The 230,686-nt window shown below is 58.9% G+C and carries 201 protein-coding genes, 1 tRNA gene and 14 pseudogenes (2 of these 216 running past the window's edge); 109 read left to right on the forward strand and 107 right to left on the reverse strand.

Annotated elements, in window-relative coordinates:
- The 3 genes from M1D68_RS14070 to M1D68_RS14080 form a co-directional block, all read left to right on the forward strand.
- Nucleotides 1–702, forward strand: partial view of an NmrA/HSCARG family protein gene (locus tag M1D68_RS14070; RefSeq protein WP_457967202.1) — the 3' portion only. 168 nt of this gene lie to the left of the window's left edge; the window shows 702 of its 870 coding nt (coding positions 169–870); its start codon lies beyond the left edge, outside the window; its stop codon occupies nt 700–702.
- A gap of 113 nt (nt 703–815) precedes the next feature.
- Entirely contained in the window at nt 816–2,177 is a 1,362-nt protein-coding gene (gene chrA, locus M1D68_RS14075) for a chromate efflux transporter (RefSeq protein WP_434559241.1), read from the forward strand.
- A 271-nt stretch (nt 2,178–2,448) separates the two neighbouring features.
- Nucleotides 2,449–4,005 (forward strand): TerC family protein, encoded by a 1,557-nt coding sequence (locus M1D68_RS14080; protein ID WP_434559243.1) that lies wholly within the window; start codon nt 2,449–2,451, stop codon nt 4,003–4,005.
- A gap of 80 nt (nt 4,006–4,085) precedes the next feature.
- Here M1D68_RS14080 and M1D68_RS14085 read toward each other — a convergent pair whose 3' ends face one another.
- The gene (locus M1D68_RS14085; protein WP_434702033.1) at nt 4,086–4,988 is read right to left on the reverse strand and encodes a LysR family transcriptional regulator; all 903 of its coding nucleotides are present in this window, start codon (nt 4,986–4,988) and stop codon (nt 4,086–4,088) included.
- 27 nt (nt 4,989–5,015) lie between these two features.
- Nucleotides 5,016–5,588: a TetR/AcrR family transcriptional regulator gene (locus tag M1D68_RS14090; protein ID WP_434559245.1), complete on the reverse strand. Its 573-nt coding sequence runs from the start codon at nt 5,586–5,588 to the stop codon at nt 5,016–5,018.
- A 116-nt stretch (nt 5,589–5,704) separates the two neighbouring features.
- Here M1D68_RS14090 and M1D68_RS14095 point away from each other — a divergent pair, with 116 nt between their 5' ends.
- Nucleotides 5,705–7,141 carry an amidase gene (locus tag M1D68_RS14095; protein ID WP_457967205.1) on the forward strand — a complete coding sequence of 479 codons (1,437 nt, stop codon included), beginning with the start codon at nt 5,705–5,707 and terminating at the stop codon, nt 7,139–7,141.
- Between the two features lie 102 nt (nt 7,142–7,243).
- Here M1D68_RS14095 and M1D68_RS14100 read toward each other — a convergent pair whose 3' ends face one another.
- The 3 genes from M1D68_RS14100 to M1D68_RS14110 all read right to left on the reverse strand — a co-directional run bounded on the left by M1D68_RS14100 (nt 7,244) and on the right by M1D68_RS14110 (nt 9,207).
- Nucleotides 7,244–7,651, reverse strand: coding sequence for a VOC family protein (locus M1D68_RS14100; RefSeq protein ID WP_420763671.1), 408 nt, complete (start codon nt 7,649–7,651; stop codon nt 7,244–7,246).
- A 23-nt stretch (nt 7,652–7,674) separates the two neighbouring features.
- Complete coding sequence (locus M1D68_RS14105) at nt 7,675–8,100, reverse strand: YciI family protein (protein WP_457967207.1); 426 nt, start codon at nt 8,098–8,100, stop codon at nt 7,675–7,677.
- Between the two features lie 219 nt (nt 8,101–8,319).
- Nucleotides 8,320–9,207 (reverse strand): LysR family transcriptional regulator, encoded by an 888-nt coding sequence (locus M1D68_RS14110; RefSeq protein ID WP_457967209.1) that lies wholly within the window; start codon nt 9,205–9,207, stop codon nt 8,320–8,322.
- A gap of 95 nt (nt 9,208–9,302) precedes the next feature.
- Here M1D68_RS14110 and M1D68_RS14115 point away from each other — a divergent pair, with 95 nt between their 5' ends.
- From M1D68_RS14115 to M1D68_RS14135, 5 genes are all read left to right on the forward strand, one after another.
- On the forward strand, nt 9,303–10,346 hold the full coding sequence (locus M1D68_RS14115) for an Ldh family oxidoreductase (RefSeq protein WP_457967211.1): 1,044 nt from the start codon (nt 9,303–9,305) through the stop codon (nt 10,344–10,346).
- Between the two features lies 1 nt (nt 10,347).
- Nucleotides 10,348–11,076: an ABC transporter substrate-binding protein gene (locus M1D68_RS14120; RefSeq protein ID WP_457967213.1), complete on the forward strand. Its 729-nt coding sequence runs from the start codon at nt 10,348–10,350 to the stop codon at nt 11,074–11,076.
- Between the two features lie 51 nt (nt 11,077–11,127).
- A complete protein-coding gene (locus M1D68_RS14125) occupies nt 11,128–12,432 on the forward strand; it encodes a CitMHS family transporter (protein ID WP_457967215.1) in 1,305 nt (434 codons plus the stop codon).
- 101 nt (nt 12,433–12,533) lie between these two features.
- Nucleotides 12,534–13,481 carry a glycosyltransferase family 2 protein gene (locus M1D68_RS14130; RefSeq protein WP_457967217.1) on the forward strand — a complete coding sequence of 316 codons (948 nt, stop codon included), beginning with the start codon at nt 12,534–12,536 and terminating at the stop codon, nt 13,479–13,481.
- 64 nt (nt 13,482–13,545) lie between these two features.
- A complete protein-coding gene (locus M1D68_RS14135) occupies nt 13,546–14,343 on the forward strand; it encodes an NAD-dependent epimerase/dehydratase family protein (protein WP_457967219.1) in 798 nt (265 codons plus the stop codon).
- Here the strand turns inward: M1D68_RS14135 and M1D68_RS14140 are convergent.
- The 4 genes and pseudogenes from M1D68_RS14140 to M1D68_RS14155 form a co-directional block, all read right to left on the reverse strand.
- Entirely contained in the window at nt 14,310–16,469 is a 2,160-nt protein-coding gene (locus tag M1D68_RS14140; RefSeq protein ID WP_457967221.1) for a glycosyltransferase, read from the reverse strand. The genes M1D68_RS14135 and M1D68_RS14140 overlap by 34 nt on opposite strands.
- On the reverse strand, nt 16,462–17,148 hold the full coding sequence (locus tag M1D68_RS14145) for a 2OG-Fe(II) oxygenase (protein WP_434647836.1): 687 nt from the start codon (nt 17,146–17,148) through the stop codon (nt 16,462–16,464). The genes M1D68_RS14140 and M1D68_RS14145 overlap by 8 nt, the downstream gene beginning before the upstream one ends.
- On the reverse strand, nt 17,142–18,578 hold the full coding sequence (locus M1D68_RS14150; RefSeq protein WP_457970723.1) for a polysaccharide pyruvyl transferase family protein: 1,437 nt from the start codon (nt 18,576–18,578) through the stop codon (nt 17,142–17,144). Before M1D68_RS14150 ends, M1D68_RS14145 begins: the two co-directional genes overlap by 7 nt.
- A 30-nt stretch (nt 18,579–18,608) precedes the next feature.
- A pseudogene (locus M1D68_RS14155) lies at nt 18,609–19,865 on the reverse strand (ABC transporter ATP-binding protein); the annotation flags it as partial.
- A gap of 181 nt (nt 19,866–20,046) precedes the next feature.
- Between M1D68_RS14155 and M1D68_RS14160 the strand changes: the two are divergent.
- The 10 genes from M1D68_RS14160 (at nt 20,047) to M1D68_RS14205 (ending at nt 33,349) form a co-directional block, all read left to right on the forward strand.
- Nucleotides 20,047–20,865, forward strand: coding sequence for an ABC transporter permease (locus tag M1D68_RS14160; protein WP_457967223.1), 819 nt, complete (start codon nt 20,047–20,049; stop codon nt 20,863–20,865).
- 122 nt (nt 20,866–20,987) lie between these two features.
- Nucleotides 20,988–23,462 (forward strand): glycosyltransferase, encoded by a 2,475-nt coding sequence (locus M1D68_RS14165; RefSeq protein ID WP_457967225.1) that lies wholly within the window; start codon nt 20,988–20,990, stop codon nt 23,460–23,462.
- Nucleotides 23,463–23,749: 287 nt separating this feature from the next.
- Nucleotides 23,750–26,059, forward strand: coding sequence for a phospholipid carrier-dependent glycosyltransferase (locus tag M1D68_RS14170; protein WP_457967227.1), 2,310 nt, complete (start codon nt 23,750–23,752; stop codon nt 26,057–26,059).
- A 12-nt stretch (nt 26,060–26,071) separates the two neighbouring features.
- A complete protein-coding gene (locus M1D68_RS14175) occupies nt 26,072–27,094 on the forward strand; it encodes a glycosyltransferase family 2 protein (RefSeq protein WP_457967229.1) in 1,023 nt (340 codons plus the stop codon).
- A gap of 92 nt (nt 27,095–27,186) precedes the next feature.
- Entirely contained in the window at nt 27,187–27,873 is a 687-nt protein-coding gene (locus tag M1D68_RS14180; protein ID WP_457967231.1) for a class I SAM-dependent methyltransferase, read from the forward strand.
- A complete protein-coding gene (locus M1D68_RS14185; protein WP_420763660.1) occupies nt 27,870–28,271 on the forward strand; it encodes a GtrA family protein in 402 nt (133 codons plus the stop codon). Before M1D68_RS14180 ends, M1D68_RS14185 begins: the two co-directional genes overlap by 4 nt.
- A 3-nt stretch (nt 28,272–28,274) precedes the next feature.
- The gene (locus tag M1D68_RS14190) at nt 28,275–29,549 is read left to right on the forward strand and encodes an SDR family oxidoreductase (protein ID WP_457967234.1); all 1,275 of its coding nucleotides are present in this window, start codon (nt 28,275–28,277) and stop codon (nt 29,547–29,549) included.
- Nucleotides 29,539–31,125, forward strand: a complete 1,587-nt coding sequence (locus M1D68_RS14195) for an FAD-dependent oxidoreductase (protein ID WP_457967236.1) — start codon at nt 29,539–29,541, stop codon at nt 31,123–31,125. Before M1D68_RS14190 ends, M1D68_RS14195 begins: the two co-directional genes overlap by 11 nt.
- Nucleotides 31,122–32,231 carry a non-hydrolyzing UDP-N-acetylglucosamine 2-epimerase gene (gene wecB / locus M1D68_RS14200; RefSeq protein ID WP_434647854.1) on the forward strand — a complete coding sequence of 370 codons (1,110 nt, stop codon included), beginning with the start codon at nt 31,122–31,124 and terminating at the stop codon, nt 32,229–32,231. The genes M1D68_RS14195 and wecB overlap by 4 nt, the downstream gene beginning before the upstream one ends.
- A complete protein-coding gene (locus M1D68_RS14205; RefSeq protein WP_457967238.1) occupies nt 32,222–33,349 on the forward strand; it encodes a glycosyl transferase in 1,128 nt (375 codons plus the stop codon). Before wecB ends, M1D68_RS14205 begins: the two co-directional genes overlap by 10 nt.
- 66 nt (nt 33,350–33,415) lie before the next feature.
- Here the strand turns inward: M1D68_RS14205 and M1D68_RS14210 are convergent, their stop codons facing one another.
- Nucleotides 33,416–34,333, reverse strand: a complete 918-nt coding sequence (locus tag M1D68_RS14210; RefSeq protein WP_457967240.1) for a LysR substrate-binding domain-containing protein — start codon at nt 34,331–34,333, stop codon at nt 33,416–33,418.
- Between the two features lie 196 nt (nt 34,334–34,529).
- Here M1D68_RS14210 and M1D68_RS14215 point away from each other — a divergent pair, with 196 nt between their 5' ends.
- From M1D68_RS14215 to M1D68_RS14240, 6 genes are all read left to right on the forward strand, one after another.
- Complete coding sequence (locus M1D68_RS14215; protein WP_420763654.1) at nt 34,530–35,279, forward strand: SDR family NAD(P)-dependent oxidoreductase; 750 nt, start codon at nt 34,530–34,532, stop codon at nt 35,277–35,279.
- A gap of 99 nt (nt 35,280–35,378) precedes the next feature.
- The gene (locus tag M1D68_RS14220) at nt 35,379–36,677 is read left to right on the forward strand and encodes an MFS transporter (RefSeq protein ID WP_420763653.1); all 1,299 of its coding nucleotides are present in this window, start codon (nt 35,379–35,381) and stop codon (nt 36,675–36,677) included.
- Nucleotides 36,678–36,694: 17 nt separating this feature from the next.
- Nucleotides 36,695–37,543: a transketolase gene (locus M1D68_RS14225; protein ID WP_457967243.1), complete on the forward strand. Its 849-nt coding sequence runs from the start codon at nt 36,695–36,697 to the stop codon at nt 37,541–37,543.
- Complete coding sequence (locus tag M1D68_RS14230; protein WP_434647864.1) at nt 37,540–38,562, forward strand: transketolase family protein; 1,023 nt, start codon at nt 37,540–37,542, stop codon at nt 38,560–38,562. Before M1D68_RS14225 ends, M1D68_RS14230 begins: the two co-directional genes overlap by 4 nt.
- Nucleotides 38,563–38,626: 64 nt before the next feature.
- Nucleotides 38,627–39,568 carry an alpha/beta hydrolase gene (locus M1D68_RS14235; RefSeq protein ID WP_457967245.1) on the forward strand — a complete coding sequence of 314 codons (942 nt, stop codon included), beginning with the start codon at nt 38,627–38,629 and terminating at the stop codon, nt 39,566–39,568.
- A 138-nt stretch (nt 39,569–39,706) separates the two neighbouring features.
- Nucleotides 39,707–41,650: a sigma-54-dependent Fis family transcriptional regulator gene (locus M1D68_RS14240; protein WP_457967247.1), complete on the forward strand. Its 1,944-nt coding sequence runs from the start codon at nt 39,707–39,709 to the stop codon at nt 41,648–41,650.
- A 55-nt stretch (nt 41,651–41,705) separates the two neighbouring features.
- Here M1D68_RS14240 and aldA read toward each other — a convergent pair whose 3' ends face one another.
- Together aldA and M1D68_RS14250 are read right to left on the reverse strand one after the other, a co-directional pair.
- Complete coding sequence (gene aldA / locus M1D68_RS14245) at nt 41,706–43,142, reverse strand: aldehyde dehydrogenase (RefSeq protein WP_457967249.1); 1,437 nt, start codon at nt 43,140–43,142, stop codon at nt 41,706–41,708.
- 41 nt (nt 43,143–43,183) lie between these two features.
- Nucleotides 43,184–45,361: a PQQ-dependent dehydrogenase, methanol/ethanol family gene (locus M1D68_RS14250; protein ID WP_457967251.1), complete on the reverse strand. Its 2,178-nt coding sequence runs from the start codon at nt 45,359–45,361 to the stop codon at nt 43,184–43,186.
- A gap of 290 nt (nt 45,362–45,651) precedes the next feature.
- Between M1D68_RS14250 and M1D68_RS14255 the strand changes: the two genes are divergently transcribed.
- Nucleotides 45,652–46,548: an alpha/beta fold hydrolase gene (locus M1D68_RS14255; protein WP_434606133.1), complete on the forward strand. Its 897-nt coding sequence runs from the start codon at nt 45,652–45,654 to the stop codon at nt 46,546–46,548.
- Between the two features lie 67 nt (nt 46,549–46,615).
- Nucleotides 46,616–46,750: pseudogene (locus M1D68_RS14260) on the forward strand (ACT domain-containing protein); the annotation flags it as partial.
- Nucleotides 46,751–46,788: 38 nt separating this feature from the next.
- On the opposite strand, the gene glcC reads toward M1D68_RS14260, so the two are convergent.
- Nucleotides 46,789–47,556 carry a transcriptional regulator GlcC gene (gene glcC / locus M1D68_RS14265; RefSeq protein WP_434606135.1) on the reverse strand — a complete coding sequence of 256 codons (768 nt, stop codon included), beginning with the start codon at nt 47,554–47,556 and terminating at the stop codon, nt 46,789–46,791.
- A gap of 232 nt (nt 47,557–47,788) precedes the next feature.
- Here glcC and glcD point away from each other — a divergent pair, with 232 nt between their 5' ends.
- The 3 genes from glcD to glcF are packed head-to-tail and all read left to right on the forward strand — an operon-like array spanning nt 47,789 to nt 51,573.
- Complete coding sequence (gene glcD, locus M1D68_RS14270; protein ID WP_457967253.1) at nt 47,789–49,288, forward strand: glycolate oxidase subunit GlcD; 1,500 nt, start codon at nt 47,789–47,791, stop codon at nt 49,286–49,288.
- Complete coding sequence (glcE, locus tag M1D68_RS14275) at nt 49,288–50,352, forward strand: glycolate oxidase subunit GlcE (RefSeq protein WP_434559271.1); 1,065 nt, start codon at nt 49,288–49,290, stop codon at nt 50,350–50,352. The genes glcD and glcE overlap by 1 nt, the downstream gene beginning before the upstream one ends.
- A 3-nt stretch (nt 50,353–50,355) precedes the next feature.
- Nucleotides 50,356–51,573, forward strand: a complete 1,218-nt coding sequence (gene glcF / locus M1D68_RS14280) for a glycolate oxidase subunit GlcF (protein ID WP_420763642.1) — start codon at nt 50,356–50,358, stop codon at nt 51,571–51,573.
- Between the two features lie 52 nt (nt 51,574–51,625).
- On the opposite strand, the gene M1D68_RS14285 is transcribed toward glcF, so the two are convergent.
- Nucleotides 51,626–52,792 carry an MFS transporter gene (locus tag M1D68_RS14285; RefSeq protein WP_457967256.1) on the reverse strand — a complete coding sequence of 389 codons (1,167 nt, stop codon included), beginning with the start codon at nt 52,790–52,792 and terminating at the stop codon, nt 51,626–51,628.
- Nucleotides 52,793–52,886: 94 nt separating this feature from the next.
- Here M1D68_RS14285 and M1D68_RS14290 point away from each other — a divergent pair, with 94 nt between their 5' ends.
- Entirely contained in the window at nt 52,887–53,780 is an 894-nt protein-coding gene (locus tag M1D68_RS14290) for a LysR family transcriptional regulator (protein WP_420763640.1), read from the forward strand.
- A 24-nt stretch (nt 53,781–53,804) separates the two neighbouring features.
- Here the strand turns inward: M1D68_RS14290 and M1D68_RS14295 are convergent, their stop codons facing one another.
- The 3 genes from M1D68_RS14295 to M1D68_RS14305 all read right to left on the reverse strand — a co-directional run bounded on the left by M1D68_RS14295 (nt 53,805) and on the right by M1D68_RS14305 (nt 56,775).
- Nucleotides 53,805–54,350, reverse strand: coding sequence for a cytochrome b (locus M1D68_RS14295; protein WP_420763639.1), 546 nt, complete (start codon nt 54,348–54,350; stop codon nt 53,805–53,807).
- A 130-nt stretch (nt 54,351–54,480) separates the two neighbouring features.
- The gene (locus M1D68_RS14300; protein ID WP_434559279.1) at nt 54,481–55,803 is read right to left on the reverse strand and encodes an APC family permease; all 1,323 of its coding nucleotides are present in this window, start codon (nt 55,801–55,803) and stop codon (nt 54,481–54,483) included.
- A gap of 153 nt (nt 55,804–55,956) precedes the next feature.
- Nucleotides 55,957–56,775 (reverse strand): DMT family transporter, encoded by an 819-nt coding sequence (locus tag M1D68_RS14305; protein WP_457967259.1) that lies wholly within the window; start codon nt 56,773–56,775, stop codon nt 55,957–55,959.
- A gap of 198 nt (nt 56,776–56,973) precedes the next feature.
- Here M1D68_RS14305 and M1D68_RS14310 point away from each other — a divergent pair, with 198 nt between their 5' ends.
- Nucleotides 56,974–57,669, forward strand: a complete 696-nt coding sequence (locus tag M1D68_RS14310) for a TetR/AcrR family transcriptional regulator (protein ID WP_457967261.1) — start codon at nt 56,974–56,976, stop codon at nt 57,667–57,669.
- A 169-nt stretch (nt 57,670–57,838) separates the two neighbouring features.
- Here M1D68_RS14310 and M1D68_RS14315 read toward each other — a convergent pair whose 3' ends face one another.
- The 9 genes from M1D68_RS14315 to peaA form a co-directional block, all read right to left on the reverse strand.
- A complete protein-coding gene (locus tag M1D68_RS14315; RefSeq protein ID WP_434611594.1) occupies nt 57,839–58,765 on the reverse strand; it encodes an AEC family transporter in 927 nt (308 codons plus the stop codon).
- Nucleotides 58,766–58,952: 187 nt separating this feature from the next.
- A complete protein-coding gene (locus M1D68_RS14320; RefSeq protein WP_457967263.1) occupies nt 58,953–59,831 on the reverse strand; it encodes a LysR substrate-binding domain-containing protein in 879 nt (292 codons plus the stop codon).
- A 45-nt stretch (nt 59,832–59,876) separates the two neighbouring features.
- Complete coding sequence (locus tag M1D68_RS14325; RefSeq protein WP_434559289.1) at nt 59,877–60,245, reverse strand: RidA family protein; 369 nt, start codon at nt 60,243–60,245, stop codon at nt 59,877–59,879.
- A 166-nt stretch (nt 60,246–60,411) separates the two neighbouring features.
- Complete coding sequence (locus tag M1D68_RS14330) at nt 60,412–62,397, reverse strand: M10 family metallopeptidase C-terminal domain-containing protein (RefSeq protein ID WP_457967265.1); 1,986 nt, start codon at nt 62,395–62,397, stop codon at nt 60,412–60,414.
- Between the two features lie 73 nt (nt 62,398–62,470).
- On the reverse strand, nt 62,471–64,171 hold the full coding sequence (locus tag M1D68_RS14335) for an AMP-binding protein (protein WP_457967267.1): 1,701 nt from the start codon (nt 64,169–64,171) through the stop codon (nt 62,471–62,473).
- 80 nt (nt 64,172–64,251) lie between these two features.
- On the reverse strand, nt 64,252–65,370 hold the full coding sequence (gene peaD / locus M1D68_RS14340; protein WP_457967269.1) for a quinohemoprotein amine dehydrogenase subunit beta: 1,119 nt from the start codon (nt 65,368–65,370) through the stop codon (nt 64,252–64,254).
- Nucleotides 65,371–65,394: 24 nt separating this feature from the next.
- Entirely contained in the window at nt 65,395–65,718 is a 324-nt protein-coding gene (gene qhpC / locus M1D68_RS14345) for a quinohemoprotein amine dehydrogenase subunit gamma (RefSeq protein ID WP_007933151.1), read from the reverse strand.
- 1 nt (nt 65,719) lies between these two features.
- A complete protein-coding gene (gene peaB, locus M1D68_RS14350; protein ID WP_457967272.1) occupies nt 65,720–67,150 on the reverse strand; it encodes a quinohemoprotein amine dehydrogenase maturation protein in 1,431 nt (476 codons plus the stop codon).
- Nucleotides 67,151–67,231: 81 nt separating this feature from the next.
- On the reverse strand, nt 67,232–68,812 hold the full coding sequence (peaA, locus tag M1D68_RS14355; protein WP_457967274.1) for a quinohemoprotein amine dehydrogenase subunit alpha: 1,581 nt from the start codon (nt 68,810–68,812) through the stop codon (nt 67,232–67,234).
- Between the two features lie 476 nt (nt 68,813–69,288).
- Between peaA and M1D68_RS14360 the strand changes: the two genes are divergently transcribed.
- Nucleotides 69,289–70,779, forward strand: a complete 1,491-nt coding sequence (locus tag M1D68_RS14360) for an aldehyde dehydrogenase family protein (RefSeq protein WP_420763626.1) — start codon at nt 69,289–69,291, stop codon at nt 70,777–70,779.
- A gap of 121 nt (nt 70,780–70,900) precedes the next feature.
- On the opposite strand, the gene qhpG is transcribed toward M1D68_RS14360, so the two are convergent.
- Genes qhpG through M1D68_RS14380 form a run of 4 tightly spaced genes read right to left on the reverse strand, consistent with a single transcriptional unit; the run spans nt 70,901 to nt 76,482 of the window.
- Nucleotides 70,901–72,196 carry a flavin-dependent monooxygenase QhpG gene (gene qhpG / locus M1D68_RS14365; protein ID WP_457967276.1) on the reverse strand — a complete coding sequence of 432 codons (1,296 nt, stop codon included), beginning with the start codon at nt 72,194–72,196 and terminating at the stop codon, nt 70,901–70,903.
- On the reverse strand, nt 72,193–72,870 hold the full coding sequence (gene qhpE, locus M1D68_RS14370) for a subtilisin-like serine protease QhpE (protein WP_420763624.1): 678 nt from the start codon (nt 72,868–72,870) through the stop codon (nt 72,193–72,195). Before qhpE ends, qhpG begins: the two co-directional genes overlap by 4 nt.
- Nucleotides 72,860–74,578 carry an ABC transporter ATP-binding protein gene (locus M1D68_RS14375; protein WP_457967279.1) on the reverse strand — a complete coding sequence of 573 codons (1,719 nt, stop codon included), beginning with the start codon at nt 74,576–74,578 and terminating at the stop codon, nt 72,860–72,862. The genes qhpE and M1D68_RS14375 overlap by 11 nt, the downstream gene beginning before the upstream one ends.
- On the reverse strand, nt 74,578–76,482 hold the full coding sequence (locus M1D68_RS14380; protein ID WP_457970725.1) for a sigma-54-dependent Fis family transcriptional regulator: 1,905 nt from the start codon (nt 76,480–76,482) through the stop codon (nt 74,578–74,580). The genes M1D68_RS14375 and M1D68_RS14380 overlap by 1 nt, the downstream gene beginning before the upstream one ends.
- Nucleotides 76,483–76,849: 367 nt before the next feature.
- Here M1D68_RS14380 and M1D68_RS14385 point away from each other — a divergent pair, with 367 nt between their 5' ends.
- Nucleotides 76,850–77,845, forward strand: coding sequence for a lipase family protein (locus tag M1D68_RS14385; protein WP_434647926.1), 996 nt, complete (start codon nt 76,850–76,852; stop codon nt 77,843–77,845).
- 144 nt (nt 77,846–77,989) lie between these two features.
- Here M1D68_RS14385 and M1D68_RS14390 read toward each other — a convergent pair whose 3' ends face one another.
- The 3 genes from M1D68_RS14390 to M1D68_RS14400 all read right to left on the reverse strand — a co-directional run bounded on the left by M1D68_RS14390 (nt 77,990) and on the right by M1D68_RS14400 (nt 81,609).
- Nucleotides 77,990–79,234 carry a cation:proton antiporter gene (locus M1D68_RS14390; protein ID WP_420764026.1) on the reverse strand — a complete coding sequence of 415 codons (1,245 nt, stop codon included), beginning with the start codon at nt 79,232–79,234 and terminating at the stop codon, nt 77,990–77,992.
- Nucleotides 79,235–79,263: 29 nt separating this feature from the next.
- Nucleotides 79,264–80,076, reverse strand: coding sequence for a DUF1206 domain-containing protein (locus tag M1D68_RS14395; protein WP_457967281.1), 813 nt, complete (start codon nt 80,074–80,076; stop codon nt 79,264–79,266).
- Nucleotides 80,077–80,358: 282 nt separating this feature from the next.
- Nucleotides 80,359–81,609 (reverse strand): serine hydrolase domain-containing protein, encoded by a 1,251-nt coding sequence (locus M1D68_RS14400; protein WP_445571852.1) that lies wholly within the window; start codon nt 81,607–81,609, stop codon nt 80,359–80,361.
- Nucleotides 81,610–81,889: 280 nt separating this feature from the next.
- Between M1D68_RS14400 and M1D68_RS14405 the strand changes: the two genes are divergently transcribed.
- Nucleotides 81,890–82,423 (forward strand): sterol desaturase family protein, encoded by a 534-nt coding sequence (locus M1D68_RS14405; protein ID WP_457967284.1) that lies wholly within the window; start codon nt 81,890–81,892, stop codon nt 82,421–82,423.
- On the opposite strand, the gene M1D68_RS14410 is transcribed toward M1D68_RS14405, so the two are convergent.
- From M1D68_RS14410 to fni, 5 genes are read right to left on the reverse strand one after another with little or no spacing between them, the layout of a single operon-like run.
- Complete coding sequence (locus tag M1D68_RS14410; RefSeq protein ID WP_434559319.1) at nt 82,305–83,306, reverse strand: phytoene/squalene synthase family protein; 1,002 nt, start codon at nt 83,304–83,306, stop codon at nt 82,305–82,307. The genes M1D68_RS14405 and M1D68_RS14410 overlap by 119 nt on opposite strands.
- Nucleotides 83,303–84,793, reverse strand: a complete 1,491-nt coding sequence (locus tag M1D68_RS14415; RefSeq protein ID WP_457967286.1) for a phytoene desaturase — start codon at nt 84,791–84,793, stop codon at nt 83,303–83,305. The genes M1D68_RS14410 and M1D68_RS14415 overlap by 4 nt, the downstream gene beginning before the upstream one ends.
- Nucleotides 84,790–85,968, reverse strand: coding sequence for a lycopene beta-cyclase CrtY (gene crtY / locus M1D68_RS14420; protein ID WP_434647941.1), 1,179 nt, complete (start codon nt 85,966–85,968; stop codon nt 84,790–84,792). The genes M1D68_RS14415 and crtY overlap by 4 nt, the downstream gene beginning before the upstream one ends.
- Nucleotides 85,965–87,263: a glycosyltransferase gene (locus M1D68_RS14425; protein ID WP_457967288.1), complete on the reverse strand. Its 1,299-nt coding sequence runs from the start codon at nt 87,261–87,263 to the stop codon at nt 85,965–85,967. The genes crtY and M1D68_RS14425 overlap by 4 nt, the downstream gene beginning before the upstream one ends.
- Nucleotides 87,260–88,315, reverse strand: a complete 1,056-nt coding sequence (gene fni, locus M1D68_RS14430) for a type 2 isopentenyl-diphosphate Delta-isomerase (protein ID WP_457967290.1) — start codon at nt 88,313–88,315, stop codon at nt 87,260–87,262. Before fni ends, M1D68_RS14425 begins: the two co-directional genes overlap by 4 nt.
- 157 nt (nt 88,316–88,472) lie before the next feature.
- Between fni and M1D68_RS14435 the strand changes: the two genes are divergently transcribed.
- Complete coding sequence (locus tag M1D68_RS14435; protein WP_457967292.1) at nt 88,473–89,450, forward strand: polyprenyl synthetase family protein; 978 nt, start codon at nt 88,473–88,475, stop codon at nt 89,448–89,450.
- A 3-nt stretch (nt 89,451–89,453) separates the two neighbouring features.
- On the opposite strand, the gene M1D68_RS14440 is transcribed toward M1D68_RS14435, so the two are convergent.
- The 6 genes and pseudogenes from M1D68_RS14440 to M1D68_RS14465 form a co-directional block, all read right to left on the reverse strand.
- Entirely contained in the window at nt 89,454–89,954 is a 501-nt protein-coding gene (locus tag M1D68_RS14440) for a hypothetical protein (RefSeq protein WP_457967294.1), read from the reverse strand.
- A gap of 161 nt (nt 89,955–90,115) precedes the next feature.
- A complete protein-coding gene (locus M1D68_RS14445; RefSeq protein WP_457967296.1) occupies nt 90,116–91,423 on the reverse strand; it encodes an OprD family porin in 1,308 nt (435 codons plus the stop codon).
- A 50-nt stretch (nt 91,424–91,473) separates the two neighbouring features.
- A complete protein-coding gene (locus tag M1D68_RS14450) occupies nt 91,474–93,126 on the reverse strand; it encodes an AMP-binding protein (protein ID WP_457967298.1) in 1,653 nt (550 codons plus the stop codon).
- Entirely contained in the window at nt 93,123–93,869 is a 747-nt protein-coding gene (locus tag M1D68_RS14455; protein ID WP_457967300.1) for a nitroreductase, read from the reverse strand. Before M1D68_RS14455 ends, M1D68_RS14450 begins: the two co-directional genes overlap by 4 nt.
- 41 nt (nt 93,870–93,910) lie before the next feature.
- Nucleotides 93,911–95,253 (reverse strand): annotated as a pseudogene (locus M1D68_RS14460) (MFS transporter).
- Between the two features lie 284 nt (nt 95,254–95,537).
- Nucleotides 95,538–96,563, reverse strand: a complete 1,026-nt coding sequence (locus M1D68_RS14465; protein WP_457967302.1) for an AraC family transcriptional regulator — start codon at nt 96,561–96,563, stop codon at nt 95,538–95,540.
- 321 nt (nt 96,564–96,884) lie between these two features.
- On the opposite strand from M1D68_RS14465, the gene M1D68_RS14470 reads away from it, so the two are divergent.
- Both M1D68_RS14470 and M1D68_RS14475 read left to right on the forward strand, forming a co-directional pair.
- Nucleotides 96,885–97,385, forward strand: coding sequence for a MaoC/PaaZ C-terminal domain-containing protein (locus M1D68_RS14470; RefSeq protein ID WP_434559341.1), 501 nt, complete (start codon nt 96,885–96,887; stop codon nt 97,383–97,385).
- Complete coding sequence (locus M1D68_RS14475; RefSeq protein WP_434701909.1) at nt 97,372–97,845, forward strand: LysR substrate-binding domain-containing protein; 474 nt, start codon at nt 97,372–97,374, stop codon at nt 97,843–97,845. The genes M1D68_RS14470 and M1D68_RS14475 overlap by 14 nt, the downstream gene beginning before the upstream one ends.
- Nucleotides 97,846–98,132: 287 nt before the next feature.
- Here M1D68_RS14475 and M1D68_RS14480 read toward each other — a convergent pair whose 3' ends face one another.
- The 3 genes from M1D68_RS14480 to M1D68_RS14490 form a co-directional block, all read right to left on the reverse strand.
- Nucleotides 98,133–100,523, reverse strand: coding sequence for a TonB-dependent siderophore receptor (locus M1D68_RS14480; protein WP_457967304.1), 2,391 nt, complete (start codon nt 100,521–100,523; stop codon nt 98,133–98,135).
- Nucleotides 100,524–100,643: 120 nt separating this feature from the next.
- Nucleotides 100,644–101,624 (reverse strand): FecR domain-containing protein, encoded by a 981-nt coding sequence (locus M1D68_RS14485; RefSeq protein WP_434606218.1) that lies wholly within the window; start codon nt 101,622–101,624, stop codon nt 100,644–100,646.
- Nucleotides 101,611–102,126 carry a sigma-70 family RNA polymerase sigma factor gene (locus tag M1D68_RS14490; protein ID WP_434564115.1) on the reverse strand — a complete coding sequence of 172 codons (516 nt, stop codon included), beginning with the start codon at nt 102,124–102,126 and terminating at the stop codon, nt 101,611–101,613. The genes M1D68_RS14485 and M1D68_RS14490 overlap by 14 nt, the downstream gene beginning before the upstream one ends.
- A 235-nt stretch (nt 102,127–102,361) precedes the next feature.
- Between M1D68_RS14490 and M1D68_RS14495 the strand changes: the two genes are divergently transcribed.
- Nucleotides 102,362–104,467: a TonB-dependent siderophore receptor gene (locus tag M1D68_RS14495; protein WP_457967306.1), complete on the forward strand. Its 2,106-nt coding sequence runs from the start codon at nt 102,362–102,364 to the stop codon at nt 104,465–104,467.
- On the opposite strand, the gene M1D68_RS14500 is transcribed toward M1D68_RS14495, so the two are convergent.
- Nucleotides 104,439–104,693 carry an EAL domain-containing protein gene (locus tag M1D68_RS14500; protein ID WP_457967308.1) on the reverse strand — a complete coding sequence of 85 codons (255 nt, stop codon included), beginning with the start codon at nt 104,691–104,693 and terminating at the stop codon, nt 104,439–104,441. The two genes, M1D68_RS14495 and M1D68_RS14500, sit on opposite strands and share 29 nt — an antisense overlap.
- A 511-nt stretch (nt 104,694–105,204) precedes the next feature.
- Here M1D68_RS14500 and M1D68_RS14505 point away from each other — a divergent pair.
- The 12 genes and pseudogenes from M1D68_RS14505 (at nt 105,205) to M1D68_RS14560 (ending at nt 116,374) form a co-directional block, all read left to right on the forward strand.
- Nucleotides 105,205–105,636, forward strand: coding sequence for a LexA family protein (locus tag M1D68_RS14505; protein ID WP_420763597.1), 432 nt, complete (start codon nt 105,205–105,207; stop codon nt 105,634–105,636).
- The gene (gene umuC / locus M1D68_RS14510; protein ID WP_457967310.1) at nt 105,623–106,903 is read left to right on the forward strand and encodes a translesion error-prone DNA polymerase V subunit UmuC; all 1,281 of its coding nucleotides are present in this window, start codon (nt 105,623–105,625) and stop codon (nt 106,901–106,903) included. Before M1D68_RS14505 ends, umuC (M1D68_RS14510) begins: the two co-directional genes overlap by 14 nt.
- A gap of 191 nt (nt 106,904–107,094) precedes the next feature.
- Nucleotides 107,095–107,338 (forward strand): annotated as a pseudogene (locus M1D68_RS14515) (LysE family translocator); the annotation flags it as partial.
- A gap of 474 nt (nt 107,339–107,812) precedes the next feature.
- A complete protein-coding gene (locus M1D68_RS14520; RefSeq protein ID WP_434559357.1) occupies nt 107,813–108,802 on the forward strand; it encodes an aldo/keto reductase in 990 nt (329 codons plus the stop codon).
- Nucleotides 108,799–109,389 carry a flavodoxin gene (locus tag M1D68_RS14525; RefSeq protein ID WP_434559359.1) on the forward strand — a complete coding sequence of 197 codons (591 nt, stop codon included), beginning with the start codon at nt 108,799–108,801 and terminating at the stop codon, nt 109,387–109,389. Before M1D68_RS14520 ends, M1D68_RS14525 begins: the two co-directional genes overlap by 4 nt.
- A 25-nt stretch (nt 109,390–109,414) precedes the next feature.
- Nucleotides 109,415–110,407 carry an aldo/keto reductase gene (locus tag M1D68_RS14530; RefSeq protein ID WP_457967313.1) on the forward strand — a complete coding sequence of 331 codons (993 nt, stop codon included), beginning with the start codon at nt 109,415–109,417 and terminating at the stop codon, nt 110,405–110,407.
- Between the two features lie 59 nt (nt 110,408–110,466).
- Nucleotides 110,467–110,961 (forward strand): (R)-mandelonitrile lyase, encoded by a 495-nt coding sequence (locus M1D68_RS14535; RefSeq protein ID WP_434559363.1) that lies wholly within the window; start codon nt 110,467–110,469, stop codon nt 110,959–110,961.
- Between the two features lie 201 nt (nt 110,962–111,162).
- Entirely contained in the window at nt 111,163–111,936 is a 774-nt protein-coding gene (locus tag M1D68_RS14540) for a carboxymuconolactone decarboxylase family protein (RefSeq protein ID WP_457967315.1), read from the forward strand.
- 127 nt (nt 111,937–112,063) lie between these two features.
- Nucleotides 112,064–113,008, forward strand: coding sequence for an alpha/beta hydrolase (locus M1D68_RS14545; protein ID WP_457970727.1), 945 nt, complete (start codon nt 112,064–112,066; stop codon nt 113,006–113,008).
- Between the two features lie 73 nt (nt 113,009–113,081).
- Nucleotides 113,082–114,122: an alpha/beta hydrolase gene (locus tag M1D68_RS14550; protein ID WP_434564117.1), complete on the forward strand. Its 1,041-nt coding sequence runs from the start codon at nt 113,082–113,084 to the stop codon at nt 114,120–114,122.
- A gap of 81 nt (nt 114,123–114,203) precedes the next feature.
- Nucleotides 114,204–115,097 carry a LysR family transcriptional regulator gene (locus tag M1D68_RS14555; protein ID WP_339555750.1) on the forward strand — a complete coding sequence of 298 codons (894 nt, stop codon included), beginning with the start codon at nt 114,204–114,206 and terminating at the stop codon, nt 115,095–115,097.
- 281 nt (nt 115,098–115,378) lie between these two features.
- Complete coding sequence (locus tag M1D68_RS14560; protein WP_457967318.1) at nt 115,379–116,374, forward strand: hypothetical protein; 996 nt, start codon at nt 115,379–115,381, stop codon at nt 116,372–116,374.
- Nucleotides 116,375–116,482: 108 nt separating this feature from the next.
- On the opposite strand, the gene pdxR is transcribed toward M1D68_RS14560, so the two are convergent.
- Nucleotides 116,483–117,964 carry a MocR-like pyridoxine biosynthesis transcription factor PdxR gene (gene pdxR, locus M1D68_RS14565; RefSeq protein ID WP_457967320.1) on the reverse strand — a complete coding sequence of 494 codons (1,482 nt, stop codon included), beginning with the start codon at nt 117,962–117,964 and terminating at the stop codon, nt 116,483–116,485.
- Nucleotides 117,965–118,083: 119 nt separating this feature from the next.
- Here pdxR and M1D68_RS14570 point away from each other — a divergent pair, with 119 nt between their 5' ends.
- The 12 genes from M1D68_RS14570 to M1D68_RS14625 all read left to right on the forward strand — a co-directional run bounded on the left by M1D68_RS14570 (nt 118,084) and on the right by M1D68_RS14625 (nt 132,219).
- A complete protein-coding gene (locus M1D68_RS14570; RefSeq protein ID WP_457967322.1) occupies nt 118,084–118,692 on the forward strand; it encodes a LysE family translocator in 609 nt (202 codons plus the stop codon).
- A 437-nt stretch (nt 118,693–119,129) separates the two neighbouring features.
- Nucleotides 119,130–119,780: a hydrolase gene (locus M1D68_RS14575; protein WP_305496960.1), complete on the forward strand. Its 651-nt coding sequence runs from the start codon at nt 119,130–119,132 to the stop codon at nt 119,778–119,780.
- A 362-nt stretch (nt 119,781–120,142) separates the two neighbouring features.
- Nucleotides 120,143–121,078, forward strand: coding sequence for a pirin family protein (locus tag M1D68_RS14580; RefSeq protein ID WP_457967324.1), 936 nt, complete (start codon nt 120,143–120,145; stop codon nt 121,076–121,078).
- A 444-nt stretch (nt 121,079–121,522) separates the two neighbouring features.
- On the forward strand, nt 121,523–122,215 hold the full coding sequence (locus M1D68_RS14585) for a hydrolase (RefSeq protein WP_305496956.1): 693 nt from the start codon (nt 121,523–121,525) through the stop codon (nt 122,213–122,215).
- An 89-nt stretch (nt 122,216–122,304) separates the two neighbouring features.
- Nucleotides 122,305–122,580 (forward strand): XapX domain-containing protein, encoded by a 276-nt coding sequence (locus M1D68_RS14590; protein ID WP_457970729.1) that lies wholly within the window; start codon nt 122,305–122,307, stop codon nt 122,578–122,580.
- A gap of 74 nt (nt 122,581–122,654) precedes the next feature.
- Complete coding sequence (locus M1D68_RS14595) at nt 122,655–124,655, forward strand: amidohydrolase (RefSeq protein ID WP_457967326.1); 2,001 nt, start codon at nt 122,655–122,657, stop codon at nt 124,653–124,655.
- Nucleotides 124,656–124,861: 206 nt separating this feature from the next.
- The gene (locus M1D68_RS14600) at nt 124,862–125,602 is read left to right on the forward strand and encodes an SDR family NAD(P)-dependent oxidoreductase (RefSeq protein ID WP_305496951.1); all 741 of its coding nucleotides are present in this window, start codon (nt 124,862–124,864) and stop codon (nt 125,600–125,602) included.
- A 99-nt stretch (nt 125,603–125,701) separates the two neighbouring features.
- Nucleotides 125,702–126,574, forward strand: a complete 873-nt coding sequence (locus tag M1D68_RS14605) for a LysR family transcriptional regulator (RefSeq protein ID WP_457967328.1) — start codon at nt 125,702–125,704, stop codon at nt 126,572–126,574.
- 127 nt (nt 126,575–126,701) lie between these two features.
- Entirely contained in the window at nt 126,702–127,631 is a 930-nt protein-coding gene (locus tag M1D68_RS14610; protein WP_457967330.1) for a LysR substrate-binding domain-containing protein, read from the forward strand.
- Nucleotides 127,632–127,966: 335 nt separating this feature from the next.
- Nucleotides 127,967–129,679 carry a sigma 54-interacting transcriptional regulator gene (locus M1D68_RS14615; protein WP_457967332.1) on the forward strand — a complete coding sequence of 571 codons (1,713 nt, stop codon included), beginning with the start codon at nt 127,967–127,969 and terminating at the stop codon, nt 129,677–129,679.
- Between the two features lie 291 nt (nt 129,680–129,970).
- Entirely contained in the window at nt 129,971–130,549 is a 579-nt protein-coding gene (locus M1D68_RS14620) for a nuclear transport factor 2 family protein (protein ID WP_457967334.1), read from the forward strand.
- 194 nt (nt 130,550–130,743) lie between these two features.
- Nucleotides 130,744–132,219, forward strand: coding sequence for an aldehyde dehydrogenase family protein (locus tag M1D68_RS14625; RefSeq protein WP_457967336.1), 1,476 nt, complete (start codon nt 130,744–130,746; stop codon nt 132,217–132,219).
- Nucleotides 132,220–132,738: 519 nt separating this feature from the next.
- On the opposite strand, the gene M1D68_RS14630 is transcribed toward M1D68_RS14625, so the two are convergent.
- From M1D68_RS14630 to M1D68_RS14645, 4 genes and pseudogenes are all read right to left on the reverse strand, one after another.
- Nucleotides 132,739–132,987, reverse strand: a complete 249-nt coding sequence (locus M1D68_RS14630; RefSeq protein ID WP_431480683.1) for a hypothetical protein — start codon at nt 132,985–132,987, stop codon at nt 132,739–132,741.
- A 249-nt stretch (nt 132,988–133,236) separates the two neighbouring features.
- A complete protein-coding gene (locus M1D68_RS14635; RefSeq protein WP_457967339.1) occupies nt 133,237–133,944 on the reverse strand; it encodes an RES family NAD+ phosphorylase in 708 nt (235 codons plus the stop codon).
- The gene (locus tag M1D68_RS14640) at nt 133,937–134,608 is read right to left on the reverse strand and encodes a hypothetical protein (protein ID WP_457967341.1); all 672 of its coding nucleotides are present in this window, start codon (nt 134,606–134,608) and stop codon (nt 133,937–133,939) included. Before M1D68_RS14640 ends, M1D68_RS14635 begins: the two co-directional genes overlap by 8 nt.
- Nucleotides 134,609–134,952: 344 nt before the next feature.
- Nucleotides 134,953–135,242, reverse strand: a pseudogene (locus M1D68_RS14645) (Arm DNA-binding domain-containing protein); the annotation flags it as partial.
- A gap of 120 nt (nt 135,243–135,362) precedes the next feature.
- Between M1D68_RS14645 and M1D68_RS14650 the strand changes: the two are divergent.
- Nucleotides 135,363–135,629: a hypothetical protein gene (locus M1D68_RS14650; protein ID WP_457967343.1), complete on the forward strand. Its 267-nt coding sequence runs from the start codon at nt 135,363–135,365 to the stop codon at nt 135,627–135,629.
- A gap of 163 nt (nt 135,630–135,792) precedes the next feature.
- On the opposite strand, the gene M1D68_RS14655 is transcribed toward M1D68_RS14650, so the two are convergent.
- Nucleotides 135,793–136,578 carry an alpha/beta fold hydrolase gene (locus M1D68_RS14655; RefSeq protein ID WP_457967345.1) on the reverse strand — a complete coding sequence of 262 codons (786 nt, stop codon included), beginning with the start codon at nt 136,576–136,578 and terminating at the stop codon, nt 135,793–135,795.
- A gap of 491 nt (nt 136,579–137,069) precedes the next feature.
- Here M1D68_RS14655 and M1D68_RS14660 point away from each other — a divergent pair, with 491 nt between their 5' ends.
- Entirely contained in the window at nt 137,070–138,182 is a 1,113-nt protein-coding gene (locus tag M1D68_RS14660) for an endonuclease/exonuclease/phosphatase family protein (RefSeq protein WP_457967347.1), read from the forward strand.
- A gap of 234 nt (nt 138,183–138,416) precedes the next feature.
- On the opposite strand, the gene M1D68_RS14665 is transcribed toward M1D68_RS14660, so the two are convergent.
- Nucleotides 138,417–139,043, reverse strand: coding sequence for a hydrolase (locus M1D68_RS14665; RefSeq protein ID WP_457967349.1), 627 nt, complete (start codon nt 139,041–139,043; stop codon nt 138,417–138,419).
- A gap of 230 nt (nt 139,044–139,273) precedes the next feature.
- On the opposite strand from M1D68_RS14665, the gene M1D68_RS14670 reads away from it, so the two are divergent.
- Complete coding sequence (locus M1D68_RS14670) at nt 139,274–140,170, forward strand: LysR family transcriptional regulator (protein ID WP_457967351.1); 897 nt, start codon at nt 139,274–139,276, stop codon at nt 140,168–140,170.
- 468 nt (nt 140,171–140,638) lie between these two features.
- Here M1D68_RS14670 and M1D68_RS14675 read toward each other — a convergent pair.
- Nucleotides 140,639–141,318 (reverse strand): annotated as a pseudogene (locus M1D68_RS14675) (ParA family protein); the annotation flags it as partial.
- Between M1D68_RS14675 and M1D68_RS14680 the strand changes: the two are divergent.
- The 4 genes and pseudogenes from M1D68_RS14680 to M1D68_RS14695 form a co-directional block, all read left to right on the forward strand.
- Nucleotides 141,313–141,423: pseudogene (locus M1D68_RS14680) on the forward strand (glutamine amidotransferase-related protein); the annotation flags it as partial. The pseudogenes M1D68_RS14675 and M1D68_RS14680 overlap by 6 nt on opposite strands.
- A 78-nt stretch (nt 141,424–141,501) precedes the next feature.
- On the forward strand, nt 141,502–141,753 hold the full coding sequence (locus tag M1D68_RS14685; protein WP_457967353.1) for a hypothetical protein: 252 nt from the start codon (nt 141,502–141,504) through the stop codon (nt 141,751–141,753).
- Nucleotides 141,754–141,757: 4 nt separating this feature from the next.
- Nucleotides 141,758–142,054 (forward strand): autoinducer binding domain-containing protein, encoded by a 297-nt coding sequence (locus M1D68_RS14690; RefSeq protein ID WP_457967355.1) that lies wholly within the window; start codon nt 141,758–141,760, stop codon nt 142,052–142,054.
- 39 nt (nt 142,055–142,093) lie between these two features.
- The gene (locus M1D68_RS14695) at nt 142,094–142,303 is read left to right on the forward strand and encodes a helix-turn-helix domain-containing protein (protein ID WP_457967357.1); all 210 of its coding nucleotides are present in this window, start codon (nt 142,094–142,096) and stop codon (nt 142,301–142,303) included.
- 111 nt (nt 142,304–142,414) lie between these two features.
- Here M1D68_RS14695 and M1D68_RS14700 read toward each other — a convergent pair whose 3' ends face one another.
- Complete coding sequence (locus M1D68_RS14700) at nt 142,415–142,705, reverse strand: UDP binding domain-containing protein (protein ID WP_457967359.1); 291 nt, start codon at nt 142,703–142,705, stop codon at nt 142,415–142,417.
- 239 nt (nt 142,706–142,944) lie between these two features.
- Between M1D68_RS14700 and M1D68_RS14705 the strand changes: the two genes are divergently transcribed.
- Both M1D68_RS14705 and M1D68_RS14710 read left to right on the forward strand, forming a co-directional pair.
- Complete coding sequence (locus M1D68_RS14705; protein WP_457970731.1) at nt 142,945–143,211, forward strand: DUF2790 domain-containing protein; 267 nt, start codon at nt 142,945–142,947, stop codon at nt 143,209–143,211.
- A 137-nt stretch (nt 143,212–143,348) separates the two neighbouring features.
- On the forward strand, nt 143,349–143,537 hold the full coding sequence (locus tag M1D68_RS14710) for an AbrB/MazE/SpoVT family DNA-binding domain-containing protein (protein WP_434606351.1): 189 nt from the start codon (nt 143,349–143,351) through the stop codon (nt 143,535–143,537).
- Nucleotides 143,538–143,642: 105 nt separating this feature from the next.
- On the opposite strand, the gene M1D68_RS14715 is transcribed toward M1D68_RS14710, so the two are convergent.
- The 6 genes from M1D68_RS14715 to M1D68_RS14740 all read right to left on the reverse strand — a co-directional run bounded on the left by M1D68_RS14715 (nt 143,643) and on the right by M1D68_RS14740 (nt 148,491).
- Complete coding sequence (locus M1D68_RS14715; RefSeq protein WP_457967361.1) at nt 143,643–144,128, reverse strand: DUF411 domain-containing protein; 486 nt, start codon at nt 144,126–144,128, stop codon at nt 143,643–143,645.
- Nucleotides 144,088–144,870 (reverse strand): c-type cytochrome, encoded by a 783-nt coding sequence (locus tag M1D68_RS14720; protein ID WP_457967363.1) that lies wholly within the window; start codon nt 144,868–144,870, stop codon nt 144,088–144,090. Before M1D68_RS14720 ends, M1D68_RS14715 begins: the two co-directional genes overlap by 41 nt.
- 10 nt (nt 144,871–144,880) lie before the next feature.
- Nucleotides 144,881–145,981: a copper resistance protein B gene (locus M1D68_RS14725; RefSeq protein ID WP_434559395.1), complete on the reverse strand. Its 1,101-nt coding sequence runs from the start codon at nt 145,979–145,981 to the stop codon at nt 144,881–144,883.
- On the reverse strand, nt 145,971–146,294 hold the full coding sequence (locus M1D68_RS14730; RefSeq protein WP_434559397.1) for a hypothetical protein: 324 nt from the start codon (nt 146,292–146,294) through the stop codon (nt 145,971–145,973). Before M1D68_RS14730 ends, M1D68_RS14725 begins: the two co-directional genes overlap by 11 nt.
- Nucleotides 146,295–146,308: 14 nt before the next feature.
- Complete coding sequence (locus tag M1D68_RS14735) at nt 146,309–148,102, reverse strand: copper resistance system multicopper oxidase (RefSeq protein WP_434559399.1); 1,794 nt, start codon at nt 148,100–148,102, stop codon at nt 146,309–146,311.
- Nucleotides 148,103–148,284: 182 nt separating this feature from the next.
- Nucleotides 148,285–148,491 carry a co-regulatory protein PtrA N-terminal domain-containing protein gene (locus M1D68_RS14740; protein WP_434559401.1) on the reverse strand — a complete coding sequence of 69 codons (207 nt, stop codon included), beginning with the start codon at nt 148,489–148,491 and terminating at the stop codon, nt 148,285–148,287.
- A gap of 165 nt (nt 148,492–148,656) precedes the next feature.
- Here M1D68_RS14740 and M1D68_RS14745 point away from each other — a divergent pair, with 165 nt between their 5' ends.
- The 3 genes from M1D68_RS14745 to M1D68_RS14755 all read left to right on the forward strand — a co-directional run bounded on the left by M1D68_RS14745 (nt 148,657) and on the right by M1D68_RS14755 (nt 151,062).
- Nucleotides 148,657–149,334, forward strand: coding sequence for a heavy metal response regulator transcription factor (locus M1D68_RS14745; protein ID WP_434676306.1), 678 nt, complete (start codon nt 148,657–148,659; stop codon nt 149,332–149,334).
- Nucleotides 149,334–150,740, forward strand: coding sequence for a heavy metal sensor histidine kinase (locus M1D68_RS14750; RefSeq protein WP_434564119.1), 1,407 nt, complete (start codon nt 149,334–149,336; stop codon nt 150,738–150,740). The genes M1D68_RS14745 and M1D68_RS14750 overlap by 1 nt, the downstream gene beginning before the upstream one ends.
- A gap of 97 nt (nt 150,741–150,837) precedes the next feature.
- Nucleotides 150,838–151,062 carry a ferredoxin gene (locus M1D68_RS14755; RefSeq protein ID WP_457970733.1) on the forward strand — a complete coding sequence of 75 codons (225 nt, stop codon included), beginning with the start codon at nt 150,838–150,840 and terminating at the stop codon, nt 151,060–151,062.
- Nucleotides 151,063–151,413: 351 nt separating this feature from the next.
- Here the strand turns inward: M1D68_RS14755 and M1D68_RS14760 are convergent.
- Nucleotides 151,414–152,113 (reverse strand): annotated as a pseudogene (locus M1D68_RS14760) (hypothetical protein); the annotation flags it as partial.
- Between the two features lie 295 nt (nt 152,114–152,408).
- Between M1D68_RS14760 and M1D68_RS14765 the strand changes: the two are divergent.
- Together M1D68_RS14765 and M1D68_RS14770 are read left to right on the forward strand one after the other, a co-directional pair.
- The gene (locus tag M1D68_RS14765; RefSeq protein ID WP_457967367.1) at nt 152,409–153,092 is read left to right on the forward strand and encodes an SOS response-associated peptidase family protein; all 684 of its coding nucleotides are present in this window, start codon (nt 152,409–152,411) and stop codon (nt 153,090–153,092) included.
- A 383-nt stretch (nt 153,093–153,475) separates the two neighbouring features.
- Nucleotides 153,476–153,745, forward strand: a complete 270-nt coding sequence (locus tag M1D68_RS14770) for a DUF6555 family protein (RefSeq protein ID WP_434559407.1) — start codon at nt 153,476–153,478, stop codon at nt 153,743–153,745.
- A 445-nt stretch (nt 153,746–154,190) separates the two neighbouring features.
- Here M1D68_RS14770 and M1D68_RS14775 read toward each other — a convergent pair.
- From M1D68_RS14775 to M1D68_RS14785, 3 genes and pseudogenes are all read right to left on the reverse strand, one after another.
- Nucleotides 154,191–155,512: pseudogene (locus M1D68_RS14775) on the reverse strand (APC family permease).
- Between the two features lie 914 nt (nt 155,513–156,426).
- The gene (locus M1D68_RS14780; protein WP_457967370.1) at nt 156,427–158,133 is read right to left on the reverse strand and encodes a sensor domain-containing diguanylate cyclase; all 1,707 of its coding nucleotides are present in this window, start codon (nt 158,131–158,133) and stop codon (nt 156,427–156,429) included.
- A 461-nt stretch (nt 158,134–158,594) separates the two neighbouring features.
- Nucleotides 158,595–159,562 (reverse strand): annotated as a pseudogene (locus M1D68_RS14785) (LysR substrate-binding domain-containing protein).
- Between the two features lie 20 nt (nt 159,563–159,582).
- On the opposite strand from M1D68_RS14785, the pseudogene M1D68_RS14790 reads away from it, so the two are divergent.
- A pseudogene (locus M1D68_RS14790) lies at nt 159,583–160,354 on the forward strand (MFS transporter); the annotation flags it as partial.
- Between the two features lie 457 nt (nt 160,355–160,811).
- Here the strand turns inward: M1D68_RS14790 and M1D68_RS14795 are convergent.
- Nucleotides 160,812–161,096 (reverse strand): hypothetical protein, encoded by a 285-nt coding sequence (locus M1D68_RS14795; RefSeq protein ID WP_457967372.1) that lies wholly within the window; start codon nt 161,094–161,096, stop codon nt 160,812–160,814.
- Between the two features lie 110 nt (nt 161,097–161,206).
- Between M1D68_RS14795 and M1D68_RS14800 the strand changes: the two genes are divergently transcribed.
- The 4 genes from M1D68_RS14800 to istB all read left to right on the forward strand — a co-directional run bounded on the left by M1D68_RS14800 (nt 161,207) and on the right by istB (nt 165,120).
- On the forward strand, nt 161,207–161,440 hold the full coding sequence (locus tag M1D68_RS14800; protein ID WP_457967374.1) for a hypothetical protein: 234 nt from the start codon (nt 161,207–161,209) through the stop codon (nt 161,438–161,440).
- 112 nt (nt 161,441–161,552) lie between these two features.
- Complete coding sequence (locus M1D68_RS14805; protein WP_457967376.1) at nt 161,553–162,566, forward strand: chemotaxis protein CheB; 1,014 nt, start codon at nt 161,553–161,555, stop codon at nt 162,564–162,566.
- A 264-nt stretch (nt 162,567–162,830) separates the two neighbouring features.
- Nucleotides 162,831–164,345, forward strand: a complete 1,515-nt coding sequence (gene istA, locus M1D68_RS14810) for an IS21 family transposase (protein ID WP_457967378.1) — start codon at nt 162,831–162,833, stop codon at nt 164,343–164,345.
- Between the two features lie 19 nt (nt 164,346–164,364).
- A complete protein-coding gene (gene istB / locus M1D68_RS14815) occupies nt 164,365–165,120 on the forward strand; it encodes an IS21-like element ISPsy14 family helper ATPase IstB (protein WP_457967380.1) in 756 nt (251 codons plus the stop codon).
- Nucleotides 165,121–165,403: 283 nt separating this feature from the next.
- Here istB and M1D68_RS14820 read toward each other — a convergent pair.
- Nucleotides 165,404–165,526 (reverse strand): annotated as a pseudogene (locus tag M1D68_RS14820) (KUP/HAK/KT family potassium transporter); the annotation flags it as partial.
- A 387-nt stretch (nt 165,527–165,913) separates the two neighbouring features.
- Between M1D68_RS14820 and M1D68_RS14825 the strand changes: the two are divergent.
- Nucleotides 165,914–166,918, forward strand: a complete 1,005-nt coding sequence (locus M1D68_RS14825) for a chemotaxis protein CheB (protein WP_434676320.1) — start codon at nt 165,914–165,916, stop codon at nt 166,916–166,918.
- A gap of 158 nt (nt 166,919–167,076) precedes the next feature.
- Here the strand turns inward: M1D68_RS14825 and M1D68_RS14830 are convergent, their stop codons facing one another.
- Nucleotides 167,077–168,747: a sensor domain-containing diguanylate cyclase gene (locus M1D68_RS14830; RefSeq protein WP_457967382.1), complete on the reverse strand. Its 1,671-nt coding sequence runs from the start codon at nt 168,745–168,747 to the stop codon at nt 167,077–167,079.
- Between the two features lie 387 nt (nt 168,748–169,134).
- Between M1D68_RS14830 and M1D68_RS14835 the strand changes: the two genes are divergently transcribed.
- Both M1D68_RS14835 and tnpB read left to right on the forward strand, forming a co-directional pair.
- A complete protein-coding gene (locus M1D68_RS14835) occupies nt 169,135–169,566 on the forward strand; it encodes a response regulator (protein WP_457967384.1) in 432 nt (143 codons plus the stop codon).
- Nucleotides 169,567–170,301: 735 nt separating this feature from the next.
- Nucleotides 170,302–170,556 (forward strand): IS66 family insertion sequence element accessory protein TnpB, encoded by a 255-nt coding sequence (gene tnpB / locus M1D68_RS14840; protein WP_457967386.1) that lies wholly within the window; start codon nt 170,302–170,304, stop codon nt 170,554–170,556.
- A 168-nt stretch (nt 170,557–170,724) separates the two neighbouring features.
- Here the strand turns inward: tnpB and M1D68_RS14845 are convergent, their stop codons facing one another.
- The 3 genes from M1D68_RS14845 to M1D68_RS14855 all read right to left on the reverse strand — a co-directional run bounded on the left by M1D68_RS14845 (nt 170,725) and on the right by M1D68_RS14855 (nt 173,234).
- On the reverse strand, nt 170,725–171,693 hold the full coding sequence (locus M1D68_RS14845; protein ID WP_457967388.1) for an NAD(P)/FAD-dependent oxidoreductase: 969 nt from the start codon (nt 171,691–171,693) through the stop codon (nt 170,725–170,727).
- 1,014 nt (nt 171,694–172,707) lie between these two features.
- Nucleotides 172,708–172,833: a hypothetical protein gene (locus tag M1D68_RS14850; RefSeq protein ID WP_457967390.1), complete on the reverse strand. Its 126-nt coding sequence runs from the start codon at nt 172,831–172,833 to the stop codon at nt 172,708–172,710.
- Between the two features lie 17 nt (nt 172,834–172,850).
- On the reverse strand, nt 172,851–173,234 hold the full coding sequence (locus M1D68_RS14855; protein ID WP_457970735.1) for a reverse transcriptase domain-containing protein: 384 nt from the start codon (nt 173,232–173,234) through the stop codon (nt 172,851–172,853).
- A gap of 581 nt (nt 173,235–173,815) precedes the next feature.
- On the opposite strand from M1D68_RS14855, the gene M1D68_RS14860 reads away from it, so the two are divergent.
- The 3 genes from M1D68_RS14860 to M1D68_RS14870 all read left to right on the forward strand — a co-directional run bounded on the left by M1D68_RS14860 (nt 173,816) and on the right by M1D68_RS14870 (nt 175,668).
- Entirely contained in the window at nt 173,816–174,454 is a 639-nt protein-coding gene (locus tag M1D68_RS14860) for a chemotaxis protein CheB (protein ID WP_457967392.1), read from the forward strand.
- Nucleotides 174,455–174,522: 68 nt separating this feature from the next.
- Complete coding sequence (locus tag M1D68_RS14865; RefSeq protein WP_457967394.1) at nt 174,523–174,753, forward strand: DUF6555 family protein; 231 nt, start codon at nt 174,523–174,525, stop codon at nt 174,751–174,753.
- Nucleotides 174,754–174,975: 222 nt separating this feature from the next.
- Complete coding sequence (locus M1D68_RS14870) at nt 174,976–175,668, forward strand: DUF421 domain-containing protein (protein ID WP_457970737.1); 693 nt, start codon at nt 174,976–174,978, stop codon at nt 175,666–175,668.
- A gap of 167 nt (nt 175,669–175,835) precedes the next feature.
- Here M1D68_RS14870 and M1D68_RS14875 read toward each other — a convergent pair whose 3' ends face one another.
- Complete coding sequence (locus M1D68_RS14875; RefSeq protein ID WP_457967396.1) at nt 175,836–176,201, reverse strand: histone-like nucleoid-structuring protein, MvaT/MvaU family; 366 nt, start codon at nt 176,199–176,201, stop codon at nt 175,836–175,838.
- 406 nt (nt 176,202–176,607) lie between these two features.
- The gene (locus M1D68_RS14880; protein ID WP_457967398.1) at nt 176,608–176,991 is read right to left on the reverse strand and encodes a hypothetical protein; all 384 of its coding nucleotides are present in this window, start codon (nt 176,989–176,991) and stop codon (nt 176,608–176,610) included.
- 159 nt (nt 176,992–177,150) lie between these two features.
- Between M1D68_RS14880 and M1D68_RS14885 the strand changes: the two genes are divergently transcribed.
- From M1D68_RS14885 to M1D68_RS14895, 3 genes are all read left to right on the forward strand, one after another.
- Nucleotides 177,151–177,393, forward strand: coding sequence for a hypothetical protein (locus tag M1D68_RS14885; RefSeq protein ID WP_434603964.1), 243 nt, complete (start codon nt 177,151–177,153; stop codon nt 177,391–177,393).
- Between the two features lie 178 nt (nt 177,394–177,571).
- Entirely contained in the window at nt 177,572–178,435 is an 864-nt protein-coding gene (locus M1D68_RS14890; RefSeq protein WP_457967400.1) for an alpha/beta fold hydrolase, read from the forward strand.
- 169 nt (nt 178,436–178,604) lie between these two features.
- Nucleotides 178,605–178,817, forward strand: a complete 213-nt coding sequence (locus M1D68_RS14895) for a hypothetical protein (protein ID WP_457970739.1) — start codon at nt 178,605–178,607, stop codon at nt 178,815–178,817.
- A gap of 133 nt (nt 178,818–178,950) precedes the next feature.
- Here M1D68_RS14895 and M1D68_RS14900 read toward each other — a convergent pair whose 3' ends face one another.
- From M1D68_RS14900 to M1D68_RS14920, 5 genes and pseudogenes are all read right to left on the reverse strand, one after another.
- A complete protein-coding gene (locus M1D68_RS14900; RefSeq protein ID WP_457967402.1) occupies nt 178,951–179,199 on the reverse strand; it encodes a hypothetical protein in 249 nt (82 codons plus the stop codon).
- 237 nt (nt 179,200–179,436) lie between these two features.
- On the reverse strand, nt 179,437–180,036 hold the full coding sequence (locus M1D68_RS14905) for an RES family NAD+ phosphorylase (protein WP_457967404.1): 600 nt from the start codon (nt 180,034–180,036) through the stop codon (nt 179,437–179,439).
- Between the two features lie 98 nt (nt 180,037–180,134).
- Nucleotides 180,135–180,740 carry a hypothetical protein gene (locus M1D68_RS14910; protein ID WP_457967406.1) on the reverse strand — a complete coding sequence of 202 codons (606 nt, stop codon included), beginning with the start codon at nt 180,738–180,740 and terminating at the stop codon, nt 180,135–180,137.
- Between the two features lie 157 nt (nt 180,741–180,897).
- Nucleotides 180,898–181,679: pseudogene (locus M1D68_RS14915) on the reverse strand (IS3 family transposase); the annotation flags it as partial.
- A gap of 123 nt (nt 181,680–181,802) precedes the next feature.
- Nucleotides 181,803–182,090 carry a hypothetical protein gene (locus M1D68_RS14920; protein WP_457967408.1) on the reverse strand — a complete coding sequence of 96 codons (288 nt, stop codon included), beginning with the start codon at nt 182,088–182,090 and terminating at the stop codon, nt 181,803–181,805.
- Between the two features lie 306 nt (nt 182,091–182,396).
- Between M1D68_RS14920 and M1D68_RS14925 the strand changes: the two genes are divergently transcribed.
- Nucleotides 182,397–183,266 carry an IclR family transcriptional regulator gene (locus M1D68_RS14925; RefSeq protein ID WP_457970741.1) on the forward strand — a complete coding sequence of 290 codons (870 nt, stop codon included), beginning with the start codon at nt 182,397–182,399 and terminating at the stop codon, nt 183,264–183,266.
- 582 nt (nt 183,267–183,848) lie between these two features.
- On the opposite strand, the gene M1D68_RS14930 is transcribed toward M1D68_RS14925, so the two are convergent.
- The 8 genes from M1D68_RS14930 to M1D68_RS14965 all read right to left on the reverse strand — a co-directional run bounded on the left by M1D68_RS14930 (nt 183,849) and on the right by M1D68_RS14965 (nt 191,668).
- Complete coding sequence (locus tag M1D68_RS14930) at nt 183,849–184,115, reverse strand: hypothetical protein (RefSeq protein ID WP_457967410.1); 267 nt, start codon at nt 184,113–184,115, stop codon at nt 183,849–183,851.
- Nucleotides 184,116–184,152: 37 nt separating this feature from the next.
- The gene (locus tag M1D68_RS14935; RefSeq protein ID WP_457967412.1) at nt 184,153–185,478 is read right to left on the reverse strand and encodes an NAD(P)/FAD-dependent oxidoreductase; all 1,326 of its coding nucleotides are present in this window, start codon (nt 185,476–185,478) and stop codon (nt 184,153–184,155) included.
- 18 nt (nt 185,479–185,496) lie between these two features.
- On the reverse strand, nt 185,497–186,390 hold the full coding sequence (locus tag M1D68_RS14940; RefSeq protein WP_457967414.1) for a dihydrodipicolinate synthase family protein: 894 nt from the start codon (nt 186,388–186,390) through the stop codon (nt 185,497–185,499).
- 4 nt (nt 186,391–186,394) lie between these two features.
- The gene (locus tag M1D68_RS14945) at nt 186,395–187,891 is read right to left on the reverse strand and encodes an aldehyde dehydrogenase (protein WP_457967416.1); all 1,497 of its coding nucleotides are present in this window, start codon (nt 187,889–187,891) and stop codon (nt 186,395–186,397) included.
- Between the two features lie 443 nt (nt 187,892–188,334).
- Nucleotides 188,335–188,859 carry a serine hydrolase domain-containing protein gene (locus M1D68_RS14950; RefSeq protein ID WP_457967418.1) on the reverse strand — a complete coding sequence of 175 codons (525 nt, stop codon included), beginning with the start codon at nt 188,857–188,859 and terminating at the stop codon, nt 188,335–188,337.
- Nucleotides 188,860–189,389: 530 nt separating this feature from the next.
- Nucleotides 189,390–189,770 (reverse strand): response regulator, encoded by a 381-nt coding sequence (locus M1D68_RS14955; protein ID WP_457967420.1) that lies wholly within the window; start codon nt 189,768–189,770, stop codon nt 189,390–189,392.
- Between the two features lie 202 nt (nt 189,771–189,972).
- On the reverse strand, nt 189,973–191,250 hold the full coding sequence (gene umuC, locus M1D68_RS14960) for a translesion error-prone DNA polymerase V subunit UmuC (protein WP_457967422.1): 1,278 nt from the start codon (nt 191,248–191,250) through the stop codon (nt 189,973–189,975).
- Nucleotides 191,243–191,668: a LexA family protein gene (locus M1D68_RS14965; protein WP_457967424.1), complete on the reverse strand. Its 426-nt coding sequence runs from the start codon at nt 191,666–191,668 to the stop codon at nt 191,243–191,245. Before M1D68_RS14965 ends, umuC (M1D68_RS14960) begins: the two co-directional genes overlap by 8 nt.
- 196 nt (nt 191,669–191,864) lie before the next feature.
- Here M1D68_RS14965 and M1D68_RS14970 point away from each other — a divergent pair.
- Nucleotides 191,865–192,492, forward strand: a pseudogene (locus M1D68_RS14970) (SOS response-associated peptidase family protein).
- 927 nt (nt 192,493–193,419) lie between these two features.
- On the opposite strand, the gene M1D68_RS14975 reads toward M1D68_RS14970, so the two are convergent.
- From M1D68_RS14975 to M1D68_RS15005, 7 genes are all read right to left on the reverse strand, one after another.
- Entirely contained in the window at nt 193,420–195,261 is a 1,842-nt protein-coding gene (locus M1D68_RS14975; protein WP_457967426.1) for a tyrosine-type recombinase/integrase, read from the reverse strand.
- 235 nt (nt 195,262–195,496) lie between these two features.
- A tRNA-Gly gene (locus M1D68_RS14980) sits at nt 195,497–195,572 on the reverse strand.
- Between the two features lie 62 nt (nt 195,573–195,634).
- Entirely contained in the window at nt 195,635–196,195 is a 561-nt protein-coding gene (pgsA, locus tag M1D68_RS14985) for a CDP-diacylglycerol--glycerol-3-phosphate 3-phosphatidyltransferase (protein WP_457967428.1), read from the reverse strand.
- Nucleotides 196,196–196,227: 32 nt separating this feature from the next.
- Nucleotides 196,228–198,051, reverse strand: coding sequence for an excinuclease ABC subunit UvrC (gene uvrC, locus M1D68_RS14990; protein ID WP_434648027.1), 1,824 nt, complete (start codon nt 198,049–198,051; stop codon nt 196,228–196,230).
- Between the two features lie 2 nt (nt 198,052–198,053).
- Entirely contained in the window at nt 198,054–198,695 is a 642-nt protein-coding gene (gacA, locus tag M1D68_RS14995) for a response regulator transcription factor GacA (RefSeq protein ID WP_003200277.1), read from the reverse strand.
- A gap of 129 nt (nt 198,696–198,824) precedes the next feature.
- On the reverse strand, nt 198,825–199,253 hold the full coding sequence (locus M1D68_RS15000) for a GNAT family N-acetyltransferase (RefSeq protein ID WP_457967432.1): 429 nt from the start codon (nt 199,251–199,253) through the stop codon (nt 198,825–198,827).
- A 10-nt stretch (nt 199,254–199,263) separates the two neighbouring features.
- A complete protein-coding gene (locus M1D68_RS15005) occupies nt 199,264–199,416 on the reverse strand; it encodes a hypothetical protein (RefSeq protein ID WP_434606423.1) in 153 nt (50 codons plus the stop codon).
- 570 nt (nt 199,417–199,986) lie between these two features.
- On the opposite strand from M1D68_RS15005, the gene M1D68_RS15010 reads away from it, so the two are divergent.
- Nucleotides 199,987–201,057, forward strand: a complete 1,071-nt coding sequence (locus M1D68_RS15010; RefSeq protein ID WP_457967434.1) for a 3-deoxy-7-phosphoheptulonate synthase — start codon at nt 199,987–199,989, stop codon at nt 201,055–201,057.
- A 75-nt stretch (nt 201,058–201,132) separates the two neighbouring features.
- Here the strand turns inward: M1D68_RS15010 and M1D68_RS15015 are convergent, their stop codons facing one another.
- Complete coding sequence (locus tag M1D68_RS15015) at nt 201,133–202,185, reverse strand: hypothetical protein (protein ID WP_457967436.1); 1,053 nt, start codon at nt 202,183–202,185, stop codon at nt 201,133–201,135.
- A 324-nt stretch (nt 202,186–202,509) separates the two neighbouring features.
- On the opposite strand from M1D68_RS15015, the gene M1D68_RS15020 reads away from it, so the two are divergent.
- The 10 genes from M1D68_RS15020 to M1D68_RS15065 all read left to right on the forward strand — a co-directional run bounded on the left by M1D68_RS15020 (nt 202,510) and on the right by M1D68_RS15065 (nt 215,576).
- Nucleotides 202,510–203,394: an esterase/lipase family protein gene (locus M1D68_RS15020; protein ID WP_434559481.1), complete on the forward strand. Its 885-nt coding sequence runs from the start codon at nt 202,510–202,512 to the stop codon at nt 203,392–203,394.
- A 73-nt stretch (nt 203,395–203,467) separates the two neighbouring features.
- Complete coding sequence (locus M1D68_RS15025; RefSeq protein ID WP_042610373.1) at nt 203,468–203,749, forward strand: peptidylprolyl isomerase; 282 nt, start codon at nt 203,468–203,470, stop codon at nt 203,747–203,749.
- A gap of 129 nt (nt 203,750–203,878) precedes the next feature.
- A complete protein-coding gene (locus M1D68_RS15030) occupies nt 203,879–205,747 on the forward strand; it encodes an extracellular solute-binding protein (RefSeq protein ID WP_457967440.1) in 1,869 nt (622 codons plus the stop codon).
- Nucleotides 205,747–206,805: a microcin C ABC transporter permease YejB gene (locus tag M1D68_RS15035; RefSeq protein WP_434559485.1), complete on the forward strand. Its 1,059-nt coding sequence runs from the start codon at nt 205,747–205,749 to the stop codon at nt 206,803–206,805. The genes M1D68_RS15030 and M1D68_RS15035 overlap by 1 nt, the downstream gene beginning before the upstream one ends.
- The gene (locus tag M1D68_RS15040; protein WP_420763555.1) at nt 206,805–207,827 is read left to right on the forward strand and encodes an ABC transporter permease; all 1,023 of its coding nucleotides are present in this window, start codon (nt 206,805–206,807) and stop codon (nt 207,825–207,827) included. Before M1D68_RS15035 ends, M1D68_RS15040 begins: the two co-directional genes overlap by 1 nt.
- 13 nt (nt 207,828–207,840) lie before the next feature.
- Nucleotides 207,841–209,421: an ABC transporter ATP-binding protein gene (locus M1D68_RS15045; protein ID WP_457967443.1), complete on the forward strand. Its 1,581-nt coding sequence runs from the start codon at nt 207,841–207,843 to the stop codon at nt 209,419–209,421.
- A 144-nt stretch (nt 209,422–209,565) separates the two neighbouring features.
- Entirely contained in the window at nt 209,566–210,981 is a 1,416-nt protein-coding gene (locus M1D68_RS15050) for a sigma-54 interaction domain-containing protein (RefSeq protein WP_420763553.1), read from the forward strand.
- Nucleotides 210,982–211,283: 302 nt separating this feature from the next.
- Nucleotides 211,284–212,675, forward strand: a complete 1,392-nt coding sequence (locus tag M1D68_RS15055) for a GntP family permease (RefSeq protein ID WP_420763552.1) — start codon at nt 211,284–211,286, stop codon at nt 212,673–212,675.
- Between the two features lie 7 nt (nt 212,676–212,682).
- Nucleotides 212,683–213,459, forward strand: coding sequence for a 3-hydroxybutyrate dehydrogenase (hbdH, locus tag M1D68_RS15060; RefSeq protein WP_420763551.1), 777 nt, complete (start codon nt 212,683–212,685; stop codon nt 213,457–213,459).
- 161 nt (nt 213,460–213,620) lie between these two features.
- Nucleotides 213,621–215,576 carry an acetoacetate--CoA ligase gene (locus M1D68_RS15065; RefSeq protein ID WP_457967446.1) on the forward strand — a complete coding sequence of 652 codons (1,956 nt, stop codon included), beginning with the start codon at nt 213,621–213,623 and terminating at the stop codon, nt 215,574–215,576.
- A gap of 133 nt (nt 215,577–215,709) precedes the next feature.
- On the opposite strand, the gene M1D68_RS15070 is transcribed toward M1D68_RS15065, so the two are convergent.
- The gene (locus M1D68_RS15070; protein WP_420763549.1) at nt 215,710–216,828 is read right to left on the reverse strand and encodes a PilT/PilU family type 4a pilus ATPase; all 1,119 of its coding nucleotides are present in this window, start codon (nt 216,826–216,828) and stop codon (nt 215,710–215,712) included.
- Between the two features lie 133 nt (nt 216,829–216,961).
- Between M1D68_RS15070 and M1D68_RS15075 the strand changes: the two genes are divergently transcribed.
- Both M1D68_RS15075 and M1D68_RS15080 read left to right on the forward strand, forming a co-directional pair.
- The gene (locus tag M1D68_RS15075; protein ID WP_457967448.1) at nt 216,962–219,499 is read left to right on the forward strand and encodes a PAS domain S-box protein; all 2,538 of its coding nucleotides are present in this window, start codon (nt 216,962–216,964) and stop codon (nt 219,497–219,499) included.
- 48 nt (nt 219,500–219,547) lie between these two features.
- Nucleotides 219,548–219,823, forward strand: a complete 276-nt coding sequence (locus tag M1D68_RS15080) for a peptidylprolyl isomerase (protein WP_019690952.1) — start codon at nt 219,548–219,550, stop codon at nt 219,821–219,823.
- A gap of 123 nt (nt 219,824–219,946) precedes the next feature.
- Here M1D68_RS15080 and M1D68_RS15085 read toward each other — a convergent pair whose 3' ends face one another.
- From M1D68_RS15085 to M1D68_RS15120, 8 genes are all read right to left on the reverse strand, one after another.
- Nucleotides 219,947–220,861, reverse strand: coding sequence for a sugar kinase (locus M1D68_RS15085; RefSeq protein WP_457967451.1), 915 nt, complete (start codon nt 220,859–220,861; stop codon nt 219,947–219,949).
- A 153-nt stretch (nt 220,862–221,014) separates the two neighbouring features.
- Nucleotides 221,015–222,232, reverse strand: coding sequence for an amino acid deaminase (locus M1D68_RS15090; protein WP_457967453.1), 1,218 nt, complete (start codon nt 222,230–222,232; stop codon nt 221,015–221,017).
- 29 nt (nt 222,233–222,261) lie between these two features.
- Nucleotides 222,262–223,026, reverse strand: coding sequence for an IclR family transcriptional regulator (locus tag M1D68_RS15095; protein WP_420763545.1), 765 nt, complete (start codon nt 223,024–223,026; stop codon nt 222,262–222,264).
- A gap of 164 nt (nt 223,027–223,190) precedes the next feature.
- On the reverse strand, nt 223,191–223,580 hold the full coding sequence (locus tag M1D68_RS15100) for a RidA family protein (protein WP_264427496.1): 390 nt from the start codon (nt 223,578–223,580) through the stop codon (nt 223,191–223,193).
- Nucleotides 223,581–223,606: 26 nt separating this feature from the next.
- Complete coding sequence (locus M1D68_RS15105; RefSeq protein ID WP_434559499.1) at nt 223,607–224,395, reverse strand: amino acid ABC transporter ATP-binding protein; 789 nt, start codon at nt 224,393–224,395, stop codon at nt 223,607–223,609.
- Nucleotides 224,392–225,054 carry an amino acid ABC transporter permease gene (locus M1D68_RS15110; RefSeq protein WP_434559501.1) on the reverse strand — a complete coding sequence of 221 codons (663 nt, stop codon included), beginning with the start codon at nt 225,052–225,054 and terminating at the stop codon, nt 224,392–224,394. Before M1D68_RS15110 ends, M1D68_RS15105 begins: the two co-directional genes overlap by 4 nt.
- Nucleotides 225,055–225,063: 9 nt before the next feature.
- A complete protein-coding gene (locus M1D68_RS15115; RefSeq protein ID WP_030141394.1) occupies nt 225,064–225,726 on the reverse strand; it encodes an amino acid ABC transporter permease in 663 nt (220 codons plus the stop codon).
- A 54-nt stretch (nt 225,727–225,780) separates the two neighbouring features.
- Nucleotides 225,781–226,629 carry a transporter substrate-binding domain-containing protein gene (locus M1D68_RS15120; RefSeq protein WP_420763542.1) on the reverse strand — a complete coding sequence of 283 codons (849 nt, stop codon included), beginning with the start codon at nt 226,627–226,629 and terminating at the stop codon, nt 225,781–225,783.
- 350 nt (nt 226,630–226,979) lie between these two features.
- Here M1D68_RS15120 and M1D68_RS15125 point away from each other — a divergent pair, with 350 nt between their 5' ends.
- Nucleotides 226,980–227,426, forward strand: a complete 447-nt coding sequence (locus M1D68_RS15125) for a thioredoxin family protein (protein ID WP_457967457.1) — start codon at nt 226,980–226,982, stop codon at nt 227,424–227,426.
- Between the two features lie 180 nt (nt 227,427–227,606).
- Entirely contained in the window at nt 227,607–229,052 is a 1,446-nt protein-coding gene (locus tag M1D68_RS15130) for an aldehyde dehydrogenase family protein (protein WP_457967459.1), read from the forward strand.
- Nucleotides 229,053–229,056: 4 nt separating this feature from the next.
- Here M1D68_RS15130 and M1D68_RS15135 read toward each other — a convergent pair whose 3' ends face one another.
- Together M1D68_RS15135 and M1D68_RS15140 are read right to left on the reverse strand one after the other, a co-directional pair.
- A complete protein-coding gene (locus M1D68_RS15135; RefSeq protein WP_434559507.1) occupies nt 229,057–229,449 on the reverse strand; it encodes a GFA family protein in 393 nt (130 codons plus the stop codon).
- Nucleotides 229,450–229,479: 30 nt separating this feature from the next.
- Nucleotides 229,480–230,406 (reverse strand): LysR family transcriptional regulator, encoded by a 927-nt coding sequence (locus tag M1D68_RS15140; protein ID WP_434676279.1) that lies wholly within the window; start codon nt 230,404–230,406, stop codon nt 229,480–229,482.
- A 133-nt stretch (nt 230,407–230,539) separates the two neighbouring features.
- On the opposite strand from M1D68_RS15140, the gene M1D68_RS15145 reads away from it, so the two are divergent.
- A protein-coding gene (locus M1D68_RS15145; RefSeq protein WP_420763536.1) for a RidA family protein crosses the window boundary here: on the forward strand, nt 230,540–230,686 show its beginning. It continues 255 nt past the right edge of the window; only the first 147 of its 402 coding nucleotides appear in the window; its start codon is at nt 230,540–230,542; the stop codon falls past the right edge of the window.

The following is a 230,686-nucleotide window of genomic DNA, read 5'->3' on the forward strand; positions in this document are numbered from 1 at the left end:
CGCGCCGCGCTCGCGTCGGTACGCACGTTGTTTCTACTCAACGCCGTCACGCCGGACGAAGTGACACAGGCCTTGATCACACTCAACCTGGCGCGTGAAGCCGGTATCGAGCGCATCGTCTACCTGTCGGTGATACATGCCGACAGGTTCACCAATGTCCCGCATTTCACCGGCAAGCATACGGTGGAGCGCATGCTCGAAAGCCTCGACATGCCGGCGACCATCCTGCGTCCGGCGTATTTCATGCAGAACGAGCTCATGGTCCGGCAGACCATCCAGGACTATGGCGTATACCCGATGCCGATCGGCTCGGCCGGGGTCTCGATGATCGATGCGCGAGACATCGCCGACATCGCCGTCGCCGAATTGCTGCGACGCGACCGGGCACCCGCTGCCCTGGAACGGCTCACGCTGGAACTGGTCGGCCCCCGGGCCCTGACTGGCGCGGCCGTGGCGCAAACCTGGGGTTCGGCGTTGGGCCGGGAGGTGGTTTATGGCGGTGACGACGTGGCCGGCTTCGAAACCCAGATGGCGTCGTTCGGCCCCGCCTGGCTGGCCTACGACATGCGCCTGATGATGGCCGGTATCCAGGCGTTCGGCATGCAAGCCGAGGCAGGAACGGTGGAGCGACTCCAAGCCATTCTGGGCCGTCCGTTGCGCAGCTATGAAGACTTTGTTCGCGAGGCCGTCGGCGGCGCTTGAACGACCGCTGCCGGTGGGAGGCGATGACCTTTCACCGGCCTGCGACAAATAGCTTTCAATTTCATATGCAGCCGATACTGTAGCGGCACCCTCACTTTTCCAAGCTATCGCCCATGAACCCCAAGCTTGCCGAATCTGCCCTTGAACATGATCCTGCGAGACCTGAACCGATCAGCTTGCGCGTCGCCTTCTGGTTCTGGCTGAAGCTGGGCTTCATCAGCTTCGGCGGCCCAGCGGGACAGATTTCGATCATGCATCAGGAGTTGGTCGAGCGACGGCGCTGGATCTCCGAGCGACGCTTTCTTCATGCCCTCAACTATTGCATGTTGCTTCCCGGGCCGGAGGCCCAGCAGTTAGCGACCTATATCGGCTGGCTATTGCATCGGTCCTGGGGCGGCGTGATCGCCGGCGCCCTGTTTGTATTGCCCTCTCTTTTCATCCTGATCGCCTTGTCCTGGGTGTACATCGCCTTTGGTGAAGTTCCGGTAGTGGCCGGCCTGTTCTACGGGATCAAGCCAGCAGTGACCGCGATCGTCGTGCAGGCGGCGCATCGAATCGGCTCCAGGGCGTTGAAGAATAATTGGCTGTGGGCCATCGCCGCCGCCTCGTTCACGGCGATCTTCGCTTTCAATGTTCCGTTCCCGCTGATTGTGCTGGGTGCGGCGCTGATCGGTTACATCGGTGGCCGCCTGGCACCAGGAAAATTCCAGGTTGGTGGGCACAGCGCCGCCAACAAGTCATTCGGCCCGGCCCTGATCGATGACGAGACACCCACGCCAGAGCATGCCCGGTTCAGTTGGCCAAGGCTGGCATTGCTGGGATTGATTGGCGCCGTGCTGTGGGCCTTGCCAATGGCCGCCCTGACCGCGCTGTTTGGTTGGGAAGGCACGCTGACCCAGATGAGTTGGTTCTTTACCAAGGCCGCGCTGCTGACCTTCGGTGGTGCGTATGCGGTGCTTCCCTATGTTTACCAAGGCGCGGTCAGCCATTACGGCTGGTTGACTCCGACCCAAATGATCGACGGCCTTGCGCTCGGCGAAACCACCCCCGGGCCGCTGATCATGGTCGTGGCTTTCGTAGGTTTCATCGGGGCGTATGTCTCGCAAGTGTTTGGCGCCGATCAAGTGTTCCTGGCCGGTGCCGTTGCGGCAGCGTTGGTGACGTGGTTCACCTTCCTGCCCTCCTTCCTGTTCATTCTAGCGGGCGGGCCGTTGGTGGAATCGACTCACAACGCGCTCAAGTTCACCGCGCCGCTGACCGCCATCACCGCGGCGGTGGTCGGGGTCATCCTCAACCTGGCGTGTTTCTTTGGTTACCACGTGCTCTGGCCAACCGGGTTCAGCGGCAGCCTCGACTGGCCTTCGGCGTTGATAGCGATCGGGGCGGCGATTGCGTTGTTTCGCTTCAAGCGTGGCGTGATCCAGGTATTGCTCGGCTGTGGGCTTGTTGGCTTGGCCGTCCACTTATTTCGCTAGATTGATGCTGGCCCGACCCGCCATGAAAATCACACGGTTTGCTGCGCTTCGCCGTTGCTTCGTCAGATTCTGTAATAAATCGTCTCGTGGGAAGCGCTGGAAACCGTTGTAGGATTTCTTCCCCATTTAACCTCAGGTCTGTATGAAAACCCTTCAGGAACCTCCCAGTCGCCGTTCAACGAACAACCGCCTCTCCCCCGTCGCCGCGCCCTGGGCAGGCTCGTCGCAGCCTCTTGCCCTCGCACTGACCGGTCGAGGGAGCAAATAAACCATGGAATGGATCGTTGATCCCACGGCCTGGCTGGGCCTACTGACGTTGATCGTGCTGGAGCTGGTGCTCGGCATCGATAACCTTGTCTTCATTGCCATCCTGGCCGATAAACTTCCCCCCGAACAACGCGACCGTGCCCGTGTCATCGGCTTGTCCCTGGCATTGCTGATGCGCCTGGGCCTGCTGGCGAGCATTTCGTGGATGGTGACCCTGACCAACCCGCTGTTCGAAATCTTCGGCAAGACGTTCTCGGGCCGAGACTTGATCATGCTGTTCGGCGGTGTGTTCCTGTTGTTCAAGGCAACCATGGAACTGCATGAGCGTCTCGAAGGCCACGTGGCGCAACGCTCCGGCAATGCTGCCTATGCGTTGTTCTGGCCCATCGTCGCGCAGATCGTGGTGCTGGACGCGGTTTTTTCCCTGGATGCGGTGATTACCGCCGTGGGCATGGTGGAGCACCTGTCGGTCATGATGATCGCGGTGATTTTCTCCATCGGCTTGATGATGATCGCGAGCAAGCCGCTGACCCACTTCGTCAACAGTCATCCGACCGTCATCATGCTCTGCCTGGGCTTCCTGATGATGATCGGCTTCAGCCTCACCGCCGAAGGATTGGGTTTCCACATTCCGAAGGGCTATCTGTACGCCGCGATTGGCTTCTCGATCCTGATCGAATTGTTCAACCAGTTGGCACGCTCGCGGCGCAAGAAAAGCCTACAGGGTCTGCGGCCGATGCGCGAGCGTACCGCCCACGCGGTGATGCGCTTGCTGGGCGGCCAGAAGCTCGGCCCCGACGAGGTCGGCGAGGAAATAGCCGACATGTTGGCCGGCGAAGAACCCGAACAGGTTTTCCATCGACGGGAACGGGTGATGATCAGTGGCGTGCTGCAATTGGCGGAGCGCCCGATACGCAGCGTGATGACTCATCGCGCGCAGATCGATCACCTTGACCTGGCGAACACTGCGCAAGAAATCCGTACGACACTGATGCATTCGTCGTATTCACGCTTGCCGTTGATCCGCGAAGGTCGCGTGGACGAACCCCTGGGCTTCGTCCACAAGAAAGAGCTGCTTAAGGAAATGCTGGCGGGCAACCCGCCGAATCTGGAAGCCATGGCGCGCAAGGCCATCAACCTGCTGGACAGTTTCACGATCCTCAACGCACTGGAACAAATGCGTAAGGAGTCAACCCACATCGCCTTCGTGGTGAACGAGTTCGGCGATTTCGTCGGCCTGTTGACCATGACTGACATTCTCGAGTCCATCGCCGGGGAACTGCCCGATGCCAGTGAAATCGAGGGTCCGAACATCGTCGCCCAGGAGGGAGGTTTTTTGGTCAGCGGCGCCCTGAATCTCAGCCAGGTCCGCGAACATATCGGCTTCCAGGCGAAAGCGACGGAGGACTACCAAACGCTCGCCGGCTTGGTGATGAGCTTGCTGGACCGTCTGCCCATCATCGGCGATAGCCTGCGTTGGGAGCAATGGAGCATGACGGTCGTCGAGGTGGAAGAGCGGCGGGTGACCCGGGTGTTGTTACGCGTCGAGGACCAGGGCTGACCTGATTGTCCGGGGCCGGCGGCCGCGAAGCGCATACCATGGCCGTTCGGTAGCCAGGGTATGTGCTGCCGCGCTGTCGCTCACCCGCTGATGTAACGCTCGAAACGCGCCACCAGGAACGCCCTCAACACCTGGACCGCCGGCGTCAGCGAGGTCCGGTGGGCGCACACCAGTTGCAGCGGCGCGGGCTGGCCATAGTCCGGCGGGAAGATTTCCACCAGGCGCCCGCTGCGGATATCGTCCATCACATCGAGCTTGGATTTGTAGACGACGCCAAGTCCCGACACCCCCCAACGCCTGACGATGTCAGCGTCATCGCTGATGCGGTTGCCCAGCACCTGGACGGTTTCCACCCCCTGCGGCGTCTGGAAACTCCAGCGTTCGAAGGTCTGCTCGCCCATCACATAACGAAGGCAATTATGCCTGCTCAGCTCGCCGGGCGTTTCTGGGCGGCCATGGCGTGCAATGTAGTCGGGCGAGGCACACACCGTCCGTCTGTTGGACGGCGCGAGCGCCAGGGACACGAGACTTGAATCAGCCAACTGGCCATAACGAATGCTCGCGTCCAGGTGTTCGGTAAACAGATCAGCCACCTGGTCGCTGACGCGCAACTGCAACAGGACCTTGGGATGCAACTGCTGGAACTCATCCAGCCATGGCAGAAGCAGGTTGCGGCCGATGTCCGAGGGCATGGACAAGCGCAGCGTCCCGGAAATTTCATCGCGCCCCTGGGCCAGGGCAAGCTCCCCATTTTCCAAGGCCTCCAGCGCCTGCCGCGCGTGGCTCAGGTACCGCTCGCCGTCATCCGACAAACGCAGCCGCCTGGTGGACCGTACGAACAACCTCACCCCCAGGCTGGCCTCGAGTCGTTGCACCGCGACGCTGGCCAATGCCGGAGAGATGTCCAGCAACCGTGCTGCCGCTGAAAAGCTTCCGGCATCCGTCGTGGTCACGAATACCTGGAGATCATCGACTCGAATGATTCTTTTCACGCTGTCATGTCTCTCGGTTTATCCAGCAATTTTTTTCCGAACCATCGTCATGAGGTTTGCGCCGACGTCCTCGATGCTTTTGTTCTGCGCAACGACCTGGGCCCCTTCCATCAGGTACGTGAGCTCCATTGCCACTTCGTCCGGCTCGGGCAGGCCAGCCTCTTCACAGAGCGCGACCAATCGCAAGAACTGACGCTTTTTATGTTCCTCGATCAGAACGCGGGCGGGATTGGCCGGCTCGGGTATTTCCGCCAGCGAATTGGTGAATGGACAGCCCCTGTATGACGACGCCGAAAGGTCGTGGGCGATGAACTCGGCAAACCCGAGAATCTGCGCCTTGGGATCGTCGATGTGTTGCGCCGACAGCGCCTCGAAGACCTCGGCATATTTCTCGACGAGCAAACGTAGCCATTCAAGCACCAGCGCGTCTTTCGAATCGAAATGCCGGTACACCGTCATCTTGGTCGACTTGGCCTTCGCCGCGATGGCATCCACCGTCACCCGACTGATGCCCTCGCTGAAAAACAGCGCCTCGGCAGCATCGAGAATCCTTTCTTTGGGGGCTAACTGGGGAATACGTTCGGGCCGCATGATGCTCTCCGCTTGACATCGATACTCGACGGTATCTTACTATACCAATCAGTATCACTCGATACCGACGAGTAAATCATAACGCTTTTGCCAGGCAATTGGCTCGGAGAAATGTGATGAAAAGCGCTGAATACGCCGAATACGATGCACTGGGCCTGGCTGAGCTGATCGCCAACGGTCACGTCACCCAGGATGAAGTCCGGGCCGCGGCCTTGTCCGCTATCGAACAGCTCAACCCGAAAATCAATGGGCTGGTAGAGGTTTGGGAAACTGAACCCGAGGCTCCGTCCGGGCCGTTCCAGGGCGTGCCGTTCCTGGTCAAGGACCTCGGGCTGACCGCCAAAGGGCGTCTGAATGAGCTGGGCAGTCGCTTGGCCGCCGGATGCATCGCCGACGAAGACTCCACCCTGATGACGCGCTTGCGCCAAGCGGGACTGGTGACCCTCGGCAGGACCAACACGCCGGAACTGGCGGCCAGCACCACCACCGAAGCCGTATTTTCAGGGCCGACACGCAACCCGTGGGATCTGAGTCGCAGCGCAGGCGGGTCAAGCGGTGGTTCGGCCGCCGCTGTAGCCGCCGGCCTCGTACCGGCGGCGCACGCCACCGATGGCGGCGGCTCTATCCGCGTACCCGCCGCCGCCACCGGACTGTTCGGGCTCAAGCCCAGCCGGGGCAGGATTGCGATGGGCCCGGCGGTGGACGAAGTATGGGCCGGGCTTGCGGTGCACGGTGTCGTCAGTCGAACCGTGCGTGACAGCGCTGCTTTACTGGATGCCATCGAGGGCGCCGCCCTGGGTGATCCCTTTGAGATCCCCAGACCGCAGCAGCCCTATCTATCCGAATTGAATCGCGCCCCCGGGTCACTGCGCATCGGCCTGCTCCCGCATCCGCTGAACGGCACTCGCTGCGCCGAGCCGGTCGCGACAGCCACTCGCCAGGTTGCCGCCCAGCTCGAAGGCCTGGGGCACCGTGTGGAAGAGATCCGCCTGGACATCGGCCTGAGCTGGGACGCCTTCGTTGAAATGAATGCCCGCTTCTGGTCAGCCAACACCGCAGCCTGGATCAATGCCATCGCAGCGGCAACCGGCCGGCCCGTCGATGACAGCACACTGGAGCCCGCCACGCTTTCGCTGCATCGAATGGGCAGTGAACTCACTGCCATCGATCTGCTTGGGGCCATGCATTCAAGGAACCTCGTCACTCGCAGCATGGGCAGCTTTTTCTGCAACTTCGACATCTTGATGAGCCCGACACTGCCAGCGCTGCCTCCTGCCATTGGCCACTATAACGAAGGCCAGGAGTTCCTGGATGGCAGGGGCTGGATGGATCGGGTCTTCAGCCATTCGCCGTTCACCGCATTGGCAAACGTGACGGGGTCCCCTGCCATGTCCATGCCACTGGCGTTCGATCCGCATACCGGCCTGCCAATCGGCATGCAGTTCTCGGCGGGTTTTGGTCGGGAAGACAGGTTGCTGCGTCTGGCGGGACAGCTGGAGGGTGTGTTGCCTTGGGCTGGACGCAAACCCGAGGTTTGGGCTGGGAAGCTTTGACGCGGGGGGCTTACACCGCGACGGCTTCAACTTGAAAACATAAAGTCCACACAGCGAAAACCACTCATTCGAGTGGTTTTTTTTGGCTGCACGCGACCCGGTTTATTTCCGCCCTTCGAAATTGACCATCCAGGCCACTCCGAAACGGTCTTCGAACATCGCAAAACGTTCCGCCCAGAATGTCTGCGCCAATGGCATTTGTACCTGGCCGCCCTCGCTCAAGCCTTTGAAGAGTCGCTCAGCCTCCTGCGCGCTGTCGACGTTGAGGGAAACCGACACGCCCTGCGGCTTGCTGAACGGCTGGCAAGGCGGGCAGTCGGAAGCCATCAGGCTGAAATCGCCGACCGTCAGGCAGGCGTGCATGATCAGGTTTGGGTCCTTGGGCATGCCCACGTCCTCTGGCGCGTCGGCGAAGGACATGGAAAACAGTTCGCCGCCAAGCACCTCCTTGTACAACGCAAAGGCTTCCTTGCAGCGGCCGTCGAAGGTCAGGTACGGAATGATTTTCATGGTGCTTTTCTCCTTTCACCGTTTCATTGTTGACCAGACATCTGAGCCCGCAAGCGATCTTCCTGCTCGCGCAACTCGGGGGTAAAGGACTCGCCAAACTCCTCGGCTTCGAAGATCTGGCGAATCTCGATTTCACTGTCGCTGACCATCGGGTTCGGGCAACGCTTGACCCAGTCGATGGCCTCCTGCAATGAATTGACCTGGAAGATCCAGAAACCGGCGATCAGCTCCCTGGTTTCAGCGAAGGGGCCCTTGACGACGCTCCGGTCCTTACCGGAAAAGCGCACGCGCACGCCCTGGGCACTGGGATGCAGGCCTTCACCGGCGAGCATCACCCCGGCCTTGACCAACTCTTCGTTGTAAGCGCCCATGGCGGCCAGAAGTTGCGCGCTGGGCATTTCCCCGGCTTCCGATTCCGGGCTGGCCTTGACGATAACCATAAATCGCATGCTCGAATCTCCTTAGAGTAGAGGACTGTTGAGCCGTCCGTGAGAGGGCTTCATGACTAATCGAATGGGGGCAGGCGAAATCGACAAGGTTGCTCGATTATTTTTCAGATGGCTTATGCAGACCGCTGGAGCATCTTCGCCAAGCGCGACGCTTGAACCTGGCAAGGCCCCGAGCCTGGGCCCGGAATTGCCATATGTGCGGCGTATCGCAGCAGATCGTTACTTCTTGATCGCTATCAGCAGGTCGAAAAGCAACTGCGCGACGGGCGACAATGTTCGCCCGCGACGTGATATCAGCCCCAAGGTCCGGCTGATCGCCGGATCCATCAGCGGGCGCGTGACCAAGGTCGCATGCCCTTGCGCCGGCATGGCCAGCTTGGGCACCACGCCGACGCCGAGCCCTGCTTCCACCAGGCTGACGAGCGCCGGCACGTGCTTGACTTCACAGAACGACCGGGGCCGGACATCGCGATTGGCCAGGGCCTGGTCGATCAGAAAGCGGTTGCCGCTGCCTTGCGCCAGGCTGATGTAGTCCACCTCGGTCAGGTCGTCCCACGTCAGCGATTCACGTTCGGTCAATGGATGGCCGACTCGTAACGCGACCACGAACGACTCCTCCAGCAGCGGCTGGAACACTACGTCCGAATCTTGGGTGCCTATGTAGGTCAACCCAAAATCCGCCTCTCCCCTGGCCACGACGGTCAGGATCGCAGACGACGACTCATCGATGACCCGCACCCGGATGCCGGGGTATTTGGCGTGGTATTGGCGGATGACGTCCGGCAAAAAATACGCCACCGCAGAGGGTACGCAGGCGATGGTGACCTCTCCGGAAAGCCTGTAGGCCAGGTCATGAAAACCTATCAGGGCATTCTCCAGTTCGTTCAATACGTTGCGCGCTCGTGGCAGGAATCCACGGCCGATTGTGGAGAGCTCCACCCGACGAGTGGTGCGCTCGAACAACTGCACCCCCAACGCCGACTCAAGCTTATCGACGCGGCGCGACAGCGCGGATTGCGACAGGTGCAGCGCTTGCGCAGCTGCGCTGAAACTTCCCAGGTCCGCTACGGCGAGAAAACCGCGCAAATCGGCGAGGTCGAAATTCATGCATTTTCCTCATAGATCAAACTTTTATTTGCATTTCTCTTTTTAATCAGCGCCCTTCAACCTGTCAACTCTGTCGAACCAATAGGGCATTTTCCATGCAACACAAAACCGAACCCACTCTCGCGGTTGAAGATCTACGCCAACTTGGATGCCAGGCATTTCAAGGGTTGGGCCTTACGCAAGAGGCTGCCGAGCACGTTTGCGAGGTGCTGGTGCTGGCCGACTTGTTCGGCTTGACGACCCACGGTCTGAGCCGCGTCGAGTCTTATGGGGAGCGCCTCCAGTCCGGTGGTATCAGCGCCTCAGCCGAGCCAGCCGTGGAAACGCTTGCCCCTGCCATTGCTCGGGTCGAGGGGCACAACGCCGTTGGCCCTCTGGTCGGCATGACGGCGCTCGAAGTCGGAATGAAGATCGCCAGGCAGTTCGGAATAGGTCTGGTCCTCGCCCGAGGCAGCAATCATTTCGGGCCCATCTCGCCTTACTCGTACATCGCCGCCGAGCAGGGTTTCGCCAGCATCATCGGCAGTAACGCGACGACCACCATTGCCCCCTCGGGTGGCAGTGATGCGCGCCTGGGCAATAGCCCTCTGGGCTTCGGCGTACCGAACCCCAATGGCAATCACTTCATGCTGGACATGGCCATGAGCGTGGTGGCGCGCGCCAAGATCCGCAACGCACTCGCGCGCCAGGAGACCATCCCGGATAACTGGGCAACGGATGCCAACGGTAGGCCCACCACCGATCCTCGCGCGGCGTTGGACGGCTTCCTGCTACCCATCGGCGGCCACAAGGGTTATGGGCTCGCGCTGGTGGTCGACCTGCTGGCCGGGTTGCTCTCGAACGCGGCCTACCTGACCCATGTGAAATCCTGGGTCGATGCGCCGGATGAGCCTCAGAACCTCGGGCACTTCTTCATTCTGATCGACACCGCACGCCTTGGCTCCACGGCATGGCTGAAGGAACGGATGATCGATTTTGCCGACATTCTGCACCAAAGCCCGGCGGTCGATCCCGCCTCGCCCGTCATCGTACCGGGGGAGATCGAACTGAAGAAGATGCGGCGCCATTTGCAGGAAGGTGTCCCGGTAGAGGCCACCACCAGACAGCTCCTGGATCAATACGCAAACCGGGTGGCCTGACATGATGTCCTCGAACGAAAACCTTGCCACCCTCTTCAACCCCACCGGCGCGCTGCGCGCTTCGATCAACGTGGGCAATCCCATCCTCGCGCGCCTGGACGAATCCGGTCGCGCGGCCGGAGTATCGGTCGATCTGGCGAATGCCTTTGCGGCCCAGCTCGGGCTGCCACTTGAACTGCGGGTGTTCAACAGCGCCGGCGAGTCCGTGGCGGCGGTTTCAGAAGGCCGCGCCGACTTTGGCTTTTTCGCCATCGACCCGGTTCGGGCCGAACAACTGGCCTTCACCGAACCTTATGTGGTGATCGAGGGCTGTTACCTGGTCAGGGATGACTCGCACTTCAAGGACATCGCTCAGGTGGACCAGCCAGGTATCGAAGTGGTGGTCGGCAAAGGCAGCGCCTATGACCTGTACCTGACGCGCGAACTCAAGCACGCCACGATCACTCGCTCACCGACTTCGCCAACCGTCGTCGATACCTTCCTCGCCGAGGGCGCCGACGTGGCAGCCGGCGTGAAGCAACAGCTGGAGTTCGATACCACTCGCTTCCCCGGCCTGCGCCTGTTGCCGGAGCGTTTCATGGAGATCCGCCAGGCCATGGGCGTTCCCCATGCCTATGGCAAGGAAGCCGCCGAGCGCTTGCGACAATTCGTGGAGCAGGCCAAGGCCAGCGGCTTCGTTGCCGAGGCCATCAAGCGCCACGGCATCGTTGGGGCCACCGTCCCCGGTTGACAATCGCGCACACCACTTTCGCCCTATCCAATAAAAACAAGAGTATCTGACATGTTGGCATTCCTTGGCTTATCAATGGTCGTGGCATTTACCTACCTGATCATGTCGAAACGGCTCTCGCCCATCGTCGCATTGATCGTCGTACCGGTGATCTTTTCGATTATTGCCGGCTTTGCGCTGACGACCGACAAGATGATGCTCGACGGCATCAAGATGGTAGCGCCGTCGGCAGCGTTGTTACTGTTTGCGATTCTGTTCTTCGGTGTGTTGTTCGACGCAGGCCTGTTCGACCCGATGATCAAGACGATCCTGCGGGTGGTGAACGGCAACCCAGTGAAAATCGCCATAGGTACGGCCATTCTCTCGTTGACCACCGCGCTGGATGGCGACGGCACGACCACTTACATGATTACTTGCGCAGCGATGTTGCCGTTGTACAAGCGCATCCAGATGAACCCCATGATCCTGGCCAGCATCTGCGTACTGTCATTGAGCGTAATGGGTGGGATGACGCCTTGGGGCGGACCCGCCACCCGTGTCATCGCGGTGCTCGGACTGGACGCCGCCGAGTTCTTCATTCCATTGCTGCCAACCATGGCGGCCGGCGCAGTGGGCGTGCTTTACGTGGCGTTTGTGCTGGGGCGGCGCGAACTTCGGCGAATCGGTGTAGTGACCCTGTCGAGCGGCGGAGATGACTGCTATATCGATTCCATCCTCGGCCAGGGGGACCACAAGAAACCCAGGATGGTGCTTCCCAACCTGGTGCTCGTATCGATAGTCATGGTCTGCCTCGTCACGGGGCTGCTGAACTCAGTGATCAGTTTCCTGCTGGGGTTCGTGATCGCCCTAATCATGAATTACCCGCATCTGAACCTGCAAAAAGAACGGATGCTCGCTCATGCTGGCAACGCGATGGTTGTTGTGTTGCTCGTGTTCGCAGCGGGGGTATTCGCAGGCATTTTTTCCGGCACGAAAATGGTTGATGCGATAGCGCAGCTGTTGGTAGACACCATTCCTCCTTCCTGGGGCCATCTGTTTCCGCTGGTGGTTGCGATCACTAGCATGCCGCTGACGTTTCTGCTGTCCAACGATGCCTATTACTTTGGTGTCGTCCCCATCCTCGCCAATGCCGCGGCGGCCTACGGTATCAGCCCCATTGAAATTGCCCGGGCATCGGTGCTCGGCCAGCCGGTGCATCAGATCAGTCCCCTGGTGGCATCGACGTTGTTGCTGGTCGGCATGATCGATCGAGACCTCGGCGACTTCCAGAAAAGCACGATCAAGTGGGCGGTGCTGCTTTCGCTTCTGATGACGGGCTTGTCGTTGCTTACCGGGGCCATAAGCCTGTTTACCTGACGGCCCAAGACGAAACTGGTCGAAGTTAATGGAACTGCTATCGTCAATAAAGACCTGAGTAGTTGCGATCTATTTCGTATCCAGGTCTTCATGGAGTGATGATGTCAGAAGCAGTGGAACTGCTCGCTATAGATGAATGGGCCAAGCCATCGCCACACAGCGAGTGTGACGTGATTATCGTCAACTACAATGCCGGCGACCTTTTGCGGGCGAGTGTCAGGTCGGCGTTTGCGGCCGGTGCCTCCAAGGTGATCGTGGTGGACAACGACTCCCGCGATGACAGCTTGATGCTGCTTGCGCGAATCGACGCTGCGACCGGCTCGCTTCAGATTGTCCGTAATGCCACCAACCTCGGCTTCGCTGCGGCGTGCAACCAAGGTGCCCGCCTGTCGGAGGCGTCCAATCTGCTTTTCCTGAACCCGGACACCGAGCTCGCCGCCGATGCCATAGACCGCATGCTGCAGGCACTGCGCAGCTCACCGGGGATCGGCATGGTCGGCGGCTTCCTGTGCAATCCGGACGGCAGCGAGCAAGCGGGTGGGCGCAGGGTGTTTCCAACGCCCAGGCGAGCTTTCATGCGGGCCTTCGGCCTTTCGCGGCTCTCGGCCCTTTTCCCATCGGTGCTGTCCGATTTTTTACTGCACAAGGAGCCGCTGCCCCGCGTTCCGGTTGCCGTCGAGGCCATTTCCGGGGCTTGCATGCTGGTCAAGCGCGAAGCGATCGAAAGCGTCGGGCTTTGGGATGAGGATTATTTTCTTCATTGCGAGGACTTGGATTGGTGCATGCGGTTCCATCAGGCCGGCTGGCGCGTTCTGTTCGTGCCGGATGCTCGGGTAATGCACGTCTTCGGCGGCTGCAGCCGTCACCGTCCCTATTTCGTCGAGTGGCACAAACACCTGGGGTTCCTGCGTTTCTATCGCAAGTTTTTCCGTCGCAAGTACCCAACCGTCCTATGGGTCAGCGTGATCATCGGGGTCTGGCTTCGATTCGGCCTGGTGGTGCTTCGCCACGCGACTAACCGGCTTGGACAAACCTGGAATCCACGGTAAGAGAGCTCAAGTGCGGATAGGACTATTGGGCGGCTCCAGCTTCCTGGGCGAGCGCGCATTGCCATTGCTGACACAGGCCGGCCACTCGACGACATCATTCACCCGAAGCCCGCCAAAGCCGCCCTGCCCCGGTGTGACGTGGCGAAAAACCGGCGACTGGCACGGACTGACGCTGGACACTTTCCTATCCTTTGCTCCTCTTTGGGTGTTGCCCGATTATCTAGAGCGTCTTGCCAGCACCGACGTCAAACGTGTTGTCGCCCTGTCCTCCACGAGCCGCTTTGCCAAGCAAGCATCGCCTGACGTTCGGGAGAAGGACGTCGCGCAACGCTTGATAAACGCAGAAGAACAGTTGGAACAGTGGGCGACCGAACGGCGGATCGAATGGGTGGTCCTGCGACCGACCCTGATCTATGGCTTTGGCGCCGACAAGAATATTTCAGAGATAGCGCGCTTCATCCAACGCTTTGGATTTTTCCCGCTCATTGGCGGCGCGACTGGGTTGCGCCAACCGGTGCATGGTGCGGACGTAATCCAGGCGTGCCTGGGCGCCTTGAGCGTGCCGGGGCTGCCCAGTGGCGCCTACAACCTATCGGGAGGAGAAACGCTGCCGTACCACACGATGGTGGGCCGGATATTCCAGGCCATGGGACGCCCGGCGCGAACATTGCCTCTTCCCGCCGGAGCAGTGAGCCTGGGCGTTTCGATCCTGCGCTGCCTGCCCCGCTACCGACACCTTTCAAGCGCATTGGTGGCGCGGATGAATCAGGACCTGGTGTTTGACCACTCGAATGCCCGTGATCGGCTTGGCTTTGCTCCCAGGGCATTTCATTTGATGGATGAGGACTTGCCTGGGCGATGAACATGGGCCTGCCAAGCGCCCCACTTGCTTTCGTAGTACGCCTGGTTCTTATCCCAAAGGGCTTGGTACTCACCACTGGCGATCAGCTTCCTGAAGGACGCCTGCCCGTAGTGATGAACGAACGCATCTTCGGCACAGACGGTGCGATAGCCCGCCGCCTGCACGCGACGGCTGTAGTCGTCGTCTTCGAACATTCCGATACCGAATGCTTCATCCAGATACCCCACCTCGTCGAGGATGCCTCGGCGAAATGCCACACAAAACATTGCGAGCATCGGGATATCGAACGACTGTCCGGTGTGAGCTTGGGTGTGACGGTCTGCAAACGCCTGCATGTGTTGAATATCGCTGTAGGAAATTTCAATTTTCGCTTCGTTTCCGACCGTGTTCGTGACCGGCCCGACCAAGCCGATGCTCGAATCCCTCAAATGCATGACCAACGGATCCAGCCAGCCGTCAGGCACTACCGTGTCGTTATTGAGCAGCAGCAACACGTCACCATCGGCTTCGCGCAAGCCCTGATTGTTGGCCGCGGCAAAGCCCCGATTGTCAGGATTGAGGATAACTTTTGTCGTCGGCACCTCTCGACTCAGGCGCTCCAGATACTCCCTCGTGCCGTCCTCCGAGCCGTTGTCGACGACGATGAGCTGGTAGTTGGGCCAGGCGGTATTGCGCAAAATACTGTTTACGCATTGAACCGTCAGGTTGAGGTTGTTGTACGTCACCACGACGATGGAGACTTTTTCGTACAGCCCGACAATAGCCTGTTGCATGCTGTTGTAGCGGTCCTTCCAATCGTTGGCCCGGGCGAGTTCCACACGTCGCTTGAACAGGGCCAGGTCGCGCTCGGCCAAGGCCCGTTCGATCTGCTCGATGAACTCATCGACACCGGTTGCGAAGTACAGCAGGTCTTCATAAAGGCTCATCTCCGCCAGTGGCGTGGAGATCACCGGTTTGCCTGCGCTGATGTACTCATAGAATTTCACCGGATCAACCGCATGCGTCACGTTATAGAGCCTGAAGGGAATCAGGCAGGCATCGAAATGATCCAGGTAAAGCGGCATTTGCGAGTAAGGCTTGCGGCCCAGCAATTGCACATTGGGCTTGTGCTCCAGGCCCGCCATGTCCTCGACGAAAACGTCTCCCACCAGAATGAAATTCCACCCTGGGCGCCTGTCCGCCAACGCCGCCAGCAATGGGTAATCGAGCCATTGCGCCAGGGCGCCGTAGTACCCGATCACCGGGCCGCAGAGCCCGCTCAGCACATCGTTGCTAAAACAGTGCTGGCGAAAAAAAGCGAAATCCACGGCATTTCGCACCAGCACGCAACGAGGGTTATGGGCGGACCATTTCTGGTGTAGCAGCGCGGCGGAAACAGTGACGACGTCCGCCTGGGCGATCAAGGTCTTTTCCTCGTCCAGCAGCTGTTCGCCGATGTTCGGGAAACCATCCCAGTCATCCATGCAATCGTAGAGGACGCGCCAGCCACGTTCGGCACGCAGGCTGAGCACCACGGGACTCCAATAGGCTATATGCACCACTGTGAGCGCGGTCCTGATGCGCATATCGGCAATCAGCGCAGCCAAGGCACCTGATAACGCCTGATGATTTTCAGGTGTCACTGTTTTTTCGTAATACGCCTCCTGCGCCCCTCGCTGCAGTGCGACTTCAAAGACATTGGGCGCCACTGACGTCAACCGATAGGGCTTTCCCTGCTCCGGCACACTGGAGGGGACGATGTAGAAAACCCGATGACCATGGTTCGCAAACTGACTCATCAACTGCTGGGGTCGCTGGAAGCGTGCGGCCCAATCGATGTTGGCGAAGCAGAGAATATCCAGGCACCCTTGAGTGGCGAAATCCGGTTGCGCCTCAACGTTCGGCAACGGCTCCGGTGCCGCCGGGTAGACGAGTGCGGCGGCGGGTTCGGGAAGTTCCTGCGTTGCTGCGCCAAAACCATAACGCATCACACGGAAAAGCGAGCGCAGTGGCCGGGTGAAACGCCACGAACGGGTGTTTTGCAGGAACTCGACTTTTGCCAAGGCAGTGTCGCGCTCATCGATGGCCGCGTCTCTTTGGGCCAACGCGGCGTCGCGGTCGATCAAGGTTCGGTCGAGCTCAAGCACGTGGGTACCCATGCAGCGGTGTGTTGTCGCCGGGCGGCCACATGGAACTGACTGACCCTGGTCGATAGAACGTAGCCGTCAGGCTACGGCGGGAAGCATGGCAACCGCTCACCACGGGAGTGACCGCATGCCAGGAATTATCCGAGCGCACCAGAACCGCCGAATTGCCCACCAGCGGTTCAATCTCGGCCGCCACGGCGGTGGGATCGTTGCGATGCAGGATGTTCAGGCAACCGCCGTCGTTGCGGTCCCAGGACTCGTTGAAATACAGGATATGGGTGACCAGTTTATCCGGCAGGTCCGGATGGGCCCCGAGGCTCGCACCGGGACCGTAATGAAAAACGTTGACCTCCATGGGCACGGTACGCAGATCGATCCCGGTCATTTCCGACATGGCTTCTCGATAGCCGGCCGAGCCAAGATCCCGCGCCAGCCGCAACCACGCTTCGCTCAGCTCCTGCGGGAAGGCAATCGCGTTGGTGCCCATGCCCACCAGGGCGCGGGCCTCGTAGTCATAGTTTTTTTCGCCACCATATCCGCTCACGGTCTTGAAATGATCGTGGGGAAAGGATGCCGCCAACGCCGTTGCATCCTCGGCCGAATACAGGCCGTCAATTTGCGCCCATGAGTACGGGTGAGCTTTGAGCGCCGCACGCGTGAGACGAGAGATATCTAGCATTGTCTGTTCCTGTTCGCTGTCAGGTTTCTGATACCACGGGCGATGGAACGCAGTGGCGCGGTCATTCGGAACGAATTGGAATTCTGCAGCTCAAGCATCCTGGCGTCACTGAGGGCCAACTGCTGGCTGAGCTGGACTATCCGATGTTGCTGGGCCAGGTCCTGCGCAGCGAGGTCTGGCGCCGGCTCGATGATGCCCGGCTCCGGTACGATGTGGCTTGCCGTCGACTGAACCGCCAACGGTTCATGTCCCTGGACGGCGGCTTCGAGCAGATTGGGCAGGTGCTGCATAAACGCGCCCAATGCAGGTTGGGATGAGGTTTTACCCTGGCGAATGATCGTCGCGACCCGATCCCAGTGCTCGACCAACCGATCCGCCGCCTCGAGCGCCGCCGGCGATGGACGGGTCTTGCCGACGCGCGAAACGAACCATTGCGGGTCGATCGTCCCAGCCTCCGGCAAGGCATGAAGCGAGTCGAACCCCGCCAGTGCCGTGTACTTGCCCGTGGTCAGGTCCGCCGAGCAAAACACCGGGACGCCAAACGCCAGGGCGGTGATCGCCAAGTGGTAGCTATGGCCGATCACCGCTTGCGCCTGGCTGATAATCTCTGCCATCAGCAACGGTTCTGGCCAGACCGCCAAGGTAATGGCCCCGGGCAGGCGCGCGGCAATGACGGACGGATCGTCACCCAACACCGGACCTATCGGCACCACCAGGAACTGATAATCCTGGAACGCCTCGGGGTGGTCTTCGAACAGTTTTACGAAGGACTCCACCACGTGGATGGCGTGGATCACGATATAGGGCCCCGTCAGCCCAGCGCTCTCGCGCAGGCGAATGAATTCAGCGCAGGGCTGCTGCTCGTCGATCAAGCGGGGCAAGCCGAACGCGGTATCGGGCAGCACCTCGATCTCGGCGCGCTGGGTGAGCGCGCCAAGGGTGTCGCGCGTCAGTGCATCACGAACCCTCACGTACTGGCTTTGCTCCAGGGCCATCGTCAACAATGGCCTGGCCCAATCGGGGACACCGTTGCAGTGCATCCCGGGGGCGTTCCAGATCACCGGAATCGCGTGCTGCAGCGCGATCAGCGCAGGCGTCAGCCAATAGCCGGTCGGGTGATGAATATCGGGCGTTGTCGGACCATAGCCGTGGGCAACGACTTTATCGAATCGAATCAGGAAACCGCCGCCGATCAAGACGCCATCCAGGCGGGCCGCGACATGGGGAAGCTCCGTCAGCGACGATACCGCGTAGGGCCACTCAGGTGGTTTTTTTTCATGGTAGGAAAACCGATGCAGCTCGACTCGACCCAAGCGCCGGGCCAACTCCGCCTCGGCAATGATCGGAAACAGCAGGTCGCCGTAATTCTCGACATCAAAAGTGCCACATATAGCAACCTGCCATGTGTGCTCGTCCGGGTGTTCCGTCATCGTTTCCTCTCCTTGAGTCCGACAAGCCTCGGCAAGCGTCTCAACCGCTCGCGAGCCGACCCGCTGCAATCCCAGGTCGACCATGCCCAGAAAATTCCTGTGGTTTGGCAACATATCGAACGCTAATGGCGCGACCTGTTTCTCGATCAACTGCGAGGTCTCTTCCGTGGCGCCGTGCAACAGCTTGAGGGTGACATGATAGCGTCCCTCGGCGAGGTTGGCCGGGAAGCGCACCGTGATCGCCGACCGCCGCCAGCCGTTTTCGGCCGGGCCCGGTGACAGCGCGAAGTTGCCGCCGCCAATCACCAGCAGCCTTGCCTCCTGGACAGTGAAACTGATGTTGGGTTGCGTGATCGATTCATGCAGCACCACCTCGACGCGAATCTCGATGTCATCGCCATACAGGTAACTGGAGCAAGGCTGTTGGGTATTGGTGAAGCAGGCAGCGCTGATGTGCCCCTCTTCGGTCCCGAAGGCGATCCCCTCCTGGCCACCCATGAACGGCTTGCGCGTCACCTGTGTGGCACCGCCACTGGCCCAGCGCCGTTGCTCATCACGCATGTCGAGCAAGTGCAACTCGGCCATTTCATCGGGCGATCCGCTGGCGACGACCCGCCCGCCGCGCAGATAGATCACCCGGTGGCAGAAGCGCTTGACCATGCTCATGTCATGGGAGACGAACAGCAGCGTCGTGCCTTTGGCCGCCAGCTCTTCGAGCCGATTCAGGCATTTGAATTGAAAGGATGCATCGCCGACGGAAAGAGCCTCATCGACGATCAGGATCTCCGGCTCCACACAAACCGAAACGGCGAAAGCGAGCCTCACCAGCATCCCGCTGGAGTAGATCTTGGTGGGCTGGTCGATAAAGTCGCCGATGTTGGCGAAGGCGATGATGTCTTCGAACCGAGCGTCGATCTCCGCGCGACTCAAGCCCAGCACCGCCGCATTCACATAGACGTTTTCGCGGCCGGTGAACTCCGGGTTGAAACCGGACCCCAGCTCAAGCAACGCCGCAATCCGGCCATGCCCGCGGACGCTTCCCCGGGTCGGCGTCAACGTTCCGCAGATCAGTTGCAACAGGGTGGATTTGCCACTGCCGTTACGGCCGATGATGCCGACGGTCTCCCCCTTGGCGATGGTCAGGGAAACATCGTCCAGGGCCCAGAACTCGCGGTAGAAACGCTTCCTGCCGCGCACCAGCATCTGCAACAGACGGTCCTTGGGCGCCTCGTAAATCTGATAACACTTGCTCAGGTTCTCGGCACTGATGGCCACTTCAAACGACATCGGCAAAACCCTTCCATGAATCACGACCCTATTGCGGCGCTACTGAATCCGTCCTTCGCTGGGTGCTACGAATGAGTTAAGCACAGATGGAATAAAAAACTTTGAATGAAGCCGATTTGGTCTAACCTTCATGAGACCCAACCCAAGGAGCAATTGATATTGTCTTGAGGACCAAGCACCCATGCAGTCGTTCAGTATTTCTCCTGCCGCCATGATCAAGAGCGTCTTGATCAATCGGATCCTGATCTACGTGTTGATCCGCCGGGAAGTGACCGGTCGTTACAAAGGTTCGATGCTCGGTATCCTTTGGTCGTTCTTCACGCCGGTTTTCATGCTCGTGGTCTATACCTTCGTGTTCAGTGTCGTCTTCAAGGCTCGGTGGTCCGGCGGCGGCGAATCCAAAAGTGAATTTGCCCTGGTGCTGTTCGCCGGCCTGCTGGTTTTCAACCTGTTCTCCGAATGCCTGACCCGCGCGCCGGGCCTGGTGCTGGCCAATACCAATTACGTCAAGAAGATCGTGTTCCCATTGGAAACCCTGCCCCTCGTATCGCTCGGCGCAGCGCTGTTCCACATGGCTATCAGCGTGCTGGCATGGCTGCTTTTTTATGTGCTTCTGTTCGGCCTTCCCCCGATAACCGCGCTGCTGCTGCCACTGGTGCTGTTGCCGCTGATATTGCTGACGCTGGGTATCTCCTGGTTTCTCGCCTCGATAAGCGTTTACCTGCGCGATATCGGCCAGTTCATCGGCATCGTCGTCACCGCGATGCTGTTCCTGTCGCCGATCTTCTACCCTCGCTCGACGCTTCCGCAAAACTACCAGGTCGCCTTGCAGGCAAACCCGCTGACGCTGCCGGTGGAGATGGTTCGCGACGTGTTGTTCTGGGGCAGGCCGCCGCAATGGGAACAATGGGCCACTTACTCGGTAGTCGCCGTGCTGATTGCCTGCGTCGGGTTTGCGTGGTTCCAGAGGACACGCAAAGGCTTCGCCGATGTCATTTGAGCGGGTTGGCGTGGCGCGCTGCCCAGCAACCGCTATGATGATTCGTGGCGCGACTGGAGACTGGGCGCGGCTGGTAATTGAAGTCGACGACGATCCTGAAACACTTGGGGTGCGTTGCCGTAATGACCAAAGGACTCGAAAAACGCATGGACCAGATCAACCGTCTTGTTGATTGCATTGACCAACTGTCTCGCTCAACACAATCCAGATCCATTGAAGCCCAGCAGTTGGTCAAGGAAATCGAGAACCGAGATCGGCTTATCAGACAACTGCGTCTTGGTTCACAAGCGCTTCGCACACGCCTGGCGCTTCAGGAAGGCAAGACCGGGCGCTTGCGTGAGCAACTGCGAGTGGCCGAGCAGCGCCTCAAAGAAACCGAGGCACTGCTGCGGACAAAACACAGCGAGGCGGTCGCGCTTTCCGATTGGGCGGTGGACCTGCGCGCCCAGTTGGCGGCGAAACAGGCTGAGCTGTTCAAGCTTTCGGACTGGGGCAACGCCATCGAACGCGCCCCCCTGCGTTATTCCATACGCAAGCAGCTTTATCGGATATCGCGCCGGGTCTATGCCTGGTTGCCCCTCACCGCGCACCAGAAAAGCAAGCTGGCGCATCGGCTTCGAAGCTGGTTGAAACGCCCCAAGGCGACGCCGGGCGAGCCCGCGACAGCCACCAGCCTGATCCCGCTGCAATCGCTGCCACCGCCCGTAGACCTAGCCGTACCGTCGAGCCACGGCCAGCCCACGATTTTGATGTTCGGGGTGATCGACTGGCACTTTCGCATCCAGCGTCCGCAAAACCTGGCCAAGGAGCTGGCCAGGGCCGGACAGACCACTTTTTATATTTCCAACAACTTCATCGACGATGATGCCCCGGGCTTCGAAGCAGAACCCTTGGCAGGCTCCGACCGGCTGTTCCAGATCCGTTTCAAGGTGCGCGGCGCGCCGCCCATCTATCACGCCCCACCGTCCGCCGCCGCGATCCATCAGTTGTGCCAAGGCCTGGCGATGCTGCTGGAATCGGCGAATGTCGGCGCCGTGGATTGCATCGTCCAGCACGCCTACTGGTTCCCCATGGCGAGGCGTGTCCCCAACGCCACGCTGGTCTATGACTGCATGGACCACCACGAAGGCTTCGGCAATGTCGCCCAGGAATTGCTCGACCTTGAGATCGCCTTGATGCGCAGGGCGGACCTGTTGGTGGCGACCTCCGACTGGATCGAACAACACGGCAAACGGGAAAACCGCAACGTCAAGGTGATCCGCAACGCCTGCGAGTTCAGCTTCTTCAGGCAGCGTCCCGACAAGGTCTATGAGGACACCGCGAACAGGAAGATCATCGGCTATTACGGCGTCATTGCCGAATGGTTCGATCTGGACCTGGTCAAGCAAGTCGCCCGGACGTTTGCGCAACACTTGATCCTGTTGATCGGCAGCGACACCGTCCAGGCAAGGAAATACTTCAAATCCTGCCCGAACGTGGTCTTTGAAGGCGAAGTCCCCTATGCCTCCCTGCCCTACTACCTGCACGCCATGGACGTGTGCCTGCTTCCGTTCAAGGTCATGCCGCTGACCCTCGCCACCAACCCGGTCAAGGTCTATGAGTACCTGAGTGCGGGCAAACCGGTGGTGTCGGTAAAACTCCCGGAGTTGAGCCAGTTCGGCGAACTGGTCTGGACGGTTGAACAGCCAACGCAGTTCATCTCGGCCGTCCGCAACGTCCTGGATGCGCTGCCAGAGGCCGGCGCCACGCGACAGGCGCGCCAATCCTTTGCCCAGGGCCAGACTTGGCAGCATCGAGCCGCCAGCCTGCGCCAGGCCATCGCGACGTTGCCATTGCCCAAGGTCAGCGTCGTGGTGTTGACCTACAACAACCTCGAACTGACCAAGGCCTGCCTCGACAGCCTGCTGACCCAAAGCCAATACCCGAACCTTGAGATCATCGTCGTCGACAATCACTCCAGCGACGAGACCCCGAGCTACCTCACGGCCTGGGCCGACGGCCATCCTGACCGGATCGTCATCCTGAACTCCGAGAACAAGGGGTTCGCCGCCGGCAACAACCTGGGCCTCGCGGCGGCCACTGGCGATTATCTGGCCATCCTGAACAACGACACAGTCGTCACCGCCGGCTGGGTCAGGGGCTTGATCCGCCATCTGCGCGACAACAAGGAAATCGGCATCATCGGCCCGATCACCAACAACATCGGCAATGAAGCCAAGGTCGGCACCCACTATGAACGAATAGAGGACATGCCCGCCGAAGCCGCGCGACTGACCCGCGCCCGCATGGGCGAGTGGTTCGAAATCAACACTCTGGCGTTTTTCTGCGTGATGCTTCCACGCTCGACCTACGAGCAGATAGGCGGTCTCTGCGAAGAATATGGCCTGGGGTTCTTCGAGGATGACGATTACTGCCGCCGCGTGCAGCGCCGTGGCATGCGTGCGGCCTGTGCCGAAGACGTCTTTGTCCACCATCACCTGTCCGCCTCGTTCAACGCCTTGGGTGCCAGTAAAAAACAGGCACTTTTCGAGAAGAACCGGGCGATCTACGAGAGCAAGTGGGGCACCTGGGTCCCCCACAGGTACCGAGATGCATAGCAGACGTTGGCTCGTAATTGCTTACTCAAGAAGTCAGAGGAATCTATGGCGAGGGAGCTTGCTCCCGCTGGGCTGTGCGGCAGTCCCTTTTCATGAGTGCTTCGCACTCAAGCGAGAGCAAGCTCCCTCGCCACGGATTTTGGGCAGCCCTGAATGAGTAACGTTGTCCCTTCAGCCGAGACGATATTTTGCCGAGATACAGCCTGAAATACGCAATGGTGTTGGTGGTTCTGTTGGCCAGTGCGGCGGTAGGCGCGTACGGTTTTTCGACGCTTGAGCTGGCGCCCATGAACAGCGCCACCCGGACGATATTGCTGTCGGTGGCAAGCCTGGCCGCCCTCACCGTCTTCACTCGCAAGTCACCGTTTATCCTCTGCCTGGGTTTGCTGGGGTGCTTGTCCGTCATTTGTGGGCAGGCAGGGCCGGTGATCGTCGTCGCGGTCTTCGGTTTGTCCGCTGCTGTGCTCGGCAGGTGGATGCTCAGCCGGCACCTTGCGACCGATTGGAGCGTCCACCTGCTGGTGGGAGCGGGTACGCTCGGGACGCTCACGGGCTTGGCGGCCTATTGGCCGATCAATTACCCCGGACTGTATGGCGCGCTGCTGTCATTGCCGCTTTTACTGGGGCACAAACATGCCATGTCGATAGGTCGCGAACTGCTGGGGCACATCCAGGCCTTCCGCACGGCACAAACCTCTATCCAAACGGCGCTCGACGTACTGATCTGCGGCTTCGCCTGCCTCTACGTCTTGGTGGCCTTCATGCCGGAGGTCGGTCACGACGCATTGGCCATGCACCTCTTCGTTCCATCACAACTGGCGCAGCGGCATCAATGGTCGTTCGACGCGAGCACCTATGTCTGGGCGGTCATGCCGATGCTGGCTGACTGGATCTACAGCATTGTCTATCTGCTCGCCGGCGAAACGGCGTCACGCTTGAGCAACAGTGCATTCACGTTGTTGGTGGCCTGGCAGATCCACAACATGACGCTCTGGGCCGGAGGCTCTGCCTCCAGTGCCCGCTGGGCAAGCCTGATTTTTCTCTCGACGCCTCTCGCCTTTGCCGAGAGCAGCAGCCTGCACATCGAGTCGGCATGGACCGCCTTCCTGCTGGCCGGGACCCTGGCGATCCTGAAGGTCTCAAGCTTCACACCCAAGCCTGGGGATCGCTTGTCGCAATTGCTCCTGGCCGGCCTCCTGCTTGGCTTCGCCATGGCGGCCAAGGCCGTGACCCTGAGCGTCCTGCCGGTCCTGCTGGTGGTTCTCTTGTGGCAGTACAAGGCCTGGGCCATCCAAGGCATCGTCAAAACGCTGCTGCTGGGCAGCGCCGGCCTGATACTGGCCGGTGCGACCCCTTACGTCTCGGCCGGGTATTTGACTGGCAATCCGGTGTTTCCGTTTTTCAATGCCATTTTCCATTCGCCGCTCTGGCCGAACATCAACTTCGAGCCGCCAGCCACTTTCGGCACTGGGATGACCTGGGACACCCTCTATCGAATGGTCTTCGACTCGCCCGAGTTCATTGAGGGGCGAGTCGGAGCGGCAGGCTTCCAGTGGCTGTTGCTGCCCACGGCCGCCCTCGCCGTGCTGTTGAGCGGCAGCCGCCAAGCCCTGTGCATTCTCCTGGTGGGTGCTGGCGCGATGTTCATGACGTTTCAATCGACGGCTTATCTGCGTTACGTGTTCCCCTCTTTCGCGCTGTTCTCGGTGATCCTCGCGCTGCCGTTTTCCCACGACAAGACCTTCCCACGCAGCCTCGCCATCGGGGCCGGTGTCTTGTTGATCCTGACCAATACCCGTTTCATCCAGGCCGCGACTTACTACGGCGAAATCAAACCCTCTGCATTGTTGAGCCAGGCAGGTCGAGAGAGGTATCTGCAGGAACGCTTGCCCATCCGGAAAATGGTCGACACCGTCAACGCCTTGAACACCAGCTATCAGCCCGTGGCGGTCTTTGCGGCTCCGTTGATGGCGGGCCTGCGCAGCGATGCCCTTTACGCGTCTTGGTACAACCTGAAATGGAAAGGTGAGTTCGAGACAGCGACGTCTCCATCGGAAGTTGCACGGCGCTTGCGCCAGCGCCAGGTCAACTGGTTGATCATCGACCTCAAGTCAGTTCCCCAGGCGCGACTCGATCTTCTGCGCAATGTGTCCACGTCATACGCCCGACTGGGTGACCTGGACCTGCGCAAACTCAACGTTTCGCACGTCGAGCACCTGCTCAACCCGGCGCTGTCCAGCCTCGAGGGATGGAACCTGACATCGCCTTCGAGCTATGACCCGTCGCGCAAGATCCTCACGGTAGACGTGAAGACGCCGGCAACACAGCGGGTCGAAGTGACACCAGGGCTGACGTACATCAACGGCGTGTCTGCGCGCTGCGCAACGACAGCCACCACGGGAAGAATCCAGGCCAATTGGATGGATGCCAAAGGTGACTTCATTGCCGCCAGCATCGAGACGTTTGAATGCACCGAGCAATGGGAGACCCATGAGATGAATGTCGTTGCCCCCGCGAATGCCACGTCCGTGATCATTTATGCGTCCGGCCATACCGACACTCCCCTGGAGTTCAAGTCACTCTCATTCAGGCAATAACGGGCGATATCGATGAATTCAAAAACAGCGCTTTTCACGGACGAACAACGCGTCGCCGTCGTCATCCCCAGCTATCGGGTCACCGCGCACATCCTCGGCGTCATAGACGCCATAGGGCCGGAGGTGTGGCGCATCTATGTCATCGACGATGCCTGCCCGGACGATTCAGGCGCGCACGTACTGGCGTCCTGTAACGACCCTCGGGTCAAGGTGCTGCCCCACCAGGTCAACAAAGGCGTGGGTGGCGCGGTCATGACCGGCTACCGGGCCGCCCTCGCCGACGGTGCGAGCATCATCGTCAAAGTCGACGGCGACGGCCAGATGGACCCGGCCCTGATACCGCTGTTCATCGAGCCGATCCTCGCCGGTGAAGCCGACTACACCAAGGGCAACCGGTTTTTCAATCTGGAGGAAGTCCAGTCGATGCCGCGGCTTCGCCTGTTTGGCAACGCCATATTGTCGCTGATGGCCAAACTGTCGACGGGTTACTGGGACCTGTTCGACCCCACCAACGGCTACACGGCGATTCACCGCGACGTCGCCAGGCTGTTGCCCCTGGACAAGGTCAGCGAGCGCTATTTCTTCGAGACGGACATCCTGTTCCGCCTGAACACCGTGCGCGCCGTGGTGGTGGATATTCCAATGGAGGCCCGATACGGCGACGAAGTCAGCCACCTCAAGATCTCGAAAATCATTGGCGAGTTCCTGTTCAAACATCTGCGCAACTTCACCAAGCGCGTGCTCTATAACTACTACTTGCGCGACATGTCCCTGGCTTCGATCGAGTTGCCGATCGGGATCCTGATGTTCTTGTTCGGCATCCTCTTCGGCGGTTACCACTGGTTCGATTCGGCGCAGAACGGCGTTGCGACACCCGCCGGAACCGTGATGCTCAGCGCATTGCCCATGCTCATGGGGTTGCAATTGATCATGGCGTTCCTCGGTTACGACATCGCCTCGGTGCCTAGCAGGCCACGACATTCCAGGCGTAGTAAAGCCACATCACTGCGGGAAGAAAACTCATTAAAGCGCTAAGGGATTTTTTATCGGACCCGTCGCTCAAGGCACTGGATGTCGATGGCATCGAGCGCCTTGATCTTCACGGCAAAGTACTGGCGCGCAAGCGGATGCTGCGCGAAGTGTTCGTGGAGTTCCACCACACGTTTCATCGCCTGGCAGCGCGCTACTTCAGAGTCGAGGGCCTTGAAGTGGAATTGGGCGCCGGCATCGCGCCCATGCGCGACTCATACCCCGAGGTACTGGCCACCGACGTTGTCTGCACCGAACAACTGGACATGGCACTGAATGCCGAGGCCATGAGCCTGGACGATCAATCGGTCAGAGCCTTTTACGGCCAAAACTGTTTTCACCATTTTCCTCATCCCGATCGGTTTTTCACCGAGTTGCAAAGGACCCTCAAGATTGGCGGCGGCGTCATTTTGATCGAGCCCTTCCACGGTCCCTTTGCCGCGTTTCTCTACAAGCGCCTGTTCAAGTCGGAAGGGTTCGACCGGCACTTCCCGTCCTGGGAAACGCCGTCGACCGGCCCCATGAACGGCGCCAACCAGGCCCTGAGCTACATCATCTTCGTACGCGACAGGCAAGCATTCGAACGCAAGTACCCTGGCCTGGAAATCGTCCATCAGGAGATATGCGGCAATTACCTGCGCTATTTGATTTCCGGCGGCCTGAACTTCCGCCAGTTATTGCCTGACGCACTGATCCCCGCGCTCAAAGTCATGGAGAAACTACTGCATCCGTTGCGACGGCTACTGGCGCTGCATCACATTGTGGTGCTCAGGAGATCGTCTTGACCTTTATCAAGTACGGCGCCATCCAACTCATCGCCTATGCCTTGGACATGGGCGCTTTCGTGCTGTTGGTCGCGCTATTCGAAGATCACCCCATCCTGGCCAACATCGCTGGCAAAGGCATCGCCGGCGTGTTCGCGTTTTTCTTGCATCGGCACTTCACGTTCCAGTCGTCCCATGGCAGCGCCAAGGCCCAAGCGGTGCGTTATTTCTCTTTGCTGGCGATCAATATCCCGGTCGCTTCGGCGCTGTTCAGCGTGGGGCTGTATTTCGTCGACAGCCCTGCCCCGGTGAAATTTGTCTGCGACGTGGTCTGCGTGGCCTTGACCTATTGGATCAGCAAACTGTTCGTTTTTCATTCCAATACGCGCACGCCCGCTGACCGAGCCGAGGGCATTTGAGGCATGAAACTGGTGATCACCGGCGCGACTGGCTACATCGGACAACGTTTGTCAGCCCTTGCGGCGGCAAGCGGGCACGAGGTCATTTGCGCCACCCGCCGGCCGTGCGCCGCCGCTCATGCCTGGCTTCCCTATGACCTGCGGGGCCCGGCCCCCGAATGCCCCGCCGGTACCCAGGCGCTGATCCACCTGGCTACCGACACTGCCCACACCGACCCGGACGAAGAACTCAGAGCGGCCCAGGCGCTGATTCGTTGTGCCCGACAAGGCTCGGCCAAGTTTGTTTTCATTTCCAGTCAAACCGCCGAGGCCGCGGCTCCCAGCGTTTATGGCCGGACGAAATGGCGCATTGAACAAGACGTGCTCGCCGCCGGCGGCACCGTGGTCCGCCCCGGCCAAGTCTATGGCGGGCCCGAACGTGGGCTCTTCGGCCTGTTGTGCGGGCTGGTTCGCCGAAGCCCGTTCATACCGGTCCTCCTGCCGGCGCCTCGGGTGCAACCCATTCATGTCGACGACCTCGCGGCCTCCATTCTGGCCGTTGTCGAGCGGGACGACATTCGTGCCGAAATCCTTAACCTGGGCGCCGCGCGACCGATTACCTTTGGCCACTTCCTGATGTCGATCGCGACGCACCGGGTCCGTGCCACGCGCCTGCCCATCCCCGTACCGGTGGCATTGCTCAGGCTGTTGCGCCGGTCACTGGGACAATCCTTGAGTATGAAACTGGGCCTGACGCGAATTTTCTCCCTGGTCCAGCTGCCACCCATGGACAGCGAGCACTCCCTGCAAGAAATAGGCATCCGGTTGCGTCCCCTTGCCCATGGCATGCACCGCTCCGGCCATGGACAACGTCGGGGCCTTCTCCGGGAAGCCGGGGTGCTCTTGAGTTATCTGCTCAAACGGCCCCCGCCAACAAGCTTGGTCATTCGCTACGCCAGGGCACTGGAGCACGCTGGCAAAACCCGACCTGCCGTCCACTCCCGCTTGTTGATGCGCTGGCCTATTCTACTGGCCCTGCTGGACGACCCTGGCCCCCAGCAGTCATCCGATGGCCAGGAGCTGGCCTGGCGCCTGCAGGTGGCACTGGGTATCGCCGAAGCCAGCCCCCGGGGCGCGCAGGTGTTTCTCGGCGCCCAGCCACCGGGCCGACTGGTCGGGACGCTGGTTGCGCTGGGCGTGGCCGTGCTCAAGGCCCTGGCGTGGAAACTGGCGGCGCTGGCGTGCCGTCCCCTTGCCCGCCAACTGCTGCGTGAAAGTGAAGCCCACCGTGACGCCTGAATTCGATGTGATCATCGTCGGCAGTGGCCCGGCCGGGACTTCGGCTGCCTACCCGTTGGTCAAGGCGGGCCTGAAGGTCCTCATGGTCGATGCCCAGGCCGACATCGGCTCACCGGTACTACCGAGTCGCCCATTCCTCGACGCACGGGCAAACGACGAGCATCAATGGAAATGGATGATCGGCGAAAACTTCCACGCCCTGAACCAACAGGAGGCTGTGTCGCCCAAGCTGAAGACACCGACCCACGCCCATGTCTTCGATGGATTCAGCGCCGGCAACCGCATCGAGACCGACCACTTCATCGGCGTCGGCTCACTGGCAACGGGTGGCCTGTCCAATGCCTGGGGCTGCGGCGTGGCGACGCTTGGCGCCAGCGACTTTGCCGGGCTGCCCATCGATTATTCCGAGATGCAGGCGTCCTACGAAACGGTCGCGCGCCGGATCGGTATCAGTGGCCGAATCGACGATGACCTGTCGAGCTACTTCGGCCTCGATGAGTGGTCGCAACCGCCCCTGCCGCTGGACGCTTTGCACCAACGCTTGCTCGATCGATACGCGCGGCGCCGACCGGCGTTTCCTGAACTGGGGTTTCGCCTCGGCCGCTCCAGGGTTGCCGTGCTGAGCCAGCCCCTGGACGAGCGCAGGGCTTGCGACTTGTCTGGAAACTGTTTGTGGGGCTGTCACAACCAGGCCCTGTACAGCGCCTCGCAAGAGTTGGGAAAGCTCAAGCAGTACCCCGGCTTCCAGCATATCCAGGGCTTTCTGGTGGACGACCTGCTGAGGCAGGACGGTTCATGGGTGATCAGTGATCGTCGTTCCGCCCGGCGTTTCTGCGCAACACGCCTGCTGCTGGCGGCGGGCACCCTGGCCTCGACCCGGCTCGCCCTCAAGCGCCTGAACCATTTGGCCCCGATACCATTGCTCTCATCGCCAACGGCGGCCTTTGTGCTATGGCTGCCCAGAATGCTCGGCACTCCAAGGGGGCCGACCTTTGGCCTGGGGCAGCTTTCGTTCGCCCTTGAGCTTTCGGCCAATGCCACGGCCTTTGGCTCGACGTTCAGCACCACAGGCTTGCCGATGAGCGAGTTCGTCAGCCGGATACCCCTGGACAAACGCCACAGCATCGAACTGCTGAAGAACCTGCTCAGCGCCTGCCTGGTGGGGAACCTTTTCCTGCCGGGGCACTTGTCCCACAACACAGCGCGCTTGCGCCCCGATGGTTCGTTGAGCGTCACCGGCCAAATCCACCCCGAGCTGCCCCGGCTCATGAAGGCTGCCGAAGCAAAGCTGCGGCGGATCTACTGGAAAATGGGCGCGCTGTTGATGCCCATGAGCTTCACCCCCGGCGGGCCCGGGGCCGATATTCATTACGCGGGAACCCTGCCCATGCACTCGGTGCCCAAGATCGGACAGACCGATAACCTGGGCGAAGTCGCGGGCCTTGGCGGCGTGCATATTGTCGACGGGGCCTGCCTGCCCAGCCTGACGGAAAAATCCCACACGCTGACGCTCATGGCCAACGCGGACCGGATAGCCCGCTCACTTGCCACAACGATAGGAAATCAGAAGGCATGACTCGTAAGGTACTTTGCATCGTCGGTACGCGCCCGGAAGCGATCAAGATGGCTCCCGTGATCAAGGCGCTGCAAGCCGAAAGGAATATCGTTTGCCGGGTGCTAGCCACCGCCCAGCACCGAGCCCTGTTGGACCAGGTACTGGAGGGCTTCGCAATCACAGCCGACCTGGACCTGGACATCATGCGGCCCGATCAGTCATTGGCAACATTGACCTCACGCTTGCTGCTTGAACTCGACGGCGTGCTGCAGTCGGAAAAGCCGGATGTCGTGCTGGCGCAAGGCGACACGACCACGGTCATGTCCGCCGCACTGGCGTGTTTCTACTTGCGCATTCCCTTTGGCCATGTCGAAGCGGGCCTGCGGACCGGGGACATCTTCAATCCGTTCCCCGAAGAAGCCAACCGGGTGATCGCCGGCAAACTGACCCGCTGGCATTTCGCGCCAACCCAGCGCGCCGTCGACAACCTGCTATGCGAAGGCGTCGACGCCAGCGCCGTCACCCTGACGGGCAACACCGTGATCGATGCCTTGCTGATGACCGCGGCACAGGACTGCGACTTGGACGTCCCAGTGGACCCCGGCAAACGCCTGGTACTGGTCACCTCCCATCGCCGGGAGAACTTCGGCGAGCCGTTCCAGGATATCTGCCAGGCCCTCAAGCGCCTGGCCGAACGCAATCCAGGCATTCAAATACTCTATCCCGTCCACCCCAATCCAAACGTCAAGGATGTCGCGCACCGCCTGCTCGGCCAGACCCCGAACATCCTCCTCTGCGCACCTTTGGACTACGCGCCGTTCATCGCGGCCATGAAGCGCTCGTACTTGATCATCAGTGATTCGGGGGGCGTGCAGGAAGAAGCCCCGGCCCTGGGCAAACCGGTGCTGGTGCTGCGAGAGGAAACCGAGCGCCCGGAGGCGGTCGACCTCGGCGTGGTCAAGCTGGTGGGCGCCAACCGGACCACCATCGTCGAACAGGCACAGCGCCTGCTCGATGATCCCCAGGCCTATCAGAGCATGGCACGCGGGGTTTCTCCCTATGGCGACGGCAAGGCCGCAGCCCGCATCGTCGAAGTCTTGAGGCAGCACTTGCAGTCATGCGGATGATCTACCTGTCGCCGGTGCCATGGGCCAGCTTCAGCCAGCGCCCCCATCACTTCGTCGACTGGTATCACCACCGGACCGGGGCAACGGTGCTTTGGATCGATCCGTATCCGACGCGCTTGCCAACACTCGATGATTTCAGGCGCAAGCCACCTGTTGCCAACCCGCAAAACACCAACGCCCCTGCCTGGTTGCGGGTCTGCAAACCCCACAGTCTTCCCATCGAACCCCTTCCCGGCTCGGCGCTGGTGCTCAAGCGGCTGTGGCGCAACCTGTTCAGGGAGGTCATGGCATTTTCCGCAGAAAAGCCTTGCATGATGTGTATTGCAAAGCCTTCGGAACTGGCCTTGCAACTGTTGGCGCGCATACCCGCAAGCCGTGCCGTCTACGATGCCATGGACGATTTTCCGGCCTTCTACCAGGGCCTGTCACGCAGGTCGATGGCACGTCGCCAGACGCAGCTCATCCAACGGGTGGATAAAGTGCTGGCATCGTCCAGCCCCCTTCGCGACAAGCTCCTGGGCATGACCGACCAGATAGAACTGGCCCTCAACGCCTGCGACATGCAGCGACTGGCACCGGTCGAAAGCCTCGACCTGGGCCCCAAACAACAAGTGATCGGCTACGTCGGCACGCTGGGTCGTTGGTTCGATTGGGATCTGGTGATCGCGCTCGCCCAGGCCAATCCTGGAAACCGGATCAAACTGATCGGCCCTCTGTTCACTCCACCGCGTCGCGTCTTGCCCGCCAACATCGAACTATTCCCCGAGTGTTCCCATGCCGGTGCGATCGCCGCCATGGCCACGTTTTCGGTGGGTTTGATCCCGTTCAAGCTCAACCGCCTGACCGCTTCGGTCGACCCGATCAAATACTACGAGTACCGCGCCCTCGGCCTGCCCGTCCTCACAACCCGCTTCGGTGAAATGGCCTTGCGAGACAAGGAACCGGGGGTCTGGATCTTGGATGAAGACACGGACCTGCGAAAAGCCGCCACTGAAGCGCTTGCCAGTCGAAGCGACCGATCAGCCATTCAACAGTTTCGTGAGGCGCATCGTTGGGCGGGCCGTTTTTCTTCGATAAACCTCACCGGTTGCGCATTGGAAACGCCGCAAGCACCCTAAATGATCCGACTGTTACTGCCCTAAAGCCGTCGACCGCCACCGCCCAGGGGCAGTCTCCCTGACCCGTCAATACGCGAAGCCCTGCCCCAGCTCACTTTCCATCCACTCCAGGAAACGCCGGACGCGGGGGAAGCTCGACTGGGCTTTCGGGAATACCAGGTGGTGGGCAGCCACAGGCGCGCTGAGCGCCTCGGGCGCCACCTCGACCAGGCTGCCGCTCGCCAGATATTTTTGCGCCAGCAATGTGCTTTCCAAGGCGAAGCCCAATCCATGACTGGCGGCCTCCAGCGACATGTACGACCGATCGAAACTCAAGGCGTAAGGCTTCTCCGGGCGCGCCAGGCCATGTTGCGCAAACCATTGCGGCCATTTGAGCAAAGTGGCTTCGGACAGCACCAGGTCGCAATTCAATAAATCGGACGCGCTGCGGATCGGACATTGTGCGAGCAGTTTCGGCGAAGCCAATACCGCGAAGGTTTCGTTCTGGACGGTGCGCACTTCATAACTGGGCCAGTTTGCAGTGCCGTGGCGGATGTCCACGTCAATCTTGTCCCGACTGAAATGCAGCGATTCGTAGGAGCACGAAAGGTTGATTTGGATGTCAGGGTTGCAGGCGCGGAACGCTTCCAGCCTCGGCATCAACCACAACAACCCGAAGCTGGGCGCCGAGTGCAGACGCAAACAGTCCAGGCTCACGTCGCTGGCCGCGCGCTCGGTGGCGACGGCCAGGCTATGGAGGATCCCTGAAACCTCCTTCAGGTATTGCTCTCCCACGGGCGTGAGCGTTACGCCTCGCGCGGCACGCACAAACAACTGCCGGCCAATCATCGCTTCAAGTTTCGCCAATTGATGGCTGACCGCGGAGGGCGTCAGGTCCAGCACTTCCGCTGCCCTGGCGACGTTGCTGAACCGGGCCGCCTGCTCAAAAGCCTGAATGGCTTTCAGCGGTGGGAGAATCAAGGGTGCATCGGCGTCGGTACGCATGGCAGATCACTCGACAATAGCTCTAATGATTGTTGAGCTTCGCCGTGAAACCTTCCAACCGCAAGCAAACGAGCGCTGAATTTTTTTCAGCACTGAATGACTTTTAGGCCATTGCTCAGCCAGGGGACCAAGACGAAGCTAAGTCATCGGTTTTTTCCGAATCGACCCAATAAAAACAAATACGAGGTATCTCCCCATGCTTCTCCAAGGCAAAGTCGCGATCATTACTGGCGCCGCATCCGCCCGTGGCATTGGCCGCGCCACCGCTACGACGTTCGCGCAGCACGGCGCCCGCGTCGTGATTCTGGACCTGGACGAATCCGCCGCACGCGATGCCGCCAACGCTCTGGGCGAAGGCCATCTCGGCCTTGCGGCCAATGTCGCCGATGAAGCGCAGGTCCAACGGGCCGTCTCACGGGCCATCGAACATTTCGGCCGCATCGACATTCTCGTCAACAACGCTGGCATCACCCAACCCCTCAAAACCCTCGACATTCGCGGGTCGGACTACGACAAGGTATTGGACGTCAGCCTGCGCGGCACCTTGCTCATGTCGCAGGCGGTGATCCCGCTGATGCGCGAGCAGCAAGGCGGCAGCATCGTCTGCATGTCTTCGGTGTCTGCCCAACGTGGTGGCGGCATCTTTGGTGGGCCGCACTACAGCGCCGCAAAGGCCGGTGTGCTGGGCCTGGCCAAGGCAATGGCCCGCGAATTGGGTCCGGACAAGGTGCGGGTCAATTCCATCGCCCCGGGCCTGATCCACACCGACATCACCGGCGGCCTCATGCAGGATGAGCGTCGCCACGCCATCATCGACGGCATTCCGTTAGGTCGCCTAGGCGAGGCCCAGGACGTCGCGAACGCGGCCCTGTTCCTGGCCAGCGATTTATCCTCGTACCTGACTGGCATCACCTTGGATGTGAACGGCGGAATGCTGATTCACTGATGTATCTGGGCGGGCCAGTGCGGCCCGTGCGGTTCTGGATCGAAGACCCCTGCCGGGCTGTTTGCCTGGCGGTCAATAAAAACAAGAGATCAGGCCATCATGACTACTTTGTCGCTCGAAGCGGTTTCGACCGTGCGCTCCAATGCCTACCGGAAAACGGCCTGGCGGCTGATGCCCTTCCTGATGCTGTGCTATTTGTGCGCCTATCTGGATCGGGTCAACGTCGGCTTTGCCAAGCTGCAGATGATGAACGACCTGGCGCTCAGCGAAACCGTCTACGGACTGGGCGCGGGGATGTTTTTCATCGGCTACTTCCTCTGCGAAGTACCCAGCAACGTCATCCTGCACAAGGTCGGCGCTCGCGTCTGGATCGCGCGAATCATGATCACCTGGGGCATCATTTCCGCGCTGTTCGCCTTCGTTGAGACCGCTTGGCAGTTCTATGCCTTGCGCTTTCTGCTCGGGGTCGCCGAAGCAGGGCTGGCACCGGGTTTGCTGCTGTACCTCACCTACTGGTTCCCGTCCTACCGGCGTGCGCGCATGACCGTGCTCTGGTTTATCGCCATCCCGTTGTCGGGCATGGTGGGCGGCCCGCTGTCGGGCTGGATCATGAACCATTTCGCCGGCGTGCACGGCTGGGCCGGTTGGCAGTGGATGTTCGTGCTCGAGGCCATTCCCACCGTCGTTGTCGGGTTGCTGGTGCTGAGTTACCTCAAGGATGGCGTGCATCAGGCCCATTGGCTGGACGACGAAGAGAAAGCGCTGGTCAGCCGTGAGCTGGCCGAGGACAACCAGCAGAAGGTCACCCATGCCTCGGTGGGCGAGTTCGTCCGGGACCGCCGCCTGTGGCTGTTGGCCGGTATTTACTTCTGCGTGGTCATGGGCCAATACGCCATTACTTTCTGGCTGCCGACGCTGGTGCGCAACGCCGGGGTTTCCAATCCGCTGCACATTGGTTTCCTGACCAGCCTGCCCTACCTTTGCGCGATTGCGGCCATGTTGTTGATCGGCCGCAGCGGCGACAAACACCGCGAGCGACGCTGGCACCTGATTGCACCAATGATTGCCGGTGCCATCGGCCTGACGCTCGCCGCGCTGCTGGGAGGCAACATCTTATTGTCCATCCTGAGCCTGTGCCTGGCGGCGTCCGGCATCCTGTCCGCCTCCTCGATGTTCTGGATGCTGCCCACGACCCTGCTCGGCGGGGTGTCCGCCGCCGCAGGCATCGCGGCGGTCAACAGCTTCGCCAACCTCGCCGGCTTCTGCTCGCCCTACCTGATTGGTTGGATCACCACGCAAACCGGCTCCAGCGCCATCGGCATGTACCTGATCACCGGCGTACTGCTGGGCGGCGCCTCGTTGGTGCTGCGCATTCCTGCCGCCCTGGTCAATCGTTAAGTCACCGGAGTTCCACCATGACTCGCTCGCTTTCACCTGCTTCAACCCTGTCCCTGGCCGACCGCGCCCACAACATTCGTCATCACGCGCTGCGCATGGGGCAGGTGCAAGGCCAAGGCTATGTCGGCCAGGCCCTGGGCGCCGCCGACCTGCTGGCGGTCGCGTACTTCCACGCCATGAGCTTTCGACCCCATGACCCTGAGTGGGAGCAACGTGACCGCTTCTATCTCTCCATCGGCCACTACGCGATTGCGTTGTACGCGGCATTGATCGAGGCCCAGATCGTTCCGCTCGATGAGTTGGAAACCTACGGCGCGGACGACAGCCGGCTGCCCATGTCGGGCATGGCGGCGTACACGCCGGGCATGGAAATAACCGGAGGCTCCCTCGGCCAAGGGCTGGGCATCGCGGTAGGCGCCTGCCTGGGCCTCAAGCGCAAAGGCTCGTCGGCTTTCGTCTACAACCTGCTATCGGACGGCGAATTGAACGAAGGCTCGACCTGGGAAGCGGTGATGTCCGCTTCGCACTGGAAGCTCGACAACCTGATCGCAATCGTCGACGTCAACAACCAGCAGGCCGATGGATACTCCAGCGAGATCCTCTCGTTCGAGCCGATCGTTGACCGCTGGCAAGCGTTTGGCTGGTTCACCCAGCGCGTCGACGGCAACGACCTGGACGCCTTGGTGACGGCCTTCGATGCCGCGCGCAACCACTCCTCCAGCGTGCCTCGGGTGATCATTTGCGATACACGCATGGGCAAGGGTGTGCCGTTCCTGGAGAACCGCGAAAAGACCCATTTCATCCGCGTCGAAGAACACGAGTGGGACCTGGCGCTGAACAACCTCGAAGAAGGAAGACACTCATGAGCAACGCCGCCAATACATCGAACGCGAAAATCGAGCCGGGCAAAAAACGCCTGACCACTTCGGCGATGATTGCCTCGATCGCGGCCGAGGGCCAAGCGACGAAACCTGCGCCATTCGGCCATGCACTGGCCGCATTGGCGGACCAGCGCCAGGACATCGTCGGGCTGTCCGCCGACCTGTCCAAATACACCGACCTGCACATCTTCGCCAAGGCCCATCCGGACCGTTTCTACCAGATGGGCATGGCTGAGCAATTGCTGATGAGCGCTGCGGCGGGCATGGCCCGGGAAGGTTTCGTGCCGTTTGCCACGACCTATGCGGTGTTCGCTTCCCGTCGGGCCTACGATTTCATCTGCATGGCAATTGCCGAGGAAAACCTCAACGTCAAGATCGTCTGTGGCTTGCCGGGTCTCACCACCGGTTATGGTCCGAGCCACCAGGCCACCGACGACCTGGCGATATTTCGCGCCATGCCCAACCTGATGATTGTCGATCCCTGTGACGCGCTGGAAATCGAACAGGCCGTGCCCGCCATCGCCGCCCACCAAGGCCCGGTCTACATGCGTTTGTTGCGCGGTAACGTACCCTTGGTGCTGGACGAATACGGCTACACGTTCGAGATCGGCAAGGCCAAGACCCTGCGCACCGGCAACGACGTGCTGATCATTTCCACTGGGCTGATGACGATGCGTGCCTTGGAAGCCGCCAAGCAACTGCAGGCAGACGGCGTCGATGTCGCGGTATTGCACATGCCGACCATCAAGCCGCTGGATGAACATACCCTGCTTGCCGAGGCCAGAAAGCCGGGACGATTGGTGGTGACCGCAGAAAACAGCTCCATCATCGGCGGGCTGGGCGAAGCGGTTGCCGGGGTCCTGCTGCGCAACGGGGTGACGCCGACGTTCAGACAAATTGCATTGCCAGACGCCTTCCTCGACGCAGGCGCGCTGCCGACACTGCATGATCGCTACGGCATTTCCACCCAGGCCGTTTGCGCGCAAATCAAAGCCTGGCTTTAACAGCAAACCGCCGGGTATCGGCGACGGGTACCCGGCGGCTCCAAGCAAAGGGGAGCGAAACCTGATGTCTGATGAATGGCTCGATCCCATATTCCGCGGTCTTGTGGCCTCGGGTGCGGAACAATGGTCGGTGGGCACGCTACCGGCCATCCGCGCCCGAGTACATTCGACCTTCAAACCCGAGCACCGCGCGCGATGCGAAGTGCGGTGGATTCCAGGCACCGATGACGAACGCCTGCGCCTGTGCGTCTACCGGCCGGAAGGCCTCGAGCCTGATGCGAACCTGCCGGCGATCCTGTCTATCCATGGCGGTGGCTTCGTACTCGGAAGCCCCGAAATGGCCGATGACTTTCTGGCCGACCTGGCCGACGAGTCAGGTGCGTACATCGTTGCAGTGGATTATCGACTGGCGCCCCAATATCCCTTTCCAGCGCCCCTCGACGACTGTTACAGCGCCCTCGCCTGGCTGTTCGAAAACAGCCAGGACCTGGGCCTGGATCCCCGACGCATTGCGGTCATGGGTCATAGCGCCGGTGGCGGGCTGGCCGCCGCATTGGCCATCATGGCTCGCGACAAAGCGCGGTATCCGATCGTCGGCCAGGTGCTCGTCTATCCCATGCTCGATCACCGCACAGGCTCGACGCAATCACCCTACCCGAGCCGCGACACAGACACATTCAGTTGGCTGCCGGAGCCCAATCAGTTCTGCTGGCAGTGCCTTCGCGGGGGCGCCCCCCTGGACGACGATCGTGTGGGTCTGTTCTCACCGGCGCTGCAACCAGACCTGCGTAACCTGCCACCGACGTTCATTTCGGTCGGTTCTCAAGATTTGTTCCTCGAGGAGGACGTCGATTTTGCAATGAGGCTGATTCGCGCAGGCGTTGCCACCGAACTTCATGTCTATCCCGGCGCGCCCCATATGTTCGACCAGGTGCCAGGGCGCATTGCGGATCAAGCGTCCCGCGACATCGTCCGGGCGCTGAGCGTTTTTCTGAGGATGAGGTGAATCGGATCCGGACCTTCAACCCAACGATGAAAACTTACGCGCCAGCGTCTATGGTAGATACTTGCAACGGCGGCCATCGTCCAATAACAAGATCGCCGTGAAGCCCCTTCGCGGGATTCACGCCTGATGGAGCATTTCATGACCCTGCATAGCGCGCAGCCTATCCCGAGCGAACTGGCAGCCTTCGTCAACGATCATTTTTCCGGACGCGGCCTGAAGCCCGATGGCGTCATCGCCCAGTCCTGGTACCGCAGCGTCGTGGAGCACCGGCTCGACCCTGGCGCGGCGAGCCGCAAGAACATCCTCAGCGCCGAGGACATCCGGCGTCATCAGGAACAGCACCAGCAATATCTTTCCATCGCCAGCCAAGGCGTCAGCGGTCTGGCCCGGCGCGTGGTGCCCGCCGGTTTTGCCGTGCTGCTGAGCGACGAGCGCGGCATTACCCTGGATTCCCGACTGCCCGACCAGCACGACATCTATACGCAGTCCGGGCTGGTGGTGGGTGCGCAGTGGGAGGAATCGGTGGTGGGGACCAATGGCATCGGCACCACGCTGGCAGCCGCGCAGCCGTTGATCATTCATCGGGAGGAGCATTTCCTGGCGTCCAATTTCAGCCTGAGCTGTTCGGTGGCGCCCATTTTCGATGCCCAAGGCCTGTTGCGCGGTTGCCTCAATGCGACCTGCATGAACAGCGCAGGCCCCCGGGAAAGCCAATACCTGACGCTGCAACTGGTGATCATGTATGCGCGTCTGATCGAGAACGCACATTTTCGCCAGAGCTACCGCGACCGCTTGACCTTGTCCCTCAAGCCCCTGGATGAAATCGCCGACCTGGCCAACGAGCAATTGCTGGCGCTCGATGAAAACGGCCGCGTCATCGGGGCCAACCGTGCGGCATTTGTCGCCCTGGAGCTGGCTCAGGGGCCGCGGTTGCTGGGCACGCCCATCGATCGCCTGCTTCCCACCACAATGGACGAATTGCTGAAACTCACCAATGGCGGCGCCCAGGGCGTGCGTTTGCGTGGCCTTCGCGATGAAGCGCTGCTGGAGGTCGGCCTGCGGATTCCATCCCAACAGCACCGCCCGCGCCCCATCGCCCGCCCTGCCCTTGACGCTCACCCGGAGCTGCAACAACTTGCCGGCCTCGACCCTCAACTGCAACAGAGCGTGCGGCGGGTGCGCAAGGTGATCGACAAAGGCATCCCTATTTTGATTACCGGCGAAACCGGCACCGGCAAGGAAGCTTTCGCCCGAGCCATCCACCAGGCCAGCCATCGTCGCGCAGGACCTTTCGTTGCGCTCAATTGCGCGGCGATCCCGGAGACGCTGATCGAAAGCGAACTGTTCGGCTATCGCGCCGGCAGTTTTACCGGCGCCAACCGAAAAGGCATGAAGGGCAAGTTGGAGCTGGCGAACGGCGGCACGCTGTTTCTCGATGAGATTGGCGACATGCCCGCCCATTTGCAAACCCGCTTGCTGAGGGTACTGGCGGAGCGGGAAATCGCGCCGCTGGGGGCTGAAGTGCCGGTGACGCTGGACGTCCAGGTCATCTCGGCGACTCACCAGGACCTGCCCACGATGATCGGCGAGAAGCGCTTTCGCGAAGATTTGTTCTATCGCCTCGCCGGCATGAACCTGGCGCTGCCCGCCTTGCGCGAACGCAGTGATCGCGCCGCGCTGATCGATCAATTACTCGCGACTCAGGACGAAACTCGCGAGCTACGGCTGAACGCGGACGCCCGCCAATGCCTGCTCGACTATCAGTGGCCTGGCAATATCCGCCAATTACTCAACGCCCTGCGTTACGCGGTAGCCCTGGCCGAAGACGGGGTCATCGACTTGGACTGCTTGCCCAGCGAAGTGCTGGCGCCACGGCGGCTGTCATTGCCCAACAACACCACACCGTTGTCCGGCAAGCTGGGCGAACAGTTGGGCGACGAAGAGGCCCGCCGCTTGCTGGCGACCTTGCGTCAGCATCGTTGGAACATCAGCGCCGCCGCTACCGAACTGGGCATCTCTCGCTCCACGCTGTACCGCAAGATGAAAAAGCACGGCGTCGTCGCGCCCAACGACCAGTTCTGATATGCCCATGAAAATGCCGGCGCCCTTGCGGGTGCCGGCATTTTTTGCCGTCCGATCAGACCTGGATGTAAACCACATGGGTATGGGTGTATTCATACAAGCCGTGCTTGCCGTCCGCGCCGCCAATACCAGACTTGCGCGCCCCCGCATGGAAGCCCTGCATCGCTTCGAAGTTTTCTCGATTGATGTAGGTCTCACCGAAATCGAGCTCATGGCTGGCGCGCATGGCCGCGCTCAGGCTGCGGGTGTAGATCGATGAAGTCAGGCCGTATTCGCTGTCATTGGCCAGGGCAATGGCTTCGTCCAGGTCGTCGACAATCTGGATCGGCAGTACCGGGCCGAAGATCTCCTGGCGCATGATCGCCATCTCGCCGCCGCACCCGGCCAGCACCGTCGGCTGATAGTGAAAACCCTGGCCCTTGTCGGCCACCGCGCCGCCCGTGACCACTTCGGCCCCCTCTCCCTTCGCGACCGTGACCATTCGCGCAACCTTGTCCAGGGCCGCCTGGTTGATCAGCGGCCCCATGTCCAGATTGTCCTCGGCCAGCGGGTCGCCGTAGCGGGTCGCGGCCATCGAGGCAGCAATCTGCTCGATGAACCGATCGGCGACCTTGCGCTCGACGTACACCCGTTCGGCGCAATTGCAGACTTGCCCTGTGTTGATCACCCGCGAAGCCGTGATGGCCTTGACCGCGAGGTCCAGGTCGGCGTCCGCCAGCACGATAGCCGGCGCCTTGCCACCGAGCTCCAGGTTGAGTTTGGTGATGTTTGGCGCTGCCGCCGCCATGATTCGCGAGCCGGTGCCGACGCTGCCGGTGAAGCTGATCAAGTCGATGCCGGCATGACGGGTCAAGTCATGCCCCACGGTCGCCCCCGTGCCGCTGACAACGTTGAACACACCGGCCGGCAGGTCGGTCTCAGCCACCAGGCGAGCAAACTCGAAGCAATTGATGGGGGTTTCTTCGCTGGGCTTGATCACGATGGTATTGCCGGTCACCAGCGCCGGGGCCATTTTGCGAGCAATCAGGAAGAACGGGAAATTCCACGGCAGAATCCCGGCCACTACGCCCAGGGGCTTGCGCAGCAGGAAGATGCTTTCGCCGGCACGGTCGCTGGTCAGCACCTCTCCCTCAAGGCGCCGCGCCCACTCGGCCATGTAGTCCAGGTAATCGGCGGTGAAGTTGACTTCCACCCGCGCCAATCCCAGCACTTTGCCCTGCTCGGCGGTGATGATATGGGCGAGGCGTTCGGCGTTGTCGCGCACTTTCGTGGCGATTTTTCGCAAGTAACCGGCGCGCTCGATGGCCGGACGAGCTGCCCAGCTTTTTTGCGCCTTGCGCGCTGCGGCAATGGCCGCTTCGACTTGCTCGCCACTGGCTTCGGGGACCCGTGCGAGCAAACGGCCGTTGGCCGGGTTGCGCACTTCGATGCTTGGGTCGCTGGGAACAAAAGCGTTGGCGATGAAGTTCTGGTAATCGGTGATCTCGGTCATGTGCTTGCTCTCGCGTCAGGGTCGAAACAATGCGGGGGCGCTCATTTGGCGGTGAAGGTCTTCCAGACCCCGCCTTCTTGCTGCAGGTCGTGGGCGCGCTTGATCAGGTATTGGTGGATCTGCTCCACCTGTTCCGGCGTGAAGGCGTCGGCAAAGGACGGCATGCCGTCCGGCACTCGGCCGCCGTAGAGAATGCCGAGGAACATCTGGTGCTTTTCCGCCGTCAGCTTGCGCAGGTCCGGCAGCACACCGCCGCTGACCGCGTGGATGCCGTGGCACTGAGAACAGTAGCCGTCGTACAGCTTGCCGCCGGCCTCCACTGCCGCCAGGTCGCCGGTCAGGGGTGGCGGTTTCGGGGCGTCGGCGAGCGGCGCCGGCTCGTTGAGTTTCGCGGTGCCGCCCAATTTATAGGTCAACACCTGGGAGAACGGCCGAACCCCGGCGCGTAGGGACAAGGCTCCGGCGAATGTCGAGAAGGCACCGCCCCAACCGGCCATGAACGTCACGTACTGTTCACCGTCCACGCTGTAGGTAATCGGCGCCGCCATCACACCGCTGGCCGCCGGCTGCTCCCAGAGTTTCTTGCCGCTGTCGGCAGCGTAGGCGATCACACGGCCGTCGGCGCTGCCCTCGAACACCAGGTTGCCGGCGGTACTCAAAGTGCCGCCGTTGAAGATCGTCACATAGGGCACTTCCCAGGCCGGTTGCTGCTTGACCGGGTCCCAGGCAATCAGTTTGCCTGACCAGCCCTTGGCCATTTCCAACAGCCCATCGGCGTCCTCCGGCATCATCCCGGTACGCAGGCCCAGTTGATACATACTCTTGAACGGGTTGCGCTTCGGCGCCTCGGGGATGTGCTCGTAATAGGCGGACATGATGTGCGCGGGGATATACACAAGCCCGGTGTTCGGGTTGTAGGACATCGGCTGCCAGTCATGGGCGCCCCAGAACGCCGGCGTGACCAGTTTACGTTTGCCGTCCTTCCAGTACGCGGCATTCTCGTCATCGACGATGGGCCGGCCCGTCTTCATGTCCATGCCCTTGGTCCAGCTCTGGGGCACGATGCCCTTGGCGGACAGCAGCTCACCCGTGGCGCGGTCGATCACGTAGAAAAAACCGTTCTTCGGCGCTTGCATCAGCACCTTGCGCGGCTTTCCGTCGATCGGCAGCTCCGCAAGGATCATGTGCTGGGTAGCGGTGTAGTCCCAGGCGTCACCCGGCGTGGTCTGGTAGTGCCAGGCGTATTCCCCCGTATCGGCATTGACCGCGACGATGGACGACAGGAACAGATTGTCGCCCTTGGCCTGGCTCCGCCATTTCGGGTCCCACAACGAACCATTGCCCACGCCGATGTACAGCAGGTTCAGATCCGGGTCGAACGCAAACGAGTCCCAGGCCGTGCCGCCACCGCCTTGGGCCACATAGGCGTCGCCGTGCCAGGTCTTGGCGGCGATTTCCATGGCCTTGTCTTCGGGCGGCAGCTTGGGGTCACCCGGCACCGTGAAGAAGCGCCAGGCCTGCTTGCCGGTCTCGGCGTCATAGGCGGTGACATAACCGCGTACGCCGAACTCGGCGCCGCCATTGCCGATCACCACTTTGCCGTTGACCACGCGCGGCGCACCGGTGATGGTGTAGCTGCGCGAGTGATCGGCACGGGTGTCCACCGACCACGCCCGCTGGCCGGTCTTGGCGTCGATGGCCTCCAGGCGACCATCGAGCACGCCCACGTAAACCTTGCCCTTCCACACCGCGACGCCCCGGTTGACCGCATCGCAACAGGCCTCGCCGGCGCGGTTGCGGTCGGACTTGGGGTCGTACTTCCAGATCAAACTGCCGTCGCGGGCGTCCAGGGCGTAGACCACCGAGAACGGGCCGGTGGTGTACATCACGCCGTCGACCACGATAGGCGTGGCCTCGACACCGCGATCCAGGTCCAGCTTGTAGCTCCAGGCGAGCCCCAACTGGTCGACGTTCTGGTCGCTGATCTTGTTCAACGGGCTGTAGCGTTGTTCGTCGTAGGTGCGACCGGTGCTCATCCAGTTACCGGGCTCCTGGTCGGCGGCAATGATGCGCTTGCCGTCGACATTCGCCGGCATGTCCTGGGCCCAGCTCGGAGCAGTATTGAGGGTAAGCGCCAGCACGACATATAGCGCCTTGAGGGGAGCGCGAAGGGGCGCGTTCCGAGAAGCAGTAGGCACGGCGAGGCCAATCTGTGTCATGGGAGGACTCCTGATTCTTATTAGTAGCGAAGCCATTGCGCTGCGCACTCAGGCAGGAGCAACCCCCATGCCACCGTCGGGAAATGCTCTGCAAGCCCCGTTCTACGGGGGCTGCGCTTGGTGTGGCGGGTTGCGAAGACGTGCGACAGTTGTCGCATTCACCGTGACAGCTGTGCCAGACGTGCGCCAGGTTGCACACGATTCGTGAAGAAAGCGGTCACACGCTGTGCCTTAGCACCTTGGCGCGAGGGGCCTAGAATAAAAGCCACCATCAGCAGGAGAGCCAAGCGATGTTCGCCTCATTTGAATCGGGCCGATGCCAAGTCAACGGCATTACCGTCAACTACCGCAAAGGTGGGAGCGGCCAAGGTCTGCTCTTGCTCCACGGGCATCCCCAGACCCACGTCATGTGGCACAAAGTCGCCGAACCCCTGGCGGAGCATTTCACCGTGATCGCGGCGGATCTTCGCGGCTACGGTGACAGCGACAAACCGGCAGGCGACGCAGAACACGTCGCCTACTCCAAGCGGCAAATGGCCCTGGACGGGCTCGAGCTCATGCGCGCGCTGGGGTTCGTTAAGTTTGACGTATTGGCGCATGACCGAGGCGCACGCGTGGCCCATCGCATGGCGATGGATCACCCGGATGCAGTGAAGCGCTTGATCACGCTGGACATCGCTCCGACATTGGCGATGTACGAGCAAACCAACGAAGCGTTTGCCCGCGCCTATTGGCACTGGTTTTTCCTGATTCGCCCGGCCCCGTTTCCCGAAACGCTCATCGAGGCCGATCCGGAGCTCTATCTGCGCAGCGTCATGGGCACTCGCAGCGCTGGCATGGCGCCTTTCACTGATTCAGCATTGGCCGAATACCTGCGCTGCCTGTCACTCCCTGGCGCAGCTCATGGTGTTTGTGAAGACTACCGGGCAAGCGCCAGCATCGATCTGGAGCACGACAAGAGCGACCGACAAGCCGGCCGAAAACTCTCAGTGCCATTGTTGGCCCTGTGGGGAGCGGACGGCGTCGTGGGCCGTTGCTTCGATCCGCTGGGGGAATGGCAAAAAGTCGCGACCGATGTGCGAGGGAAAGCGCTACCGTCGGGGCATTACATAGCGGAAGAAGCGCCGAAGCTTTTGCTGGACGAGGTGCTTGGATTTTTGCTCCCTTCGATCCCCCGAGGCCGGTAATTTACAGGCGGCAACCGTTCCTACAACGCCTGCCGGCAAATTCCTGGACACTGGGGCCCAATCCATCATCACCTTGCCTGTGCATTCCGCCCTGGACGCCGTCGGCTTGACCGCAGCCTTCGCAACGGCGTTGGGAAATGCGGGCATCAGTTGCAACGTCATCGCGGCTTACTACCACGACCACTTCGTGGGGCGGGAAGATGAAAAGCCATCCATTAGCGCTCCCGCCAGCCACTGCCTCTACACCCACCCCTCAAGCCGCAACGTGGCGCGCACCAGGCGTTGTTCTTCGTTTTCGATTTCCTTGAGGTTTTCGCAAATGCTCTGGATGTGGGCGATGGCCGCCTTGCGTGCCTGCTCCGGCAGGCGTCCGGTCACGGCGTTGTAGAGCCGGGCGTGTTGGCGGTCGATCTGGCGCTTCTGCGGTTCGCGGTGGTAGAGGTTGTTGACCGAGGCAAACACTGAGCTGAGCAGCAAGTCCGTCAGCGAACGCAAGGTCTGCACCAGCACCGGGTTATGTGAGGCCTCGCAGATCGCCAAGTGAAACGCATGGTCGAGCCGGGCGTGGACGCTGGCTTCCAGGGGGCGGCTATGGGCGTCGAGCATGGCCTCGTAGCTGCGGGTAATCAGTACGAAGTCAGCCTCGGTCCCGCGCAGGGCCGCCAAGCGCGCCGATTCGCCCTCAAGCAGGCTGCGCACTTCAAACAAGTCGTAGAGTGTGCGTGGCTGCGAGCTGAACAGGTGCATCAGCGGCGACGCCAAGCCATGCCCAGCCAGGTCGGCCACGAAGGACCCCTTGCCCTGCTCGGTCTTGATGATTCCGCGGGCGCGCAACAGCTTCAAGCCCTCGCGAAGCGCAGTCCGGGAGACGCCGAGTTTTTCTGTCAACCGGCGCTCCGAAGGCAACAATTGCCCGGTCTTGAGTACGCCATCGACAATCAGGCGTTCGATGCGCTCACAGACGACGTCGGCGACCTGCGGGTTGCGGCTCGTTTCCACGCTTTCCATCGAATCTCCCACTGGTATGACCAGATTCAGACCAATGTAATCGTCCGTTCGGACATGCTGATAAGCCATTGCCCTATAAGGCTTTTACCCTATAGCCCATGAGAACCCGCCCAAAGAACTGGTTCGACCAGCTGAACACCCCATAGACAGTAGAACGCGTCGGCCTAATGATGCAAGTCAGCCGTATCGGAACAGACCTCTAATAAAAACAACCGAGTGTCGCCTACGAACGATGAATATTCTCTACGACGAACGCGTCGACGGCGCCCTGCCTGACGTCGACAAAAACGCGCTGCTGCAGGCCTTGCAAACCCAGTTGCCCGACCTGGAAATCCTGCATCAGCGCGAGGAGCTCAAGCCGTACGAATGCGACGGACTCTCCGCTTACCGCACCACGCCCATGCTGGTGGTGCTGCCGCGCCACATCGAAGAGGTCCAGGGCGTGCTGCGGCTCTGTCATGAGCGCAAGGTCCCCGTCGTTGCCCGTGGCGCCGGCACTGGTTTGTCCGGCGGTGCGCTGCCGCTGGAAAAAGGCGTTTTGCTGATAATGGCGCGCTTCAACAACATCCTGCACATCGACCCTGCCGCCCGCACCGCACGGGTCCAGCCGGGGGTGCGTAATCTGGCGATTTCCCAGGCGGCCGCGCCGTTCGGCTTGTACTACGCGCCGGACCCCTCCTCCCAGATCGCCTGCTCGATCGGTGGCAATGTCGCGGAGAACGCCGGTGGCGTGCATTGCCTCAAGTACGGGCTGACCGTCCACAACCTGTTGAAGGTGGACATTCTCACCGTCGACGGCGAACACCTGACGTTAGGGTCGCAAACCCTCGACTCACCCGGGTTCGATCTGCTGGCGTTGTTCACCGGTTCCGAAGGCATGCTCGGGGTGATCACCGAGGTCACAGTCAAACTGCTGCCCAAACCGCAAACGGCCAAAGTCCTGCTGGCGGCCTTCGACTCGGTTGAAAAGGCCGGCCGCGCCGTGGGCGACATCATTGCCGCCGGCATCATCCCGGGCGGCCTGGAAATGATGGACAACCTGGCCATCCGCGCCGCCGAGGACTTCATTCACGCCGGCTATCCGGTAGACGCCCAAGCCATCCTGTTGTGTGAGCTCGACGGCGTGGAGGCCGACGTCCACGACGACTGCGATCGCGTGCGCCAGGTATTGCAGCAGGCCGGCGCCACCGAAGTGCGCCAGGCTCGCGACGAGGCCGAGCGCGTGCGTTTCTGGGCTGGACGCAAGAATGCGTTTCCTGCGGTGGGACGCCTCTCGCCGGATTACTACTGCATGGACGGGACCATACCGCGCCGGGAACTGCCCGGAGTGCTTCGCGCCATCGCGGCGTTATCGGCCGAACATGGCCTGCGGGTGGCCAACGTTTTTCACGCGGGCGACGGCAACATGCATCCGCTGATCCTCTTCGATGCCAATCAACCGGGTGAGCTCGATCGCGCCGAAGCCCTGGGCGGCAAGATCCTCGAACTGTGCGTAAAAGTCGGTGGCAGCATCACCGGGGAACACGGCGTGGGCCGGGAAAAGATCAACCAGATGTGCGCGCAGTTCAACAGCGACGAATTGACCGTGTTCCACGCCGTCAAAGCCGCATTCGATCCGAGCGGCCTGCTCAACCCTGGCAAGAACATTCCAACGCTGCATCGCTGCGCCGAGTTTGGCGCCATGCACGTCCACATGGGTCAGGTGCCCTTCCCTGAACTGGAGCGTTTCTGATGGGCAGCGAACATGATTTCGACGACAGCGCAGCGCTGCTGCAGCAGGTCAACCAGGCGCTGGAAAGCGCCACCGCGCTGCGCATCCAAGGCTCCAACAGCAAAGCGTCACTTGGACGCAGCGTCGCCGGTGAGGTCCTCGACACGCGCTCGCACCGAGGCATCGTCAGCTACGATCCGACGGAACTGGTGATCACCGTTCGCTGCGGTACGCCACTGGCTCATCTTTGCGAGGTGCTGGACGCGGCGCAGCAAATGCTGCCTTGCGAACCGCCCTCCTTCGGCGAGAACGCCACCGTGGGCGGCATGATTGCCTGCGGGCTCTCAGGGCCCCGGCGCCCCTGGTCTGGGTCGGTGCGCGACTTCATTCTCGGCACACGGGTCATCACCGGTCACGGTAAACACCTGCGCTTCGGTGGCGAAGTCATGAAAAACGTCGCCGGCTACGATCTGTCGCGCTTGATGGCCGGCAGCTACGGCGCGCTGGGCGTGGTGACCGAAGTGTCCCTCAAGGTCCTGCCAAAACCGCGGCAAACGTTGAGCATCAGCCTGGAAATGGACGCCGCCCGGGCTTTGTTGCGCCTCGCGGAATGGGGCCAGCAACCACTGCCCATCAGCGCGGCGTGCCACGATGGCGAGCGCCTGCACCTGCGGCTCGAAGGTGGCGAAGGCTCGGTCGCCGCGGCCCGCGACCGTCTGGGCGGCGAGTGGCTGGACTCTTCGTACTGGCAGGATCTGAATGAACACCGGTTGAGCTTCTTCGATGAGGACCGCCCCCTTTGGCGCCTCGCCGTGCCCAATGGCACGCCTCGACTGCCCTTGCCGGGCGTTCAGTTGATCGATTGGGGCGGCGCCCAGCGCTGGCTCAAATCCGCTGCCGAAGCGCCCTTTATCCGCTCGCTCGTCGAACAAGCCGGAGGGCATGCCACCTGCTACACGCCTGGCGTGACCGACACCCCCTTCCAGCCGCTGCCCGACGCGCTGATGCGCTACCACCGGAACTTGAAGCAACAACTCGACCCGCGTGGCATCTTCAACCCCGGTCGCCTGTACGCGGAGCTCTGAACCATGCAGACCAACTTGAGCGACAACGCCCGCCAACTGCCTCGCGCCGAAGAAGCCGAACGGATTCTGCGAAGTTGCGTGCACTGCGGCTTTTGCAATGCCACCTGCCCGACCTACCAATTGCTGGGCGATGAACTGGACGGCCCGAGGGGGCGCATCTACCTGATCAAGCAGGTGCTCGAAGGCAACGAAGTGACCCGCAAGACCCAGGAACACCTTGACCGTTGCCTGTCATGCCGCAACTGCGAAACCACCTGCCCCTCTGGCGTCGATTATCACAATTTGCTGGACATCGGTCGGGCGGTGGTGGATGCGGCAGTCCCGCGCTCACCCGGCCAACGGCTGTTGCGCGAGGGATTGCGCGGCGTGCTGCCCAATCCAGGATTGTTCAAAGGGCTGGTGAGCAGTGGCCAGGTTTTCCGTGCCGTGCTGCCCAATGCACTGCAAGCCAAACTGCCTCGCAACACTCATCGGGCAAAGCCACGACCGACCCTGCGCCATGATCGGCAAGTGCTCATGCTCGAAGGCTGCGTGCAACCGAGCCTGTCGCCCAATACCAATGCCGCCGCCGCCCGGGTACTGGACCGGCTGGGAATCAGTGTCACCCCGATTCGCGAGGCCGGCTGCTGCGGTGCGCTGGATTACCACCTGGATGCCCAGGCCGCCGGCCTCGATCGAGCCCGACGTAACATCGACGCGTGGTGGCCGGCCGTCGAAAGCGGTGCCGAGGCCATTGTGCAAACCGCCAGCGGCTGCGGCGCCTTCGTCAAGGATTACGGGCATCTGCTCAGCACCGACCCAGCGTATGCCGACAAGGCCGCAAGGGTCAGTGCGTTGTCCAAGGACCTGGTCGAAGTACTGCGTGACGAGCCACTGGACAAGCTCGGCGTACACAGCGATCAGCGCCTGGCCTTCCACTGCCCCTGCACCTTGCAGCACGCGCAAAGGCTTGGGGGAGCGGTTGAAGCCATCCTCGAGAAGCTCGGATTCAACCTCACGCCGGTGCCCGACAGTCACTTGTGCTGCGGCTCGGCGGGCACCTATTCGCTGACCCAACCTGCACTGTCCCGGCAACTGCGGGACAACAAGCTCAATGCGCTGGAAAGCGGACACCCCGAGATCATCGCCACCGCCAATATCGGCTGCCAGTCCCACCTCGACGGTGCTGGCCGAACCTCGGTCCGGCACTGGATAGAATTGGTCGAAGCCGCGATGCCTTGACCGAGCACTGGGATTCAACAGGCGTCGCGGCCCGCTTGTATTCAACCCCCGGTCACACTGCAGCAGCCGCAACCACCCTGGAACGCCAGGCAAAAGCCAGCACCATCAGCAACCCCAGGGCCGCCATCGCTGCTCCGGCCAGGGAGATCGCCGGATAACCCAACCCCGCGTTGATCACCGCGCCTCCCAGCGCCGCGCCAATCGCGTTGCCCAGGTTGAAGGCACCGATGTTTACCGCAGACGCCAGGTTAGGCGCGTCCTTGGCGGCTTCCATCACGCGCATCTGCAAAGGCGGCACCAAGGCAAAGCTGGCGATACCCCAGATCAGGATGGCTACCGCGGCCGGCAGCGGCCAGCGCATCAGCACGGTAAACGCCAGCAGGACAACAATCAGTATGCTCAGCGATACGATCAGCGTGCGGTCTATCGAGCGATCGGCGGCCTTGCCGCCCCACATATTGCCCAACGTCAGCCCGACACCGAACAACACCAACATCGCGGTGATGAAAGAGGTGCGAGCATGGGTCTCGCTGCTCAGGATCGGGGCGATATAGGTGAAGACGGTGAACATCGCACCTGAACCGACAACGGTCAGGGCCAATGCCCCCAACACCGGGCCACGGCCCAGCACCCGGATTTCCGCCAACACACCGATGCTTTGCGGCGTCGGCACGTTGGGCAGGGCGAACCACAGCGCGGCCATCGCCGCCATGCCCAGGCCAGTAATGCCCCAGAATGCCGTGCGCCAGCCGAACAGTTCGCCAAACCAGGCGGCCAGCGGCACACCGCCGATGGTTGCCAGGGTCAGGCCCATGAACATGGCCGCGACCGCTCCGGCACGTTTCTGCGGCGCGACCACGCTGGCAGCGACAATAGAGCCAACGCCAAAGAACGCTCCGTGATTCAGTGAGGTGACCACCCGGGCGATCATGAGGCTGTAGTAGTCGGTCGCCAGCGCTGACATCAGGTTTCCGAGGGTGAAAATCGCCATGAGCCCGATCAGCAGATAACGTCGGGGAATCCTGCCGGTGGTCAGGGTCATCAACGGCGCGCCGAGCAGTACGCCGAGGGCGTAAGCACTGACCAGCAGGCCGGCGGAGGGAATGGAAACGCCAAGATCCGCAGCGATGCCCGGCAACATGCCCATCGGCGCGAACTCGGTAACGCCGATGCCAAAGGCACCAATGGCGAGTGCAACAAGCGGTGGATTGATACGCATGGAAGTCTCCTCATCTATGTCGCAAATGCTACGATGCGGACTTTCAAGGCGGTAGATAGCCTTTCTGGCATACACCTTTGCGTGCGGAGCACAAATGGACTTCAACGGCAGATCAGGGGAAATGGCTGTGTTCGCCACGGTGGCGCAGGAAGGCAGCCTGTCGGCCGCCGCGCGCGTATTGGGGCTGACGCCCTCGGCGGTCAGCCGGACCATCGCGCGGACCGAACAGCGTCTGGGCACCCGCCTGCTGTTGCGCACCACGCGGGCGATCACCTTCACGGCCGAAGGCGAGGCTTACCTGCGCGGCGCTCGGCGGATCCTGGCCGACATGGCCGAGGTCGAAGAAGCCGTCGCCGACCAGGGCGTGCCCCGGGGCCGCTTGCGCGTCAGTGCCGCCCTCGGCCATGGGCGGCAAGCCATCGTTCCCTTGGTGGCGGCCTTCAGCGCCCGCTACCCGAACATCGTCGTCGACCTCACCCTCGGCGACGAAGTGGTCGACATCCTCGGCGGCCAGGCCGACGTCGCGGTGCGGTTTGGCCACTTGCCCGACAGCCCACTGACCGCGCGCCGGATCGGCGACACCGGCCAGGTGGTGGTGGCTTCGCCCGCCTATCTAGAGCGCCATGGCACACCCCAGGAACCGGAAGACCTGCTGCAACACAACTGCCTGCGCTTCAATTTCCGTCGCGCCGAACCCAACTGGCCGTTCATCCGCGACGGCGAAGAATTTTCCCTGAAAGTCACCGGCAACATCGAATGCAGCAGCGGCGAGGCGCTGGCACAACTCGCGCGTGTGGGCGCCGGCATCGCCCGTATCGGCGAGTTCACCGTGGCCGAAGATTTGCGACGCGGCGATCTGGTACCGCTACTAGGTGCCTGGAACCCCGGGGACCGGGAACCGATCCACGCAGTTTTTGTTGGCGGGACGGCAATGCCAGCGCGGGTGCGGGTATTCGTCGATTTTCTGCTGGAGCATCATCGACTGTGAGCGTAGCCCGGCGGACCAGGCGGCCTAGCGTCCGAACATTCGCACCAGAACGTCGCCTTCCCCGCCACGCCGCCGATGGATCAGCACCATGGCGACGTGGCCGATGATCAGTAGCAGCAGCAACCAACCCAACCAGCTATGCAGGAGGTTCGCGGGCAACATCATCCATTCGACTTTTTCATCGAAACCCGGCATCAACGGAATGCCCAACGGTGAAAAAGCCCGCCCGGAGCCGTATTGCCGGACCAGTGCGATCAGCGGAATGATGATGACCAGGGCATACATCGCCAGGTGTCCCAGTGTCGCTGCGATGCTCAGGGACGCGGGCCTATGGCCGCGATTGTGCAAGGACCAGCACGCCCGCAGTATCACCAGAAGTATCAATACGAACCCGAGTGTCTTGTGGGTGCCCCACAAAAATTTCTCGACGGCCGTGTCCTCCAGTAGAAGATGGGAAAACGCCGTAGCAAATTGCCACGCAAGCAAGGCGGCCATTGACCAGTGCAGGAAACGACTGACTGTTCCGTAGCGAACATGGCTGTCGTGTAGTTGCCAGTTTGATGAAGTCATCGTGCAAGCCCAGTGAGTGATCAGCCCAATGATAGATCATGCTGTCGGGTGACGAGCCGTCCTACGGCCGTACCCTGCCGCAATCAAGCTGCTAGGCTGTAGCCTCGCGTTCCTGCCTGCACTGCCCCGGCTAGTTTGGCTTCGCAACGGTAGGCACGGTCATCCGAGCAAAGACATACAGCAGCATGCCCACCAGGATGAGTGCCCCGCCGCGCAGCCAAGTGCCCATGTCTTGCTGACTCAGCAATACGAGACAAGACAGGATGGCTAGCACGGGTACCCACGTAGGCGTCTGATAATGCTCTTCTGCGACCTTGTCCTTGCGTAACACCAGCACCGCTATGTTGGTGCTGAGGAAAACGAACAGTAAAAGCAGAACCACGGTTTGCGCCAGGGTAGCCAAGGTCCCCGTGAGCGTCAGTGCGATTGCTACGAGGGTCGTTGCGACAATGGCCGCCCACGGCGTGCGCCGGTGGGGCAGTACCTTTTCCAGGAAGTCTGGCAAGAGGCCTAGATTTGCCATCCCATACGTGAGACGACTGGCCATGATCATGGTCAGCAGCGCCCCGTTGGCCACTGCGATGAGCGCGATGAACGCGAACAGGCGAGGCGGAATATCTAGCCCGGACGCACGGACCACCTCAAGTAACGGCGCCGAGGTCGCGAGCAGTTTCTCCGTGGACAGTACTGACGAGGCTGCGACCCCAACGGCCATGTAAACGACGCCCGCGGTTATCAGCGCCGCAAACAAGGCGCGGGGGTATACCTTGCGGACGTCCTTGATCTCTTCCGCGAGGTTGGCGGAAGTCTCAAAACCCACGAACGAATAGAACGCGAGCAACGCAGCGCCCAGGACGGCGAGCATCGGGCTGACTCCAGGCTTGAATTCCAGCGACCTTGCGAGTTGCGCTTCGCCAGAACTGAAGAAACTCCCCGCCGCGACGATGACCAGGATCAGCCCCGACAGCTCGATCACGGTCATCACCATATTCGCCCCCAGGGATTCCTTGATCCCTCTGGCATTCAACAGCGCGATGACCAACAAGAAAATCAGGGCTGCGACGTGGGCGGGTACTTCAATGAACGCTGCAAGGTAGTCCCCCGCGAAAGCCAGCGAGAGACCGGCAGCGCTTGTCACCGCCGCGGCGAGCATGCAAAAACCGACCAGGAACGATATCAACGGTGACTTGAAAGCCTTTTCGGCAAATACCGACGCTGCGCCCGCGTGAGGGTATTTCGAGACCAGTTCGGCATACGAACCCGCCGTCAGCATTGCGAACAATAACGCGATCAACAACGGCACCCAGATCGCGCCGCCGACTTCCCCTGCGATGGTACCCGCCAGCGCATAAACGCCAGCGCCCAGCACATCGCCAAGTATGAACAGAAACAGCATCGGCCCCGTGACAGCGCGACGCAAAGAGGTCTTGGATTGGGACGTGTTTACTTTCATTGAAGGCTCTGTCACAGATGTGAATGCGCGAAAGCGTCATGCCTGCGCACAACGTCTGCACCAGTGGAATGAATTCGTAGGGTAAAAGTTCACTAAATCACCCGTGCCCTACTTAGCCCATAGCCAAACGAACGGTTATCCATCCAATGCCAACTAGCCGTGCCGTTTGCTACCCAGCACCAAAGCAACACCCCCCAGCACGGCGACGGATGCCAACACCATCCTTACGCTCAGGCTTTCACCCAGAAATACGATACCCGCCAGCGAAGCCAGGATGGGCACGCTCAACTGCACGGTCGCGGCTTGAAACGCCGCAAGATGACGCACCGCGACATACCAGACCGCGTAGCCGACGCCTGACGCCAGCGCGCCGGAAAGAACCGCATAAAACACACCCAGCGCATCCCAACGCAGTGTTGAGAGAAACGGCAAGCTTGCCACCAGGACCAGGGGAATCGACCTCAGGAAATTGCCGGTTGTGGTCGCCAGCGGATCGGCGACAGTTTTGCCAAGCAGCGAGTAGATTCCCCATGCCAGCCCCGATAACAGCATCGTAAGCGCGCTAGCGGGGTCGGGAGCGGCTGCGCCTGGCAGCAGCAGACTGACCAGGCCAGCCATCGCCAACAAAAACCCAACGATTGCCCGCGTATGCATCCGTTCGCCTTTGAACAAGCCGAACAGAACCATGCTCAGTTGAACCGCGCCAAACAACAACAGCGCCCCCGTCCCGGTCTCCAAATGACGGTACGCGAAGGAAAAAGCAAAGACGTAAACGAACAAGGCTGCGGCGCCCTTCCAACTGCCTTTGGTTAGGGTTGAGGACCGCCTCATGAGGCACATCAGCCCTAACACCGAGGCCCCGCTGACCAGCCGGACAACGCTGAAGCTCGCGGCATCGATATCAGTATGCTTAAGCGCCAGGCGGCACAGCAATGAGTTAGCGGCGAAGGCGAACAGGGCGAAACAGGTCATCGCTACCAATCTGGCCGATGCTGACGAGTTGGACGCCAGTGTGGGGTGTTTGCTTATTGTCATGGTCGATCCCAATGCCCAGGCAGGCTCTTAGAACGTTCGACGCCACCGCGCCCGTTGAAATAGGTTCAACTACGCTGGGCTTATAAACGTCTCTGTACCGATCGGTCAATACAACTATCTTCCTACGCCCCTCGGATGAGCTTCCCCCGTTTGTATCCTTCAACGCGCACGCATGGGTATGATTGCCGCTCAACCGGTTGGAAATGGCCCATGGGAAAAAAGAACGCCGTCGTCGCTGCCGAACCTGCTGAAACCAGCACCAAGGAGCGGATACTGAAAGTCGCTGCGCAATTGTTTTCGACGCGCGGGTTTCACGCGACCGGCATGGCTGAGTTGGAAAAAGCCACCGGCCTGGCTCGAGGCGCGCTGTATTACCACATCGGCAGCAAGGAAGAGCTCCTGTTCGAGATCACCAGCCGGTACTTGCGGGTGCTCATCGCTGAGGGCACGCCTCTGTGCGAGAGTGACCTGCCCGCGGAGGATAAATTTCGCCAGTTCTCGGCCATTGTGATGCGCACGATCGTCACTCACCTGGCCGAGATGACGGTATGTTTCCGGGAGGTGTATTCCGTCATTGGCGAGCGCCAGACCGAGTTGCTCGACCTGCACCGGCAGTATGAAAAGCTCTGGTCGCAAATCCTCAAGGCCGGCGTGAACGAGGGGACCTTCCGTACAGCTGACGCGTTGGCCGTCAAGGCTATCCTTGGCATACACCATTACAGCTACTTGTGGATCAAGCCCGGCGGCCCGCGCTCGCCGGAATCCATCGCGACGTTTTTCTGCGACACCCTCCTGCCCGGACTGAAGGTTGAGCAAGGCGGTTCCCTGTAGGTCGGACTGTTGAAAAGCCCACTGACGGATCAAAAAATGTAGAATCCGCTCGCCAAAAAACCGTTCCTTCGCATCGTTGCTGTGCGCGATGGGCCACGGGCAAATCGCCGGCTTGCGATTGAACGGTTTGGACGGCGGACTGCTTTGCTCTACAGGCCGCGGTGCATATTCAAATCCACTGGGTCATCACGAGGATGACAGCTGGAAGTGCCAGTCCTGCCAGCATGGTCTGGCAAGCGATGATCCCAGCCATAAGGGGGGCATCCCCTCCTAACTGCCTTGCCATGATGTAGGAGGACGAGGCCGTGGGCAGTGCTTGGAACAGAAGTGCTGCAACCGCGGCCTTTCCTTCAAGTCCGAATAGGTGGCACGCCCAAAGTGTCACCAGCGGCATGATTAAAAACTTGGTCAGCGACGAGTAACCAACCGGACGCCACCATTGCCTGATGCTTGCGAACTCAAGCGCAGCACCCACGCAGAGCAATCCGAGCGGTAGTGACATTTGTCCCAAGGCTTTGAGCATCGGCTCAATGCCCACAGGTAATCCCCAGCCCGAGAATTGGATCAATCCGCCGGCGAAGCACGCAAGTATCAGCGGGTTCAGTGCCAACTGTTTGAGGACTTTGCCCAATGGCATCCTGCCGCCTGAGCCGTACTTTGCGAAGACCAATACACACAAAATGTTCACACTGGGCACGATGGCCGCGTTCGCGACCGCGGCCAGGGCTATACCCTGCACACCGAACAAGCCCGCAGCTGCCGACACACCCACGTAATTATTGAAACGTATCCCCCCCTGAAAAACCGAAGTGAACGCAGCATCGTCCGTGGTGATCAGCGATCTGGCGCTCAACAACATTAGCGATACCACAACAGTCGAGAATACGAGCACCGAAACCATGCTTTGAAACGGCACGCCATCAAGGTTGGCGGTCGCCAGTCCGTGAAAGAAAAGAGAAGGCAACAACACGTAATACGCCAAGCGCTCTGCCTGCGCCCAAAAAGTATCCGCCAAAAACTGACGATGCTTGAGCCACGCGCCCAGCACGATCAAAAGCGCGATCGGCAACAAGGCAGTCAGCAAGGAGAGGGTCATGCGCGCGCCTTGATTTTCTGTGCCAACGGTTCGCATTCCGCAATCCGTCGGCTCATCAGCGGCATGTCTACGGTAGGTCTACTGATCATGGCGCCCCCAAAACTTAATGACTGAGGACCACGATAAGAGGTCGAACTCCAAAATAAAAACGTTTTAAACTTCAGCGATCAACAAGTATTACTCATGGTTAATCGGGCAAGACATGGGCTTTCACCGCGTTCGCCAGCGCTGCCGCCAGTCGCGCAAGCGGACGATCTTCGCGCTCCAGCAATACCACACGCCTGGTTTTTTGAGGGATGCCGAACGGTTGAACGGCCAGTGTTTTCAAGCTTATGACTTGATGCCGGGAGAGCGGAACGATCGATACGCCCAACCCGCTTGAGACCATCTTGATAATCGCATCCTGGCTATCCAGCTCCATGCTGGTCTCCACACGCAGCCGCATAGCGCGAAGCTCTCGCTCAATGGTTCGACCTGCCCAGGCGCGACGATCGAATCGAATGAACGGCTGGCTTTTGAGTAGAAGCTTCAAGTCCTCATGCGCGTGTGATACCGGCGCGATGATCCAGAACCCTTCCTCGTAAAGTACCGTGCTTGCCAGGCCGTAAGGGTGTGGCTTTACCGGTTCGGTGGTGATCGCAACGTCAAGCTCGCCCGCCTCTACGCGCGTGGCCAATTCGGCGGACATTCCCGACGCAACAGTGATGCGCAGGTGAGGATGTTCGGCACGCAATGCCGACAGCGCGAGAGGCAGCACGCTCGCCAGCGCTGTATGAATGGCACCGATTCTAAGCCTGCCGCGCAACTCAGTGTCGCCTCCAATCTCGGACGAGATGCCGTCGTATAAGGCTAGAATTTCTCGCGCGCGCTCAACGGCAATATGCCCAGCATCCGTCAGCACCGGCAACCGCCGTGAGCGATCAAACAGGAGTGTATCGAAATCTTCCTCCAATGACCGGACGTGAAGGCTGATCGCTGACTGGGTCAAATGCACGGCGTCCGCGGCCCTAACAAAAGAACCGTATTGGGCAATGGCAAGCAGCGTTCGAAGTGCGCGTAGAGACATAGCCATTAATCCTGCAGATTGATGGCCGAGCTTGTCATAAAGGGATCAAGCATCAAGGGCAGGTTTCGCTGCTATTACCATGATCTCAACCAGCACCTCGGGTCGCGCCAGACTTGCCTGAACAGTGGCCCGTGCAGGAGCGCAGTCGGTTGGAAGCCAAGCATCCCACACTGAGTTCATCGCCGCGAAATCACGATCAATGTCTTTAAGCCAGATCTGTGCGCTCAAAAGCTGGCCCTTGTCGCTGCCCGCCAACGCCAACAAGGCTTCGATTTTGGCCAGCACCTGCTGCGTCTGCTCTTCGATGCCAGCCTGTAGATCAGTAGGTACCTGGCCGGAGAGGTAAAGCAGATCGCCGTGACTAACCACACCGGACATCCGCGCGTTGCTCTGAAAACGTTCAATCGTTGCCATCGGTTTTAATCCATGAACTGGGAATATTAAAGGTCGGGCCGTCAACCAGCCGAACCATACGCTGGGCACCACCAAATGCCAAGGTTATGCCCAGCGCAGCTGGATTGACATCCAAGCGGGCCTTTCATGCCAACGCCTTAGGCCCGGAACAGCCAGGTTTGCGTTTTCACGCCAGCGAGTCAGCCACTCCGATCAGTTGAAAGACCTCCTCTTGCGGGGGCTCGGCGAAGATGATGTTCAAGTCACGGTAACCGGAGTGATCCCCGACCAGGCTCAACTCGAATCGAGCCCCTGATGCGTCGGCTTCGTAGCTCTTCAAGTAAGTCAGGTTCTTGGCTTGATTGACAACCACATCCAAGGTGCCGTTGTACCCATTGCCGAGTCGGGTAAAGCCCAAGGCGGACACATCGATCGTGTCTTCACCCGTGGTGTAGTCCATCAGGCGGTCAGTGTGGTTTTCGGTGGCGGTACGGTAGCTGTCGCTCAGCAGGTCGAAGCGGAACACGTCGTTGTTGCCGCCACCGACCAATTGGTCCCGGCCTTCTGCGCCAATCAATACGTCATTGCCTAACGCTCCATAGAGGCGATCATCGCCCGCGTGCCCTTCGATGATTTCGCCTCGGGCGTTGCCTTGTAAACGATCGTCCCCTTCGGTGCCCACCAACCTGGCTTGCTGGAACAGGACGTTGGTTTCATCCAGCGTTTGGCCCAGATTACCCTCGAAGACGACTTCGAAGCGTTCCCCATCCGCGTTGGCCTCGAAACTCTTGAGGTAGGTCCGCGTCCCGCTTTCATTGACGCGTATCGCCAGCGTTCCGTCATAGCCATTGCCCAGCCCGAGAAAGCCCAGGGATGAGAGATCGAGGGTATCGGTGCTGGGGTCGAAGTCGGTGATTCGGTCGCTATGGGCGGTGGTTGCGGTTCGGTAACTGTCTGCGATTGACTCGTAACGGAACGTATCGGCACCGGCCCCGCCCGTCAGCAGGTCACGACCTTCCTGGCCATCGAGCAGATCGTTACCGGCTCCGCCAGAGATCGCATCGTCGAATGACGCGGTACCGGGCAAGAAATCATCATCGCGGCCACCGTCGACGTGGTGATAGCCGTCGTCGGGATTGCCAAAGCTGTGGTCCAGGCTACCGTCGGGGTTCAACTGAACCAGGGAGGCCAGGTAGCCGTCCGCGCTTGTACCTTGGCTTGCGCCAATCAATACCTTGCCGTTGGCCAGCACAATCATGTCGGCGATCGCAAAAGGAGCGTTTTGCGAGCCCCAACTCACCTTACCCTGGTCACCGAAGCTGCTGTCGAGCGAGCCGTCGGCGTTGAGTCGGGTGACGGTCGCCACGCCCCCCGAGGCGCCCGCCAGCAGGATTTTGCCGTCATCCTGGATGACGAGGGCATCCGCATGAACATCCAGGGCCAGGCTGCCCCCGTTCGCGAAGCCGCTATCCAGGGTACCGTCCGGGTTGAGGCGGGTCAGGGTATCTTGCCCTGTGACCAATACTTTCCCGTCTTCCTGCAGCGAAACGTCGATCGTGCCGCCGGGGTGAATGCCGACGGACGCTGGCAGGTGCAAGACCCCTGCCTCTGCGAAAGACGGGATCAAGGCCCCCGTCGCGTCGAAGCGGGCGATATAGATCTCCCCGGAGGGATACCCCGCGCTTGCGAAAAAGCTTCCGTCGCGTTGCACGGAGAACGACGCTTGCTGGCCTAAATTGTCATTCCAATAAAAAGGCACGATCGCGGTGCCGCCATTCCCGAAACTCGTATCCAGGCTGCCGTCCGCCAAGGTGCGACTTACCCCCGATACCCAGGCGCCGCCGACTTGCACGTACTGCGCCACCAGGTAACCGCCTCCCGGCTGCACCGCGGCATTACCGCCGTCCTCGATATCGAGCGACACAGGAAGAAGCGATTTACCGTCTCCACTGAAGCTGCGGTCCAGGCTACCGTCGGCATTGAACCGGACCAGGCTACCGGTGAAGCCCGAGTCCTCTTCGCCTCCCAATCCCAGGCGACTATAAGCGCCCAGCCAGATAGCACCGTCCGGATCGACCGTGATACCTGCGACAGTGTCCGAGCCCCATAAGGTGGTGGCAACCATGCCTGTGTTCCGCGCCGCTGCAGCGGCGGGCGAAATGTCCTGACTCATGTCCATGTCTCCTGTAGCTATTAGGCGCCAAAAACTATAGACATGGGTCAGTCAGGTTGCCACTTTTCATCCCTCAACCGCCTATCAAGGGCATCGGCGAACCGGGCGCTCCCAGTTCCTCTACGCTGATTTCACGCATGCGGAACTTCTGCACCTTACCGCTGACGGTCATCGGAAAATTGTCAACGAACTTGAAGTGGCGTGGCGTCTTGAAATGAGCGATCCGGCCCTTGCAGTAATCGCGCAGCTCTTCAGCGCTTGCCTGGTGTCCCTCGTGCAGCCTGATCCAAGCAACGATCTCTTCCCCATAGACTTTGTCCGGAACACCGATGACCTGAACGTCTGCCACCGAAGGATGGCTGAAGAAGAACTCCTCTATTTCGCGCGGGTAGACGTTCTCGCCCCCTCGAATGATCATGTCCTTATTGCGCCCGATGATCTTCAGATAACCCTCGTCGTCCATGATTGCCAGGTCGCCGGTGTGCATCCAGCCCGCATCGTCGATGGCCTGCGCGGTCGCCTGCGGGTTGTTCCAGTAGCCCAGCATCACGCTGTAGCCGCGAGTACACAGTTCGCCAATCTGACCGCGAGGAACGACCCGGTTCTGTTCGTCGATGACCTTGCTTTCCAAGTGCGGCTGGGTGCGGCCGACACGGGTGACTCGGTGTTCGATATCGTCGTCCGGCCCGGTCTGGGTGGAGACCGGGCTGGTTTCGGTCATGCCGTAGGCGATCTGCATCTCCTTGAGGTGCAGGTCTTCGATCACCCGCTTCATGACTTCGATCGGGCAGGTGGAGCCGGCCATGATGCCCGTTTGCAGATGACTCAAATCCAATGACTGGCGCTGCGGGTGGTCGAGCATCGCGATGAACATGGTCGGCACGCCATACACGCCGGTCGCTTTTTCCTGTGCGGCGGCCCGCAAGGTCTCCAGAGGATCGAACGCCGCACTGGGGTAGATCATTGTCGTTCCGTGGGTGACACAACCCAGGTTACCCATGACCATGCCGAAGCAGTGATACAACGGCACCGGTATTACCAGCCGGTCTTGCTCGCTGAGCTTCAGGCTTTCACCGACCATAAAGCCGTTATTCAGGATGTTGTAATGGCTGAGGGTGGCGCCTTTAGGGAATCCGGTGGTCCCCGAGGTGTACTGGATGTTGACCGGATCGTCGAACTGCAATTGTTCGCCGCGTTCGCGCAATTGCTCCGGAGCCACTCGTTCCGTCAGGTCTCGCAACCCCTCCCATGACAACATACCGGCGGCTGGCGCATCGCCAAGGCTGATCACGCCCCGCAACTCAGGCAACCGGCCACTTTGCAGTGCGCCTACGGCGCAGCGTTGGAGTTCGGGCAGCAGCTCATGAAGCATCGCGTGGTAGTTGGAGGTCTTGAACGAATCGGCACAAATCAGCCAGCAGCACCCCGACTGCTTGAGGGTGTATTCAAGCTCGGTCAGGCGGTAGGCCGGATTGATGTTCACCAACACCGCTCCCACCTTGGCGGTTGCGAATTGGGCAATGCACCATTGCGCGCAGTTCGGCGACCAGATGCCGACCCGTTCACCGGCCTTGAGGCCCAGCGCGAGCAATCCTCGTGCGCAACAGTCCACCTCCTCGGCCAACTGTGCCCAGGTGTAGCGCAGCCCTTGATGCCGTACGACCAACGCTTCGCGATCGCAGAATCGTTCCACCGCTCGGTCGAACGCCGCGCCAATGGTCATCGCCAGCAAGGGTGTGGTTTGCGGTCCACGGGTGTAACTGGGGACACTCATATCTGTTCTCTCTGTACGATCCAAATGTGGTCCGGGGTTTCAACCACGGCGCTTTGTTGAATGGCTTGCCCTCTTTGTTTTTAACGCGTGAATATCTGCGCCGTGGTAATCGCCATATCACCGCCGGGCAATTTGATGTTGCCGATCTGCTTCAAACTGTCGGCGTCGAACACCGCTACGTCGTTGAAGGTACCCGCCAGGTAAATCTTGCTGCCGGCCTTGTTGAACGAAATGCAGTAAAAGGAATGGTCCAGCGTGGCGGCCTGAAGCAGTTTTTTCTGCTTGATGTCGTACTTGGCCAGACGGTTGAGTACACCGAACATCAGGTTCGGGTCCTTGGGCGAACGCATGCCACTGAAATAGATCTCCGTCAGAGGGCCGAAGTCGGTGGTTTCGGTCTTGCCGGTTTTCAGGTCGATGCTGAACAACCCATAGAGGTATTCGGCGGTGGCCGGGTCCTGCTGCTTGTCCTTGAATTTCGCGGCGGTATAGAGCAGCGAAAAATCATGGCGGTACGTTTGCTGGTTCCACACATAAAGCACGTCCGGCGCGCTGTAGTTTTCACGCTTCCAATGACGACTGGGGATCAGCACGTCGAATTTGCCGGTGTTCACGTTGACCTTGTAGACATCCGCTCCCGCCACATACAGCGTGCCATCGTCACCGCTTTGCATGATGGTCAGCTGCCGCGGAGCCGGAAAACTGCGAACAGGTTTGGCGTTCATGCCGGCATCGGTGGCGTACACATCGAGCCGGGGTTGCTGTACTTCGTAACGGTCGTTGAGCATCAACGTCGGGTTGGCGATGGCAAAGAGTTCCTTGCCGTCGTGGCTCACAGTAAAAGCGAACATGGATTTCGCTTTCTCCCCCGGTTTCTGGGTGATGCTGGCGTGAAAGACCTGTTTGCAGCTGTCCAGCTCAACACCGTAAATATCCGCGTAATGGTTGTTCAACACGTAGGCGGTCTTGCGATCCGGCGACAGTTGCACGGTGCCGGGACCGAAGGCGTCCGGCATCTTGCAGGTCTTGAACAGGCTGTCGGTGGCCAGGTCGATCACGTGCAGGTTGTTCGGATAATTGGTGGTCACCATGTACTCGTGACCGCTTTGCAGTGCGGTGTTTTCATCGGCCAGGACATCGAATGAGATAACGCCCAGGACACCGAACGCGGCCAAGCCGCAGGCTTTGATGCATTGCATGCTGGAATCCTTCTTCATGACCGATCACTTGTCTTTAGGAAAAACGGTGCCGAGGTTGCGCCAGTTTTCGTTGGACGCCTGGGCATCCTTGTTCCAGTCCGGATAGGTGCTCATCATGTCCGGCACCTGGGCCGGCCACCAGCAGGGGTCGGAGCAACCATACAGGTCGGCTTCCATCGGCTGGCACAGCGACGACACGCCGCCGAACGCGTCGATTTCCCAACCAGGATCGGTGGTCGAGGCGCAGCCGGCGACGGAGCTCATCGCCACCACTTCTTCGATTCGGTTCTCGGCCGCGGCCTGATCGAGTTTCTGGGCTTTGTTGTTGATTGCCTTGAGATGTTTCATATCAGTGAGCCTTGCGCGGAGTGATGTAACTGCTGATGAACGCAGGGTTGTGAGCCATGATCCGGGTGTAGACCTCGATGCCGAAGTCGACCCAGTCACGCATCAGTTCGCAGTAGTGGTAGGTCGGATGAGTCGGGTCGCCGTATCGGGCGTAGCTCTCGTGGTAGCAGCCGCCGGAGCAGAGATTGCGGATCTGGCAGTCTTCACAGCCAGTATTGGTACGGTCGAGCCGCTGGGACAGGAAGTCATTCAACTCGACCTGTTTCACCCCGCTGTGAACGTTGCCGAACGTCGGCAGGCTCGAACCGGTAAAGCGGTGGCACAGGTTCAATTCGCCCTTGTGATCCACCGCCAGCATCTTCAGGCCCGCGCCGCACGGCAGGGCTTTCTTGTGGCCTTCATGGATGTCGGTGATCAACTGGTGCAGGTTGGAGAACCCGATGTTGCGGTGCACCAGTGCCGCTTCCAGGTAACGACGACCGAGCTTTTTCATGTTGGCGAAGACCTCGATCAGTTCGTCGCTGGACAGGTTGAAGCTGCTGATATCACCGGACGTCACCGGAGCAAAACCGACCTCGGCAAATCCCAGTTCGTTGAACAGGTGATCCCAGATGGTCTCTACATCGGTAACGCCAGTGGTCAGGGTCACCCGCGCCCCCACTGGACGGCTGCTGTAACGCGACAACAGCATCTCGGCCTTGCGCCGCACCACGTCATACGTGCCCTGCCCACCCACCGTGATGCGATTGCGATCATGCACGGTCTTCGGCCCGTCGATACTCACCGAGAGCCCGAAGCGGTGGGCGTTGAGATAATCCACGGTGTCTTCGGTGAGCAGCGTGGCGTTGGTGGTCATGACGAACTCGACGAACTTGCCCGCCTCGGCAAACCGCTTTTCACAGTAGTCGACCATATACTCGATCAGCTTGCGGTTGCTCAGCGGCTCTCCCCCGAAGAACACCACAGTGAAACGCTCTTCATCGGGGGATTCGCGCAGCAGCATTTCTACCGAAGCGACCGCCGTTTCGACGTCCATCTTCTTGCCCGCAGAGGGCTTGTCGAGGTCTTCTTTGTAGCAGTAGGTACAGCTCAGATTGCAGCCCGTGTTGACGTTGAGCACCACGGTATTGATTGCGGTGCGCTCCACCCGTTTGGTACCGATGTCCGGCGACAGCGGTGAGCCGTCGCTGACCAGTTCCAGGGAAATCAGCTCACGCAGGGTTTCGGTGATTTCTTCGCCGTTGAAGCGTGCGGCCAAGCGCTGGATCAGGTCGTCCGATGAGCAGCCGGGGCCGCGCAAGGTATCGATGATGGTGCCCGTCAGCTCATCGCTGGCGAACAGCGAGCTGCTGGGAATGTGGAACAGCATGCGGTCGGCGTCGACATGCACTTCGTGCAGATTGCGTTCGACCAGATTCAAAATAGCGCCCATTGCAAACCTCCTGTGCAAGCCCCGATTCACGAGGCCTGCGGTCATTCCGAAAAGTGTCTGGAACCGCTACAAACAGCCAACTTATGGAATGGGTGGATTGTTCCAGCGTTGCACGGTGACGATCATGTGGCCTTCGCCGGTCAGGGATTTCCCTGCGTCGTCGACGGCGGCGATCACCTTGAGATTGCCGGCATTGTTGGTGGACATCTTGCGCTGCGGGTTCGGCCCGGCATCGCCTGGGGTGAACACACCGGTATCGGCCTGCATGGTGCCGGCAAACTTGACGTCTTCATCCTCTTTGGCACGGTCATCGAAAGCCTCGACCTTCCATTGCGCAGGGAATACGCCGATGCGATAGGGCTTGCCGTCAGCGCCCTTGCCCCAGGCTTCGGCATCGAAACGGCCCTGGACTTTTGGCGTCGAACCACCGCCCTCGCCGATCCGCGCCACTGAGAATTCGGGCACGACTTTGACTTCAGCGATCTTGCTATAGACCGACAGTGTCGGGCCTTTCAGCGTGCCGAGCGTGACGTTGCGCAGGCCCGGTTGCGCATTGGCAGCGGCCTTGATCTTGACTCGCAGGCGCTCCGGACTTTGCTCAAGCACCTGAACCACTTCCACGCCTTTGCCAAAATCCGGTTTGCCGGTCAGGCCGCTGCCGATCAGGGTAACTTCGGTTTCGCTGCCCGCCTTCAGATACCCCGGCTGCACGGCCAGCAAATGGTTGGAGCCCTGTTTGGCGGCGACAAAGTCCAGGCCCCGCTCGTCGTGCTCGGCCTCGAACATCCGACCCTGCATGGCGTTGCCCTGGGCGGCGAACACCTGACGCATGACTACGCCATCGATGGTCACGTTGCCGCGCCATTCGTAACCGGTATAGAGAATCGCACTGCCATTGCCGTTGAACGGGCTGCCGTCGGCATACTGACCTTTGACGTTGACCTTGAACGTGTCGCTGCCACCGGCAGTCACGCTCATGACGCCAGCCAGTTCGCCTTTACCCGGCAGGTGCCCGCTGAAGCTCCAGTCGCCGACCAGCGCCTCGGCTTTCGGCGCGCTTTCCACCCATTTCTTCCAGGCCGGGTTGTCCAGCGAATAACGCTTGGCCAGCAGCGGCACCATCTCTTTGCGGGCCAGATCGAACCAATCGCGGTCGCGGGACAGGGCCTGGTATTCGAGGGACGGCCATTGGCCGAGGTGGAAGTTCACCAGGCGCTCCCATTCCTGGGCAGGTCGACGCTGCAGGGCAACCCGCGCACCGGAGTGACAGCGGCCACACATCTGGCTGGTCTGGTCGTCGAACTTCTCGACGGTATTGAGCCGTCGCTCCAAGGCATAACGCACACCATCGGTCTCACTGGGCGCCAGGCCTTGGGTGTCAGCCAGGTATTTGACGAGGGTCCGGCGATCGTCATCGCTGATCTGCACACCATGCATGACCTGCATCCGGGCAATACTCATCAGCCAGCCTTCCGGCGTTTTGCGCTGGTGGCTGATACGGCTCAGGGCGTTATCGGCTTCGGGGATGTGACAGCCCTGACAGGTTTCCCTGAGGATGGTCTGGGCGTCGCGAGCTGCCAGGCTGTAAGGCGAATGCAGCGCTACACAGGCCGCCACGGTCAACAGACTGGCGCTCAGGCCTGATCGGAGTTTTCTCTTCATCAACGTCGAACCTCCCACGGTGCTTTCTTATTTTTGTGGCTTATCGTTTTTATGGTTTCTGCCGTCGGCGACAAGCCGCTGACGGAGGCAAGAGAAACGTCTGCGATGAGCAATACACGGAGCGTGCCAGCTTGACGAACGGCATCTAAATCAATGAGTTATAGGAGTATCTTGGCTTTTCTACGCATCAGAACGAGATGACCTGCGTCTTATATCGCGACAGCCGTTGCAGTCTGAGACAAGCATAGGTGCCCCCGGCTGGAATACTTCATGGCCAGCGGCAATGTTCAAGTACAAACGCAATGGCTCGCCGTCTCACCGATGTCGCGATTTGCGACAAAACCACTGGGTGCCGTTTTCTCCTTTTATCGCTCAACCCCCGCCAACAAAGGGCCTTGGCCCGTTCCCGGTACTTGGCACAGCCATTGCCAACCTTGGAGAGATCCACGTTCTCACGCACAACAAGAGGTCTCATCATGCCCCTGCCTAATCTGCTTCCCGCCACCTCGGCCTTCGTCCAACGCGCCCCACGCATGCTCATCGGCGGCGACTGGGTCGAGGCCGCGGACGGCCAGACCATGCCCCTGCACAACCCGGCCACGGGCGAAGTGTTATGCGTGGTGCCACGGGCCACGCCCGAGGATGTCGACCGTGCAGTGCTCGCCGCCCGTCAGGCGTTCGACGATTCGGCCTGGACCCGCACCCGCCCTCGGGAACGGCAGAACCTGCTGTGGAAACTCGCCGACCTGATGCAGCGCGACGCCGAACTGCTGGCGCAACTCGAATGCCTGAACAACGGTAAGAGCGCGGCGGTGGCGCAAGTGATGGACGTGCAGCTGTCTATCGATTTCCTGCGCTACATGGCCGGTTGGGCCACCAAGATCGAAGGTTCCAGCGTTGACGTGTCGCTGCCGCTGATGCCCAACGATCAATTTCACAGTTTCATTCGTCGCGAAGCGGTGGGCGTGGTCGGGGCCATCGTCGCCTGGAATTTCCCGCTGCTGCTGGCTTGCTGGAAACTCGGTCCGGCCCTGGCCACCGGTTGCACCGTCGTGCTCAAACCTGCCGACGAAACACCGTTGACCGCGCTGAAGCTCGCCGAACTGGTGCTGGAAGCCGGTTACCCCGAAGGCGTGTTCAATGTGGTCACCGGCACCGGTGTCACGGCGGGCTCCGCCCTGACTCATAACCCGTTGGTGGACAAGCTGACGTTCACCGGCTCCACCGCCGTGGGCAAGCAGATCGGCAAGATCGCCATGGAATCCATGACCCGGGTCACCTTGGAGCTGGGCGGCAAATCCCCAACCATTGTGATGGCCGACGCCGACTTGAAGACCGCCGCAGCGGGCGCCGCCAGCGCGATCTTCTTCAACCAGGGCCAGGTCTGCTGCGCCGGGTCCCGGCTGTATGTGCAACGCAAGCATTTCGACAATGTGGTGGCGGACATCGCCGACATCGCCAATGCGATGAAACTGGGCAACGGCCTGGACCCCAGTGTCGCAATGGGCCCGCTCATTTCCGCGCGTCAACAGGAGCGGGTTTATGGTTACATCGAAAAAGGTCGGGAAAGCGGCGCGACCATCGCTTGCGGCGGTGAGCAATTCGGCCCAGGCTTCTTCGTCAAGCCCACGGTGATTGTGGATGTCGATCAGCGGCATTCATTGGTACAAGAGGAAATCTTCGGCCCGGTGCTGGTGGCGATTCCGTTCGATGACGAAGCCGATGCGCTGCGCCTGGCCAATGACAGCCCTTATGGCCTTGGGGCGAGTATCTGGTCGAATGACTTGGCCGCGGTGCACCGGATGATTCCGCGGATCAAGTCGGGCTCGGTGTGGGTCAACTGCCACAGCGCCCTGGACCCGGCATTGCCGTTTGGCGGCTACAAGATGTCGGGGGTCGGGCGTGAAATGGGGTATGCGGCGATCGAGCATTACACCGAGTTGAAGTCGGTGTTGATCAAGTTGTGATTGGCGGCGTTCTTTAAACCGCTATCGCGAGCAGGCTCGCTCCCACAGTGGATATTCGGTCGACGCAAAACCATTGTGGGAGCGAGCTTGCTCGCGATAGGCCAGCCCAGGCAGCCCAATGTCAGGGCTTGAACCCCTGCCCCGACAACCAGCTCCGAACCATCCTCCCCTGCTCCACCGTCAACCCCTCCAACACGCGCTCGGCTGGCTCGCTGCGCAACCGTCGCACCAAGGGTGCCAACTCCACGCCTTGCAGATGCCAGATACCGAGCGGCTGATCCGCCGTGATCACCACCTCGGCCTCCTCCACGAAGCCATCGCGCAATACCGGTGCCCGCTCAACCCTCAACGTGGCGTAATCCACCTCGGCGTGGGCGACTTCAGCATCCGGCCACTGACGCCGCGCCAGCCAGAACGGCTGGTCCGGCCAACGCTGCTCATCGGCATAAAAATCCCGCCCGATGCGCGCGAAACGCAAAAACAGCTGCTCGACCCGCCGCTGATGAAAACGCTGCGCCAGCAACGCCCGCTCAGGTTTGCGCAACAGCGTGTTGACCACCGCAGGCGCCTGCAACGCCGAAGACAACGACTGAAAAATGCCATTACCCGACAGTGGATCGACCGCCATGGCCGCGTCCCCTACCCGAATCCAGTTATCGCCACAGACGTGGGGACACAAAATCGCCGTGCTGCTGCGGGCATGCAAATGCAGTCCGGTTTCCGGTTCACTCCCGAAAAACTCCCGGGCCAATGGCGAATCCTGGCGGCGCTGACGGCAGTGATCGAGCAGCAGCGCCTTACCCGGCAACCCGGCACTGGCCACGTCCACCGTCCATTGCCAGTAACACTGGCCGTCAGCCCGACGCGCCATCCAGGCCCAGCCGTCCCCAAGGCTTTCCACGGCACTGCCGGTGATACCCGACGCGCCTCGCCAGCGATTGAGCAAACTGACGGTCTCCGGCCCCCGCAGGCCTTTGCCAAGGGCCGGTGCCTGACGTCCGCGAGCGTCCACCAGAAAATCCGCGAGCAGCGCTTCGCGCCCTTGCAGTTCGATTCGATGCCCCGAAGCGTGCGACTGCACCGTCAGCACTCGGCCGTCGATCAACTCGACGCCGGCCAGCCGCAAATCCTCGCGCAAGCCTCGATCGAAGCTCGGACGGTCCAGCAAAAACTCAATGTTCTGCGCATGCCGCTGACCGTTCCAGGACACCTGCCGTTGGGAAGGCTGCGCCGCGTCCGTCAACGCCTGATGCAGCCCCGCGCCCCGCAACGCATCCAGCACCCGTGCCGAAACCCCTTCCAGCGCCGCGAAGCGCCGCCACTCGCTGACCAGCGTTACAGGGTAGCCGAGCCGCCGCAGCCCCAGGGCCACCGCAGCCCCCGCAGGCCCCGCGCCGAGAATCACAATCGGCTTCATGGGCCGACGCGCCGTTCAGGGCCGTGATAACAGGCGTTTCTTTGCAGCCATTCGACAATTTGCGCGTTGCTCGCCTCGGGATTTTCAACGAGAAAACTCGCAATGTGTCCGCTCAATGCCGCACAGCCCAGGCTTGCACCCGACTGCCCCGGGTGGGTGCCGTGAACACACGCGGCGAAATCTGCCTGGGCGCTGTCGAGCCACGACCATTGCTGTTCGGTACAACGCGCATCGCCAGTCACCCGTAGCACTTGCGGATAATTCGCTGGGAACACCCCTTCGCCTTGGGCCGGGCTGGACGCACACAGCAAAACACCCCGCGCCACCGCCGCGGCACAGGCCTCACGCAACAGGCTGCGATCCTGCCGAAGACCGAGGCTCAGGTTGATCACCCGCACGTCCTGCGCCACCAGCCAATCGATAGCGGCAGCGATCTGCAAGGCGCTGGTGATGCCTCGCTGGTCGAACACCTGGGCGATGCAAAAAACCGCCGCCGGCGCTCGTCGGCCGATGGCCTCGATTACCGCGCTGCCATGACCCAGCGGATCGTCGCGTAAATCGCTTTCGGCCAGTCCATCCTCCAGCAGCGAGAACCGTCGACCGGCAATCACCCGCACTCGTTGCGCGGCTGAATGACCGCTGTCCACCACCCCAATCCGCAGCTCAGGTTTCATGCTGCACCGATTTTGACGTGAGCACGCCGTCCAGCAGTTCAAAGCGCAGATCGGCATCGGCCAGGGTCGACGGACGATGGCTGATCAGAATCCGCGTGCGCCCGGCGAACAGCCGATCGATGGCCTCGATCACTTCGCGCTCGGTGGCTTCGTCGACCGCCGACGTCGCTTCGTCCAGCACCAGGATCAACGGATCCTGCAACAGCGCCCTGGCGATGGCGATGCGCTGTTTCTGTCCGCCGGACAACTGTTGGCCACGCTCGCTCAAAGGGCTGTCGAGACCTTCGGGCAGTGACTCGATGAGGCTATCGAGCTGAGCCAGTCGCGCCACTTCGGCGATGGCCTGGCGGCTGGCGTCCGGGACGGCATAGGCCAGGTTGTCCGCAAGGCTGCCGCGAAACAGCACGATGTCCTGACTGACCACGGCAATGCGCCGACGCAGCTGGAACAGGTCCAGTTCCCGCAGATCGACCTCCCCCAGCAAAACCCGGCCGGATTGCGGATCATGGTGCCGTTGCAGCAGATCGATCAGGGTTGATTTACCGACACCGGAGCCGCCGCTCAAGGCGACTTTCAAACCGTAGGGAATTTGCGCTTCAACGCCACGCAGGGTCGTCGCGCGACCGGGATGGCTGAAGTGCACGTTGTCGAAACGCAAATCGCCAGAAACCGGCATCGGTTTGGGTGTAACCGGAGTGAGGACGGTTGGCTCTTCACCGCGCAGTTCCATGACCCGCCCAAGGCTCACGGTCATCCGCTGAACCGCGACATAGAGCCCGAGCAGGCTCTGGACCGGGCCCACCGCCATTCCAAGATAGGTCGAAAAGGCGATCAGCGCGCCCAACTGCCAAGTCCCTTGCACCACCCAGTAACCGCCAATCAAAAATACACAGGCCCGCGACAACGACGTCAGGGTGCCGGGCACCGCCTGTGTGAAGAACTCAGTCACTTGCAAGCGCAAGAGCTGGCTCATGTACCCCTGGCCCAACGTTTCCAGGCGCCGTGCTTCGCGCCGTTGCTGGCCGGCGGACTGGATGAATTTCATCACCGGCAAGGTCTCGACCATGAATGAGGACATGTCCGCCGAACACTCGCGCAACTGCCGGACATCGCGCTCGACCTTACGGCGCATCCAGCGTAGCCAGAGCACGTCGATCGGAATCAGTACCAGGGCCAGCAACGAGAGTTTCCACGACAAGGTCACCAGCATCGCCACGGCGACCACCAGACCGATCACGCTCGACACCGCGGAGAACAGCGAGTCCACGGCGAAACGCTGGATCTCCGCGACATCACCATCGAGGCGCGACATCAGATCGCCGATTCGCCGCTGGCCGTAGAAACCCGGCGAGAGCGTCTGCAAATGCCGATAAAGGTCATCGCGCAGGGCAAACAGAATCCGTCCGGACAATCGCGTGTGCAGATATCGATTCACGCCCGACAGTGCCGTGCCCAGCAACCCGGCGGCCATCATCAACCCGGCGATCAGCACCAGCATCGTAAAGTTGCGCGCCAACAGACCATCGTCGATCAGCAGCTTGGTCAGCCAAGGTTGCACCAATACCAACGCCGAGGCGCAGGCCGACAGCCCGAGCAGCCCGGCAATCGCCAGCCGGTGCGGACGCACGAAGCCGTAGAGCCAGCGCAACGCCGCTTGCTGGGCCGCAGGGTTCTGGCTGTCGATCAGCCGAACGATCAAACGCAGCATCACGAGCGCAGCTGTTTAAGCTTGCGATACAGGGTCGCGCGGCTGATGCCCAGGGCTTCGGCGGCGGCCGGGACATTACCTTGGTGCGTGTCCAGGGACTGACGAATCAATTCCAGTTCATGCTCTCGAATACTGCCACTTGGAGGGCGCTCGCCGGCGGTGAGCTCATCGAGCGTGCTGTCGGGCAAATGGTCGAGGGTTAACACAGTCTCCCCCGGTTCACGCATGGCCAGCGCGGTGCGCAGGACCATTTCCAGCTGGCGGATGTTGCCCGGCCAGTGATAGCCGCCGAGCAACCGGTTCAAATCGTCATGCAGGACTACCGTCGGCGCATCGAGCTTGGCCAGCAAACGGTCGACCAGGCCAGTGAAGTCGTCGCGCTCGCGCAGGGCCGGGAGCATCACGCTGATGCCGTTGATTCGGTAGAACAGATCCTCGCGAAAGTGTTTGTCTTCCACCAGACGCTTGAGGTCGCGATGCGTGGCGCAGATCAGCGCGATGTCGATGTCTTGCTCTTCGCCAGCGCCCAGCGGCGCGACTTTGCGGTCTTGCAATACCCTGAGTAAACGGGCCTGCAAGGCCAGCGGCATGTCGCCGATTTCATCCAGAAACAACGTGCCGCCATGGGCCTGCTGCAGGCGCCCGACCATGCCGCCCCGGCGCGACCCGGTAAAGGCACCCTCGCGATAGCCAAACAGCTCCGACTCGATCAGGCCTTCAGGGATTGCCGCGCAGTTCACCGCCACGAAAGGTTTGTCGCAGCGCGCTCCAGCCATATGCAGCGCTCGGGCGATGACTTCCTTACCGGTGCCCGTTTCACCCTGCAGCAACACCGGTAATTCATTGGCCAGACCCTGACGAGCCATGCGCAGCGCCCGGGCATAACGGGTGTTGTTGCCGGCCAGGGATTCTAGATCGGGTTGTGGTTTAGCGCTTTTAGCTGGGGTGCGCGATACCGTGCTGACGTTGATCGAGCGCTGCGGTGCGCGCAGGGCTTTGTAGAAAAATTCACCCTTGGCGGTTTGCAGGCTGCCGACGCCGCCCTGATGCAGACGCGATAACAGCTGCAGGCCATCGACACCCAGGAAATCTTCACAGCGCCGCCCCACGAGCGCCGAACGATCGGCGTGAAGCAACTGACACGCCTGGGCGCTGACCGCGAGAATCTGCCCCCCGAGACTCACCGCGAGCAAGCCCTGCCAAGGGGATTCGAGGTACTGCCGACGGCTGTGGAAGGCGAGAACGATCTGGTCCGGGTAACAGGCATTGAACACGCGACTTTCGATCTGGCTGACGGCCATGGTCAGCAACGCGGTGCTGTCGTGAACACGGCCGAGCGGGCCTTCGCGGGTCAGGTCAAGGACGCCGAGGATGTCGCCCTGCGGGCAATGGATAGGCACCGAGGTGCAGGAAAAATCAGTCAGACGGTCAAGGTAATGTTCGCCGCAATCGATCATCGTCGGTCGGGCTTCCACCAGTGCGGTACCCAGGGCGTTGGTGCCGCGCACCGCTTCGCTCCAGCAAGCCCCCAGCGTGATGTCTTGCAGGCCACTGCCTTTGAAACGGTCGGCGTGCCCTTCGGCTGCAAGGATGGTGGCGTCGGAATTGGCGAGGATGATGAGCCCTTCCTTGCCCTGGCGTTCGGCCAGATAATCGATGGCCGGCATCGCCGCATCGATCAACAAGCGATTGCTCTGCAGCAGCACATCAAGGCTGGCGTTCGACTCCAACGCCAGTTCTTGCTTGGCATTGAAATGCACGCCATGGCTGAGGCTGCGCCGCCACGACGCATCGATTTCCGCACGCAATACGCCATCGGGGACGGTGCCTTCGAGGTGCAGCTTTTCCCGGGCCAGCCGTGCTTCGCGATGAAGTTTGGGATGAGTTGTTTTTATCAGCATCAGCAAGCGCTCCGGATCGGTCCGCCCTGCGCCCTTCTGAGTTCAGCGCTTTGTTGCCATCTTTACGTTAACGTCAGGGCATTGGCAAGTGCCTTACGGCGTTTGTGCTTGATCCGAGGCGGGGTGCTCGCTTCTCGGTCGCTCCTCCTCGCATTGAATACGCAGGGCACTGGTTCGGTGATATCAAGACCAGCTGCACCTCATCCTCGGTTCCGGATTTGCGGATCAAGGACCGTTCGAACTGCTAAGGCTGCGCATTAAGTTGTCGCTTCCAAAACTGCGACTACACTCGGTCTTGCTGGCCAAGAAGGATCGACGGCAGCGTGAGTTTTCGTTGGTCCCGTTGAATTATCTGAGACAAGGAGCAGTCATGACTTCGCTAGACTCAATTGAGCAAAGACAAATCAATCTTACCCACGCGTACGTGGTGAACAATGCGGCGTTGGCTTCGCCGGATTGGCAAAACATGAAGAAGCCTTCGCCGACCCAGGTCAAAGACAACATTCTTACGCGCCTTAACGGCTCCAAGTTTGGCGGCGGCTATGACGTAGCCTGGGGACCCGCCCTGGTCCCGGATGGCGAGCATGTGGCCCACATCACGGTGGTGTTGGTCGGCGGGCAGGACAAAAACGACATTGTGGTGGTGACGAGTGGAACCCTCGCCGATTCGGTCAAGGATCAGATAGATGATCTTGATATTTCTTCAATGGTGCCGCTGCAGAGCCTCATCAAGAACTGCCCGGTGCCGGCACACCTGGCGCAGGGAACTGCGGAAGGTGTAAAGGCGATATTGGGTCAGGAATCGACAATCGGTTTCCAGGGCACACTTTGCGATTTTCTGGCGGAACAGCGCAGTGGGGCAACGATCCGGTTGGTCGGGCATAGCCTCGGCGGTGCCTTGATGTCGGTTCTTGCGCTTTATTTGAAAGATAAATTCTCGAACTTTAATTTCCGTTGCGAAACAATTGCTGCACCAACGGCCGGCGACGGTGTTTTTGCAAGCTATTTCAATAAGCAAATGGCCGGCAATGCGCTACGCATCTACAACACGCTGGATGTCGTTCCGATGGCCTGGTGCGCAACCTCTCTCGACTTCTCCTTGACGCTTTATGAGCCGACCAATGTCATCGATGAAAAAATGAAGGGACTGGTTTGCTCCAATATCGATACCGTCACCCGTAATAACTCCAACTACACGCAATGGGGCATGGGCGGCGCAAACATGGAGCTGCGGCTCTGTGGAGAACTTCAATCCCCGTGCCCTAGCTATGAAGCGCAATCGGGCTACCAGCACATCTACGAATACATGACGCTGCTGGGGCTGCAGCTGGGTGATATCCCGATGCCGGCGCCGTCTGGCAGCTAGCGCGCAGCCTCGTCGACCAGGTGTTCGACCTGCAATTGTCGGCACCTGTTCGGCAATTCACAGAATTGCAATTCGCCTTTTTGTCGCCCGCTTTTTTTCAACCCGCAAGCACTCTCGAACCTACGCGGACGGCACCCACTAACGTTACTTGGTGTCCGCGCATGGGATGACTCGTTTAACCACGCTTGCGATAGACATGCCTTGGATCAAAATTGAAAATATCACCACCATGTAGGTGAGTGAAACGACAATATCCCGCGCGCCTCCGGCTGGCAGTGACAGCGCCAAGGCTACCGATATGCCCCCTCGCAAACCTCCCCAGGTCAAAACACGCCATGAACCGCTGGGTAAACGAAAGCGTCTTCCAAGCGCAGCAATAGGAACGCCTACCGTAAGCAATCGAGACAGCAAGGTAAGTGCTATTACCGCCAGCCCGGTGACGATCAAGGAGTTCGAGAACTGGATGAGAACCACCTCCAGGCCGATCAGTACGAACAAAACGGCGTTCAAGATCTCGTCTATCAACTCCCAGAACATGTCCACATGTTTTTCAGTCTGCTCGGACATTGCGTAGGATCGTCCCTGGTTTCCGACGATAAGCCCGATGACTACCATCGCCAGGGGGCCGGACACATGAAGATGGTTCGCCAGCGCGTACCCACCTAGCACCGCAGCCAATGTGATCAAGATTTCTTCCTGGTAGCTGTCGATGCTTTTCAGCATCAAATAGGCTAGATATCCAATGGCTGCGCCTAGAAGCACGCCGCCACCGGCCTCTGTCAGAAGCAACTTCGATGCGCCCAACGCCGACGGTGCTTCGCCACTGGCTATCATCGCCACAATGAGTGAAAACAGCACAACACTGACTCCGTCGTTGAACAGTGATTCGCCCGCTATCACCAGTTCGACGCTTTTGGGAGCCCCGGCGGACTTCAGGATACCCATGACCGCTATGGGATCCGTGGGAGAAATCAGGGCACCGAATACCAGGCAGTAGGCAAGGGGAAGTTCCAGAGACGTTAGTGACAGAAGTAGCCACAGCCCATAGCCAATCAACAATGTGGAGGCTGTTGTACCTACTAGTGCCAGAGAAGCCACCTGCCACCGGTAAGAACGCAGCTGCGAAAGATCGACGTGCAACGCTCCAGCGAACAGTAGTAAGGAAAGCATCCCCTGCATGAGCAGTTCGGAAAAATCGATGGATTCCACCAACGATTGCTCAAGCGTGTGGAGTGCATGAAAACCCATCGCATCCAACGCCATATTCAGCACAGAGAGGCCCAGCGCAATGCCCATGACACCAATCGCTGGCGGCAGCCCAACATAACGGCGATTGAGGAAGGCAAGAACCGCCGTGATACTCACAAAGACAGCAACGATATCCAGCATTCGATAATGGCCCTGGTTGATACGGTGCACTACGCTTTCGACAATCCGGGTACTTTCATATTTATCTTGCGCCAGAAGGCTTCAGAGAAGCTGTATGCCGAGAAAGCAATCAATCCGAAGGCCATCACCATCAAAACCAACCATCCAGTGGGCAAACCCTGAAGTGCGTCGAGGGCTTCCTTCATACCGGGGGGATCCATGGCTTGATAGGCCGAGCCGCTAAAGGCCAACAGCAATGCAATCTCTATAAAGACGACGCCACGTGCGATCAGGCCAAACCGAGACACCGGGCGGACGTACCGCATGACGTCTTCGTCAGCCTCGAAATACTTTTCAAACGATGCCTTCCAGCCCTTGTAAATGTGAGCAATTCCAACGCCAAGCGGAATGAGAGCAAGCAGATACACCAATAGGTTGGAATGCTTCCAGGACAATAGATGCGCCAGCCAATCTGTGTTCTGTTCTCCTGAGTTGCCAGAGCTACCCACTCCGCTTACAAGTAGGCCTAACGCAAAAAATGCCAGAGCACCATTGACCACCCCCCCCGCAAAAAGACCGGTGCGAATTATCAGTCCCTTGAGATTTTTGCCGTGGTGGTCGACATCACGGGTAGCTTGCAGAACACGCCAAGCCGAAAATGCGAGCAAACCCGCCACGACGATTCCCACTAAAAAATAGCCAAACGGCTGGCCCAATAAGGCTTCCAGGCTTTTCTGGCTATCTTTCGGCTTTGTCGAATCTTGTGCCGCAAGCAATGCGAAGATACCGATGATGAGGTAAATCACACCTCGCGCGGCGTACCCTCCGCGTGCTAGGACAATAAGGCTTTGGTGCGCTGACATTGGCTGCTTTCCCGAAAGTAGTACAGGAACAGACTCGTCTGGCTGGAAGGGGTTCTATCGTTAAATTCACGACGGTTGTCAGCAGTCGCTCACTTGCCATTTCCGGGTATCGGCCACATCAGGCGCGAAGCCGGCAGGTATGAGTGGGTACCCGTCCAATACCGCAATCGCGACTAATACCGTAGGCCTGGATCGCAATTGATCCAGAACGAAATACATGGCTCCCCGCTACGCGGGGCCATAGGCTCGCGACGACTAGGTTGGCGTCATCAACGCGCGAATTTACTTCAACGCAGCTACCACGGCATCGAAGAACACCATCGGGTCGATCGGCTCTTTGTCAACCGGCTTGGGTTGGGCACCGAAGGTGACAATCACCACGTTATTGGCAGGGTTGAGGTAGATGTTCTGGCCCTGGATACCGACCGCCGCATAGGCGCCGTCTTTCACCGACGGCTCGGTCCACGCCGTCCACCACATGTAGCCGTAGTCCAGGGTCTTACCGCCTTTGAGGGTGGTCGGCAGCGTCGCCTCCTTGACCCAACCTTCGGGCAGAATCGATGTGCCATTGATCTTGCCGCCGTTCATGAAAAACAGCCCGAAGCGTCCATAATCACGCAGCGTGGCGCTGATACCGCTGCCACCGATTTCCACGCCGTCAGGCGAATCGAGCCACCACCGGGCATCACTTTCCATACCGAACGGCTGCCAGATCTTCTGCGATAGATAATCGGCCAGTGGCATCTTCACAGCGCCACGGACGATCTCGCCGAGTACCTGCGTTTCGCCAGTGCTGTACGTGTTGGCCGTGCCGGGCTCGGCCGCTCGCGGCAAACTTGCCATCAAGGCCATGGCAGAACGCGGTTTCTGCGAAATCTGCGCTTTGAGTAGCGCGCGACGATCGGACGCCGGATCGGTGTAGGTTTCGTTCCACTTCACGCCCGAAGACATCATCAGCACGTCGCGCACGGTCACCCCTTCGTAGGCGCTGCCCTTGAGCTCGGGAACGTAATCCACCACTTGCGCGTCAAGGCTCTTGATAAGGCCGTCTTTGATCGCTGCAGCCGCCAGCGTGGAGGTGATGGATTTGGCTATCGACATCGACATCCATCGGGTTTTCTCCGTGTTGCCACGCTGATAGGTCTCGAACACGATCTTGCCGTCCTTGAGCACGAGCATCGCCGTAATGCTGTCCAGTGCGACAAAGTCATACAGGTCGTACTTTTTGTCCCCGACAGTGAACCGAACGTTGGGCAACTGTTTGTCTGATTTGGGCAGTGCATACGGGTGATCGCCGGCCTTGATCCTGTGGGTGGGGAACAGCCGGTCTATGTTGCGGTAGGTACTGACCGCCAGATCGGGGAGCATGGCGCCGTCATAGATCTGCTCCACCGTGCCAATCGGCTCCTTGGCGTGGGGATAATCCTCAGCCCATGCGCCCGAGGTGATACCCGCAGCGAGCAGACCCAGTGAGAGAAGCAGCGAGCGACCAGGCGCAGTCGCAGTCGCACGAAAAATCGCGGATGAGTGCATAACCGATCCTTTTTTTGTTTTGCTATTCACGCATGTTAAAAAACGCGGCCGCTTGAACCATAGTCTACTCATTGGAATCGCGCCCAAGCTGAAGGACGACACTCATCGCTTCTCGTCAGGTATAAACAACTGCGCGCCACTGAACGGTGAATATGTCGAGAATGACCGCCAATGAGGTGATTGAGCAGCTCAACGGGGCCAAGATCGCGTTGTTAGATGTTAGAACGTTCACCGCCTCGGCGCAGTCCGATGCTGTGTCTTTGCTCGGATGACCCGCCTCATGACGAACGCACTGGTTTTTTTCGCGACCCTTATCGGTATGGAGGGTTTTGCGTTTCTCGCCCACAAATATGTGATGCACGGCTGGGGCTGGGGCTGGCACCGCTCCCATCATGAGCCCCGCACCGGCTGGTTCGAGAAAAACGACCTGTACGCGATCGCGTTTGCGCTGTTCGCCATCGTACTGATCACGCTTGGCACCCAGGGCATGCACCCGCTGGAATGGATAGGGGCCGGGATGACGGCTTACGGTTTCCTGTACTTTCTGGCCCATGATGGGCTAGTCCACAAACGCTGGCCATTGAAGTACGTCCCCCGCACCGGCTATCTCAAGCGTCTGTATCAAGCGCATTTGATGCACCATGCCGTGTCGGGCAAGGACCGCTGTGTCTCATTCGGTTTTCTCTATGCCCCACCTACCGCGGTGCTTCGGGTTCAGTTGCGCGATCTGCATGGCGGACCTCTTCGCAAGAATGATCCGGGCGCTGCCACAGGCTCGGCAGACGCTCAGGCCAGTGACGCCCGCGAGCAGTAACGGCGCGGCACAGGCCGCCGAGCACATGCCGCAACTTGTCGACCTTCGAGGTCGACACCCGCGTATCCCAGGCATGCTCGCCCCGCCTTGAGACCTTGATGCCAATTTGCCGATAGACACCCGACGCAGTCGCCACCGCCCACGCGGAGCGCCACGGCAATGCCCTTAATCCCGCCTCGGCACTGGCGTAAAAAGGCTCGGCCAGCTGCACCAGCCGTTGCGCGAGGATGGCCAGACCGGGCCGATGCTGATCGTCGGCAAGTGACGCCTCGGGGATCGAAAGCTCATCCAGCCAGTCTCGTGGCAGATAGCACCGGCCGACGGCAGCGTCTTCGACGATATCCCGGGCAATGTTGGTCAATTGAAACGCCATGCCCAGGTCGCAGGCGCGGTCCAATGTCTTTTGGTCGCTGACGCCCATGACCTGAGCCATCATCAGCCCGACGACCCCGGCCACGTGGTAGCAGTAGTCCAAGGTGTCGTTTACGCTCTGATAGCGGCGCTGGTGTACATCCATCGCAAAACCCGCCAGGTGCTCCAGGGCATAACGCTCCTGAATGCGATGTTTGACCACCACCTCTCTGAACGCAGCGAAGGCTTCGTGCTGCACAGGCAACCCGGCGTACACCGCCCGAGTCTGAGCGGTAAGGTCGGCAAGGCGCCGTTCAATGTCAAACTGGTTCAACACGGTCGCCGAATGCCCCGCCTCCTGACCATCTATCACGTCATCGCAATGCCGGCACCACGCATAGAGCATCATGGCGCTGGCCCGGGTCGAGGGGTCGAACAAGCGCGAGGCCGCGGCAAAGCTCTTCGAGCCCACAGCAATGCTGCGTTCGGCATGCTCCAGCAGGACTTGGTCCTGGTTAGCATCGCGATTCATGAGTGCAGATCCTCAAGCATCAAACCTGCCGTGGCCTTGGCCGAGCCGATGACACCGGGGACGCCCGCACCGGGGTGAGTGCCCGCGCCCACCAGGTAAACGTTGCCAAGGCTCGCGTCGCGGTTATGGGGCCGGAACCAGGCACTCTGCCAAAGGACAGGTTCAAGTGAAAACGCCGAACCCAAATGTGCGTTCAACTCACTGCGAAAATCATTCGGGTTGAAAATCCGACTGGTCACCAAATCTTCCCGCAAGCCAGGCATGTAGTGTTTTTCCAGATACGCGAAAATCCGATCACGGTAGCGTGGCCCCTCCACCTCCCAGTCGATAGGCGCGTTACCCAGATGAGGAACCGGCGAGAGCACGTAGTGGCTGGAGCAGCCCGGCGGGGCGAGACTCGGATCCGTGATGCAGGGCGCATGCAGGTAGAGCGAGAAATCCTCAGCCAGCTCAGCGCCATTGAATATTTCTTGAATCAATGACCGGTAGCGCGGCCCGAAGCAGACCGTGTGGTGTCGAAGCTGAGATTGCGGCCGCTTGAGGCCGAAATGGATGACGAACAGCGAGTTGCTGAAACGCTTGCCTTTGAGGCGCGCGCTTTCCTTGATGCCACGGGCATGGCCGCCCAGAAGTTGCTCATAGGTATGCACCACGTCCGCATTGGAAGCGACGCAGTCGGCATTCAGCAAGCGACCGTTTTTCAAGCGCACGCCGCTGGCCCTGCCCGCTTGCACCTCGATGCTGGCGACGTCGGCATTGAGCTCGAGACGCCCGCCGAGGTCTTCGAAAAACCTCACCAGCCCCTGCACTAGCGCCCCCGTCCCTCCCTTGGGAAACCACACGCCCCATTCGCGTTCCAGTGCATGGATCAAGGTGTAGATCGATGAGGTGGAAAACGGATTTCCGCCCACCAGCAGGGAGTGAAACGAAAACGCCTGGCGCAGTTTTTCGTCTTCGATAAATTCGGAAACCATCGAGTAGACACTGCGCCACGCCTGCAGCCGAGCCAGCTGCGGCCCGGCCTTGACCATGTCCCGAAACGACAAAAACGGCACGGCGCCCAGCTTGAGATAACCCTCGCGAAAAACCGCCTTGGAGTACGCCAGAAACCGCTGGTAGCCTTCAACATCCTTGGGGTTGAGCCTGGAGATATTGCGGTCCAGCTCGGCCTGATCGTTGGCATAGTCAAACTGCGTACCGTCCTCCCAGCACAAGCGATAGAACGGCGAGACCGGCAGCATCTCGACGTAGTCACGCATGGATCTGCCGGCCGCTGTGAACAATTCCTCGATGGCCGTGGGATCGGTAATCACCGTCGGCCCGGCATCGAAAGTGAATCCCTCGTCGTGATACACATAGGCGCGGCCGCCGGGCTTGTCGCGTTTTTCCAGCAAGGTGGTTTGCACGCCCGCCGCCTGCAGCCGGATCGCCAGTGCCAGGCCACCAAAGCCTGCGCCAATCACAATCGCGCTTTTCCCCTGGGTCATGCTTGATCCTTGTAATGCCGAGGCAGGCAGCGACGTGCAGCGTGCAGGGCCTCATTGATGGGAACAGGCGGCTTGCCGATCAGCACTCTAAGCTTGTCCTGCAGCGTGCTGTCGCCCGAATAGAAACGCCTGATCAGCCCCTCGGGCAGACCATAAAAACGTTGCATCACCCGCCAGCGGTCCTGGGGTTTGCCTGCCAGGAACAGCATGCGATTAAGCAAACGGTAAAACCCCTGGCGCCGCCACGCCTGTTCAGCGAATGCGCGAATGCCAAGGTATAAGGCGTCCGCCTGCAGGTTCTGCTGGCGGGCGACCCAGTCCGCCAGTTGCACCGCCTGGGGCAACGAATAACCTGTTGTGCAATGGCAAAGACCGGCCCGCAAACCGGAACGCGGCTGGCCGGGCGCCTCGCGCCAGAAGCCGGAAAAGTCGCCTGCCAGGGTGATCGGCAACACGCCTTGCTCTTCGCGAAGGCAGCGGGCAATGATCCATCCGCGATCTTGCACATAATCACGGACGTGCTGGCGCAGTTGTTCTGAAGAAAAGCTCTGGCGGTCAACGTAGTGGGTGTCCTCCACCAGCACCGTGTCGGCTGAAAACGGCAAGACGTAGACGAAACGATAGCCCTGCCCTTGAGCCACCCGGGCGTCCATGATGATCGGCACGTCCAGCCCATGAGGGGCCTGTAGCTGCAGCACCTGACCCAGGAACGCCTGTTGGCCCAGCACCAGATGTTCGCTGTGCTGGACGCCACGCCCGTCGATGACGGCTTTGGCCCACAGCTGTTCGCCGTCCTCCAGCAACAGCGAAGTCGGGGTGATCTGTTCGATCCGCTGTGACACACGCAACCCTGCCCGCCCCCCGTCACTGAGCGCCGGTTCGATCACTTGGGCAAAGCGTTCGGAGGTGATGCTGGCATAACCGCTGTTCAGCCGTCGCGAACGCCCCGGGAAATGCACCTCGTAGGCAGGCCAGGTTTGCACCACCAAGGGCCTGATCCATTGATGCTGCTCGGCCGTCAAGTCCGAGTCGTGAAAGGACCAGGTATGGTTACCACCGATCCGGGCCTGCTCTTCAACGCACAGCACCTGTAACTCAGGGCGCAACTGCTTGAGCCGCCAGGCGATCAGCCCATTGGCCAGCCCACCACCGGCGAGGATCAGGTCATAGTTCATGCCACCGCCTGCGTCAGCACGGGTTCGCCGCTACGCACCGCCGCCTCAACGATGTCCGCCGCTTTGCTGGCGCCACCGGCGCGCTGCAACTCAGCCGCCATCCGCTGCAAGGGCTCTCGTGGCAGAACAAGCAGCCGGGCCAGCCCATCAGCAATGGTGGCGGCGCCCGCCCAGCGGTTCAGCTTCAGGCCCAGGTCTCGGTAGCTGACACGCGCAGCCACCCCCGGCTGGTCAAAACCGATGGGCATGACGAGCATCGGCGTAGTGGTGGCTATGGCATCCATCACGGTGTTGAGTCCTCCATGGGTCACGACCACATCGGCGTGTTCAAGCACCGCTTGCTGGGGGGCGAACGCAGTGACCCAGGTCGCGCCACAGTTGAGAAGCATGCGTTCCTGAACCGAATCAAGCCTGCCGCAATGGGCGACCAACAATTGCGCATCCAGGCGGCGGCAAGCCTTTGCAATCTGCCGGAACATACCCAGGCGCCCGCCCTGCAAGGTACCCAGGCTGGCGAAGACAAAGGGTCGATTTTTATCAATCTGCCACTCGAAGGTTTCATTGCCTGGCGAAGGTTGCCCCGTACCCGAAAAAGGCAGGCGCAACGGTCCGACTGCGTGGAAATGCGCGGGCTGCTGCAAACGGGGAAAATCAAATCCCGCAAGGGTCTGACTGATGTGGGCAAGCGGAGAAAGGCATTCATGCAGCGCATCGCGAGGCACGATGGCAAGCCGTCGACATGCACCCCGCAATACGTCTCTGAGCGGTCGCATCAGCCAATCGTAGACCTGCTGGCTACCGGCGTACATGCGTAGGCTACGTTCGTCGCGACCGTAGGCAAACGGCATCACCGGCAGCGGCAAGCCTGGCTCGCGGTTGACCGGCAACGCGCAAGCCACCGAGACATAAGGTAGCCCCAAGGCCTCGGCGACCAGCCCACCGGCAGCTTCCATCTGATCGCAGAGCAGTGCATCGACCTGCTCGTAAGCCAGCGCCGCGGGTAATTCATTACACAGCATGTTTGTGGTTGCACACATATCGGCAATAACCCGCCGCAAGGTCAGCGGGTTATTAGAGCTGGCCGCGCGCTGCAACACAGCGTCCAGGCTCCCCGGTGGATGGCTGCTAGCAGCCATCGCATGAAAACCGATGCGCGGATCACCCAGCCAACGGCGCGCGTCGGCCTGCTGGAAGAACGTGACCTGATGCCCACGATTCAACAGCTCTACCGCCAGCGCCTGAAAGGCCTGGAAGTGGCTATGGAACGCCGGGGTCACCACGCCGAAATGGCTCATGTGCGATGAACCGATGGCAGTAATCGGGCTTGACGCAATGCCGCCAGATCTCCGGAACCGGTGCAGAAACAGGCAATGCGCAGCTGCTTGATGACGATGTCGAAATGCTCGATGACCGACGCTGTCGACACCGTCGCATCGCGCAGCACTCCGGCCGCCTGCCCTACCAGGTCGGCCCCCAGACACAGCGCCTTGGCCGCATCCACGCCGTTGCGAATGCCGCCGGATGCAATCAGCGTCATGCCGGGCAATGCCTCACGCACGCTGATCAGGCTGGTGGACGTCGTTATACCCCAATCGGCAAACGCCATTGCCACCTCGTGATCGGCGGGGCTGCTGGCGCGTTCAGCCTCTACCGCTGCCCAACTGGTGCCGCCGCTGCCTGCCACATCGATCACGCTGACCCCGACTCCAGCCAGGGCCACCGCCACCGATGCCGATATACCCGCCCCGACCTCCTTGACGATCACCGGCACGCCGAGACTTTGCACCGTCAGCCCGATGGCATCCAGCACGCCTCGCCAATCCCGATCACCTTCGGCCTGAACGGCTTCCTGCAACGGGTTCAGATGAATGATCAAAGCGTTGGCCTGCAAAGTCTCCACGGCGCGGCGCGCCAACTCCTGGCCATCCTTTTCCAATAACTGTGCCGCGCCGATATTTCCCAGTAACGGGATGTCGGGCGCCAGCCGCCGCAGCTCACGGGTCAAGCCCTGATCGTTGCCACTGCGCAGACCGACGCGCTGCGAACCTACGCCCATGGCGATGCCAAGCTCCTGGGCGGCCTCAGCCAGATGGCGGTTAATCGCCGAAGAACGCTGCGCCCCGCCGGTCATGGAACTGATCAGCAAGGGCGCTCTGAGGGGGATCCCAACCAGCGCGCTGGCAAGGTCAATGTCGTTCAGATTCAGCTCGGGCAACGCGCAATGCTCGAACTGAAAGGCATCCAGCCCGTTGCCGCCACCCTGTCGTGGGTTATGGCTCACACCACGGCCGTCCAGCACGATATTGAGATGATCATCCTTTCTCCGACTTAAGGGATGCTCGGTCATGAAAGCTCCAATTCGGTTGAATCATTTCGCGGCGCGCGTGGTCATTTTGTTGAGTGGCGTTATACAAGCTTAGGCCGATCGTACAACTTGTGTGCAACGCTGACTGATAATTGAGGCACTGGTTATTCAAAGTGGTTCAGAGTTTGAGGCCCATCACGTGAACCACCAGAAAGCAGATCACCCTTCACAACTGCCCTTAAAGCAAAGGTCAAGACCGATGACCATCGAGCCTGACGCAACCGTCGAATATGGGTTTAGCGAACGTTTGGAAGATGTGCGCGCGGCTATTGAGCAGCGTCTGGACCAACTGCTGCCGAGCAGCAGCGACGAGCGCGACCTTGTCGCGCTGGCCATGCGTGACTCCACGCTGGCGCCCGGCAAGCGGATGCGGCCGATTCTGTTGATACTGGCTGCACAAGGCTTGGGGCACGGTGGTGATCAGGCACTGGAATTGGGCTGCGCCGTGGAATTGATCCACGCAGCGTCACTGGTTCTGGACGACATGCCGTGCATGGACAACGCCCGATTGCGCCGTGGGCAGCCGACCGTGCACCTGAAGTTTGGCGAAGACGTGGCGATTCTTGCCGCCGTTGCCCTCCTCAGCCGCGCATTCGGGGTGGCCGCCGGGATTACCGATCTGGCACCCGCAATCCGCATGCAATTGGTGGAGGTCATGGCCAATACCGTTGGCATGCAGGGTCTGGTCAAGGGTCAGTTCAAGGATCTGCGTGACGGCCAGAAAAACCGCCCCCCCGAGGAAATTGCACTGACCAACAACCTCAAGACGGGGGTACTGTTTAGCGCGATCATGGACATGGCCTGGCTGATCAGTGGTGCCAAAGCTCACACACGCCCGATCTTGCAGGACTTTGCCGTTGAGCTGGGTCAGGCGTTCCAAATGTATGATGACCTTTTGGATCGTTGTCCGGACAGCAATAAGGACCAGGGCAAGGACGAGGGCAAGTCGACGTTCGTTGCGCTTTACGGCGAGCAAAAAGTCCGCGAACAGCTAGAGGCTCATCTAATGAGCGCCGAAAGCCATTTGCGAGAAGTTTTCGGGCCCTCGCAAATGATCATCTGGTATGTGCGGATGATCTTCGAGAAAGCGGTGCGACAACGTGGCGCAAGGCTGTAGGGCCTACTTGGCCTGCTCGGCGATTGCTTGTTTCAACTTTTCGGCATCGGCAAAACGCTGCTCATTGACGACCGCGCCATTGTTCAAGGCGAGCCACTGAACGGTGTCCCGGTCGCCGCCATAGTGGGTGGCAACCCTGCCGTCCTGGTCGAGCATAATTCTGTATTTGGCCGAACGCATGGCCGGTACTGCCACCAGTTTGATCATGGAAGGCATCTTCTCGATATCGGCCAGGTACACAATGTGGCGCGCTTCCAGATAGCCCTCCGGGTGACCCTCCATCGCCGCATCCACTAACTTGGCGGCCGACATACTGCGCGCTATCAACAGCACCTGAGCGCTGTCGTTCAAGGTATACGCCTTCTCGTTCTGATCCAGCAGGGTCCACTTCATCGCGGGCTGGTTCAGATCTTTGGGTTGATCCAAATCTTTTGATTGGGCTGACTCCTGCGCCAACACGTGGAAGTTCAGTAGTGCACCGATCAGCAGGATCATAAGCCGCATGGTTTCGTACCTTATTCGAGGAAAGTCACGGAGTGAAACGCTGACGCCATCCTACGTCAGCCTGGCTGTCGCGCTCTAGCGCATTAATGCTTTTGTTGCCTGACCTGCTCGCAAGCGCGTTGCCACGGGGGCGCCGGGCCGAGGATGGCGATGCTGCGCCCTTAGAGCAGCGCAATGCTGTAGCTGACAAACACCCGGTTATGATCCTGGTCACGGGCGGCTTCGCTATTGGATTTACCGTTACGCCAGCCGAAGCCAACCCCTTTGAGCGCTCCCGACTGAATGACATAGTCCAGAAAGATATCCCTCTCCCATTCTTTCTGATCGTCACCGGATCTCGTCTTGATGTTGTCACCGGAGAGGTACATGACCGAGGCTTTCAGGCCCGGGACACCCAGGGCGGCGAAGTCATAGGCATACTGACCGAATACTGTGCGCTCCCCTGCACGGGTGAAACTCTGGATCAGACGATCTGTGTGCAGGTACAAGGAGCTGCCTGCTGCGCCTTTATCTATCAGGCCACCCTGATTGAGCTGGGTGAAGCTGCTACCGTCCGAGACGCTTTGGTAACCCGCCGTCATCGCATGAGCGCCGATGCTGTAGATCAATGCAGCACTCCAGAGACGATTGTCGATAACGCCATCTCCGTTTTTGGTGTAACCGCTGATTCGGTAGCCCGATGTACCGGAACTGTTTTCCCCTGACGCGTCAGTCCTGAAGTAACGCAGGTCGGTTTTCAACGATTGACTGTCCGAGAACGCGAGGGTGTGCGTCAGTCCGAAAAACTGTTGGTTATAGTAGTTTTCGAGCTGGGCATAGTAGTACTGAGCCGTCAGGTCCTTGGTGACTTTCCAGTCACCCCCGGCGAAGGCGAACTGGTTGCTTTGACGTGTACCGCCCATAGCGGCGAGCCCCGTCTGATCCGTTGAGGCACGACCGGTTGCCCGTTCAATTCGCCCACCCGTCAGGGTCAAGTCCTTGAACTCGCTCGAAGTCATCTGGCCGCCCTCGAAGGTTTGTGGAAGCACCCGTCCATCGTTGGCGACCAGAATCGGAAGTTTCGGAATCAAGGTGCCGTAGCGCAGTTCGGTCCTGGACATTTTGACCTTCGCGGTCAGTCCCAGCCGGCTCCACTCGTCGACGGCGCGGTTGTCACTGTCCGAGGGAATCATCGAGCTGCCAACGTGACGTCCCTTGCCACTGTCCAGGGTGACGCCCAGCAACCCAAGGGCATCAACACCAAAACCAACGGCGCCCTCGGTATAACCCGACTTGAAGTCCAGCATGAAGCCCTGCGCCCACTCTTCGGTTTTTGAAGGGGCAGCGACACCATCGCGGTTGTCGTTATTGAAGTAGAAGCTCCTCATGCCCAAGGTGGCTTTGCTATCACTTAGAAAGTCGGCAAACGCCTGGCCACTGAGGGCGATGCTGCCAGACACCAACGTTGCAGTTATTTTTTTCAGGCTCACTTATAACGCTCCGATTCTTATTTTTAGTAGGTGATGGAAGCGACTACGACCTAGCCATTCGAAGCCAAACGGACAATGGCATCGCGACTGCCTGCCTGCTCACGAAGTACAAACTTTTGGATTTTCCCGGTTGCGGTTTTCGGCAACACCGTAAAGACCACTCTGCGCGGACATTTGAATCGAGCCAGACGTGCTTGGCAGAACTCCATTATTTCTGCTTCGGTGGGAGGCTCGACACCCGTTCTCAGCTCGACAAACGCGCACGGTACTTCACCCCATTTGTCATCCGGCTGAGCGACTACAGCGGCATACAGAACAGACGGGTGACAGTGGATCGCCTCCTCGATCTCTACAGACGAAATATTTTCCCCACCGGAGATAATCACGTCTTTGCACCGGTCGGTAATCTGGACGTAGCCGTCAGGGTGCACGACGGCGACATCACCCGTATGAAACCAACCGCCTTCGAATGCTTTTCGGGTTGCACTGTCATTCTTCAGATAACCCATCATTACGGTGTTGCCCCTGAGCAGCAGCTCACCCGTTGTCTGGCCATCTTTTGCGACTGGCCGCATCGTATCGGCGTCAGCCACCATCAGACCTTCGAAGGCGGCTGCACGAGCCCCTTGGCGTACTCGCATAGCGCCTTGCTCACCGGGCGTTAAATCGTCCCAGCCGTCTTGCCAGACGCAGCTGATCGGCGTACCGGACACTTCGGTAATTCCGTACACGTGGTCCACGTCGAAGCCTCGTGAAACAACTGCGTTGAGTATGCTGGCCGGAGGTGGAGAACCAGCAGTCAACACTCGAACCGGCGTCTTGAGCGCGGGGCGGTCTTCGGCGTTGGCAATCATGGCCATGACAATCGGCGCCGCACAGAAGTGATCGACACCGTGGTTATCGATCGCATCGAACACCGTCTCTGCGCACACTTTTCTCAGGCAGACGTGCGTGCCGGCCACAGCCGTGATCGCCCAGGTAAAACACCATCCGTTGGCGTGGAACATCGGCAATGTCCACAGGTAACGAGGCGCCCGCGTGAGCGGCCAGTTGGTCATCTGCAGCAGACTCATGAGGTAGGTGCCACGATGGCTCGCGACCACGCCCTTTGGATCACCGGTTGTTCCGGAGGTGTAGTTGAGTGCTATCGGCTGCCACTCGTCATCCGGCCAGACGCCTTCGAAATCAGGGCTGCCGCTGCGGATGAAGGTTTCGTAGTCAATGTCTGCGACACTCGCGCAAAATGGCGCCAGGTGATCATTGATATCAATCACCATCGGGGGATGTTCGAGGAGTGCCAATGCAGCCTCCGCAAGCGCAGCAAACTCTCGATCCACCAGCAGCAACTTGCATTCGCCATGACGCAGAATGAATGCCACACCTTCGGCATCGAGGCGGTAGTTGACCGCATTGAGTACCGCGCCGCTGAGGGGGACCCCGAAATGCGCTTCGAGCATGGCAGGAGTATTAGGAGACAGAATTGAAACGGTGTCCCCTGCTCCCAGGCCTTTTTCGCAAAGTGCCGAGGCAAGTCGATAGCAGCGTTCGCGGGTTTCACGCCAGGTTCGTTGCAGTTCGCCATGCACCACCGCTACCCGATCCGGGTGCACAAGGGCTGCCCGATCCAGAAAACCAAGTGGCGTCAGGGGCAGATAGTTGGCCTTGCAGCGATCAAGCCCACTTTCATAAGCACCAGGAGTCATGATGTTGTTTCCTTATTATTGTGATGAAAAGTGCAGAACGCGCTCACCGGCTCCCGATCAGTGACCAAGGTGTTCTCGATGCTGCTCTCGTCGGCGTATCCAAGGCTCATTCCGCAAACCAGCATTTGATCCGAGGGAATCGCAAGGGCTTGCGAAATGACCTGGTGATATTTCAAAAAAGCGGCTTGTGGGCAGGTGTGCAGATGCCTTCCACGCGCAGCGACCATCACGGCCTGTAGAAACATGCCGTAGTCAAGAAGGCTGCCTTCCTTCAACACCCGATCCATGGTGAAGATCAGGCCGACGGGAGCGTCGAAGAACTGGTAATTGCGGCCGTGTTGCGCATGCATCCGCTGCTTGTCTCCCTTTTCAATGCCCAGCAGCCCATAGAGCTCCCACCCGACCTGCCTTCTCCGATCCACGTAGGGTGAAGTCCACTCGCGTGGGTAATAGTCATAGGCATCTTCAAGGTCGTTGCTCTGTGATGGATCGTTGTCAATTTCCGCGATGGCGCATGAAAGACGAGCCTTTGCTTCTCCAGTGACGACATGCACGCGCCAAGGCTGCATGTTCACCCCCGTAGCGCAGAACCGAGCGACATCAAGGATCGCCTCAATGTCTTCGCGCGGTACGGGAGTGGGCAAAAAAGCCCGAATACTGCGCCGCGAAGCGATCGCCCAATCAACCGTTTGAGCAAGCAGTTCAGACGGTATGGGCGGTTTGGATAAGCGATTCATTTTCATGCATTCAATTCCACGGATTCAGCTACAGACGGGGGCATCCATCAGTTCGACAGGGCCGGGGATTTTCTGACTTGGGTAGAGTCGGCGCGTGACTGATTGATCAGGGTTACGGCGACAGCGCCAATGAGGCCAGCCAGGCTGATGGCCATGAAGTTTTTCTCGAGCGCAAGGTTCAACGACACCAACCAGCCAATCAGGACAGGGGCGACGATTGCGCCTATTCGTCCCACACCAGACGCGAAACCCACGCCGGTTGAACGAATCGATGACGGGTAGAAATCGCCGGCGTACGCATACGCCAGCAATTGAGTTCCCAGGGTCGATGCGCCGACGATGAACACCACTGGAAACAGCAACGACGTTGAACGCATATAACCCAAAACGGTGAGTGCTATCGCACCGACGATATAGAAGCAGACCAATACGTGCTTGATGTTCAGCTTGTCGCTCAACCACCCTCCGCCTATTGCACCGGCGATGGCTCCCAAGTTGAAAACAATCACAAAATTCAACGCAGAACCCAGGCTGAATCCAGCCATCGCCATCAGCTTGGTTAGCCAGGAGTTAAGGGCTAGACCATGAACAGGCCCGTCATGAACGCGGCCCAGATCATTAAAGTGCTGAAGCCCCGCCCCTCCCTGAATAAGTTACGAACCGGTGCTTGCTGCTTATCCAGGATCGTGGCGTTTCCAGTCATCAGCGTGTTTTCGTCGATAACGAGAGCAGGGTCCAGTTTACGAGCGATCGCTCGCAGTTCGTCCTGACGTCCGGTCTTGAGCAGGTAGCCGATGGATTCAGGCATGGTCTTCAGGATCAGGGGAATAAGCACCACGGGCAGCAACGCCACATAAAACACCCATTGCCATCCATGACTCTCGATCAGTTGCTTACCCGTCAGCGCGACCAGGATTCCGCCCACGGAGTACCCCGCGAAAACCAGGGTGACCAGCCGAGTACGCAGTTTGAGTGGAGAAAATTCACCCATCTGAGCGGTGCAGATAGGCAGTACGCCGCCGATGCCAAGGCCGGCGATGAAGCGGGCTACGCTGAAGCTGATCGGGTCACTGGTGAGGCCTGCCGCCGCCGTGAAAATACTGAACAAGGCCACGCAGATGGCGATCATCCTGGGACGCCCGATACGATCGGCTAGCGTGCCAAGAAAAATGGCGCCCAGCATCGTTCCGAAGAGCGCAGAGCCCGCCATGACGCCGGCGCTGGTTGGATCGACGTTCATGTCCTTCATGATCGCCGGCAGGGCTGCACCGACGACAGCAAGGTCATAGCCATCGATGATCAGAATGAGCACACACCAAAACAGGATGAGCCCATGGAAGCGGTTGAACTTTGATTCAACCGCGAGTGTATAGACGTTTACCGGCTGCATATCGCGTCTCCTTCGATCTTGTTTTTGTTTGTGAAGTGCGAAGAGTTATTGGCTCGCTTGACAGGCGATGCCAGGGCTACCTGCAGCGCATCGTAGGAGTTGCCTTTGCGGCGGCCTATGCCCGACGGCATCGTTGTACGTGACCGTTTTGGACACTCGTGACTTACCCGCCACGCCCGGGATGACCCTGGTCTGTTGAGGTTTTGGTGGATGAAACGAGTTGCAGATCACAGGAGGTAATCTGGCGGGGACGCAGTGCTTTTGTATAAGCGCAAGAAACGCTTTTAAATCTCGCCCGATTCGTCAGCATTGGAGCGGCGGTAAGCGCCGGGACTCACGCCCGTCCACTTTTTGAATGCACGATGAAAGGCACTGCTTTCCTGGAAACCCGTGAGGGCAGCCACTTCAGTCACGGTCATATTCGGCTGGCACAACAGATTGATCGCCATGTCACGGCGCAGATTGTCTTTCAAACGCTGATAACTGACCCCCTCGGCCTGCAGTCTTCGCTGGAGCGTCGAATAAGACATGCACAGCGTGCTTGCCATCTTGTCCAGCTCTGGCCATTGCTCCGGATCGAGGCCTCTCAATCTGAGGCGGATCTGGGCGCTGATGCTGTCCTCGTTACGATATTTCACCAGCAGACTGGCAGGCGACTCCTTCAAGAACGCCGATAGACTGGCTTTGTTTTGCGCGACTTTGAGGCTTAGAAAACTGCGCTCGAAACGAATCATCGTCGCTGGCGCACCAAACTGAATGTCTTCACAGAAGCGCATCCGATAGTCGCTATCGTCGAGTGGTCGATTCGGGCTGAAGCAGAGCTCTTTAATGTGAATGCGTCTGTTACCCAACCAGCAGAGCAGTCCATGGACCAGGATCAGCCATGTTCCATAACTAAAGAGACGACGTTCAATGCCGTTGTCATGGATAACGATGACGGCGCAGTCGCCATCAAAACTCAGCTCACCGTGAATATCGTCCAGTACGAGACGCAAAAATTTCAGAATCCGTCGCAACGCTTGCTCTAACGACTCGCAGTCAATCGACGACTGGCACATCAATCGGAAGCTGCCCCGTCGCATGGGATGGCTATCGATTGCGAAAAACTCATCGTCGAGCAGATCCGAGAGCGCGACCCACAGCTGAGAAAATGCTGCAGCCGAAACCCTGGCTTGGGGGGAAGTGAGGAGTACAGGGTCGATACGTGCTTGCTGCAGTGCAAGGGAGGTGTCCAGCTGGCGACGCAACGCGCCCTCCAGGGCCTCATGCACCAATCCGATTGAAGTCGTTCCTTTATCCTGGATGAGCACGCCCTCTCCCCTCTGCCGGTGGTTGCCTGCTGACTTGATGCTGACTTGTGAATCTCTTCGGCAGTCCTGCCTTGGGCAACCTGACGAGCCTGAACGCTTTCTACGTTCCGACTTCTCGACATGATCTGTCAACCCGAAGGTTTTGTTATCAACAAGCGCATGGGCCCTCTTCCCAGGCTTTAATGGCGGGTCTTGATAGTTGTCCAAAACATTCAACCACGCCGAGGCTTTTGGACATTGTCCAGGCCGTCGCCCACCGACACTATCGGCCGGCAACCTTCGGTTACGTTGAGTCTGACGCTACAGAATCCAGGAGTTACCGTGACAGAGAAAGAGCTGTACTGGGAAGACTTCACGCCAGGTAGCCTCTGGACGGCCAAGCAATCTGCGCCTATTACAACGCAGGCGATCATTGCCTTTGCCGCAGAGTACGATCCTCTCGATATTCACATAGATCCTGACCTTGCCCGTTCGAGTCCGCTTGGCGTGCACTGTGCCAGTGCAGTGCAAACCTTCGGTATTTCGCAGCGGCTTATGTGCGACGCCTTGCTGCTTCAAACCAATGTTGTGGCGGGTGGCAAGATCGATGGTTTCAGGATGGTTGCTCCGGTGGTGCCCGGAGACACGCTCAAGCTATCCGTTCAAGTCGTTCGATCATTCATTCATGCGTCAAATCATCAACGGGGCTGGGTCGTGTTTAAAGTCGATGTCACCACCCATTCCGGAAAAACCGTGCTTGTTTATGAGGTGGCCGTATTGATATTGCGAAGGGGCGACCGACCTTATTGCAGAAGGCATCGATTGTTCCGTGCGGCTCGGTGATCTGGATGATTCGAGCCTGGTTGCCAAACGTATCGGCGAGGTTGCTTTGGTGACCTGCGCGGCTCCCGCCTACGTAAAGAAACATGGTTTACCAGCCACGCTGGATGATCTGCAGGCGCACCTGGCTGTCAACTTCATGGTTGAACAGCGCCGCCAGATCATGCCCTGGCGGTTCAGGGGCAACGGTAAAATTATCAGTGTGAAGATGCGCAGCGGCATCGTCGTCGACAACGCAGAGGCATTGCTTTACTGCGCATTGGCGGGGATTGGGATGGTGCAGGGGCTGCGCCCGGCGCTGCAGCGATACATCGATAGCGGACGTCTGGTGGAAGTTCTGCCGGATGTTCCAGTCGAGCCGAAAACCGTTTCCGTGTTGTTTCCGGATCGCCGTCATCTATCACCCAATGTGCGGGTATTTGTCGAATGGGTGAGTGCATTGTTCCAAGAGAAAAGGCATTAGCGCGGCCTCATTGGTGTTGGCCTGATTAACAGTCCCACCTTCCTCTGCTCGCCCCCAAGGCGAATGACTCGCGGCTCGGACCGAACATTTTCAGGTGCCACAACCGGACGAACATCAGGCGATTTTTTCCGGTGAGCATCGTTGGATTTCGCGCGTAGCAACCGCTGGCGCGTAACGATGAAAATCGAACGCCCTTGCTTTTCGTCCCGCACAATTATGGCCAAGTTGACGGTACCCGCGTATAGCGGGCACCGCTTCCCATAGGGGACGAAGGCTTACACGCCAGCTTACCAGCTGTAACTCACTTTGGCGGTAATCTCGCGACCCGGGTTGTAGAAGTTCGCTGTGCCGGAACCGACCACGTGCTGCTCATCCAGCAGGTTGCTGACGTTCACCGCAAGGTCGGTGCCCTTGGCGATCTCGTAGTTGAACGCGGCGTCGAACAGCGTGGCGCCATCGCTTTTGCCGGAGTTGGCTGCATCGAAGTAATAAGAGCCGACGTAGCGCGCGCCCAAGCCAACGCTGACATCAGTGCCGGGCACGTCGTAATAACTCCAGAGCGAAGCGGAATGCTTGGGTGCCGTGGTGAACTCATTACCCTTCAGGGAGCTGCCGTCGTACAACGAACCGCGCAGTACCTCGGACTCCATATAGGAGTAGCCACCAATCAGGCTGAGGTTCTGCGTCACCTGCGCCTTGGCCTCCAGGTCGAGGCCACGCGCCCGCGATTCGCCCACCGTCTGTTGCTCGATGATGCCGCTCGGCAGCACCACGGCGATGGTGACGTTTTCCTGGGTCAAGTCATAAACGGCTGCGGAGAACAGTGCGTCCATCCCCATCGGCGCATACTTCACGCCCACTTCGTACTGCCTGCCGGTCTGCGGTGTTACGCCAACCTGAGGCGGCGAGACGGACTCCACCATGCTCACATAGGTGGACACCTCATCGTTGACGATATAGGTCAACGCACCTCGGTAGGAGGTTTCGGAGAAGTTGTCTCTCTCGGTGGATTGCAAGCCTTTGCTGGTAAGGTCCATCGAATCGTTGCGCATACCGGCGGTGACGATGAAACGCTCGTAGAACGATAGGTTCTGCTGAAGAAATACGGCCTTGGTGGTCGCGTCTCGCTTGTTGACCGCATACGGGGTGATAGAGCGTGAAACGCCAGTAAACACGGGATTTGCAACGTCAATCGGGGTCGTCAGGGCGTAGACCGAGCTTTCCTTGGTAGTCGAATCGAGGTATTCCACGCCCACCAGGCTGCTGCTGTCGATGTTCTCGAAGCGGGCATCGTATTGCAGCATCAGGTTGCCGTTGAACTGGTCGGCCTCACTGTCCGTTCCAAACAAGTACCGGTCAACGGTAGTACCGACACGCGCGGCGCTGTCGCTGATGTAAACGTAGCCAAAATCATCGGTCAATTTGCTGTAACGCAGATTGCTGCGCAATACGAAGCCGTTGTCGAAGTCATGGGTGACGTTACCGCTGAGGCTGGTGCGCTCGACATCGTGAAAGTTGTAGCTCGGCTCACCATAAAACTTGCTGCGGTCGTATTCCTTGTCCAGCGGATAGCCGCCACTGTTGGGCGAACTTTCGGTTTTCAGATAGTCCAGAATCACGGTGGCTGACGTGTAATCCGTGGGCGCCCAGGTGAGGCCACCCATCAGCAACTGGTTGTCGTCCTGTGAGTGATCGTATTCGCGGTCGCTGTTTTGGCCTTTGGCAGTAAAGCGGCCAGCCAAGGTTTTCTCGTCGTTCAGCGCATCCCCCACATCGATGCCTGTCTCGACATGGTCAAACGAACCGTAGGTCACATAGCCTTGGCCAAACTGCTCAAAGCGCGGCTGTTTGGTCACGAAATTCACCGAACCGCCCGGGTCCGCTGGGCCAAACAGCGTGGAGTTGGCGCCACGCAAAATCTCTATGCGTTCGTAAGCGAATGGATCTTCGCGTACGCCGCGCATCGAACTCAGGGTCAAGCCGTCACGGTAGGTGGTGGCCTGGAAGCCCCGGATCTGGAAATAGTCGTTGCGGTCATCCGTACCATAGAAGTCACTGACCACACCGGGCGTGTATTGCAGCGCCTCTTCCGTGGTGCTGACGCTGCGTTGTTCCATTTCTTTGTTGGTAACAACCGACACCGATGCCGGCGTATTGAGAATGCTGGTTGCCACCTTGCCGCCCACCCAGAGTTCCTTTGCGACAACCGAGTTGGCGTCGTCGTCGGCACTGACCCTGACCTTGGCATTGATGATGAGGGGCGCAAGGCGATAGTCCTCGACGGACGTTGTGTCGAGCTCCAGCGGGCCGGCGGGCGTAGGCTGAGGGAACAGTAGATAGGCATTCGGGCCTTGCTGTTGGATTTGCAATTCGCTTCCCTGTAGCAAGGATGACAGCGCTGCCGACGTATCGAGCGTGCCATTCACGCCAGCAGTGGTGCGGTTCGCTACACTCGACGCGTCGAAGGAAAGGCTGATGCCAGCCTCGCGCGCAAAGCGGTCAAGCGCCGGCGCCAGCGGGCCGGCAGCGATGTTCCACTGCTTGACCTGATTGCTGTGGTCAGCGCTCGGCGTTTGCGCCAGCGATGGCAAGGCGTAGCTGCTTACGATCAGCCCCAAAATCGCACCGTGCAAGGCACGACTTAATGGATGGCGCTGGGAAACAGGGGACGAACTCATATTCTCGCTCCAAGAAAGGACATCGGCAGACAGGCCTGTATTCCGGCCTTTCTTAGAGGTCGAACGAGAATGAGAATACACCTCATTATTTTTTTCAGGTGACACAAAGTTCTGATGGGCTTAGGTGGCAGCGGTCACGGTCACCCAATAACGGGTCCGATAATCAACGTGCAAATGCAGTGACTGCGCGATCAATGCCAGGACCTGATCGTTGTCGGCGAGTTGGAAGGTGCCGGAAACGCGACGATCCGCGACCTCGTCGGCGCAGCGCAGTACACCGGGGCGATAGCGCGACAACTCCACGATGAAATCATCGAGGCGCATATTGCGCGCACTGATCACCCCGTCACCCCAGCTCCATAGATCAAGGCCGTTGCCTTTGAACATTCGGGCCCCACTTGATGTGAACAGCAGCTGATTTCCTGCCTGAACACTGCGGCTGGCAGGCGTTTGACTGGAGCCGGGGAAAACCGTGACTGATCCTTCCTGAGCCGCGACCAGCGTGCCATCGTCGAACTCGCGTGCCAGAAAGCGGGAACTCTGAGCGCGCATGATCCCGTCACGTGATTGCACCCAGAACGGTCGCGCTCGAGGCGAGTGTTGATCCGCGCCGACATTCACGATGATTTCACCACGTCGCAGGATTATCAGACGTCGCTGGGCGTCGAAATCGCTGTCGACGGCGCTATCGCTATTGAGTTGGATTAGGCTGCCATCATCGAGTTGGAAGCGCCGTTGCTCGCCGGTACTGCTGCGCTGCTGCGCAAGCATGGCGGGTACGGGTGTGTAGTCCCGGCCGAGCCAGGCTGCAGTGCCAACAGTCGCCAATATGCCCAGGAGTTTCAGGCTTTCCCGCCGCCGCATTCCATGATTGGTCCCATTAAGGGTTTGCCGGGCCAGTTGAGCTGGCACGCCTGCGAATTCATCCCCAAGCGCTTCCACGCGCTGCCACGCCAACACGTGCTCCGGGCACTGCTGCAGCCAGTGCTCAAATGTGCGCTGTGTTTGCTCATCTGGCTGATCGAAGCGCAGGCGCACCTGCCAGTAGATCGCCTGGTCGACAACGGCCGGATCCAGCGTCTGGGACTCACGCCTCGACATAACGCAAGCGATAACAGTGTTGCAGGGCGGTGGCCAGATCGCGTTCCACCGTCGCACGGGAAACACCCAACTTTTCGGCTATTTGTGCGCAGGTCAAGCCGTCGAGCCGGGCAAATAAAAACGCCTGGCGAACTCTCGGTTTAAGCATATCGAGCATGCGATCTATCCGCTCGAGCGTATCGAGAATCAGCAGTCGGCTTTCTTCCGAGGGAACCTCGTGTTGAGGCAGTAACGCGACGCTCTCCAGGTAGGCACGTTCGAGTTCGCGACGGCGATACTGATCAATCATCAACCCGCGGGCGATACTGCTCAAATAGGCGCGTGGTTCACGCAAGGGGCTGGGCTGACGGGATTTGAGCAGGCGTACGAAGGTGTCCTGCGCCAAATCTGCTGCGTTATCACGACATCCAATGCGTCGGATTAGCCAGCCGTGCAACCACGAGTGGTGGGTTCGATAGAGCAGCCCTAGATCTGCAGTACCTAGTGGTTCATCGCTGCGCATCGGAATCCCGGCAAATACATGATTGATAATTAATCGCATTCTACTCATGCGGTAGGCCTGAGGCAAATACGTGGTGCTTAGTGTCTGCTTTGGGCGAACGCTATCATTCTGTAGAGGCTGCGAGGGAACGCCAGGCACGCAGATGATCATCAGGACGGTGCCCAATCAACAAGCAAGTGGCGATCTATAGGTTGTGGTGTGACTGGCCCCATAAATGTTATGTTATTACATCTTTATGGGAGAGTTCATTTTGAAACATCACGTTCCGCTGCTGACAGGATTCACCCTCGGGCTACTTGGACAACCTATTTCAGCCGCACAACCTCTGACGCTGGACGCGTTGACTATCACCGGATCCACCGTGGAGGAGCGTGCCGATGGTCCAGTGCAAGGTTATCGAGCAACGCGTTCGAGCACAGCTACTCGCACCGACTCCGACATTCGCGATACCCCGCAAAGCATCGATGTAATACCCGCCCAGGTGATCAAGGACCTCAACACCACGCGAATCGACCGCGCCCTGGATTTCGCAGGCGGTGTCTCACGACAGAACAACTTTGGCGGACTAACTTTTCTCAACTACAGCGTCCGTGGTTTTACCACCGGCGAACTCTACAAGAACGGCTTTGCCATCAACCGTGGCAGCTACAGCGCGCCGGACACTTCCAATATCGAACGTATCGAAGTGCTCAAAGGCCCGGCTGCAAGTCTCTACGGTCGAGGCGATCCCGGCGGCCTGGTCAATATCGTGACCAAGCGTCCGCAGGCTGAGGCGTTCAGCAACCTGAACATCAGCGCCGGCACCTGGGACCGTTACCGCAGCAGCCTCGACGTCAACTCGCCACTCGACAGCGAGGGCAACCTGCTGGCACGAGTAAACATGGCCATCGAAGACAATGGCAGTTTTCGCGATCACGTCGACAGTCAACGACGGATCATCAGTCCGTCGTTGAGCTGGCAGATTTCACCAGACACCCGCCTGATGCTCGACACCGAGTTCTCCCGTACCGAATCGGTGTTCGACCGCGGCATTCCGGCAGTCAATGGTGAGCTTGGCTCGGTCAAGCGGTCGACCTTCATGGGTGAGCCCAACGATGGCCAGATACGCAACGACAACCAGACCATTGATCTGGCGCTGGAACATTATTTGAACGACAACTGGAAGGTTCGCCTGGCCAATCACTACACGCAGGGCACGCTCAATGGCGCGAGCTCGGAACCTCAAGCATTGGTCGGCACCACCATCACGCGTTTCTATCGCGAGCGTGACTTTGGATGGAACGACAACATCACCCAGGCCGAGCTACATGGCAACTTCGAACTGGCCGGCTGGCAGCATCAGACGCTGGCGGGACTGGAGTATGAAAACTACCGCAACAGCCAGAAGTATCCCCAGAGCGCCACGCTTGCAAGCTATGGCTTGGATATCTACAACCCCGTTTATGGTCAGCCCAAGCCGGCCCTGACCCGCGCCAACGATTTCCACGAGCACACCGAGAGCTACGCGCTCAATTTGCAAGACCAGATCGCCTTTACCGATCGTCTGCGCGGATTGATCGGCGTGCGCCTGGAGCGCATCGAGCAGACTTCGCTGAATCGCACGACAGCTGTCAGCAACAGCCAGGAAAAAGACGTCGCCACTCCACGCGTTGGGCTGCTTTACCAATTAGCACCACAGGTCGGCGTATTCGCCAACGCGTCCACGTCTTTCAAGCCCAATACCATCGGCACGCAAGGCCAGGTCTATAAACCGGAAAAAGGCCTGGGTTATGAAACCGGTTTAAAACTGGACCTGTTCGACAGCCGTATTGGCGCGACCATCGCTCTGTTTCACATCGACAAGGAAAACGTCGTGACGACCGACGCGCTCGGTGAAAGTGTCGCAGCCGGTGAGGCTCGCAGCCAGGGCCTGGATCTGCAGTTCAGCGGCCAGATCACCGATGCCCTGCGTGTTATCGGTGCTTATGCCTACATCGACGCCGAGGTGACCAAAGGCGACTCCGCGCTACCCAAAGGCAGCGACCTGTTAGGCATCGCCCGCAACAGCGGTAGCCTGATGGGTGTTTATGAGTTTCAGGACGGCGCCTTGCGTGGATCGGACATGGGCGCAGCCTTCAACTATGTAGGCGAACGCTCAGGCCAGGCTGGCAGTAGCTTCAAACTGCCGTCGTATAGCACTGTCGATCTGCTCGCGCACTACAAAGCCAGCGAAGACGTTACGCTCGGGCTGAATCTGAACAATCTGTTCGATCGCAAGTACTACGAACGATCCTATAACAGTGCCTGGGTCCTGCCCGGAGAGCCGCGTAACCTCAGTGTGAGTCTGAGCCTCGACCTCTGACAGTGATCGCCAAGGTCGCAATGCATTCACCGCTCGTGCGCCAGGAATCGATTTTCAGGAGCGCCTGCTGAGAGGCCTCCTCGACACCTTCGGCAACCAGGGTCAACCGAAGGCTATGAGCCATGGAGATAATCGCCATGACCAGTTCCGCGCTGTCGCGGTTGTGTTCGATGTCGTTGATAAACGAGCGGTGGATCTTGAGCGTTTCGATGGGCAGGCGACTCAAGTAGCTGAGGGCCGAATAGCCGGTGCCAAAACATCAACCAGCTTCAGTTCCACCGTGAATTCTCCCGTCGGATGTTCCACCGATAACTGTGGATCAGCGCAGACGGGTACCGTTGCCAAAGGAAAGCGGCTGGGCTAATGAGGTAGCTGTCCATATGCCTACACAGAACGTGAGGCCTCTGCAGGGCTACGGTGTCCGTCTCCGCTCAATCATCGGCATCAGAGGCCAAGGAAAGCGGCTGAATCAGATGCGAGCCCTGATTGCGAACATTTCCGACATCCTTGCCAACCTTGTACCAATGAAAGTCTGTTGCTGGTCGACAATGCTCCATCGCTAATTCGCGCGCTCGGTCAGGTGGCGTGTCGGGATCAATCCATTCACGAGCATGCTCAGGCGCCATGCGTCCGCACATGCTGTCACCCGTCGAATAGTGCTGCTTATGACATTGACCGCAAGCGATGCAAATCGTTAACTGTATATATGTACAGTTAATCCCTTTAAGGCTTGCACCATGAGCATCACCATCCTGGGCCTGTTGGCTACCGGCGGCGAGAAGCTGCCTCTTTATTCATTCAAGGTGCCTGCGGGCTTCCCTTCGCCCGCTGCTGACCACATCGAAAAGCACATTTCCCTGGATGAGCTCTTCGATGTACGAGCTCCCCACGTCTATCTCGTGAGGATCGATGGCGACAGCATGCAGGGCGCGGGGATCTATTCGGGGGATATGGTGGTGGTTGATCGAAGCATAGATCCGATCAGTGGGGACATCGTTATAGCTGCGCTTAACTCCGAGCCACTGCTCAAGCGTCTGCATTTGCGCGACAACGCCGTAATACTTCTGTCGGAAAATCCCAAGTATCCGGCAAGGCACGTGATGGAAGGCGACGAACTCATGATTTGGGGTGTAGTGAAATACAGCGTCCGCGATCATGACAACACGTGAACCTGTCTTCGCCCTGATTGACTGCAACTCGTTTTACGCCAGCTGCGAGCGCGTCTTCAGACCTGACCTCGCGAAGACACCTATTGTGGTGCTGTCCAACAACGATGGCTGTGTAATTGCGCGTAGCTACGACGCAAAACCTTTCGTAAAGATGGGCCAGCCGTACTTCCAAATCAAAGATCATCTACGTCGGCATGGGGTTGTGGCGTTCAGCAGTAATTACGCTCTGTACGGCGACATGAGCGAGCGTGTCATGACGATCATTGAATCGTTAGTACCGACGCTTGAGGTCTACAGCATTGATGAGGCGTTCGCCGACCTCACCGGTATCCCAGGTGATTTATCTGCGTTTGGCCGGCACATGCGTTCTACCCTTCTCAAACGCACTGGCATTCCTGTCGGGGTTGGAATCGCCCACACCAAGACGCTGGCCAAGCTTGCCAACCATACCGCCAAGCGGCTGCTGGATATCACGGGCGGCGTAGTGGATCTCTGTGATCCCTTCAAACGGGATTGGACGCTGCGCAACACTGATGTCGGCGAGGTCTGGGGCATCGGCAGGCGCATGAAGGCGCATCTGGAAACAATGGGGATCCAGACCGCGATGGACTTGGCCAAAGCCGACCCGTGGATGCTTCGTCAAAAATTCAGCGTGGTGATCGAGAAAACCGCTCGCGAACTTGCCGGCACCCCATGTTTGGAGTTGAGTGAGGCTGATCCACCCAAGCAGGAGATTTGTTGTAGCAGGATGTTCGGCACGCGGCTCACCGAGATTGAGCCAATCAAGGAAGCTGTCGCTACCTACACACAACGCGCGGCGGAAAAGCTCCGAGCTCAAGGCTCGCTGTGCAAGAAAATCCGCGTGAACATTAGAACCGGCATGTTCAACCCTCAGGAAGCGAAGTATGCGAACGGGGCGTTGGTCGCATTGCCTTACCCGACCAACGACGTGCGGCTCATGACCAAGGCCGCAACCGAAGCGGTAAACCGTCTATTCCGGCCTGGCTTCAAGTACAGCAAAGCAGAAGTTTTGCTGATGGATCTGCGCCAGCCTGGCGAATTCACTGATGATCTGTTCGCTCATTCTCAACCCGTCATGGCTGATAAGGTGATGAGTGTTTTGGATGAAATCAATGGTCGATGGGGAAAGGGGGTTATTCGGATAGCGAGTGTGCCTGCAGCGCCTGGTTGGGCAATGCGTCGAGAGCTGATGAGTCAGAGCTATACGACGAAGCTTGATCAGTTGTGGACGGTGAAAGCCCGCTAGCGAGGACGCGTTCGGCATCTGCTGCTTAAAAAATGCGCCTCCTATGCCGACTACTTACGGCCCAGAGTGTGTAAAAACACAACTACGCTCAAAAGCCCTGTATCGAATTTTTTCGTTGTACGTGGAAGCCGCGCACGGCTTTGAACTGAATGATGACCGTCCCCTGCCTCAACATTCGCAACGGAATGCAGATGATCGATGTTCCCGCCGTTTTGACAGTCTTTTTGGTTTACCTGGCCGGTGTCGTTATTTCAGGGCCAAATTTCGTTGCAGTAGTCCACAAAGCGGTAGCTGCTACGCGGTCAGGAGTTTTGGCCTTGGCAGTCATTCATCCAAGGGGTCGTTACGAACATTGGCAATCCTAAATCCATGGTCACCCACGTTTCACCCAGCACGTTTTTGTCGATGCTGGCAGTCGTAGTGGTGGTTTCGATGACTGGTATTCTTCGATGCCGTGGTAGCTGCGTTGGAGTAAATCCGCGCCCCGGATGACGTTAGTCTTCGCGGCGCGGAACGACGACAACTGCGGGAGCAACGAAGATCGACGCTGTTCCGTCGGATAATTGCAGGTCTCCGTACGCGTACGGCGCGAGGCTTCATTACAGATCTGGCTGCGTACAGCACCGGCTCAATTAGAGCGCATTGAGACAGGCAGCTTTCGGCTAAAAGCGGACGGTCGATTATTATCGAACGCGCACGTTAAGCCTGATTCTGTGCCAGAAGGAATTCTGGATGGGGAACTGAGTATGTCTTTGCTAAGAGCGCCTGGGCTTCTTTTAGGGCAAGGCGCCACCTTCCTCTCTTCTTGGACTGATGAGCAAACCTCATGAACCCTTGCCGATCTACCCGTCTAGTCTCCACTCGTGAGCTGGCTTACTGTTTCCCCAACGCAAACGTCGGGAGATCGAAATGCACAAGCGCACACTCGGAAACAGTTCACTCGAAGTGTCAGCCCTGGGCTTGGGTTGCATGGGCTTGAGCCATGGCTACGGCCCGGCGACTGACACGCAACAAGCCATTACGCTGATCCGTTCGGCGGTTGACCGAGGCGTTACGTTCTTCGATACCGCCGAGGTTTACGGCCCGTACCTGAACGAGCAAGTGGTGGGTGAGGCATTGGCGCCAGTTCGCGACAAAGTGGTTATCGCCACCAAGTTCGGCTTCACCTTCGGTGCCGACAATAAGCAGCAGATTCTAAATAGTCGCCCTGAGCACATTCGACTCGCCGTCGAAGGCTCATTGCGCCGACTTAAGACCGATTTCATTGATTTGCTTTACCAGCATCGGGTTGACCCGGACGTACCGATTGAAGACGTCGCAGGTGTAGTGAGAGATCTGATTGGCGAAGGCAAGGTCAAGCATTTCGGCCTGTCGGAAGCCGGTGCGCAAACCATTCGCCGTGCACATGCGGTACAGCCAGTCACGGCGCTGCAAAGCGAATACTCATTGTGGTGGCGTGAGCCTGAGCAGGAAATCCTGCCGACGCTCAAGGATCTGGGGATCGGCTTCGTGCCTTTCAGTCCACTGGGCAAGGGTTTTCTCACCGGCACAGTAGCGGCCGACGCCACATACGGTAGCGACGATTTTCGTAGCATCGTGCCGCGCTTCAGCCAGTCAGCACTACAAGCCAATCAAGGGTTGGTGGTGTTGATCCGCCAGATAGCCGCGCAAAAAAAAGCGACACCGGCGCAGATTGCGTTGGCCTGGTTGCTCGCGCAGGCGCCGTGGATTGTGCCGATTCCCGGGACGACCAAATTGCATCGCCTGGAAGAAAACCTTGGCGGCGCGGACGTCATCCTCGACGCGGCCGAACTCCAGTCCATTGACACCGCACTGGCGCAGATCCGCATCGAAGGCGAGCGTTATCCCGAGGCCCTCAAGGCGCGCGTCGGGCGATGAACAACGATCACGATCCTCTACGGCGCACGGTCATCGCCGCACTGGCGAGCGCCCCGTTGCTGTCATTCGCCGACACGCAAACCGCCAGCGAAATACCACGTTCAGGCTCGCGAATTCTGGTGGCGTACTTTTCCCGCTCCGGCAATACCCGCGTGGTCGCCGGGCTCATCCAGCGCCGATTGGGTGCCGACCTGTTCGAGATCCGTCCGGCCAAAGCCTATCCCGAGGACTACCTGCAAACCGTGGAGCAGGCGCGTCAGGAGCGCGACAGCCGCTTCGAGCCCGAGCTGGAAAGCAAGGTTCACGCTATGAGCGACTACGACACGATTTATCTTGGCTTTCCGATCTGGGGTGAGACCACCCCGCCTATCGTGCGTACTTTTCTGAGCGCCCACGACCTGACTGGTAAAACCCTCATCCCCTTCACCACCCACGGTGGTTACGGCTTGGGCAATAGCCGCAGCGTCCTAGAAAGGCACGCGCCCAAGACTAAGGTGATGGAAGGTTTTGTGATGGAGGGTGAGCAAGAGCGCAAGACCATGGAGCGCGTGAATGGCTGGCTGAGCGACCACCCTCTCAAGCGCTGACCGATTTCTGGATTGGAGAAGCACCATGAAAACACGCACTTTGGGCAACGGCCTGGAAGTTTCCGCATTGGGCCTCGGCTGCATGAGCATGACCTCCGCCTACGGCCCGGCCGCCGACAAACCGAGCATGATCAAGCTGATTCGCTCGGCCCATGAGCAAGGCATCACTTTGTTCGACACCGCCGAGGCGTATGGCCCATTCGCGAATGAAGAGTTGTTGGGCGAGGCCTTGCAACCGATCCGTGAACAGGTGGTCATCGCCAGCAAATTCGGTTTCGATATTGACCTGGTCACCGGCGCACGAGCCGGCGGCACCAATAGCCGACCTGAGCATATCCGCGCCTTGGCAGAGGCGTCGTTGAAGCGTTTGCGCACTGATCGCATCGACCTGTTTTATCAGCATCGCGTTGATCCGCAAGTGCCGATTGAAGATGTGGCCGGAACCGTCAAGGAGCTGATCGCCGAGGGCAAGCTCAAGCATTTCGGCCTGTCCGAGGCCGGTGTGCAAACCATCCGCCGGGCACACGCCGTGCAACCGCTAACAGCGGTGCAGAGCGAGTATTCGCTTTTCTGGCGTGGCCGAGAGCATGAACTGCTTGGCGTACTGGAGGAACTGGGTATCGGCTTCGTGCCGTTCAGTCCACTCGGCGCGGGCTTCCTCACGGGGCAGATCGATGAGAACACCCAGTTTGACGTCAGCGACTTCCGCAATTTGGTCCCGCGTTTTTCACCTGAAGCGCGCAAGGCCAACCTGGCGTTGGTCGGCGTGGTGAAGGCCGTTGCCAAGCGCAAGCAGGCGACGCCTGCACAAGTCGCACTCGCCTGGTTGCTGGCGCAGAAACCATGGATCGTGCCGATCCCGGGCACGACCAAACAACACCGACTGGAAGAGAACCTGGGCGCGGTCGAACTGGAACTGACCGGCGACGATCTGCGTGTGATCAATGAGCAGATGGCGCAGATCCAGGTGCGGGGTGAACGTTTGCCGAAATCGGCGCTGAAAATGACCGGGCTCTGAGCCTTGCCACCGCTGCTCCGGGCTTGGAGCAGCTTCACTGTCTGACAGGAGTTCATTCGATGAACCGGTTGATCGCACCGCTTGTTGCCTTGTCGCTGTTGAGCGCAGAAACCCAGGCCGCCAGCGAAATCCGCATCATCCAGAACGGCGCCCAGCCCTCGATCAAGGGCGCCGCTGAAAACTTCACCGGCGCGGTACGCGTTGATGGCCTGTTCAAGGGTGATCTGCCGGCGCGCATCGGCGGCGGCACGGTGACCTTCGAACCCGGTGCGCGCACCGCCTGGCATAGCCATCCGTTGGGGCAAACGCTGATCGTCACCGCCGGGGTAGGCTACGTGCAGCAAGAAGGCGGGCCGCGACAGGAAATCCATCCGGGCGATATTGTCTGGATTCCGCCGCACACCCGTCATTGGCATGGTGCCACCGCCAGTAACGGCATGACCCACATCGCGATTGCAGAAGCCGAGGACGGCAAGACCGTGACTTGGGCAGAGAAAGTCTCGGAGGCGCAATACGCCGGCAAAATGAAGTTACCGAATGTGTCGAAACCGTAGCGCAGCTCCTTCGCGTTGAGCCATCAAAACTCCTCAAGCCCCCGTATTTGTGCGGCAACGCCAGGTTTCAGCGGCAATCGTAAAAACGACTCATGAGTTTTGCTCAGGAGTCCTTGCGCAATATCGGGGTTAATCACCACAACCGTCCTCCGTACGATCCAGCGATACCGCAGTGATCCGCAATGGACGGAGCTTTTCACGATGACCACAGACGCAAGCAAGGTCCGACCCCATCCTGCGCTAATGGCGCTCTGTCTGAGCCTTGGGGTGATGTTCAGTGCTACCACTCCAGCCGCCGAGGCATCGCAAACCATGACCCGCACACAAGCCAGCGCAGAAACGCTGTCGAGCAAACAACAGGCGATTCCCCTGATCGCAGCGTTCATGGCGACCAGTGACATGCCCTCACTCAACGCAGCGCTCAACGAAGGTCTCGATGCCGGCTTGACCATCAGTGAGACCCGGGAAATTCTGGTGCAGCTCTATGCCTACGTCGGCTTTCCGCGCAGCCTCAACGCCCTGAACGAACAGATGACGGTGGTGCAGATGCGCAAGCAACGTGGCATTGAGGATGCACCGGGGCGTGAGCCAAGCCGTGCCACTCCAACCGGTGATGATCTGCTGGCGGCCGGCACGGCAAATCAAACGAAGATTTCCGGTTCCCCGGTCAAAGGCCCGGTGTTCGAGTTCGCTCCGGTGATCAACCGGTTTCTGCAAACCCATCTGTTTGGCGACATCTTCGAGCGCGACAACCTCGACTGGCAAAGCCGCGAACTGGCCACCGTCGGGGCGCTGGCGGCGACGCCGGGTGTGGAATCGCAATTGCGCTCGCACATGCTGGCGAGTCTGCGCGTCGGGCTCAGCGCAGCGCAGACTCGCCAAGTCATCGAGCAGTTGAAAAAGCACGGCGATGCACAGACCGCCGTGCGTGCAGATACGGCGCTGACCCAGGCCCTTGAAGCTTCGGGGAAATAACATGAAACATGCAAAACGCTTGTTCAGCATCACCCTGCTCAGCCTGTTGGCAGCCTGCGCGAACCAGCCCGATGGTTCAGGCCCTTTACTGATTCAGGCGCAAGGCAGCTTCGCCGCCGGTGGAACGATGACCACTGCGCCGGGCACGTTCAACCCGCGCAAGCCGATGGCTCCGGATGGCCAGACCTATCACGGTGACCATGCCTATACCTTCTACCAAATCCCGATCGATGCCCGGAAACTACCCATCGTCATGTGGCATGGCGCAGGCCAGTTCTCCAAGACCTGGGAAACCACCGCCGACGGCCGCGAAGGCTTCCAGAACATTTTCCTGCGCCGCCATTTCGGTGTGTACCTGATCGACCAGCCGCGACGTGGCAATGCCGGCCGCAGCATGGTCGAGGCGACGGTCAAACCGACGCCGGACGAACAACTGTGGTTCAACCAGTTTCGCATCGGCTTGTGGCCCAACTATTTCAACGGTGTGCAAGTAGGCAAGGATGCACAGACGCGCGAGCAATTCTTCCGGGCAATGACACCGAACACCGGGCCGTTCGACATGGGTGTGGTGTCTGATGGTGCGTCGGCGGTCTTCGACAAAATCGGCCCCGGCATTCTGTTCACGCACTCGCAAGGTGGCGGGCCGGGTTGGCTGACCGCGATCAAGAATGACAAGGTGAAGGCCATTGTCGCCTTCGAGCCGGGCAGCAGCTTTGTCTTCCCGCAGGGTCAGGTGCCCGCGCCGATCCCCAGTGCCTTCGACACGGTGCAGGGTGCGGCCGTGCCGATTGATCAGTTCATGGCGCTCACGCGCGTTCCGATCCTGATCCTCTACGGCGACAACATCCCGGAGCAAGCCGTTGACCTGCCCGCTCAGGACAGTTGGCGCGCACGGCTGAAGATGGCCCGGCTTTGGCGCGATGCCGTCAACCAGCGCGGCGGTGACGTAAGGCTGATCCATTTGCCGGAGATCGGCATCAAGGGCAATACCCACTTCCCCATGTCCGATTTGAACAACGTGCGGATCGCGGATCTGGTGTCGAGTTTCTTAAAAGAAAAGCACCTGGACTAACCAGGGCTCACATCCACTTTTTCCAACTGCCCTTCTTTTGATTGCTCAGGAGTTTCAAGTGATAAACACCTTTATGAAAGCCACGCTTATGTCGGCGCTGGTTGGCCTTTCTGCGGGCGAAGCCGGCGCGGCGGACTACAAAAAAAACCCGCTCACACTGGCTTACGACGGCGCCATTACCAGAAACGAACCGGGCAAGGTCAGCATCCATCCGGTCAGCTACAAGCTCAACGGCCTGGACATCGCGGCCAACGTTTACACCCCGGCCAACTACGATGCGAAGAAGGTCTACCCGACCGTTGTGGTCGCGCATCCGAACGGTGGCGTCAAAGAGCAGGTCGCTGGTCTTTACGCCCAGCGCCTGGCCGAACAGGGCTACATCACGATCACCGCCGATGCGGCCTACCAGGGCGCAAGTGGCGGACAGCCTCGCAGCATCGACAAGCCGGCGTATCGCATCGAAGACATCCATGGCATGGCAGACTTCATCAGCCAATATGCGGGGGTCGATAGCACGCGCCTGGGCCTGCTCGGGATCTGCGGCGGCGGTGGCTATTCGTTGGCCGCCGCGCAAACCGACAAACGCTTCAAATCGCTGGCAACCATTAGCATGTTCAACTCCGGTCGGGTGCGTCGCAACGGCTACAACGACTCGCAACTGGACAGCGTTCAGCAACGCCTGCAACAGGCTTCCGCTGCGCGCGCTCAGGAGGCGGCCGGCGGTGCTGTGTTTTATTCGGGTGACGCCAACCTCACCGACGAGCAGATCGCCAAGCTGCCCTTCGAGCTGTATCGCCAGGGCTACGAGTACTACTGGAAAACCCACGCGCACCCGAACTCAACGTTCAAGTACACCACCAGCAGCCTGTTGGACCTGATGCGTTTTGACGCGACCAATCAGATCGAGTTGATCAATCAGCCATTGCTGATGATCGCCGGCAGCAAGGCTGACAGCCTGTACATGACCCAGGATGCATTTCCCAAGGCCACCGGCACCAAGGACAAGGAATTGCTCATCATCGACGGCGCCACCCACATCGAAACCTACTGGGTTCCGCGTTATGTCGACGCGGCAATGGGCAAGCTGACAACGTTCTACGCACGAACCCTTTGATGGGCTGTTCGGGGATCGCGTATCGATGCGGAACCTGCTTACATGGAATAATTACGCGATCCCCATGAGAGGCTCTCATCGATGTCACGCGCCAATCTCAACGATCTGCAAGCCTTCGTGATCATTACCCGCGAAGGCAGCTTCACCCGCGCTGCGGCACAGCTGGGCGTCTCCCAGTCTGCGCTAAGCCATACTCTACGTGCCCTTGAGACGCGACTCGGGGTTCGTCTGCTGACCCGAACCACCCGTAGCGTATCCCCTACCGAAGCAGGACAACGGTTATATCAATCCATGGCGCCGAGGTTCGAAGAGATTGAACTCGAACTGGCAGCGGTCAGCGAGTTTCGTGACACCCCGGCAGGGAACGTGCGGATTCAAGCGTCCGAACATGCAGCCAACAATATTCTATGGCCCAAGTTGCTGAAGGTGCTTCCCGACTATCCGGACATCAAGGTCGAAATCACCGTCGACTACGCACTCTCCGACATCGTCGCGCAGCGCTATGACGCAGGGGTACGGCTTGGGGACCAAGTGGCCAAGGACATGATTGCCGTTCCTATCGGGCCGTCCTTGCGCATCGCGGTCGTGGGCTCACCCGAGTATTTCAAACAGCGCCCAGTGCCAAAGGTGCCGGGTGATCTGGCCGCACACAATTGCATCAATCTGCGCCTGCCCACCCATGGAAGCCTGATGCAATGGGATTTTGAAAAGGATGGTCATGAACTCAAGGCGCGCGTTGAAGGACAATGGACGTTCAACAGCAGCGTGCCGATTCTGCGTGCCGCCGTTGCGGGATGTGGGTTGGGTTTCCTTCCGGAAGATATGGTTGCCAAGGAGATTACCGAGGGAAGCCTTGTGCGAGTGTTGGAAGATTGGTGCCAACCCTTTGCCGGTTACCATCTCTATTACCCGAATCGCCGTGAACATTCATCTGCGTTTGGCGTTGTAGTTGAAGCGTTGCTATACAAGCGCTGAGTCATCGACCATCAAGCCGTCTCAATTTTTACCCCCGCCTCACAAGCCCGCGGTTAAGCATATGCTTTGGATCGATTGCAGTAGTGGACGAACGGCCGCAATGGGCCGATTGCGGCCGTTCGTGAAACGCATCAATTGGCTACTGGCTGAACATCCCGGTGCGAATGCTCACGTGCCTGATTACGCGGCATCGGAGTAAAATTGACTCAACGTAACGGCTCGCCCTCTTTGTGTCGTAGGTGCGTGCAAACCCCATCACCCGTTCAGGAAGTTTGGCTCGCATGATCCCCGTTGCACTGCCCTCCGCCGAACTACTGCTTTACCTTGCCTTTTTCGTCGCCACGACGCTTTTCTGGTTCGGGTGGACGATAAGGCTGGTGGTTCGATATATCAAAGGTCGCTGGCGCCGCCCTCTCCTCCTGCCTTACATGCTTGTCACCGCGTGTGCGCTTTTTACCCTGTGGCAGTCCGCGGCTTTTTATGTGCAGATGCGCAGCTATGAACGGGAGAGAGAGGCAAGTTATCGCCCGGAACTAGTAGAGCCGATGCGCCTTGGCCAGATCGACATGCCCAAAGGCACAAAACTCGAATTAGCCGTTGCGGATCATCGGGAATCCTTCAAACGAGCCGTGTTTCCAAGCCCTGTGCGCATGCTCGATATGGATGCCGTCGAAGTAGCCCGCTACATCGCGATTCAAACCAACGAAAAATACGAAACGGTGGGCTTCACGCCAGAGAACATGCGGCTAACCGGCCACGGCACGACGATGCAGATCGGCTGGCGGTGCAATGCGCTGCAACCGGTGGAGTTTGAGCTCAAGCCAGATGGCGGCGTATCGAGGTTCAGCACCTGTACGCTTGCTGATGGCAATGTAGTCGATGGCATCACCTTGCCCGAAGGCACCTCGCTCCGGGCTTCGACCGGCAATGTCTATGCCGATGGGTTTGTAGACTCTGGCCGGTGGGTTCTCCATATGCCGGAAGGCGTACCCGTGCGTATCGATAATTTCGAGCTTGCGGATGCCAGTATTGCGCTCGACGCAGAGCGAAGGCTCTATGAAGTCAGAAGTGCGGTGCTTTCGAGCGTTGCCACACTCGCAGGGCGCCGTTATGCGGCGGCAAGCGCTATCCGCTTCAATCCGCTCCATATCCGGGAAGACTATGCGGGTGCCTGGTTGATAACCCCACCGCCGAGCCCCGACGGCTCACAGCCGGTAGCGCCTAAGACCATCGTGCAGCGCAGAGACGGAAAGGTGTTGGCCACACTTACTGACTAAACTCGCGATCGATTAACTGAATGGTTGGCCCAGCATGTGCCGGTCCCCTTGCCGGGGGTGCCGAAAGGCAGAGCCGACAGCAACAGGTGCAAACCACTTGGTCCTTCTTCACTGCGAGGGCTGGTTGGCCCTGAGCAGGTGCGCCAGTTTTCCCGCAGCACTTTTTACCTGGGCGCGGGTGAGCGCGGCAAAGCCCAAGACAAACGCTGGTCCTGGTTGAAGGTTGTGACAAGAATGGCGAAGCGGTTGCAGCTGCAGCCCGACCTGTTTCGCTGCTTCGACTAGCTGGTTTTCGTTTTGGTCTGCAGTCAGCCAGAGAATCAAATGAAAACCCGCGTGTTCACCGCTAATGCGATAGCGCCCCGGCGCCTGGGTGCGCAAGGTATCCAGCATGATATCGCGCAGGATCTGGTATTCCTGCCGGGCGCGGCGTAGATGGCGTAGAAACGCGGGGCCGCGCATAAATGCCGCTAGGCCCAGTTGTTCAGAGATTCCCACGCTGCGTCCCACCGTGTGCCACAGGAGGAGAATCTGACTATGCAGTTGCGGCGGCGCGAGCAGATAACCGAGTCGAAGGTTGGAAAACAGCGCCTGGTTAAAACTCCCGCAGTACACGACCCGCTGCATGGCATCGATGGATTTGAGCGCGGGCAACGGAGCGCTGTGGTAGTTGAATTCGCTGTCGTAATCGTCCTCGATGATCCAGCCGTTGTTCCGCTGCGCCCAGTTGAGCAATTCCAGGCGGCGGGTGGCTGACATGATTACCCCGAGTGGCGACTGATGCGCCGGGGTGACATAAGCCAGGCGACAGTTAACCGAGTCTGAGAGGGCGCGCAGATCAACACCTTGCTCATCGATGGGGGCATACAGCAGCGATGCTCCCGCCTCGGCAAAAATGCGGTGCACGGCCGGGTAGCCTGGGTCTTCCACGCACACCTTGTCGCCAGGTTGCAGTACGCACCGCGCCACCAGGTCGATGGCATGGCGGATACCGTTAGTGATCAGTACGTGTTCGACCTGACAATCGATACCGCGGTGGTTGCGCAGGTACCGTGCGACCTGTTCCCGTAGCGCCCAGGCGCCTTCGGGCTCTGCGCTACACATCTGCTCGGGCGTCATCGCAGCCATGGCACGTTGCAAATGGGCCGCCCATTCAGCGGGTGCAATCAACAGCGGATTGGCCAGTCGAGCAACAAATGGCACACCTACCTGAGCGCGATTTTCGGCTTTCGATCCGGCCGACGTGGGGGGGGGCTTGGTGGATTTTTTCGGTGTGGGTGGTGTGGCGCGCGGTGCACTCACCGCTTTGAGGTAGCTGTCGGGGATAACTGCACTCACGTGGCTGCCCGAGCCGACTCGGCGAAGGATGTAGCCTTCGAGCTGTAATCGCTCGAACACGGTTTCCAGCGTGCCGCGGGCAATTCGCCAGCGCAGCGCAAGCTCTCGGGTGGACGGCAGTCGATCGCCCGCGCGCAGCAGGCCATTCAGGATCGCTTCACGTATGGCCAAGTAAGCCCGCTCCTGTTTCGTCGTGGCGTTACCTTCTGGAGGCAGGGGCAGGTCCATCGCAACGGGGGTTTTACCTTTCATAATGGTCCATTTAAAGATTGCTTTAATGGCTCTATTGAGTGAACCACTCGCGCCGTAGTGTAGCGCCGTCTTCGCAATGGATACGTCTGAGGTCGCCAATGTCACCTGCCGATTATTGGTTGTTTGCGTTTATCGCTGTGGCTCAGGTGGGCTCGCCGGGGCCGTCGACGATCTTTCTAATTAACAACGCCCTGGTTTACGGCCCAGGGCGGGCCATCTGGATTCTCACCGGCGACTTGCTGGCCATCGCGGTGCTCGCCAGTTGTTCACTGCTGGGCATCGACGCATTGCTGAGGGCCAATCCCGGCGTGTTTATGGCGATCAAACTGGCGGGTGCCGGGTATCTGGTCTGGCTCGGCTTCCAGCAACTGCACCTGGCGCGCCACAGCGTGGTCACACCAATTGCCGGCGCGCCGAATGAGCGCTGGTCGACGCTGTGGGGAAAATCGTTTGTGGTGGGCATCAGCAACCCCAAGGCGATTCTGTTTTTTTCGTCCTTGCTGCCGCAGTTTGTCGGCAATCCTGAGCACGCCAATCTCGGCTCGCTGCTGGGCCTGATTGCGCTCTTCGTGCTGATCAAATTCATGGTCTCGGCGACCTACGCGTTAACCGCTAAAAAAATGGCTGACCGGCTGGCCAAGCCGGGCGCGGCGACCTGGGGCAAGCGAATCACCGGCGGAGTATTGGTGATGTTCGGCCTGGTAATGGCAACCGCTGCCTTCGAGTGAGCCCCCTTGAAACTCACCTGTGTGTGACGTGGATATCAGCGCTCTGGCGATTCGGCAATTTGCGCAGCCTGGTCGCAATACTCAATCAGCAGTTCGTTGAGCACCCTGATTTTTCGCGCAGGGTGCTGGCTTGGTGGCCGAACTACATATGCGGCAGCTGGAGGCGGCGGATACCGCGTGATGATCGCCACCAGTGCGCGGCTGGCAGAACGCTCAGTGGTGAACAGTCCGGCAACCAGGCGATGCCGATTCCGGCCAGGTTGGCAGCAATGGCCCTGCGTTCCTTTTTCTGCGACACAGCTAACCGTTTGGCGCTACTACCCGAAGGTAAAGGGGTCCTGCACAGTGCGCTAAGCAGCGTCGCTCAAAGGCGCGCTGTGCGAACACTGACTCCGCTAACAATCCCGCTGACCAAGCGGCAACAAGAGGATGTATTTATGGCTTCGCGTAACGGTCTTGCTTCGCTTCTTCGCCCCGAAGACTCCGTGTTGGTGCTGATCGACCACCAGCCTTTCCAGCTCACCAATTTGAACAGCCACGATCCGCACGCAGCGGTCAACTGCGCGACAGCACTGGCGAAGGCGGCGAAGGCATTTAACGTCCCTACCATTCTGACCAGTGTGATCGGTGAGCGCGGCGGTTGGATCTTTCCGCAAATCACTGATGTTTTCCCCGGCCAGGAAGTGATTGACCGAACCCTGATCAACACCTGGGAAGACAAGAAGGTGGTGGATGCGGTTAAAGCGACCGGTCGCAAGCAATTGATCATCGCTGGCCTGTGGACTGAAGTCTGCGTCGCCATGCCCGCAATTCAGGCGCTGGGCGAAGGCTGGGACGTGACCGTGGTGACCGATGCGTGCGGGGGCGTTTCGGTTGAGGCCCATCAGGTCGCCATCCAGCGCATGATCGGAGCAGGGGCAAATGTCATGACATGGTTGGCAGTCATGGCTGAATGGCAGCGCGACTGGGCACGCCTCGATACGGCGGGCGCGGTAACCGAAGTGCTTCAACAGCACGCCGCCGGTAGCGGCATTGCGTACCTGTGGGAGCAGCAGTTGCTCAACACCCCGGTACCGGTCGAAGGCTGATCCAGCTGGGATGAAGGACTAGCCAGGCGCCGCTCCGTCAGGGGGACTCCCGCCTTCATTCCCGCTTTCTACATATCGAATACCTGATGGCTTGGGGCTCGTGCAACCGACCCGATCTCCCCATTAACCCTGATAAAAGGAACCGTGCGATATCGACGGGCGTTTCTGATTGGCGATCCTTCAACGGTCGGCAGCCAAATGCTGCATGCCTGTGAAACGCTGGGTGGCGTAGCGCGAGCTACCTTCCTGATGAGTACCGCGTCGCTCGACACGGCGGGAATGAAACGTTCGATCGAACTATTGGGCAGCGAAGTCGCATCGGTTATCCGCGCGCTGCCCGCTGCACAGGCAGGAGAACGACCATGATTGAGATGATCATCCAGCAGCGGCGCCGCAACCTTGGTGGCGGCGTTGAAATCGGCCGCGTGCTGCCGTTCGCCAAACAGCGGATGGTTGGCCCGTTTATTTTTTTCGACCATATAGGGCCGCTCGACCTGGCGCCTGAAGTCGGGCGCAGCGCTGATGTTCGCCCGCATCCTCACATCGGTCTCGCGACCGTGACCTACTTGTTTGACGGCGAGGTCATGCACCGTGACAGCCTCGGCCACCAGCAGGTAGTTCGGCCCAAGGAAGTTAACTGGATGACCGCCGGAAGCGGCATCACCCACAGCGAACGCTTCGAGCGCGCACAGGCGCAGGGTGATCATTTGCACGGCATCCAGGCGTGGGTTGCGCTGCCAACCGAGAAAGAAGAAATCGCCCCGAGCTTCTTCCACTACGCCGGCGACGATTTGCCGAAATGGGACGAAGCCGGTGTGACGAGGCAGCTTATTGCGGGAAGCGCCTATGGTCTGACTGCCGGCGCCGAAACCCACTCACCGCTGTTCTACGCCCATTTGGAAATGTTGCCCGGTGCGACCGCCGAAATTCCGTACGGGCACCCGGAGCGCGCGCTGTATGTTGCGGCCGGCACGGTCGAGCTGGGTGGCGCCCGGCACGAGGCAGCCCGCATGCTGGTACTCGGCGCCAACGCTTCGCGCGTTCGAGCCCTGGAGCGTTCCACGGTGATGGTTCTGGGCGGCGAGCCTGTCGGCAAGCGGTATCTGTACTGGAATTTTGTGTCCTCGTCAGAGACCCGACTCGCCCAGGCGGCTGCCGACTGGAAGGGGGGAAGAATGAAACTTCCAGATGCCGATGACGCTGAATTTATCCCGCTTCCGGACGAGCTGAAGCCGCCGCGCTTACCGTCTGAAAAAGCGGCTTTCTCGACGGCGATAGCGCGGACTGATTTCACCTGACCGCGCTGCCATGCTGCGGCTGCATTGATCAAATCACAAAACCTCACTTTGGCTTTACCAAATGATCAATCAGGCTGTCGGCGCAAAACTCCGGCGCCACTGTCTGCCGGTGTAAATATAGTCAGTATATTGTTGATAATTAACCATTTTTTTAGATCTTATGACGATGGCATAGCCCTTGCTCTCCCGCTGACTGTCGCATTGCCTCGCGGTTTGGATTACCACAAATCGCCAAATGGCAGTGAGAACGAAGAACGGATATCGACTGGAGTTTGGTAAACGCCATTGGATAAGGCCTGCATCGATAAATCACGGGGCTTTTCGGCAGCCCCCTGAACTGGCCCGGACAGTGGTACTTGCGGCTACCGGGACGGGCAGCGTTCTGCTCACGCAGCGACGCATAACGCCGCTTTCGCATCGGTCTACCTATAAAGGAAATCCGCCATGTCCAATAAGTTCTTAGAAGTACTGACCCCGCAAAACAGCCAGGTCATTTTCATCGACCAGCAGCCACAAATGGCCTTTGGTGTGCAGTCGATAGATCGACAGGTGTTGAAAAACAACGTGGTGGGGTTGGCCAAAGCTGCTAAAGCGTTCGGCATACCTACGACCATCACTACGGTGGAAACCGAAAGTTTCTCGGGCAATACATACCCTGAATTGCTGGCGGTTTATCCGGAGAACAAAATTCTCGAGCGCAGTTCGATGAACTCTTGGGACGACCAAAACGTTCGTGACGCCTTGGCAAAATCCGCCAGTGCCGGCCGCAAAAAGATCGTCGTATCCGGCCTGTGGACCGAGGTCTGCAACACCACCTTCGCACTGTCCTGTCTGCGTGACACGGACTATGAAATCTACATGGTTGCCGACGCCTCGGGTGGCACCTCGGTTGACGCACACAATTACGCCATGGACCGCATGGTTCAGGCCGGTATCGTGCCGGTGACGTGGCAACAGGTGCTGCTCGAATGGCAGCGCGATTGGGCGCGCAAAGAGACCTACGAGGCCGTGATGGCGATCGTTCAGGAACATTCCGGCGCCTACGGCATGGGCGTGGATTATGCCTACACCATGGTGCACAAGGCGCCAGAGCGTGTGCAGCACGGCGAGCACATCGGTCCAAACCCAGCCAGGTAAGCGTGCAGTGAAAGAGCTATCGCGCGCCGTTAAGGCGATAGCTCTCCCCCATCGCCGTTATTGTCCAGAACACGAGGTGGAGCATGAAAATGTATGCATTGTCCCTGGCCGCCGGCCTGCTTGTTGGTGTCGTCTACAGCCTGCTGAGCGTGCGCTCACCCGCACCGCCGCTAGTGGCTTTGGTCGGGCTGCTTGGAATTCTGGTCGGTGAACAGATCATCCCGATAGGCAAGCAGATGCTATGTGGAGCAGCGTTCAGCGCGGCCTGTGACAAAACGCACGCCTTGAGTCATGTACTGGGTCAGTTGCCTGGTCGAGCTGCGCAGCAGCAGGAGCAGCAGGTGCAAGAGTCCAAGCAGACGTGAGCAATCAGTTCTGGCGTTCACCTATTTCCAGAAGCAACTGGAAACGGGCTTCGTATTTGTGAGGACCACAACCTATGACATCGCGCCGAAAGTTTCTCGGGACCGCCTCCACGCTCGCGTTGGGTGGCGTCTTTGGGCACAACGCTTTTTCCGAAACGCTTAGAAAGGAAAGGCCCACTATGAGCGACTCCATTCCCGAAATCATTTTCCGCAATGGTGAGATCACTACATTGGATCGCACCAACCCGGTCGCCAACGCCGTAGCAATTAAAGACGGCAAGTTTCTGGCAGTAGGTTCAGACCAGGAAGTCATGGCGCTGGCTGGTTCAGCTACAAAAATTGTCGACCTCAAGCGGCGTTGCGTACTGCCCGGCTTAGTCGACAATCATATCCACATGATCCGCGGCGGCCTTAACTACAACCTGGAATTGCGCTGGGACGGAGTGCGTTCGTTGGCTGACGCGATGGACATGCTCAAGCGTCAGGTGGCTAACACGCCAGCACCGCAATGGGTCCGCGTGGTCGGTGGCTTTACCGAACACCAGTTCGTTGAAAAGCGCTTGCCCACCATTGCCGAGATCAATGCTATCGCGCCCGATACGCCTGTATTCCTGCTGCATCTCTATGACCGGGCCTTGCTCAATGGCGCGGCCTTGCGTGCGGTTGGCTACACCCGCGACACACCCGAGCCACCCGGCGGGCAAATTTTTCACGATGCCAATGGCGCCCCGACTGGCCTGCTGTTGGCCACGCCCAACGCGACGATTCTTTACGCCACGTTGGCCAAGGGGCCGAAGCTGCCCTTCGACTATCAGATCAACTCCACCCGCCATTTCATGCGTGAACTCAATCGCTTGGGTGTGACAGGGGTTATTGATGCGGGCGGCGGTTTCCAAAACTACCCCGACGATTACGCAGTGATTCAGAAGTTGGACAACGAAGGTCAGATGACGGTCAGGCTGGCTTACAACCTGTTCACCCAGAAACCCAAGGAAGAAAAGGAGGATTTCCTCAAGTGGACCTCCAGCGTCAAGTACAAGCAGGGTAACGACTACTTCCGTCACAACGGCGCGGGTGAAATGTTGGTGTTCTCCGCAGCTGACTTCGAGGATTTCCGCCAGCCGCGGCCGGACCTTCCGCCCGAGATGGAAGGCGACCTGGAAGAGGTTGTACGCATCCTCGCGCAGAACCGATGGCCGTGGCGGTTGCATGCCACCTACGACGAAACCATCACTCGTTCGCTGGATGTATTTGAGAAAGTTAACCAGGACATCCCCCTGGCAGGCATCAATTGGTTCTTTGATCATGCCGAAACGATCTCGGACAAATCGATCGACCGGATCGCTGCACTCGGTGGTGGCATTGCCGTGCAGCATCGCATGGCCTATCAGGGCGAGTATTTTGTCGAGCGCTACGGCGCCCGTGCCGCAGAGGCAACGCCCCCCGTGGCGCGCATGCTGGAAAAAGGCGTGAAAGTGTCAGCGGGCACCGACGCCACCCGCGTCGCCTCTTACAACCCTTGGGTTTCGCTGTCTTGGATGGTCACCGGTAAGACGGTGGGCGGTCTGAACCTGTATCCCCAACGCAACCTCCTCGATCGCGAAACCGCGTTGCGCATGTGGACAGAGAACGTCGCCTGGTTCTCTAACGAGGAGGGCAAACGCGGCCGCATCCAAATTGGTCACTTTGCGGACCTGATTGTGCCGAGCAAAGACTACTTCGCCGTACCTGAAGACGAGATTTCTTTTCTCACCGCTGATCTGACCGTGGTGGGGGGGCGCGTGGTCTACGGTGCGGGCCCTTTCGCCCCGCTTGACAACAACCCGCTACCACCCGCCATGCCCGACTGGTCCCCAACGCGTACTTTCAAAGGTTATGGCGCCTGGGGCGATCCAGAGGGTGCGGGCAAAAACTCGTTGTCGCCGACGCGCGCCCACCTCGCCGCTTCGTGCGGGTGTGCAAGCTTTTGCGGCCTGCACGGGCACGACCATGCCGGTGCATGGGGCTCCAATGCTCCGGTATCGGACCCCCGAAGTTTCTTTGGTGCACTGGGCTGCTCCTGTTGGGCCGTGTAAGAAGAGCCACCGTTGTGACGGAGGTGTCGCGCTGCGGTTGCATCGCTGTAAAAGGGGACTGCATGTTCCCCTTTGTGCGACACAGTAAGGCATTTTTTAAGGCTACAAACGCGGGAACTGCAACCCTACTATCCGCTCCGTCGGCGCGCTTGCCCAACCTTGGTGACGGCGGGCGACCCAATAACTGTTAAGCACAAAGGTGAGTAATGATCGATTTGAACGGCAAACGTGCGCTGGTGACGGGAGGTGCTCGCGGGATCGGCGCTGCAATCGCAGTGGCGCTGGCGGAGAACGGCGCCGATGTTGCGTTCACCTACCAGCACTCGATGCAAAAAGCTGAGTCCGTGGTCAAGTCCATCGAAGAAAAAGGCTCCCGCGCAATTGCTATTCAAGCCGACAGTGCCAACCCAGAAGCCATTGAAGGCGCTGTCGGGCAGGCCGTCTCGGCGCTCGGTGGCCTCGATATTCTCGTTAACAGCGCGGCGATCGGCTTAAGCGGAATGATCGTTGACATCAACGTGGACGACTATCAAGCGCTGATGGACATCAACGTACGAGGCCCCGTTCTGTTTGCCAAGGCGGTTATCCCGCATCTGTCCGCTGGCGGACGAATCATCTCAATTGGCTCGGGATTGGCTGAGCGAGTGCCGTTTCCGGGCGTCACCGCCTATGCGATGTCGAAGTCGGCGCTGCTCTCCTTTACCCGCGGCCTGTCCCGCGAACTTGGCCCCCGTGGTATCACCGTAAACCTTGTTCAGCCGGGGTCGATCGACACCGACGCAAACCCAGCAGATGGTCCTGGGGCCGATTTCCAGCGAAGCCTGTCGTCCCTGGGGCGTTTTGGCGAGCCTCATGAAGTAGCGAGCGCGGTGGTCTTCCTGGCGAGTCCTGCCGCGAGCCTGGTGACCGGCTCCATCCTGACCGTGGACGGCGGGGCGATCGCTTAACCTTCCGCATCCAGAAAGGCTGCTCACGGCAGTCGCCTAGCTCGGTCTGCTGGTCAGGGGCTGAGGCACACTTGAGGCCGCTTGCAGAGGCGGGAAGCATTGGATATTGAAGACCTTCAAACCTTTATCGAGGTTGCTGATGCGGGCGGCGTATCGCCTGCGGCGCGGCGCCTGGGTGTCACGAAATCCATCATAAGCCGCACGCTCCTGCGGCTAGAGACCCGGCTGGGCGTTCAGTTAATTGCCAGAACCACCCGGGGTGCCGCAGTTACTGAAGCAGGAGCGGCCTTCCGGGAGTACGCCTCGCGCATCGTCACCGAGTTCGACGCCGCCAAGGAAGCCGTTATTCCGGCTGGAGACCTTCGAGGCCGCTTGCGAATCGCAGCCCCCATCTCATTTGGCCCGACGCATATTGCTCCCGTACTTGCGGAAATGGGGCGGCGTCACCCTCAACTTCATATTTATACGAGCTACAGCGATCGAATCGTGGACCTGATCGGCGAGGGATACGACTGCGCTATTCGGGTAGGACATCTACAGAGTTCCAATTTCATCGCTAAGCGTGTGGGCAGCATTCACGGCAAGCTCGTAGCCAGCCCTGACTACGTAAAAGCACATGGGGCGCCAGAGGCCCCCCATGAGCTTTTCGAACATGAATCCCTGATGCAGGGCGTGGAAGCCTGGCGGTTTATGGATGGCGAAAAAACCATCACGATCAATCCACAGGGCCGCTTCAAGGCCGACAATCCTGTCGCGCTCGCTGCGGCAGCCGTCTCCGGCCTGGGCCTGGGGTACCTCTCTGATAGCGTGATTGATGAGCACATCAAAACCGGCGCTCTGGTGCCCGTAATGCTCAGGTACCCCCCCATGCGAGCTGGCATTTACATTGTTCGACCGCACAGCCAATACCCGACGCGAAAAGTACGGGTGCTGACAGACATGCTGGTCGAGTGGTTCGCAAACGCAGGCTAGCGCCCCTCCACCCAAGCGATTATTCGATGCAGCCGATCAGTTTGCTTTGTGCTGGTATTGTGAAAGCAAGTTGCGCTCGGGCAGGCCGTCTAACAGCGTGCAAGTCAATTTCCTTTGGACTTTGAGTATGAACAAGCTATCTGAAATGCAGGCTTTAGTGGCAGTAGGGGACACGGGGAGTATTTCCGAGGCCGCTCGTCGTTTGGGCACGGCTAAGTCGATGGTTTCTGAGCGCATCCAGCAATTGGAAAAACGCCTAGGTTGCATCCTGCTAGAACGTGGCCGGCAGACTCGCCTGACCGAATCTGGTGAGGTCTTTTACCGTCATTGCACCAGGATCCTTGCCGATATTGAAGATGCCGAAAACGCAGTGCTGACTTCTCAGTCGATTGTTCGAGGGAGTTTACGCATCGCTGTTCCGATGGCGTTCGGTATGCGATATCTGACCCCAATGTTGGCGTCTTTTGCCGAGCAATACCCCGACTTGAACCTGGACGTTGAGTTCGACGACCGCCGCGTCAACTTGCAGGAAGAGGGTTTTGATGCGGCGGTACGCATTGGCGAATTACCGGACTCTTCGCTGATCGCCAAAATCATTACGCCTAACCGCCATATCATCTGTGGCAGCCCCGGCTATCTAAGTAGGCATGGCACGCCTCAGATACCCCAAGACTTGGCTCAGCATTTCGCCATGCTCTACGTTAATCGCGAACCACATGGCATGTGGACGCTGCCGGTGAACGACACATTGCAATCATTTCGCGTGCGCTGCCGAATGCGTACTAACTGCGGCCATCAGTTGATGGAGGCGGCAAAGACCGGTCTAGGGCTCGCTATATTGCCCACATTTCTGGCCGCCGAGGCAATCGTAGCCGGGGAATTGGTGGAAGTGCTGGAACCTTATGCCCCTCGAGGAGGAAACATTTCTATCGTTTATCGTCAGTCGCAAAAAGCCTCGTCCAAGCTCCACGCGCTGAGCAACTTCCTTAGCGAAGCGATCGGCGATCCGCCAATTTGGGAGCGGATGCTAGCGGTCAGTTCGCAAGCGCAGTATTGAGTCGTTCGAGAAAAACGAAACACCGAACCGGTTTTTCCAGGCTTATGGTCGGGCACTCCACGACTTATCCTTTTTAATGCTCAGCGCTTCAACGGTCTGGTCCGGTGAGAAGGTGAATGCCCAGGGTTTGCGCCCCGCTGTCGGCATAATTACTAACGCCTTGGTCAGGGCTTTGATGTTCTGCGTGCGCCCTGTGCGCCTTGGCGGCTTTGCTTTGCCAGGTCCGCCCGACTCTACCGGTCCCATTGGCTAGAATCGAGCGACGGCATGATCGCTCTTTTCAGTCCTCTCATTAGGCGCAAAAAATAAACCGACATCAATCGAGGCGTCATTCAATGGTTGCGAGTTACAAGCCGGGGCTCACGTATTCCGGCTTTCAGGACCTGAGCGAGCAGATCCGGTTTCAAAGCACAGAAGGCAAGATCTGGTTTGGCGAACAGAGAATGCTGCTGATGCAAGTGTCGGCGATGGCTAACTTGCGCCGTGAACTCATGAATACGCTCGGGATCGAGCGCGCGAAGGGTTTTTTCCTCAGGCTTGGCTACCAATCGGGCCTCAAAGATGCCGAAATGGCGCACAAGCTTAGGCCAGACAGTCCGCAGTTGGAGATGTTTCTGGTTGGTCCGCAGTTGCACTCTCTGAAGGGCATGGTCAACGCGAAACCCATTCAGCTTGAGGTTGATCAGGAGACCGGCCACTTCTACTGCGAACTTGAATGGATTGACTCATTTGAAGTCGAGACCTGTCTGACCGAGGTGGGGCTGATGGAGGAGCCGGTTTGCTGGTCCTTGTTGGGCTATGCATGCGCGTACAGCTCTTCGTTCATGAAGCGGGAAATCATCATCCAGGAAACAAGTTGCCGCGGATGCGGGGATGAGCGCTGCATCATCATTGGAAAGCCCGCTGAGGAATGGGAGAACGCTGCGCAGTTCAGACGTTACTTTCAAGCCGACCCCATCATCGAGGAACTGTATGAACTGCAATCGCAGATCAGCTCACTGCGCACGAGTCTCGCGAAGCAGGAAGGTCATTACTACGGCATAGGTCGCTCGCCTGCTTACCTTAAGGTATGCAGGATGATCGACAAGGCAGCCAAGGGCAGGATTTCGGTTTTGCTGCTCGGAGAAACGGGTGTCGGCAAAGAGGTTATCGCCCGGAGCGTGCACCTTCGAAGCGAGCGTGCCGAGCAAGCATTTGTAGCGGTGAACTGTGCTGCCATTCCGCAGGATCTGATTGAAGCCGAGTTGTTTGGCGTCGAAAAAGGCGCGTATACCGGCGCCAATCAGACCCGCCCGGGGCGCTTCGAACGCGCCCACGGCGGTACCATTTTTCTGGACGAGGTGGTGGAACTAACGCCCAGAGCGCAGGCGACCCTGCTGCGGGTGTTACAAGAGGGTGAGTTCGAACGGGTGGGAGACTCTCGGACTCGCAGGATCGATGTGCGAGTCATAGCGGCCACCAATGAAAGCCTCGCCGACGCAGTCGAGGCGGGTCGATTTCGCGCTGATCTGTATTACCGCCTGAATGTGTTTCCGGTACAGGTTCCGCCCTTGCGCGAACGGCTTGAGGACCTGCCGCTGCTGGTCGAGCACTTTCTAAGCAAATTTCACCTGCAGTACCACAAGCGCACGCTGGGTCTGTCGGACAAGGCTCTGGAACTGTGCCTTCAATACGCCTGGCCCGGGAATATCCGCGAATTGGAGAATGTGCTCGAACGTGGTGTCATCCTGACCGACAGCAATGAAACCATAGGACAAGAGGCGCTCTTTGCCGTCTTCCCGAAGGCGAGCAATCAGCTCGGTGACCGTATCAACGCCGACGGCGCGCTCGTCCAGGCCACCGACGCGCAAAGCGCCGCCGATTGGATCACGCAGATCTTCGAAATGAACGTAAGCCTGGAGGCTGTGGAAGAACAGCTGATGCGACGCGCAATGGAACTTGCTCAACAAAACGTTTCGCAAGCCGCTCGCATTTTAGGCCTGAGCCGCCCTGCACTGGCTTACCGGCTGAGAAAAAACGGCATCCTCGACGACGGACGCGCCGACTGACTGGCATCGGCCGCCCTTACAGGCGGCTCTGACAATGGTGATCCTCCAGCCGGAGGTAACTTCTCGTCATTTATCAAATCCGCAATGGCTCACCATGCCTTGATCAAATAATTAATCCAGAACGCCGGATACGCGCCATGCTCCATTCTGATTTTTATTATCCTATTGATATGTAAGGCATTTATATAGGGTTCATGGCCATGGCATAGCCTTTGCTCTAGTACTGCCAGCCGCATTTATACAGTCCCGTATAGAGCGGCACCGCAATGGTAGTCAAAACGGAGAAGGCTCATGAACACCTATAAAATTAAGTCGCTCGCTGCAGCAATTACGCTTGCCACGTGCATTTTCACTCTCACGCCTGCAGCGGCACAGTCGACTAGCGAAGCGCAGTCTGCCGCTTCACTTTCGGTTGTCATGGAATTCCTGGCCAACACGGCGCCCGACAAAGTTGAAGCTGCTGCAAAGAGACTTGCGGCTCCAGACGCAACCTATGTCTCGCTCAACTTCGAGAATCCGGAACTGCAAAAAATCATGCCATGGACCGGCACTAACAAGGGTCCAACAGCTTTTAGCTCGCTATTCATGCAGGTCTCGGATTACTGGAAGATCGAAGACTTCACCGTCACTACCAAAATCGCATCCGGCGAGGATGTTGCGATCTTCGGTAAGTTCACTTACCGCTCCGTGGCGGTCAACCACGTGTTCACCTCACCGTTTTCCATACACGCCAAGGTTCGTGACGGAAAGATGACCTACTTCCAGTTCATGGAAGACACCTACGCGTCTGCCAGTTCGTTCCGGCAGTCTGGTTCGTGGACCGTAAAGACATCAAAGAACGCCGCCCCCTTCACGGTAGGGGCCCACTGACGCCCTCCATCACGGGGTTGAACACTTGCGGACAGATTGGCCGCAGAACCAGTTCGCTTCTGCCGGCAGATGGCTCCCAGCTGCATGGCAGCTTATGGCGCGTTTCTATCTGTATGCGACATGCGACTGGACTTGATGCCGTTTGAGCAAGGCCTTGCTGACACTTCGCAACAGACAAGATTTGAGAGTTAGTCATGAATATTGATACCCCGCACACGTCCAGGCATGCGTTGAATTGGGTCGGCGGCGAGTGGGTGGGCTCGGATACGATCCGTGGGTCCATCAATCCTGCCACTTACGAGCTTATCGGCACCTATGCCGAAGGGGGGAGTGAAACCGCTGCGGCGTGCATCGTCGCGGCGAAACGCGCAATGCGCGAGACCGATTGGGTACACGACCGCAAGCTGCGTGCGCGTGTGCTCGACAACCTAGCAGACGCTTTCGAACGTAATCGGGGCGCGCTCATCAAGATCCTCTGCGCCGAAAACGGCAAGATTCAACGCGAGGCCGGCTTCGAGGTCGACCTTTGCGCCCCGTCACTACGCTATTTTGCCGGGATCGTGCGCACTGATGCCGGGCGGGTCGTGGACTCAAAGCCGGGCAGAATCGCGCTTGTGATGCGTCAGGCGATGGGCGTGGCGGGGATCATTGTCCCTTGGAATTCCCCGATAATTCTGACGGTACGATCGCTCGCACCTGCCTTGGCGGCCGGGTGTGCGGTAATCATTAAGCTGCCGGGCAAAAGCGCGCAGATCGCCGCAACCCTTTCCAATATCTTCGCCAACATAACGGATCTGCCCCGCGGCGTGATCAATATGTTCACCGACGAGACAGGCGAGGGAGCCAAGCATCTAGTCGCCTCTCCCGAGGTGCCGGTCATCAGTTTCACGGGTAGCACAGCGACCGGAAAAGCGATCGCGCTAAGCGCTGCACCGCACTTCAAGCGCATTGGACTCGAACTCGGCGGAAAGACCCCTTCGATCATTTTTAACGATACCGATCTCGACCTCGCGCTGCCCGCACTCCAGACGTCGGTGACCATGTTCGCAGGGCAGTTCTGCGTGACTGGCCAACGGGTCATCGTGCAGGAAGGGATCGCCGACGAGTTTCGCGAACGCTTCGCCAAGCGCCTGCGCTCGGTACAGGTCGGGCCTGCGGCGGACCTGTCGAGCGATATGGGCCCGATGATCGACCGCGAGAATGTCGAACGCGTCGATAAAATCGTCGAGCGCGCCATTGCGGACGGCGCCGACGTCATTGTGCGAGGCGGGCCTGTCACCGAGGGCTTGCTGTCGAAAGGCGCGTTCTTTCGCCCGACATTTCTGGAGGTCACCGATTCAACGATGCCAGTAGTCCAGGAAGAGACTTTCGGGCCGGTCGTCACTATGCAGAGGTTTGCTACGGAACAGGAGGCCGTCGCGTTGGCAAACGACAGCATCTATGGCTTGGGGGCCAGTATCTGGACGCGCGATCTCTCCAAGGCGCTGCGGATCGCGCCCAGGATCGAAGCGGGCATGGTGTGGATCAATGAATGGGGAGCACTCGGCGAAGACACGGAGGAAGGCGGTTCCAAGCACTCGGGGATCGGCCGTTTGAATGGTGTGGCGGCGATTGAGGACTTCACCGAACTCCGAACGATCACACTCAACCCAGGGCTAATGAACGTCTAGGAGCGGGCAGCTTTGTTCAAACACACTGAAGACAGGTTTATTCCGCCGCTCAAGTCGTCCGCTGCTGGCCGATTGCTGCCACTGAATCTCAGCAAGTACTCTCTCGGCTTACCGCCCTTTGGTTTCCACCCCTTCCGCTGCTACGCTATTGAGTCCTCGATTGGAGTCGAAACAGGCCCACCGAATATTCACTTTCTGATGTTCTCGAGCGGCTGTACCAAAATCAGCTCGCCTTGGAGGCCGCAGTGATGGAACTGACCTTGAAGGTAGAAGACCAAGGTGCAACGGAGATTGGTGCTAACGTCCGAGGTGCACTTCAAACCATCGGAGAGAACGCCGGACACATCAAGCAGGGCTTGGCTAAGCTGAGAGCCCAGGGTCACTGATTTGACGGCCCATGCGATGGCGAGCTTGGCGGCTGTCTTTCGCGCAAAGCACAAAGACTGACATGACGAATATGCAGATTTCCCGCGCGCTGCGCGGCGAAATCGTGAAGATATTGGCGCTCTCAACCTCCCGTTATGAAAGGTGGCGCACCTTGATAATCCTGCCCGAAGCTACCTTATGCTTGGGCTTGGCCATCCGAATAACCGTGTGCGGACCATCGGCCGTTGTTTCAACGAGCATGCCATCTCTGATTTCCATCACACTGAGTCCGGCCGCCAGCGTATTGATATAAGCAGCTTTGATCGCGCCTTTCACCATGGCTGGAATTTTCTCTTCCAGCCGGCTCACCAGCTCATCACTTAACATCTGGTTGACGTCCATAACGAGCTCCGCATTCTAAGCCAGAACGGAACCACCCATCGTTATTGCTGCGCTCTGTGGCAAGCACAGCCCCTTCTTTGGGATGTACGCGAGACGTGTCTGGCCGTCAACACCACATAAAACTTGTACGGAAATTACCATTAATACCCCCATAAAAACTCGCCGTCTTCGGCAAGATCTAATGACTGAGGAATGGCAATTCCAGCCTCAGAGAGCGGATCCCAGGGGCCACTGTTCGGTCATTTTGACTCAGCTTTTTCCCGCGATGATAACGACCCCAATCCGCTCTGCCAGATTGAGCACCGTGTCGAACACAGTCGAGTCGCCGGTCAAGCTGCGTGACGCCCCCTGCGGATCGAGTGCGCCGTCAGGAATCCGGTCACCAAAGAGCACCACCGCACGTGCCGAATCATCTTGTCGCGACACCCAAGACAGCCCTTGGGCATCTGGACACCGACGGTGGATTGCCTCGGCCCATTTGCGCGTCGCAGGATATTGATCTTTCTCAGTATCGATCAATTGTTTGCGCGTGATGCCTAGTTTCCGTAGGGGCACGCTGGACAGATCAACCAACTGCAGCGGATGGCTAACCTGGACGGCAGAATGCACCTGTCCAGTCAGCTTGCCTTTGTCGAAGCTCTTAAACCCAGCCGTATGGGGAACGTCGTGGAAGACGGTCTCCATCAAGGCGCAATCGACTGTCGTGCCGCCATACAAGGTGGGAATCGCCCGCCCCTGATCATCCTGGATCGGGCTGAAGCGTGCGTTGCCATGCACACCAGGATTGAATTGATCAGGCTGATACTTATCCTGGTGCACACGATGAAGCACATCGCCGTTGACGATCACGGTGAAAGTGACGTGCAACGTAGCCGCAGGCATTGGGGTAACGGACGCCGCCAAATCTGTGGGAGACGTCGCCCTACCCTCACTGGACTCGGTACGCTGCTTAGCCATGGACAACGCCCTGGATTTCATCCTGTGCGGCAGCAATCACCCGATCAGGCGCCGATGCCAACAGGTCCTGAGGTCTTTTGCCGCCCAGAAAACTATTATCGGAGCGAAACCAGTAAGCCATCCCCCAGCCGTCCTTGTGGCCAGCGAAAGCCTCAATGACTTTGGCTAATGCCTTGAACGGCCGATAACTCGCATCCGGATCCAAGCCGTAACCAGGGAAATAGTCGACCCCACCGTGATTGATGGCAAATATCTGCCCCTGCTTTTTCCATTTGTTGGGCTGGGCACTCGGGTTTCGGGTACTCAACTGGGCCACCTGCGCGATATCCGCGGCGGTCAGCCAATCACCGCTTTCCAATACCACTTTGCGGGCTTGGACCAGCATTGCCGCTTCCTTGAGCAGTCGAGGCGAAGGCGGCTTTCGCGTCACAAACACCTCGGCCAGGCGCTCGAGCGACTTAGGGTCCTGACGCTCCTGCAGCACCTCATACATCGACGAAGCCACATTGGCGAAGTTTTCCGCCAAGGCCTCAAATACATTGAGGTTGACCTGATCGAAAGACACGACCAGCACTCGATCCGCATGCGAGCGGCTCAAGCTAGCCCGAGCCTCCTTCGGCGTACCGACCAACGTGGAGACGCCCGACTGCTCTGTAACGCTCATGGAAATCTCCTCTCCAGTTATCTACGTTATCTAATCCTAGCATAGTTGTGATAACCCTAGCTCTAGCCTAAGCTCCATTCATCCGGATGCATAGGTAGGTTTGAGTGGAGCACACCATGCCGTCGATCAGCACGGTGACTCTGGGACGAAAAGCCTAAGGATACGATCTTGGCTTTTTCAGTTATGCGAGCGAGCTCAAGACCAGCAATGGTGGACCGAGAGTTGGCATAAACCAGTTCAGCACTGCTTGAATTCCCAGCAGTCCACGACGTCAGATCGGGCGGTCCCGCCCCTACCTCCCTAGGGCTGAAGATCTGCATCACATCGTCCTAAGAAGGTGTTTTCTCGGCCAACAGTTTGGCATTGCGCTCAAGGCGTCGCTGATCGCGGGGATCGATTCCCTTCGCGACCAGCGCCCTGGCGATATCACGCAGCGCGCAAGCATCGCGCAGACCTATTTCAGGATAAGTACCTAGCGAAATACGAGTCTGCTTGCCCGCCCCAAAAAAAAGCGGAAGTTCCAGCTCTTGGTGCCGTTCGTATTCACGAAAAGCGCGAGGCCATCAAAGTCAGGAAGGGTATAGTTTTTGGCGCGAGGTTTGGCGTGCCGGACCGCCATACTGGCAAGAACCATCGCACTAATTCCACTCATATGGATGAAAGAGTGTTGTAAAGTATTCAGAGTGCCAAGCAGCTCTAAAAACTGACTTACCAAGCGTCGAACTGATGCACATAAAAAATGTACTAAAAAATCGTGGATATTGATGTATCAGGATGGATTTTACTGAAAAAAAAAGAGACCGAAGTCTCTTTCTTTGGTTTCTACATACTTCAATGGAAGTCTATAGAAAAATATTTGGAGCGGGAAACGAGACTCGTATCAGGTGTCCGACTCATTGAAATTTATAGGGTTTCTTTTCTTGCCGAAGCAGGAAAAGACTTAATTCTGGACTTGTTTTTGGGGTGTTTCAAGGACCAAGAAGGCGGGATTCCGGGCTGTGCCATTTCCTTCTACCTATAGCTAGTTGGGCGGAAAGCGTTCGGTCTGGACAGTTACTCACGGCGCAGTGGTCGTTCTGGCCACAGGTTCTTATGCGGTACGGTAGTTACCGCGAACTGATCGATATCGGGGAAACAGCAATTAGGTTTGAAACCACTGAACCAACCGGGACCAGCGGCTTTCGTTAGTGGAACCGGGCAGTGGATGTATGCCTGGCGATAAAATGCTGGACGATCCGCGCCAGGCCAAGGGGATCTTCGGCGGGCATCAGGTGCCCACCAGGCAACGAATACAGATACCCGTGGAGCAATTGCCGGTGCAAGGCAATACTGACCGTCGTTGGGATCAACCGGTCATCCCTGCCAACGATGACCGCAGTCGGACACTGGAGCTGCCGTGCCTGCGACGACACGTCCAATGCACGATTGAGTTTCATCTGGGCGGCAACACCCGGCCAATGGACCCGTTGGTAAAAGTCATATATGCACGTGGCCACCTGAACGGCGGACAGGGTTCCCAGCCAAGAAATGGAGAAGCCGCGCGTCACAATTTCGGCCGCCAGTTTCCTTGGATGATCCTCGAGCAGCCGTTGCCAATAGTCGAAGGTCCGGCGCACTTGCGGCTCAAGGCCATTGTCGAAAGGCGCAATCAAGGTCAGCGAATGCACCTGCCGCGCCATCAGCCTCGCCACTTCCACAGCCAACGCGGCACCTAATGAATAGCCGACCAGATGAAACCTCTCCACGACGCAATCCCGAATCCGCCCGGCGATCAGCTTGCCCAGGTCTTCGAGCGTTTTCTCAACCGTGCTCCACTGGTCCAACCGCGACAGGTCAACAGCCAGGAGTCGGTATTCGCCGTCCAGATAACCAGCGAATCTTCCCCACGTGGAGAGCGGACTCCCTGCGGTACCGTGAATCAGCACCAGACAGGCCTGCCCTTCTGAATTCAACTCTACCAACTCCAACACTTGCGCACCTTCCCAGGACTGACTCCGATCCGATCGTCAGGCGACCGACATCAGCCGCAGCAGCTCGTAATGGCGCCATGCTCGCAATATTTCGAACCGGTGCCAGAAGGCTACGGATGCGTCGTACCGAAATCCTCAGGGCATGCAGCGCATCTGGATCAGTGCACGCCTCCAAACGAGCCAGGGCATGGTAGAGGGAGACTTGTAGCTTAATAATTTCACCGACGTACCTGCTAACAAAGGACATAAGCATCTTCCTGTCATCAATGTTCGCTAAAGACTAGCAACAAACGGCGCTGACAACATTTTCGTATTATTTCGGCTTGATACATGGATTTAACTGCTGAAAAACGGTACCAAATCCTCAGCTGTCAGCGATCAATGCCTATGGCCCAGGAAACAAGCGTCAGGTTCATTCATCTCAACGTCACCACTGGATGTAAAGCTGGTCTCAACCAACATGCCAGGGCGCTGGGAACGAAGGACTGCCAATGAGACTTGCCACGTACAACGTCGAAAACCTCTTCAATCGCGCCGCGGTAATGAACCTTGAGGGATGGGGAAAGGGTAAACCGACGTTGGAGCGCTTCGCAAAATTCAATGCCTTGCTGGGCCAACAAGCCTATTCAGCAGCAGATAAGCGGCTCATGGTGCGTTTGCTGGATGAGCTGGGGCTTAGCCGCTCAGACCAGGGGCCCTTCACCCTGCTTCGGCAAAATCGCGGCAGCTTGGTCAAACGATCCCGCAGCGGGGAAATAACAATTGTCGCCAATGGGCGATCCGATTGGGTCGGCTCGCTGGAGCTAATTCAGGCGCCTGTTGACGAAGAAGCCATGCGCAACACTGCCAGGGTCATGATTGATCTGAAAGCCGATGTACTGGCGGTGGTGGAAGCGGAAAGCAGGCCTGCGCTACGCGACTTCAACACTGAGATCATTGGTGGGTTAGGCGGTGATGCGTTCAGCCACGTGATGCTGATTGATGGCAATGACGAGCGCGGTATTGATGTCGGCGTGGCCACGCGCGCAGGCTTTCCAATCGGAACCATGCGCAGCCATGTGGATGATCGTCTGGACGCAGGCCCCCTGATTTTTTCGAGGGATTGCCCAGAGTTTCATCTTTCGATGCCATCCGGCCTTCGGTTGGTATTGTTAGTCAATCACTTCAAAAGCAAAGGCTACGGCAGTCTCTCTGACTCGGCCAAAAGAAGATTTGCCCAAGCCAGTCGAGTGAAGGAGATCTATAACTCGCTGATTGAACAAGGCGAACAACATATCGCCGTTGTTGGTGACTTGAACGACACGCCGGGCAGCGACGCATTGAAGCCGCTCCTTGCGGATACGACGCTGAAGGACGCATTCACTCACAAGCGTTTCGATGACGGCGGTTATCCTGGAACGTACGGCTCGTGCACAGCCGCCAATAAAATTGATTATCTACTGCTGTCGCCGGAGCTCTTTCTGAAAGTAAAAGCTGGTGGGGTTTACCGCAAGGGAATGTGGCCAGGTTCAAGACCGGTACGCTGGGAGACCTACCCGGAAATCATCAAGAAAGAAAATGCGGGGTCCGACCATGCTGCTGTGTGGGTGGACCTAGATATTTAAGCAATTTGGAGCTAACCGCTAACTAGCTGTTCGACTTCGCAGCCTCTATTCTTTGCACCTGAGATCTGTCCCGCTCCAGACATTCAGATTTAGACGAGATCATCGCGGTTGATTTTATTCGTCCCCTACACCAGATTTGACAGTTAGATTGGCTCATGGCCCCCACTCAGAGTGGAGGTGGCGCTTTTGCAAGCGCCACCTCCACTCTATTTGCACCTTCTTGAGTTGTGTCTTCTATAGAGCTTTCTCGGCGTTAAAACCGTCGAAGTTCTCGAAGACGCCCATGAAGCCAGGAACAGTCGACTCGCGTGCCCAGTCACGCTGGAGCTCGCAGTACATCTGCACGCGGCTGATGAGTTTCGCGCCTGCCTGCTCGATTCTGCGCAGGGCCGCTTCGTGCGCGGCGGGCGAGGTGCCGCCGACCGCGTCGACCGGCACATAGACCTCGTAACCTTCCTGAATCGCATCCAGTACCGGGAAGGTCAGGCAGGCTTCGGTCCAGAGCGCGGTCATGATGAGTTTGCGGCGGCCGAGCGCTTTCACTGCCTGCTTGAACTCGATGTCCTCCCAGCTGTTGATGGTCGTGCGGTCATAAGTCGGCAGTTGGCCGAGTACGTCCTGCAGCTGTTGAATTGGCGGCTTGTTACGGCCGGTACCGACGTTGACCGTTGAGTGAATGATCGGGAGGTTGTAGTTGACGGCTGCCTTGGCAACGCTGGTGATGTTGAAAACCAGCTCGTCGCGAGGCATCGAGCGGATCGAGGAAACCTGAATCGGCTGATAATCGATGATGATCAGCGCCGAATTTTCGGGGGTCAGGAGGTGGTCGGTATGGGGATTGCGGATCGTCTCGCTTGTCATGTGTAGTCCCTGTTCTCAGTTGTGATGCACGCATGTCGGAGGGCCAGTGCATGCTCGGGTGGCCGGGCGCGACGGTGACGACGCGTCTACTGATATTGTTAGTGGATTGGTTTTTCCGGGAAACGTACGCCAGCGGCGACGTTGCCCGGAGCAAGGATTATGCTGTTGCGAATTTTGCCGCAGTAGTAGCATCCCGAGGCTAGCTGTGTCGCACAAAGGGGAACGCCGATTTGGATATCGAAGAGCTGCAAACATTCGTCGAAGTGGCCGATGCGGGAGGGGTTTCGCCAGCAGCGCTGCGGCTTGGCGTGTCCAAGTCGATCGTCAGTCGCCGGCTCGCTCGGCTTGAGGCGGAACTAGGCATCCAACTGCTTGCACGGACCACTCGCGGGGCTGCCGTTACTGAAGCGGGGGCGACGTTTCGAGACTATGCAGCCAGGGTCTGCGCCGAGATTGAGGTGGCCAAGGAAACGATCCTGCCGCAGGGCCCCCTTCGCGGCCGCTTGCGCGTTGCGGCGCCGTTGTCCTTTGGTCCCACTCATTTCGCGCCTATGCTCGCGGAAATGGCGCGCCGCCACCCCGAACTCCATATCCAGACCTGCTACAGCGATCGCTTCGTTGACCTCATTGCCGAGGGTTTCGATTGTGGGATACGCGTCGGTTACCTTCCGGACTCCAATCTGATCGCAAGGCGTATCGGCCCGATCTACACGAAACTCGTCGCCAGTCCAAGCTATATAAAAGCGCATGGGGCACCCGAGTCACCGGAGGAACTCGCCACGCACGAGGCGCTCATGCAGGGCACCGAAGCGTGGCAATTCATGGATGGCGATAAGATCATCACGGTTCGTCCCCAGGGGCGCTTCAAGGCGGACAACGGCATAGCGATCGTGGCTGCCGCGTCCGCAGGGCTCGGCGTCGCGTACCTTCCGGACTGCCTGACCTACGAGCATGTGACCTCAGGGGCGCTGGTGCCGATCATGACCCGGTTCCCACCGCCACCGGCGGGCGCCTATGTGGTCCGTCCGCCAGGTCAGCATCCGGCACGGAAGATACGGATGCTTGCAGAGCTGCTGATCGAATCGTTTGGACAGTCTCCGCACTTTGCGGGGCCTGCTCGTATTTGATGCGCAGCAAACTCACCACTGGCCGTCCAGGTCATTTCAAGCTATTGAGCTACGTTGGTCATAAGCCGACTGTCTATCGGTATCGGTCGATTAGCAAAAGGGTCGTAACGAGTCCGATCAACGCGCCATGGACAACCTTAATGAGCGGCGGAGTCGGTAACGACATTCTGGTCGAAATAGAGGACGCCTTGGCATGCTTACTACCAGGTTGCACGGTCAAAATGTGTCCTTTGCGCCGACGGTACTGCCTCACTCTCGGTGGCCGGTGAGACCGGGGAGTCATTCGCAGTGGTGGGACTGGTGAGAAGCGACTATCGAGGGGAACCTGGATTAAAAAGCCTCGCCAAACACATCTTTGGAGACATCCCGCTAGCCCGACAGGCTTGAAAACTCACAGAGCGCAGCCGCTTGGCAATCTCAGCAATCAATCCAGCATGACCATCCCACCGCAACAAAAAGCCCGCCACTCTAGTGGTGCCCGGCCTCCGACCTGTGGAGCAGTTCGACAAACTGGGCAGTTAGCTTGTGGTTAGGCGCCAGGTTAATCAGGGGCAGGCACCGCTCATGTGACTCTCTCATCTTGACCGAGCTACTCAGGTAAACCGGAAGCACCGGCAGCCCTACATCGATCAACTCCTCGACCGTCGTACGATGAAACCCAGCTGTGTTCGAATATTGATTGATGACAATGCCTTCAACGACCAGTGACTCATTATGGTCAGCTTTGAGCTCTTCAACCTGGGCCATTACCTGATAGAGGGCATGGCGGGCGAAAGTGTCGCAGTCAATGGGATCAGAACAGCATCGGACGCAATCAGAGCGCTGAAGGTATAGAAATTCATCGCGGGCGGCGTATCTATGTAGATACGGTCGTAATCCTGTGCAAGCTCTTCCAGCAGTCGACGACATTTGTTGATTTTGAATTTTGCTTCAAGCTTTTGCTGTAGGTCCGCTAGCTCGCTGCTGGCAGCGATAATGTGCAAATTGTCATGGACAGTCTCAAAAATACGAACGCGATTATTCTTGGCTGCCAGCCCTGAAGACAGTGTTTGTTTGAAGAAATCAGCAATGCCGACCGGCGCATCGTCGCCAGTCAAGCCAGTTAAGTAATGAGTGGTATTGGCCTGTGCATCAAGATCGAGCGTCATCGCCACCTGCCAGTGGAAGGTGTGCAGTTTCACCCTGAGAGCATCCTGACCGAAAACGGCCTGGACCTGTTTCGCAGTTTCATCAAGTGTTACGTGCACCAGTGATCCGCCAGAAGGGGCGCACTCCCCTTCTTTTCCGTACTCCAGCTGTTTCATTCCCGCTATAACAAGAGCGACTCGTTTATGGACGAACACAACTCCCCCGTCTGCAGCCGGAACCAGGCCGGGCGTACCGCACCGCTGACCGCCTTCATGAGTCTCGCCAAAGATGCTAACCGTTGCGATTGGGAGCGCCTGCTGAACAAAGTGCTGCGTCAGCTCGGCTTCGGCAGCTACCTCATCAGCCTGGGACCGGCAGCACCGAGGGATACCGACCCTCTCGCCGGCCTCATCACCAACCTTTCCCAAACGCTGGCTGGAACACTATCGCGGTGACGGGTTGATCGAGATCGACCCGATACTCAGGCACTGTCGACGCGAACTGCTACCTTTTTTCTGGGACAGCGAGCGCAGGCGCGCCCGTGGACGTTCCCGGCACTTCTGGCAACAACGCGAGCAACACGGCCTGCGCAGCGGCCTGAGCATCCCGCTGCGCTACGAGCTGCTCAGGGGAATACTGAGTGTGGCTTTCGATGACACCCAGATCACGGAACAGGAGGGCTTTTCCAACCCTGCCGTTTATCAACTGTTCATGCTCATCCCCTACCTGCTCGCCGGAATGCGCCATCAGCTGTAGGTTCCTGCCCAACCCTGCCAGGACCTCACGCCCAAGGAGTTGGACTGCCTGTATTGGGCCAGCGTCGGCAAGACCACTTGGGAGATTAGCCACATCCTGACCTGTTCCGAGCGCACCATCGACTTCCACCTGCTCAATGCCCGACGCAAGCTGGGTTCGGTGAGTCGCCAACAGGCCGTCAATGCTGCAGTGGCCTGCGGGCTGGTCATGCCGACAGTTGCCCCACCGGTTAACAGACGCCAGAAATGATAACCCTCGGCCTCGTAGGACTCCCGATCCAGGACAGCCTTGACATCAATCACACACGCCCCGGGCAATAACTTGGTGCGCATTTGCTGCAATGAGGTGCGCCGATAGGCCTCATGCGGCACAGCCACGATCAGCGCATCGCCTGCGGGCAGCTGTTCCCCAACTGCTCAATGCGCAGTCGTACTGACACATGACCGTCGCCGGGTCGGCCAGTGGGTCATTCACATGGACGTTGACGCCATAGGCTCGCAATTCGACGATGATGTCGTGAACCTTCGAATTGCGCACATCTGCGCAATTTTCCTTGAACGTGATTCCCATCACATTGATCGTCGAGCCCTTCACCACACGGTTGGAGGAGATCAGCAGCTTGATGGTTTTCTCGACGATCCACTTGCCCATGCCATCATTGATTCGCCGCCCGGCAAGGATCACCTGGGGATGGTAATCAAAAGCATCTTAAACCTGCGGATGGCCGCCACTCGCCAGACACCTGGGCTACTTCTTCGGGAACCGCAGCGACCCCACAATACCATTCGGCACATGCTAGCAAACAACGTCTCGGAGTCGTATGGATTGATCGGTTGGCAGTCGCCACACGGCTTGCGACCCCTGTTCTCGACAGAAATGACCGGACGCGGATACAACCGAGACTGGATCGAGCGCCCGCTGGCTCACGTCGACATCAGCTTCATCCGCGACGTGCACAACCACGCAGCCTACTTGAGTTCGCACCGCACGTTGAGGTCTACGGGATGCGGCTCGACGTGGCGAAGGTGATCAGCATGACATCGACCAAGGCGAGCTGTGACGTGATGCCAGCACAGATGAACTATGAGGATTCCAGCGGGGACCTGAAAATCCTTGAGTACCGGACCGCTGGTATCGGTTGCCGGGGCCAGAACTGAGCACGGACCGAGCGGGCAGGACTTACGCTGGTAAAAAGCCGGGTTGAAGCGTCAATTCCGGCGATTGATCGCCTGGTTACCGGCTTTCATGACTCGTGGAGTACGATGAGGATTGATAGCTTAGGCAGGAGAGCCCAATGACTGAATCAGCGCGCACCACGGTAAAGTGCCTTGATCCCGGCGATGGCTCCGGCGATGTGATTGTGGAATTACCCGACGATATTCTGCGCGAGCTCGGGCTCACGACGGGCGACAGACTCTTCATCGAGCTCATCAATGGCGATATCGTACTCAAGCCAGTCCGCGAGTGCCGTGAATCTGATTAGCTGCCCTTTGCAAGCGCTCTGTCTCGTCATGTTGAGCTGATGAAGCCTTTCCAGCGGGGGTACAAAGGACGGCGTCAGCCTACCGCCGTCCTCATGGTCGGCGCGTTATTTGGCTGGATAGTTGGCTACTACTTGGTCCTCGCCGCTTTTGGTTAAACCAATGACTTGGTAGGCGTGGCTTACGCCATCAACCTCCATGCCTGGGGATCCAGCTGGCATTCTCGGTACGGCGATCCCGACCAGATCGTTCCGCCCCCTGAGATCTCGAATCTGCTCAGCTGGCACGTGACCTTCAACAAACTTTCCGTCAATCACGGCTGTGTGGCAGGACGCTAACCGTGGCGCTACGCCCAGCTTCTGTTTCACTGCGCTCATGTCCGTCTCAACATGGTCGGTCACTTTGAAACCATCGGCTTCCAGGTGCGCGATCCATTTCTTGCAGCAACCGCAGTTCGCGTCTCGGTGAACGTCGATGGACAATGGCTCGGCAGCGTAGGCCGCCGAGGTCACCAGCAGCCCAGCGATAGCGGCTAGACGAACGAGTATCCGGTTAGTTGGCAGGAGTGTGTTCCTTACCGTCTTTGTGAACATGCGTCTTTGGCGACGATTGCGGGTGGGCATCCGGATGGGCTTCGGCCGCATTGTGGTCACCGTGATGATCTGCCGCTTGAGCGGGGCCTGCGGGTGCAGCTCCATGGTCGTGAGATGCCTGGGCATGATCGTCGTCTGCCGCTTCGTCGTGATCGCCATGCTCGGCATTACCGCTTACGCCGTGCTGACCCTCATGGTTATGCATATCGCTTTCACCGCCGCCGTGCTGGTGGCCACCGCTCGTGGCCACCAAAGCCTTGTACTGCTCCGGATTCATTTGGGGCAGTTGATCCAGGAACGCGACGATTCCCCAGACGTACTCGTCACCCATGCTCTTGCCCCAAGCGGGCATGCCGGTGGCTTTGATACCGTGTTTGATCGTCCAGAATGCGGCGGCCGGATCGCCTCCGACACCCACCTTGGTGAGGTCAGGTGGCGACGGGTATAGCGCTTGGCTTAGTTCAGTCTTCTCAACGCCTGGGGCGAGGTGGCACCCAATGCACATGGCGTTGTAGTTGCCTGCTCCTGCCTTGATCAACGCGGCGTCCTTGAGGTCAGGCACTTCAATGTCTCGCGCTCGAACCTCTATCGACCGGTCGCGAGCCATGGCGAGAAACGAATGAACAGCCGGAAAGTGAGGATCATCGGCTCCGACATTCACCAAGCCGAAATACGCCGTGCCCAAAACCGCAGCACTTCCGACAGCACCGGCCACGAGCAGCGTTGCAATTGTTCTTTTCATGTTGGAATTCTCAGAACCACATCCGGATACCGGCAACGAAGCGTGCCTCATTAACATCTCCACCCTCGTCTCGGATGAAGTCAGCGGTGTTGCCGTAGGAGCGGCTCCAGGTCACGCCTATATACGGGGCAAACTGGCGGATAATTTCATACCGTAGACGCAGCCCGACTTCGGTATTGGCCAGACCCGAGCCAACACCGCGCTCAGGATCGTTCTTGCCATAGAAGTTCGCCTCGGCCGTGGGCTGCAAAATTAAGCGATTGGTCAGCAGGATGTCGTATTCTCCCTCAAGACGCGCAGCAGTCTGGCCGTTCTCGCCGATGAACGCCGTGGCTTCGGCCTCGAAGTCATACAAGGCCATGCCCTGAATACCAAAGGCTGCCCAGGTCTGGGGTGATTCCGGTTTGAAATCCTGACGGACTCCGGCGACCACATCCCACCAGGGACTGACCGCGCGCCCGTACAGCAATTGCAGCTCAGCGTCTTCGGTTAACCCATTTGTGCGCTCGCCTTCCGAACGAACCCAGAGTCGATTGATGTCGCCGCCTATCCAGCCTGATGCGTCCCAGGCCAGGGTGCTGCCCTCATCGGAGTCCTGGTATTCGAGCTGGTCCAACAGGAAGAAGCTATTGATTCCGCTGTCGTGCACCTGGTGGCCACCCAAAGGCGGAAAGGCTGCCTCGCGGTCGGCATCAGTGAGCACTGGAATCGGCGTGCGGCTCGTTGTGGTTGGAGAAGTCGCTGAACCATGGTTCATCTGGGAATGGTCCATGCCCTTCATCGAACCGTGATCCATGCCCTTCATGTTTCCATGGTCCATCTTGCTATGGTCCACCGGGCTGGATTTGCTCTGGCTTTGAGCATGCCCCATCTGGCTGTGATCAACAGGGGCAGTCTGTTTCTGCTGTTTGCTAACCACCATCTTGCTGTGATCCATCGCCGGCATCGCTTCGGACGGAGCAGCATCCATTTGCATGGAACCGTGCCCCATTTTCGAATGATCCATGCCCGAGTGATCCATTTCTTCAGCGGCGAAGCTGGGCGTTACGCCCAGCATGCCGATTGAAACAGTCAGGGCCAGCAGCGAAGGCCGCCCAAAGCTATTGGCCATCTTTCCCTGCCTTAGCTTTGTCGCTGCCATGCGATTCCATCATTTTGTCGTGGTCCATGCCTTCCATCGAGCCATGGTCCATCCCCTTCATCGAGCCGTGATCCATACCTTCCATGGAACCATGGTCCATGCCTTCATGGTTCATCCCCTGGCCCTGCTTGTCCTGCGAGCCTTTGGCTTTGCCTGCCTCGGTGGATTTCTGGGAGTGCTGATCATGGTTGTCGCTGGACCACGACGCCGGGGCATAAACAGCCAGCATGCCTACCATCGCAGCAGAAAAGAAAAAGGCGCTTCGTTTCATTGGTTTGCTCATCTCAGATCTCCAGTTCATTCGTCCACACGGACTTCTCGGAACATGCCCATTTCCATGTGGAACAGTAGGTGACAGTGATAGGCCCAACGTCCCAAGGCACCTGCGGTGACGCGATAGCTTCGTTTTGAGCCAGGTGGCATGTCGATAGTGTGCTTGCGAACCATGAAGTTGCCGTTCTCGTCCTCCAGATCACTCCACATACCGTGGAGATGGATGGGGTGAGTCATCATGGTGTCGTTGACCAAGGTGATGCGAAGACGCTCGCCATATTTCAATCGCAGCGGTTCAGCGTCGGAGAATTTGATACCGTCGAACGACCACGCGAACTTCTCCATGTGGCCGGTAAGGTGCAGTTCGATTGTGCGTCCAGGCTCTCGACCATCGGGATCGATGAAGGTGCTCCGCAAATCGGCGTAGGTCAGTACTCGGCGCCCGTTGTTGCGCAGGCCGATTCCCGGATCGTTCAGCTTCGGGGTCGGCGACATGGTCTGCATATCGACCAACGGGTTGTTGGTCTCGGAAGCTGGATGGCTCTGCATTGCACCGCTCATGCCGGCCATGCCCTCATGACCCATCCCAGCCATCTTGCTGTGATCCATGCCGGCCATGCTGCCATGGTCCAGCCCAGCCATCTTGCTATGGTCCATGCCAGCCATGCTGCCGTGATCCATTCCGCCCATGCTGCCGTGGTCCATGCCCATGTCGCTCATAGCGATGATCGGGCGCGGATCTACCTCCGGCACGGGCGCTTGCAAGCCTTCACGAACTGCCAGGGTGCCTCGGGAGTACCCGGTACGGTCCATGGACTGCGCGAAGATCGTATAGGCCTGCTCGTTTTCAGGTTCGACGATGACATCGTAGGTTTCCGCAACGGCGATCCGAAACTCATCGACCGATACGGGTTTGACGTACTGGCCGTCGGCAGCCACAACCGTCATCTTGAGCCCAGGAATCCGGACATCGAAATAGGTCATGGCCGAGCCGTTGATAAAGCGCAGGCGGATTTTCTCGCCGGGCTTGAAGATTCCCGTCCAGTTGCCGTTCGGAGCCTGGCCGTTCATGAGGTAGGTGTAGGTATACCCGCTCACATCAGCGAGGTCGGTGGGGCTCATCTTCATTTCAGCCCACATCTTCCGATCCGCTACAGCGGCCGACCAGCCTTTCTCGCTCACATCGTCAACGAAGTCGCCAACTGTGCGCTTGTGGAAGTTGTAGTAGTCGGATTGCTTCTTGAGTTTGGAGAGCACCTGCGCCGGGTCTTCATCCGTCCAATCGCTGAGCATGACGACGTAATCACGGTCATATACAAACGGCTCCGGATCCTTGGCATCGATCACCAAAGCCCCATAGACCCCGGACTGTTCTTGGAAGCCTGAGTGACTGTGATACCAGTAAGTACCGTTCTGGTGGACCTTGAACTTGTATTCGTACATGCCATCGGGAGCGATGCCGTGGAAGCTCAAGCCCGGCACACCGTCCATGTTGGCGGGCAAGATGATGCCGTGCCAGTGAATGGAGGTGTCCTGTTTCAACCGGTTGCGTACGCGCAGCGTCACGGTGTCGCCTTCGCGCCATCGCAGGATCGGCCCTGGCACTGAGCCGTTGATGGCCATGGCCGTACGAGCTGCACCCGTGATGTTGACGGGCAGCTCACCGATGTACAGATCGAAGTCCGTGCCGCTCAGCACGTTCGGTTGGCCAGGGCTGGTCACGGCCCAGACCGGCGCGCGCCACATGCCGAGCCCACCCAGAAGTCCGGTAGCGGCCAGGCCTTTGACGAAAGATCGTCTCGTGGTTTTGCTTTGCATGCCGTTGCGTCCAGTCAGGTAGATCGCTGATATCCAGGCTGCTCGATGGCGCAGCCCTTGGGTTCATTGGAGCTCTCACCAGTCTCGTAGACTTTCGCCACTGCGCGAGGCTGATGAGAGGCCGTAGTCTGAAACTGCCATAATTCAGATTCCGGGGTAATTACATTTTCTGTAAGCTCGGATCAGCAGTTTTCGTGGCCCGCGTGCTTACTGGGCTGGGCGGCGACTGGCGCCTGCTCTTTCTTCTCCTGCGCAACCTGGTAGGCCTGCATGGAGCTTTGGCGAGCCGCTTCCATCCGCGCAAAAGCCCGGTCCGCGCCGCCCTCTGCCAGGGCGATGCCTGCCATGCCGAAGGTAACGACCATCAAAATTGCTTTGACCATGTTCATCTGGAGATCCTCAGTGGGTTCTGCGCCTCATGGCGTCAGGTACAGGGTCAAGTTAGCCTCGCGGTGCTGTCAGAAAACTGATCTCGACATTACTTTTCCGTCAGCTTCTGGTGGGGCGTCTTTTTTCCTGCAAACTAGAGATGCACCCCGCATGGATGAGAGCAGATGAAATTACTCGTAGCCGAAGATGAGCCGAAAACCGGTGTCTACCTCCAGCAAGGCCTGACAGAAGCTGGCTTCACCGTTGACCGGGTGATGACAGGCACTGACGCCCTGCAACAGGCACAGAGCGAAGCGTATGACTTGCTGATCCTCGACGTGATGATGCCGGGGCTCGACGGCTGGGAGGTCCTGCGCAAGATCCGTGCAGCGGGTCAGGATGTGCCGGTCCTTTTCTTGACGGCCCGAGACGGCGTAGACGACCGCGTGAAAGGTTTGGAGCTGGGCGCTGATGATTACCTGGTGAAGCCCTTTGCGTTCTCGGAGCTGCTGGCTCGGGTTCGCACGTTGCTGCGCAGAGGCAACGGTGGTTCTGCTCAAACCACCATGAAGATGGCAGACCTTGAGGTAGACCTGCTCAAGCGTCGAGCTACGCGAAACGGCAAGCGGATCGACCTTACTGCGAAGGAGTTTTCCCTGTTGGAGCTGCTCATGCGCCGACGCGGCGAGGTGCTCCCCAAGTCGCTGATCGCTTCTCAGGTCTGGGACATGAATTTCGACAGTGACACCAACGTGATCGAGGTCGCGATTCGTCGACTGCGGGCCAAGATTGATGACGACTTCGCGCCAAAGCTCATCCATACCGCCCGAGGCATGGGCTACATGATGGATGTGTCCGAGTGATGCGACCGCAATCATCGCTCGTCAAGCGACTGACCCTGATGTTCATGTTCGCGGTGACTGCTGTCCTGATGGTTGCTGGCGTGGCTTTCTATGGACTCAGCCAGCACCATTTCCGGATGCTAGATGAGCAGGCGCTTTCCGAAAAGCTGGAGTCAACGCGTCATATCCTGTCCATCTCAGCAGCGCGAGGCGGGCTAGACGATCAGGAGCAGCAGCTGCGGGCATTGCTCGGCGCACATCAAGATCTGTCGGTGAAAATCACCAAGGCTGACGGAACGGTCCTTTTTTCAGACCCCAAAGCCTCCCAAATTCCTCAGGGGTTCGAGCAGGCGCATCGGGGTGCGGTCTGGGAATGGCAGGATGAATCGCAGAACTTCCGCGGCATTACCGCCCAGCTGACCATGACAGGCGAGCCTGAACCAGTGACTGCCGTGCTGATGCTCAATGTCACCACTCACGCCCATTTCTTTGTCACCCTGCAATGGTGGTTCGGCATCGGCTTGGTGATCAGCGCGATTGTGAGCGCAGGCTTGGGCTGGGTCGTGGCCAAGAGTGGGCTTCGGCCTGTTGGGCAAATCACCAAAGTGGCGACCGGGATGTCGGCAAGATCACTCCGCGAGCGCATTCCCCTGGAGCCCGTACCGCTAGAGCTTCAGGAGCTCATCCTGTCTTTCAACGGGATGCTGGGACGATTGGAGGATGCATTCGTTCGGTTGTCCAACTTCTCTGCCGATATCGCTCACGAGTTGAGAACGCCGGTCAGCAACCTACTGACCCATACCGAAGTGGTGCTCACCAAGAAGCGTGGCCTGGATGCCTATGAGGAAAACCTCTATTCGAACCTTGAAGACCTCAAGCGCATGTCGCGCATGATCGACGACATGCTTTTCCTCGCCAAGGCGGATAACGGTCTGATCGTGCCTGAGCAGATTGATGTGGAGCTCTCCGAGCTCGTATCCAAGCTGTTCGAGTACTATCAGTTCCTGGCTGAGGACCGTGGCATTCAGCTGACCCTCAAAGGTCGTGGCAAGGTTCGTGGCGATCGCCTGATGATTGACCGAGCGCTTTCCAACCTTTTATCGAACGCGTTGCGCTACACCCCGGAAGGCAATGAGATATCAGTGCAGATCGAGCAAACACCTGAAACCGTGACGCTTTCCGTGCGTAACAGCGGGGTAACCATCGATCCCCAGCACATTGCCAAGATCTTCGACCGGTTCTATCGAGCAGATCCAGCCAGGCGAGAAGGCGGGCCGAGCAATGCTGGCCTGGGTCTGTCGATAACACGCTCCATCATTGAGGCTCACAGCGGACGAATCTGGTGTACTTCGTCGGAGGGTGTCACAACTTTTCTCATCAGCCTCCAAGCCTCCAAGCGGTTGGTCGGTGCAGCCCCAACCCCTTAATGCTGAATTCAAGAATACATCTTGTAATGCCTGCCTTGTGCGCTGGCCTGAGAATACTGCGCATGAGCCTGCCTGGAAGAAACAGGACGTATCAATGATGGCCGACTGCATCAAGGCGGACAGGGATTGCGCAGAGATGTGCAAGCTTGCGGCTACCTTGATGGCACGAGAAAGCATACTCGCCAAAGCCCATTGTGCGCTGTGCGCCAGGATTTTCCGCGCTTCCGGGGAGGAGTGCGGTGAGCATAAGGCAGACCACTGTCAGCATTGCGCAGAGGCCTGGATGGCCTATGCAGCATCCTGCGAAGCAATGGCTGCGTAGGCGTATTTCGCCCAGGAGACGGGTAGACCGCTCATGACGAGCATGCGCTCTGGCGGAGCCTAGCTTGGGCAGCTAGCTAACCAACGGCGCTGCCTTATGGATATTGTTACAAAGAAGCCCGCCTCGGCGGCGGGCTATCAGATGTCTCCAAGGGAAGGCTGTAGGCCAACAAGTCTCGGAGCAAGCACTCGTAGGATACGCCTCTTGGCTCACACCTACCAGCCAGCTTCGGCGGAAGCGTCCTGCGTTCTGACGGCACTGGAAGCGGCTTATGTAGGCCCCGTCAATTGGCAGGGTAATCCGCCAAGACAAGGCTGGCTGATTATTTCCAGGCGGTATGCCCTCAGGCAGCTGTTCCTCCACCGAGGCAATCTCGGCGTACAACGCCCGCGCCACCGGGTCGGCGAATAGTGGGCCGATGTTCATATAGTAATCGTGGGTCTGGTATTCCGCGCCGGTAATCAGCGCGGCATGGATTTTGGTGATCAGTGCGGCGCTGTCCTTCTGATAGTTGTCTCGAAGGTCATCGCCGGGGGCGCTGCTCGCTGGTGGGCCGGCCGGGCACGATGTCCGTGTAGCCTTGCAGGATGTTATTGGCGTCCTTGCCTTCCAGGCGATCAAGCATCGCGGCGTAACGGTAGAGGTGGTCGAAATCTTCCAGCAAACCGAAGCGGTATGTCTGCGCCTGGTAAGGATCCGGCTCGTTCTGGGCCACCGCGGCGGTGACTTCGATGGCGACCTGTTCGTAGGCCACGGTGGTTTCCAGGGGGGAATGATCCGCCGACAGCAACCAGTTGATGGCCGTCATCTGATGGTGTTCGGCACGCCTGACCTGAGCCAGGGGCAGTTGCAGCTCCTTGTGGAAACGCGCACCGAAATGCTTGAGGCGCAGGGCGTCGGACTCGACGCCGTTCATCAATATCACCCGCACACGGGTGAACGCATCGTCGTCCAGTTTGCTGATCGGTTTGCCGGCCAGCTCACGCCAGGTAAAGGTCTGCTTGTCGAGGGGAGTCCCTTTGTTATCCAGCAGATTATCGATTTTGGTCATGGGTCGATCTCCTTCATCAGAGGCCACGCGAAGCACCGTCGAAGCAACGGCGCTGGGGCACAAAACGAACGACCCTGGAGAAATGCGCAGCTCTCCACGCAGACGATGAGCGGTCGCATAAGTGGATGAAATGCCGCTTGATTTTCCGCTCATCAGGTCGGGACAAGGATTTTCGAACCAAGGGCTGGCGCGCCGGCTCGGAGCTACATAACATCGCCGCAACCGACTCAAGACGACTGGTTTTTTGCGGCTTCAACGGCGGGGTGTAGTCAATATCTGCCTGGGAGTTTTCGCGATGTGTGAATGTTTCGTTCAGCCTGTCTCTTCCAAGGATTCCCTGGCGTTCTTTGCCCAGCGCGAGCCCTTCAGTGCCAACTCATCAAGCTTGTCCGCCGACAGTCTTCACGCCGCGGCGGCGCCCGCGCTGCATGAGCGACAAAGCGTGATCAAGCCGAACATGCAGGTCAGCGCCATACGCAACCGTGGCGGGCGGCTGGAGTGCATCAAGGTGCGCTGGGGGTGGTCGCCTGTCTGGTCGATGGGCACGATGCCGCCGCTGACCCACCTGCCCTTGCACCTGGTGATGCGCTCCAAGGTCTTTGACCGGGTCAAGCGCGATGGCAGAGTCTTGATAGCGGTCGATGGTTGGTATGAAGCGTCAGAACCTGACGTGACTGTACCGTCCCGCCGCCTCAGCTATACGACCTCCCGCCAATCGTCACCGATATTCCTTGCGGCCCTAGCCCAGGCCAGTGAAACGCCAAATGGTTGCGATGGCCTTGCCCTAGTGACCTACGGCGAGATTGTCAGCGAGCAGCAAAGAGTGCTGGCCTTTACCCGCGAAGATGCGTTGGTATGGCTCCAGCCCGACTTACAATGGGGGCAAGCGCAGCAGATCGCCATGCATATTGCGATTGCCGAACCGCAGCTTGAACACTTATTGACAACTGAGCGACGGGCCCTAGGAAGGCGAGGATGACCGCTATATGGTGTTGTAAACATCTCTATAAGGAAGGACTTTTATCCGAAATTGTTTACAAATTTCTGACGGTCCACTGCATCGCGTTCGAGCCGTCGTCACATACCGCAACCGCCACCGCAACAATTCTGGAACGCAGGAAAAAGTCACCGCCGTCGGCAGCCCTAGCAATCCATTGCCGCTCCGGCCACGGAATCAACGATGACTCAATTTTCCGTTGGCTACCGCGCCGACCATCGATAGCTTTGCCGGGTTTGTAGGCCTGTTGTTCATCGCCAAGGCTGGATTAGGTATGCACCTCGGCGCCTACGTCCAGCCTCGTCAGACGGATTGAATTAAAAGCCCTCCAAGTACTCAGTAACTCCTCACCGGGAGAAATAACGATGCCCTCAGCCATGCTGTACATCATCGATTACGAAATACATGGAGTGCCGAAGTCTTTCATCATTCGCTTAGACATCATGAATAACGCTGAGGCATGGCATTGGGCGAGTTGCGATGCGGGCGTGGGCCGGATTCCGAAGTTCGGTCGAGAAAAGGTCAGGCGTGTCAGTAAGCCCCTCGCGGAGCGTTTAGGCATTTCCAATGTTCGCTGGCGCTTGTCGGGCGCAGAACCTTTCAAGCCCGCCGCCTACGTCCCACCAAGGTATTAGCTCCTTCATGAAGAGGGTGGTCCTTAAGCTGATTCGCGACCGCGCTCCACCATAAAGCGTCTGGTATCTGAAGGACCTTCTGACTCCTTTGTCGACGCAACGGAAGGGGGGTACCGAAGGATTGCGGCCGCATAAATGGTCGATGCTGAGCGGCCTCATGACGATGATCTGCCATGAAGATCCGAGTCTCGTATTACATCATTCAGAGCTAAGGGTCTCTGACTTAGCGGTGCATACAAAACACTGTTTGATTGTCAGCATCGTCTCGATGCGGGCAGAAGCACTTCCCCTACCCGCCCAAGCCCCTAAACAAATGCTTGAGCTACTCGATTGGTGCTTTTTCAAGTTAACGAACTCAGCGAGTCAGGCAGGAAGAGTACTCCTCCTGGTCCCCAAAACAGGCGGTCCACTCAAAATCTATGCTTTAATCGTGCCATTTGCTCTGCTAGTTAAGCTTAACAACGGTAGGCACGGTAAGCCGGGTAAACACATACAGCAGCACACCCACTAAAACAAGTGCCCCGCCTCGCAGCCAAGTGCCCATGTTTTGCTGACTCAGCAATACGAGGCAAGACAGGATCGCCAGCCAGGGTACCCAGGTGGGAACCTGAAAATGTTCTTCTGCAACCTTGTCCTTGCGTAACACCAGCACGGCCACGTTGGTGCTGAGGAACACAAACAGTAAAAGCAGCACCACGGTTTGCGCCAAGGTCGCCAACGTTCCTGTCAGCGTCAGTGCGATGGCGACGAGCGTCATGGCAATAATGGCCGCCCATCGTGTGCGCCTGTGCGGCAGGACCCGTCCCAGGACATCTGGCAACAGCCCCAGATTTGCCATCCCATAGGTGAGTCGACTGGCCATGATCATGGTCAGCAGCGCTCCGTTGGCCACCGCGATGAGCGCGATAAAGGCGAACAGGCGAGGCGAAATGTCGAGCCCGGAAGCCCGAACCACCTCGAGTAATGGAGCTGAGGTCGCGAGCAGTTTCTCCGTTGGCAATACTGAGGACGCGGCGACCCCAACAGCCATGTAAACCACCCCTGCGGTAATCAGCGCCGCGATCAACGCCCGTGGGTATACCTTGCGAACATCCTTGATCTCTTCCGCGAGATTGGCGGACGTCTCAAAACCCACGAACGAATAGAATGCGAGCAACGCAGCGCCCAATACCGCCAGCATCGGACTGACCCCTGGCTTGAACTCCAGCGCCCTTGCCAGTTCAGCTTCGCCAGAACTGAAAAAGTAACCCGCAGCAACGATGACCAATATCAGCCCTGACAGCTTGATCACGGTCATCAGCAGATTCGCCCCCAGCGATTCCTTGATCCCTCGTGGGTTCAACAGGGCAATGACCAACAAAAAGATCAGCGCAGCAACGTGGGGTGATACCTCGATGAATGCGCCAAGATAGTCCCCCGCGAAGGCCAGCGAGAGACGGCAGCGCTGGTCACCGCCGCGGCGAGCATGCAAAAACCGACCAGGAACGATATCAGCGGTGACTTGAAAGCCTTTTCGGCAGACACCGACGCCGCGCCCGCGTGAGGGTATTTCGAGACCAGTTCGGCGTACGAACCTGCCGTCAACATTGCGAAAAACAACGCGATCAACAACGGCACCCAGATCGCCCCGCCTACCTCTCCGGCGATGGTACCCGCCAGCGCATAAACGCCAGCGCCCAGTACATCGCCCAGGATGAACAGAAACAGCATCGGCCCCGTGACGGCGCGGCGCAAAGAGGGCTTGGGTTGTGACGGGTTTACTGTCATTGAAGGCTCTGCCAGGGGATATTTTTCCGCAAGATTCATCCGAGCGTCATGCCCTGGCATAACCTCTGAGGAGTGGAAAAATTCGCAGGGTAAAAGTTCACTTAATCGCCGATGGAGGTGGGGCACAAGAGTGGATTAGCTCGCGAACCGCCAGTCTCAAAGGCTCAAAATCCTCAAGTGGCACAAGCGGCAGCGCTTTCGGTCGGCCAGTCACTTTGACGGTGCCACGCGGGTACGGGATTAAAACGCAAATGCTCGATAAAGAAGCCTCGGAATGCGCTCCGACTACTGCAAAGTAAGCGTAATGAAAGCAGGTGGTAGCGCCATGGCTTTGTCCGTTTGCACTCGAATCCATTTAAGGACGAGTCGGGCAATTACTGCCACATAAGTGGATGCCAACTTGATGTGCGTGATGTGAGCGATGCGTAGGCTGACTGCTTACGGTCAGTCTCGACGTTTAGCTCTTTGAGAACACCCTATAGCCGCGAAGACGCAGCCTGGTATCCAAAAGCCAGGATTGCCGGTGCCTAAGCCTACGGCAAGTAGCGAGATGCCTATTGGGAGCATGATGCGTTCTCCATAACCGAACAATCCATTCATAACTGATCTAAATTTAGCATAGGCCCATCGCAATAGTGGAAGAAACCGTCATTTTTGCAGGAACCATGAGACTCATCAGATCGCTAAGATGAGTAAAAAACGTAGATATCTCCCATGCAAGATGAGATGGCTGGACGGTTACTGTATTTTGCCCTAACGCCAACTTTGCTTTTTCCATTTGTTTGACAGGACGCTCGGGTTGCGGGTACTGAACTGCGACACCTTTGCGGTGTCTGCGGCAGTCAACCAGTCATCGCTGGTGCTTCTGATCGGGCGACGAGCAGCGATCAGCCTGCTGCATCCCATCGAAACTTCTAGCGCTCATGCTTCACCAGAGGCCAGCATTCAACTCTGTTTTTCCCCAACCGCTTGGCTGCGTAAAGCGCTGAGTCAGCCGCCTTCAAAAGAGAGCCTTGGTCCAACCCGCTGGTTTCTGTAGAAGCGACCCCGAACGAAGCAGTCACTGTGAATGTCTGACCGTGATCCGTAAGACTCAACCCTTCAAGAGATGCTCGTATGAGCTCAGCACGTGACGTAGCGCTCTCTGAGGGACATTCTGGAAGAATCACAATCAGTTCCTCTCCGCCAAATCGACACGCGATGTCTGACGACCTCAACGATCGCAAAAGCAAAGCGGAAACCGCACGAAGCACAGTGTCGCCTGCTGGATGGCCATAGGAGTCATTCAGATGTTTGAAGTTATCGAGGTCTAGCATGACGACACTCAGGGCTGACCCGTTGCGCTCAGAGCGCGCCAGCTCCCGCTTTAGCGCCTCGTCCATGAACCGCCGATTATACAGCCCTGTCAGCGGATCCTTGATGGACTGAGTCTCCAATACTTGGCGCATCCGGCCATTCGCCAACGCCAGAGCCGTTTGTTCCGCCACAGCCTCAGCAATCTGTAACCGCTCTTCGGACAGGTCCTGCAGTCCAACCTGACGGATATGCAACAGACCCAGAATCTCGCCATAAGCCATTAAGGGCAAACAGCAATCGGTCACTTGGTCGGTGCCCGACGCCGCTGGGTAATGGCGACAGGAAAGATCGTGATGATGCTCAGTCAAATGCCATCGCCCTCGCCTGATTGCCCAACAATCCTTTGGGCTGAGCATGACATCAGCATTCTTCCCTTCAGCTTGGCCCCACGACGCCGCTTGCTGAAGGACATCCGCCGAATTGCGATAGAGAAAGAACTCCCCTTCACTCGCAGGTATTAATCGCTGACAGTACGTGCTGGCTAGTTGCAGCGTTTCCGTTTGAGTCAACTCCGTCTGCGCCAACCTCGCCATCTCAGCGAGAAGGCCTATCTCCCCGTTGCGCCGCTCCAACTGCTCCAGGCTCTGGCTCAGTTGATCGCTGACAAGGATGGCCGCTGCGGCGGACTCCGATTGACGTCGGATGCTACGTCGCATGGATGTATAGATAAAGCGACCCAAGCCCAAGGTCACGATAAAACTTACGATGGAAACCGCGACGGCCCAGCGGATGTTGCTCAAGAGTTGACGTTCGAGCGCCGCCAGTTCCTCTGCTTCGTCACTGATTAGTTCCGCACTGATGGTGCGCACCGTGTCCATCAGGGCTTTACCACCGCCAGCAGCAATCTCCGTCACTGCCGCGTCATTTCCGTGGGGGCTTACCAGCTTCACCACACGATCCAAATGCGCCATTTTCATTTCAGCGTGGCGGATGAATTCTTCAACGCGCCCAACCTCTTCCGCTGGATCGCCTTGATAGGATTCGCGCAGGCTCTTTAGGGCCGGAGGCAGTTGGGATATGGCGATATAGTATGGTTGTAGAAAGACTTCCTTTTCCGTCAACACGTAACCGCGCTCACCGGTCTCAGCATCCACCAACAAGCTCTGAACGTTGCGAATACGATCTATCTGGGCCTCGACAACGTTACGCTCCAGGCGCGTCTCATTTGTCCAGAACAACGTGGTGGGACTCACGGCCGCGGTGACGGCCATAACAATACTCGCGGCAGCGGTAGCGATGAGAAGGCTTGCTTTACGATCAGGCATTAACGATTACGCTCTTGGGGACCAATGATGTCGACATGCTAGAGAAAACGGCAGGAGGCAGAGGCAGTTAATAGGTTATGGCACCCAATAATAAGGCAACTAACCGCTATCGCCACGTGTCGGGGAAGCTAGGAGATTGCGCTAAGAAGCTCCCATTGAATCCTTGAGGCACCACTCATCAGATTTAGACGCTGGACGAGGTACTACCTCGCTACGAGGTTAAAGGGCCGGGGCCAGCATGCGCTGTTCCACCCAAGGGGCGCCCCGCACGGCACAATCCGTCGGCACAATCCCGAACTACCTTCTCGCAGACAAAACGGATTATAGGCAAATGAACGAGAGAAATCTGTGGCATTGGGCGGGACATGTGAGGGGGAACCCGGCTTGAGATCGCACCACCACCCCAATTATCGCGGTGCCTACTTTCGAGATCTCGATGGCAACAAGCTGTGCGTCTGCTGTCATGACTCGTTGCCGACTGGTTCGTGGCACCACGGGCAAAAGCCTTTATAACCGTTGCGCCCGGCCTCCACCACCTGAGTCAAATTGGCCGTCAGTAAGTCCAATAAAACAGCGACCTTGGGCAGCGCCTCACGGCTTTGCAAGATTGATCGCCATCCCATCAGTTGCCGACTGGGGCAGTACTTCGACTAATGTTCCTTCGTCCAATTGCCGTTGGACCAACCAGGACGGCAACTGGACGATACCGCAGCCCGCCAACACCGCAACCACCAAGCCCTCGGCATCGCCCACCACCAGCGTTGGAGCCACCAGCATCCTGGCCGTTTCGCCCCTGTGGCGCCCGGCGAAATTCCAAGGGCTGACATTTCCCGCCATCCGTAGGCGATGCACCGGTGCTGTTCCAGATCAAGGTCCGTCAGGGGGTGCCATGCCTGGCGAGATGCGCAGGTGATGCGCAGAAAATATGCCATTCGCTACCCAGATACCGATGCCCCACCGTGTCCGGCCATACCTCTGCGCCGCCCAAACGGATAGCGATGTCCACATCTTCCTGTACGGCGTCGATGAAACTGTCGGAGAACGAAATGTGCGGGACCAATTGCGGGTATCGCTCCAGGCAGCGCAAGACGACAGGCAGTACCTGGGAACGGCCGAAAGCACCGGGAAGGTCGATCCGGCCCCTGCCACGGGGCTCGGCGTTTTCAGCCTGTAGCGACAGCTCGGCTTCTTCGAGGTCGGCAAGCACGCTTGTGCATGTGCGAAAAAGGGCCCCCTCTGCATCGGTAAGCGAAACACGTCGGGTCGTACGGTCGAACAGTCGGACGCCGAGCCGGCTTTCCAGGCGAGCAACGCTTTTACTGATGGCAGAACCCGTGAGGCTCATCCGTTCAGCAGCAGCCTTGAAGCTGCCGGATTCAGCGACGCAGACGAATACATCGATGCCCTTCAATCGTTCGGAGGAAAACATGGACATCCTTGATTCATGACACGCTGACCAACATCGGTTATGCCGTTGGGCCGTTTCTGGGGGCGGGCATGGCCAAGCTGGACATCAGCTTGCCATTCCTGTTGTCCGGCATGCTGGGCGCCGGATTCTGCCTGGTCTATTTCGTCTGGGGCGACAGAGGCCTGACGGTCGTTGATGTGAGATACAAACCTGTGCCTTTCCTGGCCGTAGGCAAGCTTCTGCTCCGGGATTACCGCTTAGTGTGCTTCACCCTCGGCGGTCTGCTCAGCGCGGTGGTCTCCGGCCAGTTCACGGCCTATCTCTCACAGTACCTGGTGGTCACGACATTAGCAGAGTCCACCTATCGCACCATCAGCGCCATTGTGACGACCAATGCGCTGATGGTGATCAGCCTGGAATACGCCATTGGCCGAAGAGTCTCTCAACATCTGAACTTGTGGCTGGCGGCGGGGCTGAGTCTGTTCATCCTTGGGTTGGCCGGCTTTGTCCTGGCCGATACCCTCGTGCTCTGGGTGATTGCCATGGCGGTGTTCACGCTCGGAGAGATCATCGTCTTCCCCGCTGAATACATGTTCATTGACAACATCGCGCCCGACCACTTTCGAGGCATGTACTACGCTGCGCAAAATCTTGGCAACCTCGGCGCCGCCTCCGGACCGGTGCTGTGTGCCCTGGTATTGGCGACAACCGCCTCACTGCATCTTCTACATGCTCGCCCTCTTCATTGCTGCCGGTGGCGTGTTTTATTTCCTGGGGGCTTGGAGGCTGGTCGACTCGCCGGCCAAGACGTAACGCACGGCTTGTCACGGGCCGGTAAATAACGACCGGACGGGGCGCTAAAGAGAGCAAGATTGGCGGAGCGTATTGTGCCCGTTGGCCTCATGCTGGGTCCTCTCCAGGGGAAAGACCATGACCGACACACAAACAGATGGTTGCTGCGGTGTGAATTGCCCGACACTCAGGAGCTGAGATTATTCCTGATGAGCAATGCCGCGGACGTCAAAGTCGTGTCGCCCGCACCCCTTCTCTGTCATATCCGCGAGCAACTCGATACAGCGCTCCAGCCTGATGAACTCCTGCAACACCCGTTCATCGGCGCGCCGAATCATGTGGCGGGGTAATCCTAGGGAAACTCCGGGCGATAGGCGTCTTCGAGCAACAGCCGCCAGGCTTTCAGTTCATTTTCAAGTAGGTTTCACTCACGGGGTTGTCCTTTAAAGTTCGAGCCAGTGGTCCCAACCCGGATAAACTAGGGTGGCGCCAGGTGGTAAGCAAGGCTCAGCTCACTTACGCAAGAAGATCTTGCTTTTTGAAGTTGCGCACCGGCCAGGTGCGTTTCCTCCTGTTCCAGGGCATGGCCGAAGCGCTTGGCGATCAGTGGATGGGCCCCCTTCTGAACCAGTTCGATCAGCAACTCCCAAGCGGCGTTGTCCTCTAGCTCGATTGTCGGGATCGCGCTCATCGATTGGGACACGGTCGTGCGTGGGGCGGTCAATACTTGCAGCACGCCCACGACCTTGACGCCCGCCACCATCCGAATCCATTTGCATTAAGCAAAAATTGCGTCCATAAACGTAAGTTTCGAGAAACTAAAAGGCGCTCCTCTCTTACCAATCAAAGGCCGGATGACACGCGAGGACGATCATGAGAAATAACGCCATTATTTCCGCTTGGCATGAAGCCACCGAGCGCACCAACGAGCTGTTTCGAGAGGCCGATCGTCTCAACGCGATTGCTTATGAACTGCTAACCCATGCCACAGATTCGTCTGAAGCCATGATCGCGTTTCAAAACGCGCGCGCAGCAGCGGATGCGAAAAGCCTTGAAGGCAAAAAAGCCTGGGACCAGGCGAGGGCCGTATTTCGGAAGAAACACTGATCGCTAGTCGCGCATCAATCGAACGCTCACCCATTTGTGAGGAGCTAAAACCTTTGATCATGGTGCGGCTCGTAATCTTGCGTTTCGCTTTTAGAGAGGGAGGTGTGTATCTATGCAACTCGATAGCCACTGTCGGAATATTATCGTTATTGGGGCTTCCGCCGGTGGAGTCGAAGCATTAAGGAGTCTATTTCGCTCCCTACCCTCTGACTTGCCAGCGGCTTTTTTGGTAGTGCTACATATTCCTCCGCACTCGCCGAGTGAGCTAGGAAGGATACTTGCTCGTGAAACCAGCATGAAGGTCATTTCGGTACAAGCCAATCAACCGCTCAAAACCTCAACCGTCTACGTCGCCAGCGCTGATCACCATCTGCTTGTGACGAAGGAGGGGGTCCGCCTTACTCGCGGACCGAAGGAATGCAGAGTTCGTCCGGCTATCGATGTACTCTTTCGCTCAGCGTCGGTGGCTTATGACTCTAGGGTGATCGGAGTGATACTGACCGGAGCGCTGGACGACGGAACAGCGGGACTTTGGGCGATAAAGGACAAAAACGGTACGGCACTCGTGCAGGATCCTTCTGAAGCTACTTATGAATCCATGCCCCGTAGTGCAATAGAGCACGTCGAAACAGACTTTGTAGGCACGCTCACTGAGCTGGCGAATCAGATAGCAATGCGGGTTAGATTGCCGATCAAGCAACTGGCCACAAGGCCCTTAAACGAGCGCCATCTGATCGAGACGAGCATCAGTGAAAAGGGCAACGGCTTGGAAGCTGGGGTCATGAGTATAGGGAATATTTCGAGCTATACATGCCCCGATTGTCATGGAGTTTTGGTGCAGATAGAAGAAGGATCGATTGTCAGGTTTCGCTGCCATACGGGCCATGCGTTTTCGATCAAGACCCTAATCGCTGAAGTTAACGCCGCGATTGATACCGGGCTCTGGGACGCGCTCAGGGCGGTTGAAGAAAGAATTATGCTGCTTCGTCAAATGGGCGACCTGGCAGAAGCGCAAGGTTCTAAGAAAGATGCCGAGCGTTCCCGTTCCCAAGCCAAGGACGCAGAAAACCGTTTGAAGCCGCTCCGCGAGCTTGTACTAGACCCAGACTTTTTTCGCACCAGTTGAGTGACGCAATCAATCAGCACCCTCAGGGGGATCAGCGACGATTGCTCCTAGCGCACTTGGACACCCATTCCATGAACACTTGGACAGCGATTCCACGCTGACTTGGACACTCATTCCACGGCCACTTGGACACTGATTCCACGAGCATTTGGACAGTAATTTTCTACTGACCCATCCCACGCTCAGGCAGGCAGCAACGCAGGACTATTCATTACCATCGACCTCTTTTATCGAAGCAAAGAGGTCGTCGTGGAGCGTTTATCCATGCGTAAAATCCGAGAGGTACTACGCCTAAAGTTCGACGCCGGCCTGTCCGTGCGAAAAATTGCTACCAGCCTGCGCATCAGCAGCGGCAGTGCCGGTAATTACCTGCACCGCTTTAACGCTTGTGGGCTGGCTTGGCCAACGACGTTGTCGGACGCCGAACTGGAACGTTGCTTGTTCCAGCCAGCACCGACGGTTCCCAATGATCAACGGCCGATGCCTGATTGGGCTTGGGCACACGCCGAACTCCGCCGGCCCGGCGTCACCCTGGCCTTGCTCTGGCAAGAGTATCGGCTCAGCCACCCACAAGGCTTTCAATACAGCTGGTTCTGCGAGCACTACCGTCTTTGGGCCGCCAAGATCGACGTGGTCATGCGCCAGGAACATCGTGCCGGTGAAAAGCTGTTTGTCGATTACGCCGGCCAGACTGCTCCGATCATCGACCGGAGCACCGGCGAGATCCGTCAGGCCCAGATCTTCGTTGCAGTCCTGGGCGCCTCCAGCTACACCTTCGCCGAGGCCACCTGGTCGCAAAAACTGCCTGACTGGCTGGGCTCGCACGCCCGTTGCTTCGCTTTTTTCGGCGGCACTACACAGATCCTGGTGCCCGATAATCTGCGCAGCGGCGTCACCAAGGCGCATCGCTACGAACCTGATATCAACCCCAGTTACCGCGACTTGGCCGAGCATTACGGCGTAGCCGTATTGCCTGCTCGCTCGCGTAAGCCGAGGGATAAAGCCAAGGTTGAAGTCGGCGTGCAAGTGGTTGAGCGCTGGATCCTGGCTGTGCTGCGCAACCGCCAGTTCTTCTCGCTGAGCGAACTCAATACGGCCATCGGTCTGCTGCTGGATCGCCTCAATCATAAGCCCTTCAAAAAGCTGCCCGGCTCACGCCGGTCAGCCTTCGAGACCCTCGACCAACCGGCACTGCAAGCGCTGCCGGAACATCCATACGTCTACGCCGAGTGGAAAAAGGTACGTGTCCACATCGATTACCACGTCGAGGTCGACGGCCACTTCTACTCGGTGCCGTACCAACTGGTGAAGCACCAACTCGAAGTGCGGCTGACCGCACAAACCGTCGAATGCTTCCACGCCAACCAGCGCGTGGCCAGCCACCTGCGCTCGCCACACAAAGGCCGCCACACCACCCAAGCCGAGCACATGCCCAAGAGCCACCGCGAACATGCCGAGTGGACGCCGCAGCGACTGATCCGCTGGGCAGAACAGAACGGCCCGAACACGGCCGGCGTCATCGCCTACATCCTCGAACGCCGAATCCATCCGCAGCACGGCTTCCGCGCCTGCCTGGGCATCTTGCGCCTGAGCAAACAGCATGGCGAAGAGCGACTGGAAGCCGCTTGCCAGCGTGCGCTGGCACTGGGCGCATGCAGCTACAAAAGCCTCGAATCGATCCTGCGCCAAGGACTGGAACGACTGCCGCTGGCCCAGCAAAACCTGCCGTTACTGCCCGAAGAACATATCAATCTGCGCGGCCCTGGTTACTACCACTGACTGAAAAAGGAGCACAAACATGCTGCCCAATCCGACACTCGACAAGCTGCAAACCCTGCGCCTGCACGGCATGGTCAAGGCGCTGAACGAGCAACACGCGACGCCCGACATCAACGACCTCAGCTTCGACGAACGCCTTGGCCTGATGGTTGATCGCGAACTGACCGAGCGTGAAGATGCTCACCTGACCACCCGCCTCAAAGCCGCGCGACTGCGCCACAACGCTTGCCTGGAAGACATCGACTACCGCAGCCCGCGCGGCCTAGACAAGTCTCTGATCCTGCAACTGGGCAGCGGCCAATGGCTACGCGACGGCCTGAACTTGATCATCGGCGGCCCGACTGGCGTGGGCAAAACCTGGCTCGCCTGCGCGCTGGCTCACAAAGCTTGCCGCGACGGTTATAGCGTGCGCTACCTGCGTCTGCCGCGCTTGATGGAAGAGCTGGGCCTGGCCCACGGCGACGGCCGCTTCGCCAAGCTGATGGCCGGCTACGCCAAGACCGACTTGCTGATCCTGGACGACTGGGGTCTGGCACCGTTTACCGCTGCACAACGGCGCGACATGCTCGAGCTGCTGGACGACCGCTACGGGAACCGCTCGACACTGGTGACCAGCCAAATGCCGGTGGACAAATGGCATGCGCTGATCGGCGATCCGACCCTGGGCGATGCGATCCTCGACCGGTTGGTACACAACGCTTATCGGATCGAACTGAAGGGCGAATCGATGCGCAGGCGCACAACGAAATTGACGGCGGCAGAGACTTCAGACTAACAATGCAAGCCTGCGTCGCTGCGCTCCGACTGCCTGTCCAAGTGGATGTGGATCAGATGTCCAAGTGCGAGTGGAACGACTGTCCAAATGATCGTGGGCTGGGTGTCCAAGTGTCGTGGAATCCGCACTAGCTGATCGCTGCCCACCAGAGCGACTCCCTAGAACTGTCGTAGCCGATCGCATCTGTAATCGCCTTTGCACTGTGCCAGGTTTCCATAGCCAATACCTGCAACGCGAAGCCTCGCGCAACCTCATCCGGACACTCAAGTAATACGCTCTGAGCGATGCCCAGCACCCCGCGGTGATTAGCTTGTATACCAAAGTGACCGGAAAAGACCTCTTTCAGTATATAGCGAGCACTGGTACCGATATCGCCGCAGACCACGCCGACGGCAGCAATGACCAAGCCGAAGCCGGATGTTTTGGAGGTGAGTGTGCAATGGTCGCCGTTTCACCACGAAGTCTCGGGGCCATCGAAGGTGGTGGCTTGGCCGCCGGTGGCGCTGCGTTGGGGCTGCTGGGCGGTGTTTTGACCTCTCACAGGTTGCGAGGAATAAATGCATGGCTTCCCTTGGTATGATCGATTCGATGCAGAGATTAAGCAAAGGGCGCCGGAAACGCGCTTAGTATCCCGACGGAAGGAAAAAGCCTCCGCAAAAAAGCACAAAACTGCTCCGCTCGGCCTCCTGCTGCCGCCGCCGGCTAACTTTTAGCTCCGGTTGAGGTTCTAAAGACGTGCAACCTAAATTTGAAACCGGCCGACCACATGGCCTATCGATATGTTGGGTAATCAATGCAGCCATACACACCCGCGCACCAGATTATTGTCATAGGCGCTTCCACTGGCGGGCTTCAAGCACTTCGGGAACTCCTAGGCCATTTCCCAAACGATCTCAACGCGTCAGTTTTCATTACCATGCACATCGGGGGAAACGCCAGTTCGTTACCGCATATCCTTGCCAAAGACACCTCTCTAGGGATCGGCTTCGCGGAGCCACACGAAAAGATCATAAATGGGCGCATCTACGTCGCGCCGCCTGATCGTCATCTTCTAATTGAAAACGACGTCATTCAGGTTGTTCGAAGCGCCAAGGAAAATCATGCCCGACCGGCAATTGACCCCATGTTTCGCTCCGCAGCCATCAGCCACCGAAACATGGTAATTGGCGTCATTCTCACTGGCGAAATGGATGACGGGATCGTTGGACTGCAAGCGGTGAAGGTGTATGGGGGGTTAGCATTGGTACAGGACCCGGCCACCGCCGAGGCGCCCTCTATGCCGGAGAGCGCACTTCGCCATGTAGAAGTTGATGCCTGCCGATCCGTAGCGGAACTAGGGAAGATAATCGTTCAGACAGTCCAAGAGCGTGCTGCGGTGGGCACAGCACTGTCTATGCATTCTCGCATTGAGCCATTCGCCACCGAGAATGAGCTCACCTTCGATTTGAGCGCGGGAGCCCCAAACGCTGTATCTCAGGTAGGCGCCGCATCAGGAATGTCTTGCCCCGAATGCGGGGGCGCACTGTGGGAGATAGGGGCTTCGCCACCGCGGTATCGTTGCCATACCGGTCATAGCTACACCGCTGCAGCGCTGTTCCAATCCCAGAACAAGACAATGGAAGATGCTCTTTGGGTGGCCATACGAGCGCTGCATGAAAAGCAAACGCTGCTGGACCAGCTGGCGGAGCGCAGCAAATGCAACGGGCGCAGCAAGGCGGTGGACGAATACGAGCTTGCGAGAGAGGAGCTTAATTCACACAGCGCCGTTCTACGGGAGCTAATCGCGAACCTACGCTGACTGAATGTCGTCATTGTAGGGAAGCTCCTATCACAAGACATCGATTTGGACGATTAACTGCTGGACGCTGTGGATTAAGCCTGGCAGATAGGTGCGCATTAAAATCTGGCTCACGATGCCACGGTATTTTGGAATCAATCGTCGAACGCGAAGTACTATTATCTTAGACCTTTACAGCTCAGTGTCCTGGCTAAGGCATTTTTATATCCTGCGGACTCATGAAACTGCGCTTGGGATTTGCCAGCCCGCTTAGCTCCATACAACGCTTCATCGGCCTTACCCAATGCGTCAGCGAAGTCGCCCTCGGCCCACAGTGCTCCCCCGATGCTACAGCCTACCCTGATCACCTCGCCTGCTAGCGGGACCGGTTCCGCGAGCTTTGTAATGATGCGTTGAGCTGCGCTCTGCACGTTTGTCAGTGATTCGCCCGCCCTCAACCGCAGCAGCAGCACGAACTCGTCACCGCCGTGGCGTACCGCAATGTCGCCATCGCGCACCGTTGCTAAGAGCCGTAGCCCAACAGCATGAAGCAGGGCATCCCCAACGGCATGTCCAAAACGATCGTTCACTGGTTTGAAACCATCCAGATCCAGGCATAACACGCCAAAAGCAGGACGCTGACCAGGCTCACTTTCTATATTCTTGACGTAGTTTTCCAACGCGGCGCGATTAGGCAAACCTGTCACCGTATCACGATAGGCTACCCCTTTGATGAGCGCCAATTGCCCCTTCTTTTGCGTCAGGCTTTCAACCAAGTGTCGAATGACCATGCTCAGCTTTTCTACTTCAATACTCCCCTTCACCAGCGGAATGTCTACATCGGCCCCTTCGGAGAGAAGCGTAGCAGCCTCAGCTATTCGGTTTAGCGGTCCAGTGATGACACCAGCCACAAACCATCCAATCACAGCAAAAGCGATGGACAACATGCTCCCCCAAAGCAGTATTTCTGCGCGGAGTCCGTTTGCCTCAGCAAAGGCGACTTCTGCCGGCTGACGCGTTACAACGGTCCAGCCCAAACCAGGGTAACCATCAAGTCCTTTGCTTTCAGCCGATCCCACCACATAGGTTTTTCCATCCTGCCATTTATTCACTGACCATCGGATCTCACTGTTATGAGCTATGCCGGCCTCACTTGGCTTGCCGATCAGGTGCTTGGGGCCGAGCAGGACATTCCCGTCTTTGCTAACGACCAGAAACTCTAAACCCGGAAGGCTATTTTTCAGAGGCTCGAACATGGTTCGGCCTATTTCTGCGGCCCATTGCCAGGAAAGGTGGGTGGCCAGTACGCCGATAAAGCGTCCGGCTTTATCCTGTACCGGCATGCTGATGTCGACAAACTTCATTGCTTCCCCCGAAGGGTTGGGCAAAAGCTTTGCAAGCATTACCGCTTCGTGTACGTCGCCGACAAACGTCTTGTCCTGCCCTTCCATGAAGACTGGCCGATGCGCAATGCTGACGCCCTCAAGCAAACGACCGGTCGAAGCAACGACCGTTCCTTGAGCGTTAGTGAGTCCAATCCATGAATAGCTCGGGAATTGGGCGTTGAGGTGGTTGAGCAGACTTCTTGCTTCACCTACGTTAGCAGGGTTGCGCAGTGCCTCCAGCGCACTCAAGACGCCGAGTTCCTTGGAGCGGCTGTACATGTCACGATCAAGGCGGTCAATCATCGAGGCGGCATATTCAACGAGCTGATGTCCTGTCTGTTCTTTGTGCCGGGAAATGGCGGAGGCGCCAATGACACTACCGAAAATGCAAGTGATGACTAGCACGGCGAGGGCCACTACAATCGCGAATTTTGCCCGTAAGCTCTTAAAGGGAAGAAGCTGCATGATAGGTAGGCCCAGTCGATTAAACGCCTACGATCCCTGGCATCCTTGCAGGGTTATCGGCCAGCAGCGCCCTTGCTTTAACCATTACAGGTGGCCTCCTTTGCATAGGTCCTAGATTAAGGAGCGCATCGCCAGAAGGTTTTAGGGTTCGGGCTGTGGCGAATCTTGGATCGCAAGCGTTGGCGAGGGTTACCAATATTACTAATTCCACAGCCCTTTTTGCGTACTTGACTACTCAAAACCCGCCCACCTACAAGCGGATGCCGGGCCTATGTGAACGCCGAGATTCTTCGCGACAGTGCGGCTGGTGGAGTAAACGAGCCGAGGCATGGTAGACAGATTGAGCGTACACTGTCGTATCAACCATTCGTCTGCGCAAGGCCAGCTATGACCGCTAACTGGGAAGCGCTACCACAAATCGATGGCGAAATTGTGGTCGTAGAAGACGATTCAACTCTGCGTGCGCTTACAAAGCAAATCGTAGAAGAAATAGGCGCGAAGACAGTAGCATTTGAGACCGCCGATCAAGCGTTGGTTTATCTGCTGCAATCAAGACAGCCTTGTAGCCTTGCAATTGTTGATTACGGGTTACCGGGTCAGATCAATGGAATGGAATTTATACGGATGATCAGAAACAAATGGCCATCAACAAAAACAATACTCATGTCCGGCTATGAGCTGATGCCAGAAACCGTTCCTTCTCCGACGATTTATCTGCAAAAGCCGTGGTCAATGAAAGACCTAACCAAATCTATAACTGATCTACTTCACCCCGGTTACCCAACAGCAGAACGGACACATCCTTTTCAAAATCATTAGTTTCAACTCGTTTGTATCCACCCGGTACACTGCTGAGAAGTATTATTAAGGCAATCTCGACATCATCAGCTGCGCCATGTCCGAATTCAGGCTAAGCCCATTTAGCATGACTACTGCTTAATAGTTCCCCAATCGCATGTGCGCATAAATTATGGACATCAAGGCCCATTTTTCCCGCCAGGCAATTACCGATAGAGGGGCTTGCTGCTTATTAAAACAATCCGAACCAGACATATTCGGCGCCGCCAGATACAAGCCGCCGGATTGAAATTCATCGATTCTGAAGGGCAGTCCTACCTGAAGCGAGTTATCTGGAACGTCCGCTTCTGGCCCAGGCTGTGTGAAAACCCCAAGTAAAAAACACGCCCGCGCTTCTATGTGAAAGCTGAAATTTGTCCGCAGGTCCACAGGCTTAGATTCATGCAGGCGCGCGATTTGTGGACCGACTTCAAGGTTTCAATGGGTGTTGATGGTTTTTACACAGCCTGGGCCGAAAGCTGCCGTCGACGCAGCTCGCCGCTTAGCCCTCGCACGTATGCCTTGTCTCGGATACTGCATGAACATACAGTTTCAAGTAAGCGCCCCATGAGTTGCGAACAAGCCAACGCGCTGAAAATCCAGCAATGGTGCGATACGCTCGACAATCACAACTTCCTGTTATAGAACCCTGAGGCGTATCGGTCCAGTCTGCATTATCTGTACGCCAATTGCAGGGCCAACCGGATGAAAGTGCTGATGCAAGACGGCGTGGGTATCTGGCTTGCTGCGCGACGACTGAACCAGCATCTGGCTCGCTACGAGCCCATGGACATACGTGCCGGCACCGAAACTGCTCCGGCAGGAGTGGTGGCAGTGTTCGGTGCGGCGCAGCCGCACTGTGCCTATCTATTCACCAATCGCTGCGCCAGTCAGTGGAAAGTTCTGGTGCATGACGGAGCGAGTATCCGGCTCGTGGCGAGGAGGCTGAACCAAGGCAGTGTCACAGGCTAGATTATTTGGCACGGCTCGAAAGTCGAACTCGACAGCGAGCAAGTTCACCCCTTGTTGCGCCAGGCGTGAAGAAAACTCACCGCGCTAACGCCTTGGCCTCAACGTGGGCGCACTGGTGGGAACAATCCTACTACTACGACAATGGCCAGCCCACGAAATATGTTTATGCTATTCAGGATTCCACAACCGCATCGGCAAGCTATTATGCACTGCCGTCGCGCAGACAGCAGCTTGGCCTATGGCAACGCTGATCTGCTTGAGCGAATCGACCACATCACCCACTGCATACAGGCCGGAAACAGACGTGCCCTGATGGGAATCAACACGCAGAGCTCCTTCCTCATTAGCCTCGGCGCCAAGCTGCATTGCCAAGTCAGAGCAGACATGCGATCCCAAGGACGGGTAGACGACGTCGAAGCATAGCGATTCGCCATTGCAGGTCGCCACTTGCACTTGCCTGTTGATGATCTCAATCTGCGTAACTCGGTCGCGTACTATTTTTATTCCCGCATCACGGGCTGTGGCAATCGCGTCCTCACAGCCATGAACATCTTCGTTTACAAGCACTGTCACCCGATCAGTAAAGCTGCGGAGAAACAACGCATGTTTTACTGCGCACTGCGCCTCCCCGTAGACCGCGACGCTGTCACCGTTCACCTCGTATCCGTCGCAGATCGGGCATAACCGGATAATCGCTTGTGCGACTGCATCGTGGGGCCGCTCCATATGCGGAAGCGTGTCAACGATACCGGTAGCAAGTACGACTCTGCGAGCGGTCACAGATCTTTCATTTATTTGAGCTATGAACCCGGTGCTATTCTTTATTAGAGATTCTATTCGCCCGTCTTCAATTCGCGCGCCGTAACGCTTAGCTTGCTCGCGCAGGCGCGCAAGCAGCTCGCTGCCAGAGATGCCAGGTGGGAAGCCAGGATAGTTATGAGATACCGGGATCAAGCTCGCACGGCTTGGCCCGCCGTCCGCAACGAGTACCTTTCGGTGAAACCGACCCAGGTACACAGCTGTCGTCAACCCAGCTGGCCCGGCACCAATGACCAGACAATCGAGATCTCCCTGCCCTGGCCCGGCTGTATCAGGCCGAGCGGATATTGGAGTGTGCACATCTATTTCCGGAGACATGATCTTTCCCGCAGCGCATAGATCAGTAGAGACCTGAAGATTGAGATGGAAATTCACCAGATAGATAAGCGGTCGCTTATACCGATGGCTTTGTGCAAATAGGACGTTTCTGCCAGGGTTAGTCGCCGACTCATTGCTGGATTGAACTCCGTTATCGCTCGCCCCCTCAATAGGCTCCCGGGCAACGCTCCGTCGGAAGCTAGCCCAAGGAGCGCCCCCGGTTAAACCGCCTACAGTCTGTTTCCAGATATCGGCAATCCAGGCGTAGCGGAATGCTGACGGTCGACAGCACAATGGCAGCACATTGTGGCGCCACCATTCTGCTGCCAGGTCATTTCGGCCCGGACATTGGTCGCGGTAGGGACGGCAGTTACCTGCCGCCCCCCGCACAGATCCGTACGTGCGGAACTACCGCATACGGCTCTTGCCTCGGGTGTGTGACGCGAAGCGATCCTCAGGGTAAGGATGTGCATTTCTGGGTCTAGGTATGTAGAGGCCAGCAAGGCGTTCGTAGCGTGACCATTGAAGGCGATTACGCTGGCTGCGACGTTAGAGGGCTTGCCGCCCTAGACGGCATACCGCCAGACGAAAACCACCCCGGCGTAACAGATTTCCCGGCACCGCGTGGTAATTGAAGTAACCACTTACCACCCGAGTGAGCCATTGCCCTTGAGCCCGGATGGGTTCATGTCGTCGGCGCTTCAGCTCATCCCGAATAGCCAGCAGCGTTGCACGCCTTCGCTTCTTGACCGTCAGCCGCAGTATTTGAAACCCACCACTCCTGTTGGTACTACAGCGGTGTGTGAAGCCCAGGAAATCAAACGGCTCCGGTTTTCCTAAACCTCGCTTCCTACGATTTCTCGCAGCAAAACGACCAAACTCAATCAGCCGTGTCTTCGAGGCGTTGAGGGATACCGAACCTGGCCAAGCGTTCCTGCAACTGCACCAGAAACTGCTGTGCCTGCCATTGCGTCCTGAAACCCACCACGCTGTCGTCCGCTTAGCGCACAACGATCACATCGCCAGGGTCATGCGCTGGCGCCACTGCCTTGCCCGTAGATCCAGCACGAAGTGAAGATAGATATTCGCCAGCAACGGCGATATCACTGCGCCTTGGGGCGTCCCCTTGGTCGCAGCCACCCTACGGCCATCCTCCATTACTCCCGCCTGAAGCCATTGCAGATGAGCCCGAGAATGCGTCGGTCTGCAATCCGGTGTCCTAGAAACATCAACATCCATTCATGGTCGATCTCATCAAAGAACGACGTGATATCCGCATCCAATATCGAGTTCACGTTCTGGCCCTTGAGCGCGACCGTCAACGCATCCAGCGCATCGTGCTGGCTACGGCCCAAACCCGTACGAGAACCCAGAAAGTCCTCTTCATAGATCGCATTCAGAAGGGTAACGACTGCCTGCTGTACGATCTTGTCCTCCAGAGAGGCAACGCCCAGCGGACGCTGCCTGCCGTCGGCTTTGGGGATATAGACCCGCCGCGACAGCGTTGCCCGATAGGCTCCACTGTGGAGCCTTGCGTGCATATCGGTCACCCGCTGGAGAAGACCTTCCTCATAAAAATGCTAGTGCCAATAAGATGGAGCCTACCAGCGCGACCGATTGATAGACATATGACCACCACGGAGCAAATACATGTTCGTATGAACCATCTGCCAGGCGGTTGCGAGGATCATTGAAAAACAAACTAGGAGAATGAAACCTATCAGCGAAAGGGACAACGCTTTAGGCGTCAGCTTTGCTGAGATCGGTAAGAAGAGCGTCATTTGTGCGTCGTCAAATTGGCGGTGGGTCTGGCGGAGCTATTTTCGTACCGATCAGCGGGAACACAACGTCAAAGCAATCACGCGCGAACCAAGGACCTTCCGGCATACTAATCGCGACTTAGGATGCGATTAGGGCTCGGGCATTGCTACGCGAGCTAGTATCGTCATGCCCGATGAAGGTGGGCTCCAGCAGGAGATCATGTACAGACTGTACACGTCTTTTGGTGGCGGCCGTTATTAGGCTGGCAGGCTACACTCGATGGTGGGGAATCAGCAGGACAATTTATTGGCCGCTACATCCTCATGAGAAAGAGTACCTATCCCCCCGAGCAGGAGAGAAAATGATGTCAGACGATATCGTCCAGTACAGAGACATCGTCGTCATCGGCGGGTCAGAGGGAAGTATTGAGCCATTGAAAGAAATTCTCGCGGGTTTGCCACCGAAATTTCCCGCCGCAATTTTGATCGTTTTGCATACTCACTCTTCAAGCCTGAAGATGATGGCCGCCATTCTTCAGCGATCCTCATCTATGCCGATAGCTTATGGCGCGAATGGCGACGCTATTCTGCCTAGCCGTATATATCTGGCTCCGCCAGACAAACACCTTGAGGTTTCGGCACCTGGCTTGGTTTTTTTAAGTGACGGACCGAAAGTGAATTTTTGTAGGCCAGCAGTTGATCGTCTCTTTCAGACCGCCGCTGAAGTCTTCGGCCCCCGAGTGATCAGTGTGATCCTATCCGGCAACGGGGCTGACGGAGCAGACGGAGCGATTGCGGTTGGGGCGGTGGGTGGTTTGAACCTCGTGCAAGATCCAAGCGATGCTGACGTAGCGAGTATGCCTGTTGAAGCCATCGTTAAGGATCACCCGGACGTCTTAGTCAAAGTGAAAGCATTAGCAACCGTTCTGATTCACGCAGTTAGGCGTTCTTCGGGCCGGTCAGCCCTGGATAAGGCGTCTGCCACTGTGCGCCCCATCTAAGATTCCCAATTCATTTGAATTTTTCCCAGCCTGATGACTCCGTTAGATATGAGCAAATGGAGCCACTCATGGACAACAACCTGTTCGTCATCGCCTACAAACTTCACGGCGAACCAAAATCCTTCATCATCCGCAGCAAAACGATGCGAAACGTAGAGGCCTGGCACTGGGCAAGCTGCGATGTCGGCATTGCCCCCATCCCCAAGCCAGGCCGTCCGCCAATGAAGATGGTCTCAAAGCCTCAAGCTGAGAAGTACGGCGTCACTGATGTCACATGGCGAGCGAGCGGAGCTCAGTAGCTCCAGGCTTCAATCCTGGCGCTATCTGGGAACATCAATCCATTTGGCGGTCAGCCATGTCTAAACTAGGCAGACGCCTAGTTTGTTAAGCATTGTGGGAGCTTGCCTCATCATGCTGAATGCGTTCCTGTTTCTGTTAACTAGCAAATGCGCTCCGAATCGCAGGTCTGGCGATTGAGTGCACCGCTATCCCTTGGCCGTTCTAAATCAACAGAGGCAATGATGTCACCCTTCGATCTACAGCGAATGTTGATAGATGAGTTCCCATTGCCATTCTTGTTAGAGGTTGGCTTCAGAGCAACCTTTGCCTTTCTCGCTGTTTTTCTATTCTTAAAATCAAGTGGTAGGCGGGGCATAAGGCAGCTATCACTCTTTGAGCTAGTCGTCATTCTGACCTTGGGCTCCGCTGCCGGGGACGTGTCCTTCTACCATGACGTCCCGCTGTTGCCGGTAGCAGTGGTTTTTCTAACGCTCCTGCTTCTCTATCGCACTACCGTACTGATCATGACGAAGAGCAAAAAATTTGAAGCGTGGATTGATGGCTTGCCTGTGACTGTCATCATCGAAGGCCAATACGAGCTCAAATCGTTAGAAAAGCTGAACATTTCATCGAGCGAGCTGCTGATGGAGTTGCGGCAACAAGGCGTTGAACACCTAGGCCAGGTGAGACTGGGGCTAATGGAGACTGACGGCGATATCAGCCTTTATTTTTACGATCATGAGGACCTACGCCCTGGGTTATCCGTTCTGCCTGTGGAACATCGCCCGGAGTTCAAAATAGCACCTATTTCCGCGCTCTATTGCTGTGTGAATTGCGGTTTCGCGAAGCATCTCCAGGAAGAGCAAGGCGGCCATTGCTTCCGATGCGACCATGACATATGGTCTACCGCGTTAAGCAGTCCAAGATGTAGGTGATGGTATTGAGATCAATACCACCCTCACCACTTCCACTTGGGATAGGTGTACGGCGAGAAAAAATCAAGGAGCGCCAGTCAAACCAGCGCCTGAAACTGGTTCAGGCGGCTCGCGGAAAAATCGAGAACCGAAAGAGCCCGCAGCGCTCCTTTGTATTCAACACCTAGTCACTTGGTCAGCCAAGACTCAACGGTGTCTGAGCCGTATTCAGCCTTCCACTCTTTCAAGCCTTTGTGATTGCCACCTTTCGTTTCAATGATCTCGCCTGTGTGCGGGTTTTTATAGGCCTTCACCTGGCGAACTTTCCGCGTGCCAGATTTTAGAGTCGCCGCTGCAGCGCGACGTCCCCCCTGTGGATCAAGCAGATTGATCACGTCTTTCAGACTGTAGCTGTATTTTTCTAGCAAATCGCGGAGCTTCGTTTCAAATTCAATTTCTTTCTTAAGCCCAGCATCGCCTTTGAGGGCTTCAAGTGCTTGGAGCTGTTCAGCGAGGTGCTTCTCGAGCTGGCGAAATTCTGCGAGTTTGGACATGGTAGGTCTCGTTTTTGATGGGTAACTTAGAGTGTATTGCAGATCTGGAGCTCGCGCTCGGCTTGCAGGCGGGTATGAAAAATTATGGCTCGGCAACCGTTATGGTTGAGTCATCACTCAAGCCAATTGGTTTCTAATGCCGCTGACGCATTCCAAAACACACCAGCGCGTCCCTGTCCGAATTCCAGTGCATCGCGTTCCACTGATGCGCTCAGTCACGCCCCTTCATCATGCGCACAAAGGTTGCAACCGATCACCTAATGGCGCGCGACTGGATAGCCATCCCCAGGCCAGGTATCGCTTGAGGCAGCACAGGCCACAAAGCTTCTCTCCGCCGTCAGCGCCTGGACTCATGTCATGTTTGAGACTTGCCAGAACCACCAACGCAAACGAAAAACAGTTTCATTCAACGCGTTCTGTTTACAGCGTGTCCGAGCGGCCAACCAACCAGCTTTTCAATTGGTTCTCGTAGCGGCATTTCCCCTGCAAAGATAGCGCTGTGTCTTTCCACAATGGGAGTGCAACCTTGAGCGTTAAGGTGCTTGAAATTGGCACGCATGCGCTCTACATCAAACTTCTTACCTAGGTAATGTTTTAACAAGCGACGGCTGATTTTGTAATGACCACAAGCGACGCAGATGATGTCGTCCCAATCACCGTATAGGCCTTTTCGATACGCATCGCCCCAACAGATCCAGCAGCCACACTTCAGTACTTTACCCTCCCGTTGCTTAGATAGATTTTTTGGAAACGGATTGGGTTCCTTCGGGAAGCATGCACGCAGCACCATTCGTCGCCTAACCCAGGTGCTTAACGGCGCAGGGCCCTGGGAGAGCGCTACAAGCTAAAGGATCATAGGAAACCCTACCTCGCCTAATAGGGTCGATGAGAATAGAGGGCGATACGCCCCAGCCCAGCGAAGGGCAAACTTGCGTGTACGGAGTATAGAATGTCCAGCGAACCTTTCGACTTGCCAGTCGGGGCGGTACGCCCTGCCGAGAAAATACTCAAAGAGATCGAGACTGCCGGATCGATGATCCTAGCGGTGAAAAACGGCGCAAAAGCTCATGGGTTTGTGATTGGCCTAAGGTGTGCTGGAGCTATCACAGAGGAACAAGCCGATGTGATTCTGAGTCGGTTTGACCACGCAACAGAGAGCAGGCTCAGAGAGTTGACGCTTTACACTAAATAAAATTCTTCCTGAAGATTAAGAACCGTAGCGGCCACGCAAGCTTGAACCATTGGCTGTCCTACCCTTACTGGGGCCAACACCGTATGATGCATCCTGCGGAGGATTCAGCCGCTCGTCCGACCTAGCTACCGTATCCGTGATCTATTGTTTGGAGTGGAAAGCCTCGTTAGGAGTGACGATGTTCGAAGGTTTCCAGCTAAAAATGATTGACTTGCCTGAGGCGACATTACGCGTTCGCTATGGTGGCTCGGGCCCGCCGTTATTGTTACTTCATGGGCACCCGCGTACGCACACGACTTGGCATAGGGTTGCACCGCTGCTCGCCAGTTCTTTTACGGTGGTCTGTCCCGATTTGAGAGGGTTCGGCAAGTCCAGCCGGCCTGCGCCCCCCAATGACTACGAAGCTCATTCAAAGAGAGCGAAAGGGCGAGACTGCGTTGCCCTCATGGATAGCCTTGGGTTCGATAAGTTTTACCTAGCGGGTCATGATCGAGGTAGCTACGCTGCTTTCCGCTCAGCGTTAGACCACCCGTCACGCGTGCTAAAACTGGCAATCCTAGACGGTGTGCCTATCTTGGAGGCTCTTGAGCGATGTGACGCGCGGTTCGCATCCAAATGGTGGCACTGGTTTTTCTATGCTCAGCCCGACAAGCCAGAGAGGGCAATCCTCGCGGATCCAAAGGGTTGGTATGGGGGTTGCTCAGAAACTATGGGACGGGAAAATTACGAGGATTTTCAGGCTGCGATTCACGATCATGAAACTGTTATTGGAATGCTCGGTGACTACCGCGCGGGTATCGAGCTGGACTACCTGCATGATCGGGAAGACCGTGAGGCTGGTCGAAAACTTCAATGTCCGCTCCATGTTATTTGGTCGTTAAGGGATGACCTAGAGGACCTGTACGGCGATGTAGTTGCAGTTTGGGAGCCATGGGCAGAACTGAAAGTCACCGGAGAAGGTATCGACTGCGGTCACCACATTGCTGAAGAAGCTCCGGTCGAGTTGGCTCGTGCACTGAAGGCATTTTTCACCGAGCGATGACCATCGCGACGCCGTTAATGACCGCTTCGGTCTGGAAACAGCTCAGCGTGAATGTCGCATTTGGCCGATCGCTGTCTTTAGACCCTGCAATACTCGCTAGCCCGCACTGACCTTTGGTTTCTGTCCCTTACGCTGCTACGCTTTCGACTCCTTGATTGGAGTCGAGATGATGCCCACCGAATACTCCCTTTCTGATGTTCTTGAGCGGCTTTACCAAAATCAGCTCGCCTTGGAGGCCGCGGTAATGGAGCTGACCTTGAAGGTAGAAGGCCAAGGTGCGACAGACACCGGCGATAATGTCCGCGGTGCGCTGCAAATGATCGGAGAGAACGCCGGACATATCAAACAGGGCTTGGCTAAGTTGAAAGCCCAGGGGCATTGATTTAACGGACCCCATGCGATAGCGAGCTTGGCGGCCATCTTCCGCGCACAGCACAAAGACTGACATTACGAATGTCAGATTTCCCGCGCGTTGCGCGGCGACATCGTGAAGATACGGGCGCTCTCGCCGCTCGTTATGAAAAGCGGCGCACCTTGATAATCCTGCCCGAAGCTACCTTATGCTTGGGCTTGGCCACTCTAATAACCGTGTGCTGACCATCGGCCGTTGTTTCAACTAGCACGCCATCACGGACCTCCATCACACTGAGTCCGGCCGCCAGCATATTGATATAAGCGGCATGAATTGCGCCCTTCGCCATGATTGGAATTTTTTCTTCCAGCCGGCTCACAAGTTCATCATTCAACGGTTGGTTGGCGATCATAACGAGCTCCGTGTCCAAGGCCAGCGCGGAGCCAGCCATCGTGTCATTTCTGAGTTCAGGGACAAGCACCGCCCTTCCTTGGGATGCACGCAAGACGTATTTGGCCGTCGACGCTGCATAAACTTTCTACGGAACCCCCGACACCCCACAGAAGCCCGCCCTCCTCAGCGAGTTCTAATGAATGGCAGTTCCGGCTTCAGAGAGTGAATTTTAGGGGTACTGTTCGGCCATTTTGACTCAGCTTTTTCCCGCGATGATAACGACCCCAATCCGCTCTGCCAGATTGAGCACCGCGTCGAACACAGTCGAGTCGCCGGTCAAGCAGCGTGACGCCCCCTGCGGATGGAGTGCGCCGTCAGGAACCCGGTCACCAAAGAGCACCACCGCACGTGCCGAATCGTCTTGTCGCGACACCCAAGACAGCCCTTGGGCATCTGGACACTGACGGTGAATTGCCTCGGCCCATTTGCGCGGCGCAGGGTATTGATCTTTCTCAGTGTCGATCAGTTGTTTGCGCGTGATGCCCAGTTTCCGCAGGGGCACGCTGGACAGATCAACCAGGTGCAGCGGTTGGCTAACCTGGACGGCAGTATGCACCTGTCCAGTCAGCTTGCCTTTGTCGAAGCTCTTAAACCCAGCCGTATGGGGAACGTCGTGGAAGACGGTCTCCATCAAGGCGCATTCGACTGTCGTGCCTCCATACAAGGTGGGAATCGCCCGCCCCTGATTATCCTGGATCGGGCTGAAGCGTGCATTGCCGTGCACACCAGGATTGAATTGATCAGGCTGATACTTATCCTGGTGTACACGATGAAGCACATCGCCTTTGGCGATCACGGTAAGTGACGTGCAACGTAGCCGCAGGCACTGGGGTAACGGACGCCGCCAAATCCGTGGGAGGCATCGCCCTACCCTCACTGGACTCGGTACGCTGCTTAGCCATGGACAATGCCCTGGATCTCATCCAGTGCGGCAGCAATCACCCGATCAGGCGCCGATGCCAACAGGTCCTGGGGCCTTTTACCCCCCAGAAAACTGTTATCTGAACGGAACCAGTAAGCCATACCCCAGCCGTCCTTGTGGCCAGCGAAAGCCTCAATGACTTTGGCTAATGGCTTGAACGGCCGATAGCCCGCATCCGGATCCAAGCCGTAACCCGGGAAATAATCGACCCCACCGTGACTGATGGCAAAGATCTGCCCCTGCTTTTTCCATTTGTTGGGCTGAGCACTCGGGTTTCGGGTACTTAATTGTGCCACCTGGGCGATGTCCGCGGCGGTCAGCCAATCACCGCTTTCCAACACCGCTTTGCGGGCCTGTACCAGCATTGCCGCTTCCTTGAGCAGGCGAGGCGACGGCGGCTTACGCGTCACAAACACCTCGGCCAGTCGCTCCAGCGACTTCGGATCCTGACGCTCCTGCAGCACCTCATACATTGAGGAGGCCACATTGGCGAAATTCTCCGCCAACACCTCAAATACGCTGAGGTTGACCTGATCGAAGGACACGACCAGCACTCGGTCCGCATGCGAACGGCTCAAGCTGGCCCGAGCCTCCTTAGGCGTACCGATCAAGGTGGAGACGCCCGATTGCTCTGTAACGCTCATGGAAATCTCCTCATCAGTTATCTACGCTATCTAATCCTAGCATAGTCTTGATAACCCTAGCTCTGCCCTGCCCCCGCTCATCCGGATGTAGCTTTTCCGACAGCGCCCAGCCCACGATCCGACGCGTACAAAGATCTAGGACGACAGCCAGGTAATGCCACTTTCCTTGCGCCCAAATGTAGGTGATATCGCCGCACCAGACTTGATTGGGCGCTGGCACGTCGAACTCGCGGTTCAATGTGTTCGGGATATCCAGTCTTTCTACTGTTGCTCGTTTGTAGGCATGGGAGCCGGGTTGTTTGCTGACTAAATCAAGCTCGCGCATCAAGCTGCGCACTTTGAATCGACCGATCTGCTCACCGTCTTCACGCATCAGCGACAGAATGCTGCGACTGCCCGCAGAGCTGCGACTTTGCGAGAACAGCTCACTGACGCGACTACGCAATCGAAGCCGTTCAACATCGGGCGTGCGGCACCGCAGGCGCTGGGCGTAGTAACACGAGCGGGTGACGTCAAACACCTTGCACAGCCAATCAACCGGTTCATGGGCGCTCAACTGGTCAATCAGCGCGAACGCTCGTGATCTTCCGACATCAAGAGCGCGGTAGCCTTTTTTAATATGGATTTCTCTCGCTCAAGCCGAGCGATCCGGGCCTCCAGCTCCTGAATTTTTTGCTGTTCCGGCGTCAGCGCCTTGCTCTGCGGGGTGATGCCTTTATGTTCTTTCTGAATCTGGTCAACCCAGCGGCGCAATGCTGACTCACCAATGCCGAGTGAACGGCTGGCTTCGATGTAGCTGTAGTTTTGTTTGAGCACGAGGTCGGCAGCCTCGCGCTTGAATTCAGGAGTAAAGGAGCGGCGTTGTTTGGTCATCTGACACCTCGATCTGGCGAGCATTCTCGCCTAAATGAGTGTCCGGAATCATTAGACCACTACAGGACATGAGCGATACCGACAACCGGATCGAGGAAACGAATCTGATCGATGACGATCTGTTCATTGAATTTCCGCGCATTGACGCTCGTTTCGAAACGGTTCGGCACCGCTATGTTTGGTGGCTGCGCAAGGATTTCCGTCGCCCTTCGGTTCCACGAACGACTTGATGTCGCGCGTCATGGCGCGCAGGCCGACCAGCGCAGGCTGGCGAAAGCCACGCTTGAATAATTGAGTCGTTAACGAACCACTGCTGCACGTGGCGAGCTTGGCCAGGACTTCATCACTGACTTCAACCCGCTTGCCAGAAGCGCTTTCATGAGCGTCAGCGTAGGTGTGGATGGTGGACATTCTTATTGGTTCTCCAAACGATACGGCATCTGATGAGCAGCCCGGCATTCCCACTATGTGGAACTAAACCCGTAATCTGCTCCGCTGAGTTCGATTCTATGGCGGAAAACCGAATGAAAAAGCAGCAGAATGGGTGACCAACCAGAGCAGTTCCAAAAGGTGGGAATATTCGATGAAGACCGGGGATGGCACGGGCGCACTGGAAAAAGCCTTGGATGTCTTGCAAGCCGTTGGCGCAACTCCCAACGGCATCAGCCAAACGCAATGGCCGCTCAGGTTCAATTGCCACGCACAACGATGTACCGAATGCTCGCCACACTGGTGGAGCGCGGCATGATTCGGCGCGACCCTACACGCAAGGTCTACCGGCTGGGCTTCAACTATCTGGAGATGGTACGTAACGCTTACCTGGAGCCGGACCTTGTGGCGGCCGCCAGCGCAGAGCTTCGTGCATTGCGTGACCTCACAGGCGAAACCTCTTACCTGGCTGTACTGGACGGTAACCAGGTGTTGTCGCTTGAGCGTTGCGATGGCGCCCACACCCTGCGCTCTGCGGCCAGCCTCGGCCAGGGCAAGCCTGTCTACTGCACCGGTCAGGGCAAAGCCATCCTTTCGGCGCTGGTACCCGGCGCCCGTGATGACATTCTCAAGGGACTGGTGCTGGAGCCGCTGACACCGCTGACGATCACCGATCGCCGGCGCTTGTTGGCCGAATTGCAGATCACCCGTACTCGCGGCTACGCGCTGGATGATGAAGAGATACGACTAGGAGTGCGTTGCGTCGCCGCCCCGATCATCGATAAGCACGGCAACGTGCGCGGTGCGCTGAGCGTCGCCGGGCCGGCCTATCGACTCACCTTGGAGCGTTTGACGTTGCTCGGTCCGGAGCTGGCAGATGCCGCGCGACGGGTCGGCGAACAGCTGCGGGGTGAGCCCTCAGCACACCCGACCAGCGCTACGAACGTGGTGCCCGGGCCATGGGCTTTCCATGGTGCCTTCCCACGCTGGCACGCCGAGCAAAAACGGCTTTATGGGGCGGACACCCTTGCACCGGCGATACATTGCTGGGACGGTCGCAGCAGCCGCATTCTGAGCCGACTGGACTTCCCCGTGCGCGCCATCAGCAAGGGGCCGGCATCGACCGGCGTAAAACCGAATGCCACGAGTAGCTCATGAACGCGACGCTTACTTGACTGGTCGATTCGGGCGCCGGACATAGTCGTACCATAAGAATAAGGTTGAACATATCCGGCGGTCCGGTAGCGTCAACTTAGCACGCCAGCTAATTCGATCAAGGAATATATTCTATTATGCTTATTTCTCAGAGGAATAAGATAAAAGCAGGAATCCCTACCCTTTCGCCTTGATCGCATAGAGGCCTGCGGCAATCACCAAACACGTCCCACGAAGCTCCAGGTGTCCGGAAGCTCGCCAAATACGAACAAGCCTATCAACGTGGCAAACACCAGAAGCGTGTAGTTGAAAGGCTGGAGCGTGGCCGCCGTCGCGTATCTCAACGCTTGGATAAGTAAAAGCTGGGCCACTACGCCTGTTATCGAAAACACCGGTGCCTGGTCGAAAGATGACCACCGTACCCGTGAAACCGATCGCGGCAGTAATCCATCGGCAAACGCCGACGTATTCCCCCAAGAATGAAAGTCGGGGTCATCAAGGGGAACACTGCGTACAGGGCATGCATTTCAGTCATCCCCAGGTAGCGCAGCCCTAATCCAAACAGAGCGATTTCACTGACCCCGATCAGCGCACGGATGATCTGGAGAAAAGGGTGCTGGTTTCGACACGCCATTCGTAAGCATCCGTGATAAACGCCATAACCGACGGCAGAAGCCGGAACACCCAATAACGCACCATGACGAGTTGCGCGATAGGGAGATCCTGGACAAGCACCTTGGTGAATCCGCCCTGGCCTGCAAAGATCAGCATCGACAGAAGGCACACGATGATTTCAAGTTTAGGCTTGGAAACATCGTAATGACGCAGGGCGCTTTCCAACTGGCTGCTCATGAATTTCCCATGTTTAGTGTCTGCGCTCACGACATCATTATTCACGCCCGGCACGCCATTCGCGCAAACGTAAATCCGCTTTCGCGCCAATGCTCAGAAATGGCTGGGCAGGAAGATTTTTGGGCGAGTCATAATTGGAGAAAATCTCAACCAACTGCGAGTCCAGCCTCACGACTGCCTCAGCCGCCGCAATCCCGGCAGCCGTCGATTTCGAAGCCCCGAGGCCGTTGCACGCACAAGCGGCGAATAATCCAGGCTCGATCTCGCCAAAAATCGGCACGCTGTTCCAGGTCAAGGCCATCGGACCGCCCCATCGATATTGCATCTTCACGCCTGCGAGGCCGGGGAAGCGATCAGCGAACTTGCCATCGTGCACGCGTCCCGCACTGCGTACATGGCCTTCATTGATTTCCAGCCCGGCGTGATAGGAGTAACGCGAACGGATCAGAATGCGATCACCCTCAGCGCCACTCACCCGGCGCACAGTCGTGCCCATGGGCAGCGCCGGCGTGGCCGCCCAGTCTCGTTTCCCGCTCAAGCGTCGTGGGTCAAAAGGCTCCGACATCGACGCATAGGTAAAGACATGCAGCAGTTGCCCGGCAAACAGACCAAAACTCTGTGCATGGCCATTGTTGGCCAAAATGATGTGTTTGGCCGTTACCGTGCCCTTGGACGTTTGCAGTGACCAGCCTCCCGGCTGTTTGTCGAAGGACCGGACCGCAGAGTTCTCATACAGCGTTACCGGATTGCGCAGACTGTCTGCAACCGCTCGTATGTAGGCCGCTGGCTGCACCATCACCGTACCGGGCATGTAGAGCCCGGAGGTGTAGAGTCGGCTGCCAGTCACCCCATGAATGCCTTTGGCATCCATGAGTTCATGGGGCTCATCGAGCCCTTGCAGTTGTCGGGCATACGCCTTGATGTGAGCATCACCTTTCTGGCTGATGGCCACACTGTAGCGACCGCACGGGTCAATGATATCGCGCCCCCAGCCATACTCCTGCGCCATTTCCGTGGCCAGGCCGATCGCCGTCCGATAAAGCGTGATGTCCCGTCGGGCCCGGTCGGTTGATGAGCCCCCGAAATCTTCCGAGCTGACCTCATGAGGCAAATCAATGATGAAGCCTGAGTTGCGCCCTGTGGCACCCTCTGCGACAACTCCGGCTTCCAGTATCGCAACCCGCAGCGTCGGATCCAGCTGAGACAACCGACGCGCGGCCGAGAGGCCGGCAAAGCCGGCACCGATGATTGCAACGTCAGCGGTCACTACCCCCTCCAGTGGGAGGGTCGGTACGCGCTCAGGAAGCATGGCCACCCAGGCGGAAAGACTGCTGTTTTTTGGAAATTTAGTGGCCACGTACATGACTTGCTCCCAGGATCGTCAGGCGAGTTCGGACTCGAGAGCGATCAAAGGCTCAAGGGCTGTCTTAAGCACGGCGATCTTCTCAGCAGGCAGACGCGCCAACGGTCGGCGAGGATTACCCGCGCCATAGCCGGTGATCTCGGCACCGGCATACACCGATTGCACGTAATCACCCTGCCAGATCAACGACATCGCCGGCTCGATCGCCCGCCAGATCTCCCGGGCACGGGCCCAGTCCTGCCCCATGGCGGCCTTCACTACCGCCACACAAGAATGCGGCGCCATGTTCGCCCCGCCCCAGATCAGGCCCGCCGCACCGGCAAAGAGCGCGTAGGGCACCAGGGGGTCGGCACCGTTCATGGTCGGTAGGCCAGTACGGATCAGCGACGCCTGCGCGGCGAGATCGCCGCTGCTGTCCTTGACCGATACGAAGTTCGGAATTTCGCTCAACTGGCGAAACAGATCGGGAGTCACTTCGACGCCCACCGCCTGTGGCACGTTGTAGCCGATGATGAGCAGCCCGGCTTCGGACACCGTGGAGTAGAAGTCAACGATGCCCTGGTCGTCGGTTGGGCCTTCGAAAAACGGTGGGAGCACCATGACGCCATCGGCTCCACATTCGGCAGCATGGCGGGTGCGCTCCACCACCTCGTCGACCAATAACGCAGAGGTCTGCACGATGACGCGAGCGCGCCCATTGATGACTTTGGCGCCGAAGGCAACCAATTGCCTGGATTCTTCCTTGCTCAGGTACACATGCATGCCGGTCCCGGAACTCAGGACAAAACCCTGCACGCCGGCAACCAGGTAGCGCTCAAGCAATGTCTCGAAACGCAGATAGTCGATCTTGCCTTGGGCATCGAAAGGCGTAGTAACGGCCAGGTTGATGCCGGAAAAAGCGAATGCGGACATTGAATCAAGCCCCTTCTTCATCGCTGGAGAGATCCAGCCAAATGGTTTTCAACTGGGTGTACTGATCGTGGGCATGCAGCGAGTTGTCGCGGCCACCAAAACCTGATTGTTTGTAACCGCCGAAGGGTGTGGTGATGTCACCTTCTCCAAACGAGTTGATGGTCACTGTCCCGGCCTTGAGGGCGCGGGCGACACGCATCGCTCGCTTGCCGTTGTCCGTGAACACCGAGGCGGCGAGTCCGTAGTCCGTGTCGTTGGCCACTGCCACCGCTTCTTGGAGGCTGGTGACGGTGATTACCGTGAGGATTGGGCCGAAGATTTCTTCGCGCGCAGGTCTCGCGTCATTGCTTGAGGCCTCGATGATGGTTGGGTGTACATACCGGCCCTGGCTGGTCTGCCCACCGAAGAGCACCGGCTCACCCTGACCCAGGTAGGAGCTGACCTTGCTGAAATGTTCGGTGGACACCAACGGGCCAACGCGGTTGGCCGGATCGAGTGGATCACCCACATGCCAGTCGCTGGCGAAATGCTTGATGCGCTCGACCAGGGCGTGCTTGATGTCCTCATGCACGATCAATCGAGAGATGGCGGAGCAGTTCTCCCCCATGTTCCAGAACGCACCATTCACGATGTGCGAGGCAACACTGTCCAGATCACTGACATCGTCCAGGACGATGCAAGGATTCTTTCCACCCATCTCCAGCACCACTTCCTTGAGATTGGTCTCGGCGGAGTATTTCAGGAAGCGACGCCCGGTATCTGTCGAGCCCGTGAAAGAGATGACGTCGATATCAGGGTGACGGCCAATGGGCTCACCGACCTCAGCCCCGCCGCCGGTCACGACGTTGAAGACCCCGGCGGGGATGCCAGCTTCCAAGGCCAACTGAGCAACGCGCAGGGTCGTCAACGGGGTTTCTTCCGCCGGCTTGACCACCAAGGAGCAACCCGCAGCCAGCGACGGGCCTATTTTCCAGGCCAGCATCAACAGCGGAAAGTTCCAAGGCAAGACCAGGCCAACCACGCCGATCGCCTCACGGACAACCAGCGCGAGATGCCCATCGGACGCCGGTGACACCTGGTCATAGATCTTGTCGATGGCCTCGCCGTGCCAGCGCAGGCAATTAATGGTTTCCGGCACATCGACTGTCTGGCAATCGAAAATGGTCTTGCCGCTGTCCAGGCTTTCCATCACCGCGAGTTCCACTGCGTTTTCTTCAATCAACGTCGCCAGGCGCAAGATTGCCTGCTTACGCGCACTGGGATGACGCTGTGACCAACGACCATCATTGAAAGCGGCCCGCGCCGCAGTGACGGCCACGTCCACATCGGCTGACGAACAAGCGGCCACATCGGCGAGGTGCTCGCCATTGGCGGGATTGACCGTGCTAAACGTTGCGCCGGAAAGTGCCGAACGTATTTCACCATCGATCACAGCCTTGTTTGGCAAGGTCAGTTGCCGAGCAATCGACTGGTATTCTTCTGTTGTTTTCAACTGAGTCATTTTTGATCTTCCCGCGCACGTGTTTTTTGAGCGATAGAGTTCCCGGCAACGTCAGTTACCGAATCGGCACAAAGGGGCAATAGTTGCTGGTTAGAATGCTGGTTAGATTCGACATCGAATAACCGGCGCCCAGTGGAAACTGAATTTCCTAGCAGCGAATACGACAGGAACCGCGCCGATATCAACCAGCACTCGCATTTGTTCGATCAGGGAATAGTGGTCATTCCTTCACCTTGAGATACGCGTTACGTTCTTGGCTCTCAAGGTGAAAGAATAAAGACAGGCGGGAACGGCACACAGCGACTTTTATGTGGAGCAACTGATGATCTGCGGTTATGTACGGGCTTCGTCCGGCTCCTCGAACGCGCCCCTGTCGAACTGTGCCAGGAGCCAGTCACGCAGCTTACAGCAGCTTGCATCGCGCGCTTTGTCTTCATTGAAGTTCAAATAGTGAAGGGTTTCCTTATGCACCAGTTTTTCCTCGATCGGGCAGTGTGGGTTAACAAGTCTAAGATTGTAATTTTCTTGTTCGCAATCTCAGTTCTTACCGGTTCGTCCGCTGATTGATCTGGTGCGGAAGCAACGCGAATGTTGCTGAACGATGGAATGTATTTTTCGATCGGATCGGTTAGTTTTAATTTCCCCTGTTCCTGGAGTTGCATGACTGCTATCGCTGTGACAGTTTTAGTCATTGAACCAAGCGGAATCAAAGCATCTTGGGGCATTTGGATCTTGTTATCTTTATCCATATAGCCGAAGGCCTTGATGTACTTACTCTGGTCGTTCGAAACGACGACAATGGCACCTGCAATTTTGCCGTCCCTCACAGTCTTAGTGAAGTATTTTTCGATGGCCGCAGGGCGTTGATTTTGAGAGAGGGTACTGTTTGGAATTGCATGCGCCAGATTCGTGAGCATAATTACTGCCGCGCTGACCAGCACTTTGATCTTGAGTTTTTTTATAGTCATTTTATGCCTGATTACCTCTCGATAGGGTGGGCTTTATGCGAGCGCCACACAACGAATCTAGAGCAAGCGCCATCATTTGACTAAGTCAAATCTTACTGCTGTGTCGCGTATAGATAAGGACTGAGAATATAAACCTATTGAATCGCTCTACAGCGGGTGTTAGCTAGCGCCCGCCGTAGAATAGACATCGATTTTATGAGTCGATGTTCGTGCGCGGCCCAATCTTCTAAGCGTCAGCATGACGTGAGGGTGTACCACATTGGGTCACGCTAACAGACGTGCATTCAATAATGGTGCTCAAATGGGTGAGCACCTGCTGCACCATGCTTCATGCCTGAGCAACCTGTTGCCAAGTCCCATACCACTGCCAGCCATAGCACGGTGGTAGCTTACTGAACACCTCAGCAGGACCTGGCAAATGGAATGATTCTCATGGGGCCGGCTCACTTTCAACACATCCTGCGATCCAGCTGCGGAGCGGCTGCTTCATTTGCATGAACAATGGGTATCTACCGAGCAAGAGATGTGGGCTAAAGTACATCCCTCATCAAAGCTACCAAATCGCTGACGGCCCAAGGTTTCTGCAAATATCGGGTTGGGCTAGGCACTGTTTCCGGTAGAAATGGATACCCTGATGTGAGTATCGAACCTATGGCAGGCCATTTCCCCCTTACCATCCGGATGAAATCCATACCATTGATTTGCCCAGGAACACCGTAGTCAACAATCACAAGGCAACATTGGACTTGAGATTGAAGAAGGTAAATCAGTGCGTCATCGGCTGATCCGAAAGCGACAGTTCTTGCTCCGACATCTTCCAAGATTTCGACCATGATCAAACGCAGCGTTTCATCATCCTCGACGATCAACACTTCGCCTTCAAAGCCGATCTCTATCCAATTTGTGATCATAGTCTGTCCCTGCCTGAACCGGCTTTCAGAAGCAGTCACCACAAGCGAATATTCCCTTATATCGCGATTCCACTACGATCACGTAACGCTTAGCTAAGCGTAGCTCACTCAACTTTTGCTGCGTCGGTTCCTACGCTTCTCGTGCAGAAAGACGGTCGTACAGCCAGAACCAAGAAAGCAGAGCGGTGGATATGGCTATTAATCATCGACAGGACACCTGCCACAGCTGATCCAGCTTGGTCGTGTAGCTCTGGCTCATCAGCTCCCGGCGCATGGCCCATTCAGGATTTGCAGGCACGCAGGCTGAACGCAGCGTCCCCCTGCCCCATCGCCCGTTGATCTGATCCAGCACTGCCATCAGCTTCGTGGCGTCGGTAGGCTGAGTGGTGGCAAACAGGTCGTCCGTATACTCCCCTTGCTGACGAAGGTTCATCAACAGCACCTCAGCCTTGCTGTACTTGAAGCCTGGCCGGAAAACGCGGTCAAGCGCGCCCACCGCAGCATTGGTCAGTAACCGCACATCGTCGGTGGGGTACGGCAGGTCAATCAACACGCCATTGGCATACTTCGCTTCCTCCGGATTGAACATGCCAGTGCGGATGCTGACGCGGATCTTCTTGCACAGCGACTTTTGCGCCCTGAGTTTTTCCGAGGCCCGCATCGTATAGGTGGCCACAGCCTCCTTGATCGGTGCTAGGTCCGTGAGCCGCTTACCAAACATTCGGCTACAGCAAATCTCCTGCTTTTGCGGGTCCGGCTCGTCCAGCTCCAGGCACGGCGTGCCGGCCAGCTCCCGGGCGGTCTTCTCGATCACCACGCTGAATTTTTTGCGAAGCGTCCACGGGTCGGCCTTCGCCAGGTCCATCGCGGTCTTGATGCCCATGGTGTCCAAGTGAAGTTTCATCTTGCGACCGACTCCCCAGACCTCGGACACGTCGGTGTTGCGCAGCACCCAGTCGCGCTTGAAAGGGTCGCAAATGTCGACCACGCCGCCCGTTTGCACTTGGAGCCGCTTGGCCGTGTGATTCGCCAGCTTTGCCAGGGTTTTCGTGTGAGCGATCCCGACCCCAACCGGGATGCCGGTGCAGCGCAGTACCTGGCTGCGGATCTTTCGCCCGAGGGCATCCCGGCCGTCGATGCCGGTGAGATCCGCGAAGGCTTCGTCGATGCTGTAAACCTCGACGGCCGGCACCATCGATTCAATGAGGGTCATCACGCGTTCGCTCATGTCACCGTAGAGCGCGTAATTCGACGAGAACGGGACGATGCCGTGCCTCTGCAGCTTGTGCTTGATCTGGAAATACGGCTCGCCCATTTTCACGTAGGACTTGGCGTCGTAGCTGCGAGCGATCACACACCCGTCGTTGTTGCTCAGTACCACAATGGGGACGCGGGCCAGGTCCGGACGGAACACTCTTTCGCAACTGGCGTAGAAGCTGTTGCAGTCGATCAGGGCGAAAACCGGCTGGGCTTTAGACATGGCTGCGCACGCTGCAGGTGATGACGCCCCAGATAACCAGCTCGTCGCCCTCGAGCACGTATCTCGGTGGATATTTTGGGTTCTCGGACAGGAGAATCACCTCCTTTCCACGAATGCACAGGCGTTTGCACACGGGTTCGTTGTTCAGCAGCGCCACGACGATGTGGCCGTGCGCAGGTTCCATCGCACGATCCACAACGGCTATGTCCCCTTCAAAGATCCCAGCGCCCTGCATGCTCTCCCCGGCGATGGATACCAGGTAGACATGTGGGGCGCGAATATTCAGAACCTCATCCAATGAGATGTGCGCTTCGATGTGGTCCGCCGCCGGAGACGGAAAGCCGGCGGGCACTCGAAACGAACACAAGGGCAGCTTCAAGCCACCCTCAGCAATAGGGCCCAAAATCGAAAAGCTCATGACGGATCACTTCCAGAAACCTGTACAGATATACAGTTAACGTTGTACAAGTTTTGCGGTCAATTTCTTGTAAGAATATTCGGACAGATGGCTGAGCAGGCCCACGCTGATACAGGTCACGGTCGTGCGCCGCTTACCTGTGCTTCGTAGACGGATCGCCCGCTGGACTACGCTGACGTTAACCAGAGGACTGAGCATGCCGAACGCCATGGTCAGTACCGTGGGCGATCAGCCCTTAGGACGCTATAACGGCTTACCCTCGAATCAGTTCGCACTCCTCCAACGTTCTACACGCCGATATGGTGCGTTGGGGCTCGAAGCCGCATTGGGCGAAGGATAGAACCCCGGTGAATGCTAGGGTCGAGAAAGTTGCGCACGGTCCTTACTACAAGTCGAACTGGCCGCACCGAGCACTGGCTCCAATCAACAGTTGGTTGGAATGGGTGGATGAAGGCGGGCCAAAAAAGCAGCCGTATTTGATCCGCCCAAAGGACCTAGCGCCGATTTTGTGCGCTGCCATCGATCAGTACCCGACGGGAGCCTGGGAGCCACTGGAGCATGACGGCTTCGTGATCATCACCGCTGACAGCCAGGGAGGCATCGTGAAAATCCATGATCGCTGCCCTGTGGCGCTGAATGCGGAACTGGAGCGGGAATGGATCGACCCCGCCACACCCACAGAGCGCGCCGAACAAATTGTGCTGCTGCAGGGCGAACCTAGCGAGGTCTTCGAGTGGTTCTGGGTTGACCAGGCCGTGGGGAATGTTCGCAATCAGGGGGCAGCCCTGATCCAATCGGTTTCCTTATTCGATCCACAGAAATAGTGTTATTTACACTTTTCGTGTAACACCTGCCCTGCGAAACTTATTCCTACACATAGGCTACCGCACCCAATAAAATCGGGCACTTCAACAAAATTAGAATTTCGTGGAACAACATAGTACGAAATCTTAACCGAAAAATAGAGCAGGAGATCTACACGTAAAGTGTTGTTAACAGCTTATGAAACTACACTATTGAATCTCCTCTACCACCGGACATCTTTGCCCTAGGGCTAAAGGCGTATACACCCTCACACCAGCGAAGCCGCTCTGCTTTTAGGAGGGCTCAAGGTGTATGTCGTCGTCTCATTTAATTATTTCTTAAAACATCCGTTGACGACCGAGCCGATAAACATTTAGTTTATTAACAGCCCTACCCAACGCCCACAAACACCGCGCCTATCAGCGTGGCGAGTTTCTTTGCGAGAAGAAGAAATGAACATAGTTATTTTATTGACGGCGACTGTTGTATTGCTTATCAGGATCTCTGAGCTGCTAGAACGATGGGGCATTGGTTGCCCAGGCTTCTTTTTTTTGATTTCAAACGGGAACTGACAGTCTGCTCCCCTAGACTTGAGCGGGTCAGCCCGGGCGATAGAGGAAATGCCGCTGCTGAGAAGCCCCCTCAGAACAAGCCTCCTAGCGCTGCCGGCTCCCAATTCATGATCACCAGTTCACCGCTGAGCTAGGCCTTGCCGGGCTTCTTTTTCCAGCTGCTGACCGTATCGCCAGCCTTGGACCGCCCAGGCGATGGCCGCCGAAGCGGCGACTAAAACGCACGGTAGAAGGCCGGCAACCAACACGCGGTATTGCAGCGGAATCAGGTCGACTAGACGCATAACACCGTCGGCAGGCCTCGACTACAGTTCCGTGCCAAGCAGTACTCAAGCAAGCGGTGACACCCATTTGTCACCGCGCTAGGACAGCAACTCAGCTTGGGCTCAGGGCGCTGCAAACGATCCGCACAGTCGCGTCGAAATTCTCCGGTGTGAGCACATCGATTGGCGCACGCCTCTTCAGTCGCTCATAAGGCTCACAGACCGCCCGATAAAGCCTCCACACATCGACATCCGGAAATCGCGCTAACGCCGCAAGCACCAACTTGTGCCGCAGTGGATCAAGCTGCCAATCGGGAATGCGCTGACCACGATTCCCCAGGCTAAGGGAAAGCAGACGCCGAGCCTTGATATCACGGTTGATCTGATCTCGGGATTTGCCAGCCAATTTAGCAAAAACCAGTAACGGCAAATTACTAGCGGCCTCATAAATGGCAAGCATCTCGGCACGTTCTCGCTGGATGTCAGACACGTGAGATTGATGCGGCTTTTCAGTCGGGACCGGGTGAGGTACGACAGGCAACTGATGCAACATAATAAGAGCTGGTTCGTTACTAACCGAAGCCTTGGGCACCGAGACGGTTGCCTTTGGAAAGGTTTCGTTATACTGAATGGGATTCGTGTTCGCGTTTTCCAACGACGGCAGCGAAGCTGCCCCCTCCAATCGGATAGTAAGCGGAGAGCTTGCCGCTTTCAGCTGGCCCTGCCCCCACAGATCCAGACGGTTCGCCCAATCCTGCATCATGGTCCGACGCTGCTCGACATACTCCGCATGATTGTAGGCTGCACTCACCTTGTCCGGATCCGCATGAGAAAGCTGAGCATCAACCCACACCTTCGGGTATCCGATCTCGTTCAGTGCCGTCGAGATCGTCGCCCTCATCCCATGACCGGTGAGTTGATCAGCATACCCCATCCGGCGTAGCGCACCATTCAACGTGTTCTCGCTGATACGCTTGCTCAGATCGCTCCGATGCGCAAACAAGTAGCGCTGCGCGGGAACAACCTGGTCCAGCAAATGACGCACAATCTCCAGCGCCTGAACCGACAGCGGCACGATATAAGGCGGTACATTTTGGGTCTGCTTACCTGGCTTTCGCATCGCTAACTGGAGTTGTTTCACCACTTCCGCCGGTATGACCCACAAGCGCTTCTCCAGATCGAACTGGTCGGGTGTCGCCAATCGCAATTCGCCCGTGCGGACACCGGTCAGCAGCAACAACCGAAGGCCAAGCCTAGTTTGGCTGGCGCCACCGTAGTTTCGAAGAGCAGCCATCAATGCAGGGAGCTCGTCCATACGAAGGAATGGATTGTGCGTAACCGGAGGTTTGGGGAGTGCGACAACGTCGAGGTCTGACGCTGGATTGTGCTCCAGCCCCTCGATCTTCACCAGCGCATAGCGGAACAATTGGTTAAACCAGGTCCGGCATTTTTCGGCTGTCGTTAAGGCCTTGCGCTGTTCGATCCTGCTCAATAAATCCAGCAGATCGTGACGATTAATATCGTAGATGGACCGCCCGCCCAGGGTGGGCAAGACGTCTTTATTGAAGATTCGCAAGATCTGCGAGAGCGTGCTTTGACGCCCTTCCTTCAGGCTCAGCCTGCGGAACTCCACCCACTGATTGAACACAGCCTCGAAGGTGTGCTCCGCCGCAAAACGAACAGCACGACGCTGCTGCTTACGGTGCTCATAGGGATTGATGCCTTGGGCGACCAAGGCACGCGCTTCGTCACGTCGAGTACGGGCTTCTTTGAGGCTGATTTGCGGATAACTACCCAGAGACATGCGCTTCTGCACGCCCGCCCAGTAGTATCTGAAACGCCAGATTTTCCCGCCGCGGGCGGTCACGTTGAGCGCGAGCCCATCCGTGTCGCCTATCGTGTAGTCATTGCCGGTGATTCGGGCTTGCCGAACGGTGGTATCCGAGAGTGCCATAGCGAGCTCCTGAACAGAGTCAGGGCCAGATGCTCGTCTCGCTATCCAAGCTGCTCCAGCAAAAAACCGATTCAGTGCACATCTAAATCCAAGATCCTCATTCGGGACTTAAATCGGGACTTAAAAGCACTGGATGGAGCTGGATTTCAGTGGTTCCCGCTGGAACAAAAAAAGGGCCTAAAGGCCCTTATTTCAATCACTTACAGAATTCAGTGGAACTCTGTAGCGCAATATTTGGAGCGGGAAACGAGACTCGAACTCGCGACCCCGACCTTGGCAAGGTCGTGCTCTACCAACTGAGCTATTCCCGCGTCTTGGTGTGGCGCATTCTATAGAATCCAAACACGCCGTCAACCCTTTGATTCAAAAAAGTTTATTTCGGATGTACGTCAGTCCGCAGGTGCGGCCAGGCGGCGCGCAGGTATTGGACCATCGACCATAGCGTCAGCCCAGCGGACACCAGCAGCAAGGCATAACCCAACAGCACCCAAAAACTGAAATCCGAGGGGTTGGCCAGCAGAATCACCAGGGCCAGCATCTGCGCGGCGGTTTTCCATTTTCCGAGGTTCGACACGGCTACCTGGGCGCGGGCGCCCAGCTCGGCCATCCACTCACGCAGCGCCGATACGACAATTTCTCGCCCGATGATCACCGCCGCCGGCAGGGTCAGCCAGAGGTTGCCGTGTTCCTGCACCAGCAGCACCAGGGCCACCGCGACCATCAGTTTGTCGGCCACTGGGTCTAGGAACGCGCCGAACGGCGTGCTCTGCTCCAGGCGGCGAGCCAGGTAGCCGTCGAGCCAGTCCGTCGCGGCTGCGAAGGCAAAGACCGAGGCGGAGGCCACGTAGCTCCAGTGGTACGGCAAATAGAACAGCAATATGAAGATCGGGATGAGCAGGACGCGTAGAACGGTAATCAGGTTTGGGATATTCATCGGCACAACTGGCTACGAGGTTGACGGGCATTCTACTCGCTATGCAGGTTTGCATAAATCGACTCTGCGAGCTTTTTACTGATACCGGGTGCTTTGGCTATCTCCTCGATGCTGGCACGAGACAGTTCCTGCAATCCACCAAAATGTTTCAATAGATCGCGCCGGCGCGTCGGCCCGACCCCTGCCACGCCTTCCAGCGTGGAGGTGCGGCGGGTCTTGCCTCGGCGGGCACGGTGGCCGGTGATAGCGAAACGGTGGGCTTCGTCGCGGATCTGCTGGATCAGGTGTAGCGCCGGCGAATCCCCTTTCAACGTGAACTCGTGGGCCGCGTCGTTCAGGTACAACGTCTCGAAACCGGCCTTTCGCGTCGCGCCTTTGGCCACGCCGAGCAGGATCAGGTCAGGAACGGCCAGCTCGTTGAGGACGTCCCGGGCCATGGACAACTGGCCCTTGCCGCCGTCTACCAGAAGGACGTCCGGCAACTTGCCCTCCCCGTCCTTTATCTTGCTGAAACGCCGCATCAATGCCTGATGCATGGCGGCATAGTCATCGCCAGGGGTAACGCCTTCGATGTTGTAGCGACGGTAATCGGACTTGATCGGACCTTCCGGGCCGAAAACCACGCAGGAGGCTACCGTTGCCTCGCCGCTGGAGTGGCTGATGTCATAACACTCCAGCCGTTGCGGCGGCTCGTCCAGGTGGAGGACATCGGCCAGGGCATCGAACCGCGCCGCGACGTGCTGACGGTTGGCCAAGCGTGCGCCAAGGGCCTGTTCGGCGTTGGTCACGGCCAGTTGCTGCCAGCGCGCACGGGTGCCACGCACACGGTGGCTGATGGTCAGTTCGCGACCGCGAAGCTTTTCGATGGCTTCGATCAAGGCCGGAAAGTCCTCATGAACCACGTTGACGATTAACTCGCTGGGCAAGTCGCGTTCCGGACTGCTGATGTAGTACTGGCCCAGGAAAGCGGCCATGACTTCGGAGACGTCTTCCTCGATCCCTACTTGGGGGAAGAAGTTCTTGCTGCCCAAAACCCGGCCGCCCCGCACGTTGATCAAATGCACACAGGCGCCGCCCGGGTTGATGAACGCGGCCACGATATCGACGTCGCCGCTGCCGCCTTCCATGCTTTGCTGGTCCTGAACCCGGCGCAGCAGCCCGATCTGGTCGCGAAGCTCAGCGGCGCGTTCGAATTCGAGATTGATCGAGGCCTCTTCCATGGCGGCCGACAGCTCATCGGTCAGCGCATTGCTACGCCCCTCCAGGAACATGACCGAGTGACGCACGTCTTCGGCGTAGACCTCGGGCTCCACCAGGCCGACACAGGGCGCCTTGCAGCGTTTGATCTGGTGTTGCAGGCAGGGCCGGGTGCGGTTCTTGTAGTAGCTGTCTTCGCATTGGCGTACGAAAAAGGTTTTCTGCAACAGGCTCAGGCTTTCACGGATGGCCCCGGCACTGGGGTAAGGACCGAAATATCGGCCCTTGGCCTTCTTGGCTCCGCGATGAATGCTCAGGCGCGGAAACGCCCCGTCGGACAGAAACACGTATGGATAGGATTTGTCGTCGCGCAGCAGAATGTTGTACGGCGGCCGCCATTCCTTGATCAGCGTCTGCTCAAGCAGCAACGCCTCGGTTTCATTGGCGGTGATGGTGGTTTCGATCTGCGCGATGCGACCCACCAGCGCGGCCGTCTTCGGTGCCAGGCCAGTCTTGCGGAAGTAGCTGGCCAGGCGCTTCTTGAGGTTTTTGGCCTTACCGACATAAAGCAGGCGCGCGTCGCTGTCGAACATGCGGTACACGCCGGGGCGGCCGCTGCACGTGGACAGGAAAGCACTTGGATCAAACTGTTCGGTCATTATCAGGCGCTGGCGTCGACCATGCCATGACGCACCGCCAGCAGCGTCAACTCGACGTCACTGCTGATCGAAAGCTTTTCGAAGATACGGTAACGGTAGGTATTGACGGTTTTGGGCGACAGGCACAATTTGTCGGAAATAATCTGGACCTTCTGGCAGCCGACGATCATCAGCGCAATCTGGATTTCTCGCTCGGACAGCGCATCGAAGGGCGAATCGTTGGTCGGCTGGAAAGACTTGATCGCCAATTGCTGGGCGATTTGCGGGCTGATGTAGCGTTGTCCGGCAAATACCAGGCGGATGGCCTGGACCATCTCGTTCAAGCCAGCGCCCTTGGTGAGATAGCCCGCCGCCCCCGCTTGAAGCAGCCGGGTGGGAAACGGGTCTTCTTCACAGACGGTCACCGCGACGACCTTAATGTCCGGATGGCTACGCAACAGTTTTCGCGTGGCTTCAAGACCACCGATGCCCGGCATCTTGACGTCCATCAGCACCACGTCGGGTTTCAATTCACGCGCCTTGATCAGGGATTCTTCCCCGGATTCGGCCTGGCCAACCACCTGCAGGCCATCGATGTCAGCCAGCATTCGTGTTATGCCCGTACGGACGAGATCATGGTCGTCGACCACTAACACCCTAATCAAGCAGACACCTCACGATTTGGTCTTGTATGGGTTGCCCACACCTTAGCAAAAAGCACTCGGCAGACCTAGCGCAAACGGGCAGATAAAAGTTACAACAAATCTTCAGATCCAATATCCGACGCCTCAAGCCTAAGCGTCTCGCTGCATCCTCAGGAAACATTCATCCTCACCGACCACCCGCAGCCCCATGCGTTCATAGAGACCGCGGGCCGGGTTGTCCTTGAAAACGGTGAGCCGCAACGCCGGTCGATGCTCATTTGCCACCATCGTCCAGACCTGTCCGATCGCCCAGGTTCCGGCACCCTGCCGACGAAACGCCTCATCGATCTGCAACTCCCGAATGTACAAGGCGCGAGCATCACGACTGAGACTGACGAAACCCAGCGCCTGTTCATTGCGCTGAAGAATCCAGTTCTGGCGGATGACCCAGGCCAGATCGAACGCTTCGTCCTGCCACAGCAAATCATGGCGAAGGTAATAGGGAAGCATATTGCTGCAAGTCAATTGACGTGCGAATTCAACGTCACCGACTTCAGCCGGGCGCCATACAAAACTCATTGAAACCTCGTCACAATGCCACGGGCTCACCCGCCCAACGACCGTCGTCGCGGCGAGCGATGACCAACAGCTCTTCCACGCCTGGGGCCGCTGCCATTAGCGTGCCATCCGGGTCATTGTCGACTTCGGTGATTGAAATTGGCACAACGCTGGAGTTTGTCATAAAGCCCGTCGGATTCAAGCGATGGGGTTGTTATTAAAAGGCCATAGCATTTTCTTATTGAACGGCCGCCCCGCGCTCTTGTAAGCTCCAGATCATTCATCGGAGACACAGCATGTCCAGCGCCCTTTCACCGCTTCAACCTACCAGCGCCTCGCGCTCGGTTGCGGCTGCCTGGGCGAACGACGTGCCAACTTCGGTCAGCTTTTATTTTGGGTATTGGTTTAGCCACTGGCGCGCCTGATACCCAACCGGCGCCCATTTTAAACGGGTCGCCTTCCAGAGTTTTCCAAACCCCCGGTCGGCCTCCCGACCGGGGGTTTTGTTTTTCAGGCCCCAGACATACGCAGCATCACACCACTTGAGGATCGAACCATGAACTACGCCACTTATTACCGTTACGACAGTTTTTCCGCCTGGCGATTTACCAGCCACCGCTCGGGACAGCCTGCCGCCTCCGATCGGTCACCTATCGGTGGCATGCCAACGTTGCGGGCCATTACGGCCAATTGTCGAACACCCAACTAGGGCCGGCGCGGGAACGAACCCGCTGCTCGCCCAGGAAGCCAGATCATGAATTCGTCCGTCTTCGCTTTGCCGCTGTCCACGCTCAGCCCTGCCAATGAAACCTTGACCCTGCGCCTGCCAAGCGCGTTGCAACTCAAGCAACAACTGCCGCTAGACAGCGTATTGAGCCAACAAGTTGGCGCCCATCGCCAGGCCATCCGCGCCATCCTCGGCGGCGAGGATTCCCGCCTGCTGGTCATCGTCGGCCCCTGCTCCATCCACGACCCGAAATCCGCGCTCGAATACGCCGCCAACCTGGCTCGCCTTGCCCGGGAAGTCAGCGACAGCATGCTGTTGGTGATGCGCGCCTACGTGGAAAAGCCCCGCACCACCGTGGGCTGGAAAGGCCTGGCCTACGACCCCCATCTCGATGGCAGCGACGACATGGCCACCGGCCTCGAGCTGTCGCGGGAGTTGATGCGTGAGATGCTCCGACTCGGCCTGCCCGTGGCCACCGAGCTGTTGCAGCCGATGGCCGCCGGTTACTTCGACGACCTGCTTAGCTGGGTCGCCATTGGTGCGCGCACCACTGAATCGCAGATTCACCGGGAAATGGCCAGCGGTCTGGGCATGCCGGTCGGTTTCAAGAACGGCACCGACGGCGGGGTTGGCATCGCCTGCGATGCCATGCGCTCCGCGGCGCACCCCCATCGACATTTCGGCGTCGACAGCCAAGGGCATCCGGCGATCATCCAGACCCAAGGCAACCCTGATACGCACCTGGTCCTGCGCGGCGGCCACCGCGGCCCGAACTACGATCGCCAAAGCGTGGCGCAGATTCACGCCGACCTCGCCCGCCTCAACATCCCGGCCCGCGTCCTGGTCGATTGCAGTCACGCCAACAGTGGCAAGGATCCGCTGCGCCAGCCCCAAGTGTTCGAGGACGTGCTGCAACAGCGCTTGCAAGGCAACAAGGCCCTGATCGGCATGATGCTCGAAAGCCACCTCTTCGAAGGCTGCCAACCGTTGGGGCCGGCGATGCGCTACGGCGTGTCGGTGACCGATGGATGCCTTGGCTGGGAGTCCACCGAGCAGTTGCTGCGCCAGGCTCATCGCAGGTTGCGATTGGGCGTCTGAGTTTTGGACCCGTTCATGCCGTGGCGCGGGAGCTGGCTCCCTTTTGCCACGGTTTTTTTCATTGCGGATCCTTCGTTACGGCCTGGCGCGAACTTCAATGGTGATCTCCGGCGAGCGCTGGCTTACATCATCCAGACGCTCAACCTGATAGAACAGGCGGACCGATTGGCCGCCCTGCTCCTGCCAATAGGCAATCGGCACCGTGAAGACAACTGGCTGGCCGGCCGTGGCCTCGGTGATTTCCCGCTCCTGGGCATCCGAGTAGCTGCCGTCGCATTGCAACCAGACCCGTTCGCCCGCCTCCAGCCCTACGCCGTCGATCACCACCGTCGCTGCGTCATGGAGCCCGTCGACATCCAGTTCACCCTCCATCAACTCCAATACCCTCGGCGCCACCAGCGCTGGGCGTACCAGAGGACCGATCCAGACGGACAGCGGCTCGGCTCGACGTATCGAATGTCCGCGCCTGACGACATAGGCCACGGTCAACGAGTGCCCGATATGGGAAGCGATGTCTCCATGATCGATCCAGAACGATACTTTTTCGCCCACTGCATGAGCCTCTATGTCCAGCACATCCCGCCACAATGGCTTGGAGTCGCGGCTGGCCAGAAGGATCAGTCGATCACCGGCCGCCATTCGCGAATAAGGCCGCACGGTCATCGTCGTGCCTTCAGGCACCCGCCCCGGATCAAGGTGCCCACCCACCGCATCATTGGCGATGGGTGGCAGCAGCAGCGGCGCCACGTCGCCAATTTGCAGCTGAAGGGCCTGTGAGGCCAATGCGGTCGGCAACTGCTTGCCAATGACCCGGTACGAAATGTCCAGCGAGCCGCCGTCGAGTTCGGCGATATGCGGTTCGCGTACAACAAAGACAAGCTCGCGCCCGACCTGCCGCTCCGTGACGAACCGGCGAATTTGATGGTGGTACTGCTCGCCTTCGTTATTGAGCCCGCGCCAATACAACATCAGCTCGTCGCCACAGGACATGAGCGGGTACGGCTTGACGGTGATGACGGCCTTGCTCCAGGCAGGGTCGACGATGCCTTCGCGGGCCCTCGCCAGCAAAGGCGCGGGCAGCTTTCGCGATGGAGGCCGGCTTTTTCGTACAGTTGATTCAATGGTCATTTCCAGGCTCCAGTCCCTTGGAAAGGGGCACCGCTTCCATAGCGACACCGGATGAAACCATTAGAACTCTCCGGCCCGGGACGCGCAGCCAGACGAGGCGACAAGTTGCGTGGTCTCTCGCTCCTTGAGATGTGGCTTGAAGGGCAATCGGTTATCGGAAGCGTCCGAAACCGCAGGAGCCGCCTGGCTTTTGAGGAAAATTTCTCGCGCTTTCTATTCCTGTTTCCGCAGCTAGTAACGGTTTGGTCCTACACCGCTCACTAACGGCCTGGATTAGAGTGGTGCCGCAAACTCAACATGAACCTCTTCGAAAAAGGTACGAACATGCAACGGAATGCAACCACCCGCTTTCCCATCCTTTTGGTACATGGTTTGTTCGGGTTCGACAGGGTCGGCCCGCTCGAACTTTTTCACGACGTCAGACAGGCGTTGTGCAATGCCGGCGCCCGGGTATTCGTCCCGTACGTGTCGGCCACCCACTCCAACGAAGCGCGCGGCGAACAGTTGCTGGCTCAGATGGACCGGGTTCTCGAAGGAACCGGGGCCGCGAAGGTCAACCTTATCGGCCACGGGCAGGGCGCGTTGGCCGCTCGTTATGCCGCCGCCCTGGCGCCCGGCAGTGTCGCCTCGGTCACCTCCGTCAGCGGCCCCAACCAAGGGTCGGAACTCGCTGACTTCCTGCGCAAGGCCCTCACGCCTGGTCGTTTGCCGGAACACGTGGCGAACCGGGTCGCCACGCTTTTCGCCGATTTCATTTCACTGCTCAGTGGCCAGGCACAGCTTCCGCAAAACGCTATTGCAGCGCTGGCGGCGCTGACTACCGAAGGCGTAGGCGCATTCAATGACAGGTATCCGCAAGGCTTGCCCCGACATTGGGGCGGCAACGGGCCGCAATTGGTTAACGGCGTGCGGTATTACTCTTGGAGTGGCACGGTGCAGGAAACCGTGAAACAAGCCGGCAATAGCGCGCCCGATCCGTTGCATGACTTCTGCCGCGCTTTTTCCGAATATTTCACCACCGAGGCGGGACAGAACGATGGCATCGTCGGACGCTTCAGCTCCCACCTGGGCAAGGTGATCCGCTCCGACTACCCAATGGATCACTTGGACACCCTCAACCAGGGCGCTGACGGAGGCTGGCGCAAGGGAAACGATCCGATGGAGCTCTACGTGAAACATGCAGAACGCTTGCGGATCGTCGGACTCTGACGCAATTTTGGCAACAACCGCGGACTGATTCCGGTAGGCTGGGCGTTTTACGACACTGAAAGGAAGTACCTCCATGGCCAAAGCCACTGCCCGCCACATCCTGGTTTCCAGCGAAGACAAGTGCAACGAACTCAAGGCCCAGATTGAAGCTGGCGCTGATTTTGCTGAAGTCGCCAAAACCAACTCCACATGCCCATCCAGCCGTCAGGGCGGCGACCTGGGCTCGTTCGGCCCGGGCCAGATGGTCAAGGAGTTCGACACCGTGGTGTTCAGCGCTCCGATCAATGTGGTTCAAGGCCCGGTCAAGACCCAGTTCGGCTATCACCTGCTGGAAGTAACCAGCCGCCAGGACTGATTTCGGTTTATCGACACGACGGTCCGCCTTAGGGCGGGCTGTCATGCTTGAGCCATGCGAAGGGCTGGCGATCAGCGCGTCCCTCGCGTACAAATCGCACTCATCGATCACCCGGCTTTAAGGCTGACAATGCGACTGGCTTTTCCCTCCTGGCTGTTCACTGCCGTGGTGCTGCTGACGGGCGCCGCAGGCGTGAATGCCGCCCCCCAACATGCCCTGACCGTTTATGGCGAACCGGCCAAGTACGCCGAAGGCTTCGCCCATTTTGCCTACGCCAATCCCCAGGCCCCCAAGGGCGGGACGATGCGCCGCTCGGCCGTGGAGATCGGCCATTTCGACCATGTGCTGCCTTATATCGACAAAGGCATCGGCGTCAGCCAGGTCGACGGCATGCTCTATTCGCCGCTGGCCCAACGCTCCCTGGACGAACCCTATACCGTCTACGGCCTTGTCGCCGAAAAAATGGAACGCGCCGAAGATGGCCTGTCCCTGCGCTTCTACCTCAATCCCAAGGCGCGTTTCGCCGATGGCAAGCCCATCACCGCGCAAGACGTGCGCTACAGCTTCGACCTGCTGATGACCCAGGGCAGCCTGCGCTATCGCACGCAGTTCGCCGCCGTCAAAGGTGTCGAGGTGGAATCGGAACGAACCGTTCGCTTCGACTTCAAGAATAACGAAAGCCGCACCCTGCCCCTGGACATCGCCACCTTGCCGGTTTTTCCCGAGCACTGGTGGAAGAGTCGCGACTTCGCCAACGGCGGCGGTTACGAGGCGCCCCTGGGCAGCGGACCGTACAGGGTGAGCAAGGTCGACTCGGGCCGCAGCATCACCTTCGAGCGCAACGCCGACTGGTGGGGCAAGGACCTGCCGGTCAGCCGCGGGCTCTACAACTTCGACCACTTCAGTATCGAATACTTCGGCGACACCGACGTGGCCCGGCAGGTCTTGCGTGGCGGCGCCTACGATTACAACCGCGAGTTCTCCGCCACGGGCTTTTCCATCGGCTACGACAGCCCGGCCCTGCGCGACGGTCGGCTGCAAAAAGCCCACCTTGCCACCGAGGCGCCCCAGCCGGCCCAGGGTTTTGTGTTCAATCTGCAACGGCCACAATTCCAGGACCGCCGCGTACGCCAGGCGCTGGCCATGCTCTGGGACTTCGAGTGGAGCAATCGCCAGATGATGCGCAACCTCTATGTGCGCCAGCAGAGCTTTTTTTCCAACACCGACCTCGCCGCCCGGGAGCTCCCCGACGCGGGGGAACTGGCGATTCTCGAACCGCTGCGCGGCAAAGTACCGCAAGAGGTGTTCACCCAGGTGTTCCAAGCGCCGAAGACCAACGGCAGCGGGGTCATCCGCGACAAGCAATTGCAGGCCCTGGCGCTATTGGAACAGGCCGGCTGGAAACCTGAAGGCGACCGCCTGGTCAATGCCGAAGGCGAGCCACTGAGCTTCACGTTCCTGGTCACGCAAAACGGAATAGACCGCTTGTTGTTGCCTTACAAGCGCACCCTCGCACAGATCGGCGTCGACATGCACATCCGGCGCATCGACTCGTCCCAGTACGTCAATCGCCTGATGAGCCGCGACTACGACATGATCATTACCGGCTACCCGGTCAGCACTTCGCCGGGCACGGAGCTTTACAATTATTTCGGCTCGGCGGCGGCCAACGACCCGGGAGCCAACAACTACATGGCCTTGCAGAATCCTGCCGTGGACGCCCTCATCGATGGCCTGGTCAAAGCCAGCACCCAGGACGACATGCTCCGCCATGCCCATGCGCTGGACCGGGTGCTGCAATGGAACTACTACTGGATTCCCAACTATTACCCGCCAGGCAGCTCGACGGTCTGGTGGAATCGCTTCGGCATGCCGAAAGTCCAGGCGAGCAATGACGAAGCCATCGAGAGCTGGTGGGAAGTCAGCACCGCGCCACTGACCAACGAACAGATGACCGCCGAACGCATCAAGCGTGGCTCGCCTGGAGGGCATCACTGATGTGGGCTTACATTGCGCGGCGCTTGCTGCTGATCATTCCCACGCTGGTGATCATCCTGCTGGTGAACTTCGTGATCGTCCAGGCCGCGCCAGGCGGGCCGGTGGAGCAGGCGATCGCTCACCTGCAGGGCATCGGCGGCGCCAGCGTCGGCAGCTCGGGCAATGCCATGACCGGTAGCTCCCGCGCCAGCCGAGGCCTGGATCCGCAATTGATCAAGGACATCGAAAAACAGTACGGCTTCGACAAGCCCGCCCATGAACGCTTGTGGCTGATGCTCACCAGCTACGCCCGCCTGGACTTCGGCAAAAGCTTCTTCCGCGGTGCCACGGTCACCGACCTGATTCTGGAAAAAATGCCGGTGACCATCTCCCTCGGGCTCTGGGCGACGCTGATCACCTACCTCGTGTCGATTCCCCTGGGGATTCGCAAGGCGGTACACCACGGTTCGGCATTCGATGTCTGGAGCAGCACCGCAATCATTATCGGCTACGCCATGCCGGCGTTCCTGTTCGCGATGTTCCTGATCGTGATCTTCGCTGGCGGCACCTCGCTCAATTGGTTCCCGGTGCGCGGGCTCGTCTCGGACAACTTCGAGTCCCTTTCGACGCTGGGCAAGGTCGCCGACTATTTCTGGCACCTGGTGCTGCCCGTCACGTCGTTGGTCATCGGCGGCTTCGCTACCCTGACGATCCTGACCAAGAACTCGTTCCTCAACGAAATCACCCGCCAATACGTGGTCACGGCGCGAGCCAAGGGGATGAGTGAACGACGCGTGCTGTATGGACACGTGTTTCGCAATGCCATGCTACTGGTGGTGTCGGGCATTCCCCAGGCGTTCATCAGCGTGTTCTTCGCCGGTTCTTTGCTGATCGAGGTGATCTTCTCCCTCGACGGCCTGGGACGCATGAGCTATGAGGCCGCCGTGTCCCGGGACTATCCAGTGGTGTTCGGCTCGCTGTTCATCTTCACGTTGTTCGGCCTGCTGATCAAACTCATCGGCGATCTTTGCTACACCCTGGTGGACCCGCGCATCGACTTCGCCGCGAGGAACGCCTGATGTTCAAGTTATCGCCCCTGGGGCGGCGGCGTTTCGAACGCTTCAGGAAAAACCGTCGCGGCTGGTGGTCGCTGTGGCTGTTCATCGGGCTTTTCGTCTTGACCCTGGGTGGGGAATTGATCGCCAATGACAAGCCCTTGGTGGTGAGCTACCAAGGCTCGTTGTATTTCCCGGTGTTCAAGCGCTACACCGAACAGCAGTTCGGCGGTCAATTGCCGTTCCAGGCTGACTATCGCAGCAGCTATGTGCAGGACCTGATTCACCAGGGCAACGGCTGGCTGCTGTTTCCGCCTATTCCTTTCAGCGACGACACGCCCAACTATGACCTTGAGCGGCCGGCCCCAAGCCCGCCGTCGAGCGTGAACTGGCTGGGCACCGACGACCAGGCACGGGACGTGATGGCACGCGTCATATTCGGCGCGCGGGTGTCGATCCTGTTCGCCCTGGCGCTGACCGCCATCAGCGCGCTGATCGGCATCGCCGCCGGTGCCCTGCAAGGTTACTACGGCGGCTGGGTGGACCTGCTGGGGCAACGCCTGCTAGAAGTCTGGTCCGGTTTGCCGGTGCTTTACCTGCTGATCATCCTGTCGGGTTTCGTCGAGCCTAACTTCTGGTGGCTGCTGGGTATCATGGCGCTGTTCTCCTGGCTCGCGCTGGTGGACGTGGTGCGTGCCGAATTCCTGCGCGGGCGCAACCTCGAATACGTGAAAGCCGCGCGGGCGCTGGGCCTGACCGACCGCAAGGTCATCGTGAGGCACATACTGCCCAATGCCATGAACGCCACCCTGAGCTACCTGCCGTTCATTCTCACCGGGGCGATCTCCACCCTGACAGCGCTGGATTTCCTGGGATTCGGCATGCCGGCCGGCAGCGCATCCCTGGGTGAGCTGATCGCGCAGGGCAAGCAGAACCTGCAAGCGCCGTGGCTGGGGCTGACGGCGTTTTTTACTTTGGCGCTGATTCTTTCTCTGTTGGTGTTTATCGGCGAAGCGTTGCGAGACGCGTTCGACCCTCGGTCATGAGCGGAACCTTTAGATGAGCGAAAACCTGATCGAAATCCGTGACCTGAGCGTGGCCTTCAACGGCCAGACGGTGGTGCGCAACCTGTGCCTGGACATCCGCCAAGGCGAATGCCTGGCGCTGGTGGGCGAGTCGGGCTCCGGCAAGTCGGTGACGGCCCATTCCATCCTGCAACTGCTGCCGGAAACCGGCACGCGCACCACCGGCAGCATTTGCTATCGCGGCGAAGAACTGGTGGGTGCCGAGGCCAAGACGCTACGGGAACTGCGCGGCAATCGGATCGCAATGATCTTCCAGGAGCCGATGACTTCGCTGAATCCGCTGCACAGCGTCGAAAAGCAGATCGGCGAAACACTGATGTTGCATCGCGGCCTGGGCGGCAAGGCCGCGCGCCAGCGCATCCTGGAATTGCTGGCCCTGGTCGGCATCCAGAAACCCGCCGAACGACTCAAGGCCTATCCGCACCAGCTATCGGGCGGCCAGCGCCAGCGCGTCATGATCGCCATGGCCCTGGCCTGCGAGCCGGAGCTTCTGATCGCCGACGAACCGACCACCGCCCTGGACGTAACGGTGCAGCGCAAGATCCTGCTGCTGCTCAAATCGTTGCAGCAGCGCCTGGGCATGTCCCTGCTGCTGATCAGCCACGACCTCAACCTGGTGCGCAGCATCGCGCAGCGGGTTTGCGTAATGAAAGCCGGGGAAATTGTCGAGCAGGCCCCCTGCGAAACCTTGTTCAGCGCCCCGCGCCACCCTTATAGCTGCGAACTGCTGAACGCTGAACCGGAAGGCGAAGCCCTGCCCCGGGACGAACGCGAAGACGTCCTGCAAGTGCAGGAACTGCGCGTCAGCTTTCCCCTCGGTGGCGGATTCTTCCGGCGCAAGCAGTACCTGCAAGCCGTGGACGGCATCAGCCTGAATATCCAGCGTGGCAAGACCCTGGGCATCGTCGGCGAATCCGGTTCCGGCAAATCCACTCTCGGCCAGGCCATCCTGCGGCTGATAGAGTCCGAAGGCAGCATTCGCTTCCAGGGCCAGGCGCTTGATCATCTGTCGCATAAAGAGCTTCGGCCATGGCGCAAGCAGATGCAGATCGTCTTCCAGGACCCGTTCGGCAGCCTCAGCCCGCGAATGTCAGTGCAACAGATCATCAGTGAAGGCCTGGAAGTCCACAGCCGGTCCAGTGCCGAGCAATGCGAAGCCCAGGTGATCCAGGCGCTCAAGGAGGTCGGCCTCGACCCGCAGAGCCGGCATCGCTACCCCCACGAGTTTTCCGGTGGGCAGCGCCAACGCATCGCCATTGCCCGGGCATTGGTGCTCAAGCCCGCCCTGATCCTGCTTGACGAACCTACGTCCGCCCTCGACCGCACCGTGCAAAAGCAGGTGGTCGCCCTGCTCCGCCAGCTCCAGGAAAAATACGGCCTGACCTACCTGTTCATCAGTCACGACCTGGCGGTGGTCCGCGCCCTGGCCCACGACATGATCGTGATCAAGGACGGCAAGGTGGTCGAGCAAGGCCCCAGCCATGATGTGTTCGATTCACCCCAGCACCCGTATACCAAGGAGTTGTTGGCGGCGGCGCATCCAGAGTGGGCATAATGCGGCGCATGGCGTAGCTTCGTGTCGCGCCCATCGCGAGCAAGCTCGCTCCCACATTGGCCGGTGTTGCACTGAAGGCCAAATGTGGGGGCGAGCTTGCTCGCGATGGGGGCCTGACAAGCAACACACAACCCGGATCCGATCATGAACTCCACCGAAAGCCTCAAGGATTACAAGCGCGTGCGTACGCTGGCGATCCGCTCGTTGTTCGAAATCATCGAGCAGTCCAGCGAAGGCACGGTGATCGTCGACCGCGATGCAAACATCGTCTGGATGAACGAGCGCTACGCTCGTCGCTTCGGCCTGAATTCGGCGCAAGAGGCCATCGGCCGGGCTTGCGAAAGCGTCATTCCGGGCAGCTTGTTGCGAGAGGTGGTGCGTACCGGGCGGCCGATCCTGCTGGACATGCAGGACACGCCCAAGGAACCGCTGGTGGTGATGCGCCTGCCGATCCATGACAGCGCCGGCGCGGTGATCGGCGCCATCGGTTTTGCCCTGTTCGACGAGTTGCGCAGCCTGTCGCCGATGCTCAAGCGCTACCTGAGCATGCAGGAAGAACTGGCCTCTACCCGCTCGCTGTTGCGGGCACGGCAGACCAAGTACAACTTTGCCCATTTCATCGGCACCAGCGCTGCGGGACTCGAGGTCAAGCGCCGTGCCCGGCGCAGCGCCAGCACCGACTCCCCGGTGTTGCTCCTCGGCGAAACCGGCACCGGCAAGGAGCTTCTGGCCCAGGCGATTCACGGTGCTTCGCCGCGTGCGCACAAGGCGTTTGTCAGCATCAACAGCGCCGCCATCCCCGAATCCTTGCTGGAAGCCGAATTCTTCGGCACCGCGCCAGGCGCCTTCACCGGTGCCGACCGCAAGGGCCGCGCCGGCAAGCTGCAAATCGCCCAGGGCGGCACATTGTTCCTCGACGAAATCGGCGATATGCCGCTGCCCTTGCAAAGCAAACTGCTGCGCGTGTTGCAGGAAAAGGAATACGAACCGGTCGGCTCCAATGAAGTACTGCAAAGCGATGTTCGGGTGATTGCCGCGACCTCCACCAACCTGGAGGCGGCGATCCAGCGTGGCGAATTCCGGGCGGATCTGTATTACCGCCTCAATGTGCTGCCCATCCAGGTCCCGCCGCTGCGCGAACGCCTGGATGACCTGCCGGCCCTGAGCGAGGCGATCCTCGAAGAATTGCGCAGCCAGCACGAACTGAATCCCGACGCCCTCGACCTGCTGGGCCAGCACGCCTGGCCGGGCAACATCCGGGAGTTGCGCAACGTGCTGGAACGGGCCGCGCTGCTCAGCGACGACCTGATGCTCACCGCCGCCGACATTCGTGCCGCCATCGGTACTTTCACGCCGGTGGTACGCGCGGCGAGTCCGAGCCTCGAGCCGTTGCCCCAGGAAACCTTCAGCCAGGCCCGGGCCCGATTCGATCGACATTTGATCGAGACCACCCTCGCGCAATGCGGTGGGCGGGTGATTGAGGCAGCCGAGCGGTTGGGACTGGGGCGGTCGACGCTTTACAAGAAAATGGTGGCGCTGGGGATTGCTGAGTCTCAGTAGAGAGACTCAATTCTCCATATTTGGACATATGGTTTGGAGCGCTTCGCGCTCATCGCGAGCAGGCTCGCTCCCACAGGAACTGGCGTTCTCCCTGCCATCGTCGTTCACCTGTAGGAGCGAGCCTGCTCGCGATGAGGCCAGTAATTCCAACAAAAATCTCAAAACAGAGACGCACTTTCCCAGCTCACGTCGCCCACCTCAATAAATTCCTTACATTTCAATAAGTTAAACAACTGGCACAAAACTCGCTATAGCCCTCCCCACCGCATCACCCACAAAAATAACAATCCAGGAGACACACCATGAGTGTGATCATTGCCTTGGCAGCCCTCACGCTGCTGATGGTTGCCGCCTACCGTGGCTACAGCGTCATTCTTTTTGCCCCCATCGCCGCCCTCGGCGCGGTGTTGCTCACCGATCCGTCCGCCGTTGCCCCAGCCTTCACCGGGGTGTTCATGGACAAGATGGTCGGCTTCATCAAACTCTACTTCCCGGTGTTCCTGCTCGGCGCCGTGTTCGGCAAGCTGATCGAGCTGTCGGGGTTTTCCCGCTCCATCGTCGCGGCGGCGATTCGCCTGCTGGGCACGCGCCAGGCCATGCTGGTGATCGTGCTGGTGTGCGCGCTGCTCACCTATGGCGGCGTGTCGCTGTTCGTCGTGGTCTTTGCGGTTTATCCGTTCGCGGCCGAGATGTTCCGCCAGAGCAACATTCCCAAGCGGCTGATCCCGGCCACCATCGCCCTCGGCGCTTTTTCGTTCACGATGGACGCCCTGCCCGGCACGCCACAGATCCAGAACATCATCCCCAGCACCTTCTTCAATACCACTGCCTGGGCAGCGCCGTGGCTGGGGGTGATCGGTACGATATTCGTGTTCAGCTTCGGCATGCTGTTCTTGCAGCGCCAACGCAACAAGGCCCAGCGCACGGGCGAAGGCTACGGTACCGAGCTGCGCAACGAGCCGGAAACCGCCGAAGACATCAAGCTGCCCAACCCCTGGATCGCCGTTTCGCCATTGCTGGCGGTAGGGGTCATGAACCTGCTGTTCACCCAGTGGATCCCACAGTGGTACGGCAAGACCCATAGCCTGGCCCTGCCGGGCATGGCAGCGCCGGTGACCAGCGACATCGCCAAGCTCACGGCGATCTGGGCCGTGCAAGCGGCCTTGCTGGTGGGCATCGTCATGGTGCTGTTGTTCGGCTTCCGAGCCATTCGCAGCAAGCTGGCCGAAGGCAGCAAGAGCGCGGTGGGCGGTGCGTTGCTCGCGGCCATGAACACCGCGTCGGAATACGGTTTCGGTGCGGTGATCGCCTCCCTGCCGGGCTTCCTGGTGCTCGCCGACTGGCTCAAGAACATCCCCAATCCGCTGGTCAACGAAGCCGTGACCGTGACGCTGCTGGCGGGCATCACCGGGTCCGCGTCGGGTGGCATGAGCATCGCCCTGGCGGCGATGTCGCAAACCTTCATCAGCGCCGCCAACGCCGCCAACATTCCACTGGAAGTGCTGCACCGGGTAGCGGCCATGGCCAGCGGCGGCATGGACACCCTGCCCCACAACGGCGCGGTCATCACCTTGCTGGCGGTCACGGGCCTGACCCACCGTGAAGCCTACAAAGACATTTTCTGTATTACGCTGATCAAGACCCTCGCGGTGTTCTTCGTGATCGGTGTGTTTTACGCCACTGGCATTGTGTGAGGTTCCCATGACAACCACCCTTTCCGGCAAGACGGCCCTGGTCACCGGCTCAACCAGCGGCATCGGCCTGGGCATCGCCCTGAGCCTGGCCAAGGCCGGCGCCAACCTGATCCTCAACGGCTTTGGCGATGCTTCGGCGGTGGTCGCCGAAGTCGCTCGACACGGCGTCAAGGTCGGCCATCATCCGGCCGACGTCAGCGACCCCGCGCAGATCGCCGACATGCTCGCCTACGCCGAGCGCGAATTCGGCGGCGTCGACATCCTGGTGAACAATGCCGGCATCCAGCACGTGGCGGCCGTGGAGGATTTCCCGGTGGAGCGCTGGGACTCGATCATTGCGATCAACCTGTCCTCGGTGTTCCACGCCACCCGCCTGAGCCTTCCGGGCATGCGCGCCAAGGGCTGGGGACGGATCGTCAACATTGCCTCGGTGCATGGCCAGGTCGGTTCGGTGGGCAAGGCGGCGTACGTCGCGGCCAAGCACGGGGTGATCGGGTTGACCAAAGTAGTGGGCCTGGAGACTGCCGCCAGCAACGTCACGTGCAACGCCATCTGCCCGGGCTGGGTCCTGACGCCGCTGGTGCAGAAGCAGATCGACGACCGCATCGCCACGGGTGTGGACCCGCAACAGGCCCAGCATGATCTGCTGGCCGAGAAGCAACCGTCCCTGGAGTTCGTGACCCCGCCGCAGTTGGGTGAGCTGGTGCTGTTCCTGTGCAGTGAAGCGGGCAGCCAGGTGCGGGGCGCGGCGTGGAATATTGATGGTGGGTGGTTGGCTCAATAACGCCGCGTCGTCGAGCTTTTGTGGCGAGGGGGCTTGCTCCCGCTCGGCTGCGCAGCAGGCGCCTCTTGGGCCCGCTTCGCAGGCCAGCGGGAGCAAGCTCCCTCGCCACATCCGGCGCCTTGTGCTGAACTATTTGTAAGCCCCAAAACAAGAGGCAAACCATGTCCGACATCCTTTGGCACCCCAGCCCCGAACGCATCGCCCAGTCGCGAATGGACGCCTTTCGCCGGTTCGTCAACGAACGGCACTCGCTGCAACTCAACGACTACCCGACCCTGCATGCCTGGAGCACCGACCACCGCGAAGCCTTCTGGCAGGCCATCGTCGACTTCTTCGAGATCCGCTTCCATCAAGCGCCTGGCGCGGTGCTCGACGAAGGCCCGCAGATGCCCAGTGCCCGCTGGTTCCCAGGGGCGACGCTGAATTTCGCCGAACACTTGTTGCGTCGCCGCGACAGCGCCGTGGCAGTGGTCGCACTCGATGAAAACGGCGGCGAAGAAACGCTGACCTGGGCCGATCTCGCCGCCCATGTCGCCGGCCTGCAAAAAAGCCTGCAAGGCGCTGGCGTGACCCAGGGCGATCGGGTCGCCGCTTGCATGCCCAACACCTGGCAGACGCTGGTGTGCATGCTCGCCACCACCAGCCTGGGCGCCATCTGGTCATGTTCATCGCCGGATTTCGGCACCCAGGGCGTCATCGACCGGTTCGGTCAGATAGAACCCAAGGTCCTGATCACCTGCGCCGGCTATCGCTACGCCGGGAAAACCATCGACCAGCGGCCCAAGGTCAACGAAATACTCGAACGGCTACCGTCGCTGCAACAATTGATCGTACTGCCCTACGCCCAGCCCGACGTTCGCGTCGAAGATTTCAAGACCCCAGCCCGCGTGGCCCTGTGGGACGGTTTCTACCAATGCGGCGGCGAGCCGGTGTTCAACCCCGTGCCGTTCGATCACCCGCTGTACATTCTCTATTCCAGCGGCACCACCGGCGTGCCGAAGTGCATCGTCCACGGCACCGGTGGCGTGCTGCTGCAACATCTCAAGGAACATGGCCTGCACGTCGACCTGGGCCCCGAAGACCGGCTGTTCTACTACACCACCTGCGGCTGGATGATGTGGAATTGGCTGGTGTCGGCGCTGGCCGTGGGCAGCGCGGTTGTGCTCTATGACGGGTCGCCGTTCCACCCCAGCCCGGAACGCCTGCTCGACCTGATCGACCGACAAGGCATCAGCGTATTCGGCACCAGCCCCAAATACCTGGCCGCCCTGGAAAGCCAAGGCATCAAGCCACGCCAGACCCACGACCTGGGCAGCCTGAGGACGATCCTGTCCACGGGATCAGCCTTGGCGCCCCACAGTTACGATTATGTCTACCGCGACTTCAAGGCCGATGTTTGCCTGGCCTCGATGTCCGGCGGCACTGACATCGTGTCGTGCTTCGTCAACGGCAATCCGCTGGCCCCTGTGCGCCGCGGCGAGATGCAAGGCAAGAGCCTGGGCATGGCCGTGCAGGTATGGAACGAAGCCGGCGAAGCGGTGGTTGGCGAAAAAGGCGAACTGGTCTGCACCCGGCATTTCCCGGCGATGCCCATCGGGCTGTGGAATGATCCCCAGCGGGAGAAACTTCGCGCCTCCTATTTCAGCCAGTTCCCGGGCGTGTGGGCCCAGGGGGACTACGCCGAAGAGCTGCCCCACGGCGGCCTGCTGATCCACGGCCGCTCCGACGCGGTGCTCAACCCCGGTGGTGTGCGCATCGGCACGGCGGAAATCTATCGGCAGGTGGAAAAAGTCGAGGAAGTCCTGGACAGCGTTGCCGTCGGCCAGCAATGGCAGGGTGATGTGCGGGTGGTGCTGTTTGTGCGCCTGCGAGAGGGCTTGGTGCTGGACGACGCCTTGGAGCAGAAGATCCGCCAGGTCATCCGCGCCAACACTACACCGCGCCACGTGCCGGCGAAAATCCTCGCGGTCAACGATATCCCACGCACCATCAGCGGCAAGGTGGTGGAACTGGCGGTGCGCAACGTGGTGCATGGCGAGGCGGTAAAGAACACCGATGCACTGGCCAATCCCGAGGCGCTGGAGCAGTTTCGTGGGCGGGTGGAGCTTGCGACCTGATCTGAATGTTTTGCTGGGCTTGAGGGCCTCATCGCGGGCAAGCTCGCTCCCACAGGGGACCGTTTGCACCCAAATCCCTTGTGGTAGCGAGCCTGCTCGCGATGAACGATAACGCGGTCGCACTACAAACCGATCAGTCCATGAGCCCCCATTCCCCGCCCGCCGACGGCTCAGCCGGTGGCGCCGCTCCCGATTCGGCATGGAGCTTGAGCCGCAAGCGCAGATTGTTCGCAGAGTCGGCGTTCTTCAACGCCTCTTCTTCATCGATCGCCCCTTCCACCACCAGGTTGAACAGCGCCTGGTCGAACGTTTGCATCCCCAGTTCCTCGGATTTTTCCATGATGCCTTTGAGCTCGCCCAACTCGTTGCGACGGATCAGGTCGGCCACCGTGGGCGAGCCGAGCATCACCTCCACGGCCGCCCGCCGCTGGCCGGTGCGGGTGCGCACCAGCCGCTGGGAGACAAACGCCTTGAGGTTGTTGCCCAGATCCTGCAGCAGTTGCGGCCGGCGTTCTTCCGGGAAGAAATTGACCACCCGGTCCAGGGCCTGGTTGGCGTTATGGGCATGCAGGGTGGAAATCACCAGATGGCCGGTGTCGGCGAAGGCCAAGGCGTGTTCCATGGTCTCGCGGTCGCGTATTTCGCCGATCAGCACTACGTCCGGCGCCTGGCGCAGGGTGTTCTTGAGAGCGGCGTGGAAGCTGCGGGTATCCACACCGACTTCTCGCTGGTTGACGATGGATTTCTTGTGCCGGTGAATATATTCCACCGGGTCCTCGATGGTGATGATATGGCCGCTGCTGTTGCGGTTGCGGTAGTCGATCAGCGCCGCCAGTGATGTGGATTTGCCCGAGCCCGTGGCGCCGACGAACAGCATGAGCCCTTGTTTGTGCATGATGGTTTCGAGCAGCACCTTGGGCAGCTTCAGGTCTTCGAAACGCGGGATATCCAGCTTGACGTTGCGTATGACCATGGACACGTCATTGCGCTGTTTGAAGATGTTGACGCGAAACCGTCCGACACCGGCCAGGGAGATCGCCAGGTTCATTTCCAATTCCCGATCGAACTCAAGGCGCTGTTCGGCGTCCATCAATGACTCGGCAAGCCCAGCGATGTCGCCAACCTTGAACGCCTGGTTGCTCAGCGGCTTGAGCACACCTTCGAAACGCGCGCAGGGCGGCGCGCCGGTGGACATGTAGAGGTCGGAGCCGTCCTGGCTTGCCAGGACTCGCAGTAAAGGATCAATTTCCATGACTATAAAAACTTCCGCGAACTTCAATGGACACGCTGACCCGAGCCAGAAAAACTTCAGATCAACCCGCGCTTACCTTCTTCAGAGGATAGTAGAAGCCGCAGCATCGACATGACATCCAGGGATTCCCGTGATGAATGCAGTACCTGCCAGCAGCGACACACAGCAGTTGATCGCCCGTCTGGACTGGACTTCCAGCCCGCTGGGCGCCCAAGAAACCTGGCCCCCGAGCCTGCGCACCGCCGTGGACATCGTGGTCCATTCGCCCATGCCGATGGCCGTGCTGTGGGGGCCGCAGTTGATCCATCTGTACAACGACGCCTATGCGCGATTGGTCGGCGACAAGCACCCCAGGGCGTTTGGCCAGCCAACCCACACGGCCTGGCCCGAACTTCGCAGCGAAACCGAAGGGGTTTATCGCAGCGTGTTGCAGGGCCGGGTGCGCACCTGCCGCGATCAACGTTGGCGCATGCCATTTGGCGGCCGCCTCTGCGATGTCTGGCTGGACCTGACCTACAGCCCGATCCATGACGAAAACGCCAGCGTCGCCGGAATACTGATCACTGCCATCGAGACGGGCGAGCGGCGACGCCTGGCTCAGGAATTCGAACGGCGCTCCGAGGCCAGCCTCAAGGCCCAGCAGGAAAGCGAAGAACGCTTGCAACTGGCCTTGGCGGCCACCGATGCGTTGGGCACCTGGGACTGGGACATCGGCGAGGATCGCTTCATCGCCGATGCGCATTTTGCCCTCCTCCATGGCGTCGACCCGGCCCTGTCACGGCAATTGCCCATCAGCGCCTATCTCGAGGGCGTCCACCCGGAAGATCGGGCGATGGTTGCGCGCAGCATCAAGCACTGCATCACCCATGGCACCGAGTACGCCGAGGAGTATCGGCTGCAGCAGCCCCACGGCGAGCTGCGCTGGGTGTTCGTGCGTGGACGTTGCTACAAGGATCGCCATGGCCGGCCCAAGCGCTTTCTCGGCGCGGCGCTGGACCTGACCGAACGCAAGCGCACCGAACATGCCTTGCGCCAGAGCCAGACCGAGCTGCAACTGATCATCAACGCCATGCCGGTGCTGATCGGCTACGTCGACCGCGAGGAGCGTTTCCGGCTGAACAACAGTGCCTACCTGAATTGGTACGGGCTGACGCCGCAAGAGCTCTACGGCAAGACCATCCGTGAGGTCATCGGCGACGAGGCCTACGCCGCCCGAGCCGAACAGATCGCCGACGCCCTGGCGGGCAAGCCGTGCAGTTTCACCGTAGAGTCGCCCCACCGCGACGGCCGGCCGCGCCATGCGTTGATCAACTACCTGCCACGCCGTGGCGCCGACGGATCGGTGAACGGTTTTTACATTTTTGTCATCGACGAAACCGAGCGCAAGAAAACCGAGGAAGCCCTGCGCCACCTCAACGAAACGCTGGAAGAAAGGGTGATCGCCCGCACCCAGCAGCTAGCCGAGGCCAACCATCGACTGCAAAGCGAGATGTTCGAACGCGAACGCGCCGAAGAAGCCCTGCGCCATGCGCAGAAGATGGAAGCCGTGGGCCAACTCACCGGCGGCATCGCCCATGACTTCAACAACATGCTCACTGGCATCCTCGGCAGCCTCGACTTGATGCAGCGCTACATCGCCTCAGGTCGTGCCGCCGAGATCGGCCGTTTTACCGAAGCTGCGATTTCATCGGCCAACCGCGCCGCCGCCCTGACCCACCGCCTGCTGGCTTTTTCCCGACGCCAGTCACTGGACCGCAAGCCTCTGGATGCCAATACGCTGGTTCGCTCGCTTGAAGACCTGCTGAGCCGCACCACCGGCGATCACATTGTGCTGCGACTGCAACTGGCCGGCGAGTTGTGGCCGGTCAGCACCGATGCCAGCCAATTGGAAAACGCCTTGCTCAACCTGGTCATCAACGCCCGGGACGCGATGCCCGATGGCGGCGAGTTGAACATCGAGACCGCCAACGTCTACCTCGACGGCAGCGACATCAGCACGCTGGAGCCGGTGAAGGCCGGCGATTACGTGATGATCGCCGTGCGCGACAACGGCAGCGGCATGACCCCCGCCGTGTTGGCAAAGGCCTTCGATCCGTTTTTCACTACCAAGCCCATCGGCCAGGGCACCGGCCTGGGGCTGTCGATGATTTATGGTTTCGCCCAGCAATCTGGCGGTCACCTGAGCCTGGACAGTGTCCCGGGCCAAGGTACGCGCGTGCAGTTGTACCTGCCGCGCCTGCACGTCGCGCCGGCGGAACAGGCAACGGCACCGACTACCACCGACGCTCCGCCCGCCATCGCCGGCGAAACGGTGTTGCTGGTGGAGGACGAACCGGCGGTGCGCATGCTGGTGCTCGACCTGCTCGCCACCCTGGGCTACACCGCCCTCGAAGCCGAGGACGCCAAGCGGGCGCTGGTATTGCTCGAATCCGAGCAACGCATCGATCTGCTGGTGACCGACGTCGGTCTGCCGGGCATGAACGGCCGCCAGCTGGCGGAAATCGCCCGTCAGCACCGGCCCGGCTTGAAGGTGCTGTTCATGACCGGCTATGCGCAGAAAGCCGCCGAACGTCAAGGTTTCCTGGATCAGGGCATGGACATGGTCGCCAAGCCGTTTACCCTGGACCTGTTGGCCAACAAGATTCGGACGATGATCAACCATGACCACTGACTTGAGGCATAATCGCCGCCCTTTCGCCCCCTTCAGGTCTGTGCCGCAATGAAAGCCCAAGCCCGCCATATCCTGGTGAAAACCGCCGAAGAAGCCGAACAGCTCAAACAACGCATCGCCAAGGGCGAAGCGTTCGACGTGTTGGCAAAGAAATACTCCACCTGCCCCTCCGGCAAGCGCGGCGGCGACCTGGGTGAAGTGCGGCCCGGGCAAATGGTCGGCGCCATCGACGCGGTGATCTTCAAGAAACCACTGCGGGTGGTGCATGGGCCGATCAAGAGCAAGTTTGGCTATCACCTGGTGCAGGTGTTTTATAGGGATTGAAGCGATACCGAGCGCCTGTGGGAGCGAGCTTGCTCGCGAAGGCGTCAGGTCAGCTGCATTAATATTGACTGGCACACCGCAATCGCGAGCAAGCTCGCTCCCACAGGGTTTTGGCTGGCCAGATCATCTCGGTATCAATGCCCCCGGCACCTGGATCACCCGGCTCGCCAGCAAATGCCCGGCCTCGGCCGCCTCCGCCGGGCTGCCCCCCAGCAAGCGACTCGCCAGGTAGGCGGCGCTGAACGAGTCCCCCGCCGCTGTCGTATCCACCACGCGCTCTACCCGTTGGGCCGGCACGTCATAAGACCGGCCATCACAACGAATCAGGCACGCCTCGGCGCCGCGCTTGAGTACCACTTCCGGTGTCCCCAGTTGTTCATAGGCGATGAACACTGCGTCACTGTCGGCATGACCGAACAGTGATTGTTCGTCATCCACGGTCAGCAACGCCAGCTCCACATAGGGCAATACGCTGCGATAGGCCGCCCGGGCCGCCTCGACCGAGGCCCAGAGCCGTGGCCGGTAATTGTTGTCGAACACCACCTGCGCGCCCCGGCGCCGTGCCTCGATCAGGGTCTCGATGAGTTTGCGCCGGCCCTGCTCGCCAATCACCGCCAGGGTGATGCCGCTGAAATACAGCACGTCGTATCCGGGCAACGCTTCCAGGATCGGCACGGCGGCCGGCGTGGTGAAGCAATCCCGCACGGCAGCCTCGTTGCGCCAGTACAGGAAACGCCGCTCGCCCGCCGCATCGGTCTGGATGCAATACAGGCCCGGCAGACGACCGGGCAAACGCTGGACCCTTTCCAACCCGATGTTTTCCGAAGCCCAGCTCTGGCACATGGCATCGCTGAAAGAGTCATCGCCCAGGGCGGTGACGTAATCCACCGAGCCTTCGTCGCCCAACGCACGGGACAGATACACCGCAGTGTTCAGTGTGTCGCCGCCGAAGCTTTGCTGCAGGCTGCCGTCGGCGCGGTGTTGCAGTTCGATCATGCATTCGCCGATCAGGGCGATGCGGGGTTTAGTGTTGCTCATGGATGGTCCTGATGGTTCGGTGGTGTATTACGGACCGCTATCGCGAGCAAGCTCGCTCCCACAGGGATCGTGGGTGAATACTGGTTTTGTATCCACAACGAATCCAATGTGGGAGCGAGCCTGCTCGCGATAGCCGCGACTCGCTCTCAAGCCTTAGAAACAAGTCTCCATAAGCTCAACCACCCGCAACCCCTCATCCACCAGGCACCCCACCCGCCACTTGTCGAATGTCAGGCACGGGTGGGAGGTCCCGAACGCAATGATGTCCCCGACCCGCAGCTCGACCCCTGGCGCCACCGTCATGAACGCATGCTGGTCCATCACCGCCGTCACCTTGCAAGCGCTGACGTCGTCACCCGTCACCGAATCAGCCTCGGGTCTATAGCGCTTGAGCGGCACCGGCAGCCCGGCGTCGTAGGCCACGTCGCGCTTGCCCACGGCGATCACCGCGAAGCCCGGCTCTGGCATCGACTGCACGTGGGCCCAGACTTCCAGGGCCGGACGCAAGCCTTCGTGCAAATCGCTGCGCCGCTCCAGTACGCAGCACTGGGCCTCCTTGTAGATGCCATGGTCGTGGGCCACGTAACTGCCGGGGCGCAGCACGCTGAGGAAACGTCCCTGGGCGTTGCGGGCTTCGAAAGATTCAGCGATCAAGTCGTACCAGGCCGACCCCGAGGCGGTGATGATGGGTTTGTCGATGGCAAACGCGCCGCTGTCCTGCAACTGCATGGCCAGCCCCACCAGGGAAGCGGCGAATGCGCGGATGCCGCTGACGGCATGATCACCGTGGATGACCCCTTCATAGCCTTCGATGCCGGTCAATGCCAGTGCCGGTTGCGCTCCGATGGCCTCGGCCAGGGCCAGCACCTCGGCTTCGGTACGGCAACCGCAACGACCGCCGACGACGCCGTATTCGATCATCACGTTCAGCCGCACGCCGCGAGAAGCGAAATAAGCGCCGAGCTGGGCGACGTTGTCCGGATGATCGACCATGCAATGGAATTCGAACGCCGGGTCGGCCAGCAGATCGGCGATCAATGCCATGTTGGGCTTGCCGACCAATTGATTGGCCATCAGCACGCGCCGTACGCCATGGGCGTAGGCGGCACGGGTCTGCACCGCCGTGGCCAAAGTCAGGCCCCAGGCGCCGGCTTCGATCTGGCGACGAAACAACGCCGGGGTCATGCTGGTCTTGCCGTGGGGCGCCAGCTGCGCACCGCTGTCACTGACAAATTTCTGCATCCATCGGATGTTGTGCTCCAGGGCCTCGCGATGCAGCACCAGCGCCGGCAGGCTCACGTCCCGCAGCAAATGAGCGCCGATGGGCGCGGCGCCCTTCTCGACGCCCGCGTTAGTAATGGCAGAAGACATGTTCGAACTCCTCACACAGCCAAGGCTGTCTATTCGTTGATGCGACGGGCCAGGTGGTTGGCGCTTTCGATCAGCACCCGGCGGTAGTCAGCGTAATTGTTCTTGGCGTCAGCCCTCGGGGCGACGATGCACAGGGTCGCGATGGCCACGCCGTTGGGGTCTTTGACCGGTGCGGCGAAGCAGTGGGTGAAGGTGTCGGCAACGCTATCGAAGGAGAAAAATCCATCGATGCCGGCCTGGCGGATCTCTCCTAGAAACCGCTCCAGCGGCAGACGTTCGCCGTCCGGCAGGATGAAGTCATCGGGGTCGATCAGGTCGATGATCTGCTGGTCGCTCAGATGCGCCAGCAACAGGCGACCGGAGGCCGTCCAGGGGATCGGCGCGTTTTCACCGATGTCCGAAGAGATGCGAAAGTGCCGCTCGCCCTCCTTCATCAGCGCGACCGTGTATTTGCGCCCATTGAGCAGGCACATCTGCGCGGTTTCCCGGGTCTGCCGGACGATGTCCTGCAAGGCCTGGTCGGCTTCGCGGCTCAGGTCGAAATGCCGCAAATGCGCCTGGCCGAGAAAGTACAACTGGCGCCCCAGGTAGACATGGCCATCCTTGCCCACCGGCTCGAGGATGCGACGCTCCAGCAGCGACGCCACCAGCTCATAGACCGTGGACTTGGGGCTGCCGATGCCGCTGGCGATGTCGTTCGGGCGCAACGGCTGGCCGATCTCCTTGAGGAAATCGAGGATATCGAACGCCCGATCCAATCCCCGGGCCCGGCGTTTGATGGTGTCTTCGGTCATGTCTTTGGTTCCTGAAATTTCACCCATAATCGCATGTATCTTTATTGTGGCGAGGGAGCTTGCTCCCGCTCGGCTGCGCAGCGGTCGTAAAGAATGGGCCTGCTGCGCAGGCCAGCGGGAGCAAGCTCCCTCGCCACAGAAGTGAATTCGCCAGAAAATCGTGGTCAGGCCTTTTTCTTGTAGGCCACACAGTCGATCTCGACCTTGCAATCGACCATCATGCTCGCCTGCACACACGCCCGCGCCGGGGCGTGTTCCGGGCTGAAATACTCACCGAACACCTTGTTGAAGCTCCAGAAATCCCGCGGGTCTTCCAGCCAGACACCGCAGCGAACCACATCTTCCAGGCCATAACCGGCCTCTTGGAGAATGGCGATCAGGTTCTTCATGGTCTGGTGGGTCTGCTCGACGATACCGCCTACGATGATTTCGCCGTTCACTGCCGGCACCTGGCCGGACACGTGCAGCCAGCCATCGGCCTCCACGGCGCGGGCGAAGGGCCGTGGCTGGCCGCCGCCTGCGGTGCTGCCGGTGCCGTAACGGGTAATGCTCATGGATTTATCTCCTTGTTGAATGGAAGTTAAAAACGGGTGTTCTTGAGGAATTCCGCCAGGCGCGGCGATTGCGGTCGCTCGAACAATTGCTTCGGCGGCCCCTGCTCTTCGATGCGGCCCTGGTTCATGAAGACGATCTTGTCCGAGACTTCGAAGGCAAAGCGCATCTCGTGGGTCACCAGCAGCATGGTCATGCCGTCTTCGGCCAGGCCCTTGATCACGTTCAATACTTCGCCGACCAGTTCCGGATCCAGGGCCGAGGTCACTTCGTCGAACAGCATCAGGCTCGGGTTCATCGCAATCGCCCGGGCAATCGCCACGCGCTGCTGCTGACCGCCGGACAACTGACCGGGGAAGTGATCGCGCCGTTCCAGCAGGCCGACCCGCTCCAGCCATTTTTCGGCCAGGGCCACGGCTTCGTCCTTGGGCAGTTTTTTCACCTTGAGCAGGCCCAGGGTGACGTTCTGCAACGCGGTCAAATGCGGGAACAGGTTGAATTGCTGGAAGGCCATGCCGGTCATGGCCCGGTGCCGGGCGATGACTTTCTCGGGGTGGCGCACACGCTTGCCGTCCACCTCGTCATAGCCGATTGACTCGCCGTCGAGCATGATCCGGCCGCCCTGGAATTCTTCCAGCATGTTGACGCAACGCAGCAGCGTGGTCTTGCCCGAACCACTGGAGCCGATCAGCGTGACCACGTTGCCGCGCTGCATGCTCAGGTCAACGCCCTTGAGCACTTCCAGCGGGCCGTATTGTTTGCGCAGGCCACGAATGTCCAGCAACGGTTGGGCGTTGGAGAGGGAAATATCAGTCATGGCAAGGCCACCCGCTTTTCAATGTGCCGCCCGAGCAACTCGATGGCGTAATTGATGATGAAAAAGAGAAAACCGGCGAACAGGTAGAACTCCAGGGTCATGAACGTCCGGGCGATGATCTGCTGGGTGCTGAGCAGCAACTCGGCCACACCGATCACCGACAGCAGGGTCGAGGCCTTGACGATCTCGGTGGAGGAATTGACCCAGGTCGGCAGGATCTGCCGCAACGCCTGGGGCAACAGCACGTAGCCCAGCGCCTGCTGGAATGTCAGGCCAATGGCCTGGCTCGCTTCCATCTGCCCACGGGGCAACGCCTGCAGGGCGCCGCGCACGATCTCGGCCACGTGAGAGCCGCAGAACAGCGTCAGGCCCAGCACACCGGCCTGGAACGCACCGATCTGCCAGCCCAGGGCCGGCGCCATGTAGAAGCAAGCCAGCACCAGCACGAACACCGGTGTACCGCGGATCAAGTCGACATAGAAACGAAACGGCGCGCGCATCCAGACCCGCCCGTATGTCAGCGCCAACCCGGCGAAGAGACCGATCAATGTGCCCAACACAATCGCCAGCGCCGAGCATTGCACGCTGGTCAGGAAGCCACTCCACAAAGTGTCCCGGGCGACCCACAACTCGTGCAACCAACTGGGGGATTCGTACATGGGAAACTCCTAACGGCGGATCGCCAGACGCTGCTCGAAATAACGCAGCAGCATGGCAATGAGGTAACAGGCCGCGACATACAGGGCCGTGGTCACCAGCCAGGTTTCGATCACCCGGTAGCTCTCCACGTTGATCTTGCGGGCGTAATAGGTCAGCTCCGGCACGGCAATCGCCGCCGCCAGGGAGGTGTCCTTGAACAGCGAAATGAAGTTGTTCGACAGGGCCGGCAACACGTTGCGCAGCATCACCGGCACGGTGACGTAGGCCTTGACCTGCCACTCGCCCAGGCCGATCGCCAACCCTGCTTCGCGCTGGCCCTTGTGAATACTCAACAGCCCGCCGCGAAACACTTCGGTCAGGTAGGCCCCGGCGTACAGCGAGAGCGTGATAACGAACGACGGCAGCTTGTCCAGGCGAATGCCCAGGCTCGGCAAGGCGAAGTAGATCAACAGGATCAGCACCAGGATCGGCGTGTTGCGGATCACGGTGACGTACACCGAGGCCAACACCCGCAGCAAGCGATGCTTGCTGAGCAGCGCGAACGCCATCGCCAGGCCGATCACGCAACCGATGGCGATCGACACCAGCGCGAGGGAAAGCCCCAGGCCAAGCCCCGCCAGCAAGGTGTCGAAATCGCGCCAGACGGCGGCAAAATTCAACTGATAATTCATGGTCGGCAGTACCTTCGACGGTGCGCCCGCGAGGGGCGCCCCGGGCTCACAGGGTCATTTGAATTCAACAGGGAAACCGATCGCCGGAGACGGCAACTCAACGCCGAACCACTGCTTGAACGACGCCGCATAGGTGGGGAATTCCACACCGGTCATGGCCTCGTGCAGGGTGGTGTTGACGAAGTTCAGCCAGTCCTGGTCGCCGCGCTTGACCGCGCAGGCGTAGGTTTGCGGGCTCCAGGCGTAGGCCGGGCTGCGGTAGCGACCGGGGTTCTGCACCATCAGGTACTTGACCGAGGATTGGTCGGTGGCGGCGGCATCGGCGCGGCCGGAGTTCACCGCCTGGTACATCAGGTCGACGCTGTCGTATTGGTCGACCTTGGCCTTGGGCAGCGCCTGGTGGACCAGTTCTTCGGCGTAGACGTTTTGCAGCACCGCCACGGTGACGTCGTCATCGGCGGCCTTGAGGTCCTCGATTTCCTTGTACTTGCTGTTGGCCGGCAACAGCAGGCCCACCCCTTCGCGGTAGTACGGCAGCGTAAACGCCACTTGCTGGGCGCGGCTGGCGGTGACGGTGATGAACTGGCAACTCATGTCGACCTTGTCGGTCAGCAGGTTGGGAATCCGCGCATCGGATGATTGCACCACGAACTCGACTTTTTCCGGGTCATTGAACAGCCCCTTGGCGACCATCCGCGCGATGTCGATATCAAACCCCTGCAACTTGCCATCCGCTCCTTGGAAGTGCCACGGCGCATTGGTGCTGCCCGTGCCCACAATCAATTTCCCGCGTTGCAGCACGCTGTCCAGCTTGCTGTCGGCCGCCTGGGCGACACCCATGGCGGCCGTCGTGGCCGCGAAGAGAAAAACACACGCTTTGAACAAGGAAGGTCGGCGTTGCATGGCAAGCACTCCAGGGTGAGTTTATTCCGCTATACCGGAATGTGGTATGTAACAACGGAATAGACAGCAGAAAGTGTGCCACAGCCTTTCGATGCGGTGGAGTGAAAAATGGAACGTCAATGAAATCAGGAAGATAGAAATCCAGTGGATCGGACGGCGCAACCATGACCCGCTCGCGGCTGCTACCGATGGCTACGGCCGCTGGGTAACAAGGCCCCATTACGAAGCCTATCGGGGGCGCAATACACCCATCGCACCGAAACGGGGCCGCCACCTGTCAACTCTGACAGTAGCGTCGCCGGAACGTGTTGCTTATGGTCCTGGGCACGTCTCGACACAGGGAAGCCGCCATGAGCTCGCTCATCACTCACGTCAGCACTCAAAAGGACTACCGCACGGCGCTCAAGACCTGGCGCCCGGTGGTCTTTTATTTCGGCCATCCGCACTGCTACGCCTGCGGCATGGCCGACCCGCTGTTCTGCAAGGTTGCCGAGACCTTCGAGAATCGGGCCGTGATCTACAAACTGAGCACCGATCAATCGCCTCGGCACCCGGAAGTCACCGGCACGCCCACCGTGCTGTTCTATAAAGACGGAAAACTACAGCGCAAGCTCAAGGGCATCGGTGACCCGGCCTCATTCGTCCAGACCTTTACCGAGCTCGTCGGCCGGACCAGACCCAGGCGCTTGCCGACGCCACGGCGGCACGATTTGCGCTGGTTGCGCCAGCAACTCAAAACACTGTGCACCGCCCGCCGGGCCCCGGCACTTTTGCGGCTGCGGGCGACGCCTCGGTAGCGTCGGGCCTGCGAAGCGCCTTCGCTACGTTTTTGCAAAGTCAGCCCGGCATATTCAGCAGATTGTTCTTTGCCGAGCCAAACAACGGCACAACCCGCCAGGGCCGCTTTGGTAGTTTATCGGCATGCAACCACGACCTGCTGCCGGCAGTGTCATCACCGCTCTATGGGAGCCTGATGGATGACCAAACCCTCATATATTCCGCAAAATACCGGGCAGTTCTACATCGACGGTCATTGGCAATCGCCGACCCGGGGGACGACGCTGGCAGTCGTCAATCCGGCCACCGAAGAGGTGCTCGCCGAGGTTGCCCAAGGATCATCCGACGACGTTGACCGCGCCGTCGCGGCGGCAAAGGCGGCGATGCCCGGCTGGGCCGCGACCGCAGTGGCGGATCGCGCCCGAATCCTCGGGAAGATCCATGAACTGATGCTCGAACGCAAGGAAGCGCTGGCCCAGGTGCTGTGCCTGGAAATGGGCGCGGCAATCGGTTTCGCCCGATCCATGCAAGTGCCGCTGGCGGCCGAACACGTTCGTGTGGCGCGCGATGTGCTGTCCACTTATGCATTTCAGAAAATCGAGAACGGCACCGCCATCGTGCGCGAACCCATCGGCGTCTGCGGTTTGATCACGCCGTGGAACTGGCCGCTCTATCAGATCACCGCCAAGGTCGCCCCGGCGATCGCCGCCGGTTGCACCGTGGTGCTCAAGCCCAGCGAACTGTCGCCTTTGAGCGCCCTGCTGTTCGCCGAACTGGTGCATGACGCCGGCCTGCCGGCAGGCGTGTTCAACCTGGTCAACGGCGGCGGTGCCGAGGTCGGCGCGGCCATGGCGGCGCACCCCGACATCGACATGATTTCCATCACCGGCTCCAATCGCGCCGGCGCCCTGGTGGCCCAAGCCGCCGCCCCCACGGTCAAGCGGGTCACCCAAGAGCTGGGCGGCAAGTCGCCAAACGTGTTTCTGCCCGACGCCGACTTCGCCAAGGCCGTGCCGCCCGGCGTGATGTCGGCGTTGCGCAATGTCGGCCAGTCCTGCAGCGCGCCGACGCGGATGATCGTACCCAGGAACCGCCTGGCGGAAGTCGAGGCACTGGCGGCCGCCACGGCCAATGCCATCATCGTCGGTGACCCACGGTCGGAAGACACCGCGCTCGGCCCGATTGCCAACCAGGCCCAGTTCAAGCGCGTGCAGGCGATGATCGAAGCGGGCCTGGAGGAAGGGGCCAAGCTGATTTGCGGTGGGCCGGGACGCGTCGACGGTTTCACCAAAGGCTTCTACACCCGGCCAACCGTGTTCTCGCAAGTCGACAACGGCATGCGCATCGCCCAGGAAGAAATCTTCGGTCCGGTGCTGTGCATCACCCCGTACGACACGCTGGACGAAGCCGTCGCCATCGCCAACGACACCGTCTACGGGCTGGGCGCGCACGTTCAGGGCCGCGACCTTGACCAGGTACGCGCCGTGGCCAAGCGCATCCGTGCCGGGCAAGTGCTGCTGAACTATCCGACCTGGAACCCCATGGCCCCGTTCGGCGGTTACAAGCGCTCGGGCAACGGGCGCGAATACGGGGTCCATGGGTTCGAGGAGTATCTGGAGATCAAGGCGATTGTCGGGTTCGAGTAACCGCCTACTCTTCTGCCCGCCCCTTGCCCTCGCGATCACGCTCATACCGACGCGCCAACGCAAATGCCGGCAGCCAGGACTCGCGGCGCACGGTCCAGCATTCGTAGGTGGGCGTCAGTTGGTCGGGGGTATCGAGCGTGCCGAGGTGCACTTCGATCTCGTCGCCGCTGCGGGCGAACAGCGACGAGCCGCAATTGGGGCAGAAGAAGCGCCCGGCATAATCCCGGGGCTCGCCCGTGACGGTGACGGCGTCCTCGGGGAACACCGCCGCCGCAAAAAACAGTGCACCGTGATGCTTGCGGCAATCCAGGCAGTGGCAAAGGCCGACCCGGTATGGACGGCCAGACGCTTCAAGACGAACGTTGCCGCACAGGCAACCGCCGGTGAATCGTTCCATCGCTGTTCTCCTCTGCGATCGAGAAAAATGTCATGACGCCTGCCGATCAAGGATAGGCGCATGCTGCGCCATCAGCTCCATCACCCAGTCAATGAACACCCGCAGCTTGGCACTGATGTGCCGGTTCGGCGGGTAGGCCACGTACATCGGCATCGACTCCAGGCGCCAATCTTCGAACAACGGGACCAACGTCCCCTGCGCCTGGTGAGTCCGCGACATATAGATGGGCAACCAGAGCACCCCCAGCCCCGCCAGGCCGGCGGCCAGGTAGGCGTTGCCATCGTCGATCGCCAGGGCGTAACGCCCCTTGATGCGCAGGTGCTCGTCCTGTCGGTGCATGGCATAAGGCAAGGCCTTGCCGGTGCGTGCCCACAGGAAACCGACGACGCGATGTTGGGAATCCTCCAGCTCACGCGGATGGACCGGGGTACCCAGACGCGCCAGGTAGCTTGGCGCGGCGAAGACCCCAAGGGCCAGGTCGCCGACGCGTCGGGCGATCAGCGATTGGTCCTTCAGTTCGCCGCCGCGAACCACGCAATCGACGTTTTCGTCGATTATGTCAACGATGCGGTCGCTGACGCCCATGTCGATCTGGATGTCGGGGTAACGCTCGTAGAACTCCGGCAGCGCCGGTATCAGGATCAGCGCCGCCAGTGGGCTCGGCACATCGACACGCAGCCGCCCGCGCGGCAGGGCCTGGGCGCCGGACAAGCTGGTCTCGGCGTCATCCAGGTCCGCCAACAGGCGAATCGCACGCTCATAGAAGGCCGCGCCGTCCGCCGTGACGTTGACCTTGCGTGTCGTGCGGTTGAGCAACTTGACTCGCAGCCGCGCTTCGAGCTGTTGCACCAGCTGGGTCACGGTGGTCTTGCTCATGTGCAGCGTCTCGGCGGCCTTGGTGAAACTGCCCGACTCCACCACACGCACAAACGCCTGCATCGCATCGAAACGGTCCATTTCCTGCCTCGGATTGTTTGGTTTCTACAAACAGTGATCGCCAAGGTTGCTCGTTTATCGCCCGGGCACAAGCCCCTAGAGTGACTTCATCGTTGAGTTCCGGCCGCTTTCGGCCATTGATGGAGAGATTCCCATGACCACCCGAGACGTTGTTTTCCCGCCCGGACGCCAGGCGCTTTACGAGCGCAACCGCTATTCGCCGGCGATTCGCTCCAATGGTTTGCTGTTCGTATCCGGACAGGTCGGCAGCCGCGAGGACGGCTCGCCCGAGCCCGTGCTG

It is taken from the genome of Pseudomonas sp. R4-84 (assembly GCF_054130985.1).

Bases quoted from the DNA above. Each gene is read 5' to 3' on its own strand.
- M1D68_RS14930 (WP_457967410.1), bottom strand. From the start codon at position 184,115: ATGAGCAGCCAGTTGGAAAGCGCCCTGCGTCATTACGATGTTTCCAAG.
- M1D68_RS14150 (WP_457970723.1), bottom strand. From the start codon at position 18,578: ATGACGGAACACCCGGACGAGCACACATGGCAGGTTGCTATATGTGGC.
- M1D68_RS14180 (WP_457967231.1), top strand. From the start codon at position 27,187: ATGCTGCGCGAAGTGTTCGTGGAGTTCCACCACACGTTTCATCGCCTG.
- M1D68_RS14230 (WP_434647864.1), top strand. From the start codon at position 37,540: ATGAGCAACGCCGCCAATACATCGAACGCGAAAATCGAGCCGGGCAAA.
- M1D68_RS14845 (WP_457967388.1), bottom strand. From the start codon at position 171,693: ATGTCTCCGGAAATAGATGTGCACACTCCAATATCCGCTCGGCCTGAT.
- M1D68_RS14925 (WP_457970741.1), top strand. From the start codon at position 182,397: ATGCTCGCCACACTGGTGGAGCGCGGCATGATTCGGCGCGACCCTACA.
- M1D68_RS14110 (WP_457967209.1), bottom strand. From the start codon at position 9,207: ATGAATTTCGACCTCGCCGATTTGCGCGGTTTTCTCGCCGTAGCGGAC.
- M1D68_RS15035 (WP_434559485.1), top strand. From the start codon at position 205,747: ATGTGGGCTTACATTGCGCGGCGCTTGCTGCTGATCATTCCCACGCTG.
- M1D68_RS14660 (WP_457967347.1), top strand. From the start codon at position 137,070: ATGAGACTTGCCACGTACAACGTCGAAAACCTCTTCAATCGCGCCGCG.
- M1D68_RS14160 (WP_457967223.1), top strand. From the start codon at position 20,047: ATGCAGTCGTTCAGTATTTCTCCTGCCGCCATGATCAAGAGCGTCTTG.
- M1D68_RS14560 (WP_457967318.1), top strand. From the start codon at position 115,379: ATGATCCCCGTTGCACTGCCCTCCGCCGAACTACTGCTTTACCTTGCC.
- M1D68_RS14480 (WP_457967304.1), bottom strand. From the start codon at position 100,523: ATGAGTTCGTCCCCTGTTTCCCAGCGCCATCCATTAAGTCGTGCCTTG.
- M1D68_RS15095 (WP_420763545.1), bottom strand. From the start codon at position 223,026: ATGACCGAAGACACCATCAAACGCCGGGCCCGGGGATTGGATCGGGCG.
- M1D68_RS15000 (WP_457967432.1), bottom strand. From the start codon at position 199,253: ATGAGTTTTGTATGGCGCCCGGCTGAAGTCGGTGACGTTGAATTCGCA.
- M1D68_RS15050 (WP_420763553.1), top strand. From the start codon at position 209,566: ATGAACTCCACCGAAAGCCTCAAGGATTACAAGCGCGTGCGTACGCTG.
- M1D68_RS15030 (WP_457967440.1), top strand. From the start codon at position 203,879: ATGCGACTGGCTTTTCCCTCCTGGCTGTTCACTGCCGTGGTGCTGCTG.
- M1D68_RS15070 (WP_420763549.1), bottom strand. From the start codon at position 216,828: ATGGAAATTGATCCTTTACTGCGAGTCCTGGCAAGCCAGGACGGCTCC.
- M1D68_RS15025 (WP_042610373.1), top strand. From the start codon at position 203,468: ATGGCCAAAGCCACTGCCCGCCACATCCTGGTTTCCAGCGAAGACAAG.
- M1D68_RS14495 (WP_457967306.1), top strand. From the start codon at position 102,362: ATGGGAGAGTTCATTTTGAAACATCACGTTCCGCTGCTGACAGGATTC.
- M1D68_RS15110 (WP_434559501.1), bottom strand. From the start codon at position 225,054: ATGTACGAATCCCCCAGTTGGTTGCACGAGTTGTGGGTCGCCCGGGAC.
- M1D68_RS14490 (WP_434564115.1), bottom strand. From the start codon at position 102,126: ATGCGCAGCGATGAACCACTAGGTACTGCAGATCTAGGGCTGCTCTAT.
- hbdH (WP_420763551.1), top strand. From the start codon at position 212,683: ATGACAACCACCCTTTCCGGCAAGACGGCCCTGGTCACCGGCTCAACC.
- M1D68_RS14540 (WP_457967315.1), top strand. From the start codon at position 111,163: ATGACCACAGACGCAAGCAAGGTCCGACCCCATCCTGCGCTAATGGCG.
- glcC (WP_434606135.1), bottom strand. From the start codon at position 47,556: ATGGAAAGCGTGGAAACGAGCCGCAACCCGCAGGTCGCCGACGTCGTC.
- pdxR (WP_457967320.1), bottom strand. From the start codon at position 117,964: ATGAAAGGTAAAACCCCCGTTGCGATGGACCTGCCCCTGCCTCCAGAA.
- M1D68_RS14090 (WP_434559245.1), bottom strand. From the start codon at position 5,588: ATGCGGCCCGAACGTATTCCCCAGTTAGCCCCCAAAGAAAGGATTCTC.
- istA (WP_457967378.1), top strand. From the start codon at position 162,831: ATGCGTAAAATCCGAGAGGTACTACGCCTAAAGTTCGACGCCGGCCTG.
- M1D68_RS14945 (WP_457967416.1), bottom strand. From the start codon at position 187,891: ATGACTCAGTTGAAAACAACAGAAGAATACCAGTCGATTGCTCGGCAA.
- glcF (WP_420763642.1), top strand. From the start codon at position 50,356: ATGCAGACCAACTTGAGCGACAACGCCCGCCAACTGCCTCGCGCCGAA.
- qhpE (WP_420763624.1), bottom strand. From the start codon at position 72,870: ATGAAACCTGAGCTGCGGATTGGGGTGGTGGACAGCGGTCATTCAGCC.
- M1D68_RS14615 (WP_457967332.1), top strand. From the start codon at position 127,967: ATGGTTGCGAGTTACAAGCCGGGGCTCACGTATTCCGGCTTTCAGGAC.
- M1D68_RS14780 (WP_457967370.1), bottom strand. From the start codon at position 158,133: ATGCCTGATCGTAAAGCAAGCCTTCTCATCGCTACCGCTGCCGCGAGT.
- M1D68_RS14735 (WP_434559399.1), bottom strand. From the start codon at position 148,102: ATGCAAAGCAAAACCACGAGACGATCTTTCGTCAAAGGCCTGGCCGCT.
- M1D68_RS14725 (WP_434559395.1), bottom strand. From the start codon at position 145,981: ATGGCCAATAGCTTTGGGCGGCCTTCGCTGCTGGCCCTGACTGTTTCA.
- glcD (WP_457967253.1), top strand. From the start codon at position 47,789: ATGAATATTCTCTACGACGAACGCGTCGACGGCGCCCTGCCTGACGTC.
- M1D68_RS15125 (WP_457967457.1), top strand. From the start codon at position 226,980: ATGAGCTCGCTCATCACTCACGTCAGCACTCAAAAGGACTACCGCACG.
- M1D68_RS15075 (WP_457967448.1), top strand. From the start codon at position 216,962: ATGAATGCAGTACCTGCCAGCAGCGACACACAGCAGTTGATCGCCCGT.
- M1D68_RS14330 (WP_457967265.1), bottom strand. From the start codon at position 62,397: ATGAGTCAGGACATTTCGCCCGCCGCTGCAGCGGCGCGGAACACAGGC.
- M1D68_RS14080 (WP_434559243.1), top strand. From the start codon at position 2,449: ATGGAATGGATCGTTGATCCCACGGCCTGGCTGGGCCTACTGACGTTG.
- M1D68_RS14700 (WP_457967359.1), bottom strand. From the start codon at position 142,705: ATGGGCAAGTGGATCGTCGAGAAAACCATCAAGCTGCTGATCTCCTCC.
- aldA (WP_457967249.1), bottom strand. From the start codon at position 43,142: ATGACCGAGATCACCGATTACCAGAACTTCATCGCCAACGCTTTTGTT.
- M1D68_RS14885 (WP_434603964.1), top strand. From the start codon at position 177,151: ATGTCCAGCGAACCTTTCGACTTGCCAGTCGGGGCGGTACGCCCTGCC.
- M1D68_RS14860 (WP_457967392.1), top strand. From the start codon at position 173,816: ATGATGTCAGACGATATCGTCCAGTACAGAGACATCGTCGTCATCGGC.
- M1D68_RS14870 (WP_457970737.1), top strand. From the start codon at position 174,976: ATGTCACCCTTCGATCTACAGCGAATGTTGATAGATGAGTTCCCATTG.
- M1D68_RS14900 (WP_457967402.1), bottom strand. From the start codon at position 179,199: ATGATCGCCAACCAACCGTTGAATGATGAACTTGTGAGCCGGCTGGAA.
- M1D68_RS14440 (WP_457967294.1), bottom strand. From the start codon at position 89,954: ATGCGGCTTATGATCCTGCTGATCGGTGCACTACTGAACTTCCACGTG.
- M1D68_RS14835 (WP_457967384.1), top strand. From the start codon at position 169,135: ATGACCGCTAACTGGGAAGCGCTACCACAAATCGATGGCGAAATTGTG.
- istB (WP_457967380.1), top strand. From the start codon at position 164,365: ATGCTGCCCAATCCGACACTCGACAAGCTGCAAACCCTGCGCCTGCAC.
- peaB (WP_457967272.1), bottom strand. From the start codon at position 67,150: ATGGGCGCTATTTTGAATCTGGTCGAACGCAATCTGCACGAAGTGCAT.
- M1D68_RS14625 (WP_457967336.1), top strand. From the start codon at position 130,744: ATGAATATTGATACCCCGCACACGTCCAGGCATGCGTTGAATTGGGTC.
- M1D68_RS14825 (WP_434676320.1), top strand. From the start codon at position 165,914: ATGCAGCCATACACACCCGCGCACCAGATTATTGTCATAGGCGCTTCC.
- M1D68_RS14525 (WP_434559359.1), top strand. From the start codon at position 108,799: ATGAACAACGATCACGATCCTCTACGGCGCACGGTCATCGCCGCACTG.
- M1D68_RS14130 (WP_457967217.1), top strand. From the start codon at position 12,534: ATGTCAGAAGCAGTGGAACTGCTCGCTATAGATGAATGGGCCAAGCCA.
- M1D68_RS14935 (WP_457967412.1), bottom strand. From the start codon at position 185,478: ATGTACGTGGCCACTAAATTTCCAAAAAACAGCAGTCTTTCCGCCTGG.
- M1D68_RS14300 (WP_434559279.1), bottom strand. From the start codon at position 55,803: ATGAAAGTAAACACGTCCCAATCCAAGACCTCTTTGCGTCGCGCTGTC.
- M1D68_RS14450 (WP_457967298.1), bottom strand. From the start codon at position 93,126: ATGACTCCTGGTGCTTATGAAAGTGGGCTTGATCGCTGCAAGGCCAAC.
- M1D68_RS14545 (WP_457970727.1), top strand. From the start codon at position 112,064: ATGACCACTGCGCCGGGCACGTTCAACCCGCGCAAGCCGATGGCTCCG.
- M1D68_RS14385 (WP_434647926.1), top strand. From the start codon at position 76,850: ATGACTTCGCTAGACTCAATTGAGCAAAGACAAATCAATCTTACCCAC.
- fni (WP_457967290.1), bottom strand. From the start codon at position 88,315: ATGACCGAGCATCCCTTAAGTCGGAGAAAGGATGATCATCTCAATATC.
- M1D68_RS14410 (WP_434559319.1), bottom strand. From the start codon at position 83,306: ATGAATCGCGATGCTAACCAGGACCAAGTCCTGCTGGAGCATGCCGAA.
- M1D68_RS14875 (WP_457967396.1), bottom strand. From the start codon at position 176,201: ATGTCCAAACTCGCAGAATTTCGCCAGCTCGAGAAGCACCTCGCTGAA.
- M1D68_RS14095 (WP_457967205.1), top strand. From the start codon at position 5,705: ATGAAAAGCGCTGAATACGCCGAATACGATGCACTGGGCCTGGCTGAG.
- M1D68_RS14745 (WP_434676306.1), top strand. From the start codon at position 148,657: ATGAAATTACTCGTAGCCGAAGATGAGCCGAAAACCGGTGTCTACCTC.
- M1D68_RS14215 (WP_420763654.1), top strand. From the start codon at position 34,530: ATGCTTCTCCAAGGCAAAGTCGCGATCATTACTGGCGCCGCATCCGCC.
- M1D68_RS14600 (WP_305496951.1), top strand. From the start codon at position 124,862: ATGATCGATTTGAACGGCAAACGTGCGCTGGTGACGGGAGGTGCTCGC.
- M1D68_RS14890 (WP_457967400.1), top strand. From the start codon at position 177,572: ATGTTCGAAGGTTTCCAGCTAAAAATGATTGACTTGCCTGAGGCGACA.
- M1D68_RS14550 (WP_434564117.1), top strand. From the start codon at position 113,082: ATGAAAGCCACGCTTATGTCGGCGCTGGTTGGCCTTTCTGCGGGCGAA.
- M1D68_RS14400 (WP_445571852.1), bottom strand. From the start codon at position 81,609: ATGCACTCATCCGCGATTTTTCGTGCGACTGCGACTGCGCCTGGTCGC.
- M1D68_RS14310 (WP_457967261.1), top strand. From the start codon at position 56,974: ATGAGCTTCCCCCGTTTGTATCCTTCAACGCGCACGCATGGGTATGAT.
- M1D68_RS14685 (WP_457967353.1), top strand. From the start codon at position 141,502: ATGGACGAACACAACTCCCCCGTCTGCAGCCGGAACCAGGCCGGGCGT.
- M1D68_RS14950 (WP_457967418.1), bottom strand. From the start codon at position 188,859: ATGACTATAAAAAAACTCAAGATCAAAGTGCTGGTCAGCGCGGCAGTA.
- M1D68_RS14940 (WP_457967414.1), bottom strand. From the start codon at position 186,390: ATGTCCGCATTCGCTTTTTCCGGCATCAACCTGGCCGTTACTACGCCT.
- M1D68_RS14315 (WP_434611594.1), bottom strand. From the start codon at position 58,765: ATGACCCTCTCCTTGCTGACTGCCTTGTTGCCGATCGCGCTTTTGATC.
- M1D68_RS14720 (WP_457967363.1), bottom strand. From the start codon at position 144,870: ATGAAAAGAACAATTGCAACGCTGCTCGTGGCCGGTGCTGTCGGAAGT.
- M1D68_RS14555 (WP_339555750.1), top strand. From the start codon at position 114,204: ATGTCACGCGCCAATCTCAACGATCTGCAAGCCTTCGTGATCATTACC.
- M1D68_RS14580 (WP_457967324.1), top strand. From the start codon at position 120,143: ATGATTGAGATGATCATCCAGCAGCGGCGCCGCAACCTTGGTGGCGGC.
- M1D68_RS14830 (WP_457967382.1), bottom strand. From the start codon at position 168,747: ATGCAGCTTCTTCCCTTTAAGAGCTTACGGGCAAAATTCGCGATTGTA.
- M1D68_RS14455 (WP_457967300.1), bottom strand. From the start codon at position 93,869: ATGAAAATGAATCGCTTATCCAAACCGCCCATACCGTCTGAACTGCTT.
- M1D68_RS15010 (WP_457967434.1), top strand. From the start codon at position 199,987: ATGAATTCGTCCGTCTTCGCTTTGCCGCTGTCCACGCTCAGCCCTGCC.
- M1D68_RS14975 (WP_457967426.1), bottom strand. From the start codon at position 195,261: ATGGCACTCTCGGATACCACCGTTCGGCAAGCCCGAATCACCGGCAAT.
- M1D68_RS14610 (WP_457967330.1), top strand. From the start codon at position 126,702: ATGAACAAGCTATCTGAAATGCAGGCTTTAGTGGCAGTAGGGGACACG.
- wecB (WP_434647854.1), top strand. From the start codon at position 31,122: ATGACTCGTAAGGTACTTTGCATCGTCGGTACGCGCCCGGAAGCGATC.
- M1D68_RS14225 (WP_457967243.1), top strand. From the start codon at position 36,695: ATGACTCGCTCGCTTTCACCTGCTTCAACCCTGTCCCTGGCCGACCGC.
- M1D68_RS14250 (WP_457967251.1), bottom strand. From the start codon at position 45,361: ATGACACAGATTGGCCTCGCCGTGCCTACTGCTTCTCGGAACGCGCCC.
- M1D68_RS14390 (WP_420764026.1), bottom strand. From the start codon at position 79,234: ATGCTGGATATCGTTGCTGTCTTTGTGAGTATCACGGCGGTTCTTGCC.
- M1D68_RS14740 (WP_434559401.1), bottom strand. From the start codon at position 148,491: ATGAACATGGTCAAAGCAATTTTGATGGTCGTTACCTTCGGCATGGCA.
- M1D68_RS14320 (WP_457967263.1), bottom strand. From the start codon at position 59,831: ATGTCTCTACGCGCACTTCGAACGCTGCTTGCCATTGCCCAATACGGT.
- M1D68_RS14635 (WP_457967339.1), bottom strand. From the start codon at position 133,944: ATGGCTAAGCAGCGTACCGAGTCCAGTGAGGGTAGGGCGACGTCTCCC.
- M1D68_RS15140 (WP_434676279.1), bottom strand. From the start codon at position 230,406: ATGGACCGTTTCGATGCGATGCAGGCGTTTGTGCGTGTGGTGGAGTCG.
- M1D68_RS14290 (WP_420763640.1), top strand. From the start codon at position 52,887: ATGGACTTCAACGGCAGATCAGGGGAAATGGCTGTGTTCGCCACGGTG.
- M1D68_RS15020 (WP_434559481.1), top strand. From the start codon at position 202,510: ATGCAACGGAATGCAACCACCCGCTTTCCCATCCTTTTGGTACATGGT.
- M1D68_RS14920 (WP_457967408.1), bottom strand. From the start codon at position 182,090: ATGTCCACCATCCACACCTACGCTGACGCTCATGAAAGCGCTTCTGGC.
- M1D68_RS14175 (WP_457967229.1), top strand. From the start codon at position 26,072: ATGAATTCAAAAACAGCGCTTTTCACGGACGAACAACGCGTCGCCGTC.
- M1D68_RS14220 (WP_420763653.1), top strand. From the start codon at position 35,379: ATGACTACTTTGTCGCTCGAAGCGGTTTCGACCGTGCGCTCCAATGCC.
- M1D68_RS14395 (WP_457967281.1), bottom strand. From the start codon at position 80,076: ATGTCAGCGCACCAAAGCCTTATTGTCCTAGCACGCGGAGGGTACGCC.
- M1D68_RS14335 (WP_457967267.1), bottom strand. From the start codon at position 64,171: ATGAGTGTCCCCAGTTACACCCGTGGACCGCAAACCACACCCTTGCTG.
- M1D68_RS14360 (WP_420763626.1), top strand. From the start codon at position 69,289: ATGCCCCTGCCTAATCTGCTTCCCGCCACCTCGGCCTTCGTCCAACGC.
- M1D68_RS14105 (WP_457967207.1), bottom strand. From the start codon at position 8,100: ATGCGATTTATGGTTATCGTCAAGGCCAGCCCGGAATCGGAAGCCGGG.
- M1D68_RS14640 (WP_457967341.1), bottom strand. From the start codon at position 134,608: ATGAGCGTTACAGAGCAGTCGGGCGTCTCCACGTTGGTCGGTACGCCG.
- M1D68_RS14590 (WP_457970729.1), top strand. From the start codon at position 122,305: ATGTATGCATTGTCCCTGGCCGCCGGCCTGCTTGTTGGTGTCGTCTAC.
- M1D68_RS14405 (WP_457967284.1), top strand. From the start codon at position 81,890: ATGACGAACGCACTGGTTTTTTTCGCGACCCTTATCGGTATGGAGGGT.
- M1D68_RS15080 (WP_019690952.1), top strand. From the start codon at position 219,548: ATGAAAGCCCAAGCCCGCCATATCCTGGTGAAAACCGCCGAAGAAGCC.
- M1D68_RS15065 (WP_457967446.1), top strand. From the start codon at position 213,621: ATGTCCGACATCCTTTGGCACCCCAGCCCCGAACGCATCGCCCAGTCG.
- M1D68_RS14765 (WP_457967367.1), top strand. From the start codon at position 152,409: ATGTGTGAATGTTTCGTTCAGCCTGTCTCTTCCAAGGATTCCCTGGCG.
- M1D68_RS14795 (WP_457967372.1), bottom strand. From the start codon at position 161,096: ATGGTGGCGGGCGTCAAGGTCGTGGGCGTGCTGCAAGTATTGACCGCC.
- M1D68_RS14755 (WP_457970733.1), top strand. From the start codon at position 150,838: ATGGCCGACTGCATCAAGGCGGACAGGGATTGCGCAGAGATGTGCAAG.
- M1D68_RS15115 (WP_030141394.1), bottom strand. From the start codon at position 225,726: ATGAATTATCAGTTGAATTTTGCCGCCGTCTGGCGCGATTTCGACACC.
- M1D68_RS14295 (WP_420763639.1), bottom strand. From the start codon at position 54,350: ATGACTTCATCAAACTGGCAACTACACGACAGCCATGTTCGCTACGGA.
- M1D68_RS14965 (WP_457967424.1), bottom strand. From the start codon at position 191,668: ATGAGCTTTTCGATTTTGGGCCCTATTGCTGAGGGTGGCTTGAAGCTG.
- M1D68_RS14285 (WP_457967256.1), bottom strand. From the start codon at position 52,792: ATGCGTATCAATCCACCGCTTGTTGCACTCGCCATTGGTGCCTTTGGC.
- M1D68_RS14100 (WP_420763671.1), bottom strand. From the start codon at position 7,651: ATGAAAATCATTCCGTACCTGACCTTCGACGGCCGCTGCAAGGAAGCC.
- M1D68_RS14115 (WP_457967211.1), top strand. From the start codon at position 9,303: ATGCAACACAAAACCGAACCCACTCTCGCGGTTGAAGATCTACGCCAA.
- M1D68_RS14715 (WP_457967361.1), bottom strand. From the start codon at position 144,128: ATGTTCACAAAGACGGTAAGGAACACACTCCTGCCAACTAACCGGATA.
- M1D68_RS14855 (WP_457970735.1), bottom strand. From the start codon at position 173,234: ATGCACGCAAGGCTCCACAGTGGAGCCTATCGGGCAACGCTGTCGCGG.
- M1D68_RS14415 (WP_457967286.1), bottom strand. From the start codon at position 84,793: ATGACCCAGGGGAAAAGCGCGATTGTGATTGGCGCAGGCTTTGGTGGC.
- M1D68_RS14955 (WP_457967420.1), bottom strand. From the start codon at position 189,770: ATGATCACAAATTGGATAGAGATCGGCTTTGAAGGCGAAGTGTTGATC.
- umuC (WP_457967310.1), top strand. From the start codon at position 105,623: ATGACAACACGTGAACCTGTCTTCGCCCTGATTGACTGCAACTCGTTT.
- qhpG (WP_457967276.1), bottom strand. From the start codon at position 72,196: ATGAAGCCGATTGTGATTCTCGGCGCGGGGCCTGCGGGGGCTGCGGTG.
- M1D68_RS15105 (WP_434559499.1), bottom strand. From the start codon at position 224,395: ATGACTGATATTTCCCTCTCCAACGCCCAACCGTTGCTGGACATTCGT.
- M1D68_RS15040 (WP_420763555.1), top strand. From the start codon at position 206,805: ATGTTCAAGTTATCGCCCCTGGGGCGGCGGCGTTTCGAACGCTTCAGG.
- M1D68_RS14530 (WP_457967313.1), top strand. From the start codon at position 109,415: ATGAAAACACGCACTTTGGGCAACGGCCTGGAAGTTTCCGCATTGGGC.
- M1D68_RS14710 (WP_434606351.1), top strand. From the start codon at position 143,349: ATGACTGAATCAGCGCGCACCACGGTAAAGTGCCTTGATCCCGGCGAT.
- M1D68_RS14375 (WP_457967279.1), bottom strand. From the start codon at position 74,578: ATGCTGCGTTTGATCGTTCGGCTGATCGACAGCCAGAACCCTGCGGCC.
- M1D68_RS14485 (WP_434606218.1), bottom strand. From the start codon at position 101,624: ATGTCGAGGCGTGAGTCCCAGACGCTGGATCCGGCCGTTGTCGACCAG.
- M1D68_RS14520 (WP_434559357.1), top strand. From the start codon at position 107,813: ATGCACAAGCGCACACTCGGAAACAGTTCACTCGAAGTGTCAGCCCTG.
- pgsA (WP_457967428.1), bottom strand. From the start codon at position 196,195: ATGAATATCCCAAACCTGATTACCGTTCTACGCGTCCTGCTCATCCCG.
- M1D68_RS15090 (WP_457967453.1), bottom strand. From the start codon at position 222,232: ATGTCTTCTGCCATTACTAACGCGGGCGTCGAGAAGGGCGCCGCGCCC.
- M1D68_RS14620 (WP_457967334.1), top strand. From the start codon at position 129,971: ATGAACACCTATAAAATTAAGTCGCTCGCTGCAGCAATTACGCTTGCC.
- M1D68_RS14210 (WP_457967240.1), bottom strand. From the start codon at position 34,333: ATGCGTACCGACGCCGATGCACCCTTGATTCTCCCACCGCTGAAAGCC.
- M1D68_RS14325 (WP_434559289.1), bottom strand. From the start codon at position 60,245: ATGGCAACGATTGAACGTTTTCAGAGCAACGCGCGGATGTCCGGTGTG.
- M1D68_RS15085 (WP_457967451.1), bottom strand. From the start codon at position 220,861: ATGAGCAACACTAAACCCCGCATCGCCCTGATCGGCGAATGCATGATC.
- M1D68_RS15120 (WP_420763542.1), bottom strand. From the start codon at position 226,629: ATGCAACGCCGACCTTCCTTGTTCAAAGCGTGTGTTTTTCTCTTCGCG.
- M1D68_RS14255 (WP_434606133.1), top strand. From the start codon at position 45,652: ATGTTCGCCTCATTTGAATCGGGCCGATGCCAAGTCAACGGCATTACC.
- M1D68_RS14595 (WP_457967326.1), top strand. From the start codon at position 122,655: ATGACATCGCGCCGAAAGTTTCTCGGGACCGCCTCCACGCTCGCGTTG.
- M1D68_RS14240 (WP_457967247.1), top strand. From the start codon at position 39,707: ATGACCCTGCATAGCGCGCAGCCTATCCCGAGCGAACTGGCAGCCTTC.
- tnpB (WP_457967386.1), top strand. From the start codon at position 170,302: ATGCAAGACGGCGTGGGTATCTGGCTTGCTGCGCGACGACTGAACCAG.
- umuC (WP_457967422.1), bottom strand. From the start codon at position 191,250: ATGTCTAAAGCCCAGCCGGTTTTCGCCCTGATCGACTGCAACAGCTTC.
- M1D68_RS14235 (WP_457967245.1), top strand. From the start codon at position 38,627: ATGTCTGATGAATGGCTCGATCCCATATTCCGCGGTCTTGTGGCCTCG.
- M1D68_RS15015 (WP_457967436.1), bottom strand. From the start codon at position 202,185: ATGACCATTGAATCAACTGTACGAAAAAGCCGGCCTCCATCGCGAAAG.
- M1D68_RS14190 (WP_457967234.1), top strand. From the start codon at position 28,275: ATGAAACTGGTGATCACCGGCGCGACTGGCTACATCGGACAACGTTTG.
- M1D68_RS14170 (WP_457967227.1), top strand. From the start codon at position 23,750: ATGAACAGCGCCACCCGGACGATATTGCTGTCGGTGGCAAGCCTGGCC.
- M1D68_RS14750 (WP_434564119.1), top strand. From the start codon at position 149,334: ATGCGACCGCAATCATCGCTCGTCAAGCGACTGACCCTGATGTTCATG.
- M1D68_RS15135 (WP_434559507.1), bottom strand. From the start codon at position 229,449: ATGGAACGATTCACCGGCGGTTGCCTGTGCGGCAACGTTCGTCTTGAA.
- qhpC (WP_007933151.1), bottom strand. From the start codon at position 65,718: ATGAAACATCTCAAGGCAATCAACAACAAAGCCCAGAAACTCGATCAG.
- M1D68_RS14770 (WP_434559407.1), top strand. From the start codon at position 153,476: ATGCCCTCAGCCATGCTGTACATCATCGATTACGAAATACATGGAGTG.
- M1D68_RS14125 (WP_457967215.1), top strand. From the start codon at position 11,128: ATGTTGGCATTCCTTGGCTTATCAATGGTCGTGGCATTTACCTACCTG.
- M1D68_RS15130 (WP_457967459.1), top strand. From the start codon at position 227,607: ATGACCAAACCCTCATATATTCCGCAAAATACCGGGCAGTTCTACATC.
- M1D68_RS14630 (WP_431480683.1), bottom strand. From the start codon at position 132,987: ATGGACGTCAACCAGATGTTAAGTGATGAGCTGGTGAGCCGGCTGGAA.
- peaD (WP_457967269.1), bottom strand. From the start codon at position 65,370: ATGCAATGCATCAAAGCCTGCGGCTTGGCCGCGTTCGGTGTCCTGGGC.
- M1D68_RS14205 (WP_457967238.1), top strand. From the start codon at position 32,222: ATGCGGATGATCTACCTGTCGCCGGTGCCATGGGCCAGCTTCAGCCAG.
- M1D68_RS14800 (WP_457967374.1), top strand. From the start codon at position 161,207: ATGAGAAATAACGCCATTATTTCCGCTTGGCATGAAGCCACCGAGCGC.
- M1D68_RS14425 (WP_457967288.1), bottom strand. From the start codon at position 87,263: ATGAGCCATTTCGGCGTGGTGACCCCGGCGTTCCATAGCCACTTCCAG.
- M1D68_RS15100 (WP_264427496.1), bottom strand. From the start codon at position 223,580: ATGAGCATTACCCGTTACGGCACCGGCAGCACCGCAGGCGGCGGCCAG.
- M1D68_RS14665 (WP_457967349.1), bottom strand. From the start codon at position 139,043: ATGACAAGCGAGACGATCCGCAATCCCCATACCGACCACCTCCTGACC.
- M1D68_RS14120 (WP_457967213.1), top strand. From the start codon at position 10,348: ATGATGTCCTCGAACGAAAACCTTGCCACCCTCTTCAACCCCACCGGC.
- M1D68_RS14585 (WP_305496956.1), top strand. From the start codon at position 121,523: ATGTCCAATAAGTTCTTAGAAGTACTGACCCCGCAAAACAGCCAGGTC.
- M1D68_RS14535 (WP_434559363.1), top strand. From the start codon at position 110,467: ATGAACCGGTTGATCGCACCGCTTGTTGCCTTGTCGCTGTTGAGCGCA.
- crtY (WP_434647941.1), bottom strand. From the start codon at position 85,968: ATGAACTATGACCTGATCCTCGCCGGTGGTGGGCTGGCCAATGGGCTG.
- M1D68_RS14805 (WP_457967376.1), top strand. From the start codon at position 161,553: ATGCAACTCGATAGCCACTGTCGGAATATTATCGTTATTGGGGCTTCC.
- peaA (WP_457967274.1), bottom strand. From the start codon at position 68,812: ATGAAGAGAAAACTCCGATCAGGCCTGAGCGCCAGTCTGTTGACCGTG.
- M1D68_RS14730 (WP_434559397.1), bottom strand. From the start codon at position 146,294: ATGAGCAAACCAATGAAACGAAGCGCCTTTTTCTTTTCTGCTGCGATG.
- M1D68_RS14575 (WP_305496960.1), top strand. From the start codon at position 119,130: ATGGCTTCGCGTAACGGTCTTGCTTCGCTTCTTCGCCCCGAAGACTCC.
- M1D68_RS15005 (WP_434606423.1), bottom strand. From the start codon at position 199,416: ATGACAAACTCCAGCGTTGTGCCAATTTCAATCACCGAAGTCGACAAT.
- M1D68_RS14145 (WP_434647836.1), bottom strand. From the start codon at position 17,148: ATGCTAGATATCTCTCGTCTCACGCGTGCGGCGCTCAAAGCTCACCCG.
- M1D68_RS14865 (WP_457967394.1), top strand. From the start codon at position 174,523: ATGGACAACAACCTGTTCGTCATCGCCTACAAACTTCACGGCGAACCA.
- M1D68_RS15045 (WP_457967443.1), top strand. From the start codon at position 207,841: ATGAGCGAAAACCTGATCGAAATCCGTGACCTGAGCGTGGCCTTCAAC.
- glcE (WP_434559271.1), top strand. From the start codon at position 49,288: ATGGGCAGCGAACATGATTTCGACGACAGCGCAGCGCTGCTGCAGCAG.
- M1D68_RS14305 (WP_457967259.1), bottom strand. From the start codon at position 56,775: ATGACCTGTTTCGCCCTGTTCGCCTTCGCCGCTAACTCATTGCTGTGC.
- M1D68_RS14505 (WP_420763597.1), top strand. From the start codon at position 105,205: ATGAGCATCACCATCCTGGGCCTGTTGGCTACCGGCGGCGAGAAGCTG.
- uvrC (WP_434648027.1), bottom strand. From the start codon at position 198,051: ATGACCGAACAGTTTGATCCAAGTGCTTTCCTGTCCACGTGCAGCGGC.
- M1D68_RS14895 (WP_457970739.1), top strand. From the start codon at position 178,605: ATGCCCACCGAATACTCCCTTTCTGATGTTCTTGAGCGGCTTTACCAA.
- M1D68_RS14165 (WP_457967225.1), top strand. From the start codon at position 20,988: ATGACCAAAGGACTCGAAAAACGCATGGACCAGATCAACCGTCTTGTT.
- M1D68_RS15055 (WP_420763552.1), top strand. From the start codon at position 211,284: ATGAGTGTGATCATTGCCTTGGCAGCCCTCACGCTGCTGATGGTTGCC.
- M1D68_RS14880 (WP_457967398.1), bottom strand. From the start codon at position 176,991: ATGGTGCTGCGTGCATGCTTCCCGAAGGAACCCAATCCGTTTCCAAAA.
- chrA (WP_434559241.1), top strand. From the start codon at position 816: ATGAACCCCAAGCTTGCCGAATCTGCCCTTGAACATGATCCTGCGAGA.